The organism is Flavobacterium davisii, assembly GCF_042182265.1.
Classification (GTDB): domain Bacteria; phylum Bacteroidota; class Bacteroidia; order Flavobacteriales; family Flavobacteriaceae; genus Flavobacterium; species Flavobacterium davisii.
In genome coordinates, this window is the sequence record NZ_CP097869.1 from 1 (window position 1) to 227,500 (window position 227,500).

At 32.6% G+C, this 227,500-nt stretch carries 161 protein-coding genes, 8 tRNA genes and 6 rRNA genes (1 of these 175 cut by a window edge); 60 read left to right on the top strand and 115 right to left on the bottom strand.

Translation table 11 applies throughout. The features are described 5' to 3' along the window. From dnaA to NAB20_RS00015, 3 genes are all read left to right on the top strand, one after another. Positions 1 to 1,428, top strand: a complete 1,428-nt coding sequence (gene dnaA / locus NAB20_RS00005) for a chromosomal replication initiator protein DnaA (protein ID WP_164849150.1) — start codon at positions 1 to 3, stop codon at positions 1,426 to 1,428. Next, entirely contained in the window at positions 1,428 to 1,892 is a 465-nt protein-coding gene (locus NAB20_RS00010; protein ID WP_088392141.1) for a low molecular weight protein-tyrosine-phosphatase, read from the top strand. Before dnaA ends, NAB20_RS00010 begins: the two co-directional genes overlap by 1 nt. A gap of 129 nt (positions 1,893 to 2,021) precedes the next feature. After that, positions 2,022 to 2,747 carry an SAM-dependent methyltransferase gene (locus NAB20_RS00015; RefSeq protein ID WP_105195818.1) on the top strand — a complete coding sequence of 242 codons (726 nt, stop codon included), beginning with the start codon at positions 2,022 to 2,024 and terminating at the stop codon, positions 2,745 to 2,747. Here the strand turns inward: NAB20_RS00015 and NAB20_RS00020 are convergent. The 4 genes from NAB20_RS00020 to dapF all read right to left on the bottom strand — a co-directional run bounded on the left by NAB20_RS00020 (position 2,744) and on the right by dapF (position 6,200). Then, the gene (locus NAB20_RS00020) at positions 2,744 to 3,391 is read right to left on the bottom strand and encodes a peptidoglycan-binding protein LysM (RefSeq protein WP_088392145.1); all 648 of its coding nucleotides are present in this window, start codon (positions 3,389 to 3,391) and stop codon (positions 2,744 to 2,746) included. The genes NAB20_RS00015 and NAB20_RS00020 overlap by 4 nt on opposite strands. A 366-nt stretch (positions 3,392 to 3,757) precedes the next feature. Beyond that, a complete protein-coding gene (gene mltG / locus NAB20_RS00025; RefSeq protein ID WP_105195817.1) occupies positions 3,758 to 4,777 on the bottom strand; it encodes an endolytic transglycosylase MltG in 1,020 nt (339 codons plus the stop codon). Positions 4,778 to 4,789: 12 nt separating this feature from the next. Continuing rightward, on the bottom strand, positions 4,790 to 5,323 hold the full coding sequence (locus NAB20_RS00030; protein WP_375605297.1) for a GNAT family N-acetyltransferase: 534 nt from the start codon (positions 5,321 to 5,323) through the stop codon (positions 4,790 to 4,792). An 85-nt stretch (positions 5,324 to 5,408) separates the two neighbouring features. Further along, a complete protein-coding gene (gene dapF / locus NAB20_RS00035; RefSeq protein WP_127823747.1) occupies positions 5,409 to 6,200 on the bottom strand; it encodes a diaminopimelate epimerase in 792 nt (263 codons plus the stop codon). A gap of 211 nt (positions 6,201 to 6,411) precedes the next feature. On the opposite strand from dapF, the gene NAB20_RS00040 reads away from it, so the two are divergent. From NAB20_RS00040 to NAB20_RS00055, 4 genes are all read left to right on the top strand, one after another. Beyond that, positions 6,412 to 7,797, top strand: coding sequence for a S1C family serine protease (locus NAB20_RS00040; RefSeq protein WP_105195815.1), 1,386 nt, complete (start codon positions 6,412 to 6,414; stop codon positions 7,795 to 7,797). Positions 7,798 to 7,927: 130 nt separating this feature from the next. Beyond that, complete coding sequence (locus NAB20_RS00045; protein WP_105195814.1) at positions 7,928 to 9,373, top strand: glyceraldehyde-3-phosphate dehydrogenase; 1,446 nt, start codon at positions 7,928 to 7,930, stop codon at positions 9,371 to 9,373. 130 nt (positions 9,374 to 9,503) lie between these two features. After that, positions 9,504 to 10,358: an alpha/beta hydrolase gene (locus NAB20_RS00050; protein ID WP_127823748.1), complete on the top strand. Its 855-nt coding sequence runs from the start codon at positions 9,504 to 9,506 to the stop codon at positions 10,356 to 10,358. A gap of 2 nt (positions 10,359 to 10,360) precedes the next feature. Continuing rightward, a complete protein-coding gene (locus NAB20_RS00055) occupies positions 10,361 to 10,894 on the top strand; it encodes a GNAT family N-acetyltransferase (RefSeq protein WP_375605298.1) in 534 nt (177 codons plus the stop codon). A gap of 91 nt (positions 10,895 to 10,985) precedes the next feature. Here the strand turns inward: NAB20_RS00055 and NAB20_RS00060 are convergent, their stop codons facing one another. From NAB20_RS00060 to NAB20_RS00070, 3 genes are all read right to left on the bottom strand, one after another. Continuing rightward, complete coding sequence (locus tag NAB20_RS00060) at positions 10,986 to 12,044, bottom strand: acyltransferase (RefSeq protein ID WP_105195811.1); 1,059 nt, start codon at positions 12,042 to 12,044, stop codon at positions 10,986 to 10,988. Next, positions 12,041 to 13,177, bottom strand: coding sequence for a hypothetical protein (locus tag NAB20_RS00065; protein ID WP_375605299.1), 1,137 nt, complete (start codon positions 13,175 to 13,177; stop codon positions 12,041 to 12,043). Before NAB20_RS00065 ends, NAB20_RS00060 begins: the two co-directional genes overlap by 4 nt. Positions 13,178 to 13,435: 258 nt before the next feature. Next, complete coding sequence (locus NAB20_RS00070) at positions 13,436 to 14,767, bottom strand: peptidoglycan endopeptidase (protein ID WP_127823751.1); 1,332 nt, start codon at positions 14,765 to 14,767, stop codon at positions 13,436 to 13,438. Positions 14,768 to 15,275: 508 nt separating this feature from the next. Here NAB20_RS00070 and NAB20_RS00075 point away from each other — a divergent pair. Beyond that, the gene (locus tag NAB20_RS00075) at positions 15,276 to 16,601 is read left to right on the top strand and encodes an IS110 family transposase (protein WP_127823139.1); all 1,326 of its coding nucleotides are present in this window, start codon (positions 15,276 to 15,278) and stop codon (positions 16,599 to 16,601) included. Between the two features lie 754 nt (positions 16,602 to 17,355). On the opposite strand, the gene NAB20_RS00080 is transcribed toward NAB20_RS00075, so the two are convergent. The 14 genes from NAB20_RS00080 to NAB20_RS00145 form a co-directional block, all read right to left on the bottom strand. Next, positions 17,356 to 17,859 (bottom strand): endonuclease V, encoded by a 504-nt coding sequence (locus tag NAB20_RS00080; RefSeq protein ID WP_375605300.1) that lies wholly within the window; start codon positions 17,857 to 17,859, stop codon positions 17,356 to 17,358. Positions 17,860 to 18,295: 436 nt separating this feature from the next. Then, entirely contained in the window at positions 18,296 to 21,067 is a 2,772-nt protein-coding gene (locus NAB20_RS00085) for a bifunctional aconitate hydratase 2/2-methylisocitrate dehydratase (RefSeq protein ID WP_375605792.1), read from the bottom strand. Between the two features lie 213 nt (positions 21,068 to 21,280). After that, positions 21,281 to 21,964 carry a prolyl oligopeptidase family serine peptidase gene (locus NAB20_RS00090; RefSeq protein ID WP_088392675.1) on the bottom strand — a complete coding sequence of 228 codons (684 nt, stop codon included), beginning with the start codon at positions 21,962 to 21,964 and terminating at the stop codon, positions 21,281 to 21,283. 1 nt (position 21,965) lies between these two features. Further along, complete coding sequence (locus tag NAB20_RS00095; protein WP_088392671.1) at positions 21,966 to 22,919, bottom strand: MoxR family ATPase; 954 nt, start codon at positions 22,917 to 22,919, stop codon at positions 21,966 to 21,968. 146 nt (positions 22,920 to 23,065) lie between these two features. Next, on the bottom strand, positions 23,066 to 24,706 hold the full coding sequence (locus NAB20_RS00100) for an SWIM zinc finger family protein (RefSeq protein WP_375605301.1): 1,641 nt from the start codon (positions 24,704 to 24,706) through the stop codon (positions 23,066 to 23,068). A 103-nt stretch (positions 24,707 to 24,809) separates the two neighbouring features. After that, the gene (locus tag NAB20_RS00105) at positions 24,810 to 26,162 is read right to left on the bottom strand and encodes a peptidylprolyl isomerase (RefSeq protein WP_105195806.1); all 1,353 of its coding nucleotides are present in this window, start codon (positions 26,160 to 26,162) and stop codon (positions 24,810 to 24,812) included. A 20-nt stretch (positions 26,163 to 26,182) separates the two neighbouring features. Beyond that, positions 26,183 to 28,138: a peptidylprolyl isomerase gene (locus NAB20_RS00110; RefSeq protein WP_375605302.1), complete on the bottom strand. Its 1,956-nt coding sequence runs from the start codon at positions 28,136 to 28,138 to the stop codon at positions 26,183 to 26,185. Positions 28,139 to 28,280: 142 nt separating this feature from the next. After that, entirely contained in the window at positions 28,281 to 30,236 is a 1,956-nt protein-coding gene (locus NAB20_RS00115) for an OmpA family protein (RefSeq protein WP_088392663.1), read from the bottom strand. Positions 30,237 to 30,246: 10 nt separating this feature from the next. Continuing rightward, entirely contained in the window at positions 30,247 to 31,161 is a 915-nt protein-coding gene (locus NAB20_RS00120; protein WP_088392661.1) for a type IX secretion system membrane protein PorP/SprF, read from the bottom strand. Positions 31,162 to 31,215: 54 nt separating this feature from the next. Further along, positions 31,216 to 41,376 (bottom strand): gliding motility-associated C-terminal domain-containing protein, encoded by a 10,161-nt coding sequence (locus tag NAB20_RS00125; protein WP_375605303.1) that lies wholly within the window; start codon positions 41,374 to 41,376, stop codon positions 31,216 to 31,218. A 976-nt stretch (positions 41,377 to 42,352) separates the two neighbouring features. Further along, complete coding sequence (locus NAB20_RS00130; RefSeq protein ID WP_375605304.1) at positions 42,353 to 44,182, bottom strand: hypothetical protein; 1,830 nt, start codon at positions 44,180 to 44,182, stop codon at positions 42,353 to 42,355. 45 nt (positions 44,183 to 44,227) lie between these two features. Further along, a complete protein-coding gene (locus tag NAB20_RS00135; RefSeq protein ID WP_164849153.1) occupies positions 44,228 to 44,383 on the bottom strand; it encodes a hypothetical protein in 156 nt (51 codons plus the stop codon). A 294-nt stretch (positions 44,384 to 44,677) separates the two neighbouring features. Then, on the bottom strand, positions 44,678 to 45,289 hold the full coding sequence (locus NAB20_RS00140; RefSeq protein WP_105196562.1) for a response regulator transcription factor: 612 nt from the start codon (positions 45,287 to 45,289) through the stop codon (positions 44,678 to 44,680). Continuing rightward, the gene (locus tag NAB20_RS00145; protein WP_375605305.1) at positions 45,289 to 46,983 is read right to left on the bottom strand and encodes a sensor histidine kinase; all 1,695 of its coding nucleotides are present in this window, start codon (positions 46,981 to 46,983) and stop codon (positions 45,289 to 45,291) included. The genes NAB20_RS00140 and NAB20_RS00145 overlap by 1 nt, the downstream gene beginning before the upstream one ends. A gap of 124 nt (positions 46,984 to 47,107) precedes the next feature. Here NAB20_RS00145 and NAB20_RS00150 point away from each other — a divergent pair, with 124 nt between their 5' ends. Further along, complete coding sequence (locus tag NAB20_RS00150) at positions 47,108 to 48,697, top strand: peptide chain release factor 3 (RefSeq protein ID WP_105196561.1); 1,590 nt, start codon at positions 47,108 to 47,110, stop codon at positions 48,695 to 48,697. A 482-nt stretch (positions 48,698 to 49,179) separates the two neighbouring features. On the opposite strand, the gene NAB20_RS00155 is transcribed toward NAB20_RS00150, so the two are convergent. The 26 genes from NAB20_RS00155 to NAB20_RS00280 all read right to left on the bottom strand — a co-directional run bounded on the left by NAB20_RS00155 (position 49,180) and on the right by NAB20_RS00280 (position 78,240). After that, complete coding sequence (locus NAB20_RS00155) at positions 49,180 to 49,494, bottom strand: DUF3467 domain-containing protein (RefSeq protein ID WP_127823759.1); 315 nt, start codon at positions 49,492 to 49,494, stop codon at positions 49,180 to 49,182. Between the two features lie 346 nt (positions 49,495 to 49,840). Then, complete coding sequence (gene rpoC, locus NAB20_RS00160; protein WP_088390957.1) at positions 49,841 to 54,145, bottom strand: DNA-directed RNA polymerase subunit beta'; 4,305 nt, start codon at positions 54,143 to 54,145, stop codon at positions 49,841 to 49,843. Positions 54,146 to 54,220: 75 nt separating this feature from the next. Next, positions 54,221 to 58,033 (bottom strand): DNA-directed RNA polymerase subunit beta, encoded by a 3,813-nt coding sequence (gene rpoB, locus NAB20_RS00165; protein WP_088390955.1) that lies wholly within the window; start codon positions 58,031 to 58,033, stop codon positions 54,221 to 54,223. Positions 58,034 to 58,291: 258 nt separating this feature from the next. Continuing rightward, positions 58,292 to 58,660 carry a 50S ribosomal protein L7/L12 gene (gene rplL / locus NAB20_RS00170; protein ID WP_088390953.1) on the bottom strand — a complete coding sequence of 123 codons (369 nt, stop codon included), beginning with the start codon at positions 58,658 to 58,660 and terminating at the stop codon, positions 58,292 to 58,294. A 57-nt stretch (positions 58,661 to 58,717) separates the two neighbouring features. Continuing rightward, positions 58,718 to 59,221, bottom strand: a complete 504-nt coding sequence (rplJ, locus tag NAB20_RS00175; protein ID WP_088390951.1) for a 50S ribosomal protein L10 — start codon at positions 59,219 to 59,221, stop codon at positions 58,718 to 58,720. A 25-nt stretch (positions 59,222 to 59,246) separates the two neighbouring features. After that, positions 59,247 to 59,936, bottom strand: a complete 690-nt coding sequence (gene rplA, locus NAB20_RS00180; RefSeq protein WP_088390949.1) for a 50S ribosomal protein L1 — start codon at positions 59,934 to 59,936, stop codon at positions 59,247 to 59,249. 6 nt (positions 59,937 to 59,942) lie between these two features. Beyond that, a complete protein-coding gene (rplK, locus tag NAB20_RS00185; RefSeq protein WP_060382897.1) occupies positions 59,943 to 60,383 on the bottom strand; it encodes a 50S ribosomal protein L11 in 441 nt (146 codons plus the stop codon). 62 nt (positions 60,384 to 60,445) lie between these two features. Then, positions 60,446 to 60,997 (bottom strand): transcription termination/antitermination protein NusG, encoded by a 552-nt coding sequence (nusG, locus tag NAB20_RS00190; protein ID WP_060382898.1) that lies wholly within the window; start codon positions 60,995 to 60,997, stop codon positions 60,446 to 60,448. A gap of 9 nt (positions 60,998 to 61,006) precedes the next feature. Then, complete coding sequence (secE, locus tag NAB20_RS00195) at positions 61,007 to 61,204, bottom strand: preprotein translocase subunit SecE (protein WP_060382899.1); 198 nt, start codon at positions 61,202 to 61,204, stop codon at positions 61,007 to 61,009. Positions 61,205 to 61,219: 15 nt separating this feature from the next. Further along, positions 61,220 to 61,291, bottom strand: a tRNA-Trp gene (locus NAB20_RS00200). Between the two features lie 57 nt (positions 61,292 to 61,348). Then, positions 61,349 to 62,536 carry an elongation factor Tu gene (gene tuf, locus NAB20_RS00205; protein WP_060382900.1) on the bottom strand — a complete coding sequence of 396 codons (1,188 nt, stop codon included), beginning with the start codon at positions 62,534 to 62,536 and terminating at the stop codon, positions 61,349 to 61,351. Positions 62,537 to 62,590: 54 nt separating this feature from the next. Then, a tRNA-Thr gene (locus NAB20_RS00210) sits at positions 62,591 to 62,662 on the bottom strand. 78 nt (positions 62,663 to 62,740) lie between these two features. After that, positions 62,741 to 62,821: transfer RNA gene (locus tag NAB20_RS00215), tRNA-Tyr, on the bottom strand. Between the two features lie 67 nt (positions 62,822 to 62,888). Then, positions 62,889 to 62,962: transfer RNA gene (locus tag NAB20_RS00220), tRNA-Thr, on the bottom strand. Positions 62,963 to 63,061: 99 nt separating this feature from the next. Continuing rightward, complete coding sequence (gene hpf / locus NAB20_RS00225) at positions 63,062 to 63,364, bottom strand: ribosome hibernation-promoting factor, HPF/YfiA family (protein WP_088390947.1); 303 nt, start codon at positions 63,362 to 63,364, stop codon at positions 63,062 to 63,064. Positions 63,365 to 63,401: 37 nt separating this feature from the next. Then, positions 63,402 to 64,295 (bottom strand): tyrosine-type recombinase/integrase, encoded by an 894-nt coding sequence (locus tag NAB20_RS00230; protein WP_375605306.1) that lies wholly within the window; start codon positions 64,293 to 64,295, stop codon positions 63,402 to 63,404. An 89-nt stretch (positions 64,296 to 64,384) separates the two neighbouring features. Continuing rightward, positions 64,385 to 64,579 carry a 30S ribosomal protein S21 gene (gene rpsU, locus NAB20_RS00235; protein ID WP_060383871.1) on the bottom strand — a complete coding sequence of 65 codons (195 nt, stop codon included), beginning with the start codon at positions 64,577 to 64,579 and terminating at the stop codon, positions 64,385 to 64,387. A 327-nt stretch (positions 64,580 to 64,906) separates the two neighbouring features. Beyond that, positions 64,907 to 66,244, bottom strand: coding sequence for an NAD(P)/FAD-dependent oxidoreductase (locus NAB20_RS00240; RefSeq protein WP_105195426.1), 1,338 nt, complete (start codon positions 66,242 to 66,244; stop codon positions 64,907 to 64,909). Positions 66,245 to 66,510: 266 nt separating this feature from the next. Further along, positions 66,511 to 67,680, bottom strand: coding sequence for an acyl-CoA dehydrogenase family protein (locus tag NAB20_RS00245; RefSeq protein ID WP_105195425.1), 1,170 nt, complete (start codon positions 67,678 to 67,680; stop codon positions 66,511 to 66,513). Between the two features lie 25 nt (positions 67,681 to 67,705). Beyond that, a complete protein-coding gene (locus NAB20_RS00250; RefSeq protein ID WP_375605307.1) occupies positions 67,706 to 68,599 on the bottom strand; it encodes a helix-hairpin-helix domain-containing protein in 894 nt (297 codons plus the stop codon). A gap of 2 nt (positions 68,600 to 68,601) precedes the next feature. Next, positions 68,602 to 68,823, bottom strand: a complete 222-nt coding sequence (locus NAB20_RS00255; RefSeq protein ID WP_088390937.1) for a PspC family transcriptional regulator — start codon at positions 68,821 to 68,823, stop codon at positions 68,602 to 68,604. A gap of 46 nt (positions 68,824 to 68,869) precedes the next feature. Further along, a complete protein-coding gene (locus NAB20_RS00260) occupies positions 68,870 to 70,144 on the bottom strand; it encodes a DUF2851 family protein (RefSeq protein WP_375605308.1) in 1,275 nt (424 codons plus the stop codon). Between the two features lie 196 nt (positions 70,145 to 70,340). Further along, positions 70,341 to 71,702 (bottom strand): pyridoxal-phosphate dependent enzyme, encoded by a 1,362-nt coding sequence (locus NAB20_RS00265; RefSeq protein WP_088390933.1) that lies wholly within the window; start codon positions 71,700 to 71,702, stop codon positions 70,341 to 70,343. 136 nt (positions 71,703 to 71,838) lie between these two features. Next, positions 71,839 to 73,755, bottom strand: coding sequence for a putative porin (locus NAB20_RS00270; RefSeq protein WP_375605309.1), 1,917 nt, complete (start codon positions 73,753 to 73,755; stop codon positions 71,839 to 71,841). Positions 73,756 to 73,829: 74 nt separating this feature from the next. Beyond that, entirely contained in the window at positions 73,830 to 75,242 is a 1,413-nt protein-coding gene (locus NAB20_RS00275; protein ID WP_375605310.1) for a RagB/SusD family nutrient uptake outer membrane protein, read from the bottom strand. 10 nt (positions 75,243 to 75,252) lie between these two features. Then, complete coding sequence (locus NAB20_RS00280) at positions 75,253 to 78,240, bottom strand: SusC/RagA family TonB-linked outer membrane protein (RefSeq protein ID WP_375605311.1); 2,988 nt, start codon at positions 78,238 to 78,240, stop codon at positions 75,253 to 75,255. Positions 78,241 to 78,444: 204 nt separating this feature from the next. Between NAB20_RS00280 and NAB20_RS00285 the strand changes: the two genes are divergently transcribed. Beyond that, positions 78,445 to 79,104: a ribonuclease HII gene (locus NAB20_RS00285; protein ID WP_088393031.1), complete on the top strand. Its 660-nt coding sequence runs from the start codon at positions 78,445 to 78,447 to the stop codon at positions 79,102 to 79,104. A gap of 162 nt (positions 79,105 to 79,266) precedes the next feature. On the opposite strand, the gene lipB is transcribed toward NAB20_RS00285, so the two are convergent. The 3 genes from lipB to NAB20_RS00300 all read right to left on the bottom strand — a co-directional run bounded on the left by lipB (position 79,267) and on the right by NAB20_RS00300 (position 82,060). Continuing rightward, a complete protein-coding gene (lipB, locus tag NAB20_RS00290; protein WP_088393033.1) occupies positions 79,267 to 79,965 on the bottom strand; it encodes a lipoyl(octanoyl) transferase LipB in 699 nt (232 codons plus the stop codon). A gap of 330 nt (positions 79,966 to 80,295) precedes the next feature. Further along, on the bottom strand, positions 80,296 to 80,457 hold the full coding sequence (locus NAB20_RS00295) for a hypothetical protein (protein ID WP_164849154.1): 162 nt from the start codon (positions 80,455 to 80,457) through the stop codon (positions 80,296 to 80,298). Positions 80,458 to 80,734: 277 nt separating this feature from the next. Next, positions 80,735 to 82,060, bottom strand: coding sequence for an IS110 family transposase (locus NAB20_RS00300; RefSeq protein WP_127823170.1), 1,326 nt, complete (start codon positions 82,058 to 82,060; stop codon positions 80,735 to 80,737). Positions 82,061 to 82,801: 741 nt separating this feature from the next. Here NAB20_RS00300 and lysS point away from each other — a divergent pair. Further along, positions 82,802 to 84,493 carry a lysine--tRNA ligase gene (gene lysS, locus NAB20_RS00305; RefSeq protein ID WP_105196140.1) on the top strand — a complete coding sequence of 564 codons (1,692 nt, stop codon included), beginning with the start codon at positions 82,802 to 82,804 and terminating at the stop codon, positions 84,491 to 84,493. Between the two features lie 173 nt (positions 84,494 to 84,666). Here the strand turns inward: lysS and NAB20_RS00310 are convergent, their stop codons facing one another. From NAB20_RS00310 to NAB20_RS00405, 20 genes are all read right to left on the bottom strand, one after another. Beyond that, the gene (locus NAB20_RS00310; protein WP_375605312.1) at positions 84,667 to 86,019 is read right to left on the bottom strand and encodes a glycoside hydrolase family 19 protein; all 1,353 of its coding nucleotides are present in this window, start codon (positions 86,017 to 86,019) and stop codon (positions 84,667 to 84,669) included. Between the two features lie 63 nt (positions 86,020 to 86,082). After that, on the bottom strand, positions 86,083 to 87,654 hold the full coding sequence (locus NAB20_RS00315) for a PepSY domain-containing protein (protein WP_375605313.1): 1,572 nt from the start codon (positions 87,652 to 87,654) through the stop codon (positions 86,083 to 86,085). Between the two features lie 94 nt (positions 87,655 to 87,748). Beyond that, positions 87,749 to 89,890, bottom strand: coding sequence for a TonB-dependent receptor (locus NAB20_RS00320; RefSeq protein ID WP_375605314.1), 2,142 nt, complete (start codon positions 89,888 to 89,890; stop codon positions 87,749 to 87,751). A gap of 407 nt (positions 89,891 to 90,297) precedes the next feature. Then, a complete protein-coding gene (locus NAB20_RS00325; protein WP_105196136.1) occupies positions 90,298 to 90,696 on the bottom strand; it encodes a hypothetical protein in 399 nt (132 codons plus the stop codon). Positions 90,697 to 90,733: 37 nt separating this feature from the next. Then, positions 90,734 to 91,768 carry a cytochrome-c peroxidase gene (locus NAB20_RS00330; RefSeq protein WP_105196135.1) on the bottom strand — a complete coding sequence of 345 codons (1,035 nt, stop codon included), beginning with the start codon at positions 91,766 to 91,768 and terminating at the stop codon, positions 90,734 to 90,736. Positions 91,769 to 91,927: 159 nt separating this feature from the next. Further along, the gene (locus NAB20_RS00335; protein WP_375605315.1) at positions 91,928 to 92,812 is read right to left on the bottom strand and encodes an MbnP family protein; all 885 of its coding nucleotides are present in this window, start codon (positions 92,810 to 92,812) and stop codon (positions 91,928 to 91,930) included. Positions 92,813 to 92,829: 17 nt separating this feature from the next. Further along, complete coding sequence (locus NAB20_RS00340) at positions 92,830 to 94,818, bottom strand: TonB-dependent siderophore receptor (RefSeq protein WP_105196133.1); 1,989 nt, start codon at positions 94,816 to 94,818, stop codon at positions 92,830 to 92,832. 6 nt (positions 94,819 to 94,824) lie between these two features. Beyond that, positions 94,825 to 95,730, bottom strand: a complete 906-nt coding sequence (locus NAB20_RS00345; protein ID WP_375605316.1) for a hypothetical protein — start codon at positions 95,728 to 95,730, stop codon at positions 94,825 to 94,827. Positions 95,731 to 95,825: 95 nt separating this feature from the next. Beyond that, the gene (locus NAB20_RS00350) at positions 95,826 to 96,191 is read right to left on the bottom strand and encodes a hypothetical protein (RefSeq protein ID WP_375605317.1); all 366 of its coding nucleotides are present in this window, start codon (positions 96,189 to 96,191) and stop codon (positions 95,826 to 95,828) included. Positions 96,192 to 96,400: 209 nt separating this feature from the next. Next, a complete protein-coding gene (locus tag NAB20_RS00355) occupies positions 96,401 to 96,847 on the bottom strand; it encodes a CopD family protein (RefSeq protein WP_105196131.1) in 447 nt (148 codons plus the stop codon). A gap of 26 nt (positions 96,848 to 96,873) precedes the next feature. Next, positions 96,874 to 97,641, bottom strand: coding sequence for an ABC transporter permease subunit (locus tag NAB20_RS00360; protein WP_105196130.1), 768 nt, complete (start codon positions 97,639 to 97,641; stop codon positions 96,874 to 96,876). A 4-nt stretch (positions 97,642 to 97,645) separates the two neighbouring features. Further along, complete coding sequence (locus NAB20_RS00365) at positions 97,646 to 98,377, bottom strand: ABC transporter ATP-binding protein (protein WP_105196129.1); 732 nt, start codon at positions 98,375 to 98,377, stop codon at positions 97,646 to 97,648. Next, the gene (locus NAB20_RS00370; RefSeq protein WP_375605318.1) at positions 98,374 to 99,636 is read right to left on the bottom strand and encodes a nitrous oxide reductase family maturation protein NosD; all 1,263 of its coding nucleotides are present in this window, start codon (positions 99,634 to 99,636) and stop codon (positions 98,374 to 98,376) included. The genes NAB20_RS00365 and NAB20_RS00370 overlap by 4 nt, the downstream gene beginning before the upstream one ends. Next, entirely contained in the window at positions 99,585 to 100,013 is a 429-nt protein-coding gene (locus NAB20_RS00375; RefSeq protein ID WP_164849157.1) for a nitrous oxide reductase accessory protein NosL, read from the bottom strand. The genes NAB20_RS00370 and NAB20_RS00375 overlap by 52 nt, the downstream gene beginning before the upstream one ends. Continuing rightward, positions 100,000 to 100,584, bottom strand: coding sequence for a hypothetical protein (locus NAB20_RS00380; RefSeq protein WP_105196127.1), 585 nt, complete (start codon positions 100,582 to 100,584; stop codon positions 100,000 to 100,002). The genes NAB20_RS00375 and NAB20_RS00380 overlap by 14 nt, the downstream gene beginning before the upstream one ends. 92 nt (positions 100,585 to 100,676) lie before the next feature. Beyond that, positions 100,677 to 102,650 (bottom strand): Sec-dependent nitrous-oxide reductase, encoded by a 1,974-nt coding sequence (gene nosZ, locus NAB20_RS00385; protein WP_127823772.1) that lies wholly within the window; start codon positions 102,648 to 102,650, stop codon positions 100,677 to 100,679. 8 nt (positions 102,651 to 102,658) lie between these two features. Next, entirely contained in the window at positions 102,659 to 103,141 is a 483-nt protein-coding gene (locus tag NAB20_RS00390; RefSeq protein WP_105196125.1) for a cytochrome c family protein, read from the bottom strand. A gap of 149 nt (positions 103,142 to 103,290) precedes the next feature. Then, positions 103,291 to 104,577 carry a glutamate-1-semialdehyde 2,1-aminomutase gene (gene hemL / locus NAB20_RS00395; RefSeq protein WP_375605319.1) on the bottom strand — a complete coding sequence of 429 codons (1,287 nt, stop codon included), beginning with the start codon at positions 104,575 to 104,577 and terminating at the stop codon, positions 103,291 to 103,293. 152 nt (positions 104,578 to 104,729) lie between these two features. Continuing rightward, complete coding sequence (locus NAB20_RS00400) at positions 104,730 to 105,671, bottom strand: glucosaminidase domain-containing protein (protein ID WP_105196123.1); 942 nt, start codon at positions 105,669 to 105,671, stop codon at positions 104,730 to 104,732. Positions 105,672 to 105,835: 164 nt separating this feature from the next. Continuing rightward, the gene (locus NAB20_RS00405; protein WP_105196122.1) at positions 105,836 to 106,759 is read right to left on the bottom strand and encodes a 1-aminocyclopropane-1-carboxylate deaminase/D-cysteine desulfhydrase; all 924 of its coding nucleotides are present in this window, start codon (positions 106,757 to 106,759) and stop codon (positions 105,836 to 105,838) included. Between the two features lie 320 nt (positions 106,760 to 107,079). Between NAB20_RS00405 and NAB20_RS00410 the strand changes: the two genes are divergently transcribed. Further along, positions 107,080 to 111,501: a GEVED domain-containing protein gene (locus NAB20_RS00410; protein WP_375605320.1), complete on the top strand. Its 4,422-nt coding sequence runs from the start codon at positions 107,080 to 107,082 to the stop codon at positions 111,499 to 111,501. Here the strand turns inward: NAB20_RS00410 and NAB20_RS00415 are convergent. Next, on the bottom strand, positions 111,498 to 111,824 hold the full coding sequence (locus tag NAB20_RS00415; protein ID WP_105196120.1) for a hypothetical protein: 327 nt from the start codon (positions 111,822 to 111,824) through the stop codon (positions 111,498 to 111,500). The two genes, NAB20_RS00410 and NAB20_RS00415, sit on opposite strands and share 4 nt — an antisense overlap. 27 nt (positions 111,825 to 111,851) lie before the next feature. On the opposite strand from NAB20_RS00415, the gene NAB20_RS00420 reads away from it, so the two are divergent. The 6 genes from NAB20_RS00420 to NAB20_RS00445 all read left to right on the top strand — a co-directional run bounded on the left by NAB20_RS00420 (position 111,852) and on the right by NAB20_RS00445 (position 117,585). Further along, on the top strand, positions 111,852 to 112,040 hold the full coding sequence (locus NAB20_RS00420) for a DUF5522 domain-containing protein (RefSeq protein WP_088393252.1): 189 nt from the start codon (positions 111,852 to 111,854) through the stop codon (positions 112,038 to 112,040). A gap of 84 nt (positions 112,041 to 112,124) precedes the next feature. Further along, positions 112,125 to 114,110: a urocanate hydratase gene (locus NAB20_RS00425; RefSeq protein ID WP_375605321.1), complete on the top strand. Its 1,986-nt coding sequence runs from the start codon at positions 112,125 to 112,127 to the stop codon at positions 114,108 to 114,110. A gap of 66 nt (positions 114,111 to 114,176) precedes the next feature. Continuing rightward, positions 114,177 to 114,704 (top strand): DUF4136 domain-containing protein, encoded by a 528-nt coding sequence (locus tag NAB20_RS00430; RefSeq protein WP_105196118.1) that lies wholly within the window; start codon positions 114,177 to 114,179, stop codon positions 114,702 to 114,704. 300 nt (positions 114,705 to 115,004) lie between these two features. Beyond that, on the top strand, positions 115,005 to 115,388 hold the full coding sequence (locus tag NAB20_RS00435; RefSeq protein WP_088393258.1) for a group III truncated hemoglobin: 384 nt from the start codon (positions 115,005 to 115,007) through the stop codon (positions 115,386 to 115,388). Positions 115,389 to 115,459: 71 nt separating this feature from the next. Beyond that, a complete protein-coding gene (locus NAB20_RS00440) occupies positions 115,460 to 117,217 on the top strand; it encodes an aromatic amino acid hydroxylase (protein WP_105196116.1) in 1,758 nt (585 codons plus the stop codon). Between the two features lie 62 nt (positions 117,218 to 117,279). Next, positions 117,280 to 117,585: a rhodanese-like domain-containing protein gene (locus NAB20_RS00445; protein WP_164849158.1), complete on the top strand. Its 306-nt coding sequence runs from the start codon at positions 117,280 to 117,282 to the stop codon at positions 117,583 to 117,585. Between the two features lie 910 nt (positions 117,586 to 118,495). On the opposite strand, the gene NAB20_RS00450 is transcribed toward NAB20_RS00445, so the two are convergent. After that, positions 118,496 to 118,903: a DUF4293 family protein gene (locus tag NAB20_RS00450; protein ID WP_375605322.1), complete on the bottom strand. Its 408-nt coding sequence runs from the start codon at positions 118,901 to 118,903 to the stop codon at positions 118,496 to 118,498. Between the two features lie 171 nt (positions 118,904 to 119,074). Here NAB20_RS00450 and rho point away from each other — a divergent pair, with 171 nt between their 5' ends. Further along, entirely contained in the window at positions 119,075 to 120,856 is a 1,782-nt protein-coding gene (rho, locus tag NAB20_RS00455; protein ID WP_105196113.1) for a transcription termination factor Rho, read from the top strand. 260 nt (positions 120,857 to 121,116) lie between these two features. Here the strand turns inward: rho and NAB20_RS00460 are convergent, their stop codons facing one another. Both NAB20_RS00460 and NAB20_RS00465 read right to left on the bottom strand, forming a co-directional pair. After that, positions 121,117 to 121,728 carry a DUF4230 domain-containing protein gene (locus tag NAB20_RS00460; RefSeq protein WP_105196112.1) on the bottom strand — a complete coding sequence of 204 codons (612 nt, stop codon included), beginning with the start codon at positions 121,726 to 121,728 and terminating at the stop codon, positions 121,117 to 121,119. A gap of 2 nt (positions 121,729 to 121,730) precedes the next feature. Further along, positions 121,731 to 122,681, bottom strand: a complete 951-nt coding sequence (locus NAB20_RS00465; RefSeq protein WP_105196111.1) for a GSCFA domain-containing protein — start codon at positions 122,679 to 122,681, stop codon at positions 121,731 to 121,733. A 51-nt stretch (positions 122,682 to 122,732) separates the two neighbouring features. Between NAB20_RS00465 and NAB20_RS00470 the strand changes: the two genes are divergently transcribed. From NAB20_RS00470 to NAB20_RS00485, 4 genes are all read left to right on the top strand, one after another. Continuing rightward, complete coding sequence (locus NAB20_RS00470; RefSeq protein WP_105196143.1) at positions 122,733 to 124,478, top strand: ABC transporter ATP-binding protein; 1,746 nt, start codon at positions 122,733 to 122,735, stop codon at positions 124,476 to 124,478. A 177-nt stretch (positions 124,479 to 124,655) separates the two neighbouring features. Beyond that, positions 124,656 to 125,417, top strand: a complete 762-nt coding sequence (locus NAB20_RS00475) for an FkbM family methyltransferase (protein WP_375605323.1) — start codon at positions 124,656 to 124,658, stop codon at positions 125,415 to 125,417. Between the two features lie 159 nt (positions 125,418 to 125,576). Further along, entirely contained in the window at positions 125,577 to 127,040 is a 1,464-nt protein-coding gene (locus NAB20_RS00480) for a lipopolysaccharide biosynthesis protein (protein WP_235877456.1), read from the top strand. 102 nt (positions 127,041 to 127,142) lie between these two features. Then, positions 127,143 to 127,919, top strand: coding sequence for an RMD1 family protein (locus NAB20_RS00485; protein WP_088389991.1), 777 nt, complete (start codon positions 127,143 to 127,145; stop codon positions 127,917 to 127,919). Positions 127,920 to 127,923: 4 nt separating this feature from the next. Here the strand turns inward: NAB20_RS00485 and NAB20_RS00490 are convergent, their stop codons facing one another. Further along, on the bottom strand, positions 127,924 to 128,295 hold the full coding sequence (locus NAB20_RS00490; RefSeq protein ID WP_375605324.1) for a group III truncated hemoglobin: 372 nt from the start codon (positions 128,293 to 128,295) through the stop codon (positions 127,924 to 127,926). A gap of 121 nt (positions 128,296 to 128,416) precedes the next feature. Here NAB20_RS00490 and era point away from each other — a divergent pair, with 121 nt between their 5' ends. Continuing rightward, the gene (gene era, locus NAB20_RS00495) at positions 128,417 to 129,304 is read left to right on the top strand and encodes a GTPase Era (protein WP_105196107.1); all 888 of its coding nucleotides are present in this window, start codon (positions 128,417 to 128,419) and stop codon (positions 129,302 to 129,304) included. A 106-nt stretch (positions 129,305 to 129,410) separates the two neighbouring features. Here the strand turns inward: era and NAB20_RS00500 are convergent, their stop codons facing one another. From NAB20_RS00500 to NAB20_RS00525, 6 genes are all read right to left on the bottom strand, one after another. Continuing rightward, positions 129,411 to 129,914: a hypothetical protein gene (locus NAB20_RS00500; RefSeq protein WP_105196106.1), complete on the bottom strand. Its 504-nt coding sequence runs from the start codon at positions 129,912 to 129,914 to the stop codon at positions 129,411 to 129,413. A gap of 45 nt (positions 129,915 to 129,959) precedes the next feature. Then, positions 129,960 to 130,721, bottom strand: coding sequence for an ABC transporter ATP-binding protein (locus NAB20_RS00505; RefSeq protein ID WP_375605325.1), 762 nt, complete (start codon positions 130,719 to 130,721; stop codon positions 129,960 to 129,962). A gap of 17 nt (positions 130,722 to 130,738) precedes the next feature. Beyond that, on the bottom strand, positions 130,739 to 131,767 hold the full coding sequence (locus NAB20_RS00510; protein ID WP_375605326.1) for a FecCD family ABC transporter permease: 1,029 nt from the start codon (positions 131,765 to 131,767) through the stop codon (positions 130,739 to 130,741). Positions 131,768 to 131,881: 114 nt separating this feature from the next. Further along, a complete protein-coding gene (locus tag NAB20_RS00515) occupies positions 131,882 to 132,754 on the bottom strand; it encodes a hemin ABC transporter substrate-binding protein (protein WP_375605327.1) in 873 nt (290 codons plus the stop codon). A gap of 49 nt (positions 132,755 to 132,803) precedes the next feature. Next, positions 132,804 to 135,041: a TonB-dependent receptor gene (locus NAB20_RS00520; protein WP_375605328.1), complete on the bottom strand. Its 2,238-nt coding sequence runs from the start codon at positions 135,039 to 135,041 to the stop codon at positions 132,804 to 132,806. Positions 135,042 to 135,182: 141 nt separating this feature from the next. Next, a complete protein-coding gene (locus NAB20_RS00525) occupies positions 135,183 to 135,707 on the bottom strand; it encodes a hypothetical protein (protein ID WP_375605329.1) in 525 nt (174 codons plus the stop codon). 119 nt (positions 135,708 to 135,826) lie between these two features. On the opposite strand from NAB20_RS00525, the gene der reads away from it, so the two are divergent. Further along, positions 135,827 to 137,137 carry a ribosome biogenesis GTPase Der gene (gene der, locus NAB20_RS00530; protein ID WP_088389982.1) on the top strand — a complete coding sequence of 437 codons (1,311 nt, stop codon included), beginning with the start codon at positions 135,827 to 135,829 and terminating at the stop codon, positions 137,135 to 137,137. A gap of 213 nt (positions 137,138 to 137,350) precedes the next feature. After that, positions 137,351 to 140,398: a M43 family zinc metalloprotease gene (locus NAB20_RS00535; protein WP_375605330.1), complete on the top strand. Its 3,048-nt coding sequence runs from the start codon at positions 137,351 to 137,353 to the stop codon at positions 140,396 to 140,398. Between the two features lie 159 nt (positions 140,399 to 140,557). On the opposite strand, the gene NAB20_RS00540 is transcribed toward NAB20_RS00535, so the two are convergent. After that, complete coding sequence (locus NAB20_RS00540; protein ID WP_105196099.1) at positions 140,558 to 142,102, bottom strand: hypothetical protein; 1,545 nt, start codon at positions 142,100 to 142,102, stop codon at positions 140,558 to 140,560. A gap of 143 nt (positions 142,103 to 142,245) precedes the next feature. Between NAB20_RS00540 and NAB20_RS00545 the strand changes: the two genes are divergently transcribed. From NAB20_RS00545 to leuB, 4 genes are read left to right on the top strand one after another with little or no spacing between them, the layout of a single operon-like run. Then, positions 142,246 to 143,412: a 2-isopropylmalate synthase gene (locus NAB20_RS00545; RefSeq protein WP_127823784.1), complete on the top strand. Its 1,167-nt coding sequence runs from the start codon at positions 142,246 to 142,248 to the stop codon at positions 143,410 to 143,412. Next, complete coding sequence (gene leuC, locus NAB20_RS00550; protein WP_375605331.1) at positions 143,412 to 144,785, top strand: 3-isopropylmalate dehydratase large subunit; 1,374 nt, start codon at positions 143,412 to 143,414, stop codon at positions 144,783 to 144,785. The genes NAB20_RS00545 and leuC overlap by 1 nt, the downstream gene beginning before the upstream one ends. 17 nt (positions 144,786 to 144,802) lie before the next feature. Continuing rightward, a complete protein-coding gene (gene leuD / locus NAB20_RS00555; protein WP_375605332.1) occupies positions 144,803 to 145,414 on the top strand; it encodes a 3-isopropylmalate dehydratase small subunit in 612 nt (203 codons plus the stop codon). 11 nt (positions 145,415 to 145,425) lie between these two features. Next, positions 145,426 to 146,541, top strand: coding sequence for a 3-isopropylmalate dehydrogenase (leuB, locus tag NAB20_RS00560; RefSeq protein ID WP_375605333.1), 1,116 nt, complete (start codon positions 145,426 to 145,428; stop codon positions 146,539 to 146,541). Between the two features lie 413 nt (positions 146,542 to 146,954). Here leuB and NAB20_RS00565 read toward each other — a convergent pair whose 3' ends face one another. The 5 genes from NAB20_RS00565 to NAB20_RS00585 form a co-directional block, all read right to left on the bottom strand. Further along, entirely contained in the window at positions 146,955 to 147,758 is an 804-nt protein-coding gene (locus tag NAB20_RS00565; protein WP_375605334.1) for a TPM domain-containing protein, read from the bottom strand. Position 147,759: 1 nt separating this feature from the next. Further along, positions 147,760 to 148,197 (bottom strand): TPM domain-containing protein, encoded by a 438-nt coding sequence (locus NAB20_RS00570; RefSeq protein WP_105196094.1) that lies wholly within the window; start codon positions 148,195 to 148,197, stop codon positions 147,760 to 147,762. Then, the gene (locus NAB20_RS00575) at positions 148,197 to 148,811 is read right to left on the bottom strand and encodes a LemA family protein (protein WP_105196093.1); all 615 of its coding nucleotides are present in this window, start codon (positions 148,809 to 148,811) and stop codon (positions 148,197 to 148,199) included. Before NAB20_RS00575 ends, NAB20_RS00570 begins: the two co-directional genes overlap by 1 nt. 255 nt (positions 148,812 to 149,066) lie before the next feature. Continuing rightward, the gene (locus tag NAB20_RS00580) at positions 149,067 to 149,399 is read right to left on the bottom strand and encodes a MerR family transcriptional regulator (RefSeq protein ID WP_088389974.1); all 333 of its coding nucleotides are present in this window, start codon (positions 149,397 to 149,399) and stop codon (positions 149,067 to 149,069) included. A 61-nt stretch (positions 149,400 to 149,460) separates the two neighbouring features. Next, the gene (locus tag NAB20_RS00585; RefSeq protein WP_105196092.1) at positions 149,461 to 150,441 is read right to left on the bottom strand and encodes a M23 family metallopeptidase; all 981 of its coding nucleotides are present in this window, start codon (positions 150,439 to 150,441) and stop codon (positions 149,461 to 149,463) included. Positions 150,442 to 150,734: 293 nt separating this feature from the next. Here NAB20_RS00585 and alaS point away from each other — a divergent pair, with 293 nt between their 5' ends. Next, positions 150,735 to 153,371, top strand: coding sequence for an alanine--tRNA ligase (gene alaS / locus NAB20_RS00590; protein WP_375605335.1), 2,637 nt, complete (start codon positions 150,735 to 150,737; stop codon positions 153,369 to 153,371). A 154-nt stretch (positions 153,372 to 153,525) separates the two neighbouring features. On the opposite strand, the gene NAB20_RS00595 is transcribed toward alaS, so the two are convergent. Then, positions 153,526 to 154,626, bottom strand: a complete 1,101-nt coding sequence (locus tag NAB20_RS00595) for a hypothetical protein (protein WP_088389972.1) — start codon at positions 154,624 to 154,626, stop codon at positions 153,526 to 153,528. Between the two features lie 161 nt (positions 154,627 to 154,787). On the opposite strand from NAB20_RS00595, the gene NAB20_RS00600 reads away from it, so the two are divergent. The 3 genes from NAB20_RS00600 to NAB20_RS00610 all read left to right on the top strand — a co-directional run bounded on the left by NAB20_RS00600 (position 154,788) and on the right by NAB20_RS00610 (position 157,271). Next, positions 154,788 to 155,636: a glycosyltransferase family 2 protein gene (locus NAB20_RS00600; protein WP_127823788.1), complete on the top strand. Its 849-nt coding sequence runs from the start codon at positions 154,788 to 154,790 to the stop codon at positions 155,634 to 155,636. A 115-nt stretch (positions 155,637 to 155,751) separates the two neighbouring features. After that, positions 155,752 to 156,501 (top strand): ABC transporter permease, encoded by a 750-nt coding sequence (locus NAB20_RS00605; RefSeq protein ID WP_060383002.1) that lies wholly within the window; start codon positions 155,752 to 155,754, stop codon positions 156,499 to 156,501. A 2-nt stretch (positions 156,502 to 156,503) separates the two neighbouring features. Further along, on the top strand, positions 156,504 to 157,271 hold the full coding sequence (locus NAB20_RS00610; protein WP_105196089.1) for an ABC transporter ATP-binding protein: 768 nt from the start codon (positions 156,504 to 156,506) through the stop codon (positions 157,269 to 157,271). A 198-nt stretch (positions 157,272 to 157,469) separates the two neighbouring features. Here the strand turns inward: NAB20_RS00610 and NAB20_RS00615 are convergent, their stop codons facing one another. The 11 genes from NAB20_RS00615 to porU form a co-directional block, all read right to left on the bottom strand. Continuing rightward, complete coding sequence (locus NAB20_RS00615) at positions 157,470 to 158,474, bottom strand: sphingomyelin phosphodiesterase (protein ID WP_105196088.1); 1,005 nt, start codon at positions 158,472 to 158,474, stop codon at positions 157,470 to 157,472. Between the two features lie 427 nt (positions 158,475 to 158,901). Continuing rightward, a complete protein-coding gene (locus NAB20_RS00620; RefSeq protein WP_088389967.1) occupies positions 158,902 to 159,960 on the bottom strand; it encodes a mannose-1-phosphate guanylyltransferase in 1,059 nt (352 codons plus the stop codon). 41 nt (positions 159,961 to 160,001) lie between these two features. Continuing rightward, positions 160,002 to 160,601 (bottom strand): SprT-like domain-containing protein, encoded by a 600-nt coding sequence (locus NAB20_RS00625; RefSeq protein ID WP_105196087.1) that lies wholly within the window; start codon positions 160,599 to 160,601, stop codon positions 160,002 to 160,004. A 331-nt stretch (positions 160,602 to 160,932) separates the two neighbouring features. Continuing rightward, positions 160,933 to 161,616, bottom strand: coding sequence for an SDR family oxidoreductase (locus NAB20_RS00630; protein WP_105196086.1), 684 nt, complete (start codon positions 161,614 to 161,616; stop codon positions 160,933 to 160,935). Next, positions 161,606 to 162,547: a M20/M25/M40 family metallo-hydrolase gene (locus NAB20_RS00635; RefSeq protein WP_375605336.1), complete on the bottom strand. Its 942-nt coding sequence runs from the start codon at positions 162,545 to 162,547 to the stop codon at positions 161,606 to 161,608. The genes NAB20_RS00630 and NAB20_RS00635 overlap by 11 nt, the downstream gene beginning before the upstream one ends. A gap of 13 nt (positions 162,548 to 162,560) precedes the next feature. Then, a complete protein-coding gene (locus tag NAB20_RS00640; RefSeq protein WP_105196084.1) occupies positions 162,561 to 164,156 on the bottom strand; it encodes a S41 family peptidase in 1,596 nt (531 codons plus the stop codon). Positions 164,157 to 164,306: 150 nt separating this feature from the next. Then, complete coding sequence (locus NAB20_RS00645) at positions 164,307 to 165,938, bottom strand: 2-oxo acid dehydrogenase subunit E2 (protein WP_375605337.1); 1,632 nt, start codon at positions 165,936 to 165,938, stop codon at positions 164,307 to 164,309. Between the two features lie 6 nt (positions 165,939 to 165,944). Further along, positions 165,945 to 166,943: a pyruvate dehydrogenase (acetyl-transferring) E1 component subunit alpha gene (pdhA, locus tag NAB20_RS00650; protein ID WP_105196082.1), complete on the bottom strand. Its 999-nt coding sequence runs from the start codon at positions 166,941 to 166,943 to the stop codon at positions 165,945 to 165,947. Between the two features lie 153 nt (positions 166,944 to 167,096). Then, the gene (gene cdd, locus NAB20_RS00655; RefSeq protein ID WP_105196141.1) at positions 167,097 to 167,579 is read right to left on the bottom strand and encodes a cytidine deaminase; all 483 of its coding nucleotides are present in this window, start codon (positions 167,577 to 167,579) and stop codon (positions 167,097 to 167,099) included. A gap of 75 nt (positions 167,580 to 167,654) precedes the next feature. Further along, positions 167,655 to 168,845, bottom strand: coding sequence for a type IX secretion system outer membrane channel protein PorV (porV, locus tag NAB20_RS00660; RefSeq protein WP_105196081.1), 1,191 nt, complete (start codon positions 168,843 to 168,845; stop codon positions 167,655 to 167,657). A 38-nt stretch (positions 168,846 to 168,883) separates the two neighbouring features. Further along, entirely contained in the window at positions 168,884 to 172,705 is a 3,822-nt protein-coding gene (gene porU, locus NAB20_RS00665; protein WP_375605338.1) for a type IX secretion system sortase PorU, read from the bottom strand. A 198-nt stretch (positions 172,706 to 172,903) separates the two neighbouring features. Here porU and gldJ point away from each other — a divergent pair, with 198 nt between their 5' ends. From gldJ to NAB20_RS00700, 7 genes are all read left to right on the top strand, one after another. Beyond that, positions 172,904 to 174,640: a gliding motility lipoprotein GldJ gene (gene gldJ / locus NAB20_RS00670; protein WP_127823794.1), complete on the top strand. Its 1,737-nt coding sequence runs from the start codon at positions 172,904 to 172,906 to the stop codon at positions 174,638 to 174,640. 64 nt (positions 174,641 to 174,704) lie between these two features. Next, positions 174,705 to 175,988, top strand: a complete 1,284-nt coding sequence (murF, locus tag NAB20_RS00675) for a UDP-N-acetylmuramoyl-tripeptide--D-alanyl-D-alanine ligase (RefSeq protein ID WP_127823795.1) — start codon at positions 174,705 to 174,707, stop codon at positions 175,986 to 175,988. A gap of 329 nt (positions 175,989 to 176,317) precedes the next feature. Next, entirely contained in the window at positions 176,318 to 177,013 is a 696-nt protein-coding gene (locus NAB20_RS00680; RefSeq protein ID WP_105196077.1) for an outer membrane beta-barrel protein, read from the top strand. An 18-nt stretch (positions 177,014 to 177,031) separates the two neighbouring features. After that, on the top strand, positions 177,032 to 177,757 hold the full coding sequence (locus NAB20_RS00685) for an outer membrane beta-barrel protein (protein WP_375605339.1): 726 nt from the start codon (positions 177,032 to 177,034) through the stop codon (positions 177,755 to 177,757). Between the two features lie 124 nt (positions 177,758 to 177,881). Continuing rightward, positions 177,882 to 179,795: a T9SS type A sorting domain-containing protein gene (locus NAB20_RS00690; protein ID WP_375605340.1), complete on the top strand. Its 1,914-nt coding sequence runs from the start codon at positions 177,882 to 177,884 to the stop codon at positions 179,793 to 179,795. Between the two features lie 12 nt (positions 179,796 to 179,807). Then, positions 179,808 to 189,449: a SpvB/TcaC N-terminal domain-containing protein gene (locus NAB20_RS00695; RefSeq protein ID WP_375605341.1), complete on the top strand. Its 9,642-nt coding sequence runs from the start codon at positions 179,808 to 179,810 to the stop codon at positions 189,447 to 189,449. Beyond that, positions 189,427 to 190,218 (top strand): toxin-antitoxin system YwqK family antitoxin, encoded by a 792-nt coding sequence (locus NAB20_RS00700; protein ID WP_375605342.1) that lies wholly within the window; start codon positions 189,427 to 189,429, stop codon positions 190,216 to 190,218. The genes NAB20_RS00695 and NAB20_RS00700 overlap by 23 nt, the downstream gene beginning before the upstream one ends. 39 nt (positions 190,219 to 190,257) lie before the next feature. On the opposite strand, the gene NAB20_RS00705 is transcribed toward NAB20_RS00700, so the two are convergent. Beyond that, positions 190,258 to 190,623 carry a helix-turn-helix domain-containing protein gene (locus tag NAB20_RS00705; protein ID WP_088395109.1) on the bottom strand — a complete coding sequence of 122 codons (366 nt, stop codon included), beginning with the start codon at positions 190,621 to 190,623 and terminating at the stop codon, positions 190,258 to 190,260. A gap of 138 nt (positions 190,624 to 190,761) precedes the next feature. On the opposite strand from NAB20_RS00705, the gene NAB20_RS00710 reads away from it, so the two are divergent. The 6 genes from NAB20_RS00710 (at position 190,762) to NAB20_RS00735 (ending at position 197,605) form a co-directional block, all read left to right on the top strand. Continuing rightward, a complete protein-coding gene (locus NAB20_RS00710; protein WP_088389944.1) occupies positions 190,762 to 190,944 on the top strand; it encodes a SymE family type I addiction module toxin in 183 nt (60 codons plus the stop codon). Further along, on the top strand, positions 190,941 to 193,316 hold the full coding sequence (locus NAB20_RS00715) for a CHC2 zinc finger domain-containing protein (protein ID WP_375605343.1): 2,376 nt from the start codon (positions 190,941 to 190,943) through the stop codon (positions 193,314 to 193,316). The genes NAB20_RS00710 and NAB20_RS00715 overlap by 4 nt, the downstream gene beginning before the upstream one ends. 194 nt (positions 193,317 to 193,510) lie before the next feature. Beyond that, positions 193,511 to 194,434, top strand: coding sequence for a tyrosine-type recombinase/integrase (locus tag NAB20_RS00720; RefSeq protein ID WP_375605344.1), 924 nt, complete (start codon positions 193,511 to 193,513; stop codon positions 194,432 to 194,434). Next, complete coding sequence (locus NAB20_RS00725) at positions 194,418 to 195,320, top strand: tyrosine-type recombinase/integrase (protein WP_375605345.1); 903 nt, start codon at positions 194,418 to 194,420, stop codon at positions 195,318 to 195,320. Before NAB20_RS00720 ends, NAB20_RS00725 begins: the two co-directional genes overlap by 17 nt. Positions 195,321 to 196,050: 730 nt before the next feature. Next, on the top strand, positions 196,051 to 196,833 hold the full coding sequence (locus NAB20_RS00730) for a hypothetical protein (protein WP_375605346.1): 783 nt from the start codon (positions 196,051 to 196,053) through the stop codon (positions 196,831 to 196,833). Further along, complete coding sequence (locus tag NAB20_RS00735; RefSeq protein ID WP_375605347.1) at positions 196,826 to 197,605, top strand: hypothetical protein; 780 nt, start codon at positions 196,826 to 196,828, stop codon at positions 197,603 to 197,605. The genes NAB20_RS00730 and NAB20_RS00735 overlap by 8 nt, the downstream gene beginning before the upstream one ends. A gap of 39 nt (positions 197,606 to 197,644) precedes the next feature. On the opposite strand, the gene NAB20_RS00740 is transcribed toward NAB20_RS00735, so the two are convergent. After that, a complete protein-coding gene (locus tag NAB20_RS00740) occupies positions 197,645 to 198,010 on the bottom strand; it encodes a helix-turn-helix domain-containing protein (protein WP_088395109.1) in 366 nt (121 codons plus the stop codon). A gap of 138 nt (positions 198,011 to 198,148) precedes the next feature. Between NAB20_RS00740 and NAB20_RS00745 the strand changes: the two genes are divergently transcribed. The 6 genes from NAB20_RS00745 (at position 198,149) to NAB20_RS00770 (ending at position 204,630) form a co-directional block, all read left to right on the top strand. Further along, on the top strand, positions 198,149 to 198,331 hold the full coding sequence (locus NAB20_RS00745; RefSeq protein ID WP_088389944.1) for a SymE family type I addiction module toxin: 183 nt from the start codon (positions 198,149 to 198,151) through the stop codon (positions 198,329 to 198,331). Then, the gene (locus tag NAB20_RS00750; protein WP_375605343.1) at positions 198,328 to 200,703 is read left to right on the top strand and encodes a CHC2 zinc finger domain-containing protein; all 2,376 of its coding nucleotides are present in this window, start codon (positions 198,328 to 198,330) and stop codon (positions 200,701 to 200,703) included. Before NAB20_RS00745 ends, NAB20_RS00750 begins: the two co-directional genes overlap by 4 nt. A gap of 194 nt (positions 200,704 to 200,897) precedes the next feature. Further along, on the top strand, positions 200,898 to 201,821 hold the full coding sequence (locus tag NAB20_RS00755; RefSeq protein WP_375605348.1) for a tyrosine-type recombinase/integrase: 924 nt from the start codon (positions 200,898 to 200,900) through the stop codon (positions 201,819 to 201,821). Further along, positions 201,805 to 202,707 carry a tyrosine-type recombinase/integrase gene (locus tag NAB20_RS00760; RefSeq protein ID WP_375605349.1) on the top strand — a complete coding sequence of 301 codons (903 nt, stop codon included), beginning with the start codon at positions 201,805 to 201,807 and terminating at the stop codon, positions 202,705 to 202,707. The genes NAB20_RS00755 and NAB20_RS00760 overlap by 17 nt, the downstream gene beginning before the upstream one ends. 729 nt (positions 202,708 to 203,436) lie before the next feature. Continuing rightward, on the top strand, positions 203,437 to 204,294 hold the full coding sequence (locus tag NAB20_RS00765; RefSeq protein ID WP_375605350.1) for a hypothetical protein: 858 nt from the start codon (positions 203,437 to 203,439) through the stop codon (positions 204,292 to 204,294). 3 nt (positions 204,295 to 204,297) lie between these two features. Next, complete coding sequence (locus NAB20_RS00770; protein ID WP_375605351.1) at positions 204,298 to 204,630, top strand: hypothetical protein; 333 nt, start codon at positions 204,298 to 204,300, stop codon at positions 204,628 to 204,630. Between the two features lie 55 nt (positions 204,631 to 204,685). On the opposite strand, the gene NAB20_RS00775 is transcribed toward NAB20_RS00770, so the two are convergent. Further along, positions 204,686 to 205,039 (bottom strand): helix-turn-helix domain-containing protein, encoded by a 354-nt coding sequence (locus tag NAB20_RS00775; protein WP_088394884.1) that lies wholly within the window; start codon positions 205,037 to 205,039, stop codon positions 204,686 to 204,688. 166 nt (positions 205,040 to 205,205) lie between these two features. Between NAB20_RS00775 and NAB20_RS00780 the strand changes: the two genes are divergently transcribed. The 3 genes from NAB20_RS00780 (at position 205,206) to NAB20_RS00790 (ending at position 209,712) form a co-directional block, all read left to right on the top strand. Further along, positions 205,206 to 207,572, top strand: a complete 2,367-nt coding sequence (locus NAB20_RS00780; protein ID WP_375605352.1) for a CHC2 zinc finger domain-containing protein — start codon at positions 205,206 to 205,208, stop codon at positions 207,570 to 207,572. 118 nt (positions 207,573 to 207,690) lie between these two features. After that, positions 207,691 to 208,200: a hypothetical protein gene (locus NAB20_RS00785; RefSeq protein WP_375605353.1), complete on the top strand. Its 510-nt coding sequence runs from the start codon at positions 207,691 to 207,693 to the stop codon at positions 208,198 to 208,200. Between the two features lie 735 nt (positions 208,201 to 208,935). Continuing rightward, complete coding sequence (locus NAB20_RS00790; protein WP_105195121.1) at positions 208,936 to 209,712, top strand: hypothetical protein; 777 nt, start codon at positions 208,936 to 208,938, stop codon at positions 209,710 to 209,712. Between the two features lie 418 nt (positions 209,713 to 210,130). Here the strand turns inward: NAB20_RS00790 and NAB20_RS00795 are convergent, their stop codons facing one another. Beyond that, positions 210,131 to 210,484 (bottom strand): helix-turn-helix domain-containing protein, encoded by a 354-nt coding sequence (locus tag NAB20_RS00795; protein ID WP_088394884.1) that lies wholly within the window; start codon positions 210,482 to 210,484, stop codon positions 210,131 to 210,133. Positions 210,485 to 210,650: 166 nt separating this feature from the next. Between NAB20_RS00795 and NAB20_RS00800 the strand changes: the two genes are divergently transcribed. The 4 genes from NAB20_RS00800 to NAB20_RS00815 all read left to right on the top strand — a co-directional run bounded on the left by NAB20_RS00800 (position 210,651) and on the right by NAB20_RS00815 (position 215,916). Next, complete coding sequence (locus NAB20_RS00800) at positions 210,651 to 213,017, top strand: CHC2 zinc finger domain-containing protein (protein ID WP_375605354.1); 2,367 nt, start codon at positions 210,651 to 210,653, stop codon at positions 213,015 to 213,017. A 119-nt stretch (positions 213,018 to 213,136) separates the two neighbouring features. Next, positions 213,137 to 213,646, top strand: a complete 510-nt coding sequence (locus tag NAB20_RS00805) for a hypothetical protein (protein WP_375605355.1) — start codon at positions 213,137 to 213,139, stop codon at positions 213,644 to 213,646. A 736-nt stretch (positions 213,647 to 214,382) separates the two neighbouring features. Further along, entirely contained in the window at positions 214,383 to 215,129 is a 747-nt protein-coding gene (locus NAB20_RS00810) for a hypothetical protein (protein ID WP_375605356.1), read from the top strand. Continuing rightward, on the top strand, positions 215,116 to 215,916 hold the full coding sequence (locus NAB20_RS00815) for a hypothetical protein (RefSeq protein ID WP_375605357.1): 801 nt from the start codon (positions 215,116 to 215,118) through the stop codon (positions 215,914 to 215,916). The genes NAB20_RS00810 and NAB20_RS00815 overlap by 14 nt, the downstream gene beginning before the upstream one ends. A gap of 217 nt (positions 215,917 to 216,133) precedes the next feature. Here NAB20_RS00815 and NAB20_RS00820 read toward each other — a convergent pair whose 3' ends face one another. The 12 genes from NAB20_RS00820 to NAB20_RS00875 all read right to left on the bottom strand — a co-directional run. Then, a complete protein-coding gene (locus NAB20_RS00820) occupies positions 216,134 to 216,397 on the bottom strand; it encodes an XRE family transcriptional regulator (RefSeq protein WP_375605358.1) in 264 nt (87 codons plus the stop codon). 60 nt (positions 216,398 to 216,457) lie between these two features. Beyond that, entirely contained in the window at positions 216,458 to 217,552 is a 1,095-nt protein-coding gene (gene ychF, locus NAB20_RS00825) for a redox-regulated ATPase YchF (RefSeq protein ID WP_105195122.1), read from the bottom strand. A gap of 241 nt (positions 217,553 to 217,793) precedes the next feature. Continuing rightward, positions 217,794 to 217,902: ribosomal RNA gene (gene rrf / locus NAB20_RS00830) — 5S ribosomal RNA — on the bottom strand. 201 nt (positions 217,903 to 218,103) lie between these two features. Then, a 23S ribosomal RNA gene (locus tag NAB20_RS00835) occupies positions 218,104 to 221,014 on the bottom strand. A 207-nt stretch (positions 221,015 to 221,221) separates the two neighbouring features. Further along, positions 221,222 to 221,295, bottom strand: a tRNA-Ala gene (locus NAB20_RS00840). A gap of 113 nt (positions 221,296 to 221,408) precedes the next feature. Then, a tRNA-Ile gene (locus NAB20_RS00845) sits at positions 221,409 to 221,482 on the bottom strand. A 97-nt stretch (positions 221,483 to 221,579) separates the two neighbouring features. After that, positions 221,580 to 223,095, bottom strand: a 16S ribosomal RNA gene (locus tag NAB20_RS00850). Between the two features lie 338 nt (positions 223,096 to 223,433). Further along, positions 223,434 to 223,542, bottom strand: a 5S ribosomal RNA gene (rrf, locus tag NAB20_RS00855). Positions 223,543 to 223,743: 201 nt separating this feature from the next. After that, a 23S ribosomal RNA gene (locus NAB20_RS00860) occupies positions 223,744 to 226,654 on the bottom strand. A 207-nt stretch (positions 226,655 to 226,861) separates the two neighbouring features. Beyond that, positions 226,862 to 226,935 (bottom strand) — tRNA-Ala (locus NAB20_RS00865). Positions 226,936 to 227,048: 113 nt separating this feature from the next. Next, positions 227,049 to 227,122 (bottom strand) — tRNA-Ile (locus tag NAB20_RS00870). A 96-nt stretch (positions 227,123 to 227,218) separates the two neighbouring features. Then, positions 227,219 to 227,500: ribosomal RNA gene (locus NAB20_RS00875) — 16S ribosomal RNA — on the bottom strand; it runs 1,234 nt beyond the window's last position. The 16S, 23S and 5S rRNA genes sit together here with 4 tRNA genes alongside, the layout of an rRNA operon.

The window sequence follows — 227,500 nt, forward strand, 5'->3', positions numbered from 1 at the left end:
ATGAACAAAACTGCGGAATCAGTATGGGCTAATTGTCTTTCATTTATAAAAGATAACATCCAAGAGCAAGCTTATAAAACTTGGTTTGAGCCTATCAAAGCGGTAGAGCTTACTGATAGCGCATTGTACATTCAAGTTCCTTCCAAATTCTTTTACGAATGGCTTGAGGAACATTACGTTAAGTTACTCAAGGTAGCATTACAAAAAGAACTAGGAAAGAGTGCGAAGTTACTATATAAAATTAAAATGGAAAACCCTTATGGGAATAAACTTCCATTTACACAACAAATTCCAAGTGCTGACAAGGCTCCTGTAAAAACACAGGAAATTGACGTACCTGTACAACAAAAAAATCCAGAGTTAAAAAACCCTTTTATCATTCCTGGAATACGCAATATTAAAATTGATTCACAATTAAATTCTAATTATAGTTTTGACAACTTCCTTGAGGGAGACTCCAATCGTCTTGCCAGAAGTGCTGGCATGGCTGTAGCAAATAAACCAGGAGGCACCTCATTTAACCCTTTACTAATTTTTGGCGGTGTGGGATTAGGCAAAACTCACCTTGCGCATGCTATAGGTGTAGAAATAAAGGAAAAACATCCTGAGAAAACTGTTTTATACATTTCAGCCGAAATATTTACACAACAGTATATTGACTCTGTCAAAAAAAATACCCGTAATGATTTTATCCACTTCTATCAACTAATTGATGTTTTAATTATTGATGATGTACAATTCTTATCTGGTAAAGCGGGTACACAAGACGTTTTTTTCCACATCTTCAACTACCTTCATCAGAATGGAAAGCAGGTAATTTTAACCTCTGACAAAGCTCCTGTTGATATGCAAGATATCGAACAGCGCTTATTATCCCGTTTCAAATGGGGATTATCAGCCGAGTTAAACCAACCTGATTACGAAACTCGAGTAGCGATTGTAAAAAGTATTTTATTCCGCGATGGTGTTGAAATGCCTGAGGATATAATAGAATATGTAGCTCGAAACATAAAATCAAATGTACGAGAATTAGAAGGAGCTATTATTTCTCTAATTGCACAATCTTCTTTCAACAAAAAAGAAGTAACTATTGATTTAGCAAAACTAGTAGTTGAAAAATTTGTTAAAAACGTAAAAAGGGAAATATCTATTGATTTCATTCAGAAAGTTGTATCCGATTATTTCCAGTTAGACGTTGCCACACTACAATCTACAACTCGTAAACGTCATGTAGTACAGGCTCGTCAATTAGCTATGTTTTTTGCCAAAAAATACACGAAAGCATCTTTAGCAAATATTGGTTCACAAATTGGAGATCGCGACCACGCTACTGTACTACACGCTTGTAAGACAGTTGACAACCTACTCACAACAGACAAACAATTTAAAAAGTTTGTAGATGATATCAATAAAAAACTTTCGTTATAATGTCTAAAAAAATCTTGATGGTCTGTTTGGGGAATATTTGCCGTTCCCCTTTAGCTGAAGGAATATTAAAATCCAAATTACCTAATAGCTACCTCATAGATTCTGCCGGAACTGGCGGATGGCACGCTGGGGAAAAACCTGATAGACGCTCTATACATATTGCTCAAGAAAAAGGAATTGACATCAGCCAACAAAAAGCCCGAAAATTCCAAAAGACTGATTTTGATACTTTTGACTACATTTTCACAATGGATAATCAAAACTATAAAGATATTATCAATCAAGCCACAACAGAAAACCATAGAAGTAAAGTACGTTTAATTTTGGAAGAAATATTTCCTGGCGAAAAAGTAGATGTTCCTGACCCATACTACGGTGGAGAAGAAGGTTTCAAAAACGTCTTTAATATGCTAGACCTAGCTTGTAAGAGCATTGCCGACAAGCTACAAAAAAAGAGCCTCTAAAAGCCCTTAAACACCATTACAAAAACAAATAACAGGATTAAAAAACCTATCGCAATACTCCTACCTATTTCTTTTATTCTATCTTTGTCCATAATTAAAATACATTTTCAACAAAAGAATATAAAATCTATGAAACCAGCAACTTTTCTTGGGAAATTATATCTAATTCCAACAACTTTAGGAGACATAAATCCAGAAGATGTTTTACCTCATACCGTTAAGAGAAGTATTGATTTCATAAATCATTACATTGTTGAGAATGAAAAAACAGCTCGTCGCTTTATAAAAGCAATACAGCCAGAAAAAAAACAACCAGATCTTATTATAAACACTCTCAACAAACACACACAAGAATCCGATTATATAACCTTTATCCAACCCTTATTGAACGGTCAAAACATTGGATTAATGAGCGAAGCAGGATGTCCAGGTGTAGCAGATCCTGGTGCTGTCATTGTAAAACTTGCACACGAAAGAGGGATACAGGTAATTCCTTTAGTTGGCCCCAGCTCTATCTTATTGGCATTGATGGCATCAGGTATGAATGGACAAAGTTTTGCATTTAATGGTTATTTACCCATAGATAAAGGAGAGAAAAAACAAGCTTTAAAAGCATTTGAAAAACTATCTTTTGAAAAAAAACAATCGCAACTTTTTATAGAAACACCTTACAGAAATAACAAACTTTTGGAAGATTTGATTCAAATTTTACAACCTAATACAAATTTATGTATTGCTTGCGATATCACATTACCTACTGAATATATCAAAACACTCACTATAAAGGAATGGAAAAAACAAAAGGTCGATTTACACAACCGACCTTCTATCTTTATTATCCACAAACATTATTAATTTAAATTATAATGTTGAGCTTTTGCATTTTTATTGGGCTCTACGCAACTGGTATCGTAGCCTGCAAATTCTTTAAGATATTCTGTTACGGAAGTTCCATAACCATCTCTAAATTTACGCCCTCCATTCGTTCGTAAAAATCTTTTTACGGAACCTACACCACCTAAATGAGCTGCTGCTAAAATTCCTGACTCGGTAATCATAATACCTTTAATTTTTGAGCCTGAATAATTAGTTATTTCTCGACGCAACTCCCACTTATTTCTAGCTAAATTAGCTAAAAAGGCTTTTTCTTGCAATTCCTTACTACTCAAAAAATAGGCTTGATCTTTTATACCTAGGGCAGCTAATGTTTCTGAACCAAATTGATATTTTCCTAGATAACCTAACGAATTTACAATATTGTATATTCCTTGTGATTCTCTTGCTCCTACACTTTGAGTAAAACCGACAAACGTTTTACCTGTAAAAGGTACATCAAAAAATCGCTGACCTACTTCTACTTCCATTGATACTGTAGATAATTCTCTTTTTTCAAAAGTATGCAACCAAGGATACATTTCTACTTTAAAGGGCCTAAAACCCGAACTTAAAAGAACGATTGAGGCAAATAATCCAAAACAGAATATTTGTTTTTTTGTCATATAAAAATTTTTCTTTTCAACTAAGCATCATAATAAAATAATATTACTATACTATCATCGCCAAAAAATTAACTTGACAAAGTTACAATTAAAAACAAAATATGCAATTTTTTATCACTAACTTTTTGAATATTAAGCTTAAAGAAAGAAAAACAAAAAATAATCATTTTTTCATTGGTCTTTATTTTTATTCTTAATAAAGGTGAAAATTTTCTTTTTTTATCTATTCCATTATAAAGAGATGTTTCATAAAAAAAGAGTCCTTCAAAAACAACAAACTAAAACCTAAATTTATGACTCTGACTCAAAGAGAATTTTTACACCCAATATTCGCAATTTCATACTTATTATAAATAGATACAGGGGTTATAAACCTAATTTATTTACCCATTCTGCATATTTTTTTGCATTTGCTTGATGCTCTTCATAAGTAACAGCAAAATCATGGTATCCTTTACGATCTACACTGGCACAAAAATATATATAATCATGGCTTTCTGGCGACAAAACAGCATCAACTGCTGAGATATCTGGCATAGCAATGGGACCTGGAGGTAATCCAATATTTTTATAGGTATTATACGGTGAATTTACAAATAACATATCTCCTTTTACTCTCTTGATTACTTGATCAAAATCGTTTGAATTTTTCTTAATAGCGAAAATAATGGTTGGATCGGCTTGTAGAGGCATTTCTAATTTCAATCTATTTAAATAAACACCTGCTACTCTTGGTCGCTCATCTTCTTTTACTGATTCTTTATGCACTATAGAGGCTAATGCCATTACTTGTTCTGGAGTAAGTCCTATTTTTTTTGCTTTTGCTATACGTTCTGAATTCCAAAAATTATGATACTCTTCCAACATCTTGTCTCTAAATTTTTCAGCCCCAATATTCCATTTTATTTCATAAGTATTGGGTATAAAAATACCTAATACATTATCAGGTGTTAAGTTATTTTTTTTCAAAAAAATGGAATCTTGTATGGCTTTCATAAGACTTAAACTATCTGCTTCAATTTGATCTGCTACACGTGAAACTAATTTTTCAACAACTTCTTGATTATTGAAAGATAGATTTAATGGCATATTATGGCGTAAAGCTGTTACAATCTGAAAGCTTCCCATTCCTTTTTTTAGTAAAAAACGACCTGGAAAAACATTTTGATCATAAGAACGTTTTTCTGCTACTAATTTAAAATTTTCTATATCTTCTACTTCTTTTGCAAGAATCTTAACCACGTCTCCATACGTAGCCCCTGTTGGTATAAAAACATACTTTTCTTTTTCTGAAAACTGTGTATTGCTTGTAAAAGCTTTAATGTAAACAAAAACGGCTAACACGAGTCCTATTAGTCCTACTCCTAAAAATACTTTTTTGTTCAAAATAATTCGATTTTAATAATTTGGATTGATTAACTGAAAAAGGAGTTCGTCATGATAGCTTCCGTTTTGAAAAACCCAATCTTTTTTAACTCCTATTTTTTGGAATCCAAAATTAGTAAAAAGCTTTAAACTAGCTTCATTAGAACAACCAATATTTGCATACAATTGATGCAATTGTAAATGAAAAAATGAATATTTAATTAAGAGCTCTAGTGCTTCACTACCTACCCTTTTATTTCTATTCTCTATATTTTCTATTACTACGCCTATTCCTGCTCTATGATTTTTAGGATCGTAATCAAACAAATCTATTAAACCAACAGGTTTATATGTTCCTAACTTACATATTGCCATACGTAATTGTTTTGCTTGATAAATGTCTTGATGGGCATTTTCTAGATATTGTTTAATCAAAAAACGAGAATATGGAGTTTGTGTGTTACTAACTTCCCAAATGGATTCAGTATTTTCTATTTTATAAATAAATGATAGATCTTCTGGTTCGAGTGCTCGTAAAAAAATATTTTCCCCTTTTAATGTATTCATAAAACTTTCTTTTCAATTACAAAATCCTATACAATTTAACTACTATAATAGTATTTAGCAATACAAACAAGCCAATGTATTTAAGTTACTCTTCATCAAAATCAATTTCTCCTTTAAAAACGAATTGGGCTGGACCAATCAAATGTATATTTTTATATTTATTTATATCTTTTTCAAATGTGATTTGTAATTGCCCTCCTTGAACTTCAATTCCTATTCTATTTGAAGTCGCTTTACCTAAATGAAACATTGCTAATGCTACCGCCGTTGCTCCTGTACCGCAAGACAGGGTTTCATCTTCTACTCCTCGTTCATACGTCCTAATAGCAAAATCATTTTCTCCTTTTTGAATTACAAAATTAACATTACTCCCTTCCTTTCCATACAAGTCGCTATAACGAATTTTTGCCCCTTCCTTTTTAACATCTAATTCTTTTAATTCTTGTACTTCTTGTACATGATGTGGAGAACCCGTATTTAAAAAAACATACCCAGATTGTACTTGTATTGATTGTACATCTATCATTTGAAGTGAAACAAGATTTTCATTTGTAATTTTTGCATGATGTATCCCATCTACTGCAATAAAAGTGGTGGTTTCTTGAATTATCTCCATTTTTCGAGCAAATGCAACAAGACATCTACCACCATTACCACACATTGAACTTTCATTTCCATCTGCATTATAATAAACCATTTTAAAATCTGTCGAATTGTCATTTTCTAACAACATTAATCCGTCAGCTCCTACTCCAAAACGTCTATCACAAATAAATTTAATAAGTTTGGTATTATTTTTGGGAAAAATTAAATCACGATTATCCAAGATAACGAAATCATTTCCTGTTCCTTGGTATTTATAAAATGTAAGTTTCATGTATTAATATTAATTTATAACAGACATAGATTATATAAAAATCAGCGGATTACTCTTAACATAACAAATATCAGAATCCTTTATAAAGCTACCAAAGATACAAAATATTAATAGGAAGTTAAAGATTGTTAAACAGGCGTTAAAGCTAAAAAATCAGAATAAGAAAATTATATTTTTACATTTAAATAAAAACAAGAATAAAGAAGATGTCATGAAAAAATTAAGTAGTTTATTTTTAATTTCAGTACTAAGTGGAGCAACTACATTAGGAGGCTACAAGTTGTTTTTTGAAAACAATTCTATGAGTTCTTCCTTATCTATTGCTCCTGATTATACACGTGCGGTAAGCATGGGGGCTGAAAATATAGATTTTACATCAGCCGCCGAAAGAGCTGTACATACCGTTGTACACGTAAAGAACAAAACGGTTTATAATTTACCCTCGGATCCTTTTATGGAGTTTTTTTATGGACACAAAGGTGGACAACAACAAACTCAGGTTGGCACAGGTTCTGGTGTAATCATTAGTAAAGACGGATACATTATAACAAACAACCACGTAATTCAAAATGCAACAGAACTAGAAGTGACCTTAAACAACAATAAAACATACAAAGCAAAATTAGTTGGTACCGATAGTAAAATGGATATTGCTTTGCTAAAAATCGAAGCAGAGAGCGATTTACCTGCTGCTACTTTTGGCAATTCAGAACAGATAAAAGTGGGCGAATGGGTTTTAGCTGTTGGTAATCCTTATAACCTAACGTCTACGGTTACGGCTGGTATTGTATCTGCTAAAGCCCGTGACTTAAGTAACCAAGGTATCCAATCCTTTATTCAAACCGATGCGGCTGTAAATCCTGGCAATAGTGGAGGCGCATTAGTAAATACGAGAGGCGAACTGGTTGGCATCAACACTATGATTTCATCTCCTACTGGAAGTTATACTGGATATTCTTTTGCTGTACCTTCAAACTTAGCTCGTAAAATCGTAGAGGATTTAATGGAATATGGCAATGTACAAAGAGCTGTTTTGGGTATTGAGGGAAGAGAACTTAATGCTATAGGAGCTAAAGAAATAGGGACTAAAGAAACAGCAGGGGTATATGTAGCTAAAGTTTCAAAAGGAACGGGTGCTGAAAAAGCAGGTATCAAATCAGGTGATGTAATTAAGCAGTTAGATAACAAAACTATTAACTCTTTTGCTGATTTAACAGCCTATATCAATACAAAACGTCCTAATGAAGAAGTCAAAGTAGGTTTTATAAGAGAGGGAAAACTAATGACCAGCATAGTAAAATTAATCAAAAAGGAACTCATAAATTATGACCTAAAAGGTTTAGAACTAGAAGATTTAGATGCCAACGATAAAAAACGTTTTCGCTTAAGTTATGGCGTAAAGATAAAGGAAGTTTCAAATGAAGAATTAGGGGATTATGCGGAACAGCTTAAAGGAGGAATTATATTAAAAGTAGATAACGTTAAGGCTACTGATATAGAAACCGTTACACGAGTAATCGCTAAAAAGAGTGAATCTCAAAAAACTCAGATTGAAATGTTAACCAATACAGGAGAACTGTTACGTTTCCTTTTGTAAATATACTTTTCTATTAACTATTGAAAACCAGCGTTAAAACGTTGGTTTTTTTATTAAAAAAATTCAAAAAAAAGTTTAGCAAAAGATTTTAAATAAATACTTTTGCATGGTCTAATTTTTATAAAAAGAAATGAGCAATACAACTTATGAAAAAGAGTTAGCATTTCAGGCTGACAGAAGAAAAGCAGCGGTTGAATTTATCAAAATCGTGAGCGATTTATGGTATGACAAATCAATCGAAATGGTTTTATTTAGAAACCAATTATTGGATCGTAATGTAAGCGAAATCATGAATTTACATGATTATGCGGGAGAGTTCGTTCAAAAACCCATTAATATTTTTGACTCAGTAGAAATCTTAAGAGCTATTCACGCATTAGATTTACCTCCTTCACGTTTGGATATTGGCAAATTAACTTACGAGTTTCACTTAGAAGACAATAAGTACAATGATGCTACAAGCTTTGTGGTAGACAAGTTAAAAGAGGCTAAAGCTTCTGACGAAATTAAACCCAAAGATGTTGTCCTTTATGGATTTGGACGTATTGGTCGTTTATTAGCACGCGAACTTTCTTCAAAAATTGGAAAAGGACAACAATTGCGTTTACGTGCCATTGTAACTCGTGACAAGAACGATGCTGTTTTACTAGAAAAACGTGCTTCTTTATTACGTTATGATTCTGTACATGGTGATTTTCAAGGTTCTGTAGAAGCAGATGCTGAAAATGGTACTCTAATCATTAATGGCGCTCCAGTACACATCATTACCGCTAATTCTCCAGAAGAAATAGATTATACAAAGTATGGTATTCAAGATGCCTTAGTAATTGATAACACAGGTGCCTTTACAACGGAGGAAGCTTTAAGTCGTCATTTAACATCAATAGGCGTTGAAAAAGTACTATTAACAGCTCCAGGAAAAGGCGTTCCTAATATAGTACATGGAGTAAACCATGAAGCATACAACCCAGATGACGTTAAAATTTGGTCAGCAGCTTCTTGTACAACTAACGCTATTACGCCTGTATTAGCTGCTATTGAGGAAACATTAGGAGTTGTAAAGGGACATATAGAAACAATCCACGCTTACACTAACGACCAAAACTTAGTAGACAACATGCACAAAAAATACCGTCGTGGTCGTTCTGCTGCACTAAACATGGTAATTACAGAAACAGGCGCTGGAAGCGCTGTTGCAAAAGCATTACCTAGTTTAGCTGGAAAATTAACTTCAAACGCAATTCGTGTACCAGTTCCAAATGGATCATTGGTTGTACTAAACCTTGAAGTAGAAAAAACTACAAACCGTGAAGAGTTAAACGGTATTATGAAAAAATACGCATTAGAAGGTAAGTTAGTAGAACAAATAAAATATGAGTTAAACAATGAACTTGTTTCTTCTGATATTGTAGGTACATCTGCTCCTTCTATTTTTGATAGTAACGCTACTATTGTTTCATCTGATGGTAAAAACGTAGTAATGTATGTATGGTATGACAACGAGTATGGCTATAGTCACCAAGTAATCCGTTTAGCAAAATATATTGCTAAAGTAAGACGTTACACTTACTATTAATAGATAAACAAACAAACCAAAGTACATATAAGCCGTTTCCAAAGAAACGGCTTTTTTAATGCCATTTGGCTGATTATTATGATTTTATTTTTTTTTAAATTTGAAAATCTAATCAATCAAAAAATAGAAAATGAAAAAATTTTTTTTCCTGAGCTTTTTTTTCTACGCCTTAATGGCTCTAGCTCAACAAAACAATTTAACGAAAACCACTAAATCATTTAATTTAGGCATCGTTGATGAAATTACGTCTACTATTTTAAATGAAAAAAGAACGCTTAACATTTACCTACCACAAGGTTATAACGACCAAGAGCATTATCCTGTAATTTATGTTTTGGATGGGAGTGCCGAAGAAGATTTTATTCACATAACAGGTCTAGTACAATACTTTACATTTCCTTGGATTGAGAGAATTCCTAAGTCTATTGTAGTAGGGATTGCTAATAAAGATCGAAAAAGAGATTTTACATCAACTCCTAATCAACAAATCATACGAGATCGTTATCCTACTTCAGGCGGTTCTGATAAATTTATAGCTTTTATAGAAAATGAGTTACAACCTTACCTAAATAAAAACTATAAAATATCTAATGAAAAAACCATTATTGGACAATCATTGGGAGGTCTTTTAGCCACTGAAATCTTATTTAAAAAGCCTCATTTATTTGATAAATATATTATTATTAGTCCTAGTTTATGGTGGAATGATGGAGCTCTTTTAAAATTAAATCCTGATATATTAAACGAAAGTTTCCAACAAAACAAATCAATTTATATAGGAGTTGGCAAAGAGGGACTGAGTCCTATATTTGATAATCACGTAATGGAAGTAGATGCTAATTTACTTTTTGATAAAATAAAATATGGTAAATCGAAAACAGTAAAAGTTGTTTTTGATTATTTACCAGAAGAAGATCATGCAACAGTAACACACCCTGCTGTATTTAATGCTTTTAAACTTTTGCATCCTAAAAAAGACAATTAATAATGAATTTGCAACCACAATTAGAAAATGAAAATATTTTATTAGTTCCTCTAGAAGAAGAAGACCTTGGCGCATTATATCATGTAGCATCAGATCCTCTAATTTGGGAACAACACCCTAAAAAAGATCGTTACCAAATAGACTCGTTCAAAATATTTTTCGAAGAAGCTATTGATTCAAAGGGAGCTTTTAAGATTATTGATAAAAAACAAAATATAATAATAGGTAGCTCACGATATTATGATCTTGACCTAGAGGATAAAAGTATATTAATAGGCTATACTTTTTTGAGTAGAGATTATTGGGGATCTCTATATAATTCTCAAATAAAGAAATTAATGCTAGATTATGCTTTTGAATATTTAGATAAAGTGTATTTTACGGTTGGCGCACTCAACATCCGTTCTCAAAAAGCAATTGAAAAAATTGGCGGTATAAAGAACAAGGAATTTTCTGTATTTTATGACAATCAACCTGACGTTTTGAAATTTCAATATGTAATTGAAAAATCTATTTGGCTTAAAAATATTCTATAATTATTTTTTCAAATAAAATTATGGCATTTATACAACATTTTTAGAATGAAGTATAAATGCCTTTTTTGTAGGTTTTAACCTTGATTACGCATTAAAAATTTATTTTCTTTCTTTCCATTATCATAGTTATCCAATAGGAAGCAAGAAAAACTACAATCATAAGCAAAATAGACTGATATAAATTACATTCTTTTTGTCCTAAAAAAGGGATTAATCCTACTATTACAATCCATTGGACAGCATAAAAATTAGTCAAATTTTTACTTAAAAAAGCTATAGGTTGATATTTTTTTTCAGAAACATATTGAATTAAAATATCACAAACTTTCATCCATATAAGCACAAATCCGATATATAATAGGATTCCACCTATTCTGGTATGCCAATAATCGCCTAAATGATATTTTGGGTTTATATAGCTCATTATTCCTCCCGTTATAAAAAGAACAACTCCCAAATAAAAACTTTTTATTAAAACTTCTTTATCTTCTTTGTACAAGAAATAGTGTCCCATTACATATCCTGTTAAAGGATAAACTAACCATGGAAATAGAGGGAATGATACAGCATCGCCTTTATCGCCCCAAAATAAATCGAATATTCTATCTATAAACAGGTTACCTGTCTGAATACCCCATAGATAAGTTGAACAACTTCCTATAAGCAGTATTAGAATTGCTATATATTTTACAGGTACTTTATATCTACTTAATAAAGTCATAATTAAATAGGATAATCCTGCAAATTGTAGTATATCAATAACTAAAAAGTTATTTAATATGGTTTGAACCATGTCTCCTTCTTTTGAAATCCCCTCAACCGTTTCTGTTTTTACGAATAGAGAAACAATTCCAAAAAAAATAGCTGGGATTAATAATCTAAAAAAATTAAGTTTATATCCTTTCAAAAAAATAGACCCACTTCTTTTTAATCTTGACATAAAATCAAAATTTCTCGAATAGGAAAAAGAAAGCCCCATACTAAACATAAAAACGGGAGCTGCTGGAGATTCGCCTAATAGGGTAATTATTTTTCCGAAATAGGTATCTTTTTCTATTGCTGATAAAGTATGTGTATTAAGAACATGCACACAAACCATAAATACTGCTGCTAGTGCTTTGGCTAAATCAATAAATTTTAATCTTTTCATTTGATGTCTTTTAATTTGATTAATTTAATTTCATAATCTAAACTATCTATTTTATAGTCTTTTTTGTTTTTTAAAAATCTAAAACTTAATATACCTGTATCATATTGTCCCATTTGAATAGAATTAACAATATTTAACTTTTTTCTTGTAACATAAAATTTGTAATTATTATTGGAATCTGGTAAGAGTTCTTCTTTTACTAATTGTACTTTATATAAGTTATAATCTGGAGTAGTATAAAGAGGGGAATAAAACGTCCAAGAGAAGTAATCTGCTAGGGGTTGTTTTTCAACTGTAATTTCTAGTGCTTCATCCTCCTTTAGTTTTACATAAACACCTTCATAGAAAATATCTTTTGAAGGAAATAATGCGTTAGAATTTTTAGGATTTAATCTTACTTCTTGTTTGGATTTGTTAGGAGCTATACTTAATGAATTTGTTAAATCTATTGAATTTTCAACTAAACCTGTAAAAAATTCAGCAAATGATTTATTCGTATTAATGTTCGTATTTTTATTTACTATTTCTTTAGATGAATTAGATGGCTGTCTTTCTATAACAGGGGGCATTTTTGTATCTTTCAGCCTTTTGGTATAATCAGCATAATATTCTCTTAGGATTATTATATAGTCTTCATCATTTATTTTTAGCCAATTTTTTTGCCCTTGGATATTCTCTGGGGATAGATTAATTTCGTAATCACCGTTAGCATTAATTTCCATTGCTTCTGAGGAAATACTTTCTGCTAGTAAATTATACCCTTCTTCTTTCTTGTATACTTGTACACCTATATAAATTGCTTTTCCTAAATTTCCTTTTATTACATAATTATTTTTACTTGTAATAAATGCTGAATAATAATTTGTAGAAGGATTATCACCTGCTACTTTACGATTTTCTCCTATCCAATTTGTAAATTTAGGGGTACTATTGTCGTTATTTTCTAAATAAATATCTTTGCTCAATGAAAGAGCATCTGTTAGGAAAACTAACGATTCCTTTTTAACCGATTTTACTTTGTGTTTTTTAACGAATTTTTCTAATTTGGTTAGCGTATTATCAATCTTTAAATTTTGAGCATTTAGAGCATTTAAACAATTAAGGCTTATAAAAAATAGTACAATTATTCTCATGTAGTTCATTTTATTTATTTAAAAAATTATGATTAACTAATTTAATTTTAAACTTTATAATTCCTTATCTATTTCAATAAAAAATATTAGATGGTTCTATCAATAAATTTGATTTGAATGATAAGGATTTTATAAGAAAATACGACTCAAAAATGGTTTTATAATATAATAAGAAATACCGTGCTATCTTTATGAAAGTAGCATAATAAAATATTTTTGAAATTAATTTGTAGATTCTGAAAGTTTTATTTTTCTTTCTTATTCATCTAATAAAACGCGATTAATTTGTACAAATCTCTTAGCGTAATAAGGTTCTTTAGTAGATGATATAATAACTCCTTGACTCGTTGACGAATGAATGAATTTAATTTCATCTTCTATAACGTCTGTAACCATTCCTACATGGCCTACTCCTCTACCCCGTGTAGCAAAAAAGATTAAATCGCCTTTTTGTGCTTGATCTCTATCAATACGTACTCCTGCTCTTTGAGCCATTTCTCTTGATGAGCGAGGTAAAGTCATTTCTATATTTTTAAATGTAGCAAACATTAAACCAGAACAATCAAACCCTCCATTACCTGTAGAACCACTACGATAACGCGCCCCTATATTTTCGGATGCTTTAGTTATTAAAAACTCTGCTTTGGACATGTTTTCTTCTGATAAAGGAGCTACTACTGTAATTGGCATTTCTGGTTGTACAGCTTCTGATTCAATAATTAACTCATCTGTATTTTCTTCTTCTATTTGAGGCTTAATTTCTACAATTTTGATTTGCCCTTTTTTAGGTGAAGTAGGCATTATTTTTTCTACTTGTTTGGCTACTTCTACTTCTTTTTCTCCTTTTTGAATTTCTTTTTCTTTAGTTGTTACTGCATCTTTTATTGCATTTTGAGATTTTGGTTCTACAGATATCGCAACATTTTCAGGTATTGATTTTGTTTTTATGAGCAATTTATCTCCTATTGCTAGACTATTTTTTATATGAGGATTTAAGGTTTCTAATTCGGTAATAGTCATTCCATATTTTTTTGAAATACCGTATTTTGTTTCTTTTACTTGTACTTCATGTATGACTTCTATCCTATTATTATTTAATTCAGAAGGTGCAGCCGCTTGTTCTTGCATCATCGTGGTTTCTTCCTTCTTCCTTTTTTTATTTTTTTTAGGCTTTTCTTCTGTTAAATTTGCCCAATTTTCTTTTTCTGTTGGTATTTTTATATGTTCTCCTATTTTTAAGCCTTGCGATTCTATGCTAGGATTAATTTCCTTTATTTTTTCTATAGTTGTTTTGTACTTTTTTGAAAGACTGTATAACGTTTCTTTGGTTAACACTTCATGTTCTACTATTTCAACTTGGGAGTCTTTGTCCTTAACTCTAGAAATAGGGATTTCTAAAAGCATATTTAGTTGTAATGTTTTTTTTGCTTTGGGATTTAGTTCTATAATTGCACTTTGTTTTACATTGTATTTTTGTGCAATACTATAAACTGACTCACCACTTACCACTTTGTGTTTGATTTTTTCTTGCCCGAAAACACTAACTGATAGACATAAAAAAGTATATATAATTTTTTTTTGAAAATTCATTATTTAAATTTAAATGTATAGAAGGTCTTACCCTTTTTTATTCGTTTCGCAAGTTACACAATAAAAGTGGCTCTTCCTCTAAAATTTAACACTTTTTTAAAAACCAACAACACGGATTTCCTCTTTGAAAGACCTCTTCCCTTTTAACAGAATGTTGTTTAAAAAATTTATTTTATTCTTTTTACTACTTTATTTATAGAGTCTTTTGGTTTACAAATAAAAAGCATGCTTATTTTCAAAATATTAAACCCAGCGACCCTATATTTTATTTTAACCCAGATTTCAAGAAAGTATTGTTCTTTGACAAATGAGAGCTAACTTGCACTTGCGAGCGAAGCCTATGTATAAAATGGTGAATTTATCCCCTCCCAGATTTTGGCTGAAATGTAAAAAGGCTTCCATTTGGAAGCCCTTTGAGACAATCAATGATGAAACACCATGTTATCTCGTATAGAATAATTTAAGCAAAGATATTACATTTCCTCGCATTTTAATAAAAAGATATTTTATGAAAAGTTTCGAAAAAATGCAAATTGTAAATCCCAATGCTGCAGGAATTGATGTTGGGTCACGTTCTCATTTTGTAGCCATAGGACAGGATGAAAATCAAATTAGAGAATTTAATGTTTATCAATCAGGATTATGCGCTTTGGTAGCTTATCTTCAAGAGAACAAGATTCGTAGTGTTGCTTTGGAGTCCACAGGGAGTTATTGGCAATCTTTGTTTATGATCTTGCAGGGAAATGGTTTTGAAGTTCTTTTGGTTCAAGGGACTCAAACAAAAAACCTCAAAGCAAAGACAGATGTGAAAGATGCACAATGGATACAGAAACTTCATTCTTTAGGGCTATTACGAGGTTCTTTTTTGCCCTCTGAAACCACTTTGCAGATAAGAACACTTCATAGACATCGTTCTAGTTTGATTGAACAAAGTTCAGGCTTTGTAAACAAAATGCAAAAAGCATTACGTTTAATGAACTTCAGACTCGACGTTGTGATAAGTGACATCACAGGAGTTTCTGGAATAAGAGTAATTGAGATGATACTATCAGGTGAAACTTCAGGTGAAAAATTAGCTGAATATTGCGACAAACGAGTTAAAAAAAGCAAAGAAGAAATAGCCGACGCTTTGCAAGGTAAAATAAACAATGAATACCTACATGAGCTTTCCGATTGTTATGATATTTACAGACTTATTCAAGATAAAATAAAAAACACCGATACTCGTATTGATCAAGTGCTGAAAAATCAAACCAGAGAAATTGTTTTATCAGAAGATATCGAATTGGTAAAGAAACAGAATAAAGGGAAAAACCAACCCAAATTTGATGTACAGAAATATAGTTTAAAACTTTTTGGAGTAGATCTCTTTGCTATAGAATCAGTTTGCTCAGGAACCGTTACTAGTTTTTTAGCCGAAATAGGCACCGATATATATAAATTCAAGACCTCCAAGCAATTTGTGAATTGGCTCAGGTTAGCTCCAAATAATAAAATTAGTGGAGGTAAGGTTTTGAGTAGCAGAACTCCAAAAGGGAAAAATAAATTTGCATTGACATTAAGAAATGCGGCAAATACAATTGAAAGAAAAAAAGAAGGTTACCTCGTTATGTTCTTTAAAAGGATTTCTTTTAAAAAAGGAAGAGGTGCTGCAATTACAGCAACAGCAAGAAAAATAGCAGTTATAATTTGGAATATGATAGTCAAAAAACAACATTATATACCAATAAATACAGACCAATATATTCAAGAAATGAAGAATAAAAAAACGATACAAATTAAAAAAATGATTAAAAAATACGGAATCGAAACTACTTCTTTATCAATTCCTTAAATTAAGTTAGATAGAATTACGCATTAGACCCGAGCGTAGCGAATAGACGAAGTAAATCTATTCCACTTTATTTTTCTTCCAATTCAAGCACGTACTCAAATTTTAATCATCAAAATAGTTCACTATTTCTTCTTCTAAAATTTTCCGTGAGCACTTGAATTTATTAAAAAATTTTGTTTCACAACGAAGTCTAATGCGGAATCTGGGTTTAAATCAGGTAATCATTTCTTAAGCTCCAATTATGCGGTAGAAATTTATTACAAATAAAGAAGGATTTTGAACCTAAAAAAGAGCCTTTTTTGCCCTTAATTAGATTGTCTTAGAAGTTGGCAATCTTGGTATTTATACAATAGGAGAAATAACATAAATATTAGATTTAATGAACGACGTTCATTACAATTTTCAATAATAGTACCTTCATAAATAAATCTAATTTTCACTAAAACAATAAATGAAAAAGAACTTTTAAATAGTATATTATTCCCGTTTGTCTTTTCTATTCAACATTTTCCTATAAAATTTTATTTTCTCATTATTTTACTGATCATACCTGTGCTTTATTTTTAACCTAGCTTTTGATTATGTGTAGCAAATAATTATCTTAATCAAAGGTTTTCTTCTGTATATTCAAATAGAAAATGCTGTTTGTAATAGATTGTCATACTCTTAAGAATATTTGTTAGCTATATCCATTTATTTTATTTTTTCTTATGTAAGGATGTTTTTTCTATATAAATATCAAAGATCTTTTTTTCTAATTTTGATTTTTCGTAATAGTATCTAATTCTTTCAAAATAGATGGAATACGAAAATCACCTTGCATATTTTGTAAATGAGCAACAGCTTCTGTTATTTCCATCCCAATAGCGGAAACATATAAGGGTTTTTTACTTTCTCCTCTATATAGGGGTACTACTGTAGAAGTGTTACTATGAAACGCGTTTTTAGCTACTCCTATAATGGGAATTTTCTTTTCTAACAATTCCCACACGTAACCTCCTAAGCCGTATTTTAGGGAATCATCTACATAAATATGACCGTCTATTATAATGATTTTTATTTTTTCTAATGGTATTTTTTTTAACAATGCTTCAATACATGGTAATTCTCGTTTGTAAAATTCTCCTGGCACGTACTCTGCAACGCCTTCTTTTATATCAATAATAACTTCTTGGGGGTGCATATCTTTCCAATCAAAAAGAACTCCTACACTTTTAGCTATTTCATTTATATAATATACATCTATGGCTAGTATCATATTTCTTTTTTTATTAGGTTTATTGCTTATAAAATTAATTTTAATTACTAAATTCTAATAACTTTTTATTGTTATTCTTCTATTTTCAAAAATATTACAACTTTTTTTGCTTGGTTTTTCATAATTAAAACTGAATTACATTTTAAAATTTATTATAAATAAAGTGCCTTTGAATTTACCCCAAATTCCGCATTAGATTCGAGGTGAATTAGCAAAGCAAATTCATTTTATTTTTTTCCGATTCAAACGCGTATTTCAATTTTAATCATCAAAATAGTTTCCTTCTTTTTTCTTCTAAAATTTTCCGTGAGTACTTGAATTTATTTAAAAATTTTGTTTCAAAACGAAGTCTAATGTTGAATCTGGGTTTAAGAAGAAAAGAAAAGGCTGTCTAAAAAAAATTACAGACAGCCTTTTGATTAATTCTAAGAATAGATTATTTTACTAATAGTTTATGAGAAGGAGCAAAATTGGTCAAATTGATTCCTTGAACTGCTTGTTTATATTCTTCAATTGTTGGGGTTCTTCCTAAGATTGTAGATAATACCACTACTGGTGTAGAAGAAAGTAAAGATTCTCCTTTTTTGGCATCGGTATCTTCTACTACTCTTCCTTGGAATAAACGAGTAGATGTTGCCATTACGGTATCACCTTTCGATGCTTTTTCTTGATTCCCCATACATAGATTACAACCTGGACGCTCTAAATATAACATATTTTCATATTCTGTACGCGCTACTGATTTAGGGTTGTTATCATCAAATTCAAAACCTGAGTATTTTTGTAATACCTCCCAATCGCCTTCTGCTTTTAATTCGTCTACGATATTATATGTTGGTGGTGCTACTACTAATGGTGCATTAAATTTTACTTCTCCTTTTTGTGCTTCTACATTTTTTAACATTTGAGCTAATATTTTCATATCGCCTTTATGTACCATACAAGAACCTATAAATCCTAAGTCAACTGTTTTGGTTCCGCCATAGAAAGACAAAGGACGAATAGTGTCGTGTGTATAACGTTTTGACACATCTTTATTGTTTACATCTGGATCAGCAATCATTGGTTCATTTACTACGTCTAAATCAACCTCTACTTCAGCGTAATATTTAGCATTAGCATCTGGTTTTAATGCAGGTTCTTTTCCTGAGCGAATTTCTTCAATACGTTGATTTGCTTTATCAATTAAACCTTGTAGTACTTTATTTTTGTTATCCATTCCTTTATCAATCATGATTTGGATTCTAGACTTAGCAATTTCTAATGATTCTATTAAGGTTTGATCTTCAGAGATACAGATAGATGCCTTCGCTTTCATTTCTGCTGTCCAATCTGTAAATGTAAAGGCTTGATCTGCTGTTAAAGTTCCTATATGTACTTCAATAATTCTACCTTGGAAAACATTTTCTCCTCCAAATTGGTGTAACATTTGGGCTTGTGTTGCATGAACTACATCACGAAAATCCATATAATTAGCCATATTTCCTTTAAAAGTTACTTTTACTGATTCAGGAATTGGCATAGAGGCTTCTCCTGTAGCTAAAGCTAAAGCTACTGTGCCAGAATCTGCTCCAAACGCTACCCCTTTAGACATACGTGTGTGTGAATCTCCTCCTATAATAATGGCTCTATCATCTACTGTTATATCATTTAATACCTTATGAATAACATCGGTCATTGCATGATATAGGCCTTTAGGGTCGCGTGCTGTAATTAAACCAAAGTCATTCATAAATTTCATCAATTTAGGAATGTTTGTTTGTGCTTTTTTATCCCAAACTGAAGCGGTATGACAACCTGATTGATAAGCTCCATCAACAATAGGAGAAATTACAGTTGCAGCCATTGATTCTAGTTCTTGAGCAGTCATTAAGCCTGTAGTATCTTGCGATCCTACTATATTAACTGTTACACGAACATCTGACCCTGCGTGTAATATTTTTCCTGGTGTGTTACCTACTGCATTTCTATTAAATATTTTTTCTACAGCTGTTAATCCTTGCCCTTCTATAGAAACTTCTTTTGAAGGAGCAAAAACTACGGGTGCTGTTATTCCTAATGTTTTAGCAGCAAAAGTTTGTAATTTTTTACCAAAAACGATGGCATAAGAGCCTCCTGCTTTGATAAATTCCATTTTTTGCGGAGTAAATGATTTTGATAAATCAATTAATTCTTGGTCTCCGTCGTATAATTTTTTTGTTTTTGTATTAATTGTTAAAACGGTTCCTGTTTCAACAGAATAGACTTGCTCTAATACAGGTTCTCCGTTTTCATCACGAACTAATTCACCGTTTTCATTTGTTTTTTTGATCCAATTTTTAAGATCAACACCAATACCTCCTGTTACATCAACTGTAGTTAAAAAAATAGGAGAAATTCCGTTAGTCCCACCTACGATTGGGGCAAAGTTCACAAATGGTACATAAGGGCTTGCTTGTTTACCTGTCCATAATGCTACATTGTTTACACCTGACATACGAGAAGATCCTACTCCCATAGTTCCTTTTTCTGCCACTAACATTACACTTTTATCTGGATGCTGCATTTTCAAGGCTTCTATTTCCTCTTGTGCTTTAGGAGAAATCATACATTTACCGTGTAATTCTCTATCAGAACGTGAATGCGCTTGGTTACCTGGAGAGAGTAAATCCGTTGAGATATCACCCATTCCTGCTACGAAAGTAACTACTTTTATTTCTTGGGCTACTTCTGGTAATTTTGTAAAGAATTCCGCTTTAGCATAACTTTCTAATATATCTACAGCTACTGTATTTCCTTTTTCAAAAGCTATTTTCAAACGATCCATGTCTGCATCGTATAAAAATACTTGTGTTTTTAATACTTCTGCAGCTTGTTTAGCAATTTCGGTATCATTTCCTAATGCCAAATCCAATAATACGGCTATGGAAGGACCTCCTTTCATGTGTGACAGTAATTCAAATGCAAAAGTGGGTGTTATTTCTGGCACTAATTCTTCTCCTAAAATTATTTCTTTTAAGAAATCAGCTTTTACTCTTGCAGCTGGAGTTGTTCCAGGTAAAGTATTGTATATAAAAAAACCTAGAGAATCTTCTCTATCCTGATTTTTCATATCTTTTATCTGTGCTACAATTTCGTTTAATAATTCCGCACTATCAATAGGTTTTGGATGTAATCCTTGACCTTTTCGTTCTTCAATTTCTTTAAGGTATTCTTTATACAATTCCATATCTAATACTATAAATATAAGGTTATCATTTTTGTTGTTCAAATTTACGAAATGTTCAGATTGTCTAAAAATTTTCCAAACAAATATCGCAATCGTTCATTATTTTTTACCAAAATATCAAAATCTGCACTTTATATTTAAAAATAAATAAAAAAAACAGGTTGTATTTTAACGAAATAGAACCTGTTTTGTTTTTAAAAAATATGTTTTTTATTATTTTTTAGCTTTTATATATTTAAATAACCAATCATAAAAGCTGTCTTTATGAAAATAACGTTCTACACTACCATGATTCCCATTGGGCTCTATTGTAAAAGTGGCATCTGCTTCGGGTATACATTTTTTTATAGCTTCGTATACTTTTGAAGATTCTCGTAAAGGTACTACAAAGTCTTTTGCTCCGTGAATGATCCATAAAGGAAGTTGTGCTAGATTAAAACTATCTGCTGTATTTCCTCCTCCACATATAGCAACAGCTGCTGTTAATTCATTGGGGTATTTCCCTGCAAAATGCAGAGTTCCATATCCTCCTAAACTCATTCCACAAACATAAATACGAGTTGCATCTATAGCATAATTTTCTTTTGCATATTGAATAAGTTCTAGTACTTTATCTGGATTCCAAGCTCCTTTAGCTAATTGAGGTGCCATAACTACTGCATCAATCTTACGTCCTCGTTCTATAGCACGAAGGACGCCGTAGCGTTTTACGCGATTCAAATTGGTACCAGAGAGACTTTTTCCGTGTAAGAAAAGTAATAAAGGTAATTTTTCTCCTTCTTGGGGTGCTTGTACCCAAAAAGGATAGGAGGTTTTCCCTTTAACAGCCTCAATTTTTTTAGGTTTCTCTTGAAAGGATAAGAAAAACAGCGCTATTATTATTCCAATCCATCTCATATTAGAATAATTTTTGAATAATACTTTCTTCTGTAATCCCTTCGGCATCTGCTTTATAATTTTTAACAATACGGTGACGTAAAATCCCTATCGCTACAGCTTGTACATCTTCTATATCAGGACTAAATTTACCTTGTAAGGCCGCATGCGTCTTAGCAGCTAGTATTAAATTTTGTGAAGCACGTGGCCCAGCTCCCCAATCAATATAGTTTTTTACTAAATCGGGTGCTAAAACATTATCCGGACGAGTCTTGGAAACTAAAGTTACCGCATACTCGATCACATTATCTGTAACAGGTATTCTACGAATTAACTGTTGAAATTCAATAATTTCATTTGGTGTAAATAATGGTTTTACGTTTGCTTTAAAATCTGATGTAGTACTTTTAACCACCATTACTTCTTCTGCAAAGGTTGGATAGTTTAACTTGATAGCAAACATGAAACGATCTAATTGTGCTTCTGGTAAGGGATAAGTTCCTTCTTGTTCTATGGGGTTTTGAGTAGCTAATACAAAAAAAGGCAGCTCTAGTTTATAATGATGTCCTGCTACTGTAACTGATTTTTCTTGCATCGCTTCTAAAAGTGCTGCTTGGGTTTTTGGCGGTGTACGATTTATCTCATCTGCTAAGATGATATTAGAAAAAACAGGTCCTTTTATGAATTTAAAAGTGCGATTTTCATCTAAAATTTCGCTTCCTAAAATATCAGATGGCATTAAATCTGGAGTAAACTGAATACGTTTAAAGTCCAATCCTAAAGCTTGCGAAATAGTATTGACCATCAGGGTTTTTGCCAATCCTGGCACTCCTACTAAAAGTGCATGCCCACCAGAAAAAACGCTTAATACAATTTGATTGACTACTTCTTCTTGTCCTACAATTATTTTGGCAATTTCTGCTTTTAATTCTTTTTGTTTTTGAACTAATCGTTCTATAGCTGTTACATCTGACATTCTATGTTATTTTATATTTTTTGATTTTAAAATTGAAAAACATATAAAATCATAACTCTTTCATAAGAAAACTTTTTCTTTTAAAAAGGTTAAAACTAATGTTTTTATTTGATTTAAAAAAATTTGAAACAAAGCTAATTAGTCATCTAATAGTTTTTCCATAATACTTTTAGCACTTCATTAAAACCTCTGAATTGTTTTAGATAAAATTCCAATTGTTTTTCATCGTAATTTTTTATTATAAATTGAACAATTTCGTTTACCTCTTTTTTCTCGTATAATGATGAATTACGGATATTGCATAATGCTTTTAAGAATTTCATTTCCGACATTTTAAAAGCATCTTCTTTGTATTGATTAAAAATGGTATAACTATTTGTTTTATTTAAAATATCAAAAAGAAATTCTTGTTTCCCTTCATCTTTTTTTAATTGATAATACAACTCAAATGCTTCTAGATTTCCAGAAACTATGGCATTAGTTGCATTTGTCAACAAAGCTTGTCTGTACTTTTTAAAATCTTCTGAAGGAGCATATTTTTTTATTAATTCATAATTATTTAGACTAAAAATATATTTCCCGTGTCGTGCTAGTAATAAGGCCAATTTATCATTTTGCTCTAGTTTGCGATATAGTTCATCTAAAATTTTTACATAAGGAATGTTAAATTCCTCATAATAATAATTATTGGCAATTTGATCTAAGGCGTATTTTTCTACTTTTTCATTTTCGCCTAGTTCTTTTAATGCTTGAATAAGTAAGAGGTTATAGTCGTTTTGGAATTTTACAGGTTTAAAGATTTTTACGTATTTAGCAAACAACCCTTGTTCAATATAAATAGGTAAAACAAATGCTTTTAAATGAAAATTTTCTAAGCTCCAATTTTCTTTTTTTTCCAAAAAGGGTTTTGTTTTTTCTTCCAATTTATTCAAGAAAAAAGCAAGTTTTAACTCGTTTGTTTTTGAAAATTTATAAATCTTATCTGTATAAAAAAAATGGGTATGTTTTTCATCTGTTATTTCAAAGGCTATCAAATCCTCTACTCTTTCACACCATAGGTCAAAATCTTTTAGTAATAAAAGATTTGTAATAAAGGTTTCTTTTATTTTATTGATAAAGGTTCCTATTCGAGTCGTATTTAAATAATAGTCATCATAAAATTGCCAAAGTTCTTTGGCTATATAATTAATATGTTTTAGATTTTCTAGGGTTTGATTTTGTAAAAGAGCATCAGTATAAGGCTTTAGACTTATTTGAAGAGTATCTATAATTTTTTTAACCTCATTAGTTTGTACTGTTTTTCTTTTTCCTATAATGGATTTTATAGATTCATTAATAACAGCTGTAAGCTTTTCTTCTGAAATTTGAATTTCTTCTTTAGAAAATTTATTTTTAAAAACAAAGGCTATTTCTTTATTGGTATTTAACAAATCCGCTATCCAAATTCGCAAATCAAGATCTGAAATAGCTTCTAATAATTGATCTGATTCGGACTGTTTTTTAAGGATTCTTTTTTTTGATGTTTCAGTTGTTTTTGTTTGATTTTTTAAAAAATCAGCTAATGCTACCATATGTATACAAATGGCTCCATCTGAGCAATCACAAGAGGTTGTTTCTATTTGCTTTTTAGAATTTAGTCTTATTTGTACATCGTAACTTTTATCTTTTTGATCTACATAAGCAACAAATAAATTAGGTTCTAATTGATCTAAATCACGAACAGTTAGTTTCTTTATTTCTTTTAATTTTGTATTATTTTCTTTTAAAAAAGCAGTAAGAGTAGACATAGATAATAGTTATAAGAAACTCTTTCTTATAACTATAAATAACAAAAAAAGAGTTAATTCTATAAGGACATAAAATTAACTCTTTTTCTATCAAAATAAAAAATTATTTCTTTAACCAGTTATTTGTAAAGGTACAATCACGGTACTCTCCATTAATTTTGATATAAGTTTCTTTAATTTTATCTGCACTCCATTTCCCAATTTCTTTTAATTGTTTTTCTTTTAGTGCTAATTCTTTTAAACGCAGATAATCTTTTGCGTAATCCGCTGTATGCTCTTCAAAACGATTAGTTACGGTCATAATTTTAAAAAACTTCGCTCCTGTTCTATCTTCGTCTGTTACAGGATACGATATTTCTCCGTCTTTTAGGTTTGCTACTACTCCGTAAATAGAAGGATCCATTTTAGTCAATTCAAAACGAGTATCTTGTGTTTTGGGGTTTATCAAAACGCCTCCATCATTTTTAGTTTCTTTTTCATCAGAAGACTGTCGAGCTGCTTGGGCGAAAGTTAACTCTTTATTTAAAATACGGGATCTAATTTTTTCTATTTTTTCTTTTGCTTCTTTTATGGCTTTATCAGATGCTTTAGGTGCAATGACGATATGGCGTAATTCTAAATCTTGTCCTTTTATTTTTTCTAATTGAATAATATGATAACCGAATTCCGTTTCAAAAGGTTCTGAAATTTCTCCTTCTTGTAAACTAAAGGCTACGTCTTTAAACTCTTTTACAAATTGGGTTTTGCGATTCATCTTATAATAACCTCCATTATTTTTAGATCCTGGATCTTCGGAATATAAAACGGCTTTAGTAAAGAAACTTGCGCTATTTTCTAGCACTTCTTTTTTTAACGCTTTTAATTGATCGATAATGGCTTGTTTGGATTCTTTAGTTATTTCTGGTTTTATTACAATTTGGGCTAATTCCATTTCTGCTCCAAAAACAGGTAATTCTTCTTTGGGAATTTTTTTATAGAAATCTCGTACTTCTTCGGGAGTAATTGTTACACGATCTACAATTTTCTTTTGCATTTCTGCCGTTAATTTATTTGATTTAATAATATCAAATAATTCTGTTCTCAATTCTTGTTCACTGTTTTTTCTATAGTATTCAACTACTTTTTCAATTGAGCCTAATTGTTGTTTGGCGTAATCTAATTGTTCTTCTAATTTTTGATTTACTTCTGTATCGGTTACATTAATACTATCTTGAACTGCTTGATGTGCATATAGTTTATCTTCTAATAATTTACCTAACATTTGACAACGAGAAATTTCTTTTGTATTAATTCCTTGCTGTTTTAGTTCTATATAGGTTTTATCAATATCTGAATCCAAGATTATATAATCTCCAACTACTCCAACTACACCATCAACTTTTGTTTTTTGAGCAGTAGTCGAAAAAACGGCAATGAATAAAGTTAGAAAAACACTTACTTTTTGAATTAATTTCATTTTTATGGCTTTATTACTTTTTATTTAGATGTTTTTAACTTTTCAAAAACATTATTATTTATATTAACTTTAAATTCTTTTTTGAGTTCTGAAACCCAATTATCTTCAAGATATTGCTGATAATCACTAATAACTTTGCCTTTAGTTTCTTCCAATTCTTTTTGTTTAGCTGGCAAAATTTTTAACACTTTGGTAACGTAAAAATACTCTTTTTCTTTATAAATTTTAGAAATACCTTCTTTTAAAGGGATATTAGCATTATTCCCTTCTTCAATTGTTTCTTTTTTAGGTATGACATTAATTACTTCTTTTGTATTTAATTTTTCTTTTAAGAGTTCAATAGAGGCATTTTCTTTTAATAATTTTTGTGCTTTTTTAACAAATTCTTCATTAGTAGAAGATACGGTTATTACTTCTGCTCTATTCTTCCATTGATATTTTAATTTATTTTCTTGAAAATATTTTTTAAGTCCGATTGTATCTTGTTTAGCCTTATTCCAAATTTCCTTTTCCATTAAATCAAATAACAATAAACCATCTCTATACTCTTCTACAATATTAGCAAAATCAGGAAATTCCTTTTCTAAATTTTCATTATAATAAATATTCAACTGATTGTCTATAAAATTAGCATATAACTGATCTACTAGTTTACCAATTGGTTTTATTTTTGATTTTGCTTTTTGCTGTGAATTTAATTCATTTAAAAATGTGGTTCCTGCAATAGATTTATCTACTATTTTTACTAATTCGCCATCAAATTGTTTTTTATCTTCTGGCATTTTCCATTCTGTAGTATAATAGCTGTCTGTTACTGTATTTTTAATTTCTGTTAACATTTTTTCATTATGTTTTACAGAATATTTTTGACGTAGCTTAGATGTTAATGCGGAAACAATTATTTTAGAACGATCATCTTTTCTTATTTTAGCATCCAATTCACGTTCCATTTCTTCTATTTTTTTTACAGGATGCTTTTCTATAAGTTTTACTATATGCCAACCAAACTGACTTTCAAAAGGTTCTGAATAATCTCCTGTATTTTTTAATTCAAACGCTTTGTTTTCAAAAACATCGGAACTTAATTGACCTGAACTAAACCGAGGTAAAGTACCTCCTTTAGGAGCAGAACTTTTATCTTCTGAATATTGATTAGCCAAAGTGGCAAAATTTTCTCCTTGTTTTAATTTTGCATAAATATCAAAAATTGAATTTCTCGATTTTGTAATATCTAGATCTGTATTACTTTGAGATTTTAGGATCATGATATGAGCCACTGTTACCTCTCCTCTATTTTCTCTTATATCTTGTACTTTTATCAGATGGTATCCAAATTTTGTACGCACAGGCATAGAAACTTCTCCATTTTTTGTATTATAAGCTGCGGATTCAAAAGGATAAACCATACGAAAAGCAGAAAAATATCCTAGATTCCCCTTATTTTCTTTAGCCGAAGGATCTTGAGAGTACTGAATAGCTAATGACTCAAAAGACTCTCCTTTTTGTACTCTACTTTTTATATCCTGAATTTGTTTATAGGCTTTTAAGGTATCTTCAGGAGTTGCATTTTCATCACATAAAATTAAAATATGTGCTGCTTTTATTTCTTTCTTAATTCTAGTATATGCTTCATTTATTAATGCTTTGGTAACTTTAATATCAGAAGTATAATTTTTAGCTAATTGATTTCTATAAGAACGTAATTCATTTTTGTATTGTTCTCCATTTTGCAAACTCAGTTTATTAGCTTTATTAATTTTTAATTTATAAGCTACATATAAATCTAAATAAGCATTTAAATCTTTTTGTGATTCATCCTTAACTAGATCAATATTCTTATTATAAACTCGTAAAAATTCATCAGTATAATAAGGATTTTCATCAATTGTAAACAATATGTCTTTATTTGTATTTTGTGAAAAACTTACAGTAGAAACTGTTAACAATACTGTAGTTAAAAAATTTTTCAGATTCATTATTCTATTGTTATTTATAAATAGCAAAGCAAAAATAAGAATTAGAACACATTAAACAAGTAAAGATAAATCTATTAACAAAAAATTATTAACGAAAAAAGCACCTTTTCCAAGGTGCTTTTTTAATTAAGTTCTGATTATATTACATTTTTACGATAATAAACTCACTTCTTCTGTTTGCTTGATGTTGTTCTTCTGTACAAGAAGATTGGTTCGTTGGTTCACATCCACAATCATTTACTAATTGTGATTCTCCGTAACCACGACCTGTTAATCGTTCTTTGGCTATGCCATTTTTAACCAGCCATGCTACTGTTTCTTTGGCTCTACGGTCTGATAACTTAGCATTATATGAGGCTGTTTGACGACAATCTGTATGTGATCTAACATCTACTTTCATACTAGGATATTGTTTCATCACTTCTAAAATCTTAGCTAATTCTACTGCTGCATCGGAACGTATAAATGATTTATCTAAATCAAAATAAATAATTTTTATTTCAAATATTTTTGCTAAATCAGAGCCTTCTTTTATTTCTCGTACTTTTTTAGCGGTATCAATAGGTAGATTTGTTTTGCCTGTTTTATTTGGAATATTTACTGGTTTTTCTTTGGTTTCATAATCTTCTTTTTCTGCTCTAACGTAATATTTTTTACCAGCTGGAACTTTTTTGAAATCATAAAATCCTTTCTCATCTGCAATAACTTTTCCTATTTCATTAAATTTTTCATCATATAATGTTACAGTTGCTCCTGGAATTACTTCTGAGGTTTCTGAATTAGTAACGACTCCTGATAGCTCGTGTTGAATTTCTAAATTTAATGGTGATTTTTCTATGAAGCTATAAATATCATCTAATCCTTTACCTCCTACTCGATTGGATGAAAAGAAGCCTTTGCCTTTTTCATCTATGATAAAGGCAAAATCATCCATGGGACCATTTACTGGGGATCCTATATTTATTAAATTGGACACCATTCCTTTATCGTCTAGTTGGGTAGCATAAATATCTAATCCTCCTAATCCTTGCTGACCATCAGTGGCATAATATAACACGCCTTTATCTGTAATAAAAGGAAAGGTTTCTCTTGATTCTGTATTGATGGTATTGCCTAAGTTAACAGGTGTTCCGTAGCTGTTTTCTCCTAAAATAGCAACCTTGAACAAATCAGATTCTCCGTATGTTCCCGGCATATTGGAGGCAAAATATAATGTCTTTTCATCAGGAGATAAGGCAGGATGCGCTACACTGTATTGATCGCTATTAAAGGGTAATTCTACTACATTTACCCACTCTCCTTTTGAATTTAAACTAGCTCGATAGATTTTTAAATTGATGATTTTTTTATCATCTCTTCCTACTTTTCCTTCATTAAAATTATTGCGGGTAAAGTAAACTGTTTTTAAATCTTTTGTAAAAACAGGAGAATCTTCGTGGTACTTTGAGTTGATTGCTTTAGAAAAACGAGTAGCTTTAAGAAGGTCGTCTCCTATTTCATTTTTATCGGCAACATACAGATTGGTAAATGATTTACCTGTCCATTTTGCTTTTGTTTTAAATACTCCAATAGTATCTCTTGTTGAGGCAAAAAGAACTTTATCTCCATAAAATGCTGTACCATAATCCGAAGAACTACCGTTAATACTCACTGGTTTTATCTCAAAACGACCTGAATTTTTTGCAATAGTGTTTTTATAATCTTTTTGATTATTAAATATATTCGCTCGGGTATCCTTTGATGTTAATTGATAAAACTGATTCATATACGCATCTGATTTTTTATAATCTTCTAATGATTTAAGCGTTTGTGAATAGCGATAATAGTACTCAGGATCTACCGTTTCACCTAAAGTAAACAGTTCAGTATACCACTTATTTGCATCAACGAATTTAGCATTGTAATAATACGAATCACCTAAGCGTTGAAATAACTCTTTTGATTTGTATCCTTTTTGAGCTACTTTTAAGTAGGTATCAATTGCATCGACGTATGCTAAACCATTATAGTGATTACCGGCTCTTATGATTTTTTTCGCTTGTGCATATCCTCCATGCAAAGACAATCCTAGTACAGTAAATAAAATGATTTTTTTCATAATAATAGTTTTAGAAGAAACGTGGGGCTACCACTTTTTCTACTCGTTTAAACAATTCATAACGTAAAAATACTTCGTGTGAACCAGAATTAAAATTCCCTAATCTGGTAACATCTCGATCATAGGCGTATCCTATTAGCCAAGAGTCGTTAATCTGAAATCCTGCCATGGCACTCCATGCAGCACTCCAACGATAGGCCGCTCCCAATGAAAATTTTTCATTAAACCAAAAATTACCTGATAAATCAACTTGTAATGGGGCTCCGTTTACATATTTTATCATAGTTGTTGGCTTAAACTGCACTTCACTACTTAAACGAAATACATGACCCGCTATTAAGTGTGGGTGCATACGCTCACTTGCTACGTATTGCACGTCATTATCGTAATATTTTTGCTCCAATATAAAGGGAATTGATAAGCCTACATAGGTCTTCTCTGAATACCAAAATGCTCCAGCTCCTACGTTAGGAAAAAAACGATTATCTACATTTTGTCTTATCAAACCATCCGACACATTATGAATCTTAGTTTTGTTAAAATCAACACTAAAAAAATTTGCCGTCCCTTTTATTCCAAAAGACAATTTTGATCCCTCTGAAACTGGAATATTATAACTTAAATCTACCGATATCGCATTTTCATCGGAAGGCCCTATTTTGTCATTTATTACACTTACTCCTAATCCCATTTTATTGTTAATTCCTAAAGGTGTACTTAAGGCTAACGTATTGGTCTTAGGGGCTCCTTCTAAACCTACCCATTGGGAACGGTGCATTATTAAAGCACTAAAACATCCTCTAGTTCCTGCATAACCTGGATTTACATTAGCAGTGTTGTACATATATTGAGTATACTGTGCTTCTTGTTGAGCAAAAATAACTCCGCTCATTAAAAGTAGTAAATATATAATTTTGTTTTTCATATCATTTTCTTTTTTTAAATACCCTCCGCCTCAAGACGGAGGAATATTAATTCTCTATCTATTGATATATAAATAACCTGCTTTTTCTTTCGTTACACCACTTGTGTTTTCATATTTAAGCATATAATAATATGTCCCTTCTGGCAATTGTGTTGATTTTTCAATCGTAACTCTTCCTGATGATATGCCTCGGAATGCGCGATCGTTATTGTTATAACTTGTTGCCTCGTACACTAATACTCCCCAACGGTTGTAAACTTCTACTGAATTATTAGGAAATTTATATATTCCGTCTATAAAGAATATTTCATTATCACCATCTCCATTAGGTGTCATGTGGTTGTAAATAACAAGTTCCTCATTGTTTGACGGATTAACCGTTACTGTTACAGTGGCCGTTTTACAGTTTGTTGGTGTGGCTCCTGTTTCACAAATAGTATAAGAAACCGTGTAAATACCACTTGGGGTACCTGGCTCGATGCTTACATTACCATCTGCATCGATACGGATAGGACCTGTAATAACGGGCGTTACATCTGTATTGGCTGTCGTTACAGCAACACCATTTAATGTATCGGCTCCGTTTCCATTATTCGCTAAAACGCTTCCTGCTGGAGTACTCGTGGTAGCAGAAGTAGCTACAGTACCTAAGTTATCGTCCTTAGCAACTAACTCATTTTTAACTTCAACAATTACTTCAGCTGTTTTACAGTTTGCCGGATTTGCTCCTGTTTCACAAATTGTATAAGGAATCGTGTAAGTACCACTTGGGGTACCTGGCTGGATAGTTACATTACCATCTACATCGATACGAATAGAACCTGTTGTAACAGGGGTTACATCTGTATTGGCTGTCGTTACAGCAACACCATTTAATGTATCGGCTCCGTTTCCATTATTCGCTAAAACGCTTCCTGCTGGGGTACTCGTGGCAGCAGAAGCAGCTACAGTACCTAAGTTATCGTTTTTAGAAACTAATTCATTTTTAACTTCAACAATTACTTCAGCTGTTTTACAGTTTGCTGGTGTAGCTCCTGTTTCACAAATTGTATAAGGAATCGTATAAGTACCACTTGGGGTACCTGGCTGGATAGTTACATTACCATCTACATCGATACGAATAGAACCTGTTGTAACAGGGGTTACATCTGTGTTGGCGGTGGTTACTGCAACACCATTTAATGTATCGAATCCGTTTCCATTATTCGCTAAAACGCTTCCTGCTGGGGTACTCGTGGTAGCAGAAGTAGCTACAGTACCTAAGTTATCGTTTTTAGAAACTAATTCATTTTTAACTTCAACAATTACTTCAGCTGTTTTACAGTTTGCTGGTGTAGCTCCTGTTTCACAAATAGTATAAGAAACTGTGTAAGTACCACTTGGGGTACCTGGCTCGATTTTTACATTACCATCTACATCGATACGAATAGAACCTGTTGTAACAGGGGTTACATCTGTATTGGCTGTCGTTACAGCAACACCATTTAATGTATCGGCTCCGTTTCCGTTATTATTTACTAAAACGCTTCCTGCTGGGGTACTCGTGGTAGCAGAAGTAGCTACAGTACCTAAGTTATCGTTTTTAGCAACTAATTCATTTTTAACTTCGACTGTAGCAATGGCTGTATCGCAGTTTACTGGAATTGCGCCGTTCTCACATATTTTGTATTCAACTGTATATATTCCACTTGGCGTACCAGCTGCTACGCTAATGGTACCATCTAGATTTAATGTTAAGCCTGCTGGAACTATACCTACTGAGGTAAGAGTTACCTCTCCTGGATTGATCCCTATTACTACTGCTTTTCCATCTAAAGTATCGTTTAGTGTTACTGCTGGAGTAATGCTAACCCCTGAGCTATTTGCTGTTAGTGCGTCATCTTTAGCATCAATTGGATTTAAAACGCTAACTGTAGCAATGGCTGTATCGCAGTTTACTGGAATTGCGCCGTTCTCACATATTTTGTATTCAACTGTATATATTCCACTTGGCGTACCAGCTGCTACGCTAATGGTACCATCTAGATTTAATGTTAAGCCTGCTGGAACTATACCTACTGAGGTAAGAGTTACCTCTCCTGGATTGATCCCTATTACTACTGCTTTTCCATCTAAAGTATCGTTTAGTGTTACTGCTGGAGTAATGCTAACCCCTGAGCTATTTGCTGTTAGTGCGTCATCTTTAGCATCAATTGGATTTAAAACGCTAACTGTAGCAATGGCTGTATCGCAGTTTACTGGAATTGCGCCGTTCTCACATATTTTGTATTCAACTGTATATATTCCACTTGGCGTACCAGCTGCTACGCTAATGGTACCATCTAGATTTAATGTTAAGCCTGCTGGAACTATACCTACTGGGGTAAGAGTTACCTCTCCTGGATTGATCCCTATTACTACTGCTTTTCCATCTAAAGTATCGTTTAGTGTTACTGCTGGAGTAATGCTAACCCCTGAGCTATTTGCTGTTAGTGCGTCATCTTTAGCATCAATTGAATTTAAAACGCTAACTGTAGCAATGGCTGTATCGCAGTTTACTGGAATTGCGCCGTTCTCACATATTTTGTATTCAACTGTATATATTCCACTTGGCGTACCAGCTGCTACGCTAATGGTACCATCTAGATTTAATGTTAAGCCTACTGGAACTATACCTACTGGGGTAAGAGTTACCTCTCCTGGATTGATCCCTATTACTACTGCTTTTCCATCTAAAGTATCGTTTAGTGTTACTGCTGGAGTAATGCTAACCCCTGAGCTATTTGCTGTTAGTGCGTCATCTTTAGCATCAATTGGATTTAAAACGCTAACTGTAGCAATGGCTGTATCGCAGTTTACTGGAATTGCGCCGTTCTCACATATTTTGTATTCAACTGTATATATTCCACTTGGCGTACCAGCTGCTACGCTAATGGTACCATCTAGATTTAATGTTAAGCCTGCTGGAACTATACCTACTGGGGTAAGAGTTACCTCTCCTGGATTGATCCCTATTACTACTGCTTTTCCATCTAAAGTATCGTTTAGTGTTACTGCTGGAGTAATGCTAACCCCTGAGCTATTTGCTGTTAGTGCGTCATCTTTAGCATCAATTGGATTTAAAACGCTAACTGTAGCAATGGCTGTATCGCAGTTTACTGGAATTGCGCCGTTCTCACATATTTTGTATTCAACTGTATATATTCCACTTGGCGTACCAGCTGCTACGCTAATGGTACCATCTAGATTTAATGTTAAGCCTGCTGGAACTATACCTACTGGGGTAAGAGTTACCTCTCCTGGATTGATCCCTATTACTACTGCTTTTCCATCTAAAGTATCGTTTAGTGTTACTGCTGGAGTAATGCTAACCCCTGAGCTATTTGCTGTTAGTGCGTCATCTTTAGCATCAATTGGATTTAAAACGCTAACTGTAGCAATGGCTGTATCGCAGTTTACTGGAATTGCGCCGTTCTCACATATTTTGTATTCAACTGTATATATTCCACTTGGCGTACCAGCTGCTACGCTAATGGTACCATCTAGATTTAATGTTAAGCCTGCTGGAACTATACCTACTGGGGTAAGAGTTACCTCTCCTGGATTGATCCCTATTACTACTGCTTTTCCATCTAAAGTATCGTTTAGTGTTACTGCTGGAGTAATGCTAACCCCTGAGCTATTTGCTGTTAGTGCGTCATCTTTAGCATCAATTGAATTTAAAACGCTAACTGTAGCAATGGCTGTATCGCAGTTTACTGGAATTGCGCCGTTCTCACATATTTTGTATTCAACTGTATATATTCCACTTGGCGTACCAGCTGCTACGCTAATGGTACCATCTAGATTTAATGTTAAGCCTGCTGGAACTATACCTACTGGGGTAAGAGTTACCTCTCCTGGATTGGTCCCTATTACTACTGCTTTTCCATCTAAAGTATCGTTTAGTGTTACTGCTGGAGTAATGCTAACCCCTGAGCTATTTGCTGTTAGTGCGTCATCTTTAGCATCAATTGGATTTAAAACGCTAACTGTAGCAATGGCTGTATCGCAGTTTACTGGAATTGCGCCGTTCTCACATATTTTGTATTCAACTGTATATATTCCACTTGGCGTACCAGCTGCTACGCTAATGGTACCATCTAGATTTAATGTTAAGCCTGCTGGAACTATACCTACTGGGGTAAGAGTTACCTCTCCTGGATTGATCCCTATTACTACTGCTTTTCCATCTAAAGTATCGTTTAGTGTTACTGCTGGAGTAATGCTAACCCCTGAGCTATTTGCTGTTAGTGCGTCATCTTTAGCATCAATTGGATTTAAAACGCTAACTGTAGCAATGGCTGTATCGCAGTTTACTGGAATTGCGCCGTTCTCACATATTTTGTATTCAACTGTATATATTCCACTTGGCGTACCAGTTGCTACGCTAATGGTACCATCTAGATTTAATGTTAAGCCTGCTGGAACTATACCTACTGGGGTAAGAGTTACCTCTCCTAGATTGGTCCCTATTACTACTGCTTTTCCATCTAAAGTATCGTTTAGTGTTACTGCTGGAGTAATGCTAACCCCTGAGCTATTTGCTGTTAGTGCGTCATCTTTAGCATCAATTGGATTTAAAACGCTAACTGTAGCAATGGCTGTATCGCAGTTTACTGGAATTGCGCCGTTCTCACATATTTTGTATTCAACTGTATATATTCCACTTGGCGTACCAGCTGCTACGCTAATGGTACCATCTAGATTTAATGTTAAGCCTGCTGGAACTATACCTACTGGGGTAAGAGTTACCTCTCCTGGATTGGTCCCTATTACTACTGCTTTTCCATCTAAAGTATCGTTTAGTGTTACTGCTGGAGTAATGCTAACCCCTGAGCTATTTGCTGTTAGTGCGTCATCTTTAGCATCAATTGGATTTAAAACGCTAACTGTAGCAATGGCTGTATCGCAGTTTACTGGAATTGCGCCGTTCTCACATATTTTGTATTCAACTGTATATATTCCACTTGGCGTACCAGCTGCTACGCTAATGGTACCATCTAGATTTAATGTTAAGCCTGCTGGAACTATACCTACTGGGGTAAGAGTTACCTCTCCTGGATTGATCCCTATTACTACTGCTTTTCCATCTAAAGTATCGTTTAGTGTTACTGCTGGAGTAATGCTAACCCCTGAGCTATTTGCTGTTAGTGCGTCATCTTTAGCATCAATTGAATTTAAAACGCTAACTGTAGCAATGGCTGTATCGCAGTTTACTGGAATTGCGCCGTTCTCACATATTTTGTATTCAACTGTATATATTCCACTTGGCGTACCAGTTGCTACGCTAATGGTACCATCTAGATTTAATGTTAAGCCTGCTGGAACTATACCTACTGGGGTAAGAGTTACCTCTCCTGGATTGGTCCCTATTACTACTGCTTTTCCATCTAAAGTATCGTTTAGTGTTACTGCTGGAGTAATGCTAACCCCTGAGCTATTTGCTGTTAGTGCGTCATCTTTAGCATCAATTGGATTTAAAACGCTAACTGTAGCAATGGCTGTATCGCAGTTTACTGGAATTGCGCCGTTCTCACATATTTTGTATTCAACTGTATATATTCCACTTGGCGTACCAGTTGCTACGCTAATGGTACCATCTAGATTTAATGTTAAGCCTGCTGGAACTATACCTACTGGGGTAAGAGTTACCTCTCCTGGATTGGTCCCTATTACTACTGCTTTTCCATCTAAAGTATCGTTTAGTGTTACTGCTGGAGTAATGCTAACCCCTGAGCTATTTGCTGTTAGTGCGTCATCTTTAGCATCAATTGGATTTAAAACGCTAACTGTAGCAATGGCTGTATCGCAGTTTACTGGAATTGCGCCGTTCTCACATATTTTGTATTCAACTGTATATATTCCACTTGGCGTACCAGTTGCTACGCTAATGGTACCATCTAGATTTAATGTTAAGCCTGCTGGAACTATACCTACTGGGGTAAGAGTTACCTCTCCTGGATTGATCCCTATTACTACTGCTTTTCCATCTAAAGTATCGTTTAGTGTTACTGCTGGAGTAATGCTAACCCCTGAGCTATTTGCTGTTAGTGCGTCATCTTTAGCATCAATTGAATTTAAAACGCTAACTGTAGCAATGGCTGTATCGCAGTTTACTGGAATTGCGCCGTTCTCACATATTTTGTATTCAACTGTATATATTCCACTTGGCGTACCAGCTGCTACGCTAATGGTACCATCTAGATTTAATGTTAAGCCTGCTGGAACTATACCTACTGGGGTAAGAGTTACCTCTCCTGGATTGGTCCCTATTACTACTGCTTTTCCATCTAAAGTATCGTTTAGTGTTACTGCTGGAGTAATGCTAACCCCTGAGCTATTTGCTGTTAGTGCGTCATCTTTAGCATCAATAGTGTTTTTAACTTCGACTATTGCAATGGCTGTATCGCAGTTTACTGGAATTGCGCCGTTCTCACATATTTTGTATTCAACTGTATATATTCCACTTGGCGTACCAGCTGCAACGCTAATGGTACCATCTGGATTTAATGTTAAGCCTAATGGAACGTTTACACCTGTTAGACTTACTTGACCTACTGCTGCACCTATCGTAACGTTTGATCCGTTTAACTTATCGTTTAACGTTACATTTGGGATATTTCCTCCTGAGGCAACTGTTACTTTGGCATCGTCTACTGCATCAATAGTGTTTTTAACTTCTACTATAGCAATGGCTGTTGTACAATTTGAAGGGGTTATATTAGACCCCGTAACTGGATTTGCTTCACATAACTGATATGTAACATTATAAACTCCTGATGGAGTATTGGCCGCTACCGTTATATTTCCTTCTGAATCTACGCTTAATGGACCCGTTGTAACAGGCGTTACATTGGTATTAGCTGAGGTAACCGCTACTCCATTTAATGTATCATTTGTCGTAACATTCCCTGGCACTGTAACTATAGCATTTGTACTCGCAACTGTTATTTTTGGATCATTTACTGCTACAAGAGTGGTCGTAATATTTAATTTTTTTGCGTTAGAAACTTTTTCACCACAAACAAAATTAGATTCTTTTATCACTAACTTGTATTGATAGTTATTCATGCTAACTGGAGGTGCCGTAAGTGTAAGGCTAGCTGTAGTAGCACCGCTATATACCCCCCCATTAGAAATATTGGTCCAATTAGTCCCGTTGTCTTGAGATTCTTGCCATTGATAGCTAGTAGTACCAGAACCTGTGGTTACTACTGCTGTAAAAGTAGCATTAGCCCCAAAAGAGATGGTTTTGTCGCTAGGTTGTGTGGTAATTGAAGCAAGAGAGCCTGCTGTGGTAACATTAGTTAAACCTGTACCATTATAGCCCGCTGCTGTAACCGTACCATCAGCATTTACTGCAGGGGTACCTGTACCATATACTCCATCATCTCCACCATCGGCGGTTGCAGTATTATAATACTCATTAGCATCAGAACAACCATCTGCATCTGAATCAAGGTCTAAATAATCTGGTTTACCATCGTTGTCTGTATCTAGGTCTTTACAAGCGAAGAAAATCATTTCAATACCGTCAAAACCAGTTCCTAAACCACCATCTTGAATAAAATTCATCTTAAATGAAGACACATTACTAGTGAGTTGTAGTGATCCCGCAGCTGTACCATCAGCATCATTTAGAGTACTTTCGCCTACCCATCCAGAAGCTGCTAAGGTACCTGAACCACCATCTTTTACCGCATCAGATGTAGCAAAGAAGTCATTGGTTCCATTAGGTAATTTTTCCCATGTAAGTCCATTTTGTAGCGTAATTAATGCACTGTTTTGTTTTTGAGGTGTATCTGCATCTCTACCTCCTAAGCGATCAAAATGAATTTCTGGACGTTTTACAACAATAGCATTACCTGAAGCATCTTCAAAACTAACAGTCAGTTCTGTTCCAAAACCTATATTCCCTAATAGAGAAGGTTTTACAGAGAGTGCTCTTGACCAAAAAGATGGTGTATTAAAAGTATCGTTTGCCCAACCATTTCCCGTGCCTGAACCACTACTAACAGGTTTTGATGATTTTACTCTAACAACAACGCCATTTCCTAAATTTTGTGTTGCTTCAGTTGAACTAATGAGAGTCCAAGTACCCGTAGGTGCTGGGATACATAGACCTTCTTGTGTATCGAGAATACCGTCATTGTCATTATCTAAATCTACAGAATCATATATCCCATCATTATCAACATCATTAATAATAACTGTAGCTGTAGCTGTAGTACAATTTGCTGGCACAGCTCCTATTTGACAAACAGTATAAACTACAGAATAAGTCCCTGGAGCAGTTTTTGGAGCAACTGTTAAATTACCTGACGCATCAACAGACAAAGGACCGTTTGTAATAGGAGTCACAATAGCTGTTGTTAAAGTAGCTGGAACACCGTTTAAAATATCATTTCCTAATACAGATCCTCCTTTATCTACAAAAACCTCATTACTTGCTACTAAAGCATTAGTGAATTTTAAAATTTTTGCGTTAGAAACTTTTTCACCACAAACAAAATTAGATTCTTTTATCACTAACTTGTATTGATAGTTATTCATGCTAACTGGAGGTGCCGTAAGTGTAAGGCTAGCTGTAGTAGCACCGCTATATACCCCCCCATTAGAAACATTAGTCCAATTAGTCCCGTTGTCTTGAGATTCTTGCCATTGATATTTAACAGTAGAAACACCTGTTGCTGTTGCAGCAAAAGTAGCATTAGAACCTAAAGCTATAGTTTGATCGTTGGGTTGTGCCGTTATATTTAAGCTAGAAACCGACCCTGCTGAAACAACATTTGTATAAGATCCAGAATAAGATGCTGTAGTTATTGTTCCATTTCCATTTACAACAGGATTTCCTATTCCATACACACCATTATCTCCTCCATCTGCATTGGCTGAATCATAATATTCATTTGCATCAGAACAAGTATCATTATCTGAATCTAAATCTAAATGATTTGCTATACCATCATTATCTGAATCACAAACCAAATAATAAGTTTCTACATTATCAATTACACCATCTGTAGAAATTCCTGCTGTGAAGTTCTTTAACCAACTTTCATTTGCTGAAAGATTTACATTATTAGTCCATGATCTTTGATAATTTGTTCCCGTAAGATTTCCACTTGAATCATAGGCTCTAGTGTTTAATGTTATTGTTAATACATTCTCGGCACTATTCAAAGAAAATGTTACTTTTTGATGATACCACTTATTATTGTTTGGTAAACTTGCAATATCAATGGTGTTATCCCCTGCTGCTACTTGTGTACCCGAAGCAACAAAAGGAGCTGCATCTACCTTGAATAAGGTATTTGCTCTATAGGTGTAAAAACCTCTTAAAGTAGTACCTGTATTTGCCCATAAATTATCTGCAACACCATTACTTATATATGCTCCTGGTTCATTTCCGGCAGTTCCATTCGCTTGAAAAAAATCATATTCAATAACAAAAGAAGGATATATTGTAAGCTGATTTAAATTCTTTCTAAATTCAAAACTACTCACATCAACAGTTGTTGTTAAAGAAGATGGTGTTTTAGGAGTTCCTGGATCTAATGTATAAAGTCCTCCCGACTGTGTACTTGAAAAAGTAGCTGCATTAAAAACTTTATTTGCATTATTTAAACTTAACGGAAAAGGATTACTTGATCCTGAACCTGGAGCTGCAGCATAATTTCCTGAAGGTGTTACAGGTGAATATGAAGGATATGTAGAAGAATAAGCATTCGTTGTACCTGTTGAATTCATCTGTAAAATCTCACCTAAACTAGTAGAAAAATTATTAGGTTTTTTTCTACCATTTGTATAGGTTCCTGTAATTCCAACACTGCTCATTCCTGAAATAACAGTAGACAATGCACCATTCACACCTGATTCAAAATCAGAAAATATTCTTTCCATTTTAAAACTCGGTAATCCGCATGTTCTCGCTTCAACAACGTCTAATATTCCATCGTTATCATCATCTAAATCAATACTATCATCGATACCATCAATATCTGAATCAAGTAATATAAAAAAAGTGCTACGAACTCTTTTCTTACTATCCACATAATACTTATCTTTATTTATCCCGTTGATAGGAAAAGAATTTAACCCTATGAATGGATTTACAAAAGTATTAGTAGGTATTAATAGAGGTTTCCTTGTTTTTAAATTAATATTTTGATTTTCAACAATTAAACTCTTCAAAAAACCCTTTTTCTGAAAACTATATCCGCGTTGCGAATATGATTTTTCAACGGGTAAAAAAAATGACATAATAAAACTCATTAGAAAAATTAAATTTCTAACTTTATGTCCAAATGTTTTTGGTATTTTTTCGACCATATATTAAATTTTTATTTTAAACTTTAGAATAAGGTTTTATAAATATGTTTTTACATATTACACTATTTAAAACTATTATCTTTTTAAAATACAAAAAATCAATTATTTTAAAATTTTAAAAAGATATCATTAAAAGCTATATTGATTTACAATAGACACTTTTACCTTCTATGTAAGGTTAAGAATAACCTACGATACCCGTAATAAACTAAAAAATTAAATTATCAAAATGTCTATCTTACATGATCGTAAGATTATGATTTCTAAATTATGACCCCATTTTTTAGTAAGATAATTCGTTTAAAGGAAGGAATTATCTAAATCATTTATTTTATTTTTCACTCATACTTTGCCATCTTAATTATTACAAACTAAAAATACTAACTAAATTAACATATTTTTTATTATTTTAATTTTATTTTTAAAAAATTAATGTTTTTTTCACCATTATTTTACATTAGAATCAATACATTTAAAACCAAAGAAACTTTTTTTATTTAAAAGAACTTATGCAATGTCAACTTATCTTTTTTGACTTTTCTTTAATATGATTCTTTTTTGGAAGTTTTTGTTCTTCTTCTAAGTTTTTATTTTAAGAACTATTAAATACTAAACAAGGTTTTATTTATAAAAATGAATAAAAGCCACTACAAATTACCTCAATTTTGCAACTTCTACTAACTTATAAGTTGTACTTTTTGTACAACTCTTTTTATTTAATATTTTTTTGAAGGATTTTTTTTAAGAGCTATTTTTATTTCTTCTATTAAAAAAGACAATTTCTAAAAGAAAAAATGAAGATTCAATCATTTCATTTCCTCTTCATTTTCAACCATCCTTAGTAGATAATAATTTTTTTAGATATTGTATTTTTTAATTTATCTTGTATTTTGACGATATATGTTTGATCTTGTATATAATCAACTCCTATGACATATTTAGATTTCTCATTAGTTCCCAAAGTCGAACATTTAATGTTTCTTCCTGTTAAATCTAACAGACAAATTTCTTTTAAATCATGTTCTTTTTTGTTTTCTATAATAACTGATCTTAGTTCTTTATTATAATATACCACTAAATCATCAGCTAACGTAACGTCATCAAGATCTAAAACTTCCGATTCGTTAGTGAAAACGATTTCGTATGTTTCTGAATCTTCTCCTTTTTTGACAGAAAATGGAATAGGTTCTCCATTTAAGTCGTAATATAGATTCTCTTTTTTATTATGTAAATATACTTTTGAATTTGTCATTGCTTCTTCTGAGGCTTTCTGAATTCTAAAAACACAATCTTGATCTGACATACATTTTAAAGGATATTTAGTATTCATATCAAATGGTCTACAATCATGAATAAATGATTCTTGATCAATCATTAGATTTATATCTTTAGTATATCGTGAAGGAGGTCTTGAATCTCCTCTATCAACACCTGTCTGACATCCACTCATTAATACTAATGCTAATTCTTTAGTTGCTACTCCTTCACAAAAAGAAATTTTCAATTTAATATTAGGATTTACTATTTTTTCTTTTGTATAATCAACCCCTGCAACATTGGGTATCATAGGATAGAATTCACTACTATATTTAGCATTACTTTTTCTTTCAAATTGAGAAGTTGTACTTGTCACGTTTTCTTTTACAAACACCCGATGGCTATTCTTTATAGTCAGCTCACCGTTCGCTTTCCCTCGAACCATAAATCCTTGACCTACAGGAGAAAAACGTCTCTTATAATCATGCCCTGGTGCGCTATATATAGTTCCTTTATTACCGGCAGCATCATAGGTATAAAAAACAGCGGGAGTATAAACACTGGTAGTTGCATTATACACTCCGTATCCTCCTCTATATTCTCCTAAATAATGAGAGTTTACTGTTTTATCATGTTCCCAAAATAAAGCCGTACCATCGGAAAAAGGAGTATTAGCGGCATCATTAAGAAACAAATTTAAATCTATTGCACTAGGATAGGGATTACCTGTTAACGTAAGTTTCCCATTTGCTACAGGTACTTTTATATCACCAGAATTAGGTTTTCCTCTAAAGTCATAACGCTGATTACTTCCTGAATTATTTAGCGTTAAACCTGCAACAGGTACCGTGTTATCAGTTCCCATAGTTCCTTTCATCGAAAATCCTTCGCCTGCCTTTATGTCAATAGCATCTCCCTTAAAGACCCATCCACTATAGGCACTTGATTGTTGATAAGTATGTATCCATCTTTTAGAAATTGTGAGTGATCCATTTGCTGAAACCCCATCAAGTCCAGAAGTTATAACTGCATCTGATTTTCCTAATGTAGTAAGTGGTAATTTTAGCCTACTTATCCCAAATTTAGAATTACCTGCTACAGAACTAGGTTCACCTACAGGAGAACACCAGTAATTATACTGGTAGTTATTAACAGTTCCTTCTTGAAAAACTGAAAGATTTCCTAAACCTGTATTAGTCGAAGTTCCAGAAGAGGTTTGCATAAGCTGACCATCTTTTCTTAAAAAGAAGTTCCCTTCTGAACTTGCCAAATTAACATTTCCTTGAACCGTTACAAGAACTCCTTGTACAAAAAAATACTTATTGGAATCTCCTCCTACATATAACTGTGAATAATTTTCACTTACTAAAAAAAATAAAAAACAAAAAAGAAAAATAGTTTTTTTTCTCATAATACACATATTTAAGCACTATAACCCAAAGCATCTAACTAAAAATCATCCTATTTTTTTTCTATAAGAATGATAAAACCATAAAAAAAATGCCATAACAATAAGGACACTTTCACTACACCCTACACTCAAACCTACAGGCGGAGGCCCATCATCAAAAGGAACAGGAGGGCTGTTTCTTAGGTCAACAAAAAGCTTCATACGATTCTTTTTAAACAAATTATATTGTAAAAGTAATTCTTTTTTTATTTTTTTCTTTTCTTTTTGGCTAGAAAATTTTCTACATAAAAAAAAACCTCTAGAAGCTATCCTATTGAAAATCACATAAAACAAAGTTTTAAAGATCTTCAAAACAGCATATCTAAAGGGTTTACATCATTCGTTTTCTTTTAACTATTAAAAAAAAGCGATCGATAAAAACAATTATAGATAAAAAATCTACTAGATCATTTTTTGATTATTCTTTTAAATTTAACAATTACAAGAAACAAAATTCTACAAAATATTTTCTGTAAAATAATTCAACAATTCAACATTATTGTTTAAGTCCAACTTACCTAAAATTCTTTTACGCAAAGTCGAGATAGTAGATTCTTTTATATCTAAATGATAAACCATCTCTTTATTTCCCATACCACTTAACATACATTCTAATATATCCAATTCTCTTTCCGTAAGTGTTTCTAAACGTTTTACTTTTTCCTCGTTTAATGGTGAACTTACAAATCCTCCAGCATTAAAAACGGTTTCTAATATATGTATAAAAGCTGAAGCTTCTGATTGTTTCGTTAAAATAGCATTTACTTCTTTTTTTAAAACATTAAATTCTTTAAATGACAATCCACTTGTAAAAACAATAATCTTTGCTTGAGCTGATTTTTGTCTAATTTCAGAAATTTTTTGTGTTAAATTTCCATCCGCGTAATTTACATCTAACAATAATACATCGTATTGATTTTGTTCTATTGTATCTAAAACTTGTTGAATTGAATTAGCATAAGAAAATGTTGCTTTTTCAAATGCAGGTGTTACCAATACTTCTATCCCGCGACATACTACTGCATGGTCATCTGCAATTAAGACTTTCTTTTCTCCTTTTATGTTCATTATTTTTTTAAATTCAGATTAAACTTAATTTGACTTCCTTTATTTAATTCGCTCTCAACAGAAATTGTGCCATTACTTGCTTTTATAATATTTTTACACAAATACAATCCTAATCCTAAGCTTAAAGAGTCAACTGATTTATTATTTTTACTCTGATATTCTAAATCAAATATCTTTTCTTTATCTTCTTTTGAAATTCCTATCCCATCATCTTTTACAGTAAAAGAAAAACTCTGAGTATCTTGTTTTTTTTCTAATTTAGCTATAATTTCAATTCTTGTTTTTGCGAACTTAACAGCATTCCCAACAATATTATAAACTAACTGATAAAACTTAGCTTTATCATATTGCACAATCCAATTAGTAGGCAACTCATTTTTAAATATTAACTCAATATTTTTTGAAGAAGCAAAAATCTTTAATGAATTAACAATAGCAGTCGTTTCATCATACATATTAATGGGTTCTAGTTTTAATTCTACATCTCCTTCGTTATTTTTCACTAATTCTACTGCTTGATTGGAAATATGTGTTAATGTATTGGATGTGTAAACTACTGTATCAAAAAACTCTTTTAATTCTGTATTTTCATTTTTATTTCCCATAAATGCTCCATATAAATTAATAATACTTATGGGTGTTTTTATCTCATGAGTTAGTATTGAAATAATACGATTCTTTAAAAACAAATCTTTCGTAATTTGATCTTTAGCTTCCGACAAACTTTTTTTAACTTTAAATACATCTGTTATATACTTTAATAAGACAAATAACATAAATAAAATTAAAACCATGACCGTTATGATTAAATAGAATCGTATCTCCTTATTGATTTTAGCTTGTTCCTCTATTTTCAATGAATTATCATCTAATACTGTATCTATCATAAGTTTTAACTCATCATTTACTTCACGGTAAGTTGAAACTAGTGATTGATTTTTTTGAATTAAACTTTTTTCTCCTTTTTTAATATTAGTTAAACTTCTCCCAATAGCTCCAAATTGTTTATTATAATGTTTTTGTGACTCTAATAAAACATTTTTAAATTGCTGTTTTATATCACCAGAAACTACCTTTTTTCCAAATTTAAGACGTAATATACTATTAATCTGTTCTTTTTGTATATCATTCTGTCCCTTCAAAGCACTGCCTAATCTTGAGAACAACCCTTTTTTCTTTACACTATCTACTTTTTTATCCGTTTCAAACTCTACACTATTTAAAACATCTTCAAATTTGTAATTACTTGGCTTTAAAAATTCATCCAAATTTACCTTTTGAGAAATTGTTGATTGATCGTTTATTATAGAATCTGTTTTTTGTTTTAAATCAATTAAATTTTGATTAAGTCTTACATTTTTTTCAATCTTTCTTTTTAATCGTATACTTTGATCTTGATCTGTAATAAGATCATTCAAGTGTTTTGCCATTAAAACAAGACTCTCATTGTATTTTTTAAGGTCTGGTAATTCCCTAAAAAGAATATATTGATTAAAATAATTTTGAGTCCCTTCAATCAAATCTGAGAGTTTTTGTGCTTTATCCTTAAATTTTCTATCTACTTTATCTTCTCGGGTAATTACCAACAACTGTTTTTCACCTCTGTATTCCAAAAACACTAGATAAAAAAAGAGTATTTGCAATAAAAGTATTATAATAAGGCTTAAGTAAGATTTATTTTGAAGTTTATTCATGTTTATTTATTAATTTTGCAGGCTAAAAGGCTTTTTTAACAAAAAATTACAATTCAGTTTTTTAAAAAAAAGCAAGTTTTTTACATTTATTTAACGCAAAAATACTTAATTTTTTCTTTTAACAATGAGTTTCAACACTGAAATACAACGCCGAAGAACTTTTGGAATCATATCCCACCCTGATGCAGGTAAGACGACTTTAACTGAAAAACTGTTACTTTTTGGAGGTGCAATCCAAGAAGCGGGAGCCGTAAAAAGCAATAAAATAAAAAAAGGTGCTACTTCTGACTTCATGGAAATTGAACGCCAAAGAGGAATTTCTGTGGCTACTTCAGTTTTAGCTTTTAACTATAAAGACAAAAAAATTAACATTCTTGACACGCCTGGTCACAAAGATTTTGCTGAAGACACATTCAGAACTTTAACAGCTGTTGATAGTGTTATTGTTGTAATAGATGTTGCAAAAGGGGTTGAGGAACAAACCGAAAAACTAGTAGAGGTTTGTCGTATGCGTAATATACCGATGATTGTTTTTATTAACAAATTAGATCGTGAAGGTAAAGATGCTTTTGACTTAATGGATGAAGTAGAAAAAAAATTAGGTCTTCACGTTACCCCTCTAAGTTTCCCTATTGGTATGGGATATGATTTTCAAGGAATTTATAACATTTGGGAAAAAAACATCAATTTATTTGAAGGAGATAGCAGAAAAAACATTGAAGAAACGATTGCTTTTGAAGATGTTAATAATCCTGAATTAGAAAAAATAATAGGTGAAAAAGCAGCTCTTAAATTAAGAGAAGAATTGGAACTTATTGAAGAAGTATATCCTCCATTTGACGGTGAAGCTTATTTAAAAGGAGATTTACAACCTGTTTTTTTTGGCTCTGCATTAAATAATTTTGGAGTTAGAGAACTTCTTGATTGTTTTATTGAAATTGCTCCTTCTCCTAGACCCAAACATTCAGACACTCGAGAGGTAAAACCAGACGAAAATAAATTTTCAGGATTTGTATTTAAAATACACGCTAATATGGATCCTAAACACAGAGACCGTTTAGCTTTTATCAAAATTGTTTCGGGTACTTTTGAACGTAATAAACCATATTTACATGTACGCCACGGAAAAAATCTTAAATTCTCAAGCCCTAATGCTTTCTTTGCAGAAAAAAAAGAAATTGTTGATATTTCATACCCTGGTGATATTGTAGGATTACATGATACAGGCAACTTTAAAATTGGAGACACTCTTACCGAAGGAGAACAAATGAATTTCAAAGGAATTCCGAGTTTTTCTCCTTTACATTTTCGTTATATTAACAACGCCGACCCATTAAAAGCTAAACAATTAGAAAAAGGTATTGACCAATTAATGGATGAAGGGGTAGCACAGTTATTTACATTAGAAATGAATGGAAGAAAGGTAATTGGTACCGTTGGAGCACTTCAGTACGAAGTCATACAATACAGATTGGAACATGAATATGGTGCTAAATGCAACTATGAAAATTTCCCTGCTTATAAGGCGTGCTGGGTACAACCAGAAGATCCAAAAAGTGAAGAATTTGCCGAATTCAAACGTATCAAACAGAAATTTATGGCTAAAGATAAATACGGACAATTGGTATTCTTAGCTGATTCTGATTTTTCTATTACCATGACACAACAGAAATTCCCTAATGTAAAGTTACTATTTACTTCGGAATTTGAATAAATATAGTTTCGATAAAATAAAGAACAAATATTAAAAGATAAAAAACATTTTCGATAGGTTATTTTATTTGACTAAAAAAGAGGCTGTCCAAAAAAAGTGCAAGTTTTAGGACAGCCTCTTTTGTACTTAAATCATTGCGATATATTTTATAAGTAAATAAGGACTACTGAAAAATCAACTCAACATAAATTGGTGTCTTTTTGCTCAAAATACTCAATTTTTATATTTTTTTTAGAAAATTTTAATCCTTATATAACTTGTAAATGATAGCTTAAAATATAATTTTACAATGTGATCCAAAAGTCGGGAACCTTGTCTTTTCGACCAAAGGGAGGCTCGAACGAACTGAATAAGTAAACAAACCACATAGTCTGAAATGACTATTGCTATCGCAGTGACAAACTAGCTGGTAATTCACTACTTTTAGGGACAATCGTCTATTGATTTCGAAGAAGTAAAATCAAAATTTCATGGTAACATAATTAAGCCTTTCCTGTTGGGCCAAAATTCAAAGGAATTTGAGGATGCTCACTTTCTTTAATAGCTCCATGCGTGTTTTCAAATCGACGAATATTTTCAATTAAAGCTTGAGTTAAACGTTTAGCGTGTTCAGGAGTTAATATAATTCTAGATTTCACCTTTGCTTTTGGCATACCTGGCATAATATTAACAAAATCAACTACAAACTCTGTATCTGAATGATTTATAATAGCTAGATTAGAATAAAAGCCTTCAGCAATTGCCTCATCTAATTCTATATTTATTTGTCCTTCTTGCTCTTGATCATGATTATTCATATTTCTTTTTTTAATGTTATCTATTTTATTAGAACAATGATAGTAAAAAAACCAACTATTCACACTATTATTTTTTGTTTTTAAGAAAATATTTAAAAGACTCTATTTATAAACTTTAAAACTGGCTCATTATTCATTTTACTAAAATAGTAATAAAAAACAATTTTATCTATTAATAACATACTTTGACAGAAACAATCTTTCAAATTAAAATTTATAAGGCTATTTTTTAAAAGTATCCTAATACGAATCTGGGATTATTTTGGTTTCTTCTTTTTTATAGCTTACAAAAAAGCAAAAAGCTGTTCATAACTGAACAGCTTTTAAATTCTATAACCAAATAAATTTAGAAATTATATTCTTCTTTGGTAATCATTAATTCATCATATTCCTCTTTAGAACCTACAATTGTATTATCATAATCTCTCATACCTGTACCGGCTGGAATTCTGTGTCCTACAATTACATTTTCTTTAAGACCTTCTAAAGTATCTATTTTACCAGCTACAGCTGCTTCATTTAACACTTTTGTTGTTTCCTGGAACGAGGCTGCTGAAATAAATGACTTAGTTTGTAACGAGGCTCTTGTAATACCTTGAAGAATTGGAGTAGCGGTTGCCGTTATAACATCACGAGCTACAACTAAATCCTTATCTTCACGTTTTAACAATGAGTTTTCATCACGTAACTGTCTTGGTGTAACAATTTGTCCAGGCTTCAGATTAACAGAATCTCCTGCATCTTCCACTACTTTCATTCCGTACAATTTATCATTTTCTTCGATAAAATCTTTTGTATGAATCAATTGTTCTTCTAAGAACAATGTATCCCCTGGATCATTTACTTGTACTTTACGCATCATCTGACGAATAACCACTTCAAAGTGTTTATCGTTGATTTTTACCCCTTGTAAACGGTATACTTCTTGAATTTCGTTCACTAAGTATTGTTGTACAGCTGAAGGTCCTTTAATTCTTAAGATATCATCTGGTGTAATGGCACCATCTGATAAAGGTATACCTGCTCTTACAAAGTCATTTTCTTGTACTAAGATTTGGTTAGAAAGTTTTACCAAGTATTTCTTTATTTCACCAAATTTAGATTCGATAACAATTTCACGATTACCTCTCTTAATTTTACCAAACGACACAACACCATCTATTTCAGATACTACTGCCGGATTAGAAGGATTACGAGCTTCTAATAACTCTGTAATTCTTGGTAAACCTCCCGTAATATCACCTGCTTTGGAAGAGCGACGAGGGATTTTCACTAATACTTTACCAGATTTAATTTTCTCACCATCCTCTACCATTAAGTGTGCGCCTACTGGTAGGTTGTAAGAACGAATTAGCTCACCATCTTTACCATAAATATGTAACGTTGGTATTAATTTTTTGTTTCTAGCTTCAGAGATTACTTTTTCTTGGAAACCAGTTTGTTCATCAATTTCAACTAAGTATGATTGTCCTTGTTCTAAATCTTCGTAACCTACTTTACCAGTAAATTCTGAGATAATTACTCCATTATAAGGATCCCATTTACAAATTGTATCTCCTTTAGTTACTACTTGACCATCTGTTACGAAAATACTGGATCCGTAAGGGATATTGTGTGTACTTAATAAAATACCTGTATTTTCATCTACTAATTTTAACTCAGTAGAACGAGAAATTACGATATCTACCTCTTCTCCATCTGTATCTTCCCCTTTAACTGTTTTTAAATCTTCGATTTCTAAACGTCCAGGGAATTTAGCAATGATACTAGATTCTTCTGAAATACCTCCAGCAACCCCTCCAACGTGGAAGGTACGAAGTGTTAACTGTGTACCTGGTTCACCAATAGACTGTGCAGCAATTACACCTACAGCTTCTCCTTTTTGAGTCATTCTACCTGTTGCTAAGTTACGACCGTAACATTTAGCACAGATACCTTTAGTCGCTTCACATGTTAATGGAGAACGTACTTCTACGCTTTCTACTGGAGAAGCTTCAATTTCTCTAACAATAGCTTCTGTAATTTCTACACCAGCAGCAACTAATATTTCAGAAGTTAATGGGTTAACTACGTCTTGTAACGCAACACGTCCTAAAATACGCTCACCTAAACCTTCAACAATTTCTTCATTTTTCTTTAAAGCCGTAACTTCAACACCACGTAATGTACCACAGTCAACCGTATTTACGATTACATCCTGAGCTACATCATGTAAACGACGTGTTAAGTAACCCGCATCGGCCGTTTTTAACGCCGTATCCGCAAGACCCTTACGAGCACCGTGCGTAGAAATGAAGTATTCTAAGATCGATAAACCTTCTTTAAAGTTCGATAAAATCGGGTTTTCAATAATTTCACCACCACCAGCAGTTGATTTTTTAGGCTTAGCCATCAAACCACGCATACCAGTTAACTGACGAATCTGCTCTTTCGAACCACGGGCTCCAGAATCAAGCATCATGTATACTGAGTTGAAACCTTGTTGATCTTCACGAATATTTTTCATTGCCGCCTCAGTTAATTGTGCATTGGCAGATGTCCAAATATCAATTACCTGATTGTAACGCTCGTTATTCGTGATAAGACCCATGTTATAATTCATAGAAATCTCTTCCACTTTTTCTCTTGCGTCAGCAATCAAAGGTTCTTTTTGATCTGGAATTTTGATATCCCCTAAAGAGAATGATAAACCACCTCTAAATGCGAAACCATATCCCATATCTTTCATATTATCTAAGAAAGCAGCAGTTGTAGGAACATCCGTAACAGCTAAAATCTTACCAATAATATCACGTAATGATTTTTTCGTTAATACCTCGTTGATATAACCTGCTTCTTCAGGTACTACTTCATTAAATAATACGCGTCCTGCAGTTGTTTGGATAATTTGATATACTAATTCTCCATTTTCATTAAAATCTTTAGCTCTTACTTTGATTCGAGCATTTAATTCTAAACGTCCTTCATTTAAAGCAATATGTACTTCTTCAGCTGAATAGAATGTCAAACCTTCTCCTTTAATTATTAATTCAGGAGTAGACAAACGTTCTTTAGTCATATAGTACAATCCAAGAACCATGTCCTGAGATGGAACCGTAATAGGTGCACCATTTGCAGGGTTCAAAATATTGTGCGATGCTAACATTAATAGTTGTGCTTCAAGAATAGCTTCAGGTCCTAATGGTAAGTGAACTGCCATCTGGTCACCGTCAAAATCGGCATTAAATGCCGTACATGTTAACGGGTGTAACTGGATTGCTTTACCTTCAATTAGCTTAGGTTGAAACGCTTGGATACCCAATCTGTGAAGCGTAGGAGCACGGTTAAGTAATACTGGATGTCCTTTGATTACATTTTCTAAGATATCCCATACTACAGGCTCTTTTTTATCAATGATTTTCTTCGCCGACTTCACTGTTTTTACAATACCTCTCTCGATCAATTTACGGATAACGAAAGGTTTGTAAAGTTCGGCAGCCATATCTTTTGGAAGACCACACTCATACATTTTTAACTCAGGTCCAACAACAATTACCGAACGAGCAGAATAATCCACACGTTTACCTAATAAGTTTTGACGGAAACGTCCTTGCTTACCTTTTAACGAGTCAGATAATGATTTTAATGGTCTATTCGATTCTGTTTTAACTGCAGAAGCTTTCCTTGTATTGTCAAATAATGAATCTACCGCTTCTTGTAACATACGTTTTTCGTTACGTAAGATTACTTCAGGTGCTTTAATTTCCATTAATCGTTTTAAACGATTATTACGGATAATTACACGACGATATAAGTCATTTAAGTCCGATGTAGCAAAACGACCTCCATCTAGTGGTACCAATGGACGTAATTCAGGTGGAATAACTGGAATTACTTTTAATATCATCCATTCAGGTAAGTTTTCTCTGTTCAGATTTGCTTCACGGAAGGACTCTACAACTTGAAGACGTTTTAATGCTTCTGTTTTTCTTTGTTTCGATGTTTCATTATTAGCCGCATGACGTAGTTGATATGATAATGAATCCAAATCAACTCTTGCCAATAAATCCATAATACACTCAGCCCCCATTTTGGCGATGAATTTATTAGGATCGCTTTCATCTAAATATAAGTTTTCTAACGGAAGCGAATCTAAAATATTTAAATATTCTTCTTCTGTTAAGAACTCCATTGCTTGTAATGATTCACCTTCAGCGTTTTTAGCAATACCTGGTTGTATTACTACATAACGTTCGTAATAGATGATCATATCTAATTTCTTAGATGGTAGTCCTAAAATATATCCTATTTTGTTAGGTAATGAACGAAAGTACCATATATGAGCAATAGGCACAACCAAATTGATGTGTCCAACACGGTCACGACGTACTTTCTTTTCTGTAACTTCAACTCCACAACGATCACATACGATACCTTTGTAACGGATTCTTTTATATTTACCACAGGCACACTCATAGTCTTTTACAGGACCAAAAATACGCTCACAAAATAAACCATCGCGCTCAGGTTTGTGTGTACGATAGTTGATAGTTTCAGGTTTTAATACTTCACCACGAGATTCTGCCAAGATAGATTCTGGCGATGCCAAACCAATAGAGATTTGATTGAATCGTTTGATGGTATTTTTATCTTTATTTCTATTTGTTGTCATAATTTTTTGTTTAAAAGTTTTAAAGTTTTAGGCTTCAAATTATATAACTTGAAACCTTTAACTTTGAACTGAATGTTATTCTTCTAAACGAATGTCTAAACCAAGACCTTTTAATTCATGCATTAATACATTGAATGATTCAGGTAATCCTGGTTCTGGCATAGTTTCACCCTTCACGATTGCTTCGTAAGTTTTAGCTCTACCTATTACGTCGTCTGACTTTACTGTTAAGATTTCACGTAAAGTACTTGATGCGCCATACGCTTCAAGTGCCCAAACCTCCATCTCTCCAAAACGCTGACCACCAAATTGTGCTTTACCACCTAATGGTTGTTGCGTGATTAATGAGTAAGGACCAATAGAACGTGCGTGCATCTTATCGTCAACCATGTGACCTAATTTCAACATATAGATAACACCTACTGTAGCACGTTGATGGAAACGCTCTCCAGTACCACCATCATATAAATACGTGTGACCAAATCTTGGAACTCCTGCTTCATCTGTTAGAGCGTTAATTTCGTCAAGAGATGCACCATCAAAAATTGGTGTTGCATACTTTCTTCCTAACTTTTTACCTGCCCAACCTAATACTGTTTCATAAATCTGACCAATGTTCATACGAGATGGTACCCCTAGTGGATTCAATACGATATCTACTGGTGTTCCATCTTCTAAGAATGGCATATCTTCTTGACGAACAATACGCGCCACAATACCTTTATTACCGTGACGACCTGCCATTTTATCACCTACTTTTAACTTACGTTTCTTGGCAATATAAACCTTAGCTAATTTTAGGATACCTGATGGTAACTCATCCCCTACAGTGATTGTAAACTTCTCACGACGTAAAGCACCTTGTAAATCGTTTAACTTAATTTTATAGTTGTGAATTAAGTCGTTAACCATTTCGTTAGTTTCATCATCCGCAACCCACTGCCCTTTTGTCAAATGAGCAAAATCTTCTACAGCTTGTAACATTTTTTTGGTGTATTTCTTACCTTTTGGTAATACTTCTTCACCTAAATCATTCATTACTCCTTGAGATGTTTTACCATCAACGATTAGGAATAACTTATCAATTAAACGGTCTTTTAATTCAACAAATTTTGTTTCATATTCCATTTCAAGAGCTGCTAGTTCGTCTTTTTCTTGAGAACGTTTACGCTTATCTTTTACAACTCTTGCAAATAATTTTTTATCTAAAACTACACCATGTAATGATGGAGAAGCTTTTAGGGAAGCATCTTTCACATCACCCGCTTTATCACCAAAGATAGCTCTTAATAACTTTTCTTCTGGTGTAGGATCTGATTCTCCTTTAGGTGTAATTTTACCAATTAGAATATCGCCTGGTTTCACCTCGGCACCAATTCTAATCATACCATTTTCATCTAAATCTTTAGTAGCTTCTTCAGATACGTTAGGAATATCATTCGTTAATTCTTCGTTACCTAATTTCGTATCACGAACTTCTAATGAATAATCATCAATATGAATTGATGTAAAGATATCATCACGAACTACTTTTTCTGAAATTACGATTGCATCCTCGAAATTATATCCTTTCCAAGGCATGAAGGCAACTTGTAAGTTTCTACCTAAAGCTAACTCTCCGTTTTGGGTCGCATATCCTTCACATAAAACCTGCCCTTTTACTACTTTATCACCTTTTCTTACGATAGGTTTTAAATTAATGGTGGTACTTTGGTTTGTTTTACGGAATTTAATTAACTGATAAGTTTTTTCATCTGGATCGAAACTTACTGCTCTTTCAGCATCTGTTCTTTCGTATTTAATTGTAATTTTATCAGCATCTACATACTCTACTTCTCCATTTCCTTCTGCATTAATTAATACTCTTGAATCAGACGCTACTTGGCGTTCTAAACCTGTTCCTACAATAGGAGATTCAGGACGCAATAATGGTACCGCCTGACGCATCATGTTTGATCCCATCAAAGCACGGTTTGCATCATCATGCTCTAAGAATGGAATTAATGAAGCGGAAATAGATGCTATTTGATTAGGGGCAACGTCTGTATAATGAACTGCATTTGGTTCTACTACAGGGAAATCCCCTTCCTCACGAACAATTACCTTATCCGTAGTTATCACTCCTGTTTCATCCATTTCGATGTTAGCTTGAGCAATTAACTTACCTTCTTCTTCTTCTGCACTTAAATAAATAGGTTCGGACACTAAATCTACTTTACCATTTTCAACTTTACGGTAAGGTGTTTCGATGAATCCCATTCCATTAACTTTTGCATAAACTCCTAATGAAGAAATCAAACCAATGTTTGGTCCTTCAGGTGTTTCAATAGGACATAAACGTCCGTAGTGTGTATAGTGAACGTCACGTACCTCGAAACCTGCACGTTCTCTAGATAAACCACCAGGTCCTAATGCAGATAAACGGCGTTTGTGTGTGATCTCTGCTAATGGATTCGTTTGATCCATGAACTGAGATAACTGATTTGTACCAAAGAAAGAATTAATTACAGAAGACAAGGTCTTTGCATTAATCAAATCGATTGGTGTAAACACCTCGTTATCACGAACGTTCATACGCTCACGAATAGTACGCGCCATACGAGCTAAACCAACACCAAACTGAGCAGATAATTGTTCACCTACTGTACGTACTCGACGGTTAGATAAGTGGTCAATATCATCAATCTCAGCTTTTGAGTTAATTAACTCAATTAAATATTTAACGATAGTAATGATATCCTCTTTAGTAAGCACTTGCTTATCCATAGGAATATCAAGACCTAATTTTTTATTCATTCTATAACGACCTACATCACCTAAGTTGTAACGTTGATCAGAGAAGAATAATTTCTCAATGATCCCACGAGCTGTTTCTTCATCAGGTGGTTCAGCGTTACGTAATTGACGGTAAATGTGCTCTACAGCTTCTTTTTCAGAGTTTGTAGGGTCTTTTTGTAATGTATTATGAATGATTGAATAATCTGCAGTATTTAAATCTTCTTTATGTAATAAGATGGATTTAACATTTGCATCAACAATTTCCTCAACATTATCTTTATCTAAAAGCGTATCACGATCTAAGATAATTTCGTTACGCTCGATAGATACTACCTCACCTGTATCCTCATCTACGAAGTCTTCATGCCATGTATTTAATACACGCGCAGCTAAACGACGACCGATGTATTTTTTTAAACCTGATTTAGATACTTTAATTTCTTCAGCTAAATCGAAAATTTCTAAGATATCTTTATCGCGCTCAAAACCAATAGCACGGAAAAGCGTAGTTACAGGTAATTTTTTCTTTCTATCGATATACGCGTACATCACGCTGTTGATATCAGTAGCAAATTCAATCCAAGATCCTTTGAAAGGGATTACTCTGGCAGAGTATAATTTTGTTCCATTAGCATGGAATGATTGTCCAAAGAATACACCTGGTGAACGGTGTAATTGTGATACAACTACGCGCTCGGCACCATTAATAACAAAAGTACCGCTAGGAGTCATATAAGGTATAGTACCTAAATACACATCCTGAACGATGGTTTCAAAATCTTCGTGTTCTGGATCAGTACAGTATAATTTCAGACGTGCTTTAAGTGGCACACTGTATGTAAGACCTCTGTCTATACATTCTTCAATTGTATAACGAGGAGGATCAACAAAATAATCTAAGAACTCTAATACGAACTGATTACGAGTATCAGTGATTGGAAAGTTTTCCATAAAGGTGTTATACAACCCCTCGTTGCCTCTTTCATCAGATTTCGTTTCTAATTGAAAGAAATCTTTGAACGACTTCACTTGAACATCCAAAAAGTCTGGATAGTTTGGAATGTTTTTTGTCGAGGCAAAATTCAATCTTTCAGTCTGATTTAATATCATCTATGGACAAAATTATGATTAAAAAAAAGTAATTTTATGTTAGTCTATTAACATTTAAAACAATCAATACTTTTTTATTTATAACTCACACCTCTTTTGAAAACAAGTGTATTGATAAACTTTAGTTTCTTTCTTCGTGTTGAGTTAAAATTCGTAAGAATCTATTTAAAAAAACAAATAGTTTACTATACGAAAAAATGGTTTAGGCCATTGAGTGCTTTACTCAAGGCCTAAACCTATAATTTATACTATGTATAATTATTTAAGCTCAACTACAGCTCCTGCCTCTTCTAAAGCTTTTTTCAAGCCTTCAGCTTCATCTTTAGAAACACCTTCTTTAACATTTGTTGGAGCAGCATCAACTAAATCTTTAGCTTCTTTTAATCCTAAACCAGTTAATTCTTTAACTGCTTTAACTACACCTAATTTAGAAGAACCAGCTTCTTTTAATACTACAGTGAATTCTGTTTGCTCTTCAGCAGCAGCATCAGCTCCACCAGCAGCAACTACTACAGCAGCAGCAGCAGGCTCGATTCCGTAATCATCTTTTAAAATTGCAGCTAATTCATTTACTTCTTTAACTGTTAAATTTACTAATTGTTCTGCGAATTGTTTCAAATCTGCCATTTTTTCTATCTTTTTTAAATGATTTGTAAAATTTATATAATTTAATTAGTGCGCTAATTATTCAGCTGTTTCTTCACCTTTTTGCTCTGCATTGTTAAGTAAAGCAGAAATGATGCGTTTAGCTGGAGATTGTAACAACATGATGATATCTCCGATAACTTCTTCTTTCGATTTAAGAGCTGCTAACGATTCTAATTCTTTATCACCAATGTATACTTCCTCATTGATATAAGCTCCTTTTAATAGAGGTTTATCACCTTTTTTACGGAACTCTTTAATTACTTTAGCTGGAGCATTAGCAACGTCAGCAATTAGGATTGAAGTATTTCCTTTTAAAGTAGTTGGTAAATCACCAAATTCTTTATCAGAAGCTTCCATTGCTTTAGCAAGTAAAGTATTTTTAACAACTTCTAATTTGATACCAGCTTTATAACAAGCTTTTCTTAAATTTGAAGTAGTTTCTGCATTTAAACCAGAAATATCTGCTAAATAAACGATATTAGTTCCAGCTAACTGTGCAGTTAAATCTTGAATCGCTAATGATTTTTCTTCTCTAGTCATGATACTAAAATTTTTTAACTACCAATTACACTGCTTTAGGATCTAAAGCAATAGCTGGACTCATAGTACTTGATAAGTGGATAGACTTAATATAAGTACCTTTTGCAGCGGTTGGTTTTAATTTAATTAATGTTTGAATAATTTCGTGAGCGTTCTCCTGGATTTTCTCAGCATCGAAAGATACTTTTCCGATAGCCGCATGAACGATACCAGTTTTGTCAACTTTAAAGTCAATTTTACCAGATTTCACTTCTTCTACTGCTTTACCTACTTCCATAGTCACAGTACCTGTTTTAGGATTTGGCATTAAACCACGAGGTCCTAAAATACGACCTAATGGACCTAACTTACCCATAACAGCTGGCATAGTGATGATTACATCTACATCAGTCCAACCATCTTTAATTTTTTGTAAGTACTCGTCTAAACCTACGTGGTCAGCACCAGCCGCTTTTGCTTCAGCTTCTTTATCTGGAGTAACTAAAGCTAATACTCTTACATCTTTACCTGTACCGTGTGGTAATGAACACACACCTCTCACCATCTGATTCGCCTTACGAGGGTCTACACCTAACTTAACAGCGATATCAACTGATTCATCAAATTTTGCTGAAGCAACTTCTTTTATTAATGCAGAAGCATCTTTTAAAGAATAAGTTTTATTCTTCTCAATTTTAGAAGCAGCAACTTTTTGCTTTTTCGTTAATTTTGCCATTTTCTCTTAGTTTAAAGGAGAATCTCCAGTTACAGTAATACCCATAGATCTAGCTGTTCCAGCTATCATGCTCATTGCTTTTTCAATTGTGAAAGCATTTAAATCAGGCATTTTGTCTTCAGCGATCGTTTTGATTTGATCCCAAGAAACACTAGCAACTTTTTTACGATTAGGTTGCCCAGATCCAGATTTAATTTTTGCAGCTTCTAACAATTGAATAGCAGCAGGTGGAGTTTTAACAACAAAATCAAACGATTTGTCTTTGTACACAGTAATTTGAACTGGTAATACTTTGCCTGGTTTATCTTGTGTTCTAGCATTGAACTGCTTACAGAACTCCATGATGTTAACCCCAGCAGCTCCCAAAGCAGGTCCAACCGGTGGCGACGGGTTCGCAGCACCTCCCTTAACTTGTAGTTTAACTACTTTACTAACTTCTTTAGCCATTTTAAAAAAAATTAAGCACATCGATCATTGGAAGCGATTGATGTGAATTATATAAATAAATATTATACTTTTTCTACTTGAACGAAGCTTAATTCTAAAGGTGTTTTTCTTCCAAAAATTTTAACCATTACTTCCAGCTTGCGTTTTTCTTCATTTATATTTTCAATAGTACCGTTAAATCCATTGAACGGACCATCAATAACTTTAATAGTTTCTCCAACAGAGTAAGGTATAGAACCATGATCAACAGTAGTTGCTAATTCATCTACTTTACCTAACATTCTATTAACCTCTGATTGACGCAAAGGCACAGGATCTCCTCCTTTTACCTCACCCAAAAAACCAATTACACCTGTAATAGACTTTATTATATGAGGTATTTCTCCTGTTAGGTTTGCCTCGATCATAACATAACCTGGAAAATAAACACGTTCTTTACTAATTTTTTTACCATCACGAACAGTTACCACTTTTTCAGTTGGCACTAATACTTGTGATATATAATCAGCCATTCCCACACGATTAATTTCTTGCTCGATGTAGGATTTAACTTTATTTTCTTGACCACTTACAGCCCTTACAACATACCATTTCTTCACACTAGTTTCAGCCATAACTTTATTTTATCCTTTTAACAAATTAAAGAAACCCTCAATTGTTTTAGTAAAAATTTCGTCAACGCCCCAAGTGGCTAGTGCAAAAATGACAGAGAAGATGGCCACAACTACAGTTAGTTTCTGAACCTCTTCCCATCCTGGCCAAGTCACATTTGACTTAAACTCTTCAAAAGCTTCTGATATATAATTAGTCACTTTGTTCATTATATTTCTTATTTGCACGGGCGGAGGGATTCGAACCCCCATCAATGGTTTTGGAGACCACTATACTGACCCTTGTACTACGCCCGTTTGTTATAAGTCAGTGTCGTCGCTGAACGACACCGACTTCTTTTTATGTGAATTTAATTATTCAACGATTTCAGTTACCTGACCAGCACCTACTGTTCTACCACCTTCACGGATAGCGAAACGTAAACCTACTGATAAAGCGATTGGTTGAAGTAACTCAACATTGATAGTTAAGTTATCACCTGGCATTACCATTTCAACACCTTCAGGTAAAGAGATAGTACCTGTTACGTCAGTTGTACGTACGTAGAATTGAGGACGGTAGTTGTTATGGAATGGCGTGTGACGTCCACCTTCTTCTTTTTTCAAGATATAAACCTCTGCTTTAAATTTAGCGTGTGGTTTTACTGAACCTGGCTTACAAATAACCATACCACGACGGATATCAGCTTTGTCAATACCACGTAATAATAAACCTACGTTATCACCAGCTTCACCTCTATCTAAGATTTTACGGAACATCTCAACTCCAGTAATAGTAGAAGTTAACTTGTCAGCACCCATACCGATGATTTCAACTGGATCTCCAGTATTAGCAACACCTGTTTCGATACGACCTGTAGCAACTGTACCACGTCCTGTAATTGTGAATACGTCTTCAACTGGCATCAAGAATGGTTTTTCGTTATCACGAACTGGCTCTTCAATCCAAGCATCAACTGCATCCATTAATTCGATGATTTTAGGAACCCAGTTTGGATCATTATTTAATCCACCTAAAGCAGAACCTTGAACAACTGGACCATTATCTCCATCATATTCATAGAAAGATAATAAATCACGGATTTCCATTTCTACTAACTCTAATAACTCAGCATCATCAACCATATCCACTTTGTTCATAAAAACAACGATACGAGGAATACCTACCTGACGACCTAATAAGATATGCTCACGAGTTTGAGGCATTGGACCATCAGTAGCAGCAACTACCAAGATAGCACCATCCATTTGAGCAGCACCAGTAACCATGTTCTTAACGTAATCCGCGTGACCTGGACAGTCTACGTGAGCGTAGTGACGGTTAGCTGTTTCATATTCTACGTGAGATGTATTAATAGTAATACCTCTTTCTTTCTCTTCTGGAGCGTTATCAATTTGGTCGAATGACTTAGCTTGACAGTAACCTGCATCAGATAACACTTTAGTGATCGCAGCAGTTAAAGTAGTCTTTCCGTGGTCTACGTGTCCGATAGTACCGATATTTAAGTGCGGTTTCGAACGATTAAAACTTTCTTTTGCCATTTTACTTAATTTTTAATCTTAGTTATAATAATTAGTGTTCAAAAAAATCTTGTGAGCCAATGACGGGATTTGAACCCGTGACCTCTTCCTTACCAAGGAAGCACTCTACCCCTGAGCTACACCGGCGGTAAAGTTTTAGGTTTCTAATCAAAAGTATCCTGTTTCGAATGCAATATAAAACTTGAAACTCTTAAACTCATTTTGTGGGGAGAGCAGGATTCGAACCTGCGAAGGTTTCCCAACGGATTTACAGTCCGTCCTCGTTGGCCGCTTGAGTATCTCCCCGCCTTATTTTTAATTTACCCTCTTCTTTCGGAGTGCAAATATAAAACATTTTTTCAATATTTCAAAGAGCCGATGGAGGGACTCGAACCCACGACCTGCTGATTACAAATCAGCTGCTCTAGCCAGCTGAGCTACACCGGCATTCAGTAAAAAAGTCCGCTATTTCTAACGGACTGCAAATGTAGAGATATATTTTAGATTTCAAAAATTTTTTTTGATTTTTTTTTGATTTTTTTTCAATCAAGCATGCACTCTTTGCTTTTCCTTATGTTTTACAAGCAATCTTTCTAAAGCATCAACAGACAAATCCACCCCTTCCTCAAATGACTTACATGTTTTTTTAACAACAAATTCATCACCTGGAACTAAAATTTTAACTTCAACTACTTTATTTTCTTTTTCACTAGCCTGCTCCACCCTCATAAACACGTCCGCAGAGATAATTTTATCATAATATTTTCCAAGTTTATTTATTTTTTCATCTGTAAAAGAAATCAATTTTTTGTCGATGTTAAAATTAACTGCATGAACACTTACCTTCATAATTAAATCTTTTTTAAGGTTAAACAATTTTAAAAATTCATTCTTGTCCCCTAGGATGCGCTTTTTTATACACCTCTTTTATCTGCCCTAAACTAGATTGAGTATAAACTTGTGTAGACGCTAAACTAGAATGCCCCAAGAACTCTTTTATTGAATTTAAATCTGCACCTCGGTTTAACATGTGAGTCGCAAAAGTATGACGAAGCATATGAGGACTCTTTTTCAATTTTTCCGAGACAACACTAAGATAACAATTTATTAACCTGTAAACAAAAGTTTCATTCATTTTCTTACCATTATTAAGAAGAAATAAATATTCTTCATCAATTATTAACGGCAAGGCTTTTCTTTTATCTAAATACTGCTTAATTTCTAAAAAAATCGCATCTAACATCGGTATAACACGTTCTTTATTGCGTTTTCCTAAAATCTTAAATACTTTCAGATCAAGATCTACATTAATCAACTGTAAATTAATCATTTCCGCCCGCCTAATACCTGTTGTATAAAACAAACCAATAATCAATTTATCACGAAGCCCTTCAAAATCCTCACTATATTTCACCTCACTCAACACTAATTCTAACTCTTTTTCAGAAAAAGGAACTTGAATTTTCTTCTCTGCCTTTAGAGATTTATGTTGTAATAGAGGTGAAACATCTATCAACTTCACTTTCAAAAGAAATTTATAAAACGCTTTTAGAGAAGCCATTTTTCTATTAATCGTAAGATTAGCAAGACCTGAATCGACTAAACTAACAATCCAACTTCTAACAAACGAATAACTAACCTCTTCCAAACTACCTCCTCCTTCCTCAATTAAATAATTCTGAAAAGATAACAAATCCTTTACATAAGCATTAACTGTATGTTGGGAATATTTTTTTTCTTTTAACAAATAATCTTCAAAACGAATTAAATTCTCAACCATAAATACTTGATTAAACAAAAACAAAAAAAATCGCTAGTTAAAAGTACAACTTTTACACTAGCGATTTCATATATGATTATAATTTGCTATTAATTTTCTACAGCATCTCTTAATCCTTGAATATATTGTGCTTTTTGAATTTCAGCTCTTCTTGTTACAGAAGGTTTTGTAAACTGCTGACGTGATCTTAATTGACGCACAACTCCTGTTTTATCGAATTTTCTTTTATAACGTTTTAACGCTCTATCGATATTTTCTCCGTCTTTAATAGGTATAATTAACATAATTTTGACACCTCCTTTCATTTGTGGCTGCAAACGTAAGGATTTATTTTGAATTAAGAATTACAATCTATCATTTATTTTACAAGTTTTTTAAAGATTTCTAAAAGAACTCCTTTTCAAGCAAGCTATCAAAAACTGATTATCGAGTAATTTCTTAGCATTAAATCTGTAAGTTATCATTAAATTAAAATAATTTTAAAATAGAAGTTTTTAAAACTTAATTACTATTTCTATTTTTTTTTACGTTCTGTCACCTTATTTAATAATGTCCTTTAAAAATTCCCAATGCTCTAGTATTATTAAAAGACAATTAAAACTATGGTTTTGCTATTTCAACAAGGAGATTATTTTTTCTGCTTGTTCTGCACCGGTAGCTACTGCTCCATGAACTGTTTGGTGATCGCCTTTTAAATTGGTTGCTTCTCCTGCAAAAAATATTTTTCCACTTACAGATTCTGCTAAAATTTCTCGAGCATTCTCCATGCCAATAGAACTATAGGAATAAGCTCCTCTTATAAATGGGTGTTTTGTGAAATTTTGAACACTTGATTTAATAAAATTAGCACTTGCTTTATCCCCAAACATGGTATCTAATTCTGTTAATAATGCTTTTGTTATTGCCTCGTTACTATTCAGATCTGAAAGAGCTTGAGCTTGTTTACCCATTATAAACGCTAACAAAACATTATCATTAGTTTGCTTGCCTATTGTAACATCTCCATACGCGGCGCAAATGGAGCCTCCATAAATAAAATTACTTGGATAGAATTTTTTACTAAATTTCAAGAATACTTTCATCCCCGCTTCCATTCCTATTTTTTGAAAAGCGGCTATCTTTTCATTAGGCAATGAAGGTTTAAAAGTAATATCATTTGATTTTAGTATGGTGATTGGCACTGTAACAATTACTTTATCTGCAATAAAAGTCGCCCCATTTATATCTGTTACTTCGATTGAACTTCCTGAATAATCAATTTTTTTTACAATTGTATTTAATTTTATATCTTGTTTAACAAAAGGCACAATATAATCTTCAAAAACATCGAAATATGTTTTTCCGAATTTATAATTTCTTTCTTGACTATTTGTTTTTTTCGCCTCTTCATTATCCCATTTTACAGAAATATTGGTTGCACTTGCTCCTTGATCACCTGCATAGGCTTCTACAATATAATTATACGAATTATCTAAGCCTTTTTGATGTGCATGTTCCAAAAAACTGACATCTTGAAAAACTTCTGTTTGACTTCTAAATATATCTGTTTGTAGAGGTAAAGTTGAAGTAATTTGATTATTATACCAATATTGCAAATCAGCATCATCTAGAGTTATTTTGGTTTGTGTTTCTTTAATTATTTTACCAATTATACTATTTTCTAGATGTAGCCATTCTGCTCCTTGATCAATATCAAAATCTGCAAAACCTGTTTGTTTTCCTAGACGTCCACCATATTTTGAAGAAGCTTCTAAAATTTTAAAACTTACTCCTTTTTGCTTTAATGTGTATCCTGCAAACAGCCCAGCTGCTCCTCCACCTATAATTAATACTTGTACCTTTTTTGAATTATCCTCTTCTATTTCAGAAGCGCAGGAGGTTAAAATTGAAGGTATCAAAACCGAAGCACTCAACACTGTTGAATGTTTTAAAAATTTACGTCTATTCATTAAATTTTAATTTAACTTTTATTAAAAGTGTTAGAAAACAAAAAAATAACATTAGTTTTTAAAAACTTATTTTATTTAACCTAAAGTACGCATTAAAAATTAATTTTTTAAGAAAAAAAATAAGAAAATACATTCGTATTTTCTTATTTTTTTTCTTACTCTCCCTTCTTACCGTTTTATCTTTCATTACAAAATCTAATTTGTAATTTGAATCAATAACAAATAGTGAGAAAATCGGTTTAATTATTTTATTTAGATCTAAATGATTATTTTACTGCTGGTTGATAATCTTTATTATCAATAATCATTTTTGACAGAATTTCTTTTAGGATTTCAGATGTTCCACCACCAATAGGCCCTAATCGACTATCTCGTAATAAACGAGCTAATGGATATTCTTCCATATAACCATAACCGCCTAACATTTGCAGGCAATCATAGATTGCTAAATCAGCTACTTTTGTTGATTTTAATTTTGCCATAGTAGCTTCTTTAACCACATATTCTCTTTTATCTAAACGTGCTACGGTTGCGTAATTAAAAACTTTGCAATGTTCAACTTCTGTTGCATGTTCTACCATTGTATGACGTAAAGCTTGGAATTTATTAATAGAATTTCCGAAAGCTTCTCGTTCTGACATATATCCTAATGTGTAATCTATAGCGTACTCAGCGCGAGCATGTGCATTAATCGCCATTATTAAACGTTCTAACGCAAAATGTTGCATAATGTAAGGAAATCCTTTTCCTTCTTCTCCCATTAAGTTTTCTAAAGGAATTTCTACATTGTCAAATGCCAATTCTGCTGTATCGGAAGCTCTCCATCCTAATTTATCTAATTTAGTAGCTGATATACCTGGTGTTTTAGCATCTATTAGGAAAATACTAATTCCTTTATTACCTAAAGTAGGATCTGTTTTGGCTGCTACTACATAGTAATCTGCATAAACCCCATTTGTAATAAATGTTTTAGATCCCTTAATTATGAATTTATCGCCTTTTCTTTCAGCTGTTGTTCGCATTCCTGCTACATCACTTCCTCCAAAGGGTTCTGTTATGCAAAGCGCACCTATCTTATCACCTGTAATACTTGCTGTTAAATATTCTTTTTTAATTCTTTCATCTCCTTCTGCGTTTAGATGTGTCATTGCCAAATAAGCATGCGCCCACATAGCAGCGGCAAAACCTGATGATTTAACTTTTTGTAATTCTTCTAGAAATATAACCGTATAAAATAAGTCAAGATTGGAACCACCGTAAGCTTCTGGATAATTTAATCCAAAAAATCCCATATCGCCAAATTTTTTCCAAATAAAACGTTCTATGGTTCCTTCTTTTTCCCATTTTTCAATGTAGGGTACTACTTCTTTTTGTAAAAAATCACGAAAACTTTGTCGGAATAATTGATGGTCTTCTGTAAAATAAATTGAGTTCATAAAGTTATATTGTTCTTCTTATTATTTATTTAAAGTCCAAATATAAGGCAATTATTTTTACTTTATCAACTGGAAAAGTCTTAATTTTGAGTAAATCCTCTACTGAATGAATTCCGTTATTCATGCTTCTAAAACCAACTATTTCACGAACTACAGGGTATTTTAGATATGGAATTTTTAAAAGTTCTTTAGAGGATGCTTCGTTTATCTTTAATTTTACAATTTCTGGTATTTTTAATAAAATAAATTTTTTATTTAATTCAAGGATAACTTCTGGAGACAATCCCCATACGTCTTGTAGTTGTTCCATAGATACAAACCCTCCTAAAGTTTCTCTATTTTTGAGTATTCGATCTGAAATAACATCACCTATACCGTATACTTTCATAAGATCTTCTTTCGTTGCTAGATTTATATCTTTTTTTACCCAAGTGTCTCTTTTTTTATATTGTTTTGGTACAGTGAATCGGGTTGTTTCTTCTTTATTCTTATTCTTGTTTTTTAAAACCCAATCGGGAAATTTAAAATAAGATGCCATTGAAGCCAACAATGAATCGGATATTTGTGTTATTTCTTGAAATTCTTTTGAGGAGTTAACGTACTTACCTTTTTTTCTATAGGCTAACAAACGGTTTATTTCTTCTATAGACATTCCTAATTTATATCCTTTGAAATCTGTAATAAAATTAGGATTAAAGGGCTGTATTTTATATTTTTCTTTTTTTGCTTCTTTTTTTAATGAATCTATTACAATTTGTTTAGCTAGCCATTTTTTTTCTTCTGGTGTTAAGTATGCTTCTTCTGAGAAATCGACAAAAGTATATATTGTTTGAAGCAATACACTTAAAATTATGATACACAACAATGCTATTTGTTGATTTTTTGTGTATTCAAAATATTTTTTAAGTGATTGACGCATCGTTATAAATCAAAAACAGAGGTTCTTTTGGCTCTCACTAGATCCTTTAATTTCATCATAAATCCAATCGTTAAATACACTCCAAACCATAATCCTATGGTAACAAATGAAATATAAATAAAAAATAAACGAACGCTATTCGCTCTCATTCCTAGACGATCAGATACTCTTGATGCGATATGAAATCCTTGACGTTCAAAAAAATATTTAAGTTTTAATACCATTAATTCTATTGTTTTTAAAATAAATAATACTCTAGTAAATTTACAATTATTTTTCAGACTTCAAAAAATCAAGACCTATACTGCATTCTAGACATCGATTTGCATCACAATATTTATTTTTCAACTGAATAAGTCCTTGTGATTCCATTGCATTTTTAGCCTTCATTCCGTAATATTCAAAATAATTTATTATTTTATTTTTTTCAGGTTTGATCATTTCTATTAACATTAAATCTAGATCGTTATCGTACTTATTATAATATTGTGTGTAGGAAAACCGAATAGGTAGAATTGCATTAATAATTAATAATTCAATAAACGATTGGGACAGTTTTTTTTCTTTGTGGGTTGATGTTTTCTCAAAGTTATAATGATACTCCCAATAATCAGAAACGCCTACTGAAAAAATTTCATAAAATTCTTCTACACTGGTTGCTTGAATAATCCGTGTAAAAAGGTTTTTTTGAATATGATAAAGCATTGCTAATTGCGCTATTCGAATTGTTGGAAAATTATCGGGGCGTAATCTAAAAAATTCAAAATGTTCTACGTGGGTTGATGTTAGATTGTATTTAATTTTTATATACTCATACAACTCGATCAAATCTTTTACGTAGTTTTCTTGGGGTTTTAGCGGAAGAAGTCCTGCTTGACCAAAAAATAAGGCTTCTAGATAACTTACATCAAAACTTTCTTTTCTTAGGACTGTAAAAGGAATGGAATCGGCTAAATTAAAGAAGGCTTCTCCATTTATGTTTAGTCCAAAATTTTTGGCTAAAATTATAAAAAAAACGTTTTCCCAATCATAATTTGTTTTTTTTAATAATATTTGAATGGGGTTATTTTTAAACTCTAATCGCTCAAAATACAGACGTTGAATCCAATTGGATTTAGTAAATTCTGGTATGTCTTTTAATTTTTCTTCACAATTTATCCATTTTTTCCTTACTTTAAGGTTTTTATATTGGGCAATTAATTCTTCTGGAACATAATTCTGAAGTGCTAAAACTGGTATTTCTGTATTGTTTTTTCTAAAAACGGGTACATCATGCTCCCATACTACGTGTAAAATACAGTTATCATATTGGCTATTGAGTTGATGGTGATGATGGTACCAATCGGAAGATTTTAGATGTATTTCTACGTTTCCAGCCCACCTCTGTCCATCAATAACAAGCTGGACATTAAAAAAATCAGGTCCTGATCTATTTAATTGAAAACCTGAATGAAGTATTTGAAGGTTTTCGCCTTGTACAGTTGTCAAGGATTGTAAAGGAATCTTTTTATTTTTCCATACATAGTATAAAAATTCTTCTTTCATAATTTTAGGCGTGTAATGTTAATAAGGCGTACAAAATGAAATTATACCATTATCTTTTTAAATAAAATGTATAATTCAATAGAAGTATAAATTTACAAAAAAAACCTAACAAACTCATTATTAATGAATTTCATTAGGTTTTTTTTATTCTAAGATCCTACAAATTAAAATTTATAGGGTCTTTTTTATGGTTTTATTACTTTATAGAATTAATTATATCGTGTTTTGTGATGATATGATGTTTTCCTTCTCCTAAATTTATTAAAACAGCTTGATTTTCTTTCGTGATTAATTTTGATACTTCTTCTATAGAAGATCCTTTTGCTACAATTGGGAAAGGTGCTCCCATTACTTCTCTTATTGGTTTATCAGCGGTATTTTTATCTGTTATAAAGCTTTGAAAAAGATCTGATTCATCAACAGATCCAACAAATCCATTTATATCGACAACTGGTATTTGTGAAATTTTATACTTACGCATTCTCTCAATAGCATGTGCTACTAGTTCTTCTGTACGAACAATCACAAGTGGTTTTTCAATATGCTCTTTAATTAGATCTTCTGCTTTCGTTAGTTCTTCATCTAAAAATCCGCGTTCACGCATCCAATCATCATTAAACATTTTACCTACATAACGACTTCCTGAATCATGAAATAAAACAACTACGACATCATCTGGTTTAAATTCTTCTTTTAATTGTAGTAATCCTTTAATAGCAGCACCTGCTGAATTACCTACAAATATTCCTTCTTCTAGTGCTATTTTACGTGTGTATACGGCAGCATCTTTATCTGTTACTTTGGTAAAACCGTCTATGAGGGAAAAGTCAACATTTTTAGGCAAAATATCTTCTCCAATTCCTTCTGTTATGTACGAGTATATTTCATTTTCATCAAAAACACCAGTTTCATGGTATTTTTTAAATACGGAACCGTACGTATCTATTCCCCAAATTTTAATATTTGGATTTTTTTCTTTTAAATATTTAGCTACTCCTGAAATTGTTCCTCCTGTGCCTACTCCTACAACAAAATGTGTAATTTTACCTTCTGTTTGTTCCCAAATTTCGGGACCTGTTTGTTCGTAATGTGCTAATGCGTTACTAGGATTATCATACTGGTTTACGTACCAAGCGTTTGGTGTTTCTTCGGCCAAACGTTTTGAAACAGAATAATAAGAGCGAGGATCTGTAGGTTCAACATCTGTAGGGCAAACTACTACTTTTGCCCCTACTGCTCTTAGTATATCACATTTTTCTTTTGATTGCTTATCGGAAATTACACAAATTAATTTATATCCTTTAATAATGGCTCCTAAAGCTAATCCCATGCCTGTGTTCCCAGAAGTCCCTTCAATAATGGTTCCGCCTGGCTTTAATCGTCCGTCTTTTTCAGCATCTTCAATCATTTTAATAGCCATACGGTCTTTTACTGAATTACCAGGATTAAAGGTTTCTACTTTTGCTAAAACTAATGCGTCAATTTCAGCTGTTACTTTATTCAATTTTACTAGTGGTGTATTACCAATCGTTTCTAGTATATTTTTTGCGTATTGCATACTGTATCTTATTTTTTATTTTAAACTAATTATTTTTAAAGGATTTGCAAAGTTATAAATATTATGTATATGATTTTAAATTACCAAAGTTTTGAAAGAGGAGTAACTTTCTCATTTTTAAAACATTTTATCTTAATTACTGAAAGAAATTCCATACTAATCCAAAACGAACAAGAAAGTCTTTATAGGGTTGGCTAGGTGCTACAAAAAAATCATTATTCATAAAAGTAGTATTAAAATGTTCTGCTTTAAAAAAGATTCTTGTTTGGCGTACTCTAGCATTAATAAAAAAATCTAAAATAGGGTGATTTCCTATTTGAACTTGGTTTTGTGTGTAAAAGTTTCCCATTAGAGGGTTATATCCATTAGCATAATAATTAGTAAAATATTGAACCGTAATACCTGTTTGTAAGAGTAAGGCTTTTTTAAAATATTGATCCGAAAAATACAGACTATTTCGTGTTAAAATTTTTGGCACATTTAGAATTTGTTCTGCTTGAGCTACTTGTTGATATAAAAGAGTGTTGTCTAAGGTCCATTTTCTATACTTTATCTCTTTTTGTAATTTAATTGAAAAATAATTTATAGGATTTCCATATTGTTTGGGTGTTGTCTGTAAGCTTTTTTGGGTTAAATCATTATTACTAAAATAAATATGATCATGAAGTACTGTAAATTGTGATTCAATAGTTCCCCATTGTGTTTGAGCGTTTAATAGAATCGTATTAATCTTTTCATTATTAAATGAATTTTTCCAATTATAGTTTACAAAATCACTTTGATAAAGGGAAGAAGTTAATTCAGGTAATTTACTTAAATTAAGATATTGAACTGAAAAACTATTTTTGTCATTTAATGTATATTTTACAAAAATATCAACAGTTGAATTTGTATACTTTGAGAGAGCTTTAGAGAAAAGGGCTTCTCCTCGAATTTTATCTTTTAAATAAAAATATTTCCCTCCTACATTTTGAACTGAAAAATCATTTCGAGCAGGCACTTTTATTTGCTGGTTTTCGATTACTAAACGATTGTATCCATAACGAAAACGACTATCTTCTAAAAACAGATTAAACTTACCTATAGAGGTATTAAAAAAAGTAGTTCCGATTTTATTATAAAGCACAGATGACTTTGTTAAATCTGAATAATTAGAATTTTCATAACCTAAACCGAAATAATCTGTTTTAGTCGTTTTTTCGAAGCTAAAGCTGAAAGTTTCATATTTAAACTGATGTTCTAATAAAACGTTATTTGATTTTTGATTTCGATTTAATCTAAAATATTGATCTAAAAAATAGCGTTTCCCTTCAAAAAGTGATCTCGCATCTCTTAGTTTCACATCTAATCTTGAACGTTGACTAAACTGAGAATCTCCAGAAATAAAATCAGCATCATTTAGGATTCCCCCGTTTTCTTGATTGGTAAAATCTTGGCTTGTAAAGTGTAAATTAAACCCATATCGCTTACTGAAAGTTTGATAACTTGAAGTAAATCTAAAATTACCTGTACTTGATAATGAATTTAGATATTTACCTAATGATCTTAATCCTTTATAAGCGAATGAAAAATTAAGATTTTTAGAAGTGTTCAATGTAATAAAAGCATCTATACTTTGTCCTTGCTCTAAAACAGTTTTAAAATACAATTCTGTCAAGGGAGTTGGTACATTATAATAAGATATATCTTCTGATTGGATATAATTAAATTGTTTTGCATTAAATCCTAAGCTTGGCAAAGCATTAGGTACTTTATAACCATAGTTCAAAATGGTATATATATATCCGTCATTAGCAAACGGTAATAAGCCAAAAATATCTTTTTTTAATAAATTAAATTTATAATCACTTTTTATGGTAAGTGACGTATCCACAAAAGTGGTGTCTCTTCTTAAATTATAAATTTTATACCAGTTATGAGGTGCTTTAGGATTTTCTTTCCGTGTTTGACGCAAGGACTTACGAACCGTATCATTTTTAATTTCAGACAAATCATTTTGTCCAAATGTTGGTATAGCAGCTAAAGCAATGATTAAATAAAAAACGTACTTCATAGGGTTATAATGAGGTACAAAAATAGGGAAAAGAGAAGAGATAAAAAAACCCTCGCTATTAGCGAGGGTTTTTATTAATAAGAAGGATTTTGAATTAAATTTTTATTTAAGTCTAATTCTCTTTGAGGAATTGGTAAGACCACTTTCGGCTTACCTGGTGCTGTTTCAGCTGGTGCTGGTACAGTTCCTGACGATCTTAATTGTTTTCCATTACGCAATAAATCCATTCTTCTATGACCTTCAAAACAAAACTCAAGGCGTCTTTCTTTTATAATATCATCTAATGTTATAACTGCCAAATCAGGAAGATTTGCACGTCTTCTAATTTTATTAACATCATTAACTGGAGTATCTCCTATTACTGTTCCTGCTCTTAAATTAGCCTCAGCTCTAATTAAATACATTTCAGAAATACGAATTACAGAATAATCTGACGACTGATTAAGTCCATCATTATATTTCGTTGTATAAAAAGGGATTCCAGCTTTTTCTATATCTCTCCTTTTTAATGTGTAACGTAAATCTCCTGAATTCTCAAAAGTAGCGTTCAAACTTGCTGAGAAAGGACAATCTCCTCTTCCTCCATTAGCAGACGAATTAGTTAGAGTTGAAAAACTAACTGACGGTCCATTTTCATTACTCCCCGACTGACTATCATTAGATAAATTAACTAAATTAAATATATGCTCTTTTGAATCTTTATTATCATAAAAATTATAGTCGGATGCAAATTCAAATTTTCCTGAATTAATTGTTTGATTAGCATAATCAACAGCCTGTGCAAATTTATCTTGATATAGATAAACACGAGCCAATAAAGCCTTAGCTGCTCCTACATTAGCTCTTGTTCTATTAAAATCTTTAATTTTACTAATTGCATCCAATAAATCTGCTTCAATTTGAGCATATACTTCTCCAACAGTAGCTCTTGGAGTATTTCTAAGACCTATTTCACTTACGGAGCTAACATGTTTAGTAATTAAAGGAACAGACAAACCACCAGCTCCAACCGTTTGAATTGGTTGTGCAAATAAACAATTTAATTGAAAATAAGCTAAAGCTCTCATAAACTTAGCTTCACCTACAGCCTGATCTCTTTCGTCCATTGAAAAATCAACATCAGGAGTCAAATAAGCCTTATTAATTACTGTATTAGCTTGAGTTATTATTTCATAGTGATCTTGCCAAATTGAAGCAACGTTTCCATTTGTTGATATAGTTGTATAATCTCTTATTTCTTGTAATGTTGGAAAAGTACCTTTAAAAGCAATATTATCGGATTGCCAATCTCCTAATAGTTGTGGAACACCACCAAAAGCACCTTCTTGCTGAGCTAACCCATACAATCCTGTTACATAAGATTTCACCCCTAATTTAGTAGCTAATACCACATCACGAGAAGATTCATCTTGTGCTTTAACATCCAAATCTGTTTGACAACCAATTGCAAATGCTAGAAAAAGTGTTGATATATATATTTTTTTCATAATTAAAAACTTAGAAAGTTAGACGTGTACCAAACAAAAATGTTTTAGTTTGAGGAGCTGTAAAAAATGTTTCTCCTTGAATTCCTGCGGAAATCGAATTAGACACTTCTGGATCAATACCTTGTAATTCTTTGCTTTTCAATGTATATAAATTTTGTGCTGTAGCATAAATTCTTACTGATGAAACAAAGCTTTTACCAAACTTAGCCATTGGGAAATTATAACCAAGAGTTACATTTTTTAATCGAGCAAATGAACCATCTTTCAATTGTCTGGTTGAAGCATTTTGAACGGTTCTAAATGTAGAAGATTTAGGATTTGGTGTAAACGCATCATCTCCAGGATTTTGCCATACATTACCTACAACCTCTCTATGATTATAAGCATATATTGAACGATCAACAAAACGTAATCCGTCTATAAATATATCATTACCATAACTAAAATTAACTAATGTTGATAAATCAAAATTTTCATATTTCAAATTATTAGACCATCCTCCTGTAAAATCAGGGTTTGCATCACCTACAATTCTTCTATTTGCCGTAGAGTAAACAGTTGTTGGATTACCATTTATATCTAACCATTCTGCATTCCCTGTTTCTTTATTAACTCCTAAATAAGGTACTAAATAAAACGTATTAGCCGAGTATCCTTCAATTGCTCTTTGATAAGTTGATCCTCCAATAAACTTATTCCCTTGTGCATCTACAGAAGCATCAGAATTTAGTTCTAATATTTTATTTCTATTAAAGTTAAAATTTAAATTTGTAGTCCATTTTAATTTTGAGTTTCTTAGTATATCAAAATTAAAATCCAAATCCAAACCTTTATTTTCCATTCTACCTGCATTGACTAAATAAGTTCTAACGCCATCGTTGTCAGCTGTAGATAATAATTTATTTAGCAATAAATCCGATGTTATTTTTCTATAAACATCAACAGCTATTTTAACTCTATCACTAAACATACCTAAACTTAACCCTAAATCAACAGATTTCGATTTTTCCCATTTTAAATCTGGATTACTGAATCTATATAAAGCTAAACCCGAGGTTTCATTATAATTTGGATAAGTACCTCCATTAACGCGCTCTCTCCATACATAATCGCCAATTCTATCATTACCCGTAACCCCAACATTACCTTTTAATTTTAATTCAGTAATGTATTTACTATCTTTTAAGAAATTTTCATTCGCAATATTCCATGCCGCTCCAACTGCCCAGAAATTACCAAATCTATTATTAGAGCCAAATCTAGAAGACCCATCTCTTCTAAAAGAAGCCTCTAGTAAATATTTGGAATCATAATCTAAATTCAAACGTGAAAAATAACCATTTAACCTAGATTGTGCATTAGTGTTTTCTGTAGTTGATTTTATAACCGCAGAAGTTACATTTAAAAAATCATCAGAAGCAAAAACTGAACCCGCTACATTAATATCTCTTACTTCTGTATTTTCTGCAGTAAAACCTACTAATGCATTTAAATTAATTTTTTCAGCTAACTTTTTATTAAAATTTAACGTATTTGTAAAAATAGTTTTTTGTTGAACAGCCTGATAATCTGATGCAGAACCACCTGATTGATTTATATTCTTTTCACGTCGAAATTCTTCGATTGCAGATCTATCTAAACCAAATTCTACTCTATAAGTTAAAGGTTTAAATAATTTAAAATCTGCAAACACATTACCTGTTATACGATTAGTAATTAAATCATTAATATTTAAGGCTTCTATTGCCACAACATTAGCTACAAAACCTGTACGTTGAAAATTACCATTAGAATCATAAGGTGATATGTAAGGTTCTTGTAAAAAAGCAGATGTAAAAGGTGCGTTTACTGAATTTTCAGAAGCAACTCTATCCATTTTCGAATTAGTTACACCTAGATTCATTCCAACTTTTAACCAAGAATTTGCTTCTGTATTAATATTAAGTCTCCCAGCGGATTTTTCTAATCCATTACCAATGATAAAACCTGATTGCTTAGCATAACTACCTCCTACGAAATAAGTTGTTTTTTCAGAACCTCCTGAAACTGAAACATCTGATCCCATAGAAACACCTGTTCTAGAAACAGCATTTAACCAATCAAAATTAGTTTCACCTATATCATCAATTGCAACTCCTGAATTAATTAATGCCTGAGGGAACTTAGCATTATATTCCTTATACTGGGAGGCATTCATCATTTTCATTGCATCAGTATAATTTGTAAAAGAAGTAGTAAATCCAACAGTAACTTTAGCATCTTGATTTCTCTTACCCATTTTTGTCGTAATAAGAATAACACCATTTGCACCACGAGATCCATAAATTGAAGTTGCAGCAGCATCTTTTAAAACAGACATACTCTCAATATCCGCAGGGTTTATATCTGCAATTGGATTTAAAGCCTGTCCTCCTTGAGAAGATGTTAAATTAACATCATTTAAAGGCACTCCATCAACTACATACAATGGTCTAGCGCCTGCTGTAATTGAAGCAACCCCTCTTACTTTTACAACTGGTGCAGAACCAATTACACCCGAAGAAGAAACAACTTGAACCCCTGAAGTTTGTCCTTGAAGAACATCTTGAACAGAAGCAACAGGAACATCTTTAATTTTATCAGATCCTACAGTTGCTACGGACTGAATCATCTTTTTCTTTTCCTGCTTAGCAAAACCTACTATAACCACGTCTCCAATTTGCTTTGCATCACTCTGCATTACAGTATTCATCACATTAGAAGCTCCAACCACTTTGGACACTTCTCTCATTCCCATAAATGAAAAAACGATAGTTTCGCCTTCTTTTGCTTTAATACTATATTTACCATCAAATCCGGATGAAACTCCACGTTGTGTACCTTTTACTACAACGTTTACCCCTGGTAATGGCCCATTTGCGTCTGTAACCACCCCAGTTATCGTTTTCTCTTGAGCGAAAGAAAACTGCATCGTTAACGCTAACAGTAGCGTAAAAATCCATTTGAACTTTGATCTCATATTAATTTTATTTGAGTTAGTTATCTGGCAAACTTCTTAAATATTTCTTAATTTCCCAAATATTATCTGTAGATATTCATTTTTTATGAATGTTAAATTTTATAAAGTACCTTTGTTTTTTTTATATTTCATACAAAAGCTTATTATTTCTAAAAAAAGCTACAACTAAAAATCAAACATTTTTAAACATCTATTTATAGTATTATGTTATCCTTAAAATTCAGCAATTATGCAACAGAGGTTGGATGCGATGAGGCAGGAAGAGGTTGCCTTGCTGGACCTGTTACAGCAGCTGCCGTCATCCTTCCTGAGGACTTTCAAATTGATTCTTTAAACGATTCTAAACAATTATCTGAAAAGAAAAGAGATGCTTTAAGACCTACTATAGAAATTTCAGCCTTAAGTTTTGCCGTAACTCACTTATTTAGTCCAGAAATTGATGAAATTAACATTCTTAATGCGTCTATGAAAGCTATGCAAGAAAGCATCTTAAAATTAAACATAAAACCTGATTTTATCATTATTGATGGAAATCGCCCTTTATTAAGCAAATTAGGTCTTAAAACACAAACGGGTTATAACTTAAGTAATGATGAAATAAATTTTTTAAACTCTATCCCTAATAAAAGTATTATAAAAGGTGATAGCAAATTCATGAGTATAGCTGCTGCTTCTATTTTAGCTAAAACTTATCGAGATGAATATATGAATAAAATACATGAAGAGTTTCCAATGTATAATTGGAATAAAAATAAAGGTTATCCTACGAAGGACCACAGAGCAGCTATTGCCCAATATGGCATTACAAAATATCATAGAAGATCTTTTAAACTGCTTCCTGAGCAATTTGTTTTGGACTTATAATTTACATATCTTACTTTATTCATAATCTATCATATTGTAAGTTATATAAATCAAGAAAAACTTTTTACAATTTAAATTCTGAATAGAATCTTATAACATAAATCGGTTGATTTTTTATGTTTCCATTTCAAAATTCAACCGATTTTTTTCACTATTAAAACATTATAGCGTTACTAAAGTGGCATTAAATAGATCTTTAAAATGTTTTAATATTTTTATTTTCACTTCTTCTTCATCTACCGCCCTTCCTAACTCAACATGAAGAGAGGTTACCGCCTTTCCTTTTATACCACAAGGAATAATGTTGTCAAAATATCCTAAATCTGCATTTACATTTAATGCAAAACCATGCATAGTTACCCATCGAGAGGCTCGAACTCCCATAGCACATATTTTTCGTGCAAAAGGTGTCCCAACTCCTAACCATACTCCTGTTTCTCCCTCACTACGTTCTGACTTTATGTTATATTCAGCCAAGGTTAGGATAATGGCTTCTTCAAGTAATCGTAAGTATTTGTGTATATCTGTGAAAAAATTTTCTAAATCTAAAATAGGATAACCAACGACTTGTCCAGGTCCGTGATAGGTTATGTCTCCTCCTCTATTTATCTTATAAAATGTTGCTCCTTTTTCTGCTAATTGTTTTTCAGATAATAATAGATTAGATAAATCTCCGCTTTTCCCTAATGTATATACATGGGGATGTTCTACAAATAAAAAGTAATTATCTGTTTCTTGTTCTGAATTATCTCTCTTTTTTATCTTTTGCGCTACAATTTCTGCAAATAATTCCTCCTGATAATTCCATGTCGTTTTATAATCCTTATATCCTAAATCTTGGATTTTTATTTTTCTGTTCATTATTTATTTTAATTATGACTAATTTTAAAAAGAGTTGATAACTTGTTATTACATCTTCTTTCGCGATGACACCTCCTTTTGTTCTTATTTGATTTATCTTTACATTTTAAAGAGTTATAATACGATTCTTTTTTTAGACAACTTGTTTAACATTGATACAAACTTATAATTTGAATAATTTATTTGAATTGTATTTCAAGGCTTAAAGATTCTGGCGATTTTAAAATCTTATCAATTTTAAATTCTATCGTTATATTTTTCGATCATTAGAAAATATGGCTGTTTTATTTTATATGGCCTAACAGGTTTTGAAAAATGATATTTGACTATTTATTTAGATGCTTCTAAAATCATTTTATATTGTTCTAAAAAAATCTTATTGTTTTTTTCAAGCTGTTCTTTATGAACAATAACTTTTCGAATAAATTTTTTATCATCGTAAAAATAATTCATTTCAATACCACTTCCTAATAAAAAACTAGGATCTGCCATCCATTTCACTTAATTTGAAAAGATCTTGTCTATTTCCTATAAGTTCTTTTAAATGAGCAAGTGATTTAAACCCAGATTACGCATTAGACCCGAGCGTAGCGAATAGACGAAGTAAATCTATTCCACTTTATTTTTCTTCAAATTCAAGCACGTACTCAAATTTTAATCATCAAAATAGTTCACTATTTCTTCTTCTAAAATTTTCCGTGAGCACTTGAATTTATTGAAAAATTTTGTTTCACAACCAAGTCTAATGCGGAATTCTATCTAACTTAATTTAAGGAATTGATAAAGAAGTAGTTTCGATTCCGTATTTTTTAATCATTTTTTTAATTTGTATCGTTTTTTTATTCTTCATTTCTTGAATATATTGGTCTGTATTTATTGGTATATAATGTTGTTTTTTGACTATCATATTCCAAATTATAACTGCTATTTTTCTTGCTGTTGCTGTAATTGCAGCACCTCTTCCTTTTTTAAAAGAAATCCTTTTAAAGAACATAACGAGGTAACCTTCTTTTTTTCTTTCAATTGTATTTGCCGCATTTCTTAATGTCAATGCAAATTTATTTTTCCCTTTTGGAGTTCTGCTACTCAAAACCTTACCTCCACTAATTTTATTATTTGGAGCTAACCTGAGCCAATTCACAAATTGCTTGGAGGTCTTGAATTTATATATATCGGTGCCTATTTCGGCTAAAAAACTAGTAACGGTTCCTGAGCAAACTGATTCTATAGCAAAGAGATCTACTCCAAAAAGTTTTAAACTATATTTCTGTACATCAAATTTGGGTTGGTTTTTCCCTTTATTCTGTTTCTTTACCAATTCGATATCTTCTGATAAAACAATTTCTCTGGTTTGATTTTTCAGCACTTGATCAATACGAGTATCGGTGTTTTTTATTTTATCTTGAATAAGTCTGTAAATATCATAACAATCGGAAAGCTCATGTAGGTATTCATTGTTTATTTTACCTTGCAAAGCGTCGGCTATTTCTTCTTTGCTTTTTTTAACTCGTTTGTCGCAATATTCAGCTAATTTTTCACCTGAAGTTTCACCTGATAGTATCATCTCAATTACTCTTATTCCAGAAACTCCTGTGATGTCACTTATCACAACGTCGAGTCTGAAGTTCATTAAACGTAATGCTTTTTGCATTTTGTTTACAAAGCTTGAACTTTGTTCAATCAAACTAGAACGATGTCTATGAAGTGTTCTTATCTGCAAAGTGGTTTCAGAGGGCAAAAAAGAACCTCGTAATAGCCCTAAAGAATGAAGTTTCTGTATCCATTGTGCATCTTTCACATCTGTCTTTGCTTTAAGGTTTTTTGTTTGAGTCCCTTGAACCAAAAGAACTTCAAAACCATTTCCCTGCAAGATCATAAACAATGATTGCCAATAACTCCCTGTGGACTCCAAAGCAACACTACGAATCTTGTTCTCTTGAAGATAAGCTACCAAAGCGCATAATCCTGATTGATAAACATTAAATTCTCTAATTTGATTTTCATCCTGTCCTATGGCTACAAAATGAGAACGTGACCCAACATCAATTCCTGCAGCATTGGGATTTACAATTTGCATTTTTTCGAAACTTTTCATAAAATATCTTTTTATTAAAATGCGAGGAAATGTAATATCTTTGCTTAAATTATTCTATACGAGATAACATGGTGTTTCATCATTGATTGTCTCAAAGGGCTTCCAAATGGAAGCCTTTTTACATTTCAGCCAAAATCTGGGAGGGGATAAATTCACCATTTTATACATAGGCTTTGCTCGCAAGTGCAAGTTAGCTCTCATTTGTCAAAGAACAATACTTTCTTGAAATCTGGGTTAAAAGGAGTTTCTAACAAAAACAAATACTTTTTCCTTTCTTGATTGATATTGATTCGCATTAAAAAAAAATTTAGTTTTTTTATTTTTTCTTGCTCTTCTATACTAAGTTTTGATAGACTATCTTTTTTTGCTCTACTAAGTGTTTAAATACAAAAACAGAATCTATTTCTTTTCTAAACATTACAGTATCCTTGGGCAATATCGCTATTAAACTAAATCCATCCATTTCAAGAACGTATTTCCCTTGTTCCATCCAAATTAACCTCTATCGTTTCTTCAAAAACACAACTGGTTAACAAAAAGAAGAGCGATAATAGGGATACGACGTTTTTCATTTTATTTTTTGACAAAGATATCGATTCTATTAGTTCTAAGGAATTTGTAGTTTTTAAATAAATCACAAAAATAAACGATATAGTTATGTTATATTCTAATTTTAGACTTTTAAAACTTTTAAACTTTTAAACTTATGGTTATCTTTGCTGTCTTTAAAAAAATATTTTTATGCAACTTTCAGAACAAGAAATCATCAGAAGAGAAAAGTTGACCAAGTTACGTGAACTTGGTGTCAATCCGTATCCCGCTAATTTGTATCCAGTAGATCATACTTCGAAACAAGTGAAGGAATCTTTTGAAGAAGGTAAGAAGGTTGTGGTTGCAGGTCGATTAATGAGTAATCGTGACCAAGGAAAAGCTTGTTTCTCTGAAATTCAGGATAGCGAAGGACGTATTCAAGCTTACTTTAATCGTGATGTGATTTGTCCTAATGAAGATAAAACGCTATACAATACTATTTTTAGAAAGTTAGTCGATTTGGGTGACTTTATAGGAATAGAAGGAGAATTGTTTACTACACAGGTAGGGGCACAGTGTATTCGTGTTACAAATTTTACTTTTTTAAGTAAAACATTACGTCCTTTACCAATGCCTAAAACAGATGAAACCGGTAAGGTTTTTGATGAATTCATTGATCCTGAATTACGTTATCGTATGCGTTATGTAGATTTAGTGGTAAACCCTCAGGTAAAAGATGTATTTATAAAAAGAACAAAACTTTTTACTGCTATGCGTACATTTTTTAACACTGCTGGCTATATGGAGGTAGAAACACCTGTTTTACAGTCTATTCCTGGAGGAGCCGCAGCACGTCCTTTTATTACACATCATAATAGTTTAGATATTCCGCTATATATGCGTATCGCTAATGAGTTATATTTAAAAAGATTGATTGTAGGCGGGTTTGATGGAGTGTATGAATTTTCTAAAAACTTCCGTAATGAGGGGATGGATAGAACGCATAATCCTGAATTTACAGCTATGGAAATTTATGTAGCTTACAAAGATTACAACTGGATGATGGCGTTTACTGAAAATTTGTTAGAATATTGTGCATTACAAGTAAATGGTACTACGGAGGCTACTTTTGGAGAACACAAAGTAAACTTTAAGGCTCCTTACGCCCGTGTTACCATGACTGATGCTATTAAGCAATTTACAGGTTTTGATATAACAGGCAAAACGGAAGAGGAATTACGTGAAGCTGCAAAATCTATGGGCATTGAAGTAAATGATACTATGGGTAAAGGAAAATTAATTGATGAAATATTCGGCGAAAAATGCGAGGGTAATTTCATTCAACCAACTTTTATTACTGATTATCCAAAGGAAATGTCTCCATTAACAAAAGAACATCGTGATAATCCTGAATTAACAGAACGTTTTGAATTAATGGTTTGTGGAAAAGAAATAGCCAATGCTTATTCTGAATTAAATGACCCTATTGATCAACGTGAACGTTTTATGGCACAAATGGAATTAGCTCAAAAAGGAGATGATGAAGCTAATGGAATTATTGACGAGGACTTCTTACGTGCTTTAGAATATGGAATGCCTCCTACTTCTGGATTAGGGATAGGAATGGATCGTTTAATCATGTTTTTAACCAATAATGCCTCTATTCAAGAAGTATTATTCTTCCCACAAATGCGTCCAGAAGTAAAACCATTAGCTATAAGTGATGATGCAAAAACCATTATAGAACTACTAAAAGCAGAAGATAATCAAGCTTTAGCGGCTTTAAAAGAAAAATCAGGATTGAGTGGCAAAAAATGGGATGCTTCTATGAAGGAATTAGCAAAAGCAGGTTTAACAAAAGTAGTTGTAGAAGGCGAGAGTAAAACTGTTGTCCTTATGTAATTTACCAATATTGCTTTATACAAGAGAGCTGAATATACAGAACACAATATAAACCACAAGGAGAAATCACACAAGACTGACGATGTGATTTCTCCTTATTTTAAAACATAGATTGAATTCAAAATGATGTTATAGCATTTCTTTTTTACCAATCTTATCTTTATTGTGATGATTTAATTTTTAATAATTCTAAAAATTGCAGACTCTCCTTCGCTTATAACTTTCAATAAATAAATACCTTTTTCAAATTTATTACTATCTAACTCTGCACTTGTTTTTTGAATAGGTATTTTCTGAATTTCTTTACCATCTAATCCATATATAACAATTTGATCTATATTTTTTTTGTATTGTATTGTTAAATTTTCTTGTACTGGATTTGGGCTATAAATAAAATTTTCTAAATCAAAACATTTAGTTGCTAAAACATTTGCACTTTGATAATCTTGCATGGCATTAGAAGTCTCTTGAAAACAGGTAGTAGTATACTGACCTGAGTCTTCTCCTGCTATTTGATTTGAATTTAAACCTAATATTCCTAAATAATATTTATATAAATCAGAACGTAAAGCTACTTTTACTGTAAAAACAGAACTAGATGAACTTCTACACTCTAATCCTCCGTTAATGATATTATTAGTATGTGCAAATCCTTTTAAATACATTTTATTCATGGCATACTCTCCTATGTTTGGCACCCAAAGATCGTGCATAACTTGATGACAAGAAGGTTTAGGCCATTGTGGCATCATCCAAAACCAAATGGCAGATTTAAAAGCTAACACGCCATCTTGTTGTATTAAATCAGGATTATTTAACAAAACATTTTTGTCGTTATATAAAAACTTACTAAACTGTCCGTAATTATAATTCCATGATAATTGAATAGGACCTCTTCCATAATATCCTTTCGTAGGATTTGCAGGATATTCTGTACTTGCTTGACTATAAGCGCCAGCAGAATTGGTTACATTATAACCTAATTCATGTACAAAATACAATCCCCATCTAGCGTAATCTCCTAAACTTCCTCCTCCTACTGGTGTTTGCCATCCTCCAGTGGTTTCTTTTGAAATGTTAGCCAAAAAAGCACCTAATTCTCTTGTATTATTTACAGAATTGGAGGTATTAATAAAGTCTGCAAAATCAACATTAATAATGGTTTCAGGCGTTGTATTGGAATACCATGAGGCCTCTACGTCTGAATAGTTATAAACTACTTTAGAAGATTTTTTGGTAATGGTAATTAGTTCTCCATTTATTCCTTGTTTTTTTCTAATTTTCACCAAATAGTCTGCCATTTCATTACGGGCTTGTGTAAAATTATTATAGGAAAAAAAATCGGTGGTATAACCTTGTGGATGACCTAGGTTTAGTCCTGCTCGATTTGGAAATAATGACTGCCATTGGTCACTTGTTAAGGGATTTTGTTTGTGTAATGTACTCAAATATTCTTGAGAATATATGGATTGGCAGCAAATAATAATGGCTATCAGAAAAGACAGATTGGATCGGTTTAACTTCATATATTGAAAGATTTGGTTAATCATATAAAACTAACCAAATCTCTATTACAATACAACGTATTCTTATTTTTTAATTATTAATTTAAATCCTAAAAAAGTTAGTATCAACAATGCGATAGCAGCAAAAGTCATAACTAAATCACGAATAGGTTTTCCTGCCCAGTCCATCCATAAAAATTTATGAAAGATGGCAAAAGAATAGCCTTCTATTTGATCTGACTTACTTACTACAGAAGCAATTCGTGAAGTTGCTGTTTCTATAAAATAGGTTATTTTTTCGGGGGTATCATAGGTTAATTTTACCACTGGTAAACGTTTGTTTACAAAACCATATTCACGACTATCAAAATCGGTTATAATTTTGGTTTCGAGTAATTCAACGTTATCTATTCGACAATTTTTCGTTTCTTCTAACGTTTGATCTTCACAGCAGGTGGTCGTTTCAAATGATGAGTTTTCAAAATAATGGGCTAAAAATTCAGCATATTCTATATCTAAATCTTTAATTATCTTGTTAGTCTCTGCATTTAAATAGAAAACATCTGGTATAGGAGCTAATTTTTTTTTCTTTTTTTCTCCTTTTGAATAATCTTGAAAGGAAGGTTTTAAGTTTGCTTTTAATTCGCAACGATAATAGATAGTGTCTTGAAATTGTATAAGACTTAAGTTTTGAAATTTTGTCTTATCTACTGCTATTTCTATTGGATTTATTTTTATTTTATTGCGATTTAAAACAGGTTCATATATCATATTCTGAATTGGTTTAGCACTCCATTTTTTTGTTAAATGAAATGCACCGCTAAAAGCAAACCCAATGGTTAGTATTGAAAACCATAAACCTAGTTTTCGGTGATGAATACGGTTTTTATTTTCGGATGTAATTTGTATTTTTTTAAATGTTTTCCAAAAAAAACCGTAAATAAAAATTCCTGATAAAGCGGATAAGATAATGGTTCCTAAAAAGATAATCATAAAGGCTATTCGTATTTCATTGGTAGTAATAGCATCTAAAAAGGACCAATTATGAAAGGTATCAAAAAACCATATAAAGATTTGTCTAGACAAGGGATTAAAGGTTGCTAATTTACTGGATGTTGTTTCTACATATACTTGCATGTTGTCATTACGATCAAAAGTAATTTTGTAAACGGGTAGATATCTATTTACATATTTGTACTGATGGTCAAATTGGGTTAAATATTCTATTTTTAATATTTTGCTTTGATTATCATCTAAGAAATATTTTGCTAAATATTGTGCGTATTTTTCATCTCCTTGTTTCATTTTTTTACCATTGAGGGTATTAAAATAGGTTAAGGAATTATTCCGCAATTTTATTTGATAGAACCAATTATTGTTCATTTCGATAAAGCGACAATTCTTGAAGGTTGTAATTTTTTCTTTTTGTAAAATTTCTTGTAAAGAAACTTTTACTTTAGCTGGATCTATCGCTTTAGGTTCTATCCATTCATTTTTTATTTGGGGTTTAAAGAAGTGTGCCATAAAAGGGTGCATAATTCCAGATAAACACCATAATATAACGGGAATAAATGTTATATAGGCTAGTAACTTATGTCCTTTGTAAATACGTTGTTTTATTTTTTTCTTTATTTTTTGAATAATTGTTTTTATCATTATTTTATAAGGTTTTATGAGTTTACACTCAAAGTATTATTAAAATAGTGCTTATTAGCTTGATATTTTTTACATTTTTATCGGGTTTATAGAATTATAGGGATAAATTATATTGTATACCAAAAACAAAGGTTCTAGGTGCTGCTACGGTATAATTTGCAGAAGATTTGGATGAATTTCCTCTAGACACATTATAAGCATATAACTTATCTGTAAGATTTATGATATTTAAATAAGCTTCTATCCCTTTTATTTTGTATCCTATTCTTCCGTTTAGTACGTTGTAACCTTGATATTTTACGGTATTAATTTGGTCTTGAAAGAAGCTTGAAACATATTGCCATTCCGTTGATATCCTAAAGTTTGGTAACCATTTTGGATAGTAACTAAGTTCTGAATTTGTTATCCAACGTGGTGCGGATGGCATTTCTTTATCATTTAAATTTCTTATACCTTCTAAAGATTTTTCTGGAAACTCAAATTCTACAAATTTATGTTCTGAATAAGCTCCTCCTATTCTTATATTAACAGATTTTGAGATTTCATAGTTTAATCCTAATTCGATTCCTTTATGTGATGTTTTTCCTGCTGAACGATAATCTGTTGAGTTATCAACTAAACGTGTGTTGATTAATTCATTTTTACCTTCCATATAGTACAAAGAATAATCTATTTTTAATGTATTCTTTATCAATGATAGCCAGCCCCCTACTTCATAATTATAAAATAAAGCAGACTTTAGGTCGTAATTAAATTCTGCTGGAATTCCTGTTTTTCCTCCTGTTCCTGCTTTAATTTCAAAAATAGTAGAAACACTGGGAGGAGAAAAACCTTGTGCATAATTGGCATAAAAACCGAGTATTTTTAATGGATTATAGTTCATTCCTGCTTTAAAAGTAAATTGATTATAATCTTTAGCTCCATTTTTTTTGCTAATATCGTTGTAATATTCTAGATTCATTTTATCATATCGCCCTCCTAATGTCAGGGTTATATTTTTTACGGGCATGGTTTTTACTTGCGCGAAGACGGCATAATTATAAATAGTTCCATTGTATACTTTCAATCTTATATCTGGTCGTTCTGTAATAAATTCATATTGTGAAACAATTGTGGTACCTGGTTTTAGTATCGGTTTTAAGTCAATTTGATAAGCCTGATAATCAATAGGAGAACGGTCAAATAAAATACCTCCTACGAGGGTTGTATTAAACCAATTCATTTTTTGGGTATGTTGCCCTAAAATACCATAACTGGTAAAATTATTGGCATTAATTTCTCCTTTAGCATTTTTTTTATCTTCTGACACTCTAATAGCATAAGATGGATTTTGTCCTAATTGGTTATCTCGCATGAAAACAGTTAAGGAGCTCATGGCATCCTTATTCCAATTTAGTTCATAGGCTAACTTTGTACGTAAAGCGTTTGATTTACGGTAAGCAAAGTTAGTTTGACTTTGATAGGTTCTTTCATAAAAGTCTTGTTCATTTACACTGCCGCTCATTTGAGTATAATATTGCCCATAAAAAACAGTGGCAATAAGCTTATGATTAGGATTAAAAGTATAATCGAAACGTCCATTTATATTATATTTATCATAGTCTGAATAGGTCATCCAACCTTTTTTTTGAATGGTTGTTATACCTGCAATATGATATCCTAATTTACCTATAGTTCCTGAACCCATTGCTTGAAAACGATTAAAATTAAATTGATCTCCTTGATAACCTAATTTTAACTCTGGTTTGTTAGATGGTCTTTTGGAAATGAGATTAATTGCTCCTCCTACAGCTTCTGGCCCATATAGAGAAGAAACAGGTCCTTTGACTACTTCTATACTTTGAAGATTAAATTGATTAATTTCTAATAGTGCATTGTGATTAAATACACCTAAAGGACGAATAGGTAATCCATCTTCTAGATATAAAAAATAAGCATTTGTTGTCATGGGTTGTCTAATAGACATACTGTGTTGTTCATTTCCTAAATTGGTCATTAAAACACCTGATGTTTTATTAACTAACTCATATATAGCTGTTGCTTTAGTTTCTGCTATTTTTTTTTCTGTTAGCTTAGAAATAGCAACTGGTGTTTCTATTTTTTTTGTTTCTATTTTATTGGAAGTTACCACTACTTCTTCTATATGATGGATCTTTGTGGTATCTTGATTTTTTTTATTTTGTGCATACATTGTAACCACTCCTAAAAGAGCGATGAATACTTTTATTATTTTCATTGGAAGATTATTATTATAACATACTTTTCTTATAAGCAGTCTGTTTTTCAGAAATAAAAATTACCTGTTTTATCGAACGTTAATAATCGTTTTGTCTTTGACCTAAAATTGCATTAAACAACCATTTAGAACCAAATTAATGGTTTGTTCTGGTAGTAATAGTGGACTGAAGTGATTATTGTTGGATAATCCCAAATGAAGTGTTAGACCTAAACGAAGCGAAGAGGTAAAGCAATTTTATTATGAATAAAATATAACTTTGAATCTAAAAAGCACGTTGTTTTTTATCTTAAATAGAGTAGAATACATCGGTGATAAAAATTTCCTTCTATTTTTTATCTATTTATTCTGTTCATTTTCATCAAAAAGTCTAACGTATAATCTGGGATAATTACACAATATGATACTTAAAAATGGGCATTATATTGTACATCATTCTTAAACGAAGGGGGATGAAAAATAAAATTTTCTTCTAAAAAATAATATAAGTTAATATACAAGGTTGTTGTTGTTTTAAAACTAAAAGTGGGGTTTAATAACGTTAGACCATTTAAATTGGGGTAAAAAAATAGGAGTTCTTGTTCTAATTTTATCTGTTTTGTATTTTTTTGAAGAGGTTTTTCTTCCTCTGATGTTTTTGCCATTTGTTTTTTTAAATAACATTTGCCATTACATTTTAATTCTGGTTTATTCTTATTTTCACACAATACAGTACTTACGTAATCATAATTTATGATATATGAAAACACAGGTACTACAGGACGTAATAAAAATGATAAAACAAATATTAGATAGGCAAATTTCATTTAATGTTTATGAAGATTTTTTTGTACGATATTTGAACTATTTTTTAATAAATATTGGATCGCTTAATGTTTTCATGAAATAAATTAGATTTAATTTTTCTTCTTCTGTTAAGGCAATTTTATTGTTTTTATTTTTTAGAATAGGATCTAAATTATCTGCATTTAAAACCCCATTATCAAAATAATCTAACACTTCTTTTAATGAAGTAAACTGTCCGAAGCTTCCATAAGGAGCGGTGTATTCTATATTTCTTAAAGAGGGTACTCGAAAGGCGTGTATATCTTCCTTTTTTCCTGTTACTCTAGCTCTACCTACCTCATCATTGTTGGGGTTTAGAGGGAATCCTATATTTCTAAATGTTTGATCTGTAAACAATTCTGAAGCATGACAATTAGCACATTTTTGTTGAAATATTTCATATCCTTTTTCTTCATTTGGGGTAAATGTTTGTTCTTTTTTCATGACTTTATCATATTTACTATTAGAAGATATTAGGGTATATTCATATTGTGCAATACTTTTAAATATTCTTTCTTGTGTTATTTTATCATCGCCATAGGCTTTTTTAAACAGATCTTGGTATTCTTTATCCTCTTGTATTTTTGTTATTATTTCTAGGATGGAAGATCCCATTTCTTCTTTTGTTATGATGGGTACTATAGGTTGATGTTCTAATTCTAGTTCATTTCCATCCCACATATAAAAATTCATAAAGGCCAAATTTTGAATAGGGGGTGTATTGCGTAATCCTATACGTCCTAGAATTCCGATTGCTTTTGTTTTTTTGTCTGTAAATGCATTTTCTTGAATATGACACGTTGCACATGAAACAGAATTGTTACTACTCAATCTTTTTTCATTAAATAATTTTTCACCTAACTGTACGCCATATTTTGTAGGTTTATTATGAAGAAAAAAGCTATTTAATAGGGGAAAGTTCTTAGGGATTTGTATCAAAATTTCTGGGTTATCAAATTCCGAAACAGGAATGGGTTCTATATACACTTCTTTGTCCTTAGAACAGGAGTATAAAGTAAATAAAAGGATTAGAACTAAAGTTTTTAATTTCATATCAAAATAATAAAGAGAGGCTATCCCAAAAGAACTAACTAAATCTTTCGTTTATTGGTTCTTGTTTAATCTAAAATAATATTGTTCATAATATGTCTTTTATCTTTGTGAGCCAAATAAAACGATCATAATCTTTTGGGATCCTTCTCAAACTAATATTTAATTTTGAACTTTGGTAGCAGAAAACATTCCCATAACATCCGTCGTACCATTTCCTCCTATATTGTTTACAAAACGCATCATTTGTACAGCTGAATGAATATTGGGGGTTGCATTGTTATCATCCCTATCATTCGTTATTAGAGTAATCTTGTCTGTACCGCTTAATAATTTATCAAAATCAGCATTTATGGTAATTTTAGGACTCATTTTCCCCACAATTGCTTGTATTGGAAGATTTAAAATAATATCTCTATAAGCATTCACTCCTTGAACAAAATTTTTATTAGGATCTTTTTTTTCAGTACTTCCTGTATGAATTGAAAGATTGTTATTTGTATCACCGTAATAACCTTCAATTTTTACAAAACGGTAACCTGCACCCCATTCCCACATCATTTGTGTTTTATTTTCTCCGGCATTAGCAAAAAAGATGGGAAATTTTGTTTGATCTACTTTATTTAAATTACTTGGTACCCCTAATCCAAATTTAATCTGCTTATAATTGCCATAAGGAATAGCAGATAAAACATAATTTAATGTTTCTGGTTTTGATTGATCTATTACTGTAGCTCCTAAATCTAAATTTGACACATTATAAGGTACTTCTGTTCCGTCTTCTTTTACAAATCTTATATTACTTACTACGTACTTTATTTCTTTAAAAAGATGTTTTTGATTGTTTACTGAAATATTAGTAGTAACAGTGGCAGAAGCAGGCTCTCCTAGTACAATGGGTGTTTTTTTAAACGTATTTTCAAAAACTAATGTTACGTTATTAGAGGAAGTGCTTGAATCAAGTATTTTTTGATCGTCATCTTTAGTACAAGATAAAAACAATAATGATGAGATAGTTAATAAATAATATTTTTTTAAATTTTTCATAATAATTAAAATGTTTGTTAAAAATTGATTTTTAATGAGATAAAAATATTTCGTCCCATTCTATTAATATTTCCCCAATCAGCATACGTACTATAATTTTCATTAAGTATGTTTTCTGCTCCTGTTTGTAATGTTATTTTGTATTTATCAAAAGGTATTGTATAATCTACAGAACTATTCCACAATAAGTATCTAGGTGTCCTATCTTCTCCATATAACGAACTGTAATGCACTTGATCAAGATCGCCGTTTATAGAGGTTCTTATTCCAAAATTACAGTGTTTATATTGTATAGAGCTTAAATAAGTTAAGGGTCTAATAAATGGGAGATTAATTCCATTCTTGTCGATTCCTCTTGCGTAAGCTAATACTACTTCCCATCGGATATGTTCGTCTATATTATAAAAGGTATTAATAGCTATGTTATAAAGTTTTGCATAATCTAAGGAGGTATACCCTTTAACTCCTATAGATTGATAATTCATAGGACTTCCTATATTGAGGATTTCGCCAACAATATAGTTTTTAATATAAAAATAATTAATCTTGGCTTCTAGTCCTATCGTATTATTTTTATACCCTGAAGTTGCATTTACTTCATAGGAAATTTCATTTTTCAAGTCAGGATTTCCTATATAATCGTATCGATCAAAACTATTATAAATATAGTAGCCATATCCTTCTGAAATAGAAGGGGCTCTATGACCATATCCTGTTCCTACAGAGAAATGATATGCTTTTTTCTTGTATTGATAGTTTACATTAATACTAGGCAAAATTCTGCTTTTTTGTTGGGAACTATTTGGATAAAAAATTCGATTGAATTCTACATATTTAGAAAAATTATGATTAATACCTAAAGAAGCGCCAAAAGAAATTTGATGTTGTTCTAAAAAATCCCAAGAATTTTGCATAGCTAAACTTGCAAATTTTGTGGTTACCCAAGGCCAAGTATAAGCAAACATGGTTCTTTTACTTCGATCTTGAGGGTACATTCTCATTTCTGCAATGGATAAATTATTATACGCATTGAATTGTACTTCTGAAGAAAATTGATTTTTTTTCAAATTGATTTTAGAAATCAAACCATAGGTTGTACTCCATCCAGGCATATCCATGTGAACTAAATTTTCAGGTCGAGTCGTATCATCCATATAATGTTCAATCGCATTAAAGTATACTTTAGTATCCCATACTTTAATTAATTTTTCATCAAAAAGTTGTTTATAAGCAGCGGATGTTATAAGGGTTCTTGAAAGAGATAAATCCATAGGTAAAGCGGGAAATCCTACATTTTTTGCTATATCAAAAACGGCATCTACTTTTAAAGATGAAAGGAGTCCTGTTTTATAAGCCATACCTAATGAGGAATTAAATTTGGTATATTGGGAGTGTTTTACTTCTCTATTGTTACCATCAAAATAATTCCCTGCTTCTCTATACGCCATACTTCCATCCAAAACAAATTTATTATTGGTAAAAGCTATATTACCTAGGTTAAAAGACTGACGATTATTGGATTCAAATCCTCCTTGATAACTCCCTATTATTTTTGTTTTTTCAGTAAAAGAGCTACTTTTTCTAATTAAATTGATATTTCCCGCAATAGTAGATCCATGCAGTCCTCCTTGCTGTCCTGATTTTATATCAATCGTAGCTAAATTATTTATTTCTAAATAGGATGTAACGGGATCCATCTTATCTGTACAAGCTCCAAAAATGTGCATCCCATCAATCGTAATTGTGGAACGCTCACTACTCATATTATTTAATAATGGTTCCCAAGCATACGCCCCTCTCTTGATAAAAGAAATAGTATGAGAAGATGCTAAAAATTCATCTATTGAAACGGCTAATTTTAGGTCTGTTTCAATTTTCTTTTTTTTCTGAATTTTCTTCAAATAAATTTCTTTCATCCTTTTTACAGAATCCTTACTGACTTCTATACTTTGTGCATTTGCAAAAGAACAAAGGGTAACAATTATTGGAAATACTATTTTTTTCATAAGATATTAGAATAGAATATCCATAAAAAGATCACTCTTGAATCCTTGAACTCCAGGCGTAAAGTCTTTCGGAACATTTGATCCTTTTATCAACTTTCCTTTGGTATCTAATAAGATCAAATTAAGCGTCCAATTGCCTGTCATTGTATAATTTACAACACCATGATAAAAACCATCTTGTTCTTGTGTTAAATCTTTATTATTAGGTGAAGAATGATTTCCCATAGAGGGTTCTGGCATCCTTGGATCTAATTTTAAAGTATAATCTTTAACTTCAGTAAAAGAGTATTGATTTGGGTTTAACATTGTTGGTTGATTATATCTATAAATCCCCGCAATCAGCTCATTTTCTGATACTTTAGGTTTTTTAGGACCTATTAAAGCTATATAATATTTTTCTCCATCATTCCCTATAAAAGTGGTCATATTCAGGTTTTTATTGTCTTGAGAAAAAACCGATATAGTTTGGGTACCACTTATCAATTGGTTATTAATTGTGATCTTAATATTTATTTGCCAAGCTCCTTTATCATTTTCATCTGTAAAAACAGAATATCCTGCAAAATATCCTTCTGCTGATTTATATTCCATATTAGATTGATGAGGACAAGATGATTTTGTATCATTTGTCGACATCATAATTGGTAAAAAAGATACTGAAGTAGGAACAACTGCTTTATTTGTTTTTGAATCAATAACTTTTACACGAATCTCATTATATCCTTTATAAAAAGTTCCGTTTAATGATTCAATACAAATATTATAGTGCTCTACTTTTAAAGAAGTTACTTCTCTAAAGGCGGAATATTCAGTTACAACTGTTGCTATTTCTGCTTCATAATCTGTTTTTTCCAATGTACAAGAAGTGATTGTATATACCAATACAACACTCCAATACTTCAGAAATTTCATAGTTTTTAGATAATTAATTTAAACAAAGTACGACAAGTCAATACTAATTGTATAGCTTGTTGTTATTAATGTAAATCAACACATTTAAAAATTACCTAAAAGATGGGAGGTTTAAGGATAAAGTGTTTGGTCAGAAGTTTATATAAATTTATATAACTATTGAATTGATGGATTAGTATATAAGTAGGTTTTATAAACTCAAACTGGAAAATGGTTTGACAAAATAAAAGTTCATATTGTTCTGAAAGAACATTTTTTTTGTCAGGTGTTGGTTTTTCACTTTCAGAGGCTTTTGCTAACTCTTTCATTAAGTGACATTTTCCATTACATTTTAATACGGGTTTATCTTTATTTACACATAACACTTTAACTATGTAATCGTAATTTACGACATAGTCAATAACTGGCATTATAGGACGCAACAGTATCGAAAAAGCTAATATGATATATAATCCTTTCATTATTAAAGTACAAATGTATACAATTTACACGGGCATTACTAAATTTTTGCTTTTTACTTATATAAAGATTTTAATTTAAAAAAATTATTTAGAAAGGGAACACAACAAATGTCGTTTAATCTTCATTAAATTCTTATGATATTTATCATTTTACGAATATTCTTTTTAGATTGTAAACTTTAAGAAATTGGCTACAGAAAAAATTACAATTAAAAACCGCCCCATCTTATAAAACTTCCTAAAATTAGCATGGCAATGCCTATTAGTGTTACTAATATGATATGAACTGCCATTAAAATAATTTTTTCAGGAACTAACTTCGGAATAATAAATAATCGTGCATGAATAGCTAGAATTAGAGTTAATACGAGTAATAATAATTTCATTGATACTACTTTTTCGATATTAGATTCAAAAGAAAACCAACTAGTAAAATTCACATTATATTGATAAGCCATTAAAACTCCTGTTCCTACTAGAATTAATAAAGCGGGAAGCCCTATGGGTTCATACTGTTTTTCAAAATTTTTAATAATTTCAATATTTCTATTTTTTAATGCTTTTGGTAAATATCTAATAGATAAGATTAAATGCCCTCCTACCCAAATACTAGCAGCTAACAAATGAATTATTAGTAAAAAATGATGTATCATAATTATTTAATTTAAAATTAGAGAGATTATTATAAGTCTTTGCTTTTAAATTTTTTTAATGAAATAACAAAAGGGATCAAAGCCCAAAAACTAAGGAGTAAAAATGAAATTATTAGCCCCCATGTCGTTCCAAAAAAATCTTTAAAAATAGCTCCTGTATAGCCCATCATGGCGGAAACATCTAAATGCAATAAAATTTGAATTCGAGCTAAATCTATTGGGCTAAATGCTGTAATTCCAACCATAGCATTTTCTATTGGATATTCTGAAAATTGGAATAATAAAAAAAGAACCAATCCGTCAAATAGAACTGAAAAATATAACCATATCATGATTGCTAGTCCTATCCCTTTTGTTTTATCTCGAGTAAGGATTGTACTTAAAAAAGCGAGGGAAACAAAAATTATGGTTAGTAAGGTTCCTACAACTAACATCATCATTCCTACCCTATCAAATGAATTTATTAACAAAGGGATTCCTGCTCCTATAAAAAAGGCGATGACTAATGAAAATGATATTCCTAAGTATAGATGATACCAAATTTTTTCTCGTTTAATGGGTTGACTTAATAATAGTTCTATAAATTCTGTACTATTGTATAAATATATCGTTGCAAACAAAATGGATACAAGAGGAACTGTAAATAAAATGACATTTAAAATAGTTAAAATCCCTTTTGATGAATTATCTTCTAAGAAAAAGGAACTCCAACTTAAAATAGATAGGATAAGGGTATAAATTAAGACAATTTTATTCTTGTAAATATCTTTTATGATGATTTTTAGTAGTGAATTCATCTTTCTAATGTATAACGAACTTTTTGTTGTCTTGATTTTGTTTTAGAATTTTTGCAATAGCTTTGCTCATTTTTTCTTCCTTTGTCTGATTTTTTAATTCATTCATGCTATTATGAAATTGTATTTTTCCTTCTTGCATAAAAATGATGTGTGTAATTAAATCATCTAACTCGCTTAATATATGGGAAGTTATGATAATCAATTTTCCCTTTTCTTTTTCTTTCATGATTTTTTCTTTTAGTATTTCAGATGCTAAAGGATCTAAACCTGCTGTTGGTTCGTCTAAAATTAGAATATCAGGATTAAATAAAAAGGCTAAAACAGCACTTACTTTTTGTGTAGTTCCGCCTGACAATGTGTTCATTGGTTTATCAAATATTGTTTGAAGTTTAAAAGAATGAAGTAATTCTTCATCTAATTTTTCTTTTGAATTTCTTAGTTGTTTTATCATTTTTATAACTTCGGATATGGTTAATCCTTCTGGATATTTCCCTATTTGTGGCATATAACCTATCTTATTTCGATATAAAAAATCTTTTTGTATGGATTTATTATTTACAAGAATAGTTCCTGAATCAGGTATAACCATTCCTAATATTGATTTAATTAAAGTTGTTTTTCCACAACCATTAGGTCCTATGAGTGCTACACAATTTCTTCTTTCTAATGTTACAGATATGTCTTTTAATACTTCTAATTTTCCAAATTTTTTATTACAATTACGAATTACAATCATAAGGGCAAAGATTTTATTAAAGGTTTTTTATCAACGAAATTATCAGGTGTAATAGTTGGTATAACTTTTTCTGACTTATCTAAAAGAGTAATCATAAAACTTCTATACAAGAGCATTACTGATGGTGTATTTTCTGTTAAAACAGCAAATAAGCTTAATGGATGATAGGGTATGTCTCCTAAACCATCTTTATTAATATCATATCCTTCATATTGATCCCAATAATTTTTATCGAACGTGTTTAGTATTAAACTTCCATTGGTACTGACATCGAAGGTGTTTTTAATAAAATTATTATTGGTTATCATATTATCCATACAACTGGCTTGAATTTTCATTCCCCAGCCATTATCTCTAAATTGATTTTTTTCTACTAGAATTCGAGAAGTTCCTTCCATATAAATACCAGAAGTATTACTAACAAACTTATTATTATATATATAACTATCTGATATTTCTTTTAACAATAATCCGTAAGCGGAATCACCCCAATTTTCTTCAAAATAATTATTAATCATTTTGACGTTTTTAGTAAACATTACGGCTACTCCTGCTCCATTATTTTTAAAAATATTTGTTATATAAGCATCATCATTAGAAAACATAAAGTGCAATCCATAACGAATGTTGTTGTTTGAAATATTCCTCCAAATAACAGAATTTGTTACAAATTCAAAATAGATACCATCTCTATGACCTTGTATTGTATTACCTATAATTCTTAAATTTTCACTTTTCCAACAATGAATACCATTTCCTATAAGTTGTTCTTCTTTTCCGTAAGCTTTTATTTTATTATTTTTAATTTGGCAATTTTTTCCATTTTGAATATAAATACCAAAAAAATTATTATCTAAAATGTTATTTTCTATTGTAACATTTTCTTGATCATATACTCTGATTCCGCAAGGATCTTTGAGTGCTGCAAAGCCAGAATTAATGATCTTAAATCCTTTTATAACTACATTATTAGCATTAATTGAAAATATTTCAAATTTATTTTCTCCGTCAATTACAGGGAAGTCTTTCCCTATCAAAACAATTCTTTTTGTGATAAGGATATTTCCTTCTCGATATAGTTTTTTAGGAACTATAATGGTATCATTATCAATACTTTTTTCTATCGCTTTTTTAATGGAATGATTGACTATAATTGTTTTTGCTAAAGAATTTTGCAAACAAATCAGAGCTAAAACCACACATATTTTCATCTGTATAGTTGAGCTAATTCGTTCCAATTTAATATAACTGTATGGCATTTTTCTTGATATTTTTTGCTTTTCTTTAAATTTGAGAAACAGGCTATATTACCATTCATAGGGCTTTTAAAATCTTCATGTTTTATAAAAAAGGCAGTCTCGGCAGATATCATATTATTATTTGAATAATCTGACACATAGATTTTTTTTATTTTTATATCTGTTTCATTTAAATATTGAAACAAGCAAGATAGATCATCAAATTTATAGCATCTTCCTTTATTTGTAATTATTTCATTGGAAAACTGAGGACTTGAAATAATCATTTTACAAAATTCGCATGAATCTACATTTAACTTTATGGGTTTTGGTTTATCAGAACCACATGAAAGAAAGAAAACAAAATTCAAACATAATAAAATCTTATATCTTAACATGGGCATATTTTTCTTTAATAATAATCAATAACAGTAAAAATCCAATCGTTATTAACATCCAGCCTCCTGCATCTGGAATAGAATAGGCTCCAAAATTTAACAGTTGTTTATATCCTATCAATGGTGGTTGATAAACCATTCCAGGTACTTTTATTGCTGCATTAGGATCTAAATTATGCCCATATTCATAATTCCAACGATAAAAATCTATTGCTGATACAATAACGAATAAAAAATAAAGGGCTAAAAAGGATTGTACGTATTTTATTTTATTTAAAAATGGTAATAGCAATGTAAAAAGTCCAAAACCTAGCATAATATAAGTAAGGATAGAAAATTCAAAAAAGTTTTCTGTATGAAGGGTTGCCATTCCTATATAGTGATTTAAACCGTTTATTATATCTACATCTCCCCCTATTTTATGAGTATATAATCTTAATACTAATCCTTCTGGATATTGAGGTGCATCCAATTGTATTTGCCATAATGGAAAGAAAACGGATAAGATAAAGAGTCCTGATACCGTTATTAGGAGTACTTTTGATACGAATGATAATTTTTGATTTTTCATTCTAAAAAATATTAAGGTAATAATACAAACTGTCTAAAGGAATAGACTTTAATTGTTAAATACTATAAACTTAGACAGTCTTGTATGTTTTATTATTTTGTATTAGGTAAATTGGTTCCTAAACTATAAGTTACAGGTACTTTACTATTTGCAGGAGATACTCTAACATAACCTTGCATTTCTTGATGTAAAGCACTACAAAAATCAGTACAATACATTGGGTAAATTCCTACTTTTTTAGGAATCCACTTTAAAGTAGTCGTTTCACCAGGCATAATAAGTAATTCTCCATTATCAACTCCTTTTATTGCAAAACCATGTGGGACATCCCAATCTTGTTCTAAGTTTGTAACATGAAAATAAACCTCATCTCCTAGTTTTATTCCTTCAATATTATCGGGAGCAAAATGCGATCTGATAGAAGTCATATACACATGAACGACATTTCCTTTTTTTACAACTTTAGCTTCTTTTTCTCCTTTTGTAACAAAAGGATGATTATTATCTGCCATTTTATAGAACTTCAATTGTCCATTATTCCTAATTAAATCTGCTGGTGCTGCTTGGGCATAATGCGGTTCTCCTATTGTAGGAAAATCTAGAATCATTTGCATTTTATCTCCACTAATATCAAAAATTTGAGCAGATTGAGCTAATTCAGGACCTGTTGGGAGGTATCTATCTTTTGTAATTTTATTATAGGCTATTAAATATTTACCAAACGGTTTTTTACTATCTCCTCCAGGAATACACAAATGACCGACAGAGTAATAGGTAGGCACTCTATCTAATATTTTTAATGTTTTCAAGTCCCATTTTACTACTTCTGATGATACGAAAAATGTGGTATAAGCATTTTCTCTACCATCAAACTCTGTATGCAAAGGACCTAATCCTGGTTTTTGTACTTCTCCGTGTAGAGCGGCTTGGTACTTCAGTACATTTATTCCTTCAAAATTTCCTTCAAAATTTTTATTATTGATAGCATTTATTATTTTATCAAAACTAAATACAGGTACTAATGCAGCTAATTTTCCTGAACCGACAATATACTCTCCAGAAGGATCAACATCACAACCATGAGGCGATTTAGGACAAGGAATCATGTAACAAATATCTTTTAGTTCTGTTGCATCTAAAACCATAACTTCATTTTTAATCACTGAAGTAGCTGAATGTGTCTTTTCATGCCATTTATTATGAGCATATTTTACACTTTGTTTCTTGGCTTTTCCTGCCTTTAGATATTCTTCTGCTTTTTTCCAATTTACTGCCATTATGAAGTCTTTATCTTTTTGCGAAGCATTAACTTCTAATAGTGTATTAGCTTGTTCTGTATTGTAACAAGAAAAGAAAAACCAACCATGAGATTTACCTTTACCAGCATGAGATAGGTCAAAATTTACACCTGGTGTTACAATTTGAAAAGCCAGATCCATTTCGCCTTCCTTACCTACTTTGACAAAACTTATATGTCCTTTAAAATTTTTCTTAAAAGTATTAATCTCAACATCACCATTTGCATAATCTGCTGGCACACTAAATCGTGTTCCTGCTACTACATATTCTGTGTTTTCGGTAATAAAGGGAGACGAGTGATTTCCTCCTGAATTTGGTAATTCAATTATTTCTGTTGTTTTAAAGGTTTTTAAATCAATACGGGCAATACGGGGTGTATTATTAGCGTTACCAAAAACCCAACGTCCATCAACTTCACCGTTTGTTTGTGATAATTCGGTATGATGCAAATCGTCCCAAGGAACGAATCCATTAGAAGTGTTTAACATCGGTTTGGTTTCTTCACTATATCCCCATCCTTTTTCAGGATCTACTGAAAATACGGGGATGACTCTAAACAATCGTCCACTTGGTAATCCATAAACGCTTAACTGTCCACTAAATCCTCCTGAAACAAAGTTGTAAAATTCATCGTATTTACCAGGTGCCACATAGGATTTTTGAGCAGCATCGCCACTTACAGCGTCAACTGAACTTTTAGGTTTACAAGAAAAAATGCTTCCTGCTACTAAAATGAATAATCCTAGTTTTGAAATATTCGCATCCATAATTCGCTTTATTTAACGCCATCATTTTTACGCATATATTCTAAAATATTTCTAGCGTCATCATCTGTCAGCCCTTGATTAGGCATTCTTACTAAACAAATTTCTAACTGTGCCTGAAGTTCAGGATCTTTATCAATCATCGGATCTGGATTGGTTATAAAATTCATGATCCATTCTGGTTTTCTCCTTTCTGTTACGCCTTTCCAACCAGGTCCTACTAATTTTTCATCTGTAATTTTATGACAAGAAATACATTTAACCGCAGAAACTTTTTCTCCTTCGGTTGCTTTTTTAAGATCTAATGCCCCTAATTCAATCTTATCAAATTTTCCTTCTCCTCTATTAGGATCGTATGATGAGGCATCTGAATCGGATCCTTCTTTAACTACTTGTTTTTCTGTTGGTTTTGAAAAATCGTCTACTTTCCCTTCTTTCTTACCACACGAAAATAGTATTGTTAAACCTAACATGATTAATGAAATTCGTTTCATAATTTTTCATTATTTATAATTATTATACAAATTTCTTACGAAGATATCTTATCTCTTATGACTCTGATCATAAAAAAGATAATTGAATCTTTGTATACTAAAAAAGCGCGATGATATCACCGCGCTTTTTTAGTATATAAAACTATTTTTTATAATTTTTTTGAAACTTTATCAATGGCTTGAATTGTAAAATCTAAATCTTGATATGTTAAAGCATCTGTTATAAACCATGTTTCATAGGCTGATGGGGCAATGTAAATGCCTTCTTGTACTAATCCATGAAAGAAATCTTTAAAATACTGATTATCTCCCTTTTTAGAGGTTTCAAAATCAACTACCTCAGCCTCATCAAAATGAACTGAAATCATAGATCCTACACGGTTAATTGTATAAGGGATATTATTTTTAGTTAACACCTCTCGAATTCCTTTTTCTAAATAAGCTGTTTTTTGATCTAAACGATTAAATATTTCAGGATCTTCATTTAATGCTTCTAACATAGCTAATCCAGCTGCCATAGCTAAAGGGTTTCCGGATAGCGTACCTGCTTGATAAACAGGTCCTAGCGGTGCTAAATAATTCATAATCTCGTTTCTTGCTGCAAAAGCACCTACTGGTAGTCCACCGCCTATTACTTTACCAAAACAAACAATATCAGCTTTGATATTAAATAATTCTTGTGCTCCCCCTTTTGCTAAACGAAATCCTGTCATTACTTCATCAAAAATTAATAAAGTACCATGAAGGTCACAAGCTTCTCTTAATGCTTGTAAAAAACCTTCTTTAGGAGGAACACATCCCATATTTCCTGCAACTGGTTCTATAATAATAGCAGCTACTTGATCCTTATTGGCTTCTAATAAAGTTTTTACATTATCAATATCATTATAATTTGCTAATAAAGTATCTTTGGCTGTTCCTTGCGTTACTCCTGGGCTATTAGGTGAACCAAAAGTAATAGCTCCACTGCCTGCCTGAATTAAAAACGAATCGGAATGCCCATGATAACAACCCGCAAATTTAATTATTTTGTCACGATTTGTAAAACCTCTTACTAAACGAATGGCACTCATACAAGCCTCTGTTCCAGAATTAACAAATCGAATTTTATCAATATTAGGTACCATAGAAACGGCTCGTTTTGCTATTTGCGTTTCTAATTCGGTAGGCATTCCAAAAGAAGTACCTTTTTGGGCTTTTTCTATTACGGCTTTTACTACGGGTTCATAAGCATGTCCCAAAATCATAGGCCCCCAAGAGTTGATATAATCGATTAAACGATTACCATCTTCGTCATATAAATAAGCCCCTTTGGCCTCTTTTACAAAAATAGGGGTTCCCCCTACATACTTAAAAGCGCGTACAGGTGAATTAACTCCTCCTGGAATAACCTCTGCCGCTTCCTGAAATAACTGACTGCTTCTTTGATAAATCATTTTGTTCCTAATGTTTATATCTAGCCCCGACGAAAAGGACGTTCTGTAATTATGTAATGATTAGATCAAGTTTAAATTAATTAATACTCATAATGTCATACACGTCATACAACGGGAAACTACGTTTAAAAAATAGTCCTAAAAAAGGACTCTTAAAAGATTATTAATGTTTGTCCAACAGCAATTGCATTATCTATTAGATTGTTTTTTTGCCGAATTTGTTCTACTGTTGTACTGTATTTTCTAGAAATAGCATATAAGGTTTCTCCTTGCATTACGGTATGCGTAGTTCCTTTAATAGGCATTTCTATTATTGGATCGGATTTTGTTAAAACTTTTACTGTATCCTTTACTTCAGATATTAATTCTTTTGATGTAGGTGCTTTAACTACTGTTTTTGTTTCTTTTTCTATAATGTCTGTTTTAGGTGAAGGAATAAAAACAAAACCTAACACCTTAGAATCATATTCATGAAGTTTATAACGTTCTATAATAGATATGAGTTTTTCTGGATATTTAGGATCAGTTGCATATCCTGATTTTTTTAATCCATACGCCCATCCTTTATAATCATAGGGATCCAGCTTAAATAAAGGGGCATACCAAGAACGAGAAGTTAAGAATAATGAATGGTCACGATAGGAATGAGTTGGATCATCATATTTCCTAAAACATTCCTGCTCAGCATCATCATCATAACGTACATATTCGCCTGCCCATTCCTTATGACATTTAATTCCAAAATGATTATTAGCGGTACGACAAAGAGTACCTGTTCCTGCACCTGACTCTAAGATACCTTGTGCTAAGGTAATACTGGCTGGCACTTTATGTTGTTTCATATTATTCATAGCTACATCTTTAAATTGCATAACATAACTATTGACGATCTCAGGGGTAACTTTCACTTTTGATGTTGCTACCAATTCCTCAGATTTAGCAGAATTTTGATCTTTTACTATTTCTTTTCCTAACTGATTACCTTTATTTTGTGGAGAAGTATGTACTACTTTTTTAGTAGTTTGAATCTTCGGTTTAGAAGTTCCACAACTAACTAAAAAGACCATTAAAAGGGGATATAATATTTTTTTCATGAAGCAACTTTATTTAATACTTTTAGCTATATAATTCAAACGAACTCTTTTAAAATTTATTTTTCTTTAAAAAAAACTCATTGATACTTAAAACATATAAGCCAATACTTTTATACACTCATTTTTTAGATAATCTATTTTCCTTATAAAAGTAAAGCTCAAAATTATTCATTTTTTAAACTATTTGCATAATGAATCAATGTTTTATTTTTTTTTGCTAGTAATTGATTCATTCCTTCTATACCTTGTAAGCCTCCTGTATGAATTGTCAAAATTTTTGTTCCTGACTTAAAATAACCTTTATGAATCATATCTATTATACCAAACATCATTTTTCCTGTATAAATCGGATCTAGAGGTATAGCTGTTTGAATGTAAAAATCATTGATAAAATGAATCAATTCCTCTGTCACTTTTCCATATCCTCCAAAATGATAGTCGTTTATCATATCCCATTGCTTTCTATTTTGTACCCATGACTGAACTTCCTCTTTTAAAAAACTATTTTTTAAAGCAGGAAAACCTAATATTTTCTGATGAGATAAAGCACTATTGATTATTCCAGAAATAGTACCTCCGGTTCCTACTGCTGTGCCGATATAATCATAAACTTCATCTGATTTAGTAAGAATTTCACAACATCCTTGAACTGCCAATTTATTAGTCCCTCCTTCTGGCAGCCAATAACAACTACCATATTTAGACTGTATCTTAGTTTTCAATTCTATACTTTCTTTATCTCTATATTGTTCTCTTGTAACAAACTCAAATTTCATTCCGCATTTTTGAGCAAACCGTAAGGTAGGATTATGATCTACTTCCTTCCAAAGCTCTTCTCCTCTAATTACTCCTACACAATTTATCCCTTTTTCTTGACAAGCAAAAGCAGTAGCCGCAATATGATTAGAAAAAGCACCTCCAAATGTTACTAATGTATCATAATGATTATTTTCTAAATAATGTAAATTATACTTAAGTTTTCGGTATTTATTTCCTGAGATAAAGGGATGAATTTGATCCTCACGCTTAATAAAAAGCGTGATTTTTTCGGGTAACGAAATATCTATTTTTTGAATTGAACTTTTCACTTGGTAAAGGTATATATTTTTAAAAATTAAGCAATTAGACTATTTTATTTAAAAGAAGTGTAAGAAATTTTATATAAAAAAAATGTCTTATTAAAAAAACTATCTCAAAATCAAATATTTAAACAAAGACTAGTATTCATAAAGCTTTTCAAAGGAAGAAGTAGAAAAAAAATTAAACAAAAAAAGAAAATCGTTTGTAGAAAAAAATCGACAAAAGCCATTTTGTATTTAAATAAATTGGATTTTATTACAACAACCTATAATTTTACTTCCTGAACGACGTATAATATACGTAAATATCTCCAAAAAAACAAATATTTATGAAAGAATTTTACTCTGCAAAGAAAAGATATTTTTTTCTTACATTATTTTTAATTCTGTTTATAAATGGAATTAAAGCTCAGGTATCATCTTATACTTTTTCGGAAAGTAATGGAACTTATAATTCGATATCAGGTACAGTTGCAATAAATTCAGGATGGGATGAAAATGTAGCTACAAACATCCCTATAGGTTTTTCTTTTAGCTTTAATAATTTAAGCTACACTACTTGTAGTATTAGCAGTAATGGTTTTATTACTTTTGGTAAAACAAATCCTACTGAATCTTTATACAATCCTATATCATCATCAACTGCTTATAGCGGCGCTATCAGTGCGATTGGAACCGATATGGCCGATTCAGGAGCAAAAGCAATAACTTATTCTACAACAGGAACTGCTCCTAATAGAATTTTTACTATTCAATGGGATGATGCTAAAAGATATACTAAAAATGGAACTTTTGATTTTCAAATAAAATTATATGAAACCACTAACGTTGTTTCAATTATCTATGGATTTTGTTCGCCAGTTGGTCTAAGCTCAACTGACAACATAAATGTTGAAGTTGGATTAAGAGGTGCTACCAATACGGACTTTAATAATCGAAGTAAAACAACTCATTCTAATTGGGCTTTAACAACCACAAAAGGAACCGTAAACACCAACACTTGTACAACAAATAACTCAAGTACTCCATCTAATGGTTTGACTTTTACTTGGACTCCTATTTCTTTAACACCCTGTTCTACCCCTACAACACAACCTTCTAATTTAGTTCTAGCACCAGACAGCACAACAGTAATTGGAAATTTCACAGCAGCAAGTCCTTCCCCTAATAGTTATTTGGTTATACGTTCTAGCACAAACATTAAACCTGATGTAGCAAATGGAACTGTATACACAATAGGATCTACTCAATTAGGCTCAAATTATACAATAGTAAATACTAATTCTAATACCTCTTTTAACGATAGCGGATTGACACCTAATACAACCTATTATTATTATATTTATTCTTATAACAATACTAATTGTTCCGGAGGTCCTAAATACAATACGCTAAATCCTTTATCGGCAAACGTAACTACTAATTTTACATACTGTATACCTTCTTCTAATAATAATACTCGATACATAAATAGCTTAGAATCTGTAGGTACTGTAACAACATACGCTAATAACAATACTGGTTACTCTACAAATGGTTACGGTAATTACAAACATATCAACCTATTTACACAAGTACAAGGAGGTGGTGTAAACCTATTGGCTACCCTACCAGATAAACCATATAGCCAACATATAAGAATTTGGATTGATTGGGATGTCAAAAATGGTATTTTTGATACTAATGAATTAGTTTATACTACTGGTGGTACGAAAACAGAACTAAAAAATACACTTGGTTTTAAGATCCCTAGTACGATACCAGCTGGGACTTATATTCTTAGAATTAAAACTTTTTCATCTAATTTTGTAGATCCTTGTGGAAATTATGACGATGGAGAAACAGAAGATTATACTATAACAATATTACCTTACTGTGTTGCTAAAATTAGTGCTGCTACATCAGGAAGTAATTGCGGACCAGGAACTATTACCTTACAAGCATACGGAACAAGCAATATTACTGAATTTAGATGGTATGATTCAGTAACTAATGTTCTTGCAGGAACTAGTCCTAGCATAATTGTTTCTGGACAAGCTACTACTACTTGGACAACTCCTTTTTTAAACACAAGTAAAATATATAATGTTAAGGGCTACAATGGAAGCTGCCAAAGTTTTTATAATACTTATGTAAATGCTGAAATAAAATCAACAACAGACATTAATTTAAATGCTTCAGCTCCTAGCATTTGTGGCGAAAATTCCCAAGTAAAAATTACAGCATCTGTTGGAGAAACTAAAATTAATTTATTAACCGAAACATTTTCTGAAGCTGATATTTCAGACACTAATTTTCTTGTAACGCAAACACTTAGTAAATCCTTTTCTAATGCTACTTGGAAATTATATGAAAGTCCATCAGTACCTATCAATACTACTGTTTTTAAACCTGCTATTAGTTCAGGAAATGCTGACGATAGATTTGCCTTAACCACCTCTGATTATTCTGAACTTAGAATGACTAGCAGAATGACAACCAAAAGTACTGTTTCGACGGTTGGGTGTAGTAGTGCTACCTTAACATTTAGACATTACTACTCTGATTTTGACAATACAGATACGGCAACTATTTTCTATTCGACACTTGCTTCACCTGATCCTACCAATAGTTCTCATTGGACACAATTAGTACAATATAATTCTGATCAAGGATTAGCGCATTCTTTTGCATCTGCTAGTTATCCATTACCTATTGATGTTGAAAAATTATCCATCAAATTTGAATATAAAGGTACTTGGGCTGAGGGTTGGGCTATTGATGATGTTTATATAAATGCAACAAAACCTTTTATTCCTAATTATTTATGGAGCAATACATCAGGTATAATATATATTGATACAAACAACGACAACATAGGAGACACTCTTTATACAAATCAAAATGTAAGCAGCGTTTATTTTGCTCCAAGTGGTTCTTCTATAGAATTACCTTCTTGGTCAACATCTGTAAAATCATTAACGCCTAATGGATGCCTATCTACTGTCCCTATTTCTATTACAAATGGTACACGTACATGGAAAGGAACCATAAACAACCGTTGGGATATAGCAGAAAACTGGGCTCCCGCTGTTATTCCTGATTCTAATACTTGCGTAATTATTCCTAGTACAGCAAAAATTATCGGTACTGGATACACTGGATATGGAAAAAATCTAACAGTTAAATCAACAGGAAATTTAGAATTACAGGCCAATAATAATTTAATTATTACAGACTGGATGGATATAAAAAGTGGAGGTATTTTCAATGTTCGTAACAATGCCAATTTTGTTCAAAGAAATGACACTCCTTCCTCTTCTAATACTATTTCAGGAACCTTTACTATGGACAGGACTGCAACTGGATTAAAGCTATTTGATTATATTTATTGGTCTTCTCCTGTAAATAATTTCCCTATTACAAGTGTATCTCCAAGTACTCCAACTAACAAAATTTATCATTGGGTAACAACTCACCCAAATCCTAATGGTTTTGGTTTTGGCAACTGGTTTAATACAACTGAGAATATGCAAGCAGGAAAAGGTTATATTGTTAGAGTTGCTAATAACAACCCTACATTCTCAACTACTTTTACAGGAGCACCAGCAAACGGTATCGTTACTAAAACTATTACAAGAGGTCCTTATACAGGAAGCGACTATAAAGGAGCTACTGGAAATTTCATAACCAATTTGGATGATAACCTAAATTTAATTGGAAATCCATATCCTTCTGCTATAGATGCTATTAAATTTTTGACCGAAAACCAATCATTATTAGAAGGCGGAATTCAAATTTGGACACATAGAGGAACAATATCAAAAAATAACGCTTCTCCATATTACCAAAATTTTTCCAATAACTATTCCTCTAGTGATTATTTAACGTACACCAAATTAGGATCTAGCTCAGGAAGTAGTACAGGAGCTGACACAGGTTTTAACGGAAAAATAGCTGCTGGACAAGGATTTTTAGTAAAAATGAAAGATGGTAATGCTCTAACAAATAATATCATTTTTAAAAACAATATGCGTTTTGATGATTCAAACAATGCTTATAACAACAGCCAATTCTATAGAACAACGAATAACCAAAAAGAAAGTCAACCTGATCGAATTTGGATCGATTTGGTTGACAGTGTATCAAGTAGCAGCACTTTTTTAATTGGTTATGCAGAAGGTGCCACAGCAGAACAAGATTTTCTTTTTGATGCTAAAACAGATTATGAAGCTCCTCTAAAAGCTTTTTCAATACTAAATAATGATGCCTTCATCATTCAAGGAAAAGGAATTTTTGACATAAATGATAAATTTAGTATAGGATATCAAGTACCCACAAATGGCCATTATAAATTTGCTATATCGGAAGTAGATGGCTTATTTAAATCTACCAATCAAAAAATATATCTTGAAGATTTATTAACAAATACTACGCATGATTTAACCACAAGCCCTTACGCATTCACAAGTGAAAAAGGTCTATTTAAAGGACGCTTTATAATTAAATATGCTAAAGAAACATTATCCAACCATGATGTAGAATACGACAATAGCGTAATTATTCATGGAACAGATGAATTACACATTAAATCAGAGTTATTTAATTTAAAAAATATTGAAATTTATGATCTTTTAGGGAAAACTCTATTTCAATCAAAAGACATCAATCAAAAAGATACTTTACTTAATCTAAAAAATACTCAAAATGTAGTATTAGTAAAAATAACTCTTGAAAATGGTGCAATAGTAACGAAAAAGATCATTTACTAAAGATATTTTAAAAATGCCCAAAAGGACCTCTTCTTTAAATAGTCGAGGTCTTTTTCTTTCTTATAAGCTTCTCTCTCAAACGATATATTATAGTACGCTTTATGTTGATTCCTAAATTGTAACAATCGAAACAAATATTCTAATCCATACCAAACAAAAAATAACACAATCAACATCTCTTTTTGTTGACGAATATGAATACTTTCATGGTTTATAAAATATACATCTTCTTTATTCTTTTCATCCCTTATAAAAACAAATGGAAAAAAAGTAATTCCATGAAATCCTCTAGGTGTTAAATATTTAGATACTATAAAAAACATATACACAAAATTGATAAATTTGCGCACATGAACAATGATTTAAATCCAAATAATTTAAAAGAAGGAGAAGATTTCTATTACACTTCTCAAGGATATAAATGCTTTACAGAAAAATACCATTTAAAACGAGGCTATTGTTGTAAAAGCGGATGTAGACACTGTCCTTACGGATTTGATAAAAAAACCGGAGTTATAAAAAAAATGAATAATTTTTAGTACTAATGTAGTATTCTAAAAGTTTAAAAAACATATCATAAATATTGCTTATTGCTTACAGCATAAAGCTTAAAGCTTAACAAAATGACATTTCAAGAACAAATAACACAAGGTATTCCTACCGTTTTACCACAGCCAAAAACGTATGAATCACAAATTAATCACGCCCCAAAGCGTAAAGAAATATTAACAGATGAAGAGAAAAAATTAGCCTTAAAAAATGCTCTTCGTTATTTCCCTCCTAATCAGCATGCTGAACTCATTCCTGAGTTCAAAGAAGAATTAGAAAAATACGGTCGTATTTACATGTATCGCTTACGCCCTGATTATGAAATGAAAGCTAGACCCATTACGGACTACCCTGGCAAAAGCTTACAAGCTAAAGCCATTATGCTCATGATTCAAAACAATCTAGACTATGCCGTAGCACAACATCCACATGAATTAATAACATACGGAGGTAATGGAGGTGTTTTTAGTAACTGGGCACAATATAGACTCACGATGAAATATTTAACTGAAATGACTGATGAACAAACACTAGTCATGTATTCAGGTCATCCTATGGGTTTATTTCCTTCCCATAAAGAGGCCCCCAGAGTAGTCGTTACAAATGGCATGATGATCCCTAATTACTCTAAACCAGATGATTGGGAACGTTTCAATGCTTTAGGAGTAACTCAATATGGTCAAATGACCGCTGGAAGTTATATGTACATTGGACCTCAAGGAATTGTTCACGGAACAACCATTACTGTACTAAACGGATTTAGAAAAATCAAAAAAAATCCAACTGGAGGTTTATTCGTTACTTCTGGACTAGGAGGAATGAGTGGTGCACAACCAAAAGCAGGAACTATTGCAGGATGTATAACCGTTTGTGCAGAAGTAAATCCTAAAATAACCAAAATACGTCATGAACAAGGCTGGATTCATGAAATACACGAGGATATGAGCAGTTTAATTGCTCGAGTTAAAAAAGCATTAGAAACAAAAGAAATAGTTTCTTTAGCCTATTTAGGTAATGTGGTAGACGTATGGGAACGTTTTCACGAAGAAAATCTATTTATTGATTTAGGTTCAGACCAAACATCATTACATAATCCTTGGGCAGGAGGCTATTATCCTGTCGGTATTTCATTTGAAGAAGCTAATCAAATGATGGCTAACAACCCCGAACAGTTTAAAACAGAAGTTCAAAGAACACTAAGACGCCATGCAGAAGCTATAAATAAGCACACAGAAAAAGGAACTTATTTCTTTGATTATGGAAATGCTTTTCTATTAGAAGCCTCTCGAGCAGGTGCCAATGTCATGGCCGAAAAACCAACTTTAGGTAGAGAATTTAGATACCCTTCTTATGTTCAAGACATAATGGGACCTATGTGTTTTGATTATGGTTTTGGTCCTTTCCGTTGGGTATGTACATCTGGTAAGCCAGAAGATTTACAAAAAACAGACAATATTGCTTGCCAAGTTTTAGAAGAAATGATGAAAAAATCGCCAGAAGAAATTCAGCAACAAATGGCCGATAACATTCAATGGATTAAAGGAGCGCAACAAAACAAATTAGTTGTTGGATCCCAAGCTCGTATTTTATATGCCGATGCTGAAGGTCGAACTAAAATTGCACAAGCGTTTAACAATGCTATTAATAAAGGAGAAATTGGACCGATAGTTTTGGGACGTGATCACCACGATGTTTCTGGTACCGATTCACCATATCGTGAAACTTCCAATATATACGATGGCTCTCGTTTTACCTCTGATATGGCAATTCATAACGTTATAGGAGACAGTTTTCGCGGTGCTACTTGGGTTTCTATACACAATGGTGGTGGCGTAGGCTGGGGAGAAGTAATAAATGGCGGTTTTGGTATGCTATTAGACGGTTCAGCAGACAGTGAAAGACGATTAAAATCAATGCTTTTCTGGGATGTAAACAACGGTATTTCACGAAGAAGTTGGGCACGAAATGAAGGGGCTATTTTTGCAATTAAACGAGCTATGGAACAAGAACCTTTACTAAAGGTCACGTTACCCAATTTAGTTGACGAAACATTACTCTAAAATTACCATTTGCTTTGGTCTATTTTTTGTTATAACTTTATAGAACCCTTTTAAATTTTCAATACTATGAAAACGATAAGACTACTAACACTATTTAGCTTGCTCATGCTTACAGCATGCAGTTCAGTGTATGTAAATACTGATTATGACAAGAGAGCACGTTTTGATCAATATAAAACTTTTGCCTATCTGAAAAGCGGAATTGACAAAGCCGAAATATCTGATTTAGATAAAAAAAGAATCCTTTACGCCTTAGACGAAACTCTAACAGAAAAAGGATTTTCTAAATCCGAAAATGCAGATATACTAATCAGTTTTTTCACCAAGGAAAAAGAACGAGTAGACTATTATAACAATTGGGGATGGAACATGGGATGGAACAACCCTTGGTGGGGAGGCTTTAGCTATTCAATGCCTGTTACATCCATAGAAGGTACCTTAATAATTGACGTAATAGACGCTAAAACCAAAGAATTAATTTGGCAAGGAAAAGGTTCAGGATATTTAACAGAAGATGTTAACAAAAAAGATGCACGCATTAAAGAATTTGTTTCTAAAATACTCGAAAAATACCCTCCACAAATAAAAAATTAAACTGAGGCTCCCCGAAAAAGGCGCATCTTGTTCATTTCGACTATTGGGAGAAATCACATCATATTAAAAAGGTGACTTCTCCTATCGTCGAAACAATAAACAAAGTGTTACTTTACTACTCGTCAGGTAGTCTCAATTTTACTCCATTGTCATAAAATACCTCTTATACTTTTGAGCTTTACTAAAAAAGCACAACAGATTAAATATTTTTTTTAGATAGCCTCTTATTTTCAAAAACTAACATTTATCATATTTTTATTCTTATTTACAGTATATCTTTGTCAGTCCATTCTTAAAGAAATGAAAGACATCCAAAATAGAATCGATATAGAATTACTAGTCAATAGTTTTTACGACAACGTAAAAATAGACACTCTTATTGGACCTATTTTTAATGGTGCTATAAAAGATTGGACACCTCACCTAAACAAAATGTATAATTTTTGGGAAACAGTCTTACTAGAGGTACACTCCTATTCTGGAGCTCCTTTTCCTCCTCATGCTAAAATGCCCTTAGAAAAAATACACTTTGACCGATGGATGTTCCTATTCAAAAACACCGTAGATAATTTATTTACAGGAGAAAAAGCTAACGAAGCTAAATGGAGAGCTGATAAAATGGCCGAACTATTTCAACATAAAATGGAATATTTCAAAAAAAACAATCATCAACCCCTATTATAGTACCATCATTATTTTTAATTTTAAATTCGTTATAAAAAGGCTTATTTTTGCTTAAAACAACTAATTAAGATATGGAAACTCATTTTGAAAGCAATCCCTTAATCGACCGATTACCTCAGCACTTAAAGCAATTCATAATCCCACAAAATTATGAGGATTATACGCCTATTAATCAAGCTGTTTGGCGTTATGTAATGCGTAAAAATGTAGATTATCTTTCAAAAGTTGCTCATGATTCTTATCTAGACGGTCTTCAACTAACAGGTATTGATACAGACAATATTCCTAACATGTATGGAATGAACCGTATTTTAAAAAAAATTGGATGGGCAGCAGTAGCTGTAGATGGTTTTATTCCGCCTAGTGCTTTTATGGAATTTCAAGCTTATAACGTATTAGTTATCGCATGCGATATCCGCCAATTAGAACATATAGAATACACACCAGCCCCTGATATTATACATGAAGGAGCTGGACACGCACCTATTATTGCCAACCCAGAATATGCTGAATACTTAAGACGTTTCGGAGAAATTGGCTGTAAGGCCATTTCTTCTGCAAGAGATTATGAACTATATGAAGCCATCCGCTTACTTTCCATTCTAAAAGAAGCCGAAAACACACCAGAAGAAGATATAAAAAAAGCAGAAGAACACGTTTTCTTTCTTCAAAACAACATGGGAGAACCTTCTGAAATGGCACAAATCAGAAATCTACATTGGTGGACAGTTGAATATGGCTTAATAGGAACAGTTGAAAAACCCAAAATATATGGAGCTGGATTACTTTCTTCAATAGGCGAAAGTGAATGGTGTATGACTGATAACGTAAAAAAAATCGCCTATGATTTAACCGCTGCAAACCAAAGTTTTGATATTACACAACCTCAACCTCAGCTGTATGTAACACCTGATTTCGCTCACTTAAGTTTAATCTTAGAAGAATTTGCCAACAAAATGGCATTGCGTACAGGAGGCTTATCTGGTATACAAAAATTAATAAACTCGAAAGCCTTAGGAACCATCGAGTTAAGTACTGGATTACAAATCTCAAGCATATTTACAAATGTAATAGAAAACGAAGGCAAACCTGTTTATATCCAATCAACAGGAAAAACAGCCTTATCTTATCGCGAAAAAGAATTGGTAGGACACGGAACAGAATACCACGCAGAAGGTTTTGGCTCTCCAATAGGAAAATTAAAAGGAATTAATCTTGCCATTGAAGACATGAGTCCTAGGGATCTAAATGCTTATGCCATTTATGAAGGAGAGCGAGTTACCTTAGAATTTGAAGGAAATATAAAAGTTACAGGCGAAATTATTACTGGAACACGTAATATACAAGGAAAAATATTACTCATTAAATTCAAAAACTGTACTGTTACACACAATAATCAAATCTTATTTAAACCTGAATGGGGGATTTATGATATGGCAGTCGGAAAAGATATTATTTCTGCCTTTTCTGGACCCGCTGATGTAAATAGTTTTGATATGATTAATCATGTTCCTTCGACCAAAACTATCAAGCAGCAAAAATCATCCGAGCGTAAAGAACTAGAACAGTTATACCAAAATATACGAAATATAAGAGAAGAAAAGAATACCAGCACAACACTAAAAGAGACTTTTGGTATTTTAACAAGTAATCATCCTAATGATTGGCTACTAGCTGTAGAAATTATAGAAATAGCTCATAAAAAAAATCATAATGATTTAGTCAACAAAGTATTAAATCATTTAGAAACCGTTAAAATCCGCAAACCTGAGGTGAAAAAATTAATACAAAATGGTTTAGATTTAATTTTTGAAAAAGTTTCTATCTAATGTAACTTTTGTCACACAAAAATAAATTAAGAGCCCATACATTTGGTAAAAAATCAAAAGGTATGGGCTTTTTCAGCTTTCTAGGTTTAGATAAAAAGAATAACTTACAAGACTTTATCAACAGAGGAGCCGTTATTATAGACGTAAGAACCCCTAATGAATATTCTTCTGGACACATATCAGGATCCAAAAATATACCTCTTGACGATATCAAACAAGAAATAGAAAACATCAAAAAGTTAAATAAACCTGTAATTGCCTGCTGTCGTAGTGGTATACGTAGCAGTCAAGCAGTTTCTATACTTAAACAACACAATTTTGAGTGTATAAACGGCGGGAGTTGGGATAGTTTACAACATAAACTATAATTTTCTTCATATCAAGATATACCACATTATTAGTTTTTTTTTGGAAACAAAGGCTATCTAGTTTAGATAGCCTTTTTTCAACCCAGATTACAAATTAGACTTTGTGCTGAAATAGTTTTTTTTACAGACATAGAGACTAGAAAGTAATAATCTAACCTATTGTTTATCAATTCACACAAAGAAAGAAGTCTCCTCATTAACAGTATTAATTCATTTCTTTTACTCTCTTCATCCAAAACTTCCTTTGATCAAAATAAAATTACGATTTTAGGATAATCTAATTTAAAAAAGTGTTTGAAAAGTCAAAATTAAACATCTAATCTACCACTTCTACAAGAGGAGAAGTTATATTATCAGCACCATGTGATTTCTCCCTATACAAAAAACATAGTATGACAAGATTACAGTCTTTTAGAACCCCCTCTTCAAAATCATTTTTATATATAATAAATCTCTAACGCATAATCTGAGTTAAACCCAGATTACGCATTAGACCCGAGCGTAGCGAATAGACGAAGTAAATCTATTCCACTTTATTTTTCTTCCAATTCAAGCACGTACTCAAATTTTAATCATCAAAATAGTTCACTATTTCTTCTTCTAAAATTTTCCGTGAGCACTTGAATTTATTGAAAAATTTTGTTTCACAACAAAGTCTAATGCGGAATCTGGATTAAAAATAAAATTTCCCAAGGATCATGAATATAATTTTAAGATACTCTAAAATGGTATTTTCTAATATCCAAATCAAACTAAACCAAATCAACAATTTAAATTTTACAAACTAAAAAATTCATGTTACTGTATTTTTTATCTTTTTCACAATTTCAAAACTTTCTCAAACAAGATCATAAAAAAATCCCAGAGTTACCTCTGGGATTAGTCGCACTAATAAACTAAGATGATAGGTTTATCGTAATCGATCCACTGATTTTACAAGATCTTCATCCTTCTTAATGGCTTTGTTAGCTAAAACTAACAACAAGATAGTAATTACAGGAAGAAACATCCCAATACCTTTCACAAGAATCTGAGTTCCTCCAGGTAAGCTTAGTGCACGATACACAAATAATCCTAGTAAAATTAAGTTTAATATCATATTCAATCTGTTTAACACAAATTGAGTTTGTCTCTTTTTGAAAGATAGTAAACTCATTAAAGACAACGATGTACTAAGACCAAAAAAAACGGTATACATAATATTTGTCATAAAATAAATTTCTTTACCTTCTTCTTTCCAAAGAGGAAATACAAAAGGAAAAACCGCCATTATAACAAAAGCCAAAACTAAATATACGCTTTGAATTCTTTGAATCATTTTTTTTTACTATATTGGTACAAAAATATATTTTCTTTTTTAAAAAAGCTATTGTTTCCTAAATATTTTTTTGTATTATTGCAGGAACAATCCGTAAGCACTTCATACTTCGGAACATAAGTTTCAAAAAATCAATTTTTAAACCCCATTTTTTTAAGCTAACTATACTTTATGTTTGATATTTCTGTATTAAAAGAAATGAAGCTAAATGAATTGCAAGAAATTGCAAAAGCAGCCAAAATCAAGAATTTTAAAACTCTTAAAAAAGACGATTTAGTATACCAAATACTTGATTTCCAAGCTTCAAACCCTGAAAAACTAACTCCAGAAACAAATAGTGTTTCTGAAGACACTTCAAAACCCAAACGAGCTCGTATGGTTAAAGACAAAAAAGAAGTATCTGAACTTGAAAAAGTGGATGCAACTATCGAAACCTCCCTTTTTTCCGAAGAATCAGAAGAAAAAAAAGGTTCTAAAAAAACAAACAATAAAAAAACTTCTCATCCCGATGAAGTTTCGGAACAAAAAAAAGAAGTTTTTGTAAAGAAAACCAAAACGCCTAAGTTCTCTAAAGACAAAAAGAAAACAACGGAAACTATCGAAAACATCTCAGATCCTTCTATCCCTACAGAAGAAGTAAATGAGGCAATAGAGTTTCCCAAAAAGCAAGCAGAAGAAACAATAGAAACAATAGAAATTGCAACAGAACAAACGAACAATTCTATTACAGAAACAGAACAAGCCCCTATTGTTGAGCCAAATAAAAACAAATACAATTCCAACAATCAAAATCCCAAATACAAAAAAACAACTAATTTCAGAGAGCCTGATTATGAATTTGAAGGGATTATAGAAAGTGAAGGCGTACTAGAAATGATGCCTGATGGATACGGATTCTTACGTTCTTCCGACTACAATTATCTAGCATCTCCTGATGACATTTATTTATCAACTTCACAAATTAGACTATTCGGATTAAAAACAGGAGACACTGTAAAGGGAGTTGTTCGTCCACCAAAAGAAGGAGAAAAATATTTTCCACTGGTAAAAGTTCTAAAAATTAATGGTCATGACCCACAAGTTGTTCGAGATCGCGTTTCATTTGACCACTTAACACCTGTTTTTCCTACCGAAAAATTCAAATTAGCTGAAAAAGGCAGTTCTATTTCCACCCGTATCATAGACTTATTTTCCCCTATTGGTAAAGGACAGCGCGGTATGATAGTAGCGCAACCTAAAACTGGTAAAACCATGCTACTTAAAGATATTGCCAATGCCATTGCAGCAAATCATCCAGAAGTATACATGATTGTATTGTTAATAGATGAACGTCCAGAAGAAGTTACAGACATGCAACGTAGTGTACGCGCAGAAGTCGTTGCTTCTACATTTGACCGTGAACCACAGGAACATGTTAAAATTGCCAATATCGTACTTGAAAAAGCCAAACGTTTAGTTGAATGTGGACATGATGTTGTGATTTTATTAGATTCTATTACACGTCTAGCACGTGCTTACAACACTGTACAACCAGCTTCTGGCAAAGTCCTAAGCGGAGGAGTTGACGCTAATGCGTTACAAAAACCGAAACGTTTCTTTGGTGCTGCACGTAATGTAGAAAATGGAGGTTCATTAAGTATTATTGCTACGGCATTAACAGAAACAGGTTCTAAAATGGATGAGGTTATCTTTGAAGAATTTAAAGGAACGGGTAATATGGAACTTCAGTTAGATCGTAAAATTGCTAATCGTCGTATTTTCCCTTCTGTAGATCTAACATCATCTAGTACACGTCGTGACGATCTTTTATTAGACGAAAAAACCATTCAACGTATGTGGATTATGCGCAAATACCTAGCTGACATGAACTCAGTAGAAGCCATGGAATTCATCAATGATCGTTTTAAAAAGACCCGAAACAACGAAGAATTTTTAATATCTATGAATGATTAAACTTTACTTTTATAATAAAAAAAGGCTGTCCTAACAGCCTTTTTAGTTATTAAATCATTTATATTTTTACTACTAGATTTATTATATAAATACGCTTTTCTTAAAAGAACCTCATATTAAATAAACTTTAGACTCAACAATATTAAATCCTAATTAAAATTTATTACAGATACAAAACAATCTAAAAAAGCATACTTTCAATAAAGATTTTGTTTTTATTTACTTTTTCATCTCCATCACAAAACCTCATCTAATCTGAGTTAAAGCTTAAAATCTCCTTCTTTTTTTATCTCTTCTCCATTATACTCTACTTTCCACCCCATAGAATGAGTAACTAACAATATTTTTGAAAGTTCACTTACTAAACGATTTTTAGCATTGTTTTTCAACGTTGATTTCTGCATTTTTTTAGTCAAATCTGATTTAACCTTTTTAGTAATAGCATTAAAATCAGCACCTGTAAATTCATTAAATTTACTTTGTTCTATATCATAATACTGTATATCTGGATTTATTCTTATTTCTTCTTTTGGTACAGAAATAATTCGGATAACTTTAGATTTTTCATCTATTTCATATTGCATTTGTCGCAAATCATAAGCTACCGTTACATCTGAATTTACTATGACTAATGCTTTTTTGTCAAATGAAATAAGCCCTCCCAAATAACGGTCTTGATCTTTAAACGTAAGTATTTGCGAGTAATGTCCTTCTGTTACAATTAATTTTCCAACATTTTTAATTTGTTCTTGAATTAGATTGGAATTATATTCTGTTCTTGTTTCATTCTTATCTGCAAAATATTGATATGCAACAAACACTACCACGAGAAATAACAATCCGAAAAATATTTTTTTATATAAATTCATCATAATTAAAAAGATAAATGAGGTATTTTTTTTAATAATAACATTTTTTTAGCATGTACTTTTTCTAAAAATTTTTGATGTTTTTCTGTATTAGGATTAAAAGGACGATGTGCTAAATCTTTTTGAATCGCTTTTATATCAAGCATTAAAGATCTTGTTTCTTCATCGAAATAATTTTCTAAAAAACGTTCCCAAATATAATCTACAGCAAGTTCATTAGGGTGCAACATATCCTTTTCATAAAATCTATAATCACGTAATTCATCCATTACAATTTCATAACTTGGAAAATAGGTCTCCTCTACTCCCGAAATAGAAAGCAATTTATGAAGTGCTGAAAACAAATTTCCTTTGCTTACATTATTTTCAAAGAAACCATCCTTTATATGACGCACTGGAGATATTGTAAAAATAAATTTTATATGGGGATTTAAAGATTTTACTAATGAAATGATATTTAGTAAGCTTTGTTGAATAACTTCAACAGATAACAACTCTTTGGTAAATTCTGCTTGTGGTACCTTATGACAATTCGCAACTATTGTATCTATTTTAGTAGCTCTATAAACCCAAGAGGTTCCTAATGTAATCATACAATGACTTAATTCCTTAATTTGACTATTTATAGATTTGATTAAATTATTCAATTCTTCCAAAAATGCTTCTTTGCTTGGATTTGAAAGTTCTGAATGCACTTCAAAACAATGCCATAAATCATTATGATAAAAAATATCATCTTCTGTAAAGTATTTTTTTTCTACAATCCTTTTTATTATTTTTTCAATAGAAATGGGATTAAAAATTATCCCAAAAGGATTTACTGTGGTCTTAAATTTAAAATAACTAAATTTGTTACCAATATTTTCTGAAAAACAAGAACCCAATAACAATAAATCGGATTGATAATCTATTGTTTGATTGGTTTTGGCTATGGGTATTTTCAACGAAAAAATCATATTCAAAACTACAAATATTTTAGCAATCCTCTAAACATTGATTTTATAGAAATGGATATTTTATTTCAATATTTAAAAAAGCACTATAAACTTTTAACCATTGCTTTATTAATGGCAGGTATGAATATTTGTTTTAGTCTAAGTGATTCAATCATTACGGGTAAAATCATGCAAGATTGTGGCGTAGGTATACAAAAATACAAAGGAAATGATTTCGCTTTTATAAAAGCGGTTGGTTTTTGGTTAGGATTATCTGTTTTAATGGCTATGATTTCTAGGATTACTAAAAACTTCCAAGATTATTTTACTAACATTGTTATTCAACGTACTGGAGCTGAAATGTATACTGATGGTATAAAAAAATCATTGGATTTACCTTATGCTCAATTTGAAGATCAACGAAGTGGCGAAACGCTAAATAAACTGCAAAAGGTTCGGATTGATTCTGAAAAACTGATCAATCTTTCCATTTCATTGGTTTTTCAAACAATCGTTGGGTTTATTTTTGTTTTTTTATACATTGCTCGTATTGATATAAAAATTTCACTCATATTTGTTATTACAGCCCCTATCATTGGTTTTGTTAGCTCTGTTTTAGGGAAGAAAATAAAAGCTATATCTCGAAATATAGTAATTCAAACAAATGCTCTAGCAGGCTCAACCACTGAAAGTTTACGTAATATTGAATTAGTAAAAAGTCTTGGTTTAACCCAGCAAGAAGAAGCGCGTCTAAACCAAAATACGCTTAAAATTTTAGGCCTTGAACTCCAAAAAATACGTTACATCCGCAGTTTAAGTTTTATACAAGGAACAACTGTTCATTTCATGAGGACGTTAGTTGTTTTTACTCTATATTATTTTGTTTTTCAAGGCAAAATAGTCATTGGAGACTTGTTAACAATGACTTTTTTTACTTTTTTTATTTTTAATCCTCTACAAGAAATGAGTCAATTTATCATTGTAAAGAATGAAACCAAAGTTTCTTTAGATAATTTTAAAAAGTTATTAGCTCAAGAATCAGAATACAAACCAGCCTCTCCAAAAACAATTGGAACAATTGAAAAATTAAGTTTTAATCAAGTAAGTTTTCAGCATCAAACAGCCCATTTTAAGGCCGTTGAAAATATTTCTTTTGAAATAAAAAAAGGCGAAACTGTTGCTTTTGTAGGTCCTTCGGGTTCAGGAAAAACAACATTAGTCAAACTTCTTGTTGGGCTATACAAACCTAATGAAGGAAGTATTGCCTATAATGACATAAACGAAACGGAAGTAGAATTATTAGAAATTAGGAAACAATTGGGATTTGTAACGCAAGATGCCCAACTATTTTCTGGGACCATTAAGGAAAATTTACTTTTTGTTAAACCTGATGCTTCTGATGAGGATTTGTTAAATGCTTTACAACAATCTAGTTGTCAAAACTTGTTAAATCGTGCAGAAAAAGGCATAAATACTACTATAGGAGAAGGAGGAATTAAGGTTTCAGGAGGTGAAAAACAACGTTTATCTATAGCTAGAGCTATTTTACGAAATCCAAATCTTTTAATTTTTGACGAAGCCACTTCTGCTCTAGATTCTATTACAGAAGAAGCTATTAATGACACAATCAAATCTATATCTAACAACAACCGCATAACGGTTCTTATTGCTCATCGTCTTTCTACTATTATGCACGCTGATAAAATTTTTGTTCTTGAAAAAGGAAAAATTATAGAACAAGGAAAACACGAAGATTTAGTAGATAGCAAAGGGCTGTATTATGCAATGTGGCGTCAGCAGATAGGAGAAAGGAAATAGATGTTCAAAAAAGCATCTTTGTTATTTTTGGTCAAACACCTTATTTGCGCCATTCTATATAAAAGATTACTTTTGAAATGTCGTTATTAAAATTATAACAACAATGTTTTCTAAGATAAGCAACGTTTACAACAACAGGTTTGTCTTTCTAAAGTAGTTAGTTAAACGAGAATATAAATGAAATTTTTAATCCAATTGGCCTATCATTTTTGGCCTACTTTATACAAGAAAAGATATTATAAAACCCTTGCTTCATTAAGTACAGGAGATTATAAATGTGAACCTGAATTACTACTTATTCATCAACTCTTAAAAGAAGATTCCGTTTTTTTAGATATAGGAACTAATAAAGGGATTTATTTGTATCAAGCGGAGAAGAAGATTAAATCAGGCAAAATTTTTGGTTTTGAGCCTAATGTTTCTTTGGTAAACTATATCCAACCTTTGTTTCCTAAAATTAAATTGTTTCCCTTAGCGGTTTCTTCAAGTACGGGCACCTCTGTATTACATATTCCTAAAAAAGAAAAGGGATTACAGGATACACGTGCTTCTTTAGAAAATATGGGAGAGGAAGTCGAAAAAATTGAAATCAAAACAATAACATTAGACGATTGGGTTTTTGAAAATAAAATTCAAAAATTAGATTTAGTAAAAATTGATGTTGAAGGACATGAATTTGACACTATAAAGGGCAGTAAAAAGGTATTACAAGAGTTGCATCCCACTCTTATTATTGAAATAGAACTACGTCATGCGCATTATCCTATTCACTCGATTTTTGATTTCATAAAAGGTTTTGGATATGAGGTTTTTTATTTTGATCGAAAATCATTGAGTTTACAAAATTTTGACACTAACCTACTATCTGATTTTCAAAAAGATGACTATTTAAATGATTTTAATAAATACATCAATAATTTTATTTTTATTAAAAAATAATTTTGAAGAAAAAAGTATGCTTTTTTCTTCAAAATAGCAAGACGAAGTCTGTAGTAAAGATTTTTTGTACATTTTTATCTTCTTTGTCTTTTTATCTTCATCACAAAATCTATCGCGTAATCTGAGTTAAAATAATTAAATTCGTAATTTAAACTTATAATGAGTGTTGTAGCTAGACAAAGTATAAAATATAGTATAATAGGATATTTTAGTACCTTAATAGGCATTTTTTCTACTGTTTTTTTGTATCCGTATAATTTAGATTTTTCGGGAAAACTACAATTTATACATCAAACTGCATTATTAATTTTACCAATGATTGCATTAGGTATTATGCACGCTAATGTTCGATTTTTCCCACAAATGTCACAAAATAACACGCAACAAGATTTGTTCAAGTTTTCTATTCTATTTATTATTGGTAATTTCTTTTTAGGATTAATTTTACTAACATTTGTATCTATTATATTTCCTTCTATTAAATCAAGAAGTTTTTGGATATATGCCCCTTATATACTCTTTATTGCATTATTACTTTCATTAATACAATTAATATCTAAATATATTTCTATCAAAAAACGTATTGTTATTCCTAACATTTTTGAAAATCTATTTCCTAAATTAGGAATGATAAGTGCTTTTATTTTACTCTTTTTCAACAAATTAGAAGAAAATAAAGCGTTGTGGATATTTGTTAGTTTTTTTGTTATCGCTTTTTTAGGGATGCTCCTTTATCTTAATCATTTGGAAAAATTAACAAAAAAGATTGATTTTATTTTTTTAAGCCAAAATCAATTTAGTAAAGAGCTTTTTACTTATTCTTTTTATACTTTTTTAGGAAGTATGGGTTCTGTAATTGCATTAAATATTGACACCTATATGATTGGTGAAATATTGACTTATCAAGAGGTTTCTATTTATAATACCTCTCTAAACTTAGTTCGTATGATTACGGTTCCTGCTTTGGGAGTTTATACTATTTCAGCCCCAATTATTGCACAACAAATAGCCGAAAACAAAATGGAAGATTTAAAAACATTACACCACAAAACTTCTTTATATTTATTTGTAATTGGTATCGTTTTGTTTGGTTTGGTTGCCATTGGAATTGAAGATCTATTTGCTTTAATGAAAAACGGAGATAAATTGGCGCAAGGATTACCCGTATTATATATCATGGGATTTGCTCTCTTATTTGATTTAGCTACTGGTTTTAATGGCTATATTATTACCAATTCTAAATATTATAAATTTAATAATACAACTACAATTGCTTTAGCTCTGCTCACTATCTCTACCAACTTAATTTTTTTATTCTGGTTTAAATTAGGTATTATTGGCGTTTCTATTGCAACCGCTATTTCATTAACTTCTTATAACTTAATTAAAATTTATTTTAATTATAAAAAATTTGGAGTACATCCTTTTAGTTGGAAGTTTCTACACTTATTACTGCTATTAATTATTGTAATTAGTATAGGACATATTTTACCTGATACTGCTTCTATTTTCTTTAATTTATGCTACAAACCCTTCATCGGATTACTTGTTTTTGCTATAGCTAATTGGATTTTTAAAATTGTTCCTATAAAAGAGGTCTTACCTAAATCTTTAATGCGATAAAAGAAAATACCAAAAACACAACTAATTGACTTACAATAATTTAAATAGAAATAATATTTATAAAAATAATTTTATGTGTAAATTTGTAAGAAATAAAATATTATGAAAATAAAAGTCTCCGCAATTCAATTAGCTGAAATTATCAATATTAAAAATTTCAAAAATGAATTAGAAGGAGCTAATTATAGTTTTTCTGGTTCGGAATTTTTTAAGCAAATAGAATCTAATAAATTTATTTATTTATTAGATTATGGTGTGGTTGTTTTTGCTAATTTTAGCAGTACAGAAGAAGAAGAATGGCTACACAAAATAAAAAAGCACGAGGAATCCCCTATTAACATGCTTTTAAAAGAAGAGTATAGTATCCTGATAAAAGAAGACAATATAAATTTTGAAGTAAAAAACAATGAAGTCATATTGCCTGAATTAGACAGTTCAGCTATCCGGATAATCATGCTTAATGTAGCACAATCAGTTGCATTAGAATATTACGAAATTATTACAGGCAAACTAGTTTCTTCAACGAAAGAATTTATACTTCAATTAGAAAATACTGGAAAAATTAATGTTTCTAAAAAAAACCTCTTAAAATACATCGGTCAAGTATTAAATGTAAAAAATAGTATTGTTGACAATTTATATATATTAGATGATCCGAACTCTGTTTGGGAAAACGAAAAATTGGATGCTCTTAACAGAAAAATGAAATCGAACTTTGAAATTTTACCTCGTTTTAAAGACGTAGATTACCGATTATCTATTGTAGAAAACAATTTAAAAATTTTCACAGAAGTTCTAAACGTAAAAGAAAGCTCTCGTTTGGAATGGATTATTATTTTATTAATTACTTTTGAAATAATAATGTCTTTCATTAGATAAATAACTAAACCAACTTAATCTTTAATACTGTAGCCATATTAACTGCCATTTTTTTCATTTGTTCTGCCATTTTACCTTCAAAATGAGGATCAATACTGTCATATAAATAATCTAACCAAATATCATAATGTTCTTTTAAAAAAGGCGATTTATCATGCACATCTTTATGTATCTGAAACATATTATTGGTATACCCTCCTTTTAAAAAAAGGGCTTGTTCCCAGAAGGTGCATAAAACATCTAAGTGATGATCTAGATGTTCATCTACTTGGGTTACCTTATTAAAGAAAAAATTAATTTTGTTATCAGCTAGGAGTTTATCATAAAACACCTTCATTACAAATAATATGTCTTGTCTTGTTTCTATATCTCTCATACAGCTAATGTAATTCATTTAATATAACTTCCTACTGATTTTTATCATCTTAAGAAGCTTTCTTCTCATAGAAAACAAACCTATCACATTTTATTTCCTACCTTTGCAAAAAAAGTACATTATGTCGCACAAAGCAGGATACGTCAATATTATAGGAAATCCCAACGTTGGAAAATCAACTCTAATGAATGCCTTCGTAGGAGAGCGTTTATCCATTATTACAAGCAAAGCACAAACAACTCGTCATAGAATTTTAGGTATTGTAAATGGCAATGATTTTCAAATATTATTTTCGGATACACCTGGTATTATAAAACCTGCTTATGAATTACAAAGTTCTATGATGGATTTTGTTAAGTCGGCTTTTGAAGATGCTGATGTCTTAATTTATATGGTAGAAATAGGAGAAAAGGATTTAAAGGATGAAGCTTTTTTTAATAAAATTATTCACTCTAAGATTCCCGTTCTTTTATTGTTAAATAAAATAGACAAATCCAATCAGGAACAACTAGAAGAACAAGTTGCATTATGGAAAGAAAAAGTTCCTAATGCTGAAATTTTTCCGATTTCTGCTTTAGAAAACTTTAATGTGCAAACTGTTTTTGATAGAATTATAGAGTTACTTCCAGAATCTGAACCATATTATCCTAAAGATGCTTTAACAGATAAGCCAGAACGTTTTTTTGTAAACGAAGCTATCCGTGAAAAAATATTATTAAACTATGACAAGGAAATTCCTTATGCTTGCGAAGTAGAAACGGAAGAGTTTAAAGAAGATGACAAAATTATTAGAATCCGTTCTTTGATAATGGTAGAACGCGATACTCAAAAAGGAATCATTATTGGCCATAAAGGGGCTGCAATTAAAAAGGTGGGAATTCAAGCTCGTGAAGAATTAGAAAAATTTTTTGGTAAACAGATTCATATAGAATTGTATGTGAAAGTTAATAAAGATTGGCGATCAAATGAAAGACAATTAAGACGTTTTGGCTATAATCAAAAAAATTAATATCAAAATACCATCATTTAAACGTTTTACAATATTATAATGAAACCCCGTTTTAAACAAGGATAGTAAAAAACGGGGTCATTTTTTATTTGAAGATATAATAATCTTACTGGATAATTTTTAAAAATTCTTGTTCTAATTCATTCATCTGACCGTATCCGTTTTCACGTGTTTGACGACCTAATATGTAAAGGAATATCCAGCAAAAAATCATCAATCCCATTACCATAAAATCAGATATAACACTTTTTTTTAACATATAATCTGAAATGGCAAACATCATAAAGACGATAAAGATTCCAGCTATCATAAAGTGCATAAAGATAAAAAATGTCCACATTGTCTGAGCAGGTCCAAACAATCCTCTAACATGAGTAGCTTGTCCATTACTCCCTTCTTTTTCTTCCAATTCTATCGTTAAATACGGTGACCAATAGCGTTCTTTTACTCCTCCTATGGTAAATTGTATATGATTTCTTCTTATTTTCATTATATAATCCGAAGAAATTTGACTTTTGTAATCAATAAATTTTTGTCTGACGATATCAACTTTTTCATCAATATCTTTGTAAAATCGCAGTCGTAGGTTAATCGTGTTTTCAGTTTCCATTTTTTAGTTTACTTTGATTAGAGGGTAACCAAGATAAGAAAATTATTAAAAACTTATAAAATACGTTTCTTCTTTTTCAAAAATAGTGGGTTTTATGGAGTAAATTTCTTCCACAATTTCTGGTTTAAAAATTTCGTTTTTAGTTCCTGTATACGCAAGATGCCCTCTTTGAATAACATAAATATTATCCGCAAATTTGGCTGTTAGATTTAAATCGTGCAAAACACCTATAATCAATAAGTTTTTTTGTTGACTTAATTCTTTAATTTTATACATAACATCGTATTGATAATGAATATCTAAGAAAGTCAAAGGTTCATCCATTATAAGAATCCTATCGTATGATTGTTCCCATATTTGCGCCATTACGCGGGCAAAATGAACACGCTGTTTTTCACCCCCACTTAAAGTTATAAAATTACGTTCTAGTAAATCTTGAATTTCAAAAAATTGAATTACTTCTTGCACTATTTCTCGGTCTTTTGAAGTTGGAATAGAATCAAAATGAGGATAACGTCCCATCATAATTACTTCTTCTACATTAATAGGAAAATGAACTTCTATGTTTTGAGAAAGCACAGCTCTTCTTTTAGCTAGTTCAGCGGTTGAAAGATTTACCTGCTCTGAAAAAAAAAGAGTTCCTTGAGAAGGTTTTATTTGCCCACTCATTATTTTTATTAAGGTTGATTTTCCTGCCCCATTAGGTCCAATAATAAGATTAATTTTACCAGACTCAAATGTGGCTGAAATATCATCTAGTATAATCTTATTTTCTATTTTATAGCTAATATTCTGAATTCGTATCATTAAGAAAAATTCTATTTTTAAAAGAAGTAATTACGTTTACGTAAAAGGAAAATAAAAATGGGAACTCCTACTATAGAGGTAATGATTCCTATGGGAAGTTCTGCGGGACTTAAAATATTTCGAGCAATAAAATCCGCAATACTCAAAATAATTCCTCCTAAAATAGCACTATATAAAACTAAATTTCGATTATCTGATCCTATAAGCATTCGCAAAATATGAGGCACAATTAAACCTATAAATCCGATAACTCCTACAAACGAAGTGGCAATTGAAATCATAATAACATTAATCGCCAATACCTTTATTTTTAATTTTTTAAGATTAACCCCTAAATAACCTGCTTCTTCTTCCCCTAATATTAATGTATTCAGTGATTTTCCTAATTTAAAGGCAAAAAAAACACCTAATATCCCCACAACACTTACTATTTGTACTGCCTTCCAATTAGCTCCTGATAATGTTCCTAAATTCCAAAAAGTAATAGAGCGTGCCTGCGGATCACGAGCTATATATCCCATAAATCCTACACCACTCATAAAAAGCGCATTAACGGCAACTCCTGTAAGTAATAGCAATATAATGGATTGTTTTCCTTTTTTATTCGTATTTGATAGAACTAAGACTAAAATAGTTCCTATAACACCTCCTAAGCAAGCTAGTAAGGGCAATGACCATTCATCTACTGAAATTCCGAATGCATTTCCTAAAACAATAAAAAATGCTGCTCCAAATGCTGCTCCGCTGGATGTACCAATCATTCCAGGTTCTACAATAGGATTTCTAAATAATGATTGTAAAAGCACTCCTCCTACAGCCAATATGGCTCCTACTGCTACACTGAGAATTGTTCTAGGTAAACGGATTTCTAAAAAGATACGTTCGTTAAGTGGCAAATTTTGAGAATTATCAAGCCAATGAAAAAAAGCACTCTTTATTTCTTCTATAGAAATGGCTACTGCTCCATATCGCAAAGAGGTTAGAACAGTAACGATTAATAAAAAGAGGAATAGTACAAACAGTAATATGTTTTTATTTTGCTTCACTAAATTATTTTAGAATTTAGAAAGCGATCTATTTGGATCATGTCTTTAAACGGAATACAACGCTTTCTTTAATTAATTATTTCACTATAGACTCTAATAAGAGTTATTATTAAATTATTTTTCTTTATGGATTAGTCCTTGAATTAATAATACATTCTTACCTGTACGCGGTCCCATGTAAACTAAATCATGTTCCTCAATACGATAAACCTGCTTATTCTTGAATGCTTTAGTACTGGATACTCCTGGTAAATCTTTGATTTTATTTAAATCGCCCTCTAATTTATCATATCCAAAATCGGTCATTAAAATCACATCAGGATCAGAAGCTGCAACTAATTCTGGTGATAAATGCTTCATGCCTTTTTTATCCTGAATGGATAATCTACCTCCTGCCCATTCAATCATTTTAGCTCCTACACTTTTACTAGTCATTACTAAAAACACGTTTGATGCTTGCCCGTAATGAATTACCAATACTTTAGGTTTTTTTGTATGTTTTTTTGCTTCATTTAGTGCTTTATCCATATCTGACTTTAAATTCTGACATAGTTTTTGTGCTTCTTTTTCTTTATGAAAATACTCTCCCATTTCGGTAATTAAAGAATCCGTACCTTCTATAGACTTACTATACTCTCCGAAACGTTTCATTGGGATTTGTAATTTTTTTAACTGGTCTACTACATGTTCTGGGCCTATGTTATTATCTTCTAAAATTAATGTTGGTTTTTGAGCTAAAATGGCTTCTATACTTAGTGCGCGATGATAACCTACCGTGGGTATTTTCTTGGTTTCTTCTGGAAAAGTACTGGATAAATCAACCGCTACTATATCTTTTTGGGCACCCAGTGCAAAGGCTATTTCAGTATATTGCTTGGCAATACATACAATACGTTCTTTTCCTGTATTTTGATTTTCTTCATTATTAAAACGTTTACAATTAATAATGGAGATTAATGTTATTACAAATAGCACTATTTTTTTCATAAAATAAATTAAAAATTTTAGAGCGGTACTAACACCGCTCTAAGTCATATTAAAAAGTATATTTTAAATTTATCCCTCCAAAGAAGGTTGCTTTCAAAGGAGTCGGAATATAAGCATCAGGCATTTGATTAACAAAAATCATTTGATAATACTGCACATTCGTTATATTATTTACACCTGAGAATATATCTAAATCTAAATGATTGATTACATTCATTTTTAATCCTAATTTAGCATGTAGCAAATTATATTTATCTGCAGTAGAGATTTGTAAATTTGAATTTGTTCTATCCACAGGAACGTATGCAAAATTAGCTGTCCCTCTATGATTAAATGTTACATTACCATAAATCCCTAATTTAGTTGCAAAATCTATTCCTGCATTAGCAACCCATTTGGGAGTTCCTAATACGCTCAATCTTGAAAAATCATAAATATTTTGAGTCGTATTAGCACCACTAGTAGTTCTACTAAATTTATAATCTTGGTATGTAAAATCAGAATATGTCCCATTTACAAATGGTGTTAATGACTTTAGAAAACCATTTGTTGTATTTATTATTTCATATTTTAAATTACCTTCGATTCCTTTATGTAACTGACTTCCACCATTAATCATATAACTGTATAGTTTAGTTGTATTAGCTGGATCGGCAACTGAAACTGTTGCCATTTTATCTTTAAAATTTGTTCTAAAAGCAGCCAATTCAAATCCTAAACGTCCGTCTAAAAGCTTTCCTTTTGTACCAACTTCCCATTGTTCTCCAATTTCTGGACGTAAATTACTATTCACTTGGTTTATTTCAGGAATAAACAAATAACCACTAACAGGGGCTTTATATGCCTTATTGTAAGAGGCATAAACGGATATCATTTTATAAAAAACTTTATTTATAGCTACTTTTGGAGAATACATATCCTTGTACGATACATTAAAATTTAGTGGTTTCGTATTTTGAGTTACTTGTGGATTTCCTGAAGTATTATAAATGTAAGGGAATCTATCACTTGAATCTATTCCCATGTAATTTGAACTAATACCTGCGGTTAAAGAAAAGTCATACGGCAAATTTAAAGTCCATTCTGTAAATACGGCGTTTGTTTTGGATAAAACGTATAAATTACTTCTTAAAACGCCCACTGTATTATATCCATCTGCATTTACAGGATTTCCCATAGGATAAGCTAATATTTGCGCATTTTGCATTTGTACTTCAATACCTGTAATACCTGATAATTTAAAATCATTACCTAACTCCCATTTACTATCAAATGTAGAACGAAAACCATAATTGATCGGTAATTTATCTGTCCATCCTCCAGCAGAACTTACATTACTGCTAATTCCTGAACCAAAAACAGAAGTGGAATTACTCAGATTTTTATAAATTTGATAAAAATGATTTAATCCTGCTCGGAAACTAATTACGTTGCTATGTGCATTATTTTTAATATAAGCTGGATTACCCGAATAATCTAAATTTTGATACTGAGCTATTGTAAGTTCTCCATTTCTTTCTTCATAACTATTCGTATATCCAACATAAGCGTTTATTTTTTGCTTATTACTTAAATTAAAATCAGCCAAAATATTTACAAAATCTTTTTTAGAAGCAGTATGATTCATAAAACCATCGTACTTCTGATTTCCATAATTAATTAAAAAAGATGATTTTTCACTTCCTACAGCTATTTGGGATGTTAAACGTCTTAAACCATAGCTCCCAAACATGGTATTTTGAGAAACAGAGGTTTTTCCTGCCTCTGGCTTCATTGTTTTTAAATTTACAGCCCCCGCAATGGCTAATCCGTATAACGAACCTGCTGGCCCTTTTAAAACTTCAACTTCTCCAATTGAATTAAAATCAATATCATCCATTAAAGTAATTCCTTCTGCATCTGTTAAAGGTATATTATTTAAATATACTTTTACTCCTTGTGAATCAAAATTACTATTAGTACCATTAGTCCCTCTTGCTCCATTTCCATATCCACGGATATTGAATGTTTGCCCTGCAGATACTGTACGACGTTGCATAAACATCCCCGGTATATTTGTATTTACGGCATCATCAAAAAACAATCCTGCACCACGTTGAAGTTCTTTTGATTCTAATTTAGAAATAGATGCTGCTTGTTTTAATAATGTTTTGTCCGATTGTGAGGTAGCTGTAATTTCTACTTCACTTAATTTATTAATTTCTATATTTTTCTTTTTATCTTGCGAAATAGCTTGAATTGAAGTAAGTGCTAATAATGCAACTCCTACTTTATTTATAATTTTCATGTATACTTTTACTTAATTTAAATATTTTTTTTGTATCAAAATCAGCTAATATTTTATCTTTAGCTAGTTAATACCTCAATAAAACAAATAGCTACCAAGTAAACTTAAGACTGTTCTTTACTTTAACTATTGGTTAATTTATTATATTAAAACATGTCTAGTTGTATACTCTGGAGGAGGTGATTCTACGCCTTGTTCACTTTGCAAACAAATCAAAGAATCATTTCTATTTAATTTCATTACACGCCAAATGGGCTTATTTTTTATTAGTAAAATTTGAAGATTTTCACCACAATAAAAAAATTTTACTTTTGGAATATGATTTTTATTTTTAGATCCTGCACTACTTTTTTCTTTATAATCTTTCGTTTTATTAAGGTATTTTTTTTCAATTTGATCATTAATTAATTTCAGAATAACATATTGATCAATTCTTTTTACTTCCACAATATCATGTAGTTCTTTATCTATTATCATTTCATGATCTGAAATTCTTTTTTTAAAAAATTCATTCAAAGACAATTTCATCACAAAACAATCCTTTTCTGAATACTTTTCTAACATTCCTAATTTTAGAAAATTTTGCTTAATTTCAAACAAAGGACTAATTACCCCAGCATGCATGAGTATAACGATGGCAAGCAACAATAGGATAATTTTTCTCATTTAAACTTTTTGTGGGAGAAGCAAATATATAAAAATCAGATCCATGGAAAGATAATTTTGCTAAAAAGAATGTGTAACCAGTTTGTTTTTTTTACCTTTGCGGACTGAAAAATTGAAAAATGAATAATATCGTAGCCATTGTAGGAAGACCTAATGTAGGGAAATCAACTTTTTTTAACCGATTAATTCAACGTCGTGAAGCTATTGTTGATTCTGTTGCAGGGGTAACACGTGACCGCATTTATGGCAAAAGTGAATGGAATGGAAAAGAGTTTTCTGTAATTGACACAGGTGGTTATATTAAAGGTTCTGATGATATTTTTGAAGGAGAAATCCGTAAACAGGTAGAACTAGCCATTGACGAAGCGGATGCTATTATTTTTGTTGTAGACGTAGAGGAAGGCGTAACCCCTATGGATATGGAAGTAGCTAATTTACTCCGTAAAGTAGACAAACCTGTTTTGGTAGCCGTTAATAAAGTAGATAATGCTATGCGCATGGGTGATGCTGTTGAGTTCTATTCTTTAGGTTTAGGAGAATATTATACTATTGCAGGGATGAATGGTAGCGGTACAGGAGAACTATTAGACAAATTAGTCGAAATGTTACCCGAACTACCCGAAACCACAGAAGATGAAAATCCATTACCTCGTTTTTGTGTAGTAGGTCGACCTAATGCTGGTAAATCTTCATTTATTAATGCTCTAATTGGAGAGGATCGTTTTGTAGTAACTGATATTGCGGGTACTACTCGTGACGCTATTGATACCAAGTACAATCGTTTTGGTTTTGAATTTAATTTAGTTGATACAGCTGGCATTCGTCGTAAATCAAAAGTCAAAGAAGATCTAGAGTTTTACTCTGTAATGCGTTCAGTTCGTGCCATTGAACATAGTGATGTTTGTATCTTAATGATAGATGCTACTCGTGGCTTTGAAGGACAAGATCAAAATATTTTTTGGTTAGCAGAAAAAAATCGCAAAGGAGTTGTTATTCTTGTTAACAAATGGGATCTAGTTGAAAAAGATACGATGACCACGAAACTATATGAAGCCAAAATTCGTGAAGAAATAGCTCCTTTTACAGATGTTCCTATTATTTTTGTTTCAGCATTAACTAAACAACGTTTATTAAAAGCATTAGAAACAGCCGTTCAGGTATATGAAAACAAAAAGCAACGTATTCCTACCTCTAAATTCAACGAATATATGCTCAATATAATTGAACACATGCCACCTCCCGCATTAAAAGGTAAATACATAAAAATTAAATACTGTATGCAGTTACCAACACAATCACCGCAGTTTGTGTTCTTTGCTAACTTGCCTCAATATGTAAAAGATCCATACAAACGTTTCTTAGAAAATAAAATCAGAAACAACTGGAACTTTGAAGGTGTACCAATTGATATTTACATAAGAGAAAAATAAAATAATACCGTCTTTATTTAAAAGCCATTGCTCAAATAAGCAGTGGCTTTTTTATTTAGAAACTATTTCATTCTTTCATAGCAAATAATTCCATTCTCAACAAACAAAAAACAGGATAGAATAGTATTCTTTATTATTAAAAAAATATAAAAAACATAAAAAAAACAACAATAAATTGCATTATGTATAAATAAAAAACCAAAAAACAGAATTATGAAAAAAACATTAATCTTAATTTCCCTTCTATTAAGTCTTGAAGGAGGTTTATTCGCTCAGATTTTAGAGTGCGGAACAAAAGAACAAAACGAAATTACATTAAGAAAAAATCCTAACGCTTTAAAGAAAAGAAATGAATTTGAAATCTTTACCAAAAAGTTTGTAGAGAATTTACGTAAAAACAAAAGCACAAACAACAAAGCTTTAGCTACTAGTTATATTATTCCTGTTGTTTTTCACATTTACGGCACTACACAAAGCGGAAAAAGTGTTACTTATGAAAAAATCGTTAACGCATTAAATGCCGTTAATAATGATTTTAATGGGCTTAATGATGACTTTAACAGCGTTGAACCTTTTTTTCAATCCCGTAGAGCCACATTAAACATTCAATTTAGATTAGCAAAAATTGATCCTAACGGAGGCAACACTACAGGAGTTGTTTTTCATAGCATAAAAAATGGCTATGGAAACGGAGGAGGATATGACACTCAAATTGCAGCAGATGCTTGGGATAACAAAAAATATGTAAACGTTTATATTCAAAATGATTTATACAATCAAAACATATACAATAACTCTGGAGTTGCTTGGTATCCTGATCTAAATATGACTAATAATAATACCGCCAGAATAGTTTTTAATGGTGCTTATCTATTAGGTAACACAGATAAGGAATTTTCCTCTACTCTTACACATGAATTTGGACACTTTTTTAATCTAATTCACACATTTGAAGATGGTTGTACCGGAACAGATCAAGTAGATGATACTCCTAAAGAAGATGCTAAACATTCTTTAAACTGTACACCAGGTACAAATTGTGATGGAGATAAAGTAAATATTGAAAATTATATGGGCTATAACGGCGCAAGAGGTTGTTATAAAATGTTTACTAGAGGACAAGTTGACCGAATGATTGCGGCAATGCAACATGAAGCTAGAATTAGTCTTTGGCAAAATTCAAATTTACTAGCCACAGGCGTATACGACAATCAATTAGCTTCTATTAGCGCACCGTTAAGTATTTACAAAGAAAACTTAAGCAATAATGGTTCTTTCACACAAACAAATGAGTTAAGCCTAACTGGAGGAAAAACTTTTTCTTTATCCTCTGGAAAACTTATCCAAGGAACTCATTACACATTAACTAATTTTCCACAAGGATTAAATCCCGTAATAACTCTAATTAATAATTCTAAAGCAACTCTTACATTAGAAGGCTTGGCACAAAACCATCAAATTAGTAATAATATTTTAGCTAGTATCAAATTTTTACCTGCTGCTTTTTCTGGAGGTATTAATAACTTAATATCAGACAAATTAAATATTAAATTCGATTTTATAGATCCGTATGGCATATTTCTAGCTAAAGGACAACCCAATTGGATGGCAACTCCTAGCCAAACATGGCTTTTCTTTAGCACTGAAAAAGGAGACGATACATCGTATGGATTTTGGTTGTTTGAAACCGATAAATACAAATTAGAAACTTACGGAAAACGCTTAATATGCAACGCGAACACACGAAATATTACTCGTTTAACAAAAGGGACAGAAATAAACAGTTCTTCTAACTTTACAGCTCCTGGAGCCTACCCTAATCAATTAGACGTAATTAATCCATCATATAATGACTGGAGAGGCCAAATAGGATATATTGGTTATGAATACAAAATTGACGGTAATATCTGTTATGGATATTTTAAAGTAGAGCCTGTTAGTGGATCAGAAGGTTATAGAATTACAGAATATGCTTATAATACACAGCCTGGAGCCCCTATAAAAGCGGGTGAAAAAGATCAACAAGTTTTATTAACTTCTCCATCAAATCTTACATCTTATATAAACAACAATGCTGTAATTTTAAACTGGAATGATAAAAACACTACAGAAGATGGTTTTTATGTAGAAAAATCCATTAATGGTGGAACTTATCAAATAATTAAAACTTTAGTAGCAAACACTTCTACCTATACCGACAATTCTATTAGTAGTGGCATTAGCTATAAATACAGAGTAAGTGCTTACAAAGGATCCGAAAAATCAGGTTATTCTAATGAAACCATTATTATGGCTCCTAATGATTATATTGATTATTGCAAAGCCAATTCAACTAACACTAATGAATATATTAAAACTATTAAGTTAGGCTCTTTCAGTAATACTTCTGGAGCGGATCTTGATGGATATGGTAATTATACAGCAAAAACAATTAGCTTAAAATCTGGAGAACAAGTAAGTACACTACTTACACCTGGTTTTACATCTTCTTCTCTAAATGAGTCTTGGACAATTTGGATTGATTACAATGATAACAGACAGTTTGAAAACTCCGAAATTGTATTAAAAACAGCATTAACAAACAAAGAGTACGCAGGAAGTTTTTCTATACCATCCACAACAAAAGGCACTTTTCGCATGCGTATAACAATGCGTTATAATGACACTTCTAATACTCCTTGTGGAAATATAAATAATGGAGAAATTGAGGATTATACTGTACAAATACAGGAACAAAGTACAACTTTACAAACACCTTATGCTTATTTAAACGGTGGGATTTCTAAAAATGGATTTTATGCGTTATGGGATACCGTTCCTAATGCCAATAGCTACGAAGTACAATTAAACACTTCTGGCACTTGGTACACAGTAGGGACTTCAACCAGTTATTATCTCTATATCTTAAAACCTGGATCTAGCACACAATTTCAGTTTAGAGTAAAAGCACTTAACTCTACAGCTCAAAGTAACTGGAGTAATCCCGTAAATGTAACACTACCTCTAACGGGACCTATTAACAAAGAAGAATCTAAATTTATCATTTCACCAAACCCTGCCACAGACCAAGTAACATTTACTCTATCTGAAAACTCATCTAATGATAATTGGATAGAAATTTATAACAACTTAGGCCAATTAGTAAGAACAACACGACCAATGGAAAACTATTCAGTACAAAATTTACCTAGAGGTCTATATGAAGTAAAATTAATTTCTAAAGAAGGTATTCAAGAAAGTAAACGTATCTTTTTAAAATAATTTAAGTTTTACCCTTACCATGAAGGTGTTCTAAAAGTAAAGAATAAACAACACGTAATAGAAACTACTTTACCTGTTCAATTCTTTTGAATCTTTCTTTAATCCAAATAAGAAAATTCCTTCTTTTAGAGCACCTTCTTTGTATTAACAAATATACAACTAGCGCGTTAAAAATTTACTTTTAGACTTAATTATATCAGCTACAGGCTTATTTTCAATTTTACTCTCCAACCACGAAATAATATCTAAATAAAGAAATGCTCTTTTTTCGTAAGAATGATTTTCAAATGTTTTTAATTTCGTGTGAAGTTTTTTAAACTCATTTTTTAATTGATGAGGATAAATATCACCTAAATTTTTCAAAAACTTAATCATTTCTCTTTGAACTTCATGTAAATCATTCATTTTTATAAGAAATTTATAAGTAGCTTTTAATTGTATTTCCAGCTGATAATCCATACATGCTTCATAATGTGCTACTAAATTTAAAATTCTAGAAAAACACATCAAATCTTCTCGCATGCTTAAGTTTTTATTCTCTATAATTTTAGTCAAATATTCTATACACTTTCTATTATTATTAGTCCCAAAATACAAGCAAGCTATTTTATAATAAAAAACCATTATGTGATGATCATCAATCCTATTTTTGTACATTTTTATTAATTTTTCCACTTCTTCTATTAACAAAAGTCCTTCATCAAAAGTTCCTTCTAAAAAGTGTAAATTAAGTTTATTGTTATAAATACACAAAAAGGCAAGCGAATTTATATTATCATTTTTAGGAAAAGAATCGGATTGAATAGTATATTCAATCCGACTTAAAGTAACTTTAAAGCTTGACTTATACTTAATTAAATACAAACATTCTAATAAATAAGTTGCTCCTTTTAAAAACCATACTGGATTAATATATATTTGATGTTCGTTTTCATAAAACAACTCGATCCATTTAGTAGAATATTTATAACAACTCAAAAAATCTTGAACAAGCAAATGTTTCCATAAAAACGCTTTATAAAGCCATAATTTTTCTCTAAATCCTAATTCTTCGTATTTATATTTTGGAACATTTTTATTAAAATATTCCGTTATTTCTTTCATTTCTTCATCACTTTTAGCATAACCACTTTTGAGCATAATACTATAAAGTTGAAGGGATAAATTAGATAATTTGCTAGCCATTACATTTTGTTTACTAAGATCTTTTGCTTGAATAGCTAACTCATCTGCTCGGTTAATGATACTACGGGTAATATATTGCGATTCTATCACTTTTTCCAACTCTACAATTTCATACGCAATATTTTTTTCTTCATTTTCAATAGCCATCATTTTTGCTTTATCAAGAATTTTCAAACTTTGTTTATACAATCCTTTTTGATACAAAATAGTAGCAAAATCAAGCTGTTCTCTTATCAAAATTCGCATATTTTGATTCATCGGATTTAATCGTAAACTAACCAAAATTTGTTTATATAAATGCGCTTTTAAATTAGACAACTGAAGTTTTGTAACAATTTTACTTTTTAATATCTCCTCTTCATCATATTCTGTCATTCTATCAAGCAAATTAAAAAGTAATAAAAACTTAGCATCCGTATTAATTCCCAATCTATTGACATATAGTTTAAAATGCCTTTTTTCAGATTTTGAAAGCGAATGAATTAAAATATGAAGATTATCTTTTGTAAGGTTAGACATTGTAATTTATTTTTTATTAATCCATTATTATTAAAGCACTTATGACTATTTCATTACTCTTTAGATATTGTAAAATCAATATTTTAAAATCATTTTAATGCTTACACAAAATATAAATTCGCTATCAAAATGTAAAATATTTTATGGAAAATCAGAAAATAAAAATTTTTGACACAACTCTTCGCGATGGTGAACAAGTACCTGGATGTAAACTAAACAAGGAGCAAAAATTAGTAATTGCTTCACGTTTGGATGAACTAGGCGTTGATGTAATTGAAGCAGGTTTTCCTGTTTCTAGTCCAGGAGAATTTGAATCTGTAAAGGCTATTTCTAAAATCGTTCAAAATGCAACTGTATGTGGTTTAACCCGAGCCGTAAAACAAGATATAGAAGTAGCTATAAGAGCATTAGAAAAAGCCAACAAACCTCGTATTCATACAGGTATAGGAACTTCTGATTATCATATAAAACATAAATTCAATGCAACTCGCGACGAAATTATTGAACGAGCCGTAAAAGCGGTTTCTTTTGCTAAAAAGTTTGTAGATGATATTGAATTTTATGCCGAAGATGCAGGAAGAACAGATAATAAATTCCTCGCTCTAATTTGTAGTGAGGTAATAAGTGCAGGCGCTACTGTTTTAAACATTCCTGATACCACAGGGTATTGCTTACCAGATGAATACGGAGCTAAAATAAAATATCTAAAAGATAATGTAAAAGGAATAGATCATGCTATCTTATCTTGTCATTGTCATAACGATTTAGGATTAGCCACAGCTAATGCAGTTGCTGGTATCATGAATGGTGCCAAACAAATAGAATGTACTGTAAATGGAATTGGAGAAAGAGCTGGCAATACTTCTTTAGAAGAAATTGTAATGATTTTACGTCAGCATCCTGATTTAGGATTTAGTACAAACGTAAATTCTAAATTATTATACGAAATGAGTCAATTAGTTTCCGAACAAATGGGAATGCTTGTACAACCTAATAAAGCTATAGTAGGATCTAATGCTTTTGCTCATAGTTCAGGCATCCATCAAGATGGAGTAATCAAAAACAGAGCAACTTATGAAATTATAAACCCCAGCGATGTAGGAGTTAATGAATCTTCGATTATTCTTACTGCAAGAAGTGGTCGAGCCGCATTAGCATATCGCGCAAAAAAAATAGGCTACGAATTAACAAAACTACAATTAGATGCCGTTTATCCAGAATTTCTAAAGTTTGCTGATCGAAAAAAAGAAGTCATAGATGAAGATGTACATAAAATTATTGAATTAAGTAAAATAGAAATATTGGCGTAATGGAAAAGAAAACCTTATTTGACAAAGTTTGGGATAGCCATGTAGTAAGCACAGTGCCCAATGGTCCTCAAATTTTATATATAGACAAACATCTAATACATGAAGTAACAAGTCCTCAAGCATTTGCAGAATTAGAGGAACGTAATATTTCTATTTTTAGACCCAATCAGATTATTGCCACCGTAGATCATAATGTCCCTACTATTAATCAACACCTCCCCATTAAGGACGAATTATCAAGACAACAAGTAGAACAATTAACGAAAAATTGCAAAAAAAACAAGATCCTACTTTATGGTTTAGGCCATCAATATCAAGGAATTGTTCATGTAATAGCTCCTGAATTAGGAATGACATTACCAGGAATGACGATGGTGTGTGGTGATAGTCATACTTCTACTCATGGCGCTTTTGGAACCATCGCTTTTGGAATTGGAACCAGCCAAGTGGCACAAGTTTTTGCGAGTCAATGCTTATTATTAAATAAACCCAAGAGCTTACGTGTTAATGTAAATGGCAAACTAGCCAATAACGTAACTCCTAAAGATGTTATATTATACATAATTTCAAAAATTGGCACCAATGCAGGAACAGGTTATTTTTGTGAATATGCTGGAAATGTTTTCAGCGAAATGTCTATGGAAGGACGTATGACAATCTGTAATATGAGTATTGAAATGGGAGCCAGAGGAGGTATGATAGCACCTGATGAAATAACTTTTGAATATATAAAAGAAAAAGAATTGGCTCCAAAAGAAAAAGAATTAGAAGAAAAAATAGCCTATTGGAAAACTCTCCCAACAGATGATGGAGCTCTTTTTGATAAAGAGTATTATTTTGATGCTCAAGATATTGCCCCTATGATTACTTATGGAACGAATCCTGGAATGGGAGTCAAAATAACAGAGGCTATTCCCTTTATAAATAATGACCCTTCTTTTAATAAAGCCATAGAATATATGGGATTTAGTAAAGGTGAATATTTATTAAACAAAACCATTAACTATGTTTTTATTGGCAGTTGTACTAACTCCCGAATTGAAGATTTTAGAGCTGCTGCTAATTATATAAAAGGAAAACAAAAAGCAAGCAACGTACATGCTCTAATTGTACCAGGGTCACAACTAGTAGCTAAACAAATTAAAGAAGAAGGTTTAAATCAAATTTTTGAAGAAGCTGGTTTTGAAATTAGACAACCTGGCTGTTCTGCTTGTCTGGCTATGAATGACGATAAAATTCCAACAGGAGAATACTGTGTTTCTACCTCTAATAGAAATTTTGAAGGACGTCAAGGACCCGGTGCCAGAACATTATTAACCAGCCCCATTTTAGCCGCTGCAATTGCTATTGAAGGCAAAATTGTAATGGTATAAGTTAAAAAAAATAAAATATGGAAAAGTTTACAAAATTAATAGCCACAGCAGTACCTCTACCAATAGAAAATATAGACACTGACCAAATTATACCTGCACGCTTTTTAAAAGTAACAAACAAAATTGGTTTTGGAAATAATCTATTTAGAGATTGGCGTTTTGACAATCAGAACAATCCAATTGATTCTTTTATATTAAATAATTCTAACTATTCAGGTACCATTTTAGTCACTGGAGATAATTTTGGTTGTGGTAGCAGTAGAGAACATGCTGCTTGGGCACTAACCGATTATGGTTTTAGAGTAATTGTTTCTAGCTATTTTGCCGATATATTTAAAGAAAATGCACTAAACAATGGCTTATTACCTGTACAAGTAAGCCCTTCTTTTTTAGCCGAAACATTAGATTTACTAAATAGAAATCCCAAAGCGCCAATTGAAGTTAATTTAGAAACACAAACTATTACAGTTACAAACTTGTCTAAAACTGAAAAATTTGAAATAGATACTTATAAAAAAATCTGTATGATAAACGGCTATGATGATATAGATTTTTTAATAAATAACACCGACAAAATTGTAGCCTTCGAAAAATCAAGAAACTTATCTTATCCCAAAACAACAATATAAGCTTAAACAACATGGAAATAAACATAGCATTATTATCAGGAGACGGCATTGGTCCAGAAGTTACAAAACAAGCTGTAAAAGCACTAAAAGCTATAGCTAAAATATACAAACATACCTTTATTTTTAAGGAAGCTATTGTAGGAGCTATTGCAATAGACACAACTGGTAATCCGCTACCCGAAGAAACTTTAAAACTATGCAAAGAAAGTCATGCTGTCCTTTTTGGAGCCATAGGCGATCCTCTATATGATCATGATCCTAAAGCAAAAGTAAGACCTGAACAAGGATTGCTAAAATTAAGAAAAGAATTAGGACTGTTTGCCAACATTCGTCCGATAAAAGCTTATGAAACATTACTTAGTAAATCGCCCTTAAAAAGAGAGATTATTCAAGGAACAGATATGATAATTTATCGAGAACTTACAGGCGGTATTTATTTTGGAGAAAAAAAATTAAACGAGGCAGGTACCATAGCTTCTGATTTATGCGAATATTCAAAAGAAGAAATTGAAAGAATTAGTCATCTTGCTTTTAAAGCAGCTCAAACTAGGAAAAAGCATCTTACTTTAGTAGACAAAGCAAATGTATTAGAATCATCTAGACTTTGGAGAAAAGTAGTTACAGAAATAGCAAAAGATTATCCTGATGTGATATTAGATTTTTTATTTGTAGATAATGCCGCTATGCAAATAATTTTAAACCCCAGTCAATTTGACATCATCTTAACAGAAAATATGTTTGGTGATATTCTTTCAGATGAAGGGAGCGTAATAGGTGGGTCAATTGGTTTATTAGCTTCGGCTTCTGTAGGTAAAACAAATGCTTTATTTGAACCCATTCATGGTTCCTATCCCCAAGCTAAAGGAAAGGACATTGCAAATCCTATTGCCTCTATCTTAAGTGCAGCTATGCTTTTAGAACATTTTGGTTTGTATGAAGAAAGCGCCACTATTAATAAGGCTGTAAACAAAGCATTAGAATCAAAAATAGTAACTGTAGACTTAAATAAAGATTTGAATTATTCAACGGAGGTTGTTGGAGACACTATTGCTGAGTTTATTTTGAATAAGAACATTGAAATTAATAATATTGAAAATTTAAAAATAGGTAAATCAGTATTAATTTAGTTCTTACTTAAATTATATGCAACCCAGATTTCAAGAAAGTATTGTTCTTTGACAAATAAGAGTGAAGCCTATGAATAAAATGGTGAATTTATCTCCTTCCAGATTTTGGCTGAAATGTAAAAAGGCTTCCAAATGGAAGCCCTTTGAGACAATCAATGATCAAACACCATATTATCTCGTATAAAATAATTTTAGCTAAGTTAGATAGAATTATGCTGTAAACTCTATTTCGTAACGAAACTTTTCAAAAAATTCAAATGCTCACTCAAAATTTTAAAAGAAAAAATAAGAAACTATTTTGATGATTAAAATGAAGCAGATTTACCTCATCAATACACTTCGTTCAAGTTTAATACGGATTTGGGGTTCAAATAAAATTACTTCAAAATATTATTAATTAATATTAAAAAAAATTACCAATCACCGCCAGCACCACCACCTGAAAAGCCGCCGCCGCCAAAACCGCCGCCAAAACCACCGCTATCTCCCCAATTACCACCAAAAGACCCGCTACTACCGCCGCGTCCCATACGACTTAAAATGATAATATCACCTAAATCTAATCCACCCCCACCTCGATTATTTCCATTTCCTTTGTTCTTAAAAACAATAATTAGGATGATGATAATTAGGATTATAAAAAAGAGTATGTCCCCCATATCTTCTCCACTTTCTTTCTTTTTCCGTTCGCCTTTAAACTTTCCTTTTAGAGCTTGAATAATAGCATCCGTTCCTTGATCGAGACCTGTATAATAGTTCCCTTTTTTGAATTCGGGTATTATATAATCTCTAACAATTTCACCTGTTATTCCAGCTGTTAAACGATCTTCTACTCCATAACCAGGTGAAATCCAAATTTTTCGTTCTTTTTTTGCCAGAAGCAAAATTACACCATTATCCTCTTGTCCTTGTCCTATACCCCATGTATGTGCCCATCTAGGGGCTAACAAACCTATATTTTCTCCTTTGAGTGTTTCAATAGAAATAAATACAATTTGGGAGGTTGTGGAATCTGAATATTTAATTAATTTTTCTTCTAATAATTTACTTTCATTATCAGATAACACTTTAGCATAATCGTATACACTGGTTTGAAAACTAGGTTTTTTTGGAATATTAAATTGCGCCCAAGAATAATTTATAAAATAAAACAATAGAAATAGGAAGCAACCTAATTTGTTGTTTATGTTTAATATATGCTGTTTAGTGTTTTTCATTTTAACCTTTAGATATAGCATCAGGCAGTTCATTTTTATCTGTTTCAGTCCAAGGAAAATGTTTTTGCAATTGTTCTCCTGCTTTTAAGATTCCTTCTATTAATCCTTGTTTAAAGTTTCTTTGTTTAAATTGTTCTAAAATAACATCACGTGTACTTTCCCAAAAATTAACGGGTACTACATCATTTATCCCTTTATCACCATAAATAGCAAATATTTTAGATTCTACAGCTATGTATACTAAGACACCATTACGCAATTGGGTCTGATTCATTTTTAAAAAATGAAACACCTCTTTAGCGCGTTCTAATGCTACTAAAGAAGTGTTTTTTTCTATATGTACACGAATTTCACCAGAGGTTAAGGATTCAGCTGTTCGAATAGCCTCTACTACCGCTTCTTCATCTGTTTTTGATAAAAAATCTTCTACCGTTGACATTACTTTTTATCGGTTTTATCATCAAAATTGAACTCTATTTTAGGAGCATTTTGTGCTTGTGGTTCTGCGTCAAAATAAGGTTTTTCTTTAAAACCAAACCAACCTGTAAAAATGCTATTTGGAAATATCTTCACGTGTTTATTATACGGCTTAATAGCTTCGTTAAAGCGTGTTCTTGCCGTTTGAATGGTATTTTCTGTACTGGTTAACTCATCTTGTAATTTCAAAAAGTTTTCATTTGCTTTAAGTTGTGGGTATTGCTCTACTGTAACTAATAAACGAGACAATGCAGAAGAAACTCCACTTTGTGCTTGATTAAACTGCGTTAATTGTTCTGGTGTTATATTACTAGGATCTACTGTGATTTGTGTTGCTTTAGAACGTGCTTCCATAACGGCTGTCAAAGTTTCTTTTTCAAAATCAGCGGCTCCTTTTACGGTACTAACTAAATTACCAATCAAATCACTACGACGTTGATAAGAAGTTTGCACATTACCCCAAGCCTCTTTTACATTTTGGTCTAACTCTACTGCTGTATTGTTAATTCCTTTAAAATATGAGTATCCTATTAAAATTAATACTCCAATAATAATCCAAGGCAAAAATTTTCTCATAATTGTCAAAATTTATTTTTTAAAATCTTTTTAATTTTTTGTGTTAAAAAGGAAAAACAAGCATCCTTGTTAAAAAACAATTTACAAATTAAACAAATAAACCTATTTTTTTAATATTAAAAATTGCATATTGTGATGAATCAAACATTATTTTTTAACTGAACTAAATAAACAGTCTTTTGTCATATTATTCATTCTTTAAAATTTAGACGGAATATGGATCCGATTGTTACAATCTCTATAGTCTAATTTTAATTACAGATTATTTTTTATAGAGAGTAACTGTTCTTTAACAGCTTCCAACTTATTAATAATTGCTAACTTATCTAAGGCTTTTTTTTGTCCTTCTTTTAGATGAATTTTAGCCCCTTCTAGAGTAAATCCTCTTTCTTTTACTAAATGATAAATGAGTTGTAAATTTTTGATATCTTCCGGAGTAAACATTCGATTTCCTTTTGCATTTTTTCTGGGTCTTAGAATATCAAACTCTTTATCCCAAAAACGAATTAGGGATTGATTTACCCCAAAAGCTGTGGCTACTTCGCCCATCGTATAATATCGTTTATTTTCTGGAAGATTTATCTGCATAAATGTTTAATAGCTTAAGTTTTCCTGTGTGGGCATTTCCCCTTTAAACATAAAACAAAATTTAGTCAAATGATTGATTTTCTTGTGTTGCCATTTTAGCAATAGCAGTATATTCCACAGCCGAAATATTTCCGTAATAAAAATTTATAGGATTTACTACACTTCCATTTTTATGTACTTCGTAATGTAAATGAGGTGCCTGACTACGTCCTGTACTTCCTACAAACCCGATGATATCTCCTCGTTTTACTCTTCTACCTAGTCTACAATTATAACGACTCAAATGCGCATATATAGTTTCATATCCAAATCCGTGATTAATTACGATATGATTACCAAAACCAGAGGCTCCTGCATCGGCTCTACGTACCACTCCATCGCCAGTTGCAAAGACAGGAGTTCCAGTTGGAGCCGTAAAATCCATTCCTTTGTGCATTTTTCTTGCTTTGGTAAACGGATCACTTCTATAACCGAAACCTGATGCCATTCTTTTTAACTGCTCATTCTTTACAGGTTGTATGGCAGGAATAGATCCTAAAAACCTATCTTTTGATTTGGCCAAAGATAAAATTTTATCTAATGATTTTGATTGACCTACCAAGCTCTTTGAAAGTCCTGAAAGTCGAGTTTCAGTACTCACTATTAGCTGCTCATTATTCATAGCAAGCAAATTCTTAAAACGTGCTTTGGATACAATTTTTTTATCCTCACTAGTTTCACCAGGACTTGCCATATTAAAATAAACTTTGTATATATTGTTATCCCTTTCTTCAATACTTGCCAGGACTTCATTAAGCTGGTCTATCTTTTTGTTTAGGATAACATAATTTAATTTTAAATTTTCTAATTCTCTCGCCTGCATCTTATCTTTAGGCGTACTAAAATAACCTAAATCAGATATTAAAAAGAAAAATAAAAAGCCAAAAAGTACAGAAGCTAATAAAAACAATATTCCAACTCCTACTTTGCGCCCTTTCTTTGGTTTTATTTTTCTGTAAGCCAGACTCTCTGTGTCATAGTAATACTTAACTTTTTTCGACATAATTTTAATTAAAAATCCTATTTTTGCACTCGTTATGACAAAGTAACAATTATTATACGAATAATCTGGAAAAAATGTTTCAAAAATTAATGATATTATGCCCATTTTGACATCCTATTATTTTATTATTTCAGATCATTCATCTCGCTGCTGTTAGTCGTTTTCTTTCGAAACCTTCACTATAACTCCATCGAGACTGTAAAGTATGATGAAAATTTTAAATATATTTTTTAGTTTATCTGAGTAAGGAAAACCTTAAGCTTTTAAGCTTTAAACTTTTAAACAAAAGATTAATGAAATCACAAGACATTCGCAAAGCGTATTTAGATTTTTTCAAAAGCAAAGATCACTTAATTGTGCCTTCTGCACCTATCGTATTAAAAGATGATCCTACCTTAATGTTTAACAATTCAGGTATGGCACAGTTTAAAGAATTTTTCTTAGGTAACGGAACACCTAAAAGTTCACGTATAGCCGATACTCAAAAATGTCTTCGTGTTTCAGGAAAACACAATGATCTAGAAGATGTAGGTTTTGACACTTATCATCATACTATGTTTGAAATGTTAGGAAACTGGTCTTTTGGCGATTATTTCAAAAAAGAGGCTTTAGCTTGGGCTTGGGAGTTTTTAACAGAAGTGCTAAAATTAGACAAAGATCGTTTATACGTTTCCGTTTTTGAGGGAAATCCTTCTGAAAATGTCCCTTTTGATCAAGAAGCTTTTGATATTTGGAAACAATATGTTTCGGAAGACCGAATTATTTTAGGAAATAAAAAAGATAATTTTTGGGAAATGGGCGATCAGGGTCCTTGCGGTCCTTGTTCTGAAATTCATATCGACTTACGTTCTGACGAAGAAAGAACTAAAGTTTCGGGTAGAAGTTTAGTAAATGATGATCATCCACAAGTCGTAGAGATTTGGAACAATGTATTTATGGAGTTTAACCGCAAAGCAGATGGCTCTTTAGAAAAACTACCTGCACAGCACGTAGATACAGGTATGGGATTCGAGCGTTTGTGTATGGCCATGCAAGGAGTAACTTCTAATTATGATACCGATGTATTTACACCACTTATTGAAAAAGTAACAGAAATTACAAAATCAAAATACACCAATAATGAAATAAAAGATCTTACAGAGGAGCAAAATAGAATCAATATTGCTATTCGCGTAATTGTAGATCACGTTCGCGCTGTTGCCTTTGCTATTGCAGATGGTCAGTTACCTTCCAATACTGGGGCGGGTTATGTTATTCGTCGTATTTTACGCCGTGCTATTCGTTATGGTTTTACATTCTTAAATAAAAAGGAACCCTTTATTAATGAATTGGTAGCCGTTTTAGCAAATCAAATGGGTGAATTTTTCCCTGAAATCAAAGCGCAACAAAATCTTGTAACTCAAGTAATTCGTGAAGAAGAAGCTTCTTTTTTACGCACACTAGAACAAGGTCTACAATTATTAGAAAAAGTAGTAGCTGAAACTACTGGAACGGAAGTAAGAGGAGAAAAAGTATTTGAATTATATGATACGTTTGGATTTCCTAAAGACTTAACAGCTCTAATCCTAAAAGAAAAAGGATACTCTTATAATGAAGCTGAATTTGATGTGGAATTAGAAAAACAAAAGAAGCGTTCACGTGCTGCTTCAGAAGTATCTACAGAAGATTGGAAGATATTAATTGATGGCAATGTCGAAACTTTTGTAGGCTATGATCAGACTGAAAATGAGGTAAAAATCACACGTATTCGCAAGGTTGATTCTAAAAAAGATGGTGTTTTATATCAAATTGTTTTAAACAATACCCCTTTTTATCCAGAAGGTGGTGGACAAGTGGGAGACAAGGGATTTTTAATTTCAGCTAACGAAACAATTGAAATTATTGACACAAAAAAAGAAAATAATTTAATTTTACATTTTACAAAACGCTTACCTGAAAATATAAATGCTACGTTTCAAGCAAAAGTAAACACAGAATTGCGTAATTTATGCGCTAGTAATCATTCCGCAACACACCTATTACACCAGGCATTACGTAGTATCTTAGGCACACACGTAGAGCAAAAAGGTTCATTAGTAGCTCCTAGTTACTTACGTTTTGACTTTTCTCATTTTTCTAAAGTAACAGACGAAGAACTAAAACAAGTAGAAGATTTTGTAAACACCCGTATTCAAGAACAATTACCTTTAATAGAAAGAAGAAATATTCCTTTTGCTCAGGCTCTTGAAGAAGGTGCTATGGCCTTGTTTGGTGAAAAATATGGCGATAATGTACGTGCTATTAAATTTGGCAATAGCATGGAGTTATGTGGTGGTATTCACGTAAAAAACACAGCTGACATTTGGCATTTCAAAATTGTTTCAGAAGGAGCCGTTGCAGCAGGTATACGTCGTATTGAAGCAATTACCAACAATGCTGTAAAAGATTTCTTTACTAAACAAGAAAATCTTATTGTAGAAGTAAAAGAAGTTTTAAAAAACCCACAGGACATCATAAAATCAGTGGTTTCTTTACAAGATGAAAACGCTAAGCTGAAAAAACAAATTGAGCAATTATTAAAAGAAAAAACAAAGAATCTAAAAGAGGAATTAACTTCTCAATTGCAGTCTATTAACGAAATTGATTTTTTGGCTACACAAGTAGATCTAGATGCTAATGGGGCTAAAGATTTAGCGTATGAGCTAGGACAAAATAAAAACAATTTATTTCTAGTTTTAGCGACTATAAACGAAGAAAAACCAATGTTAACTTGTTATATTTCGAAAGATTTAGCAGAAACTAAAGGTTTAAATGCAGGCAACGTTGTTCGAGAATTAGGTAAATACATCCAAGGTGGTGGTGGTGGACAAGCTTTCTTTGCTACTGCAGGGGGCAAAAATCCAGCAGGAATAAAAGAGGCTTTAGAAAAAGCACTTGATTTTTTAAAATAATCAGCAAACGGCATCCATTTTAAACGTTCTGATTTAACATTGGGTTTGTTGTTGTTGCGGTAACAATGGAGTAAATCACATTACCATATTATGTGATTTACTCTATTTATTTTTAAAGGATTTGAATCACACTCTTCAAGCATTTCATTATCTCTTACAAATTCAACAAAATCCCTTCAAGATCTTGAACAACGTGTTCTTTTTTGTATCGAATGACTATTTTTTCTAATTCATGGTAAGCTAAATGCAACTTATCCAATGTTAGATTTTGCAGCAATTCTAGCAGTTCTGATTCACTTTTGTAAAGCAAATTTATCCAATCCATTTTAGGATAACTTTCTGGAAATACGCCTATTTTTCCATTATAAATACAATCCGCTTCAGCCCCGCTTACTTTGGTTTCTCCGTATATTTCATCAACCCAATAAAAAGAGGTCGCTTCCTTAATAGGACAAAGTAATAAATGTGCTTTTGAAATAACTTGGCTATACTCTTCCCAAGGAATAAATTGATGATAATGTGTTATTGAAATATTGTCATCGGAATTCTTTTTTAAAGACTCTAATTGTTTTAAAACCATTTTATTTTCAGGTTTTCCTAAAAAAATAAAATGTAGCTTGGTTTGGGGTTTTAGTTTTTGAATTACGCTAAAAACCATATCCACATCTTTACGTTTATTAGACACATTACCTGGCATGACAATTTGAATGACATCCTCTTTTGGAATTTCAAATTGATTGCAATAATTCATCTGAATTAGTTCTATTTTATCTAAAAATACGCTTTGTTTTTCTATGTTTTTTAAGACTGAACTAGCAATCACACCTAGTTTACTAGCTTTAACAATTACTTTTCTTTTAGATGCCACTTTTTCTTTACAATACAATTTTAAAAAGTAAGCTCCTTTTTCCTTCTCTTTAAAGATATTTAGCCAGGATATTTTCTTAAAAAAAAGACTAAAATTAAGGTTATGGATTAGACATAAAACGGATTTTTTTTCAAAAAGTGTTTTGTAGTCATCATAATTTCGATGTATGGTATTAACCACGACGCCGTCATAATTAGAAAAATCTGTTTTAGAAACAGAATTAATAATCGTTAAATATTGCCTTGGAATAGCACTTAGTTTATCAAAAACTTTTTGACTGACAAAAAAATGAAAATTTACACGGGGCATTTCGGCAACTAATAAATACCACTGCTCTAGCAATGCTGAGTGGGTTTCCATTTCTATAAAGGCTATTTTCTTTTTCAAATTTACAATACTGTTTGATACAAAGTTTATCACAAAATTACACAAAGTAAAAAATACTTAACATACTTTGTTTTCATATAAAAAACATTATAACTAAAAGTCCCAAAAAGTTGTTCATATTTAGCGCAAAAATAAAGATATTTGCATACTATTTATAAAAAATGGAATATTACATTGTCATACCTGCTCATAACGAGGAAAAGTTCATAGGTTTAACCTTAGAATCACTTGTTAATCAAACTGTACTACCTAAGAAAGCGGTAATTGTTAACGATAATTCTACCGATAGAACAGCTGAAATTGTTTCATCTTACATTCAAAAACATCCTTGGATTTCTTTAATTGAGAAGAAATCAGATGCTATTCACTTGCCAGGAAGTAAAGTAATTCAGGCTTTCCAATCGGGCTTAAATACACTTGACGACGAATATGACATCATGGTTAAGGGGGATTCTGATTTGATTTTCCCTTCTAATTATTTTGAAGCAATTCTTAACCATTTTAAAGAAGATCCTAAAGTAGGTATGGCAGGTGGTTTTGCTTATATCGAAAAAAATGGTAATTGGGTTTTAGAAAATCTGACAGATAAGGATCATATTCGCGGTGCTTTTAAAGCTTATAGAAAAGAAACTTTTAAACAAATAGGGGGATTAAGACCTGCTATGGGTTGGGATACTGTAGATGAATTACTCTGCCAATTTTATAATTGGAAAGTCATAACCAATTCTTCTTTGCATGTTAAGCATTTAAAACCTACAGGAGCTAATTATAACCAAGCATCACGTTACAAACAGGGAGAAGCTTTTTACTCATTGGGTTATGGTTTTTTAATAACAGCTATCGCTTCTTTTAAATTAGCTATACGCAAAGGCAAACCATTATTATTCATTGATTATATTAAAGGTTTTTGGAAGGCCAAAATAGAAAGAAAGGAAATGCTCGTAACACCTGAACAAGCTGACTTTGTAAGAGCTTATAGATGGAAAAAAATGAAAGAAAAACTTTTTTAATCATTAAGTAAATAGTAATTACGTATCGTTCTCTAAAAGAATGATTAAAAAATAGTATTTTTACCCTTTCGTTTACTTAACTAAATTCTAAAAACTGTAAACTGAATACTACTTTATGATGTTAGTAAGATATTTATCTCAAATAGGAAGATACTTCTTAATGCTACGAGAAATCTTCAAGAAACCTACCAAATGGTCGGTTATGGAAAATTTAATTTTTAAAGAAATAGATGATTTAATATTTGATTCTTTAGGAATTGTATCCTTTATTTCTTTTTTCGTAGGAGGAGTGGTTTCTATTCAAACAGCTTTAAACCTTACCAATCCATTAATCCCTAAATATTTAATTGGTTTTGCTACTAGACAATCTGTAATTCTTGAATTTGCCCCTACTTTTATTTCCATTATTATGGCAGGAAAAATGGGTTCTTTCATTACTTCTAGTATTGGAACTATGCGCGTTACAGAACAAATTGATGCGTTAGAAGTAATGGGTGTTAACTCTTTAAATTATTTAGTTTTCCCCAAATTAATAGCATTACTACTATATCCTTTTGTTATTGGATTGAGTATGTTTTTAGGAATATTTGGAGGATGGCTTGCCGCAGTATATGGAGGATTTGCCACAGCAGACGAATTTATGTCAGGATTACAAGCTGAATTTATATCTTTTCATGTCGTATATGCTTTTATAAAAACATTTGTTTTTGCTTTTTTACTTGCTACTATTCCTTCTTTTCATGGTTATTATATGAAAGGCGGAGCTCTTGAAGTTGGTAAAGCCAGTACCGTTTCATTTGTTTGGACTTCTGTAGTCATCATCTTATGTAATTATATTTTAACTCAACTTCTTTTAACGAACTAATCATGATAGAAGTCCACAATATTAAAAAATCATTTGGTGATCAAATGGTCTTAAAAGGAATCAGTACCACTCTAGAGGCTGGTAAAACAAACTTAATCATCGGTCAATCTGGATCTGGAAAAACCGTATTTCTTAAATCCCTTTTAGGAATTCATAAAGTAGATAGTGGGACTATTTCTTTTGACGGTCGTATCTATGAAGAAATGAGCGATAATGATCGACGTGATTTACGTACTGAAATAGGAATGGTTTTCCAAGGAAGTGCTTTATTTGATTCGATGACTGTAGAAGAAAATATAGGTTTTCCTCTTAAAATGTTTTCTAATAAAACAAAAAAAGAAATCAAGGAACGTGTCGATTTTGTAATAGATCGGGTAAAGCTTATCAATGCGCATCATAAAAAACCGAGTGAAATATCAGGAGGTATGCAAAAACGTGTAGCAATTGCTCGTGCTATTGTAAATAATCCTAAATATCTTTTTTGTGATGAACCTAACTCAGGTCTTGATCCTAAAACTGCTATTGTTATAGATAATCTTATTCAGGAAATTACTAAAGAATATAATATTACGACTGTCATCAACACCCACGATATGAACTCCGTAATGGAAATAGGCGATAAAATTGTTTTTCTTAAAAATGGTTTGAAGGCTTGGGAAGGAGATAAATCTCAGATTTTTAAAACGGATAACGAAGCTGTCACTGATTTTGTTTATTCTTCTGAATTATTTAAAAAGGTTAGAGAAGCTGTATTAAAAGAAGAAATGTAAAAAATATAAGAAGGTATCCAAAAGTAAGGAATCAACATTTAATCTGTAATTATAGAACCAAAAACAATCGGAATCATATTTATATAATTTCATTTGCTTGTTTCTAATTAGATTCTTTCTTTGATTATTGAAAGAGACAAAATAAAAGATTGCTGATTTTTAGGATACCTTCTTTCTTTAAACACACATCATAAATAATTAATACGTAAACACAAATTTTGCATATACGGGGTCATGATCTGAAATATCACCACCAAAATATTGAGCCATCAAACGATTTGTTGGTGTTATATATTCGGGTAGTTTATGATTTTTATCGAGTAATATATAGTCCAATGTATTATTATAATCTTTAAATCCCTGGTATTTTACTATTGTATTTTGATTAGAATAAGTCCCTCTATCTATAAGTGGATTAAAAAGGTAATTATTTACCCCATTTAAGATGGTTTTCATCTTTTGATATTCATCCGTTAGAGTATATTCTACATTCATATCTCCTGCATAAATAACAGGTTCTGTACGAGGAATCGAAAACGTTTCTTTAAAGGTTTTCATTTCGTTAAATTGTTTTTCACGAGTTAATCTACCAGGAAAACCAGGTTGTTCAGAAGCTGTATGAGTTCCCATTACATGATATTTTTTTCCATTCTTTTGAATAACAACATAAGCAACTCCTCTATTCGTTAAACCTTCTGGCGAATTTATTCTATTTTTGAATATCATTTGATATTTTTTCAAAATAGGATATTTACTCAAAATAATAATTCCTCCATTAATATGAAATAAAGTATTCCCACAATCACCATAATACCCATCCCAATCATTAGGATATAAGGATGTTCCTTTTCCGCTTGTGCAATAAAGTCCTAACAAAGAACTCATATAAGGATAAATAGTTTTTACTTTAGCTAGAAATTCATCACCAAAACGCGCATTAAATCCTTCTTCTATAACTAACACATCAGGTGTTTCTGTTCCTAAATTTGAAATATATTTTTGTAATTCAATAGCTCTTTCTTTACTCTTGTATTGTGTCATAACATTGGGTAATTGGTAAACATTATAACTCATGACTGAAAAGGTTTCAGAAGAGTCCGTTAGTCTTTTTGTCGAATTTTTGTTATTTTCTAATAACAAAACATTTTCATCTGAGCAAGATCCGATAAGCAGTAAGCCTAATAGAAGTAATAGTTTTTTCATCTTTTAATTTTTGAACAAAACTATAGGCAATAGATTAGGAAACTCTTAATTTAAAATTATCTATTATTATCTAAATTTTTAAATAATTTACTTCAATATTAACTCAATAACAACATTTTAAGAGAATGTAAATTATTTTTCAGGAAAAAATGGAGTTTATTATTTCAATGAAATAATAGTAGTGGTTTAAGGAATTACTTTATCTCTAAATCCAACAAATAATGGCAATTAAGTTGGAGGAAATAGCACCCAATCTGGGTTTATCGAATAAAGCATTTAAAAGTAGCTGTCTAAAAAAATAATACTATTCCTATTTTTATTTAATCCTTTTACTTTTTTTAAAAAAGGAAAGAAAAGTATTTTCAGAATAAATAGATGACAAATTGTATACTTTTTCAGACAGTTTTTATATTTGATATACTTAGGGTTATGATGATAAATTGGCTACTACCGTTTTTATATCTTGTTCCTTATTTTTAGGATATATTAATAGCACGTCTTCTTTATCTACTACGATATAATCTTTTAATCCATCTATTACAACTAATTTTTTTCCTTCTGTTCGGATAATATTATTATTTGCGTTTTCTAAATATACCGTAGCGTTTACTACTGCATTATCTTGTTCATCTTTAGGCAATTTATCATATAATGATCCCCAGGTTCCTAAATCATTCCAATCAAAAGTAGCGGGCAATACAAATACGTTTTGCGCTTTTTCTAAAATAGCATAGTCTACAGAAATATTTTGAGCTAATGGATAATTATCTAAAATAAAAGCGGCTTCTTTTTCGGTATTATACATTTCATACCCTTTTATAAAATGTTCATACATTGCGGGTTGAAATTCTTGAAAAGCTTTTAAAACACTTTTTACACTCCAAACAAAAATTCCTGCATTCCATAAAAAGTTTCTACTTTGTATAAACTTACGAGCTGTTGCATAATCAGGTTTTTCTCTAAATTGTTTTACTTTTTTTATGGGTCTTGAATCTAACTTATCATACTCAATATAGCCATAACCTGTATTAGGAAATGTAGGTAAGATACCTAAAGTCATTAAATTTTCATCACGTTCACAAAAATCAAAAGCATGTTGTAGGTTAGCACAAAACTGTACTTCATCCTCAATCCAATGATCAGATGGTGCCACCACAACTACTGCATTGGGATTTGCTTTTTTTATTTTAAGAGTAGCGTATAAAATACAAGGTGCCGTATTGCGCATTGCTGGTTCTAACACAACTTGTTCCTGTTTAACTCCTGGTAATTGTTCTAAAACTATCTCATTGTAACTTTCATTTGTTAATATTAAAATATTTTCTTTTGGTATGAGTTGTGAAAGTCTTGAAAATGTTTTTTGAATAAGCGTTTCTCCAGTACCCAACATATCATGAAATTGTTTAGGAAACTGTACGGTAGACACAGGCCAAAAACGAGAGCCAACTCCACCAGCCATTATAATTGCGTAATAATTTTTGTTCATAGGTTTAAAAGTAACAAAGTGCAAAGTTACAAAGATTAAAATTAATTTGGTAACAACTCTATTTCTGCATTGGGATTAAACAAATAGGTTTTTCCTGTACTTAGTTCTAAACATTCAAAACGTTTTGTACGAAGGGCTATTTTTTTAAAAATCCTTCCGTTATGAATTCTAAAAACACTTCCAAAAGGAATTTCAAAAATATAATGTTTATCATTTTCTGGATCAAATTGTTTTAGTGCTAAAGCTAAGGTTGCATCGGTATCGCTACTTGCTTTTGGATTACGAAAATGTCGAGCTACTAGCGATAATAATGTAGATGGAAATATTTCAGGACGAATAAATGGGATCATCAATCTTTGAAAAGTATGTTTCCATTCTTCGCCATGTGGTTTTATATTTCGTCCATATTTTTCAAATGCTACTAAGTGTGCGATTTCATGAATGAGTGTAATTAAAAAACGGTATTCATTTTGTGAATAATTAACGGTTATGACATGTCTTCCGTTTCCTTCTCTTCGATAATCGCCATGACGAGTTACACGTTCATTTACAATTTTTAAATGTACGCGATTTGTCTTGATTAACTCAAAACACATAGAAACGGCTTTTTCTGGAAGGTATTTTAAGAGAATATCTTGCATTTTATCACCCTTTGTTTTCTAAATTTAAAGCGTTTTTATATTAAAATAGAAATCTTTTATATTCTTTCTTTGATTTCTTAATGCTTTCCTTATCCAATTAATACTGTCCTTATCTTTTATACAAGTTTCGAAATTTATTAATCAGATCGGTACTTTTTAATCTATCGTCAAAATTTGTCTTTTCATTTTATTCGTTTTTTTAAGCATCTCTCATTTTCATTTTATCCTTTTTATTGTAAAGAGGATTAAAAGAATCTGTTATCTTATTCAAATAATAGAAACCCTTTTACGTCTATTTTAATGGAATTATTTTCATACTACAATTTATTTTTTAAGGTGTTGTTGAAGAAACTTGTAATACTTTCCCGTTGTAATATTTATTGCCTGTTAGTGCAAAATCAAAAATATAATTTGCCATTTCTGATGCTGTTATGGGTGCCTGATAACCTGGAAATGCTTCTTGTAGCATTTCGGTTTGTACTGCTCCTAGGGCAAGGACATTAAAAGCAATACCTTTTTCTTTATATTCTTCTGCCAGTAGTTCTGATAATGTGATGACAGCTCCTTTACTCGAGCTATAAGCTGATAGCCCTGCGAATTTCATACTTCCTTGTATACCTCCCATTGAACTTATGGTTACCACATGACTTCCTTTTTGCAAATATGGAATACAAATACGGGTTAATGCTGCTATACCAAAAACATTTACTTTGTAAATATTTTCAAATTCAGCAGACGTAATTTCCTCAAAAGGTTTATGCAAAAAGCTTCCTGCATTATGAATTATAACATCTACTTGTTTCCATGATGATTCTAAAAATTCCCCTACTTGTTTCAAATCATTCTCGACAGCTAGATCTATAGCTAAACAGGTTATGTTTTGATTTTGAAGTAAAGCTTGTGGTATTTTGCGAGAAATAGCTAATACTTGATGGCCTGCATTGGCAAATTCCAATGCTAATTCATAACCTATTCCTCTAGAAGTTCCTGTAATTATAATATTTTTATTTTTCATCTAACTTAATTTCTTTTGTTGTTGCATTTATCATTTTTTCAAGTACAACTTTACTCTTTCCTATTACTTTTTGAAGATGTTGCATGTCTATTTTTTCAAATTCATCTTTTACATGATGATAAAAATTATAGTTTTCAAAATCAAAAGTAGAGATTGTATGAGCAGGAATGTGATATTCTTCATAAAAAGGATAATTATCTGAAGCTTTAAAAAGTTGATACCTGCTTTCAACGGGGAGATAACCTACCCATTTTTCTCCTGCATACTCATTCATTTTTTTAGCCATGTTTGATTTTGTTATACCGGTCATATAAACCAACATATCTTTTTGATTCATCGGAACCCCTATCATTTCAAAATTAAACATAAAATAAATATCTATCCCTGCATTTTTCATTTTCTTAGCTAAGTGACGTGATCCTAACAATCCTTTTTCTTCGGCTGTAAACAAAGCAAAAATAATAGAGCGTTTATTCGTTTTTTTTTCTGAAAAATATTTCATTAGCTCTAATACGGCTACGGTTCCTACAGCATTATCATTAGCTCCATTAGCTATACTATCTTCTTCTACTTTTGTTGCATTACCTATATGGTCGTAATGGGCACCGATAACTATATATTCTTCTTTTAAAATAGGATCTTTACCTTCAATAATACCTACTATGTTATAAGCTGGCTTATAATAATCTGATAATTTATCTCGATATGTTTTATAAAAGGGCTTTATATCATTTTCTTTGAATTGATTTTCTAAAAAAACCATAACCTTTTCCATTTCTGGAGTTCCTGGTTCACGTCCTTTATTTTCATCTGAGGTTAAAAACTGTAATGCTTTCTCAATTCTTTCATTTTTTTGTTGTTTTGTTTCTTGAGCATTCAGTTTTATTAAAAAACCAATTAAATATATCCCTACTAGTTTATATATATTCATAGTATCTGTTATTTTAATTTTTCCCTTCTTTTTCTATAATCCATTGTAATTCAGAATCTATTTTTTTTTCATAATCTTCTTTTTTTGAAGTTATCGTAATTTCAGGCATTACCCCTCTTCCTTTTATAGCTGATTTTTTTACCACACCTATTTCCATCATTCCTACTCTAAATTTTAGTTTAGAATGAGGTAAAGTTAATACAGGTAATGTACCTGCTACTGTACTATTAAAAGCGCCTCCTGTTTCTTCTCCTACAAAAATGCCTCTATTTATATTTTGTAAATTAGCAGCTAGAACACTTGACGCAGAGAAACTTCCTCCATTTATTAACACATATAATTTTCCTTGGTAATTCGAATCTCTCGGTTGTAATCTATTTGTTAATTTTGATTTTTGATAAAAAAAACCTGTGGGTGATTTTTTTATCGAAAATAAATTTTTGATTGTATAGGGAATGATTATGGGGGCTAAGGAAATGAGAATTCCTTTTGGAACATTACGAAACATATTAGTTACTAAACTGGTTCTATTCGTTACTTTTAATGTATCAACAAAATTGACAAAGTCGGGACTAATATACGTAAATAAATTTTTAATTTCTTCAATACTCCCTCCTCCATTGTTTCGTAAATCGAGTACTAGAGTTGTTACCTTTTTATTATCAATTTCTTTAAAAAGAAGAGAATATGCTTTAGCTTGTTTTCCTCCCACAAATTTTTTTATGCGTAATACTGCCAATGATGAATCTTTTATAGGATAAAGCAATTGTCTTGTAAATTCCTTTTTGATTTCATCATATCCAAAAATATTTTTTTTGTTTTTTAATTCTTTTTCTTTTAATAACTGATTTTTATTTTTTGTTTTACAAATCTTTTTATCTGAATCTTTAGTTTTCTTTACCGTTTCTTTTTTAAAACCTTTTGTTAAAGCTATTCGTGTTAAAACTTTTGTATAAAGACTGTCTTTATACAAGAAATTTACTTGTATACTATCTTTTAATGTTTTTTCTAATTTAAAATAATGAACTATTTTATTTGCAAAAGCGCTATTATAATAAGTTTGATTATACCCATCCGATGCATCTGTTCCTTTATATTTAGCAAATAAAAACGAAGGTGTTATTCCTTGAATATCTTTTACAACGGTACCGACTTTTATACTTGTGTCTTTTGAATGATTTTGGGCAATAATTAATTCATTATCTATATAACTAAAAGTAAATAAAGACAATGGATAAGTACCTTTCTTTTTTAATTCTTTTAACTCATTATGTGTAAATTGTTTTTGTAAAGGCTGTATAGTTGTATGGCCTTGTCTAACACTTGCCACCACTTTACTAATTCCAAAATAAAATTCATTTGGTTTTAAGGGGGTTTTAATAGATTTTTTTAAACTATCGAATTTGAACTTTAAATATTTTTCTGTAATATACAGATCCAAAGAAGGATGTAGTTTAAACAATTTTCTTTGTACAAAATCTATGTCTTCGTGTAATTTTTTTACAGATATAGGCGTTTCTATATGTTGATTTGATTTATATACAGATTGACAATTTTGAAATAGTATCAAAATAGAACTTAATACTAGAATTTTTGTTTTTTCTATCATTTATACAGAGTATTTCTTTATAACATGTAATGAGGTTATATGAGACAATCACTAATTCCTCTACATTTTTTGGCATTATTTGACGTTACAAAATAAAAAAATCCCGAATGTTTTTCAACTTTCGGGACTTAATTATTGTCATTTTATTTTTTATGCTAACATGGTTACTGGATTTTCCATATAGGCTTTGAAAGTTTGTAGAAACTGAGCACCTGTAGCTCCATCTACTGTTCTATGGTCGCATGCCAAAGTAACTGTCATTGTATTACCTACTACAATTTGCCCGTTCTTAACAACTGGCTTTTGAACGATAGCGCCAACAGATAAAATAGCGGAATTAGGCTGATTAATTATTGATGTAAAAGACTGAATACCAAACATTCCTAGGTTTGAAATTGTAAAGGTACTTCCTTCCATTTCGTTTGGTTGTATTTTTTTTATTTTAGCTCTTCCTGCCATATCTTTTACTGATGTACCTATCTGTGATAGAGTCATTTGATCAGCAAATTTTAATACAGGAACTACTAATCCATCCTCTACCGCAACTGCAACACCAATATTTACATGGTGATTTAAAATCATCGCCTCTTCTTTCCATTGTGAATTTACTTGAGGGTGTTTCTTTAATGCCATTGCAGAGGCTTTTATTACCATATCATTAAAAGAAACTTTTGTGTTAGGTAAATTATTAATCATAGATCTAGAAGTCATTGCATTATCCATATCTAACTCAATGGTTAGATAATAATGGGGTGCAGTAAATTTAGATTCTGCTAAACGTTTTGCAATAACTTTACGCATTTGCGAGTTTTTCACTTCTTCTTGATAGACTTCACCTGCTGGTATGAAAGGTTGTACAGCAGCTACGGTTGTTGTTGCTTCAACTACTGGATCAGAAATAATACTTGTTATACTTGTATTTACTACAGCTGGATTATATCCTTCTACGTCTGCTTTAGTAATGCGTCCATTTTCACCTGTTCCTCTTACAGCAGCCAGATTGATTCCTTTTTCTTGTGCCATTTTTTTAGCTAAAGGAGAAGCAAAAATTCTGCCTGTATTAGTTAACACTTCTGTTTGAGGATTTGAAGCAGTTTCTACTTTTGATTCTGTAATTTTTTCTAGTTTAGGTTCTTCTGTAGTACCTCCTCCAGTTGAAAAATTAGCTAAAATACCTGAAATATCGGTACCTGCTGGACCTAAGATTGCTAGAATACTATCTACGGGAGCTGAACCACCTGTTTGAACTCCTATATATAATAAAGTACCAGAATTAAATGATTCAAATTCCATAGTAGCTTTATCTGTCTCAATTTCAGCTAAAATGTCACCTTCTTTGATTGTATCTCCAATATTTTTTAACCAAGCAGCCACAGTACCTGTTGTCATAGTATCACTCAAACGAGGCATCGTAACTACTTTTACTCCTGCTGGCATTTCAGAAGACGCTGTAGAATTGACTACAGGCATTTCTACTTGATTTTCTTTAACTGGTTCTTCTTTTTTTGGAGTACTTCCATTTAATAAAGTGGAAATATCTTCACCTTCTTGACCAATAATTGCTAATAATGAATCTACAGGAGCTGTTTGGCCTACTTCAATTCCTATATGCAACAATACCCCTGAATTAAAAGACTCAAATTCCATTGTGGCTTTATCGGTTTCAATTTCAGCTAATATATCTCCTTCTTTTATTTTATCTCCCACTTTTTTAAGCCATGTTGCTACAGTTCCTTCGGTCATGGTATCGCTCAAACGAGGCATGGTAACTACTATTGCCATAATCTTTTATAATTTATGAGGTAAAAATGGATAATTTTCTTGTTCGTACACTACATCATATAATTGTTCAACTGTAGGAAATGGTGAATCTTCTGCAAATTTTTCACACTCCGCTACCAAGTCTACTACACGTTGATCTATCATTTCTATTTCTGCATCTGTAGCGTATCCTTCTGCTTTAATTATATCTAAAACTTGAATAATCGGATCTATTTTTTTGTATTCTTCTACTTCTTCTTTTGTTCTGTATAATTGAGCATCTGACATAGAGTGTCCTCTATAACGGTATGTTTTCATTTCTAAGAAAGTAGGTCCATCTCCACGACGTGCTCTATCGATAGCTTCGTGCATAGCTTCTGCTACTTTTACAGGATTCATACCATCCACAGGTCCACAAGGCATTTCATATCCTAAACCTAATTTCCATATATCGGTATGATTAGCGGTTCTTTCTACAGAGGTTCCCATAGCGTATCCATTGTTTTCGACAATAAATACTACTGGCAATTTCCAATTCATTGCCATATTGAAGGCTTCGTGTAAAGATCCCTGACGCGCTGCACCATCGCCAAAATAAGTCAATGTAACCCCATCACGACCAAAATATTTATCCGCAAAAGCAATACCAGCACCTACTGGAATTTGAGCTCCTACAATACCATGTCCTCCATAAAAACCATGTTCTTTATCAAAGATATGCATTGACCCCCCCATTCCTTTAGATGTTCCTGTTACTTTTCCTAATAACTCGGCCATTACTCTACGAGGATCGGTTCCCATACCTATCGGCTGTACGTGATTACGATATGCTGTAATCATTTTATCTTTAGACAAGTCCATAGCATGCAAAGCACCAGCTAATACTGCTTCTTGTCCGTTATATAAATGCAAAAATCCTCTAACTTTTTGTTGAATATACAAGGCTGCAAGTTTATCTTCAAACTTTCTCCAGAACTGCATGTCTTCGTACCACTTAAGGTAGACTTCTTTTGTGATTGGTTTCATATCTAGCTTCTATTTACTTTATTTATTATACCTATATAAATAAAGTCTATTTTTTTTCTAATTAATATACAAAAATGAGTTAAACTCAAATTAATGCACTGCAAAAGTATAACTTTCCTAGTAAGTAGTAAAATTTAATGAATAATTTTTAAATCATAAGAATTTTTTATCAAATGTAAGAGGTAAGAGATTTTCTATAGAATCTGATTTATACACCTCTCCAGTTTCACCCATAAAATAAATTTCTATAGATTCATCTTGTTTGTACTCATATTCAAAAATAGATTGCCTACAAGCTCCGCAAGGAGGGATCGGTTTATCTGTAACTGACATAGTAGACCCCGCAGTAATTGCTATCTTTAATATTTTGGCTTTTGGATATTGAGCTCCTGCGTAAAAAATAGCGACTCTCTCTGCACACAATCCTGAAGGGTACGCTGCATTTTCTTGATTAGAACCTGTTACAATCTGCCCATTATCTAACAAAAGAGCTGCTCCAACATTAAATTTAGAATAAGGAGCATACGCCTGTATTCGAGCTTCAATGGCTTTTTGCATTAATGTTTTCACTTCCTCCGATAACTCAGCTACTGAATCATAAATACTCAGTTTTGTATCAATTTTAATTTCTCTCATCATAAATGTTAAGGGGAAAAAAAATCCAAATCTCATTTTACTGAAATTTGGATTCATAATTAATAATTTATTTTTTTAATATTGATCGTAATTATCACCAAAATTAATGGTTAATGAAAAACGTAACGTATTTTCTAGTGGATTTTTAACTTTAGACATTGAAAATAGATATGAAACATCTACCTTTAAAGAAGAATATTTAAATCCGGCTCCTATGGTTGCAAACTTCCTTGCTCCTTTTACAGCACTTTCGTTAAAATAACCTCCTCTGAATGCAAACGAATCTTGATACCAATATTCTAATCCTGCTGCCCAAGTAGTTTCTTTTAATTCCTCACTAAAACCTCCTGGAGCATCACCAAAAGATTTAAACATACCAGCAACCCAACCTGTATTATTATATTGTGTAATAGCATCTCTATAATCTTTTTGTTCTGAAGGATCTAAAATTCCGTTACCATTGCTATCAATAGCTGTTTTAGGCGTAGGTACTAATAACTTATTAAATTCTAAAGTAGTAGTTAACTTATTATAATCATCAAAAATAAAATCAAATCCTCCTCCTAAACGTAAATTAGCTGGCAAAAAGTTAGAACTACGTTCTACATCAGAATCATACGAAATTTTAGGCCCCATATTTTGAAGATTAAAACCGCCTCTCCATCTACCATTAAAATTACTGTATGCTATTTCAGATGATTCATAATAACCTGCTACATCTACTGCAAAAGTTTGAGCCGATTTAGCATCATTTGTACTTGTAGGAATTCTTAAATTAGAACGAATATATCGACCAGCAACACCCATTGAAAAACGATCACTCAATTGTAAAGAGTAAGATCCGTCTAATGCTAATTCATTTGGGTTAACACTCCCTGTTTGAACTCCTGTTTCATTTCTTAGTTCAATTTGACCTAAACCAAAATATCGAAATCCAACTCCAAAAGCACTTCTTTCATTAAATCTATTAAAATAAGTAAGCTGTCCTAAGGACATATCATTTACTAATTCGGTTAAATAAGGTGTATAACTTACAGAGACTCCTTGCTTTTTTAACGAAAAAGCATACTTAGCAGGATTATATTGCTGTGAAAAAGCATCAGGCGAAGTTGCTACCCCCATATCTCCCATAGATGCGGCTCTTGCATCCGCAGCTATTTGTAAAAATGGCACTGCTGTTGTTATAACTCTATTATCGTTCTGAAACTGAGCAAAGGCACTTACTCCTGTAAAAATCCCGATTATTATTAAACTAAATTTCTTCATTGGATTAAATAAAATGTTTACAAATATAATTTCTTTTCTCAAAGAATCACTAATTTTTCTATTTTTTCCGCTTTTTTATTTGACAAAATTGACTTAACACTCAATCTGTACAGATAAACTCCTTTCCCTATTTTATCGCCAAAATCATCTCTCCCATCCCAAACCAAATCTCTTGATAAAAATCCCGTTGTAGAAACTGTTTGATTTTTAGTCCAAACAATCCTACCTGTTATAGTCATTACCTGAATCTGAATTTCTAAAGGCTCAAAAGGGCGGTTATGAGTAAACCAGAACTCTGTGTAATTAACAAATGGATTAGGATAATTCAAAACATTGGTCAGAACTAGTTCAGAGTCATCTATCACGACAAATTTCAAATCAGAACTTACCATATTATTATAAACATCCCAAGCCTTAACTGTCAGGGTATGTATACCTGAAGATAACTTTGAAAACTGATAATTTACTATTCCTTTTGTATAATCATCTTTTGCTGAATTATAAAAATCATTTAATATGATTGGTTTAGTTTCATCCCCGTCTAAATAAGCTACTATATCGTGACCTATACCTCCTGCTGTATTAATTCCATTTTCATCTTGTAATTCTACAATTAATATTGGTTTTTGATTTACAACACTTCCTGCAACAAACGTTTTATCATTAATGTATAACTGCATTTTAGGAGGGGTTTTATCTTCTGGTGCGTTTTGGTTTACGCCTCCAATTTTCAAGTTCAAATCATAACCTCCTTTATCTTGGTTCTTTGTATCTTCTGCAACATAAAAACTCATTTTTCCATTTCCAATTGGAATTGCAATATCTTTAGGAACCACAAAAGTAAATTGAAATTTACCTTCTTTAACATTAGCATTTCCTCTAAAAATAGTTTCTCCTAAGGCTTTAAAAGACATTTTAGGTAAAACTCCATCATTTGCTAAAGTTGTTTTATCTATAAATTTATCAAAAATACTTACAAACAATTCACCGTTAAAATCATTTTTTAACTGTCCTTTATCATCTTGTATTTCTCCTGAAATTTTTATTTTTGAGAGGGCAGATAAACTTCCTGTGTAATCAGCAATTGGTTGATCATTTATATGTGTCATAACCACCTTAGGTTCAGGTATAGCTAACTTCATTGCTGGATCTCCAATAAATGAAATAACATGATTACCTATATTTAATGATTCTTGTTTTGCCAAACGTACAGCCTCTGCAATCGATACTTTTCCTTTATCTGAATACCCAAATAAATACGGTGCAATTAGTAAATTATATTGTTCTCCTATAAATTGATAAATCAATCTCGATGTAGAAATTAAAGCTACTGGTCCTCCGTATGGATTCTGAAAAGCAAGCTCTCCTCCTGTATCTCTTAAAGGGTTATCATATCGAGTAAACTCACAAGTTACCGTCATAAATAAAGGGAATTTATAAGGATTTGTTAAATTTTTTATATCTGCCAATTCAAATAAACGCTCACTTGCCAAACCACTTTCACCACCATGCCCTATATACACCATAGCTAATGCTCCTTGTGAAAAAGAATTTAAAAACGCCTCTTTTGCCTTAGGATATTTTTGTCCTCCAGAAGTAATAATTTGCTCATAAGCGTCTGTGAAAATTTTTTTTGCATTAAAAGAAGGACGATTATACAATATTGTATCCGCCATATTATTTAAATTAACCTGCAAAGTCGCATCAGAATCCTTATCTACATCATCTGATAAAAAAACTAAATTATTTCGCCATTTACCTAGTGATTTTTTATCATGATATTGAATTATTTTATCAACCATTTGCTGAGCTTGTAATATATCTTTTGCTAGAATTCTCCCTACAGCAATATCACATCCCTCTACTCCTGTCATACGTCCTTCAGCGGGATCCAACATACCAAAAAACTCATCTGACACAAAGGAATCTGCTAAAGTAAAACTTCCTAACGATTGTAAATTAGGCACCAAGTTTGTGTTATTTTTTATTCTATCCTTATAATCAAAGGAAGCATCTCCAAAAAGACATAAATAACTTATTTTTTTTCCGTTTGGTGCCGTTTCATATAAGTACCTCACCAAATTACGAATAGCTCCTATATCTTGTTTTCCTGTTGAAAATTCATTATAAATAGCATCCAAGGTTACAACCTTTACATTTAATTTTGAATAATTCCTATGAAAATCAGCTAAACGATCAGCCTGAGACTTTAAAATCTTAGGAGTTACAATCAGATAATCAAGAGGTTTAACTTGATTATTTTCATCTAAAAAAAGAGTTCCTTTCAAATCTTGATTAAAGACATTAACGCTTTCATCTACTTTAGGATCATAATAATCATTAGGATCTACTAACCAATATTCGTGTACTTTACTATCTATAGGACTCAAAAAAGAAAAATCATTTTCAGGACCTTTATTAATTTTGGAAACAGAATTAACCGTGGTCACATCCCAAATTTCAGTAACTGTTCCTATATTTTTAAGATTGTATTGACCTATTAATGGATTGTTTTCAATTCTATTAACCCTAAAGCCAAATTGTTTACCATAACCTATTAGATTAGATTTAGCTCTAACAGTTAAAAAATCTAAATAAGATTTTGCAGAAGGCACACCATTATTATTATAAGACAAAGTAACGGATATAGTATTAGAAGCATTTTCTTTGTAATTAGATTCAAACGTTCCCTCTTGTCCTTTTACTGTATTTAAATCTGAAATCCCTAAAAAATTAACAGCCCTTTGATTAATTCCATTTACCGTTACATTTATAGTAGAAGGCTTAGAACTTATTGCTACTGAACTAAATTCAACAATAACATTATCTCCCAAAACAATATTCGGAACTCTAAAATCAAAAGTATAACTCGGTTTTAAATGTAGTTCTTCGCCAAACCAACGTCTTCCAAACTCCCCCACATTATATTTATCAACTTCATGATAAGTATAAAAATCATATTTGTCAAAAATTAAATGAGGAGAACCAGTAGGCTGAATCTTTGTTTCAATTCTTTTCCCTCTATCCCCTCCAGTCGTAATATAATAGTAAGCCTTGTCTGCATATAAATTATTATGCGTCATATTTTCCTCACTCCATTTATCCATCCCTATAGCATAAAACAAAATGTAATCAGAATCATCAAAAACACCATCTTCTTCACCTATTATTTGAATTGCATTTTCTTGTAAATCCAAATTAGAGTTTTCAGAATTTAACAAAGGAATCATGGCACCTCCATTACCATAAATTTTCAGATTACGAGGATCTCCCTTGACATCAACACCTAATCGAGATAAAAAAGACTTTGTTATTTTATATACTCCTGATTTTTCAATATAAAATTTTTTCCAAAGGCCGCTTTGTAAAACGGAATTTTGTAAATTCACAAGACTCGATCTAGCAAGCAATTTTCTAGTTATACCTTCCTTAAAGGTATAGGCAAAAGATATAACTTTTTTATAAACATTCCCTTCTTTATAAATAGGATTAAAACTTAAGACGACCGAAGATTCGTCTCTAAAAACAACATTTCTTATTTTAAAATTTACATTTTCATTAATTTTATTTCGATCCAAAACACCTAACATCGATTCTTCTACTTCTTCTGTTATTAAATCATAACAAATTAAGGATTCTTCTTCTGAAAAAGTATTTTCAGCAATTTTTTTAGAAAACAACAAACTATTCTCTTCAAAACTAAAAACCAGTCCCTCTCGTTGAAAATTAGGAATTGCAACTATTCTTGTTTCATCATACCTTAAAGGCTTTGCAGTCCAACTCAATTCAATATTTCCTGATGACTGAGCATTTAAAAAAAAACAAAATAAAAAACTAAAAAAAACAAAATACCACTTCATACAACTGTAAAACGAAAATTACTTTACCATATTATCGGTAAAAATAAACTTTAATGAACAATAAACTACATTTTAATTCGTTAAACATATATTATTTATCAAATAATTTTGTACCAAAAAAATATTTTAACAACTCTTATTGCTAATTACCCGTTAATTATTATATTGCATCACTTTAAATAATTACCTACTGAAAGTATGAAAGTAAACAAAACGATGACAGTAAGAGCACTTTTATCTGCTATGGTGCTTTTAAGTTTTACTACCAGTTGTAGTAAAAAGTCTAGTACTAAAGACACTTCAGCTGCAACAGGCTGGAAAATTAATGATCCTAATGGAGGTTTCCAGTACAACTCGAATTTCACAAAACAAGAAACAGGTCCTGGTCTGGTTTTAGTTGAAGGAGGAACGTTTACGATGGGAAAAATTCAAGATGATGTTATGCATGATTGGAATAATACGCCTTCCCAGCAACACGTCCAGTCTTTTTATATGGATGAAACCGAAGTAACGAACATAATGTACATGGAGTACCTAGACTGGATTAAAAGAGTCTTCCCTCCAACAGAAGAAAATTATAAGCACATATATAATGGTGCATTACCTGACACTTTAGTATGGAGAAATCGTTTAGGCTATAACGAAACAATGACCAATAACTATTTGCGTCATCCTGCTTATTCTCAGTACCCTGTGGTTGGTGTTAACTGGTTACAAGCTACTGATTTCGCAAAATGGAGAACCAACCGTGTAAACGAAGCTCTTTTGGAGAGAGAAGGATACATGAAAAAAGGGGCTAAACTGGTAGACACTGATGCTAACAACAGCTTTGACACAGAGGCTTATCTAGTATCACCTTCTACTTCCTTTGGAGGAAATGAAGAAATTATCCTTCAAAAGCAACGTGGTAGATCGAGTTCCAAATCAGCTAAAAAAGCGAAAAAAGATGCAGCTGCTACTAGCGACGCAACTGCTAGTACAGATGGTCCTAAAAATGTATATGCTCAAAAAACTTCTGGTTTATTATTACCCGAATACAGACTTCCTACAGAATCTGAATGGGAATATGCAGCAGCCTCAGATGTAGGTACTCGTGAATACAACACTTATAGAGGACAAAAAAAATACCCTTGGAAAGGTCAGTACACCCGTTCTGGTAACCGCGTGACACGTGGAGATCAATTAGCTAATTTCAAACAAGGAAAAGGAGATTATGGAGGAATTGCAGGCTGGTCAGATGACAATGCAGATATTACAGCCCCTGTAAAATCCTACAAACCTAATGATTTCGGTCTTTATGACATGGCAGGTAACGTAGCTGAGTGGGTACAAGACGTTTACCGTCCTATAGTAGATGACGAAGCAAATGATTTCAACTATTTCCGTGGAAACGTTTATACAAAAAACCAAATAGACAAAGAAGGAAAAATTGTTTTCATAACTTCTGAAACGATAAAATATGACACATTAAGTAATGGTAAAGTAATCGCTAGAAGTAGACCAGGAGAAATTGCTCAAGTTCCAGTAGATGAAAACGAAACATACTTAAGACAAAACTTCTCAAGAAGTAACAATATAGGTTTTAAAGATGGTGACAAACAATCATCTCGTTTTTTCAACTTAAATGATGATTCAGGAGAAGACCTAAAGGATAAAAAAAGAATGTACAACTCTCCTATCCACAAAGTATCGCCTGACAGTACAGGTAAAATTGGTCGCAAATTTGATAAATCCGACAAAAGAACTACATTAGTAGGAGACAATGTAAGAGTTTACAAAGGAGGTTCTTGGAAAGATAGAGCTTATTGGTTAGATCCAGCCTCAAGAAGATATTTAAATCAAGATTTAGCTACAGATTTCATTGGCTTTAGATGCGCAATGTCTCGTGTAGGCCCTAAATCAGATTTCAAAAAAACACCAAGAAATAGAAAATAACATACTTTCGTTCAAAATAAAATCCCGCTTTTGCGGGATTTTATTTTTTTAGTACTTTAGCCTTATGAAAATAGAAGAATTATATCAATGCTTTTTACAATGTGATTCCATTACTACGGACACAAGAAAAATAACACCAAACAGTCTGTTTTTTGCTTTAAAAGGAGACCTTTTCAACGCTAACGAATTTGCACAAGAAGCACTAAACAAAGGAGCCCTTTTTGCTGTTGTAGACGAAAAAAAATACTACACAGATGAAAATAAAATGTTTCTCGTAAACGACTCTCTTAAAAGCTTACAAGAACTAGCCCATTATCATCGAACTCAACTAGGTTTACCTGTTATTTCACTTACAGGAAGCAACGGAAAAACCACAACTAAAGAACTTATAAACTGTGTTTTGTCAAAAAAATACAACACCGTTGCTACACAAGGAAACCTTAATAATCACATAGGAGTCCCTTTAACCCTGCTTTCGATAAAAGAAGACACCGATATAGCAATAGTAGAAATGGGAGCCAATCACCAAAAAGAAATCGAATTATTATGCAATATCACCTCTCCTGACTTTGGCTATATAACTAATTTTGGAAAAGCCCATTTAGAAGGCTTTGGAGGCATAGAAGGCGTGATAAAAGGCAAAAGCGAAATGTATACTTACATAGAAAATCATCACAAAACTGTTTTTATCAACCTAGATGATCCTATTCAAGAAGAAAAAACACAAAAAATCAATCGCTATACATTTTCAACAAATAACAATAAAAAAGCAAATATTACAATTCAAAAAATCGAAGCAAATCCATTCGTAAAAATAGAATATAACGGAATTCAAATACAATCCAACCTAATCGGAATATATAATTCTAATAATATTAATGCGGCTATTACCATCGGGAAATATTTCAACATTACGGACAACGAAATTAAAGACGCTATCGAAAATTACATTCCAAATAACAACCGTTCCCAACTAATAGAAAAAGGAAACAACAAAATAATTTTAGATGCTTACAATGCTAATCCAAGCAGTATGGCTGCCGCTCTGAGCCATTTCCAACAGCTAGACGGTTCCAAAATTGCCTTTTTAGGTGATATGTTTGAACTTGGCAACGAAAGTCTAGAAGAACACAAAAAAATAATAGAAAGTATCATTAATACAACAAATATTCAGTTTTATTTCATAGGCAAAGATTTTTACTCTTCAAAAATTGAAAAAGAACATATTTTTTATTACGCCTCATTTGAAGATTTTATTAAAAATAAACCTAACGAAATAAATAACACCACCATCTTAATAAAAGGCTCTAGAGGAATGGCTCTTGAACGAATTTTGGAAATTATTTAATTCCAAATTAACATATCAGCCATTGCTTATACAAAAATAATTACTCCTTTTCCTAAAACAAGACCTTTTAACAACTTAACAAACTGTATAAATCTCTTTAAATTTATACAGTTTATACCTAATTTTTAATAAATTTACAAACTTTTAACAAATCCTTTTGTTTTAACCTCCAACCTAAACAAGTAAACTTTTTTAGAACAAAATACACAATAATCACATAAAAACACTTTCAACACCTTATCTTTTAAAAAAACATCAAAACAATCATTTAATAAAAAAACAGATAAAACTATATTTTTATAGAATTTTCTTATTTTTGAAAAAAAACAATGAAAAAAATTATATTTCTTACAATCTTTCTTTCTTTTAATAAATTTTACTCACAACACACAGAATCTTTTACATACGGTTTAAAAATAGGCGCAGTACATTCGTCATTTAGTAATCTTCCCGAAATGATTGTAGGCAGAGACAATTCTTTAACTCATTTTAGTCTAGATTCTAAAGGAAGTTACGGAGTGGAAGGCGGTTTCTTTGTAAATGCTAAATTACCCAATACAAGAGTAGCCTTACAAGGTGAAATTCTTTACAGAAATTCAGGAGATAAATTAATATTCAATAATACTTTAGATAAAAGTTACACTTTAAGTTTTGATTATTCTTTTATTACCATTGGAGCCATTTATAAAATATACCCTTATAAAGGCTTTAATGTAGGAACAGGCGTATTTTATTCTAAAAACATAAACCCTAGCAATATAAATTACACTTCTAATGAGTACGATGGAAGATATGATACTACGAAACGACAATTTTATAGAGACGCATTAGTAGGTAGTGATGACTTTAGCTTATCTTTTTCATTAGGATATGAATTACCCTATGATTTACATATTGAAGGCCGATATTATTTAGGGCTAGGTGATATTATAAAAAACAAAACGGCGTCATTTCAATTTATAGAAAATTACAACAGAAGCTCTATCATAGGCCTTTCTATAGGGTATAGTTTACATAATTGGTAACATTAAAAAATCAACAACATGAAAAAAATTATATTTCTTTTATTTTTTACAATAGTTACTCATAGTCAAATTGGGAAAGAAATTAGTTACGGTCTTTACGCAGGTGCTGTATACTCCAAAATGAATAATATACAAAACACAATAATTCCTCCTAACATTTACACTAATTTTTCCACAACCGAAAAAGACAAATTCGGGGCTCTAGTTGGTGTTTTCTTAAATTGGAAATACCCTCGAGCCAACATAAGTTTTCAACCTGAAATATTTTACAGTCGCCAAGCTACTGATTTTAATTACAACGACAGTAAAGGACTAAATTATCAAATAAAGTTTGACTATCAGAATTTAAATTTAGGCTTTTCATTCAAATATTATATACATGAAGGTTTGTACTTAGGCATAGGCCCTAATGTTGCTCTAAATCTTAACAGGAATAATATTCGTTATACTTCTAATGGAGCTGAAATGGAACAAAAGTACGGAGTCTCATTTACTCCTGATCCCATTGTACAAAAAACATTAAAAGAATCTCTTGAAGGAGCCGACTATTTTCAAGGTATTTTTGGAATTGGTTATGAATTTGAAAACAAATTAGTTCTTGGTTTTCGATATCATTTAGGTTTAACGGATGCTCTAGAAACTAAAGAAAATGGACACCGATTTATAGATAATAATAATAAAACCAACGCCTTTTCATTGCACATAGGATACAAATTTGATTTTGATGATTCAAATAATTTCTAGCTGTATTTTGTTTTTTTGTGATATTATTAAAATCATTACTAATAGTATAAAAAATAGGCAATACAATACAGCATTGAGGTAAAGGTATTTATTCTGTATTATAAATAACAAATAAACGACACGCATGAAACTATATATCCCCTTTTTTATCCTTATACTATCGATAAAAAGCTTTGCTCAAAAAGGTCCAGCACAAGTCAAAAATCCCTACATTTGGATAACAGCAGATAAGAATGAAAATCAGTTTATTTTAAGAAATCAATTACATTCTAATTCTATATTATTAAAAAAGAAGGAAGGTGTTTTGACAAATAATCATCCCAGTATATTTTTTGATGCAAGCCAAGATACTCTAACATTTGATATAGCAAAAATAGATTATCAAACTATTTTTCTCGTTTATAAAGTAAAGGACAGTTTAACAGAACAAGTATTATGGAATATAGCGGATCAATCAAAAAACATTACTTTAACAACCACCGAAAGATTAGCGAACCTTTCTAATTTTAAATACAATTCATTAAAAAACAAGTCCGAATATTCCTCTGCTATCCATTTTTATCAACATACGAAATCGAATTTAGGTAATAATAATAAATACCAAATCTCTATAGGTAAAATAAAACACAACCTAGCAATACCCGCTCATTCTTTAAAAGGATACATTAGTGAAATTATCATGTATGATAGATTTCTTAATAGTAAAGAAATTAACAAAATAGCAAGTTATTTAGCTATAAAATATGGTATTTCTTTATCTCAAAATGAACTCCAGAATTACACAAATAGCAAAGGAAAAATCATTTGGAATGCTCTTGAAAACAAACACTATTTAAATCATGTAACCGCTATAGGTAAAGATGAAACATCACAACTCTACCAAAGTAAAAGTCGTAATATTGAAGATGATTTAACAACTATTGATTTAAGTTCTATTCAGGAAAGTGTTCCTGATAATAGCTTTTTATTTTGGAGTGACAATGCTAAACCATTAAAATTTAAACAAGAAGAAGGATTACCTAAACTACTAGAAAGAAAATGGCTTATGTGCATCGATTCGACTATCGATAGTCATAAAATAAAATGGCAATTTAATTTAAAAAAAATAACAAACTTAAAAGAACCCGATACAAAACCCTGGCTAGTGATAGATCCTACAGGTAAAGCAAAATGGGATTCTGACGAAATAATATATAAAAAATTAGAAGAAACCTCAAATGGAACTACAACCCTAAGCAATTACAATTGGGATGGTAAAAAAAACAAAAAAATCGTTTATACTTTTCAAATGGCACCAGATATGTTTGCTAGAGTAAAAATTACTCAGCCTAAATGCGGAATATCTGATGGTTTTTTAAAATATACAATTATTGGAGGCAAAGCTCCTTATACTATAACATTAATAAACTACGACACTAAAAATGTTGTTAAAAAGTGGGTTCATGATGGTAACGCCTCAAACATAGCTGTACATTCGGGAAAATATAATTATATAGTCGTTGATGCCAGTGGAACCATTTATGAACAAAAAATATTTATTTCAGATCAAGATATAACAAGTCCTAAACTACAAGAAATATTTACCCTAAATGATACTCCAATAGTCATAAATGCAAACGATTATCTACCAGAAGGAAACTATCAATTTCAATGGTTTTTAAACAAAGAATTGATTACCAATGGCAACTCCATAATGTTAACGAATCCAGGCGATTATCAATTAATTACAAAACATGCCAATGACTGTGAAACGGTTACAAACTTTCGAGTAGAGGAGAAAAATAATAGTAAAAACAATCAAATAATAGCATTACCCAATCCTAGTGAAGATGGCCATTTTAAAATTTTTGGAAACTTCAACACGATTACAAATGCAACACTCTATATATACAACTCAGCTGGAGCCCTAATAACAACTGAAAAATGGTCTGGAAAAACCCAATATATATATAACGGCCATATTCCTACAAGTGGCGTTTATATAGCAAAAATAAGTACAGCAGAAGAAGAAAAATCAATAAAAATAATAATAAAATAAACTATTACTAGAATGAGCAAGAAAATATACTTATTTTTTCTATTAATTGCCGGCATCGTTTTCGCTGCAAATTTTAAGTCAATAAAGAAAACGATAATAAATAGACCTACAAAAGTTAACTTAATAGCAAATAAAAAAACTTTTTCAAATGCCATCTCATCTAAAGTTGCAATACATAAGGCAGATATAAAAGAAGGAGTTATAGGCCTTAATTCAAGCCAAATAATAGATGATGCCTTTGATAATTTGTTTCATATCCAAATAAACCAATTACCTACTAATGATGAAACAGTATTCTTAGAATACGACTTATATGGTTATAAAAATGGAACATCTATTATTAAGAGCATTAATAACACCCCAAGTACAGGAGGAAACTTTATTGTAAAAGGGAATCAATGGTTACATCAAAAAGAACAGATAAGCAATAGTGTAATAAAAAAAGGAAATAATGTACTTTTTTTTAATGCTCCAGAAATAAAAAACAACCAATATAAAATAAAAAACATTACACTAAACTTCTACAAAAAAGAAAATGCGCTTCAAAAATTTGAATTATTTCGTTTTGGAAATAAACTTTACATTACTGGATTTCAACCTGAAAAAAACACAACATTATATATAAATGACAAAAAGATTAATACCATTAATCAGCGTTTTGAAACTGAAATAGACTACACGAATCAAAAAGAAATAACCTGTATAAAAAAAGAAAACAACACAAGCACTATAATTCCTATATCTATAAATAACTTTATACCTGTAGATTATTACATTCCTTTATATAATAAAAACATAAAAAAAGAGCATACAATAGGTATTAATGGCGGGAGTATAAACCATTCAAACGCTCATTTTTATTTAGAAAAAGATATCATCAAAAAAAATACATTATTTTCCATTGAAACCCTCCATTCAAGAGATATTGCGCCGTTAAACCCTTCAATGGTTAATGTAACTCAAAATTCATTTGCTTACAGATTATTACCCCACGGAATACAATTCAAAAAACCTGGCAAACTCACCTTACCTTACGACAAAAAATTAATTCCAGAAGGATACACAGAAAAAGATATAAATCTTTTCTTTTTTGATGAAAAGAAAAGACTATGGAAAGAGATACCTAAAGACACACTATTAGCCCATGAATCTAAAATAACAGGAAAAACCACCCATTTTACCGATTTTATAGCAGGTATTATAAAACTACCTGAATCACCCGAAACATCTGGCTATACCCCTACAAGCATCAAAGATTTAAAAGCAGCCTCTCCAGCCGTAGGCATAACCCCTATTACCCCTCCTGCTGCAAATCCGAACGGCAGTACTAGTACTAATTTCCCTATCGAAATTCCAAAAGGCAGAATGGGCATGCAACCCTCATTAGCCTTACAATACAGTAGCGAATCTGACCATAGCTGGACTGGGCTAGGATGGGCAATAAGTCTACCAAGTGTAACTATAGAAACCCGCTGGGGAGCACCAAGATACGATGGTAGCAAAGAAACCGAAAGTTATACCCTAGCAGGTGAGCCCCTCTTACCTAACGCTCATAGAGAAACTTGGACCGATAGACAAACCGATAAACAATTTTATCCTAGAAAAGAAGGTGCTTTTCAAAAAATAATCCGTAAAGGAAATAATCCTACCAATTACTATTGGGTAGTAACAGACAAAAGCGGTACAACAACTTACTATGGTGGTACTCCATCAGGTATAAATAACACAGCTATTTTACAAGATGCCAATGGCAATATAGGCCATTGGGCAATTACTTTACAAATTGACTTAAAAGGCAATACCGTAGCATACGAATACGAAAAATCCGAAGGCGAATTATATATCAAAAAGATATATTATACCGGCAAAAATGACCAAAAAGGAGCATACAGCATACACTTTATTAAAGATACCGATTTAGGAGAACCTACTAGAGAAGATGTACAAATAGCCGCACGATTAGGCTTTCAGCAAACCTCTAATAAACTATTACGAAAAATAGAAGTCAAATTTAAAGACCAAATGGTTCGTAGCTATGAACTTACCTATAAACAAGGTGCTTTTAAAAAAACATTACTAAAAGATATAGGAGTATATGACACAAAAGGGAATCTCTTTTATAAAAACGCCCTCGATTATTACGACGATGTACGCGATGCTAATGGCAACTATATTCCTTTTGGAGAAGAACAAAACTGGAGCGTGCCTAATGACGGTATTACACCTGCTTTTGCTGCTTTTAAAGAATTTAAAGGCACACACACTCTTACAGGAAGTTCCCGCTCTATTTCAGGAGGTTTTAATTACAGAGTCGGAGTCGGAGTTACAGGAGTAGGCTTCTTAAATGAAAATACTTTAGGTGGACAAGGAGGAAACAACTGGAGCAATACCTCTACCTATGTTGCCTTAGAAGATTTAGACGGAGACAACCTACCTGATAAAATTTTCACCAAAGGAGATAAAGTTTACTTTAGAAAAAACCTTGGTGCAACAGGTATAAACCAATTTTCAGACACATACCATGTCCTTAATATTGGCAATGTTGGATTTTCTAGAAGTTATTCCTATAACTACGGTGTCGATCTAATTTTAGGCTTTGGGCAATTGGGTGGTAATTTAGGATATGATCGACAAATATCAAAAAGCACTACCACTAGTTATTTCATGGACTTTAATGGTGACGGACTTACTGATTTTGCTGATGGCGGAACCGTTTATTACAATCGTTTGGTTAATGGCATTCCTACTTTTGCACCTAACAGTACAGGAACCCCTTCTCCCATAGTGAATGAAGGCGAGTTATTACTAACAAGCAATACACAAAACTCCGAAGCCGAAATAGTAAATAAAAACCCATTACACGACATCGTGCGTGTATGGCAAGCCCCAACATCTGGAGTTATACAAATCACTCATGTATATCAATTACTAGAAGACACTTCCACTGACAGACAAAATTATAAAAACAATAACGGTTCAGATAAAGCGGATGGCGTAAAATTATATTTTCAACAAGATAATAATTTAATTTGGTCCGAAACTATTGGAGCAACAGATTATGCAGCAAAACAAAAACAAGACAATCTTTTTGTTACCAAAGGGCAACATCTTTATTTTAGAGTAAGTTCTATAAAAGACGGTAATTTTGATAACATTATTTGGGAACCTACCATTAACTATCAAGATATAAACCCTAGCCATACGGATCCTAATGGTCTTAGTTTAAAAAGTTACAATCCTAAAAAAGATTTTTTAGTAAGTTCACAAGCGCTTATTATGACCCCAAAAGATTCTCCAATACGTTTTGATGGAATTTTTTCTAAAAAAACAACTTCCGATCACATCATTTTAAAAGTTATTTCTAACCGATTCAATGTAGGAGAAACAGTTATATTTTCTAAACAATTTTTAGCATCAGAAAACATTACATTCAATTTTAATACAATTCCTCTTACAAATGCCCTAAAAGGCGACGGCTTCAGCGTAATCATAGAATCTGAAACAAATATAGATTGGAAAAATTTGATATGTAACCCTACCATTATATACAAAGACCACTCTGATAATGAAGAAACAAAACCCCTAGAAGTTACACATACAATTTACAAACGAATAGACAACCAATATCTACTCAACCACATTATACCTACTACAAAAGGAAAAGCAACCTTTCATAATTACAGCGGAGTAATTTATATTAATAAAGTTAAACCTGATCAAAGTTTTAACAGCGACATACTAATAACCGCTAAACAAGAAGAAAAACTAGTAGCTAGAATTAGATATAAATTAATAGATGGATACCTAGCTTATACACCAAAAGCAATTGATTTATCGTATCCTTACGACAGTATTGTAGCTAATAAACCTATAAAAATAGAATACTATCTTAATAACAAAAATACATCCAACCTATTTCAACAAAATCGTTCTAGTGCATTTCTCATAATAAGAGATTCTGTCATAATAAAAAACAAAAAAACATTAGTAGAACACAATTATTTCAGTTCAGAAAACAGCTACTATGACAATTTTGATGATCTAGAAAAAAAATTAAAAATTAGACATAGAAATTGGGGCGTATTTCTAATTAACGGAAATCTAGCAGGCAACACCATTGACAAAAACCTTATAATATCAGATAAAAAACCGTATAATATTGACCCGAACAATATGCCAGACATCAGCGGAAACACATCTGTTACTCCAGGAACTCATGGACAATTTGAAGCCTCCAAAGAATACTTTATACAAGCCAGAGGAAATTACGCATTAAACAAATGGTTAGGAGCAGAAGACGCCATTTTTATTAAAGAAGAATATATTAGCTCCGCACGTCTAGGCGAAGATGATTTACAAAAATTCCTAGACACTTCGTTACCTACTGTTCAAGGAGGCGGCAGTCGAGCCTTATTTACCATCTCAGAATCCGCAAGTAATGCCTATGCTGCTGGCTTATCAGCAGGCCCTTTAGGTGCAGGTGCCAACTTTTCAGAAGGTAAATCAACAGTAATTGAAACCATGACCGATTTTAATGGAGATCGTTTTCCCGATTTTGTACGCAGCGGCAATGTACAATTTACCACACCTAGAGGAGGTTTGTCTAACCTACAAAATAATATTGGCGATTTTAGCGTATCCATTATAGGAAGTAAAGGCGGAAGTGTCAATGGTAAATATAGCCACGGAAGTCCCAATTCATCCAGTACAGAAACAAGTGCTAGAATTACAGTACAACAAAGCTCTAATAATAGTAAATCCAATTCCGATGCCCAAAAAGCAGGAAAATACCCTAGTATAAGCGGAAGTATAGGTACAGGAAATGATTACTCCCAAAAAATACACACCGACATCAATGGTGATGGCCTAACAGACCAAATTAATGATAACGGAGTGGTTCTATTCAATACAGGATACCGCTTTCTTCCTGATTACAATTGGAAAAACCTAGACAAAGGAATAAACGAAGGAGCTTCATCCGATTTCGGAGCAGGATTAGGCTTTAGTTTTGCCTCAGGCTCTATATCTGGAGGATTTTCTTATAACGGCTCTTCTAATGAACAATCTAAATCCTTTCTCGATATCAATACCGATGGATTACCCGATAAAATAATTTATACACAAAACAACATCCTCATTTTCCTAAACTTAGGAAACAGCTTTGACTCTACCCCATTACAATACCCAAAATATGCTAGTATGAGTAAAAACAAATCAACTAGTTATGGTATGAATGCTAGTTATACTTTCGGTCTTAATTTCCCTCCTATCCCTATCCGTTTAGCTTTTCAGATAGGAGCAAGTACCGGCAATTCCGTAAGCAAAATTGAATCTACTTTCAACGATATTAATGGCGATGGTAATTTAGACTACATAAAATCCGAAAACGAAGACAATCTTACCGTACGTCTTTCTAACATAAAACGTACCAACAAACTAAAAAGTGTAACTAACGCTATGGGCAATAGCTTTACCGTTGATTACGAATTCAAACCAAGCTCTTACGAAGCTAACGGAGCCAAATGGGTACTCAAAGAAGTAAACCTTTTTGACGGACACGCAGGCGATGGTGTAGATAACCTCATTAGCCGTTTTAGTTATGACAACCCTTATTACGACCGCCGTGAACGTGATTTTTATGGCTATGCCAAAATTACAACACAACAAATAAATGCTACCAATAATACCGTATATAACACCCAAATACAAGAGTTTTACAACACCGATTTTTATCGTAAAAACCTATTAAAAAACACTTTGTTGTTAGATAAAGACAATAAAAAATTACAAGAAACCAGCACTACTTATAGTATTACCAACGCACAAACCCAAGCCTCTATTGCTGAAGGTTTATTAAGCAACCCTGCCGCCGATTTATTATCCGTGTTTATTGCCCCTATACACACACAAGAAAAACACTACGAAGCAGGTACTACCTTTTTAGACAAAAACACCTATAACAAATATGATGCACAAGGTAATATTATAGAATACATAAATTTAGGAAATGGAACCCCACAAGATAAAGTAATCGCAAAAATAAGCTACCACAACAGCCTATCCCCTTATTACGATGGCATTCCTAAACAAATAGAAGTATTTACTATTGATGGCCTAAAACGCAAACGAGCTACCCAAATAAACCCCGCAACTGCCGAGGTTACTCAATTTAAAATGTATGCTAGCAACGACAAGGCAGCCATAACCGACATTGAATATGACGCTTATGGTAACATTGCCAAAATTACAGGTGCCGCCAATTACAAAAACCAACGGGCTCAAATTACTTATACCTACGACGATCAAGTGTATAGCCACATTACCCAAATACAAGACCATTTTGGGTATGTAAATAAAATGGAATACGACTACCGTTTTAATACCCCTATAAAAACCACCGATCGTAACGAACAAAGCACCCTATACACCCTTGATGACAAAGGACGTACCAGCTCCATACAAGCCCCTTATGAAATAGCCAGTGGCAAACCCTACACCATTGCCTACGAATATTACCCTACCGCACCCGTACCCTATGCCAAAACCCGAAATTACGATCCCGAACTAAACAAAGACATCGAAACCTACACCTATATAGATGGACTAGGACGTGCCCTACAGGTTAAAAAAACAGCCTCACTTTTTGGCGGTATAGATGCCCCAGACCAAGAGGGGCATATTATATCCGGCAAAGTCGTGTACGATGCTTTTGGTAGAGCCATAGAAAGCTTTTACCCTACCTTTACCACAACACTAAACAATAACTTTAGCACCGTAGCAAGCACCGTAAACCCTACTAAAACAGAGTACGATGCCCTAGGTAGAGCCATAAAAACAACCCTGCCTGATGGTAGCACCACCACCACCACGTTTGCCCTAGAAAATTTTAAAGGCATAAACACCTTACAAACCACACAAACGGATCCACAAGGTAAAATGACAAAAACCTATACCGATGCTACTGGCAAAAACATAGCCACTATACAATACGATACTAACAACGAGCTACTTACCCAGTTTAGCTACAACGCCCTTGGCGAAACGGCCGCTGTTATAAACACTATGGGACAAACAACCCTAAGCTCCTACGACTGGCTAGGCCGACGCACCCAATACATACACCCCGATGCAGGTACCACTTCTATTACCTATGACCTCGCAGGGAATATGACCAAAAAAGTAACCAGTCAAATACAACAAACCATGCCCGATGGCAATATAATATATGAATATGATTACAACCGATTAGAACATATAAAATACCCTCGATACCCACAAAACAATATAAGCTATTACTATGGTAGTGCTACCGAAAATGCCGCACGCCGTGGACGTATCTGGCTCGTAACCGATGCTAGTGGAGGTACCGAGTATTTTTATGGCAAACTAGGCGAAGTAGAAAAAGAAATAAAAACCCTACGCATAACCCCTACCGATAACCAAACCTATATTACCCAATACGAGTACGACACCTGGAACCGTTTACAAAAAATGATATATCCAGATGGCGAAGTACTTACCTACACCTATAACCGTGCAGGAAATTTACAAAAAATGCAAGGCACTAAAGAAAACCAAGCCTATGACTATATTAAACAACTAGCCTATGATGAGTTTGAGCAACGCAAATACTTAAAATACGGCAACGATACCCAAACCCATTACACCTACGACACCACCTTACGTCGTTTGCAACAACTCAACGTAAACAGTGGCAACCGTGCCATTATAAACAACACCTACACCTACGACCTTGTAGGCAATGTACTAGGTATAAAAAACACCGTCCCTATAATAGCCAATAGTTTAGGAGGCAGTAGCCAACAAACCTACCAGTACGACGATTTATACCGACTAAAAACCGCCACAGGTAGTTACAACGGCGAGAACAATCAGGCAGCCTACACCCTCGCCATGCGCTACAATAACATGCACAATATAGTAAGCAAAGAACTACAACACGAGGTAAATGGCACCCCTAAAGGCTACAAACTAGCTTACGAATACAACAACACCCAACACCCAAATGCCCCAAGCGGCATAACCGAAGACGGCAAACCCGAACCTCGCATTTACGAATACGACGGCAACGGCAACCCTACCCAATACCTAGAATTTAACAATTTTAGAAAAATGACCTGGGACGAAGAAAACCGCCTAATGGGCATAAACGACAACGGGCGTATGCACCTATACACCTACGACCACACAGGCGAACGCGTACTAAAAAGCAGTGGCGACACCCAAAACGTTAGTATAAACGGTGCACAAGCTGCCAGCATAAACCATTTTGATAATTACACAGGCTACGTAAGCCCCTATTTTGTAATAAGCAAAGGCAAATTTACCAAACATTATTTTGAAGGCGCAGGGCGTATCACCTCCAAAATAGGACAAGGTACCTTTGCACAACCCACCAAAATTACCGCAGGTGGGCTAAACTATGCCCAATTAAGTACCGAACAACAACAATGGTTAGACGATTATGTACGCAACCTAGGACTCCCTCCTGGTCCCCCTACACAGCAGGGGCTATACGCCAGTCCAGCCGCTACAGGACAGCCTTACCCAAGCCCGCCCAAACAAAACACCAACCAAAACCAAGAAACACCCGAAGGCTGGCCCAGACAACCTGTGTTTAATGCCCCAGGCAATGTACCAGGCCCTCCTATACAGTTTGGCGATCCTATAAAACCACAAACCGTAAACGCAGGCGATGGTTTTGTAGGCAATGGCCTATTTGAGAAAGATATTTTTTATTATCATAGCGATCATTTAGGAAGTACTTCGTATATTAGCACTATGAATGGGCAGCTATCACAGCATGTAGAATATATCCCTTTTGGAGAAGTCCTTTTTGAAGAACACGCCTCCTCTATTTCTATGCCTTATTTATTTAATGGCAAAGAATTAGATCGGGAGACTAATCTTACTTATTATGGAGCAAGATACTTGGATATGAAAACTTCTTTATGGCTCAATACTGACCCACTGGCGGAGAAATTCCCCAATGCTTCAGCTTATAATTATTGTCTTAATAATCCATTGATTTTTGTTGATCCTGATGGGAAAGCTCCAAATCCTCCAAAATGGTTGAAAAACTTTTGGAGAGAAGTAAAACAAACTTTAAAAGATGATTTTTCAAGTTACAAGGTTAACAAATTTAATAAAGATGTCATTGAACCCATTAAAAGTATAGCTGAAAAATTAGATAATTTAATACTATCTATCCCTCAAGAAAAAAATGACAAATTACAAGGTAATTCTAAAGGCCATTTTAAAAGAGGAATTAATTTTATTAATAAAGAAAAAAATGATCCTGCGGTAAAACGTGGTCTGGAAACAGCTAATTACGCTGAAAAAGTTGAAGATATGGATATTGACATTTTTGGATTATCAACAAATGGATTACAATCAATTGGAGATGGATTATTAGGTCATCCTAACAGAATTATAGACGCTATTGATAATATAGGTAGTTCTATTGATGCAGGATACTCCACTAAAGGAGCTTATAGTGATTTGAAAGAAGCTAATAAAAAAGAAATTAAACTTAACACTCAAAAAGACAACGACTATAATATCTCTTACGATAAAAAAACAAGGAATTATACTTTTACTAGAAAAGACGATGAGTTTAAAAAAACCAACTAAAAGAAATAAACTTTTATTACTAGCAGTAATTCTCCTTATATTAGTAATAACAAATATTTATTTTTACAATAAAGAGGACAAAATATACATATTAAAAGAGTATTCAGTAAAAGGCAAATTAATAGGTACTAATGAATATATAATTAGAAACGGTGATACCATTTTTCAAGGAAAGTTTATAAATTATAATGAAAGGGGAATAAAAATATCTGAAGGTCAATTTATAAACAATGAACCCTATGGAATTTGCAAATATTATTATGATAATGGGAAAATTGAATCTGTATATTTTAGAGAAAATAGCAAAATAAATTTAGAAAGTTTTGCTTATTATCCTGATGGCAAAATTAAACAGTATCGTATGTATTCTGATTTTGGAGCACCACTTCATACAACAAATTTCGATAAAGATGGGGTTACTGGCAGTTATAATGGAAGGCCTCATTTTGAAATACACCTTCACAAAATAGCGAATCATCAATACAAACAAATAAAAAATTCGTTTACATTAGGCGAAACCTTAAAATATAGCTATATCATTGCTAATATTCCAAAGACAAAACGTAGTATAAAAATAGAAAATATAAGCGTTGATAATTCAAAAGTCAAACGAACTTTAAAACATATAGAACCATGCCAATGGGATGTAGAAGAAGTTCTTACTAAAAAAGGCAAAAATACAATACAAAGTATCGTTAAATACGAGTTTAAAGATAAAGTTACCCCTGTTTTTATAGATACCCTTTCTTTTGATATAGAAGTACATTAAAAAATAAAGCCACTCAAATTGTAGAGTGGCTTTACTTTTTTAAGTAAGTTGCTGTTGTACAAAATCTTTAAATCGTTTTTTAGATATAAAAGATTCTACAATGGTATAAACTACATTCTTTTCTTTTTCGTCTAATTGCGAAATCAAATTTACTTGTTCAACTATAGCTTTGTCTTGAATAGTTATTTCTTTAGGAGGTAATTTTTTATCATCATAATGCACAATCTCATCAATCGTAATATTGTAGTAATTAGCTAATTTATCTAAAACCTCAATAGAAGCTTCTCTTTGTCCATTTTCAACACGGTTATAGTTAGTTGTACCTATGCCAATTTCAAGGGCTACTTGTTTTTGTTGCAATCCTCTTTGTTCTCTTATTTTTCTTAGGTTTTCGGCTACGTTCATAGGACTTTATTTGAAATGCTAATTTACCAAAAAAGCAATATAAACAAAAATATTACCAATTAAGTAATTTTATATTTGCTATTTTGGTAATTTATAACGTATTTTGTAATTGCTAAAACGGTAATAAATATTTTATCTATGAAAACAAAACAACTAAAAGTCTACACCAAGTACAGCCCTAGAGCCTACAACCAATATAAACAGGTAGCCGAAATACGCCTAAATGGCATTTGGTTAGAACAACTAGGCTTTACACCACACACGCCTATAAACGTAAGCTATGAAAATCAAAAAATCATCCTAACACCCAAAAACCTATGACCATAGCCCAAATAAAAGCATCCCTCCTTTTAGCCACAGTACTAGAACATTACCATTTAAAACCAGATAAAAACAAAATGCTACGGTGTCCCTTCCACGATGATAAAAACGCCAGTATGCAAGTATCCTATAGCCGTAACCATTACAAATGCCATGCTTGCAACAAAAAAGGCGATGTGATCCAGTTTGTTCAAGATTATGAAAAAATAACCAAACACCAAGCCCTTTTAAAATGCACAGCAATGATCACTATTTATCCAGAGTCAGAAGCCAACAACCCTAAAACAACAGCAGAACCAACAACCAACCAACAAGAAAAAATAATATTCCTTGAAAAAATGTTTTTAAGCTTCAGAAAAGGCTTATTAAGCAGCATTCCAGCCAAAGCATATTGCAAGAGTAGAAACCTAAACTTTGAAACGCTAGAAATCGGATTTAATGCAGGACAGTTTCATCACGGAGAACGAAAAGACCAAAAATTAATCCATAATTCTTTACAATACGGCTTATTAAGTTTAGCAGGTACCAACTCAAGAACAGGAGGACAAGCCTACAAACCTTTTGCAAACCGTAGTATTATATTCCCTTTACGAAACAAACAAAACCAAATAGTCAGTTTGTATTTTCGCTCGATAGTTCCCCCTTCGGGGGCGGAGGGAGCTCGTCACTTTTACTTGAAAAACAGACAAGGTTTATACCCCAATTATCCCCATATAAATACTAAAAAAATCATCTTAACCGAAAGTATTATTGACTGTGCAAGTTTGATACAATCCTTACAAATCCAGCAAAATCAAGAAGATTCTACAAACTCCCCCTTTGGAGGTTGGGGAGCTTTAGCCTGTTATGGAACCAACGGACTAACTGAAGAACATATCAAAGCCATTACAGCACTCAAACAACTAGAAGAAATCATCTTTGCTTTTGACAATGATACAGCAGGTCGCACGGCGACAACGAATTATTCACAAGTCTTACTTGAATTACTACCAACAATAAAAATAAGTGTGTTAGAACCCATAAACAAAGACATCAACGAAACACTACAACTACACAATGAAGAAATATTTATTGAACTTTTAGACAAAAGAAAGCCATTAGGCAATAGCCAAAAGCCGACAGAAAACCTTTCTTTTTCAGAGGAAAATAAAAAGGAGGAATTATCCACAAAGTTAGAAACACCCCCTTCGGGGGTTGGGGGGCTTAACTTCCTAAAACGAAAACATCTACTCAAAAACTTAAATATAGAAATCGGAAAAGCAGGCATAGTAGGCGAAGAAAACAGCCGAATGTTACTCTTTTTAATCATCATCAGTTATTTAAACAAAAGCCCCTTACACGCACTCGTACAAGGATCCAGCGGTAGCGGAAAAACACATATTATATCAAGAATTGCAGATTTAATGCCTCAAGAAGATGTACTACGATTTACACGAATTACAGAAAGTAGTTTATACAATTGGGGTGAGTTTGATTTATTCCAAAAAGTAATCATCATTGAAGATTTAGACGGTTTAAAAGAAGATGCACTATATGCACTGCGAGAATTTATAAGCAATCAAGTGTTAAGAAGCTCCGTAACTATCAAAGACAAAAAAGGAAATAATAAATCTTCTCATAAAATAGTAAAAGGACAATTTAGCAGTCTATCAGCCACCACCAAAGGCGAAACCTACGAGGATAATATGAGCCGAAGTTTTTTAATTGCAGTCGATGAAAGCAAGGAACAAACCGCCAAAATAATCGACTACCAAAACAAACGAAACGCAGGAGAAATAGACCCAAACGAAAGTCAAAAAGCAATAGGATTTATACAAAGTATCGTTAGAAATTTAAAGGTATATGAAGTTATCAATCCCTACGCCACCCAATTACACCTACCAGAGAAAGTACATAAAATAAGACGATTAAATGAAATGTATCAAGCCGTTATCAAACAAGTAACCTTCTTAAATCAGTATCAACGTCAAATAGTTAAAAGTCCCTCCTTTGGAGGGGTTGGGGAGGCTCTAATCACCGAAATCGAAGACATAGAACAAGCAACCGAGGTACTTTTTGAAAGTATCATTTTAAAAGTGGATGAACTCGATGGCAGTTTAAGACAATTTTTTGAACGATTAAAAAAGCACGTAAAAACCGAAAATCAAGAGTTTATTTTAAGAGATATAAGACAAGATTTAGGAATAAGTAAAACACAGCTATTTAGATATATACAAACACTTTTAGAGTTAGAATACATCAAACAGGTTGGCGGTTATGCAAACAAAGGCATTAAATATAAAATAAGCTATTGGGACAATTACCAAAAATTAAGAGCTGAAATAAAAGATTTTTTAATGCTTCAAATAGAAAGACTAAAAAACAAAGTATGATAATAATTGCCTGCGGTGGCTCACCGCTGGAACACTAAAGGAACGCAAAAGGAACACTAGAAAACGGTGTAAAGTATTGTAAAATATAAGAAAATAGTAAAAAAATAGTCTAGCGTTCCTGAAAATAAAATATTGAGTAAGCAAAAGCATCATAAACTATAAAAACATCATACTAACTTGAAACCAAAAAGAAAATGGGCGCACCAAGTAAACACAAAATCTATACAGAATATTATCAAACAGAAGCTATAAACTACAAAAAACATTTAGACATTTTAGGATTAAATCCACAAACAACCCAAACCAGATTTTTATATTTAAAAGAATTTTTTAGTTATTTAGAAAGCCATAAAATCTTTGAAATAAAAGAAGTTACACCCAAAGAAATAGCAGACTACAACGACTATCTAAAAGCCAGGAAAAGCCAGCGAACAGGAAAAGCACTAAAGCAAAAAAGCATCTACGACCATATGCGAAACCTACAACAATATTTAGGGTATTTATTAGAAATTGAAAGTATAAAAAGCAATCCAGCATCACACTTAAAATTTACGGCAGTAAGCGAAAAAGTAGAGCGATTTATATTTAGCCAGGATCAAATAAAAGAACTCTACAAAGTAGCCAATTTAGAAGAAAAAGCCATCTTAAATATGGGTTATGGTTGTGGACTTCGAGTACAAGAAATGAGCGACTTAAACAAAGAAGATATTAGATTGAGTGAAAATTTAGTAATCGTTCAAAAAGGTAAAAATAGCAAACGCAGATTAGTCCCTATAAGTGATAAAATCAAAACAGAATTAGAAGCATTTATTTTTTCAAATGAGAAGAAAACAAATGAAACTTCTTTTTTTATTAATAGCAAAGGTAGAAGAATGCAAGAATGGTCTTTTAATAAAATCTTAAAAAATCTTATAGGTAAAGCGTTCCCCCTTTGGGGGATTAAGGGGGCTATCGGAATACACAATTTAAGGCACTCCATCGCAACACATCTACTACAAAACGGAATGAAACTCGAACAGGTTCAAAAATTTTTAGGACATAGCCACATCGAGAGTACAGAAATTTATACTCATATATCTCAAAATCAAATCAATAGTTTATATGGTAACACTTCGTAATTATTTAGAAAAGAAATACAGCAAAAGCACATTAAACAGCAATTTATACAACATCAAAAGATTTACAGATTATTACCAAAACAAAGCTAAAACAGCCACATTTAAAGAAGTTTTACAATATATAGAACACTTACGAAAAAACTACAATCTACACCCAAAAACATTACGCCATTGTTTGTATGGAGTAAAAATATACTTCAATTATCTACTCGAAACAGGACAAAGAAAGGATCATCCTTGCAGTGAATTATTTTTAAAAGATAAAATTGATAAACAAATACAAGTCGATACACTTTACAGCCCAGAAACACTAGAAACCTTTTTTGAAACCTACCAAATCAAAAAGAAAAAATATTTAGAAAATAGAAATAAAATTATCATTAGTTTACTCATTTATCAAGCCTTAACCGTCAAAGAAATAGCAGAACTAGAAATACAAAACATCAATTTAGAAAAAGCAGAAATTACCATAAACGGCAACGATGAGCCAACCGCCAAAAGTCCAAAATCAAGAGTTTTACCACTCAATGCCAAACAAATTTTATTGATTTACAAATACATACAAGAAGACAGAGAAAAATTATTGAGCTACTCAAAAGTTCCCCCTTTGGGGGTTAGGGGGCTTTTTATATTGGGTCAATACGGCGAAAAAATCAATCCTCACGGTATTAGTAAAATGATAAATGAACAAAAGCCAAAAAGCGAACAAATCCAACCAATGAAGATAAGACAAAGCGTTATAGCCAACTTACTGAAGAAAGAAAACGATACAAGAATAGTACAAGTTTTTAGCGGACATCGCAGGGCAAGTACCACAATCCAATACAAACAAACAGAATTTGAACTACTACAAAACGCCGTTAATAATTATCATCCAATCAGATAAATAACAATTAAAAGAAAGGCAATCAAAAGGTCTCCCTCCGGTCGTTCTCTTTGTTCCGCTGGGCTGTTCCAGTCGGCTGAAAAAGCCTCCATTCCACAGTCCACTCGCAAATAAAAATATAACAGCTCCGAAAAAAGAGCAGTTATATTTTTTTTGCTTCGTTCCCAGTCTTCACACGTTCACTTCCTGCGTTCGTCGGGGCTACTACATCTGCAAGACCGCTCCCAAGGCTCCATCCAACGTTAAGCCGTCTTTGCATCTGTCGCCCCTTGTTAATATGGCGGTTGCTCCCTGCGCCCTCAGTACGCCCTGCAAGGTGTAGCAAAGCTACTGCCCATTAGATTTACTTCACTCCGTTACGCTTCAGGGCTATGCTTTCAGCACACTGCGCCACATTGCTCCTCCTCGTGCCTCCTCGTCCGCATTGTGTGTCGCAGGCTTCGGCACATTGCCGCAACACCGCCTCTTCGCTCCTCGGTAACTAAAACGGCTTTTTTATACCACTAACCGCTTAACGCCTTTTTTACTTCCCTGCGGTGCTTGGGGGTGTTTATTGTTGAACCGCATACTAACGCCCTTCGGTTGTTGGCTCTCTTTTTTGGGAAAAGAGCCAAGAAGCTTTTTTTTTCAATTGAAAATAAAAAATGGCTCTCTTCCAAAAAAAGAGAGCATAATAGATAAAAATAAATTCTTTTTTTTCAATTGAAAATAAAAATTTATCTTTGAAACAATGGGATCTTTACAGCTGACATACCAACCAAAATTAAAAACCATTCACTCGCACGAGGCAAAAGTCGTGCAGTTGTGGTTAAGTACTGACCCACTAGCGGAGAAGTTTCCCAATGCTTCACCTTATAATTATTGTCTTAATAATCCTTTAGTTTTGATCGATCCCGATGGGAAAGCTCCAACGGACTGGTACCGTAATAAAATAACAGGAAAAATAACTTGGAAAGATGGACAAAAGGAAAGATGGGGTTATGAAAGATTAGGACACTCTCTTGGATACACAGATAAAAATGGTAACAGAGCATTGTTAAACGGAGACACTAAACAAATTTCTTATAATGGTAAAGTCTTAGCCGATTTTAGTCAAAATCCAAAAGCTGAGTATGGCGGATTTGCTTTTGCAGATGGAGGAAATAGTCAAGACCCAGGTGAATTAGACAGAGGTGGAAGAAATGCACAGTGGATAGACTTTAAAGGATTAATAGGATTAATTGACTTATTATTAGGGCGAGAACCTGGTAAAATGGGACAAGCTCATCAAAAAGGAAAAGGAACTAATGGTACAGGTAATGCGGAGAGTAAAATTGGTGAAGCAATTGATGCAGTTGGCGCAAGCACAGGCGCAACTAATGAAATAAATGGAACAATGAATAAAAAATCAAATGAGAAAGTAAAAGAACCAAATCAACCCGAATACATCTATACAAATTACGATCCAAATAACTCAAATAATAACGTTCAAGTTAGGAACCCTGAATATGATAAACAAAAGAAAAATGACTAATAAATATAAAATCGTTATCTCTTTTTTACTTCTTGTCATTTTTGCTGCACTAATTTTTGTTTTTTCCTTTAAAGAGGAAAAAGTATATACTTCACATGAGTATAACTCTAATGGACAATTAATAGGGATAAATGAATATATTATCAGAAATAGTGATACTATTCTACAAGGTAAATTTGAAAGATATAATGATAAGGGCATTCTAATTTCAAAAGGTCAATTTTTGAATGATGAAGTTTATGGAAAATGCTTATATTACTATCATAATGGAAAAGTTAAATCGATATATTTTCGTAAAAACAGCAAGATAAATTTGGAATGTTTTTATTATAATCAAAACGGTTTACTTGAAAAATATATAATGTGTGATGATATCGGTAATACTGCCTTTATTATCTATTTTGACGAAAAAGGGGCCACAAAATATAATGGTTATTTTCAGATAGAAACCTACCAATATAAATTTTCACATCCCGAGCAGTTTAAAATTAAAGAACAGCAATATTTAAAAGTTGGCGATAAATTAAAGTACAGCTATTTAATAGCCAATATCCCCAACGCCAAACGTAGTATAAAAATAGAAAATATAAGCGTTGATAATTCAAAAGTCAAACGAACTTTAAAACATATAGAACCATGCCAATGGGATGTAGAAGAAGTTCTTACTAAAAAAGGCAAAAATACAATACAAAGTATCGTTAAATACGAGTTTAAAGATAAAGTTACCCCTGTTTTTATAGATACCCTTTCTTTTGATATAGAAGTACATTAAAAAATAAAGCCACTCAAATTGTAGAGTGGCTTTACTTTTTTAAGTAAGTTGCTGTTGTACAAAATCTTTAAATCGTTTTTTAGATATAAAAGATTCTACAATGGTATAAACTACATTCTTTTCTTTTTCGTCTAATTGCGAAATCAAATTTACTTGTTCAACTATAGCTTTGTCTTGAATAGTTATTTCTTTAGGAGGTAATTTTTTATCATCATAATGCACAATCTCATCAATCGTAATATTGTAGTAATTAGCTAATTTATCTAAAACCTCAATAGAAGCTTCTCTTTGTCCATTTTCAACACGGTTATAGTTAGTTGTACCTATGCCAATTTCAAGGGCTACTTGTTTTTGTTGCAATCCTCTTTGTTCTCTTATTTTTCTTAGGTTTTCGGCTACGTTCATAGGACTTTATTTGAAATGCTAATTTACCAAAAAAGCAATATAAACAAAAATATTACCAATTAAGTAATTTTATATTTGCTATTTTGGTAATTTATAACGTATTTTGTAATTGCTAAAACGGTAATAAATATTTTATCTATGAAAACAAAACAACTAAAAGTCTACACCAAGTACAGCCCTAGAGCCTACAACCAATATAAACAGGTAGCCGAAATACGCCTAAATGGCATTTGGTTAGAACAACTAGGCTTTACACCACACACGCCTATAAACGTAAGCTATGAAAATCAAAAAATCATCCTAACACCCAAAAACCTATGACCATAGCCCAAATAAAAGCATCCCTCCTTTTAGCCACAGTACTAGAACATTACCATTTAAAACCAGATAAAAACAAAATGCTACGGTGTCCCTTCCACGATGATAAAAACGCCAGTATGCAAGTATCCTATAGCCGTAACCATTACAAATGCCATGCTTGCAACAAAAAAGGCGATGTGATCCAGTTTGTTCAAGATTATGAAAAAATAACCAAACACCAAGCCCTTTTAAAATGCACAGCAATGATCACTATTTATCCAGAGTCAGAAGCCAACAACCCTAAAACAACAGCAGAACCAACAACCAACCAACAAGAAAAAATAATATTCCTTGAAAAAATGTTTTTAAGCTTCAGAAAAGGCTTATTAAGCAGCATTCCAGCCAAAGCATATTGCAAGAGTAGAAACCTAAACTTTGAAACGCTAGAAATCGGATTTAATGCAGGACAGTTTCATCACGGAGAACGAAAAGACCAAAAATTAATCCATAATTCTTTACAATACGGCTTATTAAGTTTAGCAGGTACCAACTCAAGAACAGGAGGACAAGCCTACAAACCTTTTGCAAACCGTAGTATTATATTCCCTTTACGAAACAAACAAAACCAAATAGTCAGTTTGTATTTTCGCTCGATAGTTCCCCCTTCGGGGGCGGAGGGAGCTCGTCACTTTTACTTGAAAAACAGACAAGGTTTATACCCCAATTATCCCCATATAAATACTAAAAAAATCATCTTAACCGAAAGTATTATTGACTGTGCAAGTTTGATACAATCCTTACAAATCCAGCAAAATCAAGAAGATTCTACAAACTCCCCCTTTGGAGGTTGGGGAGCTTTAGCCTGTTATGGAACCAACGGACTAACTGAAGAACATATCAAAGCCATTACAGCACTCAAACAACTAGAAGAAATCATCTTTGCTTTTGACAATGATACAGCAGGTCGCACGGCGACAACGAATTATTCACAAGTCTTACTTGAATTACTACCAACAATAAAAATAAGTGTGTTAGAACCCATAAACAAAGACATCAACGAAACACTACAACTACACAATGAAGAAATATTTATTGAACTTTTAGACAAAAGAAAGCCATTAGGCAATAGCCAAAAGCCGACAGAAAACCTTTCTTTTTCAGAGGAAAATAAAAAGGAGGAATTATCCACAAAGTTAGAAACACCCCCTTCGGGGGTTGGGGGGCTTAACTTCCTAAAACGAAAACATCTACTCAAAAACTTAAATATAGAAATCGGAAAAGCAGGCATAGTAGGCGAAGAAAACAGCCGAATGTTACTCTTTTTAATCATCATCAGTTATTTAAACAAAAGCCCCTTACACGCACTCGTACAAGGATCCAGCGGTAGCGGAAAAACACATATTATATCAAGAATTGCAGATTTAATGCCTCAAGAAGATGTACTACGATTTACACGAATTACAGAAAGTAGTTTATACAATTGGGGTGAGTTTGATTTATTCCAAAAAGTAATCATCATTGAAGATTTAGACGGTTTAAAAGAAGATGCACTATATGCACTGCGAGAATTTATAAGCAATCAAGTGTTAAGAAGCTCCGTAACTATCAAAGACAAAAAAGGAAATAATAAATCTTCTCATAAAATAGTAAAAGGACAATTTAGCAGTCTATCAGCCACCACCAAAGGCGAAACCTACGAGGATAATATGAGCCGAAGTTTTTTAATTGCAGTCGATGAAAGCAAGGAACAAACCGCCAAAATAATCGACTACCAAAACAAACGAAACGCAGGAGAAATAGACCCAAACGAAAGTCAAAAAGCAATAGGATTTATACAAAGTATCGTTAGAAATTTAAAGGTATATGAAGTTATCAATCCCTACGCCACCCAATTACACCTACCAGAGAAAGTACATAAAATAAGACGATTAAATGAAATGTATCAAGCCGTTATCAAACAAGTAACCTTCTTAAATCAGTATCAACGTCAAATAGTTAAAAGTCCCTCCTTTGGAGGGGTTGGGGAGGCTCTAATCACCGAAATCGAAGACATAGAACAAGCAACCGAGGTACTTTTTGAAAGTATCATTTTAAAAGTGGATGAACTCGATGGCAGTTTAAGACAATTTTTTGAACGATTAAAAAAGCACGTAAAAACCGAAAATCAAGAGTTTATTTTAAGAGATATAAGACAAGATTTAGGAATAAGTAAAACACAGCTATTTAGATATATACAAACACTTTTAGAGTTAGAATACATCAAACAGGTTGGCGGTTATGCAAACAAAGGCATTAAATATAAAATAAGCTATTGGGACAATTACCAAAAATTAAGAGCTGAAATAAAAGATTTTTTAATGCTTCAAATAGAAAGACTAAAAAACAAAGTATGATAATAATTGCCTGCGGTGGCTCACCGCTGGAACACTAAAGGAACGCAAAAGGAACACTAGAAAACGGTGTAAAGTATTGTAAAATATAAGAAAATAGTAAAAAAATAGTCTAGCGTTCCTGAAAATAAAATATTGAGTAAGCAAAAACATCATAAACTATAAAAACATCATACTAACTTGAAACCAAAAAGAAAATGGGCGCACCAAGTAAACACAAAATCTATACAGAATATTATCAAACAGAAGCTATAAACTACAAAAAACATTTAGCCATTTTAGGATTAAATCCACAAACAACCCAAACCAGATTTTTATATTTAAAAGAATTTTTTAGTTATTTAGAAAGCCATAAAATCTTTGAAATAAAAGAAGTTACACCCAAAGAAATAGCAGACTACAACGACTATCTAAAAGCCAGGAAAAGCCAGCGAACAGGAAAAGCACTAAAGCAAAAAAGCATATACGATCAGATGCGAAACCTACAACAATATTTAGGGTATTTATTAGAAATAGAAGTTATAAAAAGCAATCCAGCATCACACTTAAAATTTACGGCAGTAAGCGAGAAAGTAGAGCGATTTATATTTAGCCAGGATCAAATAAAAGAACTCTACAAAGTAGCCAATTTAGAAGAAAAAGCCATCTTAAATATGGGTTATGGTTGTGGACTTCGAGTACAAGAAATGAGCGACTTAAACAAAGAAGATATTAGATTGAGTGAAAATTTAGTAATCGTTCAAAAAGGTAAAAATAGCAAACGCAGATTAGTCCCTATAAGTGATAAAATCAAAACAGAATTAGAAGCATTTATTTTTTCAAATGAGAAGAAAACAAATGAAACTTCTTTTTTTATTAATAGCAAAGGTAGAAGAATGCAAGAATGGTCTTTTAATAAAATCTTAAAAAATCTTATAGGTAAAGCGTTCCCCCTTTGGGGGATTAAGGGGGCTATCGGAATACACAATTTAAGGCACTCAATAGCAACACATCTTTTAGAAAACGGAATGAAACTCGAACAAGTACAAAAGTTTTTAGGGCATAGCCATATCGAGAGTACAGAAATTTATACTCATATATCTCAAAATCAAATCAATAGTTTATATGGTAACACTTCGTAATTATTTAGAAAAGAAATACAGCAAAAGCACATTAAACAGCAATTTATACAACATCAAAAGATTTACAGATTATTACCAAAACAAAGCTAAAACAGCCACATTTAAAGAAGTTTTACAGTATATAGAACACTTACGAAAAAACTACAATCTACACCCAAAAACATTACGCCATTGTTTGTATGGAGTAAAAATATACTTCAATTATCTACTTGAAACAGGACAAAGAAAGGATCATCCTTGCAGTGAATTATTTTTAAAAGATAAAATTGATAAACAAATACAAGTCGACACACTTTACAGCCCAGAAACACTAGAAACCTTTTTTGAAACCTACCAAATCAGAAAGAAAAAATATTTAGAAAATAGAAATAAAATTATCATTAGTTTACTCATTTATCAAGCCTTAACCGTCAAAGAAATAGCAGAACTAGAAATACAAAACATCAATTTAGAAAAAGCAGAAATTACCATAAACGGCAACGATGAGCCAAACGCCAAAAGTCCAAAATCAAGAGTTTTACCACTCAATGCCAAACAAATTTTATTGATTTACAAATACATACAAGAAGACAGAGAAAAATTATTGAGCTACTCAAAAGTTCCCCCTTTGGGGGTTAGGGGGCTTTTTATATTGGGTCAATACGGCGAAAAAATCAATCCTCACGGCATAGGAAAAATGATAAACGAAACCAAACCCAAAGCAGAACAAATAAAGCCAATTAGGATAAGACAAAGCGTTATAGCCAACTTACTGAAGAAAGAAAACGATACAAGAATAGTACAAGTTTTTAGCGGACATCGCAGGGCAAGTACCACAATCCAATACAAACAAACAGAATTTGAACTACTACAAAACGCCGTTAATAATTATCATCCAATCAGATAAATAACAATTAAAAGAAAGGCAATCAAAAGGTCTCCCTCCGGTCGTTCTCTTTGTTCCGCTGGGCTGTTCCAGTCGGCTGAAAAAGCCTCCGTTCCACAGTCCTCTCGCAAATAAAAATATAACAGCTCCGAAAAAAGAGCAGTTATATTTTTTTTGCTTCGTTCCCAGTCTTCACACGTTCACTTCCTGCGTTCGTCGGGGCTACTACATCTGCAAGACCGCTCCCAAGGCTCCATCCAACCCAAAGCCGTCTTTGCATCTGTCGCCCCTTGTTAATATGGCGGTTGCTCCCTGCGCCCTCAGTACGCCCTGCAAGGTGTAGCAAAGCTACTGTCCATTAGATTTGCTTCACTCCGTTACGCTTCAGGGCTATGCTTTCAGCACACTGCCCCACATTGCTCCTCCTCGTACCTCCTCGTCCGCATTGTGTGTCGCAGGCTTCGGCACATTGCCGCAACACCGCCTCTTCGCTCCTCGGTCAGTAAAACGGCTTTTTTATACCACTAACCGCTTAACGCCTTTTTTACTTCCCTGCGGTGCTTGGGGGTGTTTATTGTTGAACCGCATACTAACGCCCTTCGGTTGTTGGCTCTCTTTTTTGGGAAAAGAGCCAAGAAGCTTTTTTTTCAATTGAAAATAAAAAATGGCTCTCTTCCAAAAAAAGAGAGCATAATAGATAAAAATAAATTCTTTTTTTTCAATTGAAAATAAAAATTTATCTTTGAAACAATGGGATCTTTACAGCTGACATACCAACCAAAATTAAAAACCATTCACTCGCACGAGGCAAAAGTCGTACAGTTGTGGTTAAGTACTGACCCACTAGCGGAGAAGTTCCCAGCTTGGTCTCCGTATAGTTATACACTAAATAATCCAATCAATTTGACCGACCCTGACGGTCGTGAACCAATAAAACCACAAGCAGGAACTTCTCAAGGATTTGTCGCATTCTTAAACAATACAAGGTCAAAAATGGGAACATTGAAAGGAAGTCAAGGTCACGACGCTATGATGAGATTAGGTAAGACAGAATGGAATTGGTCACATATGCGCCCAGAACCTATGACGACTAATCCTTTTAATACAAGTAAAGATAAATACATTTACACTGAAAGAGTTGGATGGCTTGATATGTCTCATTTTATGTTTTATGCGGGTAGAGCATATGATTATAAAATGCAAAAGGAAAACGCACAAGCTCAAATGGATAGTGATGGATTTAAACATCTTGAAAGTGGTACACAAATGGGAATTATTAAAGTAGCTAATATGGATCCAATTGGTGAAGCTGTACAAGATGGTTATCGTCAAGAGATGTCGGATAGATTGGTGGCACGTCATTCAGCATATAGTTATGAAGATTTACCTAGTGATAAGTGGGGTGCTGATTTTGGAGCTAATTATTACAATCCAAATAGTGAAATGACTTTAGGGGAGCAACTTCAAAATTATTTAAACACAATGGGGGCTACTAAACCGCAAAATGCACCGAATTATTCTACATTGCCCACAACAGATGCAAACTTGAGTAAGCCAACTAGAACAAATCATACTACAGAAGGAGTTTATACAAAAACAAATCAATAAATTATGATAAAAAAAGTAAGTTTAATATTTGTTTTGATACTATCTTTTTTATTTTTCTTTTGGTTTATTTATTTAAAGAATGAAAAAGAGAATAGATTAATGTCTCAAGGGAATGAGATTATTGAAAAAGTTGAAAAGTATAGGGTAAAATATAAAAAATTGCCTAGTTCACTGACCGATATTGGAATAGAAATAATAGATGAGAATAACCCTCCATTGTATTATGAAAAAAGAGATACCACAAACTACATTGTTTGGTTTGCAAAATCTAGTGAGGATGTAAAAACTTACTATTCGGATACGAAAAAATGGGAAGATTATCAAAGATTTAAATAATCTAAATACCATTAAATATACCAAACCTCGAGCCAACACTCGGGGTTTATTGTTTTTACAAAGTATAAGATTGTTTAGTTTTAAAATCTCGTATGTAGGCAGAAATTACTTTAAGGATAGTGTTTTTTTCTTCTTGGGGTAGTTCTTCAATCTTTTGAAATTCTTTTATAAGCTCGGCATCTTTAAGCGTTTGTTGGGCTTTTTCATTGGTGTTACCATTAACAAGGTAATCAATAGACACGCCAAAAACTTCAGCTAATTTATTTAAAACATCGGCAGGCGGTTGTACCCCTTTAGTTTCATACCTAACAATTTGAGGATGCGAAATATTTATCTTGCTTCCTAAATCTTGCTGGGTTATATTATTTGCTTTACGCAATTGCTGTATTCTTTCTCCTAAAGTGCTCATTTTGTTATCTAATTAGAGTATAATATATGCTATAATTATCAACAAAGATAGTGAATGAAAGATTTTGTTTATCGCTTTGTTAATAAAATAAAGATTATGATTCTTGTGTAGTTTATCTTTTATGATTTACTTTGTTCCTAAATGATAACAAAATAAATTATCAACAATGGAAATCCAAGACATCAAAGAAAAATTAACCATAACAAACGTATTGCACTACTACGGATTAAAAACCGACAAACAAAGTCGTTTAAACTGTCCGTTCCACGAAGATAAAACCCCAAGTTTTCAAGTGTATTACAAAACACAAACGGCGTACTGTTTTAGTTCCAATTGCAAAACTCACGGCAAAAGTATCGATGTGATTGATTTTATACTGCATAAAGAAAACTGCACAAAACACGAAGCCATTAACAAAGCGGTTGAGATTTTAGGACACAAAGAACCCAACAAAAACGAAAGGTATCAGCAAGATTTATCACGAGAACAATTTTTGGGCAATATGTACCAGTATTTTAAAAATGCCATTAGCAACAGTAAACCAGCAAAAGAATATCTACAAAGCAGAAGTTTAGACAATAAAAAAATAGAAGTTGGTTACAATGGTGGGCAGTTCCATCACGGCGCAAGAAGAGAAGAAAAATTAATAAATCAATGTTTAGAATATGGTTTACTAATTGATAAAGGAAACAAAGGCAGAACAGGAGAAACCGCTTACAACGTTTTTGGCAAATGGTGTATTGTTTTTGCTTTAAAAAACAGAGAAAATAAAGTAGTGGGTTTATACTTTAGAAGTACATTAAATGAGAAAGAAAGCAAACATTTTTATCTAAAAAATAGACAAGGTTTATACCCCAATTATCCCCATATAAATACTAAAAAAATCATCTTAACCGAAAGTATTATTGACTGTGCAAGTTTGATACAATCCTTACAAATCCAGCAAAATCAAGAAGATTCTACAAACTCCCCCTTTGGGGGTTGGGGGACTTTAGCCTGTTATGGAACCAACGGACTAACTGAAGAACATATCAAAGCCATTACAGCACTCAAACAACTAGAAGAAATCATCTTTGCTTTTGACAATGATACAGCAGGTCGCACGGCGACAACGAATTATTCACAAGTCTTACTTGAATTACTACCAACAATAAAAATAAGTGTGTTAGAACCCATAAACAAAGACATCAACGAAACACTACAACTACACAATGAAGAAATATTTATTGAACTTTTAGACAAAAGAAAGCCATTAAGCAATAGCCAAAAACCGACAGAAAACCTTTCTTTTTCAGAGGAAAATAAAAAGGAGGAATTATCCACAAAGTTAGAAACGCCCCCTTCGGGGGTTGGGGGGCTTAACTTCCTAAAACGAAAACATCTACTCAAAAACTTAAATATAGAAATCGGAAAAGCAGGCATAGTAGGCGAAGAAAACAGCCGAATGTTACTCTTTTTAATCATCATCAGTTATTTAAACAAAAGCCCCTTACACGCACTCGTACAAGGATCCAGCGGTAGCGGAAAAACACATATTATAAACCGAATTGCAGACCTTATGCCACCAGAAGATGTATTGCGTTTTACACGAATTACCGAAAGCAGTTTATACAACTGGGGCGAGTTTGATTTATTCCAAAAAGTAATCATCATTGAAGATTTAGACGGTTTAAAAGAAGATGCACTATATGCACTGCGAGAATTTATAAGCAATCAAGTGTTAAGAAGTAGTGTAACTATCAAAGACAAAAAAGGGAATAATAAATCTTCTCATAAAATAGTAAAAGGACAATTTAGCAGTCTATCAGCCACCACCAAAGGCGAAACCTACGAGGACAATATGAGCCGAAGTTTTTTAATAGCCGTTGACGAGAGCAAGGAACAAACCGCCAAAATAATCGACTACCAAAACAAACGAAACGCAGGAGAAATAGACCCAAACGAAAGTCAAAAAGCAATCCATTTTATACAAAGTATCGTTAGAAATTTAAAGGTATATGAAGTCATTAATCCCTACGCCACCCAATTACACCTACCAGAGAAAGTACATAAAATAAGACGATTAAACGAAATGTATCAAGCCGTTATCAAACAAGTAACCTTCTTAAATCAGTATCAACGTCAAATAGTTAAAAGTCCCTCCTTTGGAGGGGTTGGGGAGGCTCTAATCACCGAAATCGAAGACATAGAACAAGCAACCGAAGTACTTTTTGAAAGTATCATTTTAAAAGTGGATGAACTCGATGGCAGTTTAAGACAATTTTTTGAGAAAATAAAGAAGTATTTAAAAGATAAAAACCAAGAGTTTAGCCAAAGAGAAATCAGACAGGAGTTAAATATTAGCAAAAGTCAATGTTCACGATTTATGATACAATTAGTTGACTTAGAATACATTACTATAAAAAATGGAGGTAATTTAAAACTTCAAAAATATGTAATTGATTATTGGGACAACCATCAAAAGTTACGAAGTGAGATTAAAGACTTCTTAATGAATCAGATACAGGAACTAAAACATCAGAAAGAGAAGTAAGTTATGACAAAGGTTAGGGACAATGTGGGACAATCTTGGGACAATTAAATAATTGTTATTCTTTTTATTTTCAACTGATTATGTTTAAAAAAAGGCTATTGTCCCAAATCCCAAAAAAATGAGTAAGCAAAACAATCATACAGGTAAAAAAGGTCGTAGTTACACTAATGATTTACTCTTATATTTAATTGAAATCTTACACCAAATTTTTCCTAAAGAAGAAACCATCAATCCATTTTACAAAGTAGTTTTAGACAAATACCCATCAGAATATCAGTATTACTACAAACTATTAACGCATTATATTACATTAATCAATCAAAAACATCGAGCAATGGAAAAACAAAAATTTGTTACTACAAGAGAAGATATTGTAGCGAGTTTAAATTTATTGGAAATCATGGTTTTAAGAAGTTATCGTACAGAAGAACAAACAGCAAAAGAAATCTATCAAATCTTAAAAAACAACACAAAAGAAGACCAAATTTTAACAGCAAAAAATATTAGTCAAATCATCCATTATAAGAAAACCCAAACAGCAAGAATCATCAAAATTCTTTTAAAAATGGATAAGATAATCCTCGTTTCTACACATAAAAAAATCGGTTATTTATATCAATTAAAATAATATAAATTTCAAACAAAAGAACAGCAATCAAAAGGTCTCCCTCCGGTCGTTCTCTTTGTTCCGCTGGGCTGTTCCAGTCGGCTGAAAAAGCCTCCGTTCCACAGTCCTCTCGCAAATAAAAATATAACAGCTCCGAAAAAAGAGCAGTTATATTTTTTTTGCTTCGTTCCCAGTCTTCACACGTTCACTTCCTGCGTTCGTCGGGGCTACTACATCTGCAAGACCGCTCCCAAGGCTCCATCCAACCCAAAGCCGTCTTTGCATCTGTCGCCCCTTGTTAATATGGCGGTTGCTCCCTGCGCCCTCAGTACGCCCTGCAAGGTGTAGCAAAGCTACTGCCCATTAGATTTGCTTCACTCCGTTACGCTTCAGGGCTATGCTTTCAGCACACTGCGCCACATTGCTCCTCCTCGTGCCTCCTCGTCCGCATTGTGTGTCGCAGGCTTCGGCACATTGCCGCAACACCGCCTCTTCGCTCCTCGGTCAGTAAAACGGCTTTTTTATACCTCTAACCGCTTAACGCCTTTTTTACTTCCCTGCGGTGCTTGGGGGTGTTCGTTGTTGAACCGCATACTAACGCCCTTCGGTTGTTGGCTCTCTTTTTTGGGAAAAGAGCCAAGAAGCTTTTTTTTTCAATTGAAAATAAAAAATGGCTCTCTTCCAAAAAAAGAGAGCATAATAGATAAAAATAAATTCTTTTTTTTCAATTGAAAATAAAAATTTATCTTTGAAACAATGGGATCTTTACAGCTGACATACCAACCAAAATTAAAAACCATTCACTCGCACGAGGCAAAAGTCGTGCAGTTGTGGTTAAGTACTGACCCACTAGCGGAGAAGTTCCCAGACCAATCACCGTATAGCTTCGTATTCAATAATCCACTTCGTTTTATAGACCCAGACGGAAGAGCTCCATCAGACATAATAGTAACCACGAAAGACGGCAAAGCTTTATTTACTTTAGATGATGGAAAAAAAGCTGTAACCAAAATGACAGTTGCACAATTATACAAAACAGGTACTCAATGGTTCGAGCCATTAGCAGATAATTATATGCCTATGAAATCTCAAACTAAAGCATTGTCTACAACAGACAAAGTAAAACACTTTACTAGTCAGGAAGTTTTAGATTTTGCTCACGAAGATAGATGGATGATTTCTTACAGGCAAGGAGGTTCTGGTGATTGGAAAGCTTCTGAAGATGGTGCGGATGGATTTTTACTTGTTACTGTAGATAAAACACCGTATTGGGCTGATGCAATAGGGCAAATTCCATTTGCTGTTGATTATGCTACAGATATGAAAGAAGAAGGAAGGAGTGGCTATCAAGCTATCAGAGAGACTGTTCAAAAAGGAAAAGAATATGGGGAAGGTAAACTTTTTGGAGGCAAGACAGATAACTCTAATACATATGATAATTATTTTATTTTAAGAGGTGCTGCTAATGGTGCTAATGGTAGAAATATAACTAAGCCTGTAACAGAAGCAGAAGCTAAAGCTTACGGTTTATAATTTAAAATTAGTAGATTATGAAAATTCCTATTTGGATAAAACAACCAGTATTGCAAATCGTTATATATATATTATTATATGAACTACTTTTGGAATTATTAAAGCAATATGAGTTGATTAGATTAGATTTAAATACAGGAATATCTCTAAAATATTCATTTTATATCTTCTTACTTTTTAGTTTTATTTTATCAATATTATTGTTTTTTTTGAAAAAAGCTAGATTACTTTATACTATTGTTTTATTGACTTCTTATTTAATATTTAGCCTTATCTTTTTTGGTCTAACAAGTAGATTGGTGATTTTAATGTTGGTAATAGCAATAGTAAGTTTTTTGTGTTCTCATTTTATTTGTAATAGAAAAAAAGTCAATTAGAAAACAATAAACCCCGAGCCAACACTCGGGGTTTATTGTTTTTACAAAGTATATGATTGTTTAGTTTTAAAATCTCTTATATAAGCAGAAATTACTTTAAGGATAGTGTTTTTTTCTTCTTGTGGTAGTTCTTCAATCTTTTGAAATTCTTTTATAAGCTCGGCATCTTTAAGCGTTTGTTGGGCTTTTTCATTGGTATTACCATTTACAAGGTAATCAATAGACACACCAAATACTTCAGCTAATTTGTTTAAAACATCGGCAGGCGGTTGTACTCCTTTAGTTTCATACCTAACAATTTGAGGATGCGAAATATTTATCTTGCTCCCTAAATCTTGCTGGGTTATATTATTTGCTTTACGCAATTGCTGTATTCTTTCTCCTAAAGTGCTCATTTTGTTATCTAATTAGAGTATAATATGTGCTATAATTATCAACAAAGATAATGAATGAAATATTTTGTTTATCACTTTGTTAATAAAATAAAGATTATGATTCTTGTATAGTTTATCTTTTATGATTTATTTTGTTCTTAAATGATAACAAAATAAATTATCAACAATGGAAATCCAAGACATCAAAGAAAAATTAACCATAACAAACGTATTGCACTACTACGGATTAAAAACCGACAAACAAAGTCGTTTAAACTGTCCGTTCCACGAAGATAAAACCCCAAGTTTTCAAGTGTATTACAAAACACAAACGGCGTACTGTTTTAGTTCCAATTGCAAAACTCACGGCAAAAGTATCGATGTGATTGATTTTATACTGCATAAAGAAAACTGCACAAAACACGAAGCCATTAACAAAGCGGTTGAGATTTTAGGACACAAAGAACCCAACAAAAACGAAAGGTATCAGCAAGATTTATCACGAGAACAATTTTTGGGCAATATGTACCAGTATTTTAAAAATGCCATTAGCAACAGTAAACCAGCAAAAGAATATCTACAAAGCAGAAGTTTAGACAATAAAAAAATAGAAGTTGGTTACAATGGTGGGCAGTTCCATCACGGCGCAAGAAGAGAAGAAAAATTAATAAATCAATGTTTAGAATATGGTTTACTAATTGATAAAGGAAACAAAGGCAGAACAGGAGAAACCGCTTACAACGTTTTTGGCAAATGGTGTATTGTTTTTGCTTTAAAAAACAGAGAAAATAAAGTAGTGGGTTTATACTTTAGAAGTACATTAAATGAGAAAGAAAGCAAACATTTTTATCTAAAAAATAGACAAGGTTTATACCCCAATTATCCCCATGTAAATACTAAAAAAATCATCTTAACCGAAAGTATTATTGACTGTGCAAGTTTGATACAATCCTTACAAATCCAGCAAAATCAAGAAGATTCTACAAACTCCCCCTTTGGAGGTTGGGGGGCTTTAGCCTGTTATGGAACCAACGGACTAACTGAAGAACATATCAAAGCCATTACAGCACTCAAACAACTAGAAGAAATCATCTTTGCTTTTGACAATGATACAGCAGGTCGCACGGCGACAACGAATTATTCACAAGTCTTACTTGAATTACTACCAACAATAAAAATAAGTGTGTTAGAACCCATAAACAAAGACATCAACGAAACACTACAACTACACAATGAAGAAATATTTATTGAACTTTTAGACAAAAGAAAGCCATTAAGCAATAGCCAAAAACCGACAGAAAACCTTTCTTTTTCAGAGGAAAATAAAAAGGAGGAATTATCCACAAAGTTAGAAACGCCCCCTTCGGGGGTTGGGGGGCTTAACTTCCTAAAACGAAAACATCTACTCAAAAACTTAAATATAGAAATCGGAAAAGCAGGCATAGTAGGCGAAGAAAACAGCCGAATGTTACTCTTTTTAATCATCATCAGTTATTTAAACAAAAGCCCCTTACACGCACTCGTACAAGGATCCAGCGGTAGCGGAAAAACACATATTATAAACCGAATTGCAGACCTTATGCCACCAGAAGATGTATTGCGTTTTACACGAATTACCGAAAGCAGTTTATACAACTGGGGCGAGTTTGATTTATTCCAAAAAGTAATCATCATTGAAGATTTAGACGGTTTAAAAGAAGATGCACTATATGCACTGCGAGAATTTATAAGCAATCAAGTTTTAAGAAGCTCCGTAACTATCAAAGACAAAAAAGGAAATAATAAATCTTCTCATAAAATAGTAAAAGGTCAGTTCTCCAGTCTATCAGCCACCACCAAAGGCGAAACCTACGAGGATAATATGAGCAGAAGTTTTTTAATAGCCGTTGACGAGAGCAAGGAACAAACCGCCAAAATAATCGAATACCAAAACAAACGAAACGCAGGAGAAATAGACCCAAACGAAAGTCAAAAAGCAATAGGATTTATACAAAGTATCGTTAGAAATTTAAAGATATATGAAGTCATTAATCCGTACGCCACCCAATTACACCTACCAGAGAAAGTACATAAAATAAGACGATTAAATGAAATGTATCAAGCCGTTATCAAACAAGTAACCTTCTTAAATCAGTATCAACGTCAAATAGTTAAAAGTCCCTCCTTTGGAGGGGTTGGGGAGGCTCTAATCACCGAAATCGAAGACATAGAACAAGCAACCGAAGTACTTTTTGAAAGTATAATACTCAAAGTGGATGAACTCGATGGCAGTTTAAGACAATTTTTTGAACGATTAAAGAAATATTTAAAAAACCAAAACAAAGAATTTACCCAAAGAGAAATAAGACAAGAATTTAATATTAGCAAAAGTCAATGTTCACGATTTATGATACAATTGGTTGACTTAGAATACATTACTATAAAATATGGAGGAAATTTACGATTACAAAAATATGTAATTGATTATTGGGACAACCATCAAAAGTTACGAAGTGAGATTAAAGACTTCTTAATGAATCAGATACAGGAACTAAAACATCAGAAAGAGAAGTAAGTTATGACAAAGGTTAGGGACAATGTGGGACAATCTTGGGACAATTAAATAATCATTATTCTTTTTATTTTCAACTGATTATGTTTAAAAAAAAGGCTATTGTCCCAAATCCCAAAAAAATGAGTAAGCAAAACAATCATACAGGTAAAAAAGGTCGTAGTTACACTAATCATTTACTCTTATATTTAATTGAAATCTTACACCAAATTTTTCCTAAAGAAGAAACCATCAATCCCTTTTACAAAGTAGTTTTAGACAAATACCCATCAGAATATCAGTATTACTACAAACTATTAACGCATTATATTACATTAATCAATCAAAAACATCGAGCAATGGAAAAACAAAAATTTGTTACTACAAGAGAAGACATTGTAGCGAGTTTAAATCTATTGGAAATCATGGTTTTAAGAAGTTATCGTACAGAAGAACAAACAGCAAAAGAAATCTATCAAATCTTAAAAAACAACACAAAAGAAGACCAAATTTTAACAGCAAAAAATATTAGTCAAATCATCCATTATAAGAAAACCCAAACAGCAAGAATCATCAAAATTCTTTTAAAAATGGATAAGATAATCCTCGTTTCTACACATAAAAAAATCGGTTATTTATATCAATTAAAATAATATAAATTTCAAACAAAAGAACAGCAATCAAAAGGTCTCCCTCCGGTCGTTCTCTTTGTTCCGCTGGGCTGTTCCAGTCGGCTGAAAAAGCCTCCGTTCCACAGTCCACTCGCCACCAAAAAAAAGAGCAGCTTAGAAAAAAAGCAGCTCTTTTTTTGTTGTCTTCGTTCCCAGTCTTCACACGTTCACTTCCTGCGTTCGTCGGGGCTACTACATCTGCAAGACCGCTCCCAAGGCTCCATCCAACGTTAAGCCGTCTTTGCATCTGTCGCCCCTTGTTAATATGGCGGTTGCTCCCTGCGCCCTCAGTACGCCCTGCAAGGTGTAGCAAAGCTACTGCCCATTAGATTTGCTTCACTCCGTTACGCTTCAGGGCTATGCTTTCAGCACACTGCGCCACATTGCTCCTCCTCGTTCCTCCTCGTCCGCATTGTGTGTCGCAGGCTTCGGCACATTGCCGCAACACCGCCTCTTCGCTCCTCGGTAACTAAAACGGCTTTTTTATACCACTAACCGCTTAACGCCTTTTTTACTTCCCTGCGGTGCTTGGGGGTGTTCGTTGTTGAACCGCATACTAACGCCCTTCGGTTGTTGGCTCTCTTTTTTGGGAAAAGAGCCAAGAAGCTTTTTTTTTCAATTGAAAATAAAAAATGGCTCTCTTCCAAAAAAAGAGAGCATAATAGATAAAAATAAATTCTTTTTTTTCAATTGAAAATAAAAATTTATCTTTGAAACAATGGGATCTTTACAGCTGACATACCAACCAAAATTAAAAACCATTCACTCGCACGAGGCAAAAATCGTGCAGTTGTGGTTAAGTACTGACCCACTAGCGGAGAAGTTCCCCAATGCTTCACCTTATAATTATTGTCTTAATAATCCTTTAGTTTTGATCGATCCCGATGGGAAAGCTCCAAATCCTCCAAAATGGTTGAAAAACTTTTGGAGAGAAGTAAAACAAACTTTAAAAGATGATTTTTCAAGTTACAAGGTTAACAAATTTAATAAAGATGTCATTGAACCCATTAAAAGTATAGCTGAAAAATTAGATAATTTAATACTATCTATCCCTCAAGAAAAAAATGACAAATTACAAGGTAATTCTAAAGGACATTTTAAAAGAGGAATTAATTTTATCAATAAAGAAAAAAATGATCCTGCGGTAAAACGTGGTCTGGAAACAGCTAATTACGCTGAAAAAGTTGAAGATATGGATATTGACATTTTTGGATTATCAACAAATGGATTACAATCAATTGGAGATGGATTATTAGGTCATCCTAACAGAATTATAGACGCTATTGATAATATAGGTAGTTCTATTGATGCAGGATACTCCACTAAAGGAGCCTATAGTGATTTGAAAGAAGCTAATAAAGGAGAAAAAGAACCTAAAGTAGATTCTATAAGAATTCTTGAATATGATAAAAGAGGTAAACTTATTAAAGAATCAGTAAGAGCTAAAAAGGATGGAGAAAAATAGAAAAAGAATTATTTTCATACTAATCTTTGCAATACTACTTGTTATTTTTTACATTCTTTTTTTGCAAGAAAAAAAGAATACTTATTTGTTAAAAGAGTTTGACAAACAAGGTAAATTGATTGGTACAAATGAATATATTCTTAAAAATGGGGATACCATTTTTCAAGGAAAGTTTATAAACTATAATAATCAAGGAATAAAAATTGCTGAGGGTAATTTTACTAATGGTGATATTCAAGGGAAATGCAAATATTACTATGATAATGGAAAATTGAAATCAATACACTATCGAAAAAGTAGTAAAATAACTTTAGAAAGCAAAGAATATTATTATAATGGTAAAGAAAAGCGATATACTTTATACGATTATGGGTTATTTGATGACTATGGAAAACCTACTTTTAGTATTCTTTTCAAGGAAAATGGTAAAATAAAAAATATACAAGGAAAATCAATAATTGAAATTTATCAACTAAAATTATTAAATAAAGATTTTTTTAAAATTAAAGAAAATCAATATTTAAAAGTCGGTGATACTTTAATACATAAATATTTAATAGCCAATATCCCCAACGCCAAACGTAGTATAAAAATAGAAAATATAAGCGTTGATAATTCAAAAGTCAAACGAACTTTAAAGCATATAGAACCTTGCCAATGGAATGTAGAAGAAGTTCTTACTAAAAAAGGTAAAAATACAATACAAAGTATCGTTAAATACGAATTTAAAGATAAAGTTACCCCTGTTTTTATAGATACCCTTTCTTTTGATATAGAAGTACATTAAAAAATAAAACCCTCAAATGAGGGTTTTAATCTTTTTACAAGCTATTCAATTTAGTAGCTTTAATAAAATTATCTACGGTAAGTAGTAAACATTGTTTGTCTTTACTCTCAAAGTCTGACAATAATTTTTTTAAGACGAACATGCTCCGCAAACGTTTCGAGCTTTGTGGAAATATAAATAAGACAAAAGCACTCTACAAAAGGGTGCTTTTGATATTTTATAAAGAGACTACATTTTTATTAAAGAAATCCTTAAACTTCTTTTTAGTAAGCATAGTGTCTACTATTTTAAAAATAGTCGTCTTATCTTCCTCATCTAATTGATTAATCAAATGAAGTTTTTCAAAGTCTGGTTTATCCGTTATAGTCACTTCTTCAGGAATAATATTTTCGTAATTTAAAATCTGATCCGCTGTAAGATTAAAAAGCTTTGCTAATTTTTGTAACTCTTCAATAGATAAATCTCTGTGACCATTTTCCAATTTATTATAATTACTGTTCCCAATATCAACGACCCCTATTTTTATATCGTTAATAACACGTTATACATTAAATCTAAAGTGCATTACATCACCATCCTTCACAATATACTCCTTACCTTCCACACGCAACTTACCAGCCTCCTTAACCTTAGCCTCAGAACCAAAAGCCACATAATCTTCATAAGCAATAACCTCCGCACGGATAAACCCTTTCTCAAAATCCGTATGAATTACACCAGCCGCTTTCGGAGCCGTATCACCAATTTTGATAGTCCAAGCACGAACCTCCTTCACACCCGCAGTAAAATACGTTTGCAAATTCAACAACTTATAAGCCGAACGAATTAATTTAGAAACACCAGGTTCTTCCAAGCCCATATCTCCCAAAAACATCTGACGTTCCTCATACGTTTCCAATTCCGTGATATCTGCCTCCGTAGCAACAGCCAATACAATTACCTGAGCATTCTCATCCTTCACCAACTCCTTTACCTGTTCCACATACACATTACCCGTTGCCGCAGACGATTCATCCACGTTACAAACATACAATACAGGCTTAGACGTAATCAACTGAATCCCATTCAAACAATCTTCCTCATCCTGATTCTTAGGCTCAATCACACGAGCTGATTTACCTTCTAACAAAACAGCCTTAATACGCTCTAATAAATCCGCCTCAACAATAGCTTCCTTATTACCCGATTTAGCCGTCTTTTTAGCCTTATCCAAACGCTTTTCAACCGTTTCTAAATCTTTCAATTGCAACTCAATATCAATCGTCTCCTTATCACGAATCGGATTCACATTACCATCCACATGCACAATATTATCATTGTCAAAACAACGCAACACATGAATAATCGCATTACACTCGCGAATATTACCTAAAAATTGATTTCCTAAACCTTCACCTTTACTAGCTCCCTTCACCAATCCAGCAATATCCACAATCTCAACAGTAGCAGGCAACACACGCTCTGGATTAACCAATTCTTCTAATTTTTCCAAACGAGGATCTGGCACATTCACCACCCCAATATTCGGTTCAATCGTACAAAACGGAAAATTAGCACTCTGTGCCTTCGCATTCGACAAACAATTGAATAAAGTCGATTTTCCTACATTCGGTAAGCCTACAATACCTGCTTTCATGGTTAATTATTTTTAAAAAGTCTGCAAATATAGCCATTTTATACTTCAAAAGCTATTTTTTTGGCGTGCCCCGCCTCAATCAACATTCACTATAGCCCTTGGCGCAAACCAACCTAAAGGCGGGTCGCGTGCTTCGCGCTACACGGTAGCTTGCTACGCCCGCTCACGCGGTGATTGCGGTATTCCATTAACAATTTCTATAAAAGAAAAACCCCTCATCGTATAGATGAAGGGTTTTAAAGAAAGGCAGCGATCTACTCTCCCACAATATGCAGTACCATCGACGCTGGCGGGCTTAACTTCTCTGTTCGAAATGGGAAGAGGTGAGCCCCGCCGCAATAACCACCTTAAGATTTTAAAGGCATTAGCTAATAGCCATAAGCCACTAGTTTGTGCTTTTCCATTAAACTCTTGGCTTATGCCTTTTGCCTAATGGCTAATATTTTAACATATTGAGATAAATATTCAAATTTGTTTATAATCCTTTTTAGGTAAAGAAAGAATTTTACGCCCCACCCTGACTCCTCCCCTTTGGGGAGGTTGGGTGGGGCTACAATAAGCTTACGGGTTATTAGTACTACTTGACTCTGACATTACTGCCTTTACATCTATAGCCTATCAACGTGGTCATCTTCCACGACCCTTAAAAGAAATCTCATCTTGTGGTGGGTTTCGCGCTTATATGCTTTCAGCGCTTATCCCTTCCCAACGTAGCTACTCTGCGGTGCTCCTGGCGGAACAACAGATACACCAGCGGTTGGTCCAACTCGGTCCTCTCGTACTAGAGTCAGATCCACTCAAATTTCTAACGCCCACAGTAGATAGAGACCGAACTGTCTCACGACGTTCTGAACCCAGCTCGCGTGCCACTTTAATGGGCGAACAGCCCAACCCTTGGGACCTTCTCCAGCCCCAGGATGTGACGAGCCGACATCGAGGTGCCAAACCCCCCCGTCGATGTGAGCTCTTGGGGGAGATCAGCCTGTTATCCCCGGCGTACCTTTTATCCTTTGAGCGATGGCCCTTCCATGCGGAACCACCGGATCACTATGCTCTACTTTCGTACCTGATCGACCTGTATGTCTCTCAGTCAAGCTCCCTTTTGCCATTGCACTCTACGCACGGTTACCAAGCGTGCTGAGGGAACCTTTAGAAGCCTCCGTTACTCTTTTGGAGGCGACCACCCCAGTCAAACTACCCACCAAGCAATGTCCTCCTTTTTTAGGAGTTAGACCTCAGATAAGCAAAGGGTGGTATTTCAACAATGACTCCACAACGCCTGGCGACGCCATTTCACAGTCTCCCACCTATCCTACACATCACTTATCCAAGACCAATACTAAGCTATAGTAAAGGTGCACAGGGTCTTTTCGTCCCACTGCGGGTAATCGGCATCTTCACCGATACTACAATTTCACCGAGCTCATGGCTGAGACAGTGTCCAGATCGTTACACCATTCGTGCAGGTCGGAACTTACCCGACAAGGAATTTCGCTACCTTAGGACCGTTATAGTTACGGCCGCCGTTTACTGGGGCTTCAATTCAATGCTTCTCCGAAGATAACATCTCCTCTTAACCTTCCAGCACCGGGCAGGTGTCAGGCCCTATACGTCATCTTACGATTTTGCAGAGCCCTGTGTTTTTGATAAACAGTCGCCTGGACCTTTTCACTGCGGCCAGCTTGCGCTGGCGACCTTTCTCCCGAAGTTACAGGTCTATTTTGCCTAATTCCTTAGCCATGAATCTCTCGAGCGCCTTAGGATACTCTCCTCAACTACCTGTGTCGGTTTACGGTACGGGTACTTATAATCTATGTTTAGAAGGTTTTCTTGGCAGCCTTTAGGTACACTATCCCTTCATCCGAAGAATCCGAGTACTATCGCATTTCACCAGTCCCAGCGGATTTGCCTACCGGGCCTTTAGCTAAGTGCTTTAACGAACTATTCCGTCAGTTCGCGGTACTTTCACCACTGCGTCACTCCATCACAATTATAACTAGTACGGGAATATTAACCCGTTGGCCATCGACTACTCCTTTCGGATTTGCCTTAGGACCCGACTAACCCGCAGCTGATTAGCATAGCTGCGGAAACCTTAGTTTTTCGGCGGGGGTGTTTCTCGCACCCCTTATCGTTACTTATGCCTACATTTTCTTTTCTAACCTCTCCAGCACCTCTCACAAGATACCTTCGGCGATGTTAGAATGCTCCCCTACCACTTGTACTTAGTACAAATCCATAGCTTCGGTAGTATGCTTATGCCCGATTATTATCCATGCTCGATCGCTCGACTAGTGAGCTGTTACGCACTCTTTAAATGAATGGCTGCTTCCAAGCCAACATCCTAGCTGTCGATGCAATCAAACCGCGTTTGTTCAACTTAGCATACATTTGGGGACCTTAGCTGATGGTCTGGGTTCTTTCCCTCTCGGACTTGGACCTTAGCACCCAAGCCCTCACTGCTCAATATATTATATAGCATTCGGAGTTTGTCAGGAATTGGTAGGCGGTGAAGCCCCCGCATCCAATCAGTAGCTCTACCTCTATATAACTTAACTTGAGCGCTGCACCTAAATGCATTTCGGGGAGTACGAGCTATTTCCGAGTTTGATTGGCCTTTCACCCCTACCCACAGATCATCCCAAGACTTTTCAACGTCAACGGGTTCGGACCTCCACTTTGGGTTAACAAAGCTTCATCCTGTCCATGGGTAGATCACACGGTTTCGCGTCTACCACTACTGACTTAAGCGTATAAATACGCTTTCAATCCCTTGGATTGAATCGCGCCCTATTCAGACTCGCTTTCGCTACGGATCCGTGACTTAATCACTTAACCTTGCCAGCAACGGTAACTCGTAGGCTCATTATGCAAAAGGCACGCCGTCACAGATTATGCTGCTCCGACCGCTTGTAGGCGTATGGTTTCAGGTTCTATTTCACTCCGTTATTCACGGTTCTTTTCACCTTTCCCTCACGGTACTGGTTCACTATCGGTCTCTCAGGAGTATTTAGCCTTAGCGGATGGTCCCGCCAGATTCAGACAGGGTTTCACGTGCCCCGCCCTACTCAGGATAACACTATTCTTTATATTCTTTACTTATACGGGACTATCACCCTCTTGGGTTAACCTTTCCAGGTTATTCTAATTCAGTTTACAAGAAATATTGTGGTCCTACAACCCCGTTATTGCCGTAACAACAACGGTTTGGGCTAATGCGCTTTCGCTCGCCACTACTTACGCAATCACTTTTGTTTTCTTCTCCTCCGCCTACTTAGATGTTTCAGTTCAGCGGGTTCGCCTCCTATCGGATACTATGTCTTCAACATAGTGGGTTGCCCCATTGGGATATCTGCGGATCAATTCGTATGTGCCGATCCCCGCAGCTTTTCGCAGCTTATCACGTCCTTCTTCGCCTCTGAGAGCCTAGGCATTCCCCATACGCCCTTATTTTGCTTATTGTTTTCTTTATTATTTTAGCCATTAGTCAATAGCCATAAGCCACTAGTGCCTATTGCTTTTTTACTAATCACTAAAGATGTTCTTTCTACTTGTTTGTATGTTTATCTCAATATGTCAATGAACTTTGAGCCCCCTCCAGCTCCCCCGAAGGGGGAGAGCCGATTGCTCTATGTTCCTCCCCTTTGGGGAGGTTAGGAGGGGCTGTTGTGGAGAATATCGGAGTCGAACCGATGACCTCCTGCGTGCAAGGCAGGCGCTCTAGCCAGCTGAGCTAATCCCCCATTGTCTATTTTGAATGTTGAATTATTTTTTTGAATTATTTTTCAAATTCATCATTTAAAATTTATAATTCAAAATTCGCTTCTAGAATTTCCTTTTTTATAACTTTAAATAGTAGTCCCGGGCAGACTCGAACTGCCGACCCCTACATTATCAGTGTAGTACTCTAACCAGCTGAGCTACGAGACTCTGTATTTTAAGCCTTTTCTTTTTTTTGAATTAACAGCGAGAGTAAGATTTTAATTTAATTTTAATTTTAAATCACATCCTTTTTTTTTGTCTCTAGAAAGGAGGTGTTCCAGCCGCACCTTCCGGTACGGCTACCTTGTTACGACTTAGCCCTAGTTACCAGTTTTACCCTAGGCAGCTCCTTGCGGTCACCGACTTCAGGTACCCCCAGCTTCCATGGCTTGACGGGCGGTGTGTACAAGGCCCGGGAACGTATTCACCGCAGCATGGCTGATCTGCGATTACTAGCGAATCCAGCTTCACGGAGTCGAGTTGCAGACTCCGATCCGAACTGAGAACGGTTTTTTAGATTCGCGCCTACTTGCGTAGTGGCTGCTCTCTGTACCGTCCATTGTAGCACGTGTGTAGCCCAAGGCGTAAGGGCCGTGATGATTTGACGTCATCCCCACCTTCCTCACGGTTTGCACCGGCAGTCTTGTTAGAGTTCCCGACCTTACTCGATGGCAACTAACAACAGGGGTTGCGCTCGTTATAGGACTTAACCTGACACCTCACGGCACGAGCTGACGACAACCATGCAGCACCTTGAAAAACGTCCGAAGAAAGATCTGTTTCCAAATCTGTCGTTTCCCATTTAAGCCTTGGTAAGGTTCCTCGCGTATCATCGAATTAAACCACATGCTCCTCCGCTTGTGCGGGCCCCCGTCAATTCCTTTGAGTTTCACTCTTGCGAGCGTACTCCCCAGGTGGGATACTTATCACTTTCGCTTAGCCACTCAGGTTGCCCCAAACAGCTAGTATCCATCGTTTACGGCGTGGACTACCAGGGTATCTAATCCTGTTCGCTCCCCACGCTTTCGTCCATCAGCGTCAATATACTCGTAGTAACCTGCCTTCGCAATTGGTATTCCATGTAATCTCTAAGCATTTCACCGCTACACTACATATTCTAGTTACTTCCAAGTAATTCAAGTCTTACAGTATCAATGGCCGTTTGATCGTTGAGCGACCAGATTTCACCACTGACTTATAAAACCGCCTACGGACCCTTTAAACCCAATGATTCCGGATAACGCTTGGATCCTCCGTATTACCGCGGCTGCTGGCACGGAGTTAGCCGATCCTTATTCTTACAGTACCGTCAAGCTCCCTCGCAAGGGAGTGTTTCTTCCTGTACAAAAGCAGTTTACACACCATAGATGCGTCATCCTGCACGCGGCATGGCTGGGTCAGTCTTGCGACCATTGCCCAATATTCCTCACTGCTGCCTCCCGTAGGAGTCTGGTCCGTGTCTCAGTACCAGTGTGGGGGATCTCCCTCTCAGGACCCCTACCCATCGTGGCCATGGTAAGCCGTTACCTTACCATCTAGCTAATGGGACGCATGCTCATCTTGTACCGTTGGAACTTTAATCATAATGTGAGGCCACATCATAATACTATGGGGTATTAATCCAAATTTCTCTGGGCTATCCCCCTGTACAAGGTAGATTACATACGCGTTACGCACCCGTACGCCGGTCTCAAAGGAGCAAGCTCCTTCTACCCCTCGACTTGCATGTGTTAAGCCTGCCGCTAGCGTTCATCCTGAGCCAGGATCAAACTCTTCATCGTATATCTTTTGTAACCCTAAGGTTAAATATTGTGGACAAAGAATGCTAGTTTTCTTACTCTCTTAAATTTTATTGTTTTAATATCTCTATTAAAACGTGCTGTCAATCCAATATGTCTATGAACTTTTTATTCTTATTTTTTTTCGCTTTTGACTTTTCGTCTTAGCGGGTGCAAAGATAGTGTTTCTTTTAGTATTTCCAAGGGTTTTCTTATTTTTTTTCAAAAATTTTAAAATTCTTGGTTTTCAATCTATTTAGGAACTTTTGTACTTTGCGAGGATAAAAAATCCCCTGATCTACAGGGGAATTTTATGTCGATTCCAACTATTTTGGAATAAAGAAAGGCAGCGATCTACTCTCCCACAATATGCAGTACCATCGACGCTGGCGGGCTTAACTTCTCTGTTCGAAATGGGAAGAGGTGAGCCCCGCCGCAATAACCACCTTAAGATTTTAAAGGCATTAGCTAATAGCCATAAGCCACTAGTTTGTGCTTTTCCATTAAACTCTTGGCTTATGCCTTTTGCCTAATGGCTAATATTTTAACATATTGAGATAAATATTCAAATTTGTTTATAATCCTTTTTAGGTAAAGAAAGAATTTTACGCCCCACCCTGACTCCTCCCCTTTGGGGAGGTTGGGTGGGGCTACAATAAGCTTACGGGTTATTAGTACTACTTGACTCTGACATTACTGCCTTTACATCTATAGCCTATCAACGTGGTCATCTTCCACGACCCTTAAAAGAAATCTCATCTTGTGGTGGGTTTCGCGCTTATATGCTTTCAGCGCTTATCCCTTCCCAACGTAGCTACTCTGCGGTGCTCCTGGCGGAACAACAGATACACCAGCGGTTGGTCCAACTCGGTCCTCTCGTACTAGAGTCAGATCCACTCAAATTTCTAACGCCCACAGTAGATAGAGACCGAACTGTCTCACGACGTTCTGAACCCAGCTCGCGTGCCACTTTAATGGGCGAACAGCCCAACCCTTGGGACCTTCTCCAGCCCCAGGATGTGACGAGCCGACATCGAGGTGCCAAACCCCCCCGTCGATGTGAGCTCTTGGGGGAGATCAGCCTGTTATCCCCGGCGTACCTTTTATCCTTTGAGCGATGGCCCTTCCATGCGGAACCACCGGATCACTATGCTCTACTTTCGTACCTGATCGACCTGTATGTCTCTCAGTCAAGCTCCCTTTTGCCATTGCACTCTACGCACGGTTACCAAGCGTGCTGAGGGAACCTTTAGAAGCCTCCGTTACTCTTTTGGAGGCGACCACCCCAGTCAAACTACCCACCAAGCAATGTCCTCCTTTTTTAGGAGTTAGACCTCAGATAAGCAAAGGGTGGTATTTCAACAATGACTCCACAACGCCTGGCGACGCCATTTCACAGTCTCCCACCTATCCTACACATCACTTATCCAAGACCAATACTAAGCTATAGTAAAGGTGCACAGGGTCTTTTCGTCCCACTGCGGGTAATCGGCATCTTCACCGATACTACAATTTCACCGAGCTCATGGCTGAGACAGTGTCCAGATCGTTACACCATTCGTGCAGGTCGGAACTTACCCGACAAGGAATTTCGCTACCTTAGGACCGTTATAGTTACGGCCGCCGTTTACTGGGGCTTCAATTCAATGCTTCTCCGAAGATAACATCTCCTCTTAACCTTCCAGCACCGGGCAGGTGTCAGGCCCTATACGTCATCTTACGATTTTGCAGAGCCCTGTGTTTTTGATAAACAGTCGCCTGGACCTTTTCACTGCGGCCAGCTTGCGCTGGCGACCTTTCTCCCGAAGTTACAGGTCTATTTTGCCTAATTCCTTAGCCATGAATCTCTCGAGCGCCTTAGGATACTCTCCTCAACTACCTGTGTCGGTTTACGGTACGGGTACTTATAATCTATGTTTAGAAGGTTTTCTTGGCAGCCTTTAGGTACACTATCCCTTCATCCGAAGAATCCGAGTACTATCGCATTTCACCAGTCCCAGCGGATTTGCCTACCGGGCCTTTAGCTAAGTGCTTTAACGAACTATTCCGTCAGTTCGCGGTACTTTCACCACTGCGTCACTCCATCACAATTATAACTAGTACGGGAATATTAACCCGTTGGCCATCGACTACTCCTTTCGGATTTGCCTTAGGACCCGACTAACCCGCAGCTGATTAGCATAGCTGCGGAAACCTTAGTTTTTCGGCGGGGGTGTTTCTCGCACCCCTTATCGTTACTTATGCCTACATTTTCTTTTCTAACCTCTCCAGCACCTCTCACAAGATACCTTCGGCGATGTTAGAATGCTCCCCTACCACTTGTACTTAGTACAAATCCATAGCTTCGGTAGTATGCTTATGCCCGATTATTATCCATGCTCGATCGCTCGACTAGTGAGCTGTTACGCACTCTTTAAATGAATGGCTGCTTCCAAGCCAACATCCTAGCTGTCGATGCAATCAAACCGCGTTTGTTCAACTTAGCATACATTTGGGGACCTTAGCTGATGGTCTGGGTTCTTTCCCTCTCGGACTTGGACCTTAGCACCCAAGCCCTCACTGCTCAATATATTATATAGCATTCGGAGTTTGTCAGGAATTGGTAGGCGGTGAAGCCCCCGCATCCAATCAGTAGCTCTACCTCTATATAACTTAACTTGAGCGCTGCACCTAAATGCATTTCGGGGAGTACGAGCTATTTCCGAGTTTGATTGGCCTTTCACCCCTACCCACAGATCATCCCAAGACTTTTCAACGTCAACGGGTTCGGACCTCCACTTTGGGTTAACAAAGCTTCATCCTGTCCATGGGTAGATCACACGGTTTCGCGTCTACCACTACTGACTTAAGCGTATAAATACGCTTTCAACCCCTTAGATTGAATCGCGCCCTATTCAGACTCGCTTTCGCTACGGATCCGTGACTTAATCACTTAACCTTGCCAGCAACGGTAACTCGTAGGCTCATTATGCAAAAGGCACGCCGTCACAGATTATGCTGCTCCGACCGCTTGTAGGCGTATGGTTTCAGGTTCTATTTCACTCCGTTATTCACGGTTCTTTTCACCTTTCCCTCACGGTACTGGTTCACTATCGGTCTCTCAGGAGTATTTAGCCTTAGCGGATGGTCCCGCCAGATTCAGACAGGGTTTCACGTGCCCCGCCCTACTCAGGATAACACTATTCTTTATATTCTTTACTTATACGGGACTATCACCCTCTTGGGTTAACCTTTCCAGGTTATTCTAATTCAGTTTACAAGAAATATTGTGGTCCTACAACCCCGTTATTGCCGTAACAACAACGGTTTGGGCTAATGCGCTTTCGCTCGCCACTACTTACGCAATCACTTTTGTTTTCTTCTCCTCCGCCTACTTAGATGTTTCAGTTCAGCGGGTTCGCCTCCTATCGGATACTATGTCTTCAACATAGTGGGTTGCCCCATTGGGATATCTGCGGATCAATTCGTATGTGCCGATCCCCGCAGCTTTTCGCAGCTTATCACGTCCTTCTTCGCCTCTGAGAGCCTAGGCATTCCCCATACGCCCTTATTTTGCTTATTGTTTTCTTTATTATTTTAGCCATTAGTCAATAGCCATAAGCCACTAGTGCCTATTGCTTTTTTACTAATCACTAAAGATGTTCTTTCTACTTGTTTGTATGTTTATCTCAATATGTCAATGAACTTTGAGCCCCCTCCAGCTCCCCCGAAGGGGGAGAGCCGATTGCTCTATGTTCCTCCCCTTTGGGGAGGTTAGGAGGGGCTGTTGTGGAGAATATCGGAGTCGAACCGATGACCTCCTGCGTGCAAGGCAGGCGCTCTAGCCAGCTGAGCTAATCCCCCATTGTCTATTTTGAATGTTGAATTATTTTTTTGAATTATTTTTCAAATTCATCATTTAAAATTTATAATTCAAAATTCGCTTCTAGAATTTCCTTTTTTATAACTTTAAATAGTAGTCCCGGGCAGACTCGAACTGCCGACCCCTACATTATCAGTGTAGTACTCTAACCAGCTGAGCTACGAGACTCTGTATTTTAAGCCTTTTCTTTTTTTTGAATTAACAGCGAGAGTAAGATTTTAATTTAATTTTAATTTTAAATCACATCCTTTTTTTTGTCTCTAGAAAGGAGGTGTTCCAGCCGCACCTTCCGGTACGGCTACCTTGTTACGACTTAGCCCTAGTTACCAGTTTTACCCTAGGCAGCTCCTTGCGGTCACCGACTTCAGGTACCCCCAGCTTCCATGGCTTGACGGGCGGTGTGTACAAGGCCCGGGAACGTATTCACCGCAGCATGGCTGATCTGCGATTACTAGCGAATCCAGCTTCACGGAGTCGAGTTGCAGACTCCGATCCGAACTGAGAACGGTTTTTTAGATTCGCGCCTACTTGCGTAGTGGCTGCTCT

Bases quoted from the DNA above. Each gene is read 5' to 3' on its own strand.
- dnaA (WP_164849150.1), top strand. From the start codon at position 1: ATGAACAAAACTGCGGAATCAGTATGGGCTAATTGTCTTTCATTTATA.
- NAB20_RS00010 (WP_088392141.1), top strand. From the start codon at position 1,428: ATGTCTAAAAAAATCTTGATGGTCTGTTTGGGGAATATTTGCCGTTCC.
- NAB20_RS00015 (WP_105195818.1), top strand. From the start codon at position 2,022: ATGAAACCAGCAACTTTTCTTGGGAAATTATATCTAATTCCAACAACT.
- NAB20_RS00020 (WP_088392145.1), bottom strand. From the start codon at position 3,391: ATGACAAAAAAACAAATATTCTGTTTTGGATTATTTGCCTCAATCGTT.
- NAB20_RS00030 (WP_375605297.1), bottom strand. From the start codon at position 5,323: ATGAATACATTAAAAGGGGAAAATATTTTTTTACGAGCACTCGAACCA.
- dapF (WP_127823747.1), bottom strand. From the start codon at position 6,200: ATGAAACTTACATTTTATAAATACCAAGGAACAGGAAATGATTTCGTT.
- NAB20_RS00040 (WP_105195815.1), top strand. From the start codon at position 6,412: ATGAAAAAATTAAGTAGTTTATTTTTAATTTCAGTACTAAGTGGAGCA.
- NAB20_RS00045 (WP_105195814.1), top strand. From the start codon at position 7,928: ATGAGCAATACAACTTATGAAAAAGAGTTAGCATTTCAGGCTGACAGA.
- NAB20_RS00050 (WP_127823748.1), top strand. From the start codon at position 9,504: ATGAAAAAATTTTTTTTCCTGAGCTTTTTTTTCTACGCCTTAATGGCT.
- NAB20_RS00055 (WP_375605298.1), top strand. From the start codon at position 10,361: ATGAATTTGCAACCACAATTAGAAAATGAAAATATTTTATTAGTTCCT.
- NAB20_RS00060 (WP_105195811.1), bottom strand. From the start codon at position 12,044: ATGAAAAGATTAAAATTTATTGATTTAGCCAAAGCACTAGCAGCAGTA.
- NAB20_RS00065 (WP_375605299.1), bottom strand. From the start codon at position 13,177: ATGAGAATAATTGTACTATTTTTTATAAGCCTTAATTGTTTAAATGCT.
- NAB20_RS00070 (WP_127823751.1), bottom strand. From the start codon at position 14,767: ATGAATTTTCAAAAAAAAATTATATATACTTTTTTATGTCTATCAGTT.
- NAB20_RS00075 (WP_127823139.1), top strand. From the start codon at position 15,276: ATGAAAAGTTTCGAAAAAATGCAAATTGTAAATCCCAATGCTGCAGGA.
- NAB20_RS00080 (WP_375605300.1), bottom strand. From the start codon at position 17,859: ATGATACTAGCCATAGATGTATATTATATAAATGAAATAGCTAAAAGT.
- NAB20_RS00085 (WP_375605792.1), bottom strand. From the start codon at position 21,067: ATGGAATTGTATAAAGAATACCTTAAAGAAATTGAAGAACGAAAAGGT.
- NAB20_RS00090 (WP_088392675.1), bottom strand. From the start codon at position 21,964: ATGAGATGGATTGGAATAATAATAGCGCTGTTTTTCTTATCCTTTCAA.
- NAB20_RS00095 (WP_088392671.1), bottom strand. From the start codon at position 22,919: ATGTCAGATGTAACAGCTATAGAACGATTAGTTCAAAAACAAAAAGAA.
- NAB20_RS00100 (WP_375605301.1), bottom strand. From the start codon at position 24,706: ATGTCTACTCTTACTGCTTTTTTAAAAGAAAATAATACAAAATTAAAA.
- NAB20_RS00105 (WP_105195806.1), bottom strand. From the start codon at position 26,162: ATGAAATTAATTCAAAAAGTAAGTGTTTTTCTAACTTTATTCATTGCC.
- NAB20_RS00110 (WP_375605302.1), bottom strand. From the start codon at position 28,138: ATGAATCTGAAAAATTTTTTAACTACAGTATTGTTAACAGTTTCTACT.
- NAB20_RS00115 (WP_088392663.1), bottom strand. From the start codon at position 30,236: ATGAAAAAAATCATTTTATTTACTGTACTAGGATTGTCTTTGCATGGA.
- NAB20_RS00120 (WP_088392661.1), bottom strand. From the start codon at position 31,161: ATGAAAAACAAAATTATATATTTACTACTTTTAATGAGCGGAGTTATT.
- NAB20_RS00130 (WP_375605304.1), bottom strand. From the start codon at position 44,182: ATGAGAAAAAAAACTATTTTTCTTTTTTGTTTTTTATTTTTTTTAGTA.
- NAB20_RS00135 (WP_164849153.1), bottom strand. From the start codon at position 44,383: ATGAAGCTTTTTGTTGACCTAAGAAACAGCCCTCCTGTTCCTTTTGAT.
- NAB20_RS00140 (WP_105196562.1), bottom strand. From the start codon at position 45,289: ATGAACATAAAAGGAGAAAAGAAAGTCTTAATTGCAGATGACCATGCA.
- NAB20_RS00145 (WP_375605305.1), bottom strand. From the start codon at position 46,983: ATGAATAAACTTCAAAATAAATCTTACTTAAGCCTTATTATAATACTT.
- NAB20_RS00150 (WP_105196561.1), top strand. From the start codon at position 47,108: ATGAGTTTCAACACTGAAATACAACGCCGAAGAACTTTTGGAATCATA.
- NAB20_RS00155 (WP_127823759.1), bottom strand. From the start codon at position 49,494: ATGAATAATCATGATCAAGAGCAAGAAGGACAAATAAATATAGAATTA.
- rpoC (WP_088390957.1), bottom strand. From the start codon at position 54,145: ATGACAACAAATAGAAATAAAGATAAAAATACCATCAAACGATTCAAT.
- rpoB (WP_088390955.1), bottom strand. From the start codon at position 58,033: ATGATATTAAATCAGACTGAAAGATTGAATTTTGCCTCGACAAAAAAC.
- rplL (WP_088390953.1), bottom strand. From the start codon at position 58,660: ATGGCAGATTTGAAACAATTCGCAGAACAATTAGTAAATTTAACAGTT.
- rplJ (WP_088390951.1), bottom strand. From the start codon at position 59,221: ATGACTAGAGAAGAAAAATCATTAGCGATTCAAGATTTAACTGCACAG.
- rplA (WP_088390949.1), bottom strand. From the start codon at position 59,936: ATGGCAAAATTAACGAAAAAGCAAAAAGTTGCTGCTTCTAAAATTGAG.
- rplK (WP_060382897.1), bottom strand. From the start codon at position 60,383: ATGGCTAAAGAAGTTAGTAAAGTAGTTAAACTACAAGTTAAGGGAGGT.
- nusG (WP_060382898.1), bottom strand. From the start codon at position 60,997: ATGGCTGAAACTAGTGTGAAGAAATGGTATGTTGTAAGGGCTGTAAGT.
- secE (WP_060382899.1), bottom strand. From the start codon at position 61,204: ATGAACAAAGTGACTAATTATATATCAGAAGCTTTTGAAGAGTTTAAG.
- tuf (WP_060382900.1), bottom strand. From the start codon at position 62,536: ATGGCAAAAGAAAGTTTTAATCGTTCGAAACCGCACTTAAATATCGGT.
- hpf (WP_088390947.1), bottom strand. From the start codon at position 63,364: ATGAAGGTAAGTGTTCATGCAGTTAATTTTAACATCGACAAAAAATTG.
- NAB20_RS00230 (WP_375605306.1), bottom strand. From the start codon at position 64,295: ATGGTTGAGAATTTAATTCGTTTTGAAGATTATTTGTTAAAAGAAAAA.
- rpsU (WP_060383871.1), bottom strand. From the start codon at position 64,579: ATGTTAATTATACCTATTAAAGACGGAGAAAATATCGATAGAGCGTTA.
- NAB20_RS00240 (WP_105195426.1), bottom strand. From the start codon at position 66,244: ATGAATAGACGTAAATTTTTAAAACATTCAACAGTGTTGAGTGCTTCG.
- NAB20_RS00245 (WP_105195425.1), bottom strand. From the start codon at position 67,680: ATGAACTCAATTTATTTTACAGAAGACCATCAATTATTCCGACAAAGT.
- NAB20_RS00250 (WP_375605307.1), bottom strand. From the start codon at position 68,599: ATGCGTCAATCACTTAAAAAATATTTTGAATACACAAAAAATCAACAA.
- NAB20_RS00255 (WP_088390937.1), bottom strand. From the start codon at position 68,823: ATGGTATTAAAACTTAAATATTTTTTTGAACGTCAAGGATTTCATATC.
- NAB20_RS00260 (WP_375605308.1), bottom strand. From the start codon at position 70,144: ATGAAAGAAGAATTTTTATACTATGTATGGAAAAATAAAAAGATTCCT.
- NAB20_RS00265 (WP_088390933.1), bottom strand. From the start codon at position 71,702: ATGCAATACGCAAAAAATATACTAGAAACGATTGGTAATACACCACTA.
- NAB20_RS00270 (WP_375605309.1), bottom strand. From the start codon at position 73,755: ATGAAGTACGTTTTTTATTTAATCATTGCTTTAGCTGCTATACCAACA.
- NAB20_RS00275 (WP_375605310.1), bottom strand. From the start codon at position 75,242: ATGAAAAAAATATATATATCAACACTTTTTCTAGCATTTGCAATTGGT.
- NAB20_RS00280 (WP_375605311.1), bottom strand. From the start codon at position 78,240: ATGAGATCAAAGTTCAAATGGATTTTTACGCTACTGTTAGCGTTAACG.
- NAB20_RS00285 (WP_088393031.1), top strand. From the start codon at position 78,445: ATGTTATCCTTAAAATTCAGCAATTATGCAACAGAGGTTGGATGCGAT.
- lipB (WP_088393033.1), bottom strand. From the start codon at position 79,965: ATGAACAGAAAAATAAAAATCCAAGATTTAGGATATAAGGATTATAAA.
- NAB20_RS00295 (WP_164849154.1), bottom strand. From the start codon at position 80,457: ATGGCAGATCCTAGTTTTTTATTAGGAAGTGGTATTGAAATGAATTAT.
- NAB20_RS00300 (WP_127823170.1), bottom strand. From the start codon at position 82,060: ATGAAAAGTTTCGAAAAAATGCAAATTGTAAATCCCAATGCTGCAGGA.
- lysS (WP_105196140.1), top strand. From the start codon at position 82,802: ATGCAACTTTCAGAACAAGAAATCATCAGAAGAGAAAAGTTGACCAAG.
- NAB20_RS00310 (WP_375605312.1), bottom strand. From the start codon at position 86,019: ATGAAGTTAAACCGATCCAATCTGTCTTTTCTGATAGCCATTATTATT.
- NAB20_RS00315 (WP_375605313.1), bottom strand. From the start codon at position 87,654: ATGATAAAAACAATTATTCAAAAAATAAAGAAAAAAATAAAACAACGT.
- NAB20_RS00320 (WP_375605314.1), bottom strand. From the start codon at position 89,890: ATGAAAATAATAAAAGTATTCATCGCTCTTTTAGGAGTGGTTACAATG.
- NAB20_RS00325 (WP_105196136.1), bottom strand. From the start codon at position 90,696: ATGAAATTTGCCTATCTAATATTTGTTTTATCATTTTTATTACGTCCT.
- NAB20_RS00330 (WP_105196135.1), bottom strand. From the start codon at position 91,768: ATGAAATTAAAAACTTTAGTTCTAATCCTTTTATTTACTTTATACTCC.
- NAB20_RS00335 (WP_375605315.1), bottom strand. From the start codon at position 92,812: ATGAAAAATTTAAAAAAATATTATTTATTAACTATCTCATCATTATTG.
- NAB20_RS00340 (WP_105196133.1), bottom strand. From the start codon at position 94,818: ATGAAAAAAATAGTATTTCCAATAATTGTTACCCTTTGTTCTTTTGCA.
- NAB20_RS00345 (WP_375605316.1), bottom strand. From the start codon at position 95,730: ATGAAATTTCTGAAGTATTGGAGTGTTGTATTGGTATATACAATCACT.
- NAB20_RS00350 (WP_375605317.1), bottom strand. From the start codon at position 96,191: ATGAAAGGATTATATATCATATTAGCTTTTTCGATACTGTTGCGTCCT.
- NAB20_RS00360 (WP_105196130.1), bottom strand. From the start codon at position 97,641: ATGAATTCACTACTAAAAATCATCATAAAAGATATTTACAAGAATAAA.
- NAB20_RS00365 (WP_105196129.1), bottom strand. From the start codon at position 98,377: ATGATTGTAATTCGTAATTGTAATAAAAAATTTGGAAAATTAGAAGTA.
- NAB20_RS00370 (WP_375605318.1), bottom strand. From the start codon at position 99,636: ATGCCATACAGTTATATTAAATTGGAACGAATTAGCTCAACTATACAG.
- NAB20_RS00375 (WP_164849157.1), bottom strand. From the start codon at position 100,013: ATGTTAAGATATAAGATTTTATTATGTTTGAATTTTGTTTTCTTTCTT.
- NAB20_RS00380 (WP_105196127.1), bottom strand. From the start codon at position 100,584: ATGAAAAATCAAAAATTATCATTCGTATCAAAAGTACTCCTAATAACG.
- nosZ (WP_127823772.1), bottom strand. From the start codon at position 102,650: ATGGATGCGAATATTTCAAAACTAGGATTATTCATTTTAGTAGCAGGA.
- NAB20_RS00390 (WP_105196125.1), bottom strand. From the start codon at position 103,141: ATGAAACGAATTTCATTAATCATGTTAGGTTTAACAATACTATTTTCG.
- hemL (WP_375605319.1), bottom strand. From the start codon at position 104,577: ATGATTTATCAAAGAAGCAGTCAGTTATTTCAGGAAGCGGCAGAGGTT.
- NAB20_RS00400 (WP_105196123.1), bottom strand. From the start codon at position 105,671: ATGAAAAAAATATTATATCCCCTTTTAATGGTCTTTTTAGTTAGTTGT.
- NAB20_RS00410 (WP_375605320.1), top strand. From the start codon at position 107,080: ATGAAAGAATTTTACTCTGCAAAGAAAAGATATTTTTTTCTTACATTA.
- NAB20_RS00415 (WP_105196120.1), bottom strand. From the start codon at position 111,824: ATGTTTTTTATAGTATCTAAATATTTAACACCTAGAGGATTTCATGGA.
- NAB20_RS00420 (WP_088393252.1), top strand. From the start codon at position 111,852: ATGAACAATGATTTAAATCCAAATAATTTAAAAGAAGGAGAAGATTTC.
- NAB20_RS00425 (WP_375605321.1), top strand. From the start codon at position 112,125: ATGACATTTCAAGAACAAATAACACAAGGTATTCCTACCGTTTTACCA.
- NAB20_RS00430 (WP_105196118.1), top strand. From the start codon at position 114,177: ATGAAAACGATAAGACTACTAACACTATTTAGCTTGCTCATGCTTACA.
- NAB20_RS00435 (WP_088393258.1), top strand. From the start codon at position 115,005: ATGAAAGACATCCAAAATAGAATCGATATAGAATTACTAGTCAATAGT.
- NAB20_RS00440 (WP_105196116.1), top strand. From the start codon at position 115,460: ATGGAAACTCATTTTGAAAGCAATCCCTTAATCGACCGATTACCTCAG.
- NAB20_RS00445 (WP_164849158.1), top strand. From the start codon at position 117,280: ATGGGCTTTTTCAGCTTTCTAGGTTTAGATAAAAAGAATAACTTACAA.
- NAB20_RS00450 (WP_375605322.1), bottom strand. From the start codon at position 118,903: ATGATTCAAAGAATTCAAAGCGTATATTTAGTTTTGGCTTTTGTTATA.
- rho (WP_105196113.1), top strand. From the start codon at position 119,075: ATGTTTGATATTTCTGTATTAAAAGAAATGAAGCTAAATGAATTGCAA.
- NAB20_RS00460 (WP_105196112.1), bottom strand. From the start codon at position 121,728: ATGATGAATTTATATAAAAAAATATTTTTCGGATTGTTATTTCTCGTG.
- NAB20_RS00465 (WP_105196111.1), bottom strand. From the start codon at position 122,681: ATGATTTTTTCGTTGAAAATACCCATAGCCAAAACCAATCAAACAATA.
- NAB20_RS00470 (WP_105196143.1), top strand. From the start codon at position 122,733: ATGGATATTTTATTTCAATATTTAAAAAAGCACTATAAACTTTTAACC.
- NAB20_RS00475 (WP_375605323.1), top strand. From the start codon at position 124,656: ATGAAATTTTTAATCCAATTGGCCTATCATTTTTGGCCTACTTTATAC.
- NAB20_RS00480 (WP_235877456.1), top strand. From the start codon at position 125,577: ATGAGTGTTGTAGCTAGACAAAGTATAAAATATAGTATAATAGGATAT.
- NAB20_RS00485 (WP_088389991.1), top strand. From the start codon at position 127,143: ATGAAAATAAAAGTCTCCGCAATTCAATTAGCTGAAATTATCAATATT.
- NAB20_RS00490 (WP_375605324.1), bottom strand. From the start codon at position 128,295: ATGAGAGATATAGAAACAAGACAAGACATATTATTTGTAATGAAGGTG.
- era (WP_105196107.1), top strand. From the start codon at position 128,417: ATGTCGCACAAAGCAGGATACGTCAATATTATAGGAAATCCCAACGTT.
- NAB20_RS00500 (WP_105196106.1), bottom strand. From the start codon at position 129,914: ATGGAAACTGAAAACACGATTAACCTACGACTGCGATTTTACAAAGAT.
- NAB20_RS00505 (WP_375605325.1), bottom strand. From the start codon at position 130,721: ATGATACGAATTCAGAATATTAGCTATAAAATAGAAAATAAGATTATA.
- NAB20_RS00515 (WP_375605327.1), bottom strand. From the start codon at position 132,754: ATGAAAAAAATAGTGCTATTTGTAATAACATTAATCTCCATTATTAAT.
- NAB20_RS00520 (WP_375605328.1), bottom strand. From the start codon at position 135,041: ATGAAAATTATAAATAAAGTAGGAGTTGCATTATTAGCACTTACTTCA.
- NAB20_RS00525 (WP_375605329.1), bottom strand. From the start codon at position 135,707: ATGAGAAAAATTATCCTATTGTTGCTTGCCATCGTTATACTCATGCAT.
- der (WP_088389982.1), top strand. From the start codon at position 135,827: ATGAATAATATCGTAGCCATTGTAGGAAGACCTAATGTAGGGAAATCA.
- NAB20_RS00535 (WP_375605330.1), top strand. From the start codon at position 137,351: ATGAAAAAAACATTAATCTTAATTTCCCTTCTATTAAGTCTTGAAGGA.
- NAB20_RS00540 (WP_105196099.1), bottom strand. From the start codon at position 142,102: ATGTCTAACCTTACAAAAGATAATCTTCATATTTTAATTCATTCGCTT.
- NAB20_RS00545 (WP_127823784.1), top strand. From the start codon at position 142,246: ATGGAAAATCAGAAAATAAAAATTTTTGACACAACTCTTCGCGATGGT.
- leuC (WP_375605331.1), top strand. From the start codon at position 143,412: ATGGAAAAGAAAACCTTATTTGACAAAGTTTGGGATAGCCATGTAGTA.
- leuD (WP_375605332.1), top strand. From the start codon at position 144,803: ATGGAAAAGTTTACAAAATTAATAGCCACAGCAGTACCTCTACCAATA.
- leuB (WP_375605333.1), top strand. From the start codon at position 145,426: ATGGAAATAAACATAGCATTATTATCAGGAGACGGCATTGGTCCAGAA.
- NAB20_RS00565 (WP_375605334.1), bottom strand. From the start codon at position 147,758: ATGAAAAACACTAAACAGCATATATTAAACATAAACAACAAATTAGGT.
- NAB20_RS00570 (WP_105196094.1), bottom strand. From the start codon at position 148,197: ATGTCAACGGTAGAAGATTTTTTATCAAAAACAGATGAAGAAGCGGTA.
- NAB20_RS00575 (WP_105196093.1), bottom strand. From the start codon at position 148,811: ATGAGAAAATTTTTGCCTTGGATTATTATTGGAGTATTAATTTTAATA.
- NAB20_RS00580 (WP_088389974.1), bottom strand. From the start codon at position 149,399: ATGCAGATAAATCTTCCAGAAAATAAACGATATTATACGATGGGCGAA.
- NAB20_RS00585 (WP_105196092.1), bottom strand. From the start codon at position 150,441: ATGTCGAAAAAAGTTAAGTATTACTATGACACAGAGAGTCTGGCTTAC.
- alaS (WP_375605335.1), top strand. From the start codon at position 150,735: ATGAAATCACAAGACATTCGCAAAGCGTATTTAGATTTTTTCAAAAGC.
- NAB20_RS00600 (WP_127823788.1), top strand. From the start codon at position 154,788: ATGGAATATTACATTGTCATACCTGCTCATAACGAGGAAAAGTTCATA.
- NAB20_RS00605 (WP_060383002.1), top strand. From the start codon at position 155,752: ATGATGTTAGTAAGATATTTATCTCAAATAGGAAGATACTTCTTAATG.
- NAB20_RS00610 (WP_105196089.1), top strand. From the start codon at position 156,504: ATGATAGAAGTCCACAATATTAAAAAATCATTTGGTGATCAAATGGTC.
- NAB20_RS00615 (WP_105196088.1), bottom strand. From the start codon at position 158,474: ATGAAAAAACTATTACTTCTATTAGGCTTACTGCTTATCGGATCTTGC.
- NAB20_RS00620 (WP_088389967.1), bottom strand. From the start codon at position 159,960: ATGAACAAAAATTATTACGCAATTATAATGGCTGGTGGAGTTGGCTCT.
- NAB20_RS00625 (WP_105196087.1), bottom strand. From the start codon at position 160,601: ATGCAAGATATTCTCTTAAAATACCTTCCAGAAAAAGCCGTTTCTATG.
- NAB20_RS00630 (WP_105196086.1), bottom strand. From the start codon at position 161,616: ATGAAAAATAAAAATATTATAATTACAGGAACTTCTAGAGGAATAGGT.
- NAB20_RS00635 (WP_375605336.1), bottom strand. From the start codon at position 162,547: ATGAATATATATAAACTAGTAGGGATATATTTAATTGGTTTTTTAATA.
- NAB20_RS00640 (WP_105196084.1), bottom strand. From the start codon at position 164,156: ATGATAGAAAAAACAAAAATTCTAGTATTAAGTTCTATTTTGATACTA.
- NAB20_RS00645 (WP_375605337.1), bottom strand. From the start codon at position 165,938: ATGGCAATAGTAGTTACCATGCCTCGTTTGAGCGATACCATGACCGAA.
- pdhA (WP_105196082.1), bottom strand. From the start codon at position 166,943: ATGAAACCAATCACAAAAGAAGTCTACCTTAAGTGGTACGAAGACATG.
- cdd (WP_105196141.1), bottom strand. From the start codon at position 167,579: ATGAGAGAAATTAAAATTGATACAAAACTGAGTATTTATGATTCAGTA.
- porV (WP_105196081.1), bottom strand. From the start codon at position 168,845: ATGAAGAAATTTAGTTTAATAATAATCGGGATTTTTACAGGAGTAAGT.
- porU (WP_375605338.1), bottom strand. From the start codon at position 172,705: ATGAAGTGGTATTTTGTTTTTTTTAGTTTTTTATTTTGTTTTTTTTTA.
- gldJ (WP_127823794.1), top strand. From the start codon at position 172,904: ATGAAAGTAAACAAAACGATGACAGTAAGAGCACTTTTATCTGCTATG.
- murF (WP_127823795.1), top strand. From the start codon at position 174,705: ATGAAAATAGAAGAATTATATCAATGCTTTTTACAATGTGATTCCATT.
- NAB20_RS00680 (WP_105196077.1), top strand. From the start codon at position 176,318: ATGAAAAAAATTATATTTCTTACAATCTTTCTTTCTTTTAATAAATTT.
- NAB20_RS00685 (WP_375605339.1), top strand. From the start codon at position 177,032: ATGAAAAAAATTATATTTCTTTTATTTTTTACAATAGTTACTCATAGT.
- NAB20_RS00690 (WP_375605340.1), top strand. From the start codon at position 177,882: ATGAAACTATATATCCCCTTTTTTATCCTTATACTATCGATAAAAAGC.
- NAB20_RS00695 (WP_375605341.1), top strand. From the start codon at position 179,808: ATGAGCAAGAAAATATACTTATTTTTTCTATTAATTGCCGGCATCGTT.
- NAB20_RS00700 (WP_375605342.1), top strand. From the start codon at position 189,427: ATGAGTTTAAAAAAACCAACTAAAAGAAATAAACTTTTATTACTAGCA.
- NAB20_RS00705 (WP_088395109.1), bottom strand. From the start codon at position 190,623: ATGAACGTAGCCGAAAACCTAAGAAAAATAAGAGAACAAAGAGGATTG.
- NAB20_RS00710 (WP_088389944.1), top strand. From the start codon at position 190,762: ATGAAAACAAAACAACTAAAAGTCTACACCAAGTACAGCCCTAGAGCC.
- NAB20_RS00715 (WP_375605343.1), top strand. From the start codon at position 190,941: ATGACCATAGCCCAAATAAAAGCATCCCTCCTTTTAGCCACAGTACTA.
- NAB20_RS00720 (WP_375605344.1), top strand. From the start codon at position 193,511: ATGGGCGCACCAAGTAAACACAAAATCTATACAGAATATTATCAAACA.
- NAB20_RS00725 (WP_375605345.1), top strand. From the start codon at position 194,418: ATGGTAACACTTCGTAATTATTTAGAAAAGAAATACAGCAAAAGCACA.
- NAB20_RS00730 (WP_375605346.1), top strand. From the start codon at position 196,051: ATGGGATCTTTACAGCTGACATACCAACCAAAATTAAAAACCATTCAC.
- NAB20_RS00735 (WP_375605347.1), top strand. From the start codon at position 196,826: ATGACTAATAAATATAAAATCGTTATCTCTTTTTTACTTCTTGTCATT.
- NAB20_RS00740 (WP_088395109.1), bottom strand. From the start codon at position 198,010: ATGAACGTAGCCGAAAACCTAAGAAAAATAAGAGAACAAAGAGGATTG.
- NAB20_RS00745 (WP_088389944.1), top strand. From the start codon at position 198,149: ATGAAAACAAAACAACTAAAAGTCTACACCAAGTACAGCCCTAGAGCC.
- NAB20_RS00750 (WP_375605343.1), top strand. From the start codon at position 198,328: ATGACCATAGCCCAAATAAAAGCATCCCTCCTTTTAGCCACAGTACTA.
- NAB20_RS00755 (WP_375605348.1), top strand. From the start codon at position 200,898: ATGGGCGCACCAAGTAAACACAAAATCTATACAGAATATTATCAAACA.
- NAB20_RS00760 (WP_375605349.1), top strand. From the start codon at position 201,805: ATGGTAACACTTCGTAATTATTTAGAAAAGAAATACAGCAAAAGCACA.
- NAB20_RS00765 (WP_375605350.1), top strand. From the start codon at position 203,437: ATGGGATCTTTACAGCTGACATACCAACCAAAATTAAAAACCATTCAC.
- NAB20_RS00770 (WP_375605351.1), top strand. From the start codon at position 204,298: ATGATAAAAAAAGTAAGTTTAATATTTGTTTTGATACTATCTTTTTTA.
- NAB20_RS00775 (WP_088394884.1), bottom strand. From the start codon at position 205,039: ATGAGCACTTTAGGAGAAAGAATACAGCAATTGCGTAAAGCAAATAAT.
- NAB20_RS00780 (WP_375605352.1), top strand. From the start codon at position 205,206: ATGGAAATCCAAGACATCAAAGAAAAATTAACCATAACAAACGTATTG.
- NAB20_RS00785 (WP_375605353.1), top strand. From the start codon at position 207,691: ATGAGTAAGCAAAACAATCATACAGGTAAAAAAGGTCGTAGTTACACT.
- NAB20_RS00790 (WP_105195121.1), top strand. From the start codon at position 208,936: ATGGGATCTTTACAGCTGACATACCAACCAAAATTAAAAACCATTCAC.
- NAB20_RS00795 (WP_088394884.1), bottom strand. From the start codon at position 210,484: ATGAGCACTTTAGGAGAAAGAATACAGCAATTGCGTAAAGCAAATAAT.
- NAB20_RS00800 (WP_375605354.1), top strand. From the start codon at position 210,651: ATGGAAATCCAAGACATCAAAGAAAAATTAACCATAACAAACGTATTG.
- NAB20_RS00805 (WP_375605355.1), top strand. From the start codon at position 213,137: ATGAGTAAGCAAAACAATCATACAGGTAAAAAAGGTCGTAGTTACACT.
- NAB20_RS00810 (WP_375605356.1), top strand. From the start codon at position 214,383: ATGGGATCTTTACAGCTGACATACCAACCAAAATTAAAAACCATTCAC.
- NAB20_RS00815 (WP_375605357.1), top strand. From the start codon at position 215,116: ATGGAGAAAAATAGAAAAAGAATTATTTTCATACTAATCTTTGCAATA.
- ychF (WP_105195122.1), bottom strand. From the start codon at position 217,552: ATGAAAGCAGGTATTGTAGGCTTACCGAATGTAGGAAAATCGACTTTA.